The organism is Nocardia sp. IBHARD005 (assembly GCF_052814245.1).
Genome location: NZ_CP199935.1, coordinates 4574787 through 4805472, shown reverse-complemented (window position 1 = coordinate 4805472; position 230686 = coordinate 4574787). Strand labels below are relative to the sequence as shown.

Sequence of the window (230686 nt, the reverse complement as noted above, 5' to 3'; positions counted from 1 at the left end):
TATGTTCTTTCCGAAGCGTTACCGCCTGCCGCTCGGTATCGCCTTCGCCTTCATGGCGAGCCACAACCATTTCGTACTCGATCGCGGCGGCAAGGTATTCAATCGTTCCACCCCGGTGATAAAGTTGCCGGAGGGAGCAAGTGAGGACGACCATCTGCGGCTGCTAGGCACCCTGAACAGCTCGATCACATGCTTCTGGCTCAAGCAGAACAGTCAAAAGAAGGGCGGTGGCGGTCATGGCGGTGGCGCTGCCGATCAGCCCTGGTCGCACACATACGAGTTCACCAGCACGACCCTTCAGGATTATCCCCTGCCGAGACAAGCGCCGGTCGAGCGTGCCCGGCGCCTCGATTCGCTTGCCCAGGAGCTCGTCGTAAAGGATCCGGCGGCGTCGATTCAACAAGGCAGTATCACCCGAGAAAGTTTTGATGCGGCACGCGCGGGCTATTTTCGGATTCGTGCGCAAATGGTGGCTGAACAAGAAGAACTTGACTGGGAGGTATATCGGCATTATGGGATCATTGATGAAGACCTCACACTTCCCGTCGGTCAGGCCCCGGGTATCGAACCAGGGGAACGCGCCTTCGCGATTAAGCTTGCCCGAGAGGTTGCATCAGGCAGTATCGAAACCAGCTGGTTCGATCATCACAATCACAAGTTCGCAGCTATCGAGGAGATCCCTACGCGCTGGACGGCAGAATACCATGCACTTGTCGAAAAGCGGCTCGCTGCAATCGAGTCGAACCCATTCGTTCGCCTCCTGGAGCGCCCTGAGTATAAACGTCGCTGGGCTGGGGATTCGTGGGAAACCAAACTTCAGCGTGCACTGAAGTATTCGCTACTAGATAAGCTTGAGGACCCAAACCTGTGGTTCACACCGCAAGGCACACCTCAACCGAGGTCTGTCGGTGAACTTGCTGGGTACGTAGGCAAGGACCCCGAGTTCATCGAAGCGCTCGATCTGTGGGCGGGGCAGAAAGATGCACCGGTCACTGCCACATTGGTCAAGCTGCTCGCCGATCAAGCTGTCCCGTACCTAGCCGCACTCCGATATAAAGACCCCGGCCTGCGCAAGCGTGCCGAGTGGGAGCGCGTGTGGGATATGCAGCGTGACGAGGATGCCAGCCTGATCCAGGCTACCGATATCCCCGTGCCCCCGAAGTACAACAGTGCTGACTTCCTCAAGCAGTCGTACTGGTCCCACCGAGGGAAACTCGATGTGCCCAAGGAGCGGTTCATCGTCTACCCGGATGCGGGTCGCGATACCGACCCGACACCCCTGCTCGGTTGGGCTGGTTGGGACCATGCCCAGCAGGGTTTGGCGTTAGCGACGATCTACGCCGCGCGGGAGTCCGAGGGCATGCCACTGCCATCGCTAGTGCCCATCCTGGCAGGGATCGCCGAAGTGCTGCCGTGGGTCAAGCAGTGGCATTCCGGCGTTGACCCAAATCTCGGTGTCGATCTCGCCGAGTACCTGAGTAGCCAGCTTGCCGAGAAATCCGCAGTGGTTGGCGTGCCGGTGCAGGATCTCGCCGCGTGGCGGCCGGAGAAGAAGGCACGTGCTCGGACGACAGTTGCTCGAAAGGTAGGCCAATAGTGTTCCCCGGCGAATCCGGTTCCGCGCGCACCCTGCGGGAAACGTTCAACATCCATGAGTCGCGCGGCACGAACGACTACGTGCTGAAGCTGTCCGATTCAGTCGGGGCGGAACATCTTTCGGCGACTGTCGACTCGTATGTGGTCACACCCGCGCTGAAGGACGCGTTCGATTCGGCGCTCAATGTTGTCGAGGAAGCTCTGCGCACCGGTGAGAACACGGCAGCCTTCCTGCACGGGTCTTTCGGTTCCGGTAAGTCGCATTTCATGGCGATCCTCCACGGTATTCTCGGGCGCTCGCCGAAGGCACTGTCGGTGGCGGAGCTGCAGCCGGTCGTTGCTGAGCACGAGGTAGTCGGCAAGGCGAGTCTGCTTCGCTTGACGTTCCACTTCCTCGATGCCACCACCGTCGAATCGGCATTGTTCGACCAGTATCTTCGTCAGATCGTCACGCTGCACCCGGACACGTTGCCGCCCGTATTGCACTCTGCGGGTGGGTTGTTCGGTGACGCCGACAACCGTCGACGTGAGGTGGGTGACGAGAAGTTCTTCGGCGCACTCAATGCCGCCGGAACCCCGGGGGCGAGTACCACCGTCGACTGGTCGGTACTCGGCCAAAAGAGGACGGCGTGGACCCCGGGCACCTATGCTGCCGCGACCGCCCCCGATGCTGCACCCGCCGAGCGGTCCCGCCTTCAACAGGCGCTTGTCTCCACGTACTTCACTAGCTACTCACGCAATACCGACTGGCTGTCCCTTGAGGATGGTTTGGCGGTGATCGCAGACCACGCGAAGTCGCTCAAGTACGACGGCGTCGTGCTGATGCTCGACGAACTCGTGTTGTGGCTGACATTCCTCATTACCGAACGCGAACGCTTCAATGCCGAGGTCCAGAAGATCACCAAGCTGGTCGAGACCAGCCGCGGTCGCCTTGCGGTGCCGGTGGTCTCCTTCGTCGCACGCCAGCACAACCTCGCCGAATGGGTGGCAAGCGGACCCGATGCCGGCGCGATTCAGCAGGCGGTTGAACGCGCTTTCGCCCACCAGGAGGGCCGTTTTGGGCTGGTGAAGCTGGGCGACGAGAACCTGCCGTACATCGCGCACAAACGACTGCTGAAACGACGCGACGCCGATGCGGAGATGGCTCTTGAAACAGCGTTCGCACGCTTAGACCGCAGTCCACAGGTGTGGGATGTGCTGCTCGACGGTGTGAACACCGACGGTCGGCACCGAGGTGCAGACTCCGACGCGTTCAAGCTCACCTACCCGTTCTCCCCGGCGCTGATCGCGACATTGCGTGAACTGTCTGGGCAGATGCAGCGTGAACGCACCGCGCTCAAGGTGATGCAGCAAATGCTTGAGGACAACGCCGACCGGCTGACCATCGACAATGTCATTCCGGTCGGCGAAGCTTTCGACTACATCATCGACAGCGCCAACGCGACACCCATCAACGATGCCGCAGTGCATACGTTCAGGACTGCACGCACACTGTGGACGGATAAACTGCGCCCCCTGCTGTTCCGCAACGCGGGCATCGACGAGACCACTCTTGACAAGGATGTTCCGCCGGGTCTGCGGGCTGATATCCGCATCGCAAAGACCCTGCTCATGTCTGCAGTAGCTCCAAACGTGCCCGCGCTCAAGCAGATCGACGCTTCGCGTTTGGCGTCGCTCAATCATGGGAGCGTTATCAGCTTGGTCCCCGGCGACCAGATCGGTCAGATCACCGGCAAGGTCAAGCAGTGGGCGGCAGAGATCCCGGAACTAGCGGTTACCGCCGACGCCAATCCGATCATTTCGGTGACGTTGGAATCGGTGGACTACGAACGGATTGTGCGCCGTGCTCAGACCGAGGACACCGATGGCCGCAGGCGTGAACTGATACGTGAACTGCTCGCTGAACGGCTCGGTGTGATTGGGGCCGATCACACTGTCGATAACGCTTTGCTGCGACAGCGGATCTGGCGAGGCACACCGCGCCAGGTGGAAGTGGTGTTCGGCAACGTCCGTGACCACGGATACCTGCCCGACGACGCGTTCCGGCCGTCGGGCGATGGTGCGCTCCGCTTGATCGTCGATCTGCCATTCGACGATCCAGGCCACACCACGGGTGAGGACCACGACCGCGTCGACGAGCTGCTACGTACCGGGCAGAACCGGTTCACTGTCGTCTGGCTGCCGAAATTCCTCAGCGACAAGCAAACCCGCCAGCTGGGACGGCTGGTCATTCTCAACTACGTGCTCGCGGGTGACCGGTGGGCCTCGTATGCGAACGAACTGTCCGACGCCGACCGCGCCGCGGCTCGGTCGATCCTGCAACAGCAGCAGACGCAAGTGCGCTCCCAGTTGGGCAACGCCATCCAGGTGGCCTACGGGGTCGCGGCCGGTGCGAACTTCCCCGAAGGCCAGCCTCCGCTGCGTTCGCTGCACGCCGGATTTGCTGTCCAGCCCCCGATCGGACACGATCTCGGCGAAGCTGCGAACCGGTTGATCGACGCGGCCTTCGCCGCGCTGTACCCGGATCATCCAGAGTTCACCCCGGCCGAACAGCTCATCACCCGACGTCAGCTGAACACCGTGCTCGCACGGCTGAGGGAAGCCCAGGCCGTCGTCGACGGACGTATCCCGCTCGAGCGCAGCGAACGCGAGAACGTCCGGCGGATCGTCGAATCGCTCGGTATCGCCCGTACCAACGACACACACCTGCTGGCGGGGCCGGAACATTTCGCGACGTGGCGCAATCGGATAACCCAGGAGCTGTCCCGCGCCGGAATCGACGAAGCCAAAGACGTACCCATCGAGGAACTTCGCAGCGCGATCGTCGCGAGCGGACCTAAACGAGGGCTGACCGACGACATGGTCGACCTCGTCGCCGGTGCCTGGGCCGCGCAGGGTAAACGGTCCTGGTTCCTGCACTCCTCGCCGATCGATGAACCGGATATCGGTGAGTTTCGTCGGGGTGTCACACTCCGACTCGAACCGCTGCCAGACCGGCAGGTGTGGACACAGGGGTGCACCCGATGGAAGACCCTGACAGGGCATCATGTGAACGACTACCTCACCGCCACGAATGTGGCCTCCTTCGTGGAGCACGTGCGTGACGATGCGGCGGTCGGCCGAGCGGACCGATCACGGCTAATCGATGTGCTCAGTCGCGCATACAACCATCTCGGGATCGAATCCGGCGAACGGCTCGGCCTCGCCACCGAACTGAACAACATGCTCGATGCGCGGCTGAATCATCTCGACAGCGTTGCGGTGGTCGATGCGATCGCCGCGACCGCACTCACGGGTACCGACCATGAGGCCGGAAGAAGCCTGAGGAGCGCAGCCGCAGTAGCCGATGCCGTGAGCCGATTCAACCTGTCACGCTTCGACATCCTGCGCAAAGCAGCCGAGATCAACGACGACCGCGGCAGGCAGGCGAAGTCGGCATTGTCCGCCCTCGCCACCGCATTCGCCGAGCACGAACTGGCCCGACCGCTTGTCGAGGCGCTGCGAGTGGCCGAGGAAGCCCGCGACGCATGGCTGGAATCGGGTGTCAGTCAGCCGTCGCCGACACCTACACCGACACCGGCTGATCCAGGGTCGGCGTCGGACAAATCCCAGTCGACCGACACGGCGGCGGCGTCGCGCACTATCACCATTCGGGGGCGAGGTGGATTCTCCGTACTCGAGAAGCAACTGATCGATCTGCTCGAAGGCGATCCGGACGCCACATTCACCGTCGTCATCCATAAGATCGAGTCGTGACCTCAGCATCAGCACTCCCCGATGCGGATCTCGCATCGGTTCGTGGGCAGATCGTCGGGCTCCGGGCCAAGAACTACCTAAGCGGTGTATTGGCAATTGCAGCCACTCCGGTGTGGTCTGGCCCCGAAAGCTTCGACGTGGAAGGTCAGCTGGTCAGAGTCAGGGTCGCGCCCAGCGTGCTGGCGATCCGTGATGCGCTCAGTGAGCGGCATACAGCCGATTGGGTCGTGATCCTCACCGACCGCGAATCCGCCGAGCTACCTGTAGGGGTGCTTGAGCACCTCGTCGCAGGGCGCCTGTCGAATCTTGATCCCTGGCCAGCACTGCGAGAGCTGTTCCGCGCATCCCGCCAGGAGTTCCATCTGCTGTCGCTGAGCAATGATGCCGCACGGGCCGCATTGCGCGATCTCGATGGAGTTCCGACGCCCGCACCGCGCGGTGTGCTCACCAATGACCATCTGTTCGCGACCTTGTCGGCCCGCAACTTCGGCCTGAGTCCCGGCGAATACACCCCGCACAATATCGCGCTGTGGTCGATGGACTCGGGTGCCACCGCGCGGTTTGAAGTGTGGCAACAGAGCACCGATCCCGCGCTGCTCGATCAGTTCTACATCTGGATCGAGAACCGGCTTGGCCCGCTTGGACCGACGTTTGCGGCGGTGTGGCGAGTACGAGGTCCCGTAGACCTGGTACCGCTCGGACTGGTCGCGGCGTTGCTTAGCGACAGCAGCGCATCGTTCCCCGCGCCTCGCGACATCACAGTCAGAGTCCGCACGTTGCTCGAGGTCGAACTCGACGGCCGAATTCTGACCGAACAACAGCTCACCGCCTGGGGCAACGCCGCAACCCTTGCGGTATCGGGCACTTCTGCGCCCGACAATGTGCTGCGCCGGGCCGAGAATGCCGTGCGTCGCCTGAACGCGGAGCCGCTTGTCGCGCGTTCGGATGTACTACCGATGGCCTTGGCGCCACGCGTTTCCCAGTTCGCATTGGCATTGGCTGCCGCGGTTGATTCCGGGCGTCTCGACGCCGCCGACAACGCGTGGGCGGATGTCGTCGCGCATCGGGCCGCGTACGCGGGCACTCCGGACGCTCCGCGAGATGTGCAGGTCGGTGCGGCTTCGCTGCGCCTGCTGCGTCGTCGTGGACTTGACTGGTCGATGCCCGGTGGACTCGCGGACTGGGTGACCTACTACCGCCGGGACCTGTCATGGGTGGACGACGCCGTCAACGATGCTTTCGTGTCGGCCGACGATGGTGGTCTCGCTACGGTCGCCAATCGAATCGTCACTGCCGTTCGCGCCCGGCGTGCGAACGCCGATCGCCTGTTCGCGAGCCAGCTTCGGATCGAAGGAACTCACCGCTCGGCCTCGAACGATCTGCTCTACGTCGAGGACGTCCTCGACCGCATCGTCAAACCGCTCACGGTGCCCGCCTCCGGTCCGACCGGCGGGCTCCGCGTCCTCGCGCAGGACGGTCCTCACGCGTCGCCCGTCCTATTGGTAATCGCCGACGGGATGAGCTCTGCGGTCTCGAACGAGGTGGTCGCCGATGCGTTGCGTCGGCATCGACCGCAGTGGCAAGAATGCCGATTTTCCGATACAGATGGGCCCTATGCCGCACTTGCCGTACTGCCGACCATCACCCGATTTTCGCGGTGCTCGCTGCTGACTGGCGCGCTCGCTGAGGGCGGTCAAAGCAAGGAGCGGACGGGCTTCACGAACTGGTTGCAGCACAACGGGTTGTACAAGCGCGGGCCGGTGCTGTTCCACAAGGGTGAGTTGGATCTGATCTCCCGCAACCACGCGCTCGCGGACACAGTGCGCGAAGCCGTCGACGACACCGCCGGCCGACCGGTCGTCGCCTGCGTACTCAACGACATCGACGATGCGTTAGACCGGTCCGACCCGATCGGAACGATGTGGGGCACCACTAGTTTCAAGCATCTCGACTCGTTGCTGAAAGCAGCTGCCGCGGTCGGGCGGACCGTCGTCTTGGTCAGCGACCACGGGCACGTCGTGGAACGACGTGAACAACCGAGTGTTCAACGAGGACAGCAGGTCTCGGCGCGCTACCGGACCGCAGCTGATGCCGACCCCGAGGCACGTGACGACGAGGTATTAGTCACCGGCCGCCGAGTGCTCTCCGAGAACAATCGAGCGATCCTCGCGGTGGACGAGCAGGTCCGCTACACCAAGCTAAAGGCGGGATACCACGGCGGCGGATCGCCCGCCGAGGTCGTGATCGCAGTGACGATTCTGGTGAATGGTGCGGTGCCGCAACATCTCGGGCTTGAGGTCGCACCACCGCCACAGCCTGTGTGGTGGGAAGCCGAGCGACTGGTTACCGAACCTGCTCCCGCACCTTTGACGAGTCTGCCGGTGAAGAGTCAGAAGCTGGCGCCGACCCCGAAGCCCGTCGTGTCCGCCGACGGGTTGTTCGAAGTGGGGGTCACCACGAAACCGGTGAAGACTACGCTTGCCAAACGCGATGGAGTCGCTGAGTTGCTCGGCAGTGACCTGTTCAAGCAGCAGTACCAGCTTTTCCGGCCGAAGTTCACCAAAGCGACCATCGGCGGGCTACTGCAAGAACTCATCGACGGCAACAATCGGTTGCCCATAAGCCGTGCCGCCGAGATACTTCAGGTCAGGCCGACGCGTGCTCGCGCGGCGATCGCGGTGCTTGCGCAGGTTCTCAATACCGATGGTGTCGTGGTTCTGTCCGACAACGGAATCGAGGTCGAACTTGAGTCCGGGTTGATGTTCGAACAGTACGGAGTCGCGCCGTGACGGGGCTGTCGCCGGTGCGTAGGCGCGAAATTCTGCAATCGCTGCGCCAGGGTACTGTCCCGGCCGGAAGTCTCGATGTGCTCGCCGTCGGCATCGACAGGTTCGCACCGACCGTCGATGAGGATCTGGACGCTGTCGCGGCCGGTGGATCCATGTTCAAGGCGGTGCGTGGTGAGTACGGGGCGGGAAAGACGTTTTTTGCGCGCTGGCTACAGCAACGAGCGATGCGACGTGGCTTGGCAGTCGCCGAGGTACAAATCAGCGAACTGGAAACGCCGCTGCACAAGCTGGAGACCGTGTATCGGCGAACCACCGAATCGCTGCGCACGGCGGCTTTCCAGCCCTCGGCATTCCGCAATGTGCTCGATGCCTGGTTGTTCGGAGTCGAGGAAGACGCCGCGTCCGCGGCCGGTGTAGACGAGGCAACCACCGAACAGGTCGATGCTTTGCTCGAGCAGCGCCTGGCGGCTGTTGCCTCGGCGACACCGGTGTATCCGATGGTGCTGCGCGCGTACCGGGCCGCCCTCACCGAAGGCGATGTGGCGACAGCTGACGCGCTGGTCGCCTGGCTCGGCGGCCAGCCGCACGTGGGCGCCGCCGCCAAACGTGCGGCAGGGGTACGCCAGGAGGTCGACCACTTCCTGGCCATGGGGTTCCTCCAGGGGCTTCTCGCTGTCCTGGAAGGCGCACGACACTCTGGTCTCCTTCTCGTGATCGACGAAGTCGAAACACTCCAGCGGATGCGTTCAGACAGCCGAGCCAAAGCACTCAACGCGTTGCGGCAGTGGATCGATGAACTTGACTCAGGCCGCTACCCGGGCATGTACCTGCTAGTAACCGGCACGCCTGCGTTCTTTGACGGACGCCTCGGCGTGCAAGCACTGCCCCCGCTCGCGCAGCGGCTGCACACCGACTTCACGACTGACGCTAGGTTCGACAATCCGCGGGCGCCGCAGGTTCGCCTTGCTGGCTTCGATCTCGACCGGCTCGTCGAAGTCGGGATGCGCGTTCGGACGGTGTACGCCGACGGCGCAGCGGCTCCCGAGCGGATCCGTGCATTGGTGGACGATTCCTACCTGCGCGACCTGGCGTCGGCCGTCGCCGGAAAACTTGGTGGGCAAGTGGGGATCTCACCACGGTTGTTCTTGAAGAAGCTGGTGCTCGACGTTCTTGACCGGGTGGACCAGTTCCCCGATTTCGATCCAAGGCAACACTATGCGCTGACGGTCCAGACTACCGAACTAACCGACACCGAGCGCGCCGCAGTCAGCGCCGACGACGTGGAGCTCTAGATGAGCGGCTTCGACTGCCTCGATCCGTCGCTGCAGCACCACATCGTAAACACACTCGGGTGGCCAGGGCTGCGACCGCTCCAGGACGAGGCTGCCGCAGCTCTCGCCGGGGGTGAAGACGCTATCCTGCTCGCGCCCACTGCGGGCGGCAAGACCGAAGCCGCGATGTTCCCCCTACTCACACGTATGCAGACCGAGCGTTGGACCGGAATTTCGGTGTTGTACCTGTGCCCACTCAAGGCGCTACTCAACAACCTGCAGCCAAGGCTGGCCGAGTACGCCGAATGGCTCGGCAGGTCTGCGATGACCTGGCATGGCGATGTGACCCAATCGATGCGCGGGCGCATCAAGCTCGATCGGCCCGACATCCTGCTCACCACTCCCGAATCGCTCGAATCGATGCTGGTGTCTGAAAGTGTTGACGCGAGCGACCTACTCGGCGGGGTCCAGGCGGTAGTGGTGGACGAAGTGCACGCGTTCGCTGGAGACGACCGTGGCTGGCATCTGCTCGCCGTTCTCGCGCGGCTCGAAACGCTCGTGGGTAGACGACTGCAGCGAGTCGGCATGTCGGCCACCGTCGGCAACCCGGACGAGCTGCTCGGCTGGTTACAGGGAGGATCTGCGGTGCCTGGCGGCGTTGTCTCGCCCGCGGTGACAGGTGGCAGCGTCACCCCCGAGATCACTGTCGATTCAGTCGGTAGCGTCGAGAACGCAGCGAAGGTGATCGCTGCGCTGCATGCAGGCGAAAAGCGTTTGGTGTTCGCCGATTCCCGGCGTCTCGCAGAAGAACTGGGTCTTCAGTTGCGCCAGCGCGGCATCACGACGTTCATTTCGCATTCGTCGCTGTCGGCCGCTGAGCGCCGCGAATCGGAGCAAGCGTTCGCGGAGGCGCGGGATTGCGTCATCGTTGCCACTTCCACTCTCGAACTGGGCATCGACGTAGGAGATCTGGATCGAGTCATCCAGATCAATGCGCCGCGAACCGTGTCATCCTTTCTGCAGCGGCTTGGGCGCACAGGACGCCGCACAGGGACCTCTCGCAACTGCCTGTTTCTCGGTGTCACCGACCAATCAGTCCTCGACACACTCGGAATGCTGCGGTGTTGGTCGTCGGGGTGGGTCGAGCCTGTGGTCGCAACCCCCGAACCACGGCATATCGCCGCCCAACAGCTGCTAGCCGCCGCACTGCAGACCCGACGGGTGCCACTGCGGGGCTGGCAGCAAGCTTGGGGAACGCTGCCCCTATTCGGGAGCGACGGGCAGAAAGTTTTCGACCACCTTCTCGCCGAGGGTTTTCTCGAACACGACGACGGTAGCGCATTCATCGGTCCCGAAGCCGAGAAGCATTTTGGCCGCCGACATTTCATGGATCTTCTCGCTGTGTTCGCGGCTGCTCCGGAATTCACAGTGCTTGCGGGACGGCAGGAGATCGGCTTCGTCGAAACCAGTGTTCTCACTGACGATGTCGAAGGGCCACGGATCCTGCTGTTGGCCGGTCGATCGTGGAAGGTCACCCACATCGACTGGAAACGGCGGCAGGTTTACGTCGAAACCACTGAGATACCAGGTCGTGCCAAGTGGAGCTCCGCTCCCGACGGTGCCTCGTTCGCCGTTACCCGCGGCATCAGGGATGTACTCCGTGGTGCGTTGCCGATGGGCGTAACACTCACCAAACGCGCATCGTCAACCCTTGACGATGTGCGAATTCAACGAACAAATCATGTCAGCGACGATGGATTGGTCATCGCCCGCGACCATCGAGATGACTGGCGATGGTGGACTTGGGCCGGAACCAAAGCTAACCGGACCATCGCCGCATGGACACCTGAACTAGTGCCGCCTCGGCAGCGGATCGGCGCCGAGGGTCTCCGACTTCACCCGGATCTCACGGTCGCCGATATTCAGGCAGGGCTCGTCGAGCTCCGTACAGCGGATCACCGGCCGTTACCGACAGCAGATGCCAACGCGTTACGCGGATTAAAGTTCTCGTCAGCGCTTCCCGAGCATCTTGCGTATGCGACGCTTGGCGCGCGGATGGCCGATATCGAGAGCGCTCTGGCAGTGTTGGGCGACAAGGTAGAGATCAACGCGACCTCGTAACTATGGGTTCCACCGACTCGCGCGGCGAAGTTGTGATAGCGGTCAGGATCAGATCCCCGGCGCGGTAGCTGCGATCCAAGGTCCAGACCTCGGCTTTCCCTTCCTGGTTGAAGTAGTCCTTCAACGCATCCCGGTACGGCGTGCCGGTGGCGAGGTAGAGGCGACCACGACGCGGGAGTCTCGGTAGTTCACGCATCCGAGGTGGCACCTCCCTCTGGATCACTCATATGGTTCCAGATCGCCGCATCCAGCGGGGCTGCACTACAGCCCAATTCGTTGGCAGCTCGAGTGATCAGGGTGGTGATCGCACGGTAGTCACTGCCGACGATCCCGGCGTCGCGAACGAATCCGGTGATGTGCATGTCGACCGCGACGTGCCGGGCGGAGCCGACCAGAATTGCCAGGTAGTCAACGGTTTTGGGGCCGAATCCGTTCACTTGGCGCAGAGCTCGTCGCGTCTGGAGTTCACTTTCAACGCCGTCATAACAAGTTGCCAGGTTGCCTACTGTCTCGATGCCGAGCGTCTCCAGCACCGCAGTGAGGTCGGAGATGACGGTGAGCTTGCGCGATGTTGACGGCGCTCGCCGAATTTCCCCGCCTGTGCTCGCCGAGATTCCCCACCCGTGAGCGGTGTCGATTATAGAGGTTGCCGGTTCCCGGTCGTCGTTCGGCGGAGGTTCTCCGCGGTGGCCTGGTGGTCGCGGAGCCGGTAGGAATCCCCGTCGAGATTGATCACCATCGATCGATGCAGCAACCGATCCAATAGGGCCGCCGCGACGGTGTTATCGCCGAGGATTTCACCCCATGATCCGACACCCCGGTTCGTGGTGATCACGATCGAGGTTTTCAAATACCGTTGCGAGACAACCTGAAACAACGCCGATGCCGCTTCCGCGGGCAAGGGCAGATATCCCAGTTCATCGATCACCAGCAGAGTCGGGCCAGCGTAGTAACGCATCGTGGTGGCCCAGCGGCCCTCGATCGCGGCGCGGTGGCAGCGAGCGGCCAGGTCCGCGGCGGTGGTGAAGTAGGTGCGGTAGCCGGCGTGCGCGGCCGCGCGGGCCAGCCCGGTCGCTAGATGTGTCTTGCCGGTGCCCGGGGTGCCGATGAGCAACACGTTCGTCGCGGTTTCGAGGTAACCGCAGGTAGCGAGCTCGTCGAGCAGCGGCCGATCGATCCCGGACGCGGCATCGATATCGAAGTTCTCCAACGACGCCGGGGTCGGCAGGTTAGCGAACCGCAGCCGCCCGGTCAGGCGGCGGGCTTCGGTGTCGTCGACCTCGATCCGTAACAGCTTCTCCAATGTCGCTGTCGGGGAAAGCTGTTCGGCGCTGGCATGCTCGAGAACCGCTGGCAATGCTTCGGCGGCAGCGTGAAGTTTGAGCGTAGCCAGATGCGACCGCAGTTGTTGGTAGCGAGTCGCGGTCTCGTCCGCGCCGACCGCGGCCGTGACGCGGCGGCGAGTCTTTTTCGGTTCGGAGGCAGTCATTTTCGGCTCCTGGTGGTGGCGGCGCGCTCGTAGGCGCCCAGATCGATGACGGTGGCCGCGGGATCATCCGCAGCCGAGAGGGAGGCCTGTGCTGTCGCGGGGTCGACGGCAGCGCGTAGCGCCGCGGCGGCCGCGCGGGCGGCTGTCCCGGGTGGGATGCGTTCTTTGCGGCGGTGAGGTCGGCCGGAGTTGGCCGCGGCCATCGCGGCGGTGTCGAGCGCGACGACGTGTCCGTGGTCGCGCACCGTCGCGCCGAGTCCGTCGGTGGCGCGTTCGTGGCGGGCGATCACGATCCCGTCGGTCGTTGCGATATCGATGATCTTGCCGCGCAAAGGTTGTGCCACGATCACCGTCGCGCTGGCAAACTCCGGTGGCACCGAGTAGCGGTTGCCGCGCCAAGAGATCATCGCTTGACGCGACGCGACCCGGGGCTCGGCAACCATCGCTGGATAGGGCTCGGTCGGCATGGGCCGCAACGGTTCTCGCGCAGCGACAGTCGCGACGCTGGCGCGCCCCTCAGCGGTGGCGCGTAGTCGGGTGTCGGTGCGCAGCGAACAGAATTTGCCGAGAGATACTTGGGCTTGCTCGACGGTGACCTCGTCGGCCAAGGTGCGCCACCATCGTTGCGCGGCAGTGTGGTTGGCCTTCTCCACGACGCCTTTGCGGTTCCCGCGTCGGGGTGGGCAGATCGCGGGGACCACCGTGTAGTACTTCGCGACGGCGGCGAACGAGGCGGTGACTTGCCCGCTGGCGGGGTGGCAGACCGTGGACATGCGGTCGAACCGCCACGATCCGGTCAGCCCACCCAAGGCGCGGGCGACGCGGTCCAGGCCCTCGATCAGGTGGGGTTGATCGGTCGAGGGTGCCAGATAGCCGCGCCAACGGCCCGAATGGGCCAGCGAACCGACCAGCAGGTGCGCGTTAGCGCCCCACCCCCACGACGAGGGTGGGTTGGGCAAATCGACCCAGTCCCACTGGGTTTCGCTGCCGGGTAGGTGTGGGATGACCGCGTTGGGGCGTTCGGTCGCGGTCCGGCATGCTTGGCAGACCGGGCGTAGTGCCCGGGTGCGGATGTTGCGGGTCAGCGACTGATACGACAGTGCGAACCCCAGTGGTTCGAGTTCGTCCATCAAGGTCTGTGCCCACAGGTGTGGGTCTTCTTCCAGGCGGGCGGTGACGTAGTCCAGGAACGGTTCGAACGGATCGGGTAGGTGCCTTTTCCGCACGCCGGGGGTGCGTTCCCCGGCCAGATAGGCGCGAATGGTTTTGCGGTCACGGCCGGTATGGCGGGCGATCTGGGAGATCGTCCAGCCTCGTGCTCGTAGGGCGCTGATTTCCACATCTTCCTCACGTGTCAACATGGAAAAGCGGGCCTCCTCCGAATGAAAGTGCTGGTCAGGTGTGGTAACCACCAGCATCGGAGGAGGCCCGCCCTTCACGGCGGAGCCACACGGGCAAATGGGGAATTTCGGTGAGCGTCAGTGGGGAAGTTCAGTGAGCGCCATCAATGTGCCGCGCCAGCCAAGGAATCCCGGCAAATCTTCGGAGTCCAGTTGGCCTGACCCCCGGGGATGAGACCACACGCTATTAGAGTCCTGTTGGCCCCGACGAGGGCTGGAAGGGACACTGAGAGTTATGGCTGGTCGGAAGCGGCATTCCGCCGGAGGGGGAGAGTCCCCTGGAGTGGTGGGAATCGGATCAGTAGCCCCGCAACAGGTTTCGGGCGTGTCGCTCCCGACCTGAAGGCGGGCCATCGCGTAGTGGTGAACGAGTTACCTACCACAGTGACTCACCCACAGACCCACGAAGGACTACGCGATGACCCACGACCATTCTGCACTGCTGACCCAACTTGATCAGCTCAAGGGCGCCGAAATCGGCACCGTGTTCGCTGAACTGATCCGCGCTGGTTTGCAAGCGTTGATCGAGGCCGAAGCCACCGAAACCCTCGGCGCGGCCCGCTACGAACGCAGCACCGACCGCACCACCCACCGTAACGGGCACCGAACCAAAACCGTGGCCACGACCAGCGGCGACGTCGAGTTGAAGATCCCGAAACTGCGGGCGGGGTCGTTCTTCCCCTCGCTGTTGCAACGCCGCCGCCGCATCGATCAAGCGTTGCACGCGGTGATCATGGAGGCCTACGTCCATGGCGTTTCCACCCGCAACGTCGATGACCTCGTCGCCGCGCTCGGCGTCGAGTCCGGGATCTCGAAATCGGAGGTCTCGAGGATCTGCGCCGGGCTCGACGCAGAGATCGCCCGGTTCCGCGACCGCACTCTGACCCACACCATCTTCCCGTATGTGTTCCTCGATGCCACCTACTGCAAGGTCCGCGTCGGCGCCCACGTCGTGTCCCAAGCGTTGGTCGTCGCGACCGGGGTCTCGATCGACGGCGGCCGGGAAGTCCTCGGCACCGCCGTCGGTGACAGCGAATCGTTCGAGTTCTGGCGCGAGTTCCTGGTCAGCCTGCGTAATCGTGGCTTGTCGGGGGTGCATCTGGTGATCTCTGACGCGCACTCAGGCTTGAAAGCCGCTGTCGCTCAACAGTTCACCGGTGCGGCGTGGCAGCGGTGTCGGGTGCATTTCATGCGGAATCTGCAGGGTGCGGTGGGTTCGAAGCACGTGCCGGCGGTGATGGCGGCGGTCAAGACGATCTTCGTCCATACCGATCCCGACGAGGTCGCTACCCAGTACGACCAGGTCGTCGAGACCTTGTCTGGGTCGTTTCCGAAGGCGGCGGCGATGCTGACCGCCGCTAGACACGACGTGTTGGCCTTCGCGGCGTTCCCGCGGGCGCATTGGTCCAAGATCTGGTCGAACAACCCGATCGAACGGTTGAACAAGGAAATCAAACGCCGGGCTGACGTGGTCGAGATCTTCCCGAACTCGGCGGCGTTTCTGCGGTTGGCGACCGCGGTCGTGATCGAGCAACACGACGAATGGCAGGTCACCCGCCGTTATGTGTCCGATGTCAGCATGGACGAGCTGCGGGCGGTGATCGTGGCCAAGCAACACGCTGCCGAAGCGGTGCCGGCGCTCGCGGAGAGTGTCGAAATCGGCTAGCATTCAACATGACTCGTTGATCACTACGCAGTTTGGCGGTTGATCCGAAGTCCACCACTCCACGGGACACTATCCGTCGGCGCGCAGGTGCTTCCCGACAGAGACCGCGTTCTGCGGCGAACTGAGATCTTCATCAAGAAGAAGCTCGACGCCATCGACAACCCGGACGACCGCGCAATTATCCACGCCTTCATGGAATGGCACCACCTCCGCAAACTGCGAGGACAAGCCCTTCAGGCGCAACTGCGAGTTGGCCAAGGAGCTACCGCACGAACCGAGGTGAGCGCGGTCGCCGACTTCCTGCAGGATCTCAATGGCCGCGATCTGAGTCTGGCAACCTGCACCCAACGCCACGTCGACGATTGGCTGGTCGCGAACCCAACCCGGCCGCACCTCAACCAGTTTCTTCGGTGGGCAACCAAACGTCGCAACGCCCAGGGCATCGCTGCCGCCACCCCGCCGGACAGGCGAACACGGCACACTCTCGTCGACGGTGACAACCGACGATGGGCCCTGATCCAACGGCTGATCAACGACAGCGGTTTGGACACCAAGGACCGCGTAGCTGGCCTACTCGTCGTTCTCTACAGTCAGCAGACATCCCAGCTCGTCACACTCAGAGCCGACTGCATATCGTTCAACGAAAGTGGTTGCTGCACAATCACTCTCGGTTCCGTGCCGCTGAACGTACCGGAGTCAGTCTCTGAGATCCTCGCTGAGCTTCTTGCGCAGCGCCGCGGTCATGCTGCCGTCGGTGTTGGTATCAACCCGTGGTTGTTCCCCGGAGGCCTGACTGGCCAGCATCTGTCCGCGCAGCAGATGGGAGTTCGTCTCAGGCGGATCGGAGTGTCGCCGCTGCTTGCCCGGAATACGGCGCTGATCGCGCTGGCGGGAGAACTCCCGGCCGTTGTCTTGGCCAGGCTCCTTGGATTCAGCGTCAAGCGAGCCGTGGTCTGGAACGCGGAAGCCGGAAACACCTATTCCGGATACGCCGCTGCGGTAGCGCGGCGTTCTAGTTCTGGCCGAGTAAGCCGTTGAGAACGTGGTCTCCGGCGAGGGGAGCGGTGTCGAGCCTCGAGGAGATGGGTGTTCCCACATCGACGCTTGGGCGCCTCCGTCATATGCGCTGACCAGGCCGAGTACGGCTCTCCCGCATGCGAATCCGGCGAAATGCCGGGCGCATCGGTCTCGGCTACCTCACCGATGCAGGCCGTCGTCCGTGGCAGCGAGAAACTCGGCGATGACCTCGGTGAGCCGCTGCGGCTGGTCTTCGGGGAGCAGCGTGTAACTGTCCTCGATCTCGGCAAGCTGGGCGTCGGTGTACAGCGTGGCGAGGCGGCGGGCGTGTGCGATCGGCATCATCTTGTCCTCGGTCGCCCAGACGATGAGCACAGGTCCGGTGAAGGCCGCGTTGCGCGCGGCGATCTCGAGCAGTTCGGCGCGGCGCGGCACCGTATTCAAGTATTTGGCGAGGTCCCGTCGTACATCGCGATTGACTGTTGCTGGGCGAAACCACGCGTCGATCACGTCTTTCGGCACTGGGCGTTTGCTCATCCATCCCCAGGTCGCGGGCCCGCGCTTCCCCAGCTGGGTGTTGAGCACCGCCATGACAGTGCGAAGTCCGCCGGGGACCTTGGCGGCGGCGACGATGAGGCGAGCAGGTTTGGGCGGATAGTTGTCGTATGCCTCGCACGAGGTCAGCACGAGTCGACCGACGCGGTCGCTGCCACGCGTGCCGAGGAGGAGCTGCGCACCGCCCCAATCATTTTGGACCAGTGTGACATCCCGCAGGTCGAGTGCCTCCACGAAATCTCCGATCAACGCGGCCATACCGAGGAAGGACACGTCCCCGTCTTCGTTCATGGGCTTGCGATGTCCGCCTAGTGGCCAGGTCGGGACAATGCACCGGTATTCGGCGCGCAAGCTGCCCACCACATGCCGCCAACCCGAACCGTCCATGAGCAGCCCGTGAATGAAGACCAGCACTGGCCCGTGCCCGCCGGTGTCCTCGTACTCGATGACGCCGGCCGGAAGCTGTACTTCGAACATTTTGCTGTCTCCTCTGTTCATTCGTCCGGCGGGACCGAATTCGGTCCGCCTCGGTCATGCGTTGCTCGGCGCGGCTGATAAATTCACGCGCTGCCTACGCCGCGCATGCGCTGTTGCCGCCAGGTCGATGCGACCACGAAGCCGAATCCGATGCCGATGGCGATCAGGGGAACCATCATCTGCCATGACGTCGTCGCCTGGTCGTAATGCTGGACCAGTGCGCCATATCCGATGAATCCGGCGCCAGTGACGAGCCCGCCGACGACGAGGACCCGCATGCCGAACCTCGGCGCCAATACGCTGGCCGATGTCCCTGCTCCGATCGCGGTGGCGACCGCGAAGAAGAGTGCGGTGAGCCCGGCACGCAGGGGAGACCAGCCCAGGCCCACCTGCATGAGCAGCGTCCATACCAGGAAGAACCCGCCGAAACAGATCCAAAACAATAGCCAGCTGACAAGTCCGAGCGTGAACGGACGCGACTGGAAGAGACTGAGGTCAATCAACGGCGACCCATCGAGGCGCTGACGTCGACGTTCGTAGCTGATCAGCAGCACCAGCGCCACTGCCGACGCTCCCATCATGACGAAAGTCCATGCGGGCCAGCCAAGGCGGCGTCCCTCGGTGAGCGGATAGGTGAGCAACAGGATAGCCGCGGTGACCAGCGCGACACCGACCAGATCCAGGCGCGGTGCGGCGGCGGATCGGGACTCGTTCATCCACAACCAGGCGGCGATCAGCGTGATGATGCCGATCGGGATATTGACCAGGAAGATCGGCCGCCAGCTGAGCCCGAACAGATCCCACTCCACCAGCAGAGCGCCCAACGCCAGACCGACCGCCGTCGCCGATCCGCACACTGCGCTGTACACAGCGATCGCCTTGGCGCGTTCCCGTTCGGGAAATGATTCGCGGAGGATCGCGAGAATCTGCGGCACCATCAGACCTGCCGCGAGGCCCTGAAGGAATCGGGAGGCGATCAACATGGTCGGGCCGGAGCTGAGCCCACACGCAGCCGACGTGACCGTGAACAGCACCATTCCGACCATGAAGATTCGCTTGCGGCCGTACAGATCACCCAGCCGCGCACCGGTGATCAGGATCGCGGCGAACGCGAGCACATAGGCGGCGATGATCCATTCGATCTGGGCATACTGGGCGCCGAGATCTTCCTGAATGGTCGGCACTGCAACATTGACGATCGTGACATCGAGTAGATCCATGAAGCCGGCCGCCAATGTTGTCGCGAATGCGATCCAGCGGCGCGGGTCGGCCTGTGTCGAGTCGATACCCGACGGACCGGCCTTTTCTGGCTGAACGTGCGATACCACAATTCTCCTGTCTCAGTTCAATGTTGAGTTCAACTCGGTGCATCCGGTGAGCGTGGCGGGGCGTAGACGCGTTACCTTGATCAGCGCCCAGCGGCCGGGTCCAGAACGGGAAAGTTGCTGCGGAATACGCCGGTTGGATCCACGCTGCTCTTGACGCTGCGCAGTCGGTGCATAGTGCCGGGGTCGAAGGCGTCGGTGGCCGTTTGCGTGGGGCTCAGAAGTGTGAGCGGCGTTCGTCGGCCCCGTGACCGGTTGAGTGCGCTGAGGTACAGGTGGATCTGATTCTCGTTTGCCGCAGCGGCTTCCGGTGTTGGCTGACCGCTGATGAAGCTGATGTAGTAGGGCGCGGTGACGGCACCAGGCGAACTGTCCGACTGCCGCGCGATCGCCCCGCCCAGGTGGCGGATCTGGATAGCGCTCAGAGGTTCCATCGACGTCGTCAGCAGTGACTCGACATCGCCGTCGGTCAGCTCGTTCAGCAGCTCGACGTGCGAGCGAATCGGACTGGGAGTGGTGGGTTCGCCGACGATCGTGCCCAGCTCAGCAGGCGTCATCGGCCTGCGGCTGTCGGCCATGCGGCCGTCGATGCCGTCGAACGCTCCCAGCAGGGTCTGAGCTGTGATCGCGTCTCCGAGATAGGTGGTGTCGATGCCAACCATCGGCGGGGCACCGTCCATGCGCAGCAGGCTGAACCAGACTGTGAGCTCGTCGGGTGCCGTCGCGGTGATCTCCCGAAACGCGGCCATCACCTCCGCCGCGCGATCGATCGGCCACAGCATCTTTCCGCCATAGAGTGCCGATACCGGGTACAGCGTGAACTCGAGCGCAGTAACGAGTGCGTAGTCCCCGCCCCCACCCCGCAACGCCCAGAACAGATCCGGCTCCGACGACGCGGTGACCCGTCGCGCCCTGCCATCGGCGTCGACAACGTCGAACGCGGTGGCGCTATCGGAAGCCCAACCGAATCGCCGTGCGAACCAACTCAATCCGCCACCGAGGGTGTAGCCGGTGACCCCGACGACGGGTGAACTGCCCGCCACGCCGGTCAGTCCGTGTGGGCTGGCCGCGGACTGCACCTGACCCCAGTTGACGCCCGCACCGACCCGTGCGGATCGGGCGCCGGGATCGACCCGCACCTCGTTCAGCCGATTGGTGCGCACCAGGATTGTGCCGTCCACCGCATGCGAGGGGTTGTGGCCGTTCGGCTGCACCGTGAGTGCCCGGCCTGCCTCCCGGGCGTATCGGATCAGGGCAGGTGCGTCGTCGGCGTCGGCGAGTTCCACGACGGCGCGGACAGATTGATCGACGGTCAGATTCCACGACGTTCGGGCTTGATCGAAGCCGCCATCGCCGGGGAGAAATACACGACCACGAACGACGGCACGTAGCCCTGTGTCGTCGGTGGGTCCATCCGCCCCGGAGCCATTTGTCGTACACCCCGCAGCGAGGAGCCCCCCTCCCATGGCTAACAGTCGGCGCCGAGTCAGCTCAGCATCCTGGATTCTCCCGCCCTGACCAGCACTCATGACGTTCCCCTTGGTTCGGTTGTTTACGAAACAGTAGATGCCTGTTTCGTATCTGCAAATGCGATACAGAACACAGTTGTTTCGTAACTGTGCAGGGGATATGCTGCACCACGTGCTACCACCAGACGATGCCACCAGGCCGAAATCCGGCGGTCGCCCCCGGGATCCGGAACGCGACGTCGCGCTTCTGGCCGCCGTCAGCGAGATCCTTCCCGAGGTCGGATACGACCGGCTGACAATGGATTCCGTCGCTGCGCGAGCGGGCGCGAGCCGCGCCACCGTCTACAGGCGCTGGAAAGACAAGTCGGAGCTGGTTCGTGACGCGGTCCGAATGCTGGCTTGGACCGAACCATTGCCTGATACGGGCAGTCTGCGATCCGATCTGCTCGCCGTGGGCGCCATGTATCTCGACCGCAATGGCCCACGGGATGCGATCCTGTCCGCGATCGCGGCCGCCATCAACCGCGATCCCCAACTGCGTGAAACCGTGGAACAGGTCATCGCCGCGCCGCGCCGCGCCGCCTACGCCGCCATAGTCGAACGGGCCCGTGATCGCGGGGAGATTGTCGACGGTGCGGACACCGCACTCATCGCGGATGTAGTTCCCGCGATGATCTTCTACCGGCTTCTCGATTCGGGCGAGCCGGTGGACGGCACGTACTACCAGCGAATCATCGACGCCCTGGTCGTTCCCCTGTTGACGGGGTACTCCGCGGGCGATCCCGAACGGGATGAGACAGCAGCGCAATAGTTTTCACGGTGGAATACGCACGACATATCAGGGGGAAGCGATGAAGATTGTCGTATTCGGTGCCAGCGGCCCAACCGGTCTGAACGTAGTCCGTCAGGCAATCGACAGGGGACTGCAGGTGACCGCCGCAGTGCGCCGCCCCGACGAGTTCGCCATCGCCGATCCGCTTCTGCGCGTCGTGCGTACAGACGCACGAGACGGCGACTCGACCGCAGAGGCCATAGCCGGGCATGATGCCGTGATCTCGGTACTGGGGGGAACCTACACACTCAAGCCCGTATCGATCTTTACTGAAGGCGTCGGAAACATCATGCGGGCAATGGAAATGCATGATGTTCGACGCCTGGTCTGCGTCAGCTCGGTCTGCGTCGCCGGCACCGCGGCTCCGGGCGAAACCTTCCTTTTTCGGGCCGTGCTCCTACCCATCATGCTCACCCTGGGGCGTACCGCTTACGCGGATATGGGACGCATGGAGGCAGATGTCCGGAACAGCGGATTCGACTCGACCATCGTCCGCGCGTCCGGACTCTTCGACGGCACCATGATCACCGACTACACCCTGGCGCCGTCGGGTGTACCCGGCCGATACACCTCGCGCATGGATCTTGCCGATGCGCTGTTGGACGTGACCCTCGAGAACAAGTTCGTCGGTGCATGCGTCGACGTGGTCACGTCCACCGGGACGCCGCGCCTCGCCGACACTTTCCGTCCACGCTAGCTCTAGTTGAGATCGTGGACTCGCCACGATCTGCCAACGGCAATGGCCGACCTTGAGTCGGCCGTCGAGGTGGTGACTGCTGATCGAGCGTCAGCGCGAACACCTGGGGAACGGCCAGTCGCGTCGGGCGCGTCAGCCGGGCTGGCCACGGTATCGATTGACCACCACCTATTGGGACAGTTTCAACACCGCGTGTTCCCAATAATAATGGCGACCGCAGCAGCGACCGCAGGGAGCGCGGTGGTGTGCAAGACAGCTTGGGCCGCGTTGCCGACGATGCTGACTCCGGCGGCGATACTGAGCTCGGACCAGAAGAAAACGTGCGCACGAGCCGTGCGCACGTTGTCGTTCTCCGTCTGATGAATTCCGGTTGATGTGGGTGGTGTGGCGGTCGGGACTGCCCCGGAATGAGTTGACTCGCGGGTTGTAGTGGTTCAGGCCGCGAGTGGGGCCTGGTTCAGAATCTCATACTCGACCGGAGTCAGTCGTGACAGGCCACGCTGACGGCGCCGCCGATGGTAGGTCCGCTCGATCCACGACACCATCGCCAGGCGGAGTTCTTCCTTTGTCGCCCAACGTTTTCGGTCTAACACATTGTGTTGTAGCAGCGCGAACCATGATTCCATCGCCGAGTTGTCCGCGCATGCGGCTACCCTGCCCATCGAGCCGCGTAATCCGTTGTGTGACAACAGATGCACGAACTTTCTGGAACGAAATTGGCTGCCTCTGTCCGAATGTACGATCGTGGCGGTCGGTGACCGTAGCCCGATCGCGTTGCGCAGCGCTGAACACGCGAGTTCGGCGGTCATTCGGTCGTCGATGCTGTAGCCGACGATGCGGTTGGACCACACGTCCTTGACTGCACAAATGTAGAGCTTGCCCTGGTCGGTGCGGTGTTCGGAGATGTCGGTTAGCCATAGCTGGTTGGGGCCAGAGGCGGTGAAATCCCGCTGGACCAGGTCGTCGTGGACCGGCGGACCCGGCCGGGTGACCATGGCGCGTCGACGGGCGAAAGCGCTGTAGATCCCTTGCAGCGAGCACAGGCGTTGGACACGGTTTTCGCCGGGCTTCGAAACCGAGGTCAGCGAGCTCGTCGGCGATGAACCGGTACCCGAACTCGGGATCATCGGCGTGGATATCGAGCGCGGCGTTGATCAAATGGGCGTCATCCCAATCGCGTTGGGACACCGGGTCTTTCACCCATTTGTAGAAAGCTTGTTTCGAGAATCCCAATACCCGGCAGGTCACCGCGACCGGGATGCGGTCAGCGGCTAGATCAAGGACCAGCGGATAGGTCATTTTGGGGGCAGCTCCCTGGCGAAGAACGCGGCCGCTCGTCGCAGGATCTCGTTTTCTTGTTCGAGCAGTTTGGTTCGTTTACGCAGTTCACGGAGCTCTTCGGTCTCGGCTGTGGTCAATCCTGGCCGGTTGCCGTCGGCGACGTCGGCCTTCTTGAGCCAGCCCGCGAGGCAGCTTTCCGAGATGCCGAAATCCTTCGCGATTTGCTTCAGCGGTGCTTGGCCCTTGCGGGCCACAGCGATGACGTCACGACGGAATTCGTCGGGGTAAGCCTTGGGCACGGTGGTTCATCCTCTCACGGAGGAGACTCGCTGGACTCCTCAGGGTAGGAGTCAACCAAACCCGGGGCAGTCCCGTGTGCGATGCGGCCGATGTGGTGTCGAGCCGTCCGTTCGACGAGTCGGGTCAAGGTGACCTTCCGCCCGAGGGCGTATGGGTGAGCCGCAAGGGCGATCGATCCTATGTTTATGACCTCGTGCGCGCCGAAGCTCAAGCGGCAGTTCTGGGATTCGGTAGGGCCGCTTGGTTTTCAGCATCGCGTAGAGGACGTCGCAGCGTCATCGGGCCAGGTAGATGAGAGCGGCGTTGTGCTTCTTTCCCTCAGCGCGTTTGCGGTCGTAGTAGGTGCGCGAGGCGGGTCGTGCAGGGCGGCGAACGCGGACAAGAACAATGCTCGTTTGAGCTTGTGGTTGCCCGGCCGGGACGGGAACTCGCCGCGGATCGAGCTGCCTGATCGGTGGGTGATCGGGGCGATGGCAGCGTAGGAAGCCAGGTGGCAGGCCGAGGCGAAAGCGGTGCCGTCGCCGACTTCGAGCAGGATGCGGGCGCCGACCTGGGAAAGAGGGTGATCGGCCAACATCTCCTCGATACCAACTGCCATCTATTTCCGTTGCAGCAGAACAGTTTTCAACGGGTCAGCGAGTTTCGGCAGAATGGTCTAGGCGGCATGAGAGCCGGGAACGACGACAGTTTGGGCGGGCAACGCCGCGAGGATTTCCTCGACCAACCGGGCGCCCATGCGGGGCGCGTGTTTGGTGGCGATGGCGGTGAGTTTGCGTCGACCCGCGGCCCGGATTCCTTCGGAGCCGCCGCAGCGAGACAGGATTTCCAGCACGGCCGGGTGGGCAATGCGGGGTCCGAGGACGCGTTCGAGGGCGGGGTGGATGCTGGTGAGCAGCCCGCGGATGCGGTTGCTGGTGCGCGTCGCTTCTCCGGCCAGGTCGTCGTCGAACCCGACGAGAACACCGAGCTCGGTGAGGTTTCATCGCCGGTGTCGACCTGGCGCAATGTGTGCGGCATGGTGCGGGCGGCGTCAGCGATGATGTGGGCGTCTCGGGCGTCGGTCTTGGACTTGCCTGGGTAAAGGTCGGCGATGCGGCGCATTGATAACCCGGGGAGGTAGGCGATGTCGTGGCCGCAACCCCGAGCGACGGTCACTGGGAGGGCGCCGATGGTGTCGGGTTGATCGACCACGATCAACAACCGTCCGCGGGCGGCGAGCTGGTCGAATACCGCCCGTAACCGGGATTCGTCTGTTGGGCCGACCGACGACGAGTCGGTCACGCGGCGTCGGCGCGCTGATGCCGTTTCAGGTCTCGACCGACCGAGAACTCTGGGACCGTCCATCTCCCGCCATCGGCGGGCTCGGCCCGGGCGCCAGCCCGTGACACACCAACAGCTCCTACACTGCCTCGCCCCGGGGTCTGCCAACTGCTGAATCTCTGCGGTCCGAGCCGGGCTGCCGACACCACGTCAAGTCCGGGAGGGCGACGCCGTCCGAATCGCGAGCACGAGCAGACCTGCCGACAGAAGGACCGCGAGACCGAGCAGCGCGAGCAGTATCGCCCCGGTCCGGGGCGCGAGGTGACCGACCATGGCCACATGTATGAGGAAGTGCGGGACGGTCCAGACCGAGTACATGACCAGAGCGGTGCGGGTCAGCCAGGGACTCATACAGATTGTGGCCGCGCCAAGGACCACGAAGCTGGCCAACGTCATCGCGCCGTAGTCACGCATCAGATGCTCGTTGTAGGCCATGCCCATACCGACCACGTCGAGCGCGAAGAAACTCGCCGGGAAGAACAGCGCCCACACGCCGACAACCAACTGGGTCGCGGTGAGGAACCCCAGGCCCGCACGAAGCCACCCGTACATCACCGGCCCCCTTCCCGCTCGCCGCGCGCAGCGAGAAACTCCTCGAAGGTGATCCGCCCGTCCGCCCGCTCCGGCGTGAGGTGCAGGCCCGCACGGAAGTCCCGGATTGCCCTGCCGGGCAAAGGTACCGCCCACACCGGTCTGCGTCGGCCGACGGCCCGCAGGTACATACGGGCCAGGTCAGTGGCCGCACGTATCTGTGGGCCGCCCAGATCCGGTAGACGTTGCCTCGCGGGACCCTCCGCGGTCGCGACGAGCCGACCGGCCACCTCGGTGACATCGATCGGCTGGAAGTACACCTTCGACGGCATCGCGGTGAACGGCAATGCCCGCTGGGCGTCGCAGATCTCGGCGATCAGATCGTGGAATTGAGTTGTCCGCAGGATGGTCCACGGCAGCCCGGACCGCTGGATGAGGGCTTCGCACTCTGCTTTCGCGCGGTAATAGCCGAGTGCGTGGTCGTCGATGCCGACGATCGACAGGTACACCAGGTGCGGCTGGCCCGACGCCTGTGCGGCCTCGAGCAGGGCGCGGGTCGCGGCCATATCACCGCGCCCGTTGGTGGTGGCCAAATGGATGATCACATCGATACCGTCGACAGCCTCGGCCAGCCCGCTGCCGGTGCGCAGGTCGCCGACCACCCAGTGGTGCGCCGCCGGAGCACGTTCCGAACGTGTCAATACCCGCACGTCATGGCCCGCGTCGAGCAGCTGGGGCACCAGTACGCGTCCGACCCGGCCGGTACCGCCGGTGACCAATATCCGCTTCGTCATCTGTTCCTCCGTAGTGAATCCCCCCGGGTTTGGTGCTCACCTTCCTTCTCGAGGAAGCTGAGATCACCATGCCATCGAAGTACGACAAAGCGACAAAGGCCAAGGCCGTCCGGCTGGTCGTCGAGCACCGAGACGACTACGACAGTGAGTGGGCCGCGATCACCGCGGTCGCGTCACGGCTCGGGATGACCGGGGAAACCCTGCGTAAATGGATCCGCCAAGCCGCGATCGACACCGGCACCGCCGAGGGTGTCTCGACGGAATCGGCGAAGGTGATCCGCGAGCAGAAGCGTAAGATCGCCGAGCTGGAACAGACGATCGAAATCCTCAAGGCCGCAACGACTTTCTTCGCGCGGGAAAGCGACCCGCGACACCGATAGTGTGTGCGTTCATCGCCGAGCATCGCGCTCGGTTCGGGGTCGCTTCGATCTGCCGTGTGCTCGCCACGCATGGCGTCAAGATCGCCCCGCGAACCTTCCACGCCTGGGTCGCACGGGCGCCCTCGAAACGGGCCATGTGGGACACCACGATCACCGAGATCCTGGCCAGGATCTACGAACCCGACTCCGAGGGTCGAAGGGCTCCGGAATCGCTCTACGGGCCCGAGAAGATGTGGGCGCACCTGCAACGACAGGGCATCACCGTGGCCCGCTGCACCGTCGAACGGCTGATGCGCGAGCACCGCTGGCGTGGTGTCACGCGTCGCAAGAAGGTCCGAACGACCGAACCGGACCCGGCCGCATCACGGGCACCAGACCTGGTCGATCGCCAGTTCCGGGTCCCGGCACCGAACATGCTGCTGATCGCGGATTTCACCTACGTTCGCCTGGTCACCGGCGTATTCGTCTATACCGCGTTCGTTATCGATGCCCACGCCGGCCGGATCTTGGGCTGGGAATGCTCGACCAGCAAGCACACCGCGTTCGTCGAATCCGCCATCCGGCAGGCGGCGGCCGTGCGTGCGCGCGAAGGGGATCCCTTGTCGGGCAATACCATTCACCATTCCGATGCCGGGTCGCAGTATACGTCTTGGCGGCTCGGGGAGACGCTCATGCTCTCTGGCATGGTTCCCTCGATCGGATCAGTTGGCGACGCATACGATAATGCCTTGGCGGAGAACACAATTGGGCTCTACAAGACCGAAGCCGTTCGCGACGATTCGCCGTTCCGGCGAGGCCCGCTACGGCGGCTGGCTGACGTCGAGCTCCTGACCGCGGATTGGGTCGGCTGGTTCAACAACTCCCGGTTGATGCACCGCCTCGGACGCAGACCACCGATCGAGTATGAAGCCGACTACTATGTGGAGATCGATCCCACCGCGCTCTCGACGACGTTCACCATGACGGCCAGGTCGGGACCCAGCGGCCGAATTAGTAGATAGCAGCCCAGTATTCGTTCACGGTCCATGTCACCGCACGGAATTCGGGGTGTTTCGGGTCGTCGGTGACGGTAATCGTCGCGCGCGCCAGGTCGACCTTCATGCCATCAGCCACGAACTGCTGGCTATTGGCGGTGAAAGTGAAGAAGGCTCCTTCGAAGGGGTCCGGTCGTAGCGCCGGCGCTGCCGCCCGCATGATCCGGGTGCCAGTCTGGTCCTCGCACACGACGAATTGCTGGTCGCCGCCCACTTGACTGCCCTGAAAGGTGGTCACCGGGCGCCCAGTGGTCTGACTGACCAGCAGCACCAGCCGTTCGGTGCCCTGACATCGGGCGAACGAATCGCGGTAGCCGTAGGTGTCGGTGCCGTCGGGCAATGTGCCATCGGTCTGCGTCGGTCCGGCCGTCGTGCTGGTGCGCGGCGCTGACGGGCTGGGCGAGGTCGCGGCGGTGTTCTCGCCGGAACACGCCACCATCGAACAGATCAACGCGGCCCCCGCCAGCACCCGAAAGCCTTTCCGTGCTGAAATCATCTACGGAGACTAACAATTCAGACAGAACGCCGTTCTGCCGCGCTGCCCGCGCGGCAGCGAACACGTGGACGTCCAGATCGACGCCTGGCCCGAGCTACCTGGGTTACCGTGGAGTGAGGTGTCTAGGAGAGGACCGTCGCCATGTACCCGCCAGGCCCCCGATTACCCGCGATCGCGCAGACGATTCGGTATGTGCAAGCGCGGGAGCGGTTCATGACCGCCACCGCTCGCCGTTACGGCGACACCTTCACCCTGCGCATGGTGCCGCCGTACGCCCGACATCTGGTCGTGTTCACCCGCCCCGAACACGTCCGCGAGATCTTCGCTGCTTCCCCCACCGACCTGCACGCCGGCGAGAGCAACGGCATCCTGCGTCCGCTGCTCGGCGATCATTCGGTGCTCATCACCGACGAAGCCGAGCACGCTCGCGCCCGCCGCCTGCTGATGCCCGCCTTCACCGGGCCCGCCCTGACCGGTTATCGCAAGATGGTCGAGCAGATCGCCGCCACCCACGTGGAGACCTGGCAGGCTGGGTCGACGGTCCGCAGCCTGGACGCGATGACCGGGATCACCCTCGATGTCATCGGCGAGGTGGTGCTCGGTGTCGCCGATCCGCGCCGCCGCGACCTACTCGGTCCACCCATGCGCCGCATCACCGACATCGCCCCGCTCACCCTGCTCGGTTCCCGCTACCCAGCCCTACGAAATCGCGGACCCTGGAAACGGTTCCACCACGACCGAGCCAGTCTGGACGCCCACCTCTACGCCGAGATAGAGCAGCGTCGCACTGGCAGCGACGCCCCTGGCGCTGATGTGCTGTCGCGACTGATGGCAGCGGGCAGCGGCGACGACACCCCGCTCACCCCAGACGAACTCCGCGATCAGTTGGTCACCCTGCTCGCCGCCGGGCACGAGACGACCTCGGCCGCACTGTCATGGGCGCTACGCGAACTGGCCGCCAACCCCACCGAGCAGGACCTCGCCCGCCGAGCCGCGCTCGACGGCGACACCGTTTACCTCGAAGCGGTGATGAAGGAAGCACTGCGCTATCACTGGGTCATCGGAGGGGTCGTGCGAAAGCTCACCCGCGACATGATGATCGGCGGCCACGACCTGCCCGCTGACACCGTCGTCGCGACCTCGATCCTGCTCGCACACAAGCGGCCCGAAGCCTTCCCGGACGCGGTGTTCCGGCCCGGTCGCTTCCTCGACGGCAGCGTGGCGCCGAATACCTGGCTGCCGTTCGGCGGTGGGGTGCGCCGGTGCATCGGAGCGGGTTTCGCGCTGATGGAGGGTGCGGCGGTGCTCCAAGAGATCCTGCGCCGCCACGTCCTGTCACTGCCTGCGGCCGCGACCACGCGGGGCCGGGTCCGCAATATCACGCATGTGCCGTCCGACGGGGCACCGATTCTGGTCAACTGAACAGCGCACCACCCACAACGAAACGCGAACTGGCTGTGACGTCCAGAGGCACCGCGAGTTTCGGGAGGCCCTGCTCGAGCAGGGAGCTTCGGGACGGGCTCGACGCGGCGAACCAGGATGGCCACTTGCGGGCGGGCCCTTCGCGGCTGCCGATGTCGGTGCGTTCTGAAGCTCGGAACAGGCGGCCCTCCACGGTCGGTTTTCGGCCGAATTTCCTTACTGCTCAACGATGTTCGGACCGTGATGTACGACTGCAACTCCGCGACGGAAACGACGACCTACGCGGGCGGTGTGGAGTCGAAAGTCTGGCTCTGGGTTCTAGGTCGAGTTGGTCGAGCGCCCCCAATGGTTTGCTTGCCGTTCTGGATCGACGGGCGCCAGGTTGAGGGTGATATGCATGTCGTCGGCGCCAATCGATGCCGCACGTGCGAGATCCGCGAGGACGGCGTCAGTGAACATCGTTGGGCGGATGCGGCGCTTGGCGATCGTGATCTTTCCTGCCTGGCTGAGTTGCTCGCAAATTCCGGTTACGGTCGACCCGGTGGTGTCCGGCGGCAGGTCAGGTCCTTGCAAGATCTTCTTGGCCTGCAAGTCCGCGTGGAGGACTCGGTAGTCCTCCCAGGGAGTCGCGACAGATCGACTCGATGCCATGGACCTGGCGGTGTTGATCGATGAATCCGGCGATCAACGGTGTCGCGGGTCGAGTTCCCGCGCTAAAATAGCTGGCGCCAACTTCAGGATCTCGTTGGCCTGCTTCAGTTCTCGGTCCTCTCGACGCAACTGCTCGAGTTCGAGCTGCTCGGCTGTCTTCGCTGCGGAATGGGCTTACCCGGATTCGGCTGGGCTTTGAGGATCCATTGACGCAGGCTTACTCTATGCGCGGCAGCGCGCACACTGTATGCTCCCCGCGCGAGCGGGGATGAGCTCTCGAACAGGCGGATTTACTCGGGGCTGAGGCGACCGACGAGTCCGGGCGGCCCGTAGTCGACCGGGACATCGATGGCGTAGATGAGCTGCAACAGGGCGCGGTGGTGCTGCGTTCTCACGTGCCGTCGAGAGCTGGATATCCCATTATCTGTTCACATGGACAGATAAATGGCGTAGTGTTCTGATAGGTGAACGGCAGCACCGTGGCAATGCACATGAGCGACGGCATCGTCGATGCGCCGACGTCGCTGATCTTCGCGGGGATCGCGGCGGCGGGGCTCGGGCTCGCGGGCTGGCGAGCGCGAGCCGAACTCGATGAGCGTGCGGCGCCGATGGCTGGGCTGGTGGCCGCGTTCATCTTCGCGGTCCAGATGGTGAACTTCCCGATCCTGCCCGGTGTGAGTGGGCACCTGCTGGGCGGGGCGCTGGCCGCGATCCTGGTCGGGCCCTACCTCGGGGCGTTGTGCGTGGCGATCGTGCTGGTCGTGCAGGCGCTACTGTTCGCCGACGGCGGGCTGACCGCACTCGGCACCAACATCACGAACATGGCCCTGATCGGTTCCGGCATGGGGTATCTCGTCGCCCGGGCCGGGGTATCGCTGCTTCGCCGGCGCAGCGACACCGGGATCGGTGTGGTCGCATTCGTCGCCGCGCTCTTCGGAACACTGTGTGCTGCAATGGGTTTCGTCGTCGAGTACGCAATCGGCGGGGCCGCTGGTTCGACGGTCGGAGCGGTCGCGGGATACATGTTCGTCACCCATGCGCTGATCGGGATCGGTGAAGGCATCATCACCGCGATCACCGTGGTCGCGGTGGTGAATGCACGACCGGACCTGGTCTATGTGCTGCGCGCGGCGGGGCCGGTGTCCACCGCAACGTCGCCCGCTCGTGCGCGTCTGTCCTTCACCGGTTTCCTGTGGGCGTTCGCCGCCGCCGCGGTGCTCGTCGCCGGCGTGCTGTCCTACGCCGCGAGCTCGCAGCCCGACGGACTCGACGCCACCACCCAGCGCGGGTGCTCCACGATCGAGGTGAACGGGGCCGAGGAACTGCACGGTGAGTGCATCGCGCAGAGCGCCGAGGAACACCGGTTCGCCGGTTCACCGCTGGCGGACTACGCGATCGACGGCAACAGTGATCTGGCCGGTCTGGCGGGCGTCGTCGGCGGTGCGGCCGCCTTCGCCGTGCTGTTCGCGGTGGTCCGCACGATCCGGATCGGTCGCAGCGGATCGCGCCCGGCGGCCCGCGCGGGTGACGCCGCGGTGCGGTCGGATGCGGAGCTGGAGTAGGTGAGCGGCCCGGTCCGCCGGTTGTATCTGGCGGGGACCTCGCCGGCGCATCGGGCGCCGACCGAGGTGAAGATCGTCTGTGCGGTGGTCGCGGTGTTCGCGGTCGTGGCCACACCACGGGAGTTGTTGTGGCCGTTCGGCTGTTATGGCCTGGGTCTGGTCGCGCTGTGGCGGTGGTGGGGAATTCCGCTGCGCTGGATCGCGCCACGTCTGCTCATCGAGTTGCCGTTCGTCGTGCTGGCGATCCTGCTGCCCTTCGCCGCCGGACAGCCCCGCACCGAGGTCCTCGGACTGTCACTGTCGGTGGCCGGTCTCTATGCTGCGTGGGGCATCATCGCGAAAGGCACTATCGGCGTGGGCATCTCACTGACCTTGGCCGCGACAACAAGCGTGCGCGCCTTGCCCGAGGGGCTGACGCGGCTACGCGTGCCCGGCACGATCGTCATGATCGTGGTCCTGATGCTGCGCTACGTCGACGTGCTGGTCGCCGAGGCGGCGCGCATGCGGCTGGCGCGGATCTCGCGCGGCGACGACCCGCGCACACTGCGTCAAGCCGGTGCGACCGCACGTGGCGTGGGCACCCTGTTCCTGCGATCCTACGAACGTGGCGAACGGGTCCATCTGGCCATGCTGTCGCGCGGATTCGACGGCACCGTTCCCGATGTCGGCACCGAGCCTGCCACCCGCAGGCAATGGCTGCTCGGTTGCCTGCCGGCGGTCGCCGCGATCGCTGTCTGTGCTGGTGCTTGGATGGTGCGGTGACCGAACCGACGACACCGGCGGTGCGGGTGGTCGACCTGACCTTCGCCTATCCCGACGGGACCGGCGCGCTGAACGGGGTGAATCTGCAGATCGCGCCGGGGGAGCGGGTGGCCGTCCTCGGGCCCAACGGCGCCGGGAAGTCCACGCTGATGCTGCACCTGAACGGGGTGCTCACCGCCACCTCGGGGGAGGTGCACATCGGCGGTGTGCGGCTGGACCGCGACAGTGTTCGCGCCATTCGGCAGCGAGTCGGTGTGGTGTTCCAAGACCCCGACGACCAGCTGTTCATGCCGACCGTGGAACAGGATGTCGCGTTCGGGCCCGCCAACTTCGGTGTTCGCGGCGAAGCCCTGACCGAGCAGGTACTCGCTGCGCTCGCCGCGGTGGGGATGACGGATCGGGCCGGTCGCTCACCGGCGCACCTGTCGCTGGGCGAACGCCGCCGCGCCGCGCTGGCTACGGTGCTGTCGTGCCGACCGGAGGTTCTCGTCCTCGACGAACCGGCCGCCAACCTCGATCCGGTAGCGCGCCGCGAGCTGGCCGAGATCCTGCTGTCGCTACCAACCACCATGCTGGTGGTGACCCACGATCTGCCCTACGCGCAACGGATCTGCGAGCGGGTCGTCATTCTCGACGCCGGCGAAGTCGTCGCCAATGGCCCCACCGCCGACATTCTCGGCGATACCGCGCTGCTGGCCGAACACCGGCTGAGCTGAGCATTTGTCCTCCGGTCGACCATCGCGTGGGCGGGTTGCGCAGGAGTAGCCTGAGTGGGTTCATCCCTCGACGAGCCGAGACTGCGATGCACGAGATGGCGATCACCCAGAGTGTCATCGACGCCGTATGCGAACACGCGGCGGGAGCACAAGTGCACAGCGTGCTCCTGGAAGTGGGCGTGCTGTGCGCTGTCGTTCCGGATGCGATGCAGTTCTGTTTCGAGCTCGCCGCCGAGGGAACCCTCGCCGAGGGTGCGTGCCTCGAGATCGACGTGGTACCCGGCCGCGCGGTCTGCCGTAGCTGTGGCGCGGAGTTCACCATGCTCGAGCCGATCGCCCTGTGCGAGTGCGGCAGCGCCGATGTCGAGATCAGAGCCGGGCACGAACTCCGAATCCGGTCGATGGAAGTGAGCCGAGAATGTGCGCAACCTGTGGATGTGGCGACGACAACGCCGCGGTGATCACTCTCCCGCACGAGCACGAGCACGAGCACGACCACGAGCCGCACCGGCACAGCCATGGTCACGGCGGCGATCACGTGCACCTGCCGGTGACCGAGACCATCACCCTCGAGCAGAAAGTCCTGGCCAAGAACGACCGATTGGCCCAGCGCAACCGTGACTGGCTCGCCGCCCGCGACATCCTGGCGCTGAACATGACCAGTTCACCCGGCGCGGGCAAGACCACCCTGCTCGAACGCACGATCCGCGAGTTCACCGAGGTGCCGATCGCGGTGATCGAGGGCGACCAGGCGACCCTGCTCGACGCCGAGCGGATCGGGGCGACGGGCTGTCGGGTCGTGCAGATCAATACCGGCGCGGGCTGTCATCTCGACGCCGAGATGACCTACCGTGCGCTCGAGTCCCTCGATCCAGCGCCCGGCACGCTGCTGTTCGTCGAGAACGTCGGCAACCTGGTGTGCCCGGCATTGTTCGACCTCGGCGAACACGGCAAAGTCGTGGTGATCTCGGTGACCGAGGGCACCGACAAGCCGCTGAAGTATCCGCACATGTTCGCCGCGGCATCGCTGGTCCTCGTCAACAAGATCGATCTGCTGGACTATGTCGACTTCGACCTGGACAAATGCCGGGAATACGCGGCTTCGATCAACCCGCACGCGCAGATCCTGCCACTGTCGGCGACCAGCGGTTCCGGCATGGCGCAGTGGTACGACTGGCTCCGGCGGCAGTGTTCAGCAACTGTTGAGGATCACTCACCCGCGACATAGACTGACGTGATCAGGATCACGTCGCAGGTTCCCGCGAGCCCGCGATTCCCTGCTTCAGAAAGTGGCACAGCCCATGCCTACCCAGGAAGCAATCAAAGCAGAACAGGCCCTGATTCACGTGCTGTGGATCAACGCCGGTCTCAGTTGTGACGGTGATTCGGTGGCGCTGACCGCCGCGACTCAGCCCAGTATCGAGGAGATCGCGCTCGGCGCGCTTCCCGGGCTCCCGCAGATCGCGGTGCACTGGCCGTTGATCGATTTCGAATGCGGTCCCGCCGGTGGCGCCGACGATTTCCTCGAATGGTTCTTCAAAGCCGACCGTGGTGAACTCGAACCGTTCGTGCTCGTGGTGGAAGGCTCCATCCCGAACGAACAGCTCCACGAGGAGGGCTATTGGTGCGGCTTCGGTAACGATCCCGCCACCGGCCAGCCGATGACAACCAGCGAGTGGCTCGATCGGCTGGCGCCGAAGGCCACCGCGGTGGTCGCGGTGGGCACCTGTGCCACCTACGGCGGCATTCACGCGATGGCGGGCAACCCCACCGGCGCGATGGGTGTGCCGGACTACCTCGGCTGGGACTGGAAATCCAAGGCCGGAATCCCGATCGTGTGCGTGCCCGGTTGCCCGGCCCATCCGGACAACATGTCCGAAACGCTGACCTACCTGCTCTACATGGCCACCGGACAGGCCCCGATGATTCCCCTCGACGAGGCGCTGCGCCCCAGATGGTTGTTCGGTGCCACCGTCCACGAAGGCTGTGATCGGGCAGGCTACTACGAGGAAGGTGACTTCGCCGACGAGTACGGATCGCCGAAATGCATTGTGAAACTGGGATGTTGGGGCCCGGTGGTCAAATGCAACGTCCCCAAGCGGGGCTGGATCAACGGCGTCGGTGGCTGCCCGAACGTGGGCGGCATCTGCATCGGCTGCACCATGCCGGGATTCCCGGACAAATTCATGCCGTTCATGGACGAGCCGCCCGGCGGCAAGATCTCCTCGACGGCATCAGGGCTGTACGGGTCGGTGATCCGCAGCCTGCGCCACATCACCGGACGCACGGTGGACAAGGAGCCGCGTTGGCGGCACAAAGGCGAGAAACTGGAATCCGGCGCCACCCGCACCTGGTAGGAGGCTATTGGAATGACTGCCATCATCCCCGAGCCGTCACACAAGCGGATCGATCCCGACAGCCTCGTCGAAATGGCCTGGGACCCGATCACCCGCATTGTCGGCAGCCTGGGAATCTATACCAAGATCGATTTCGAAAATCGTGAAGTGGTCGAGTGTCACAGCACCTCGTCCATCTTCCGCGGTTACTCGATTTTCATGCGGGGCAAGGATCCTCGTGACGCGCATTTCATCACCAGCCGCATCTGCGGCATCTGCGGCGACAATCACGCCACCTGTTCGTGCTACACCCAGAACATGGCCTACGGGGTGAAACCGCCGCACCTGGGCGAATGGATCGTCAATCTCGGTGAGGCCGCGGAATACATGTTCGACCACAACATCTTCCAGGAGAATCTGGTCGGCGTGGATTTCTGCGAGAAGATGGTCGCCGAGACCAATCCCGGCGTCTTGGCGCAGGCCGAGAACACGCTCGCGCCGCATTCGGACGCGCACGGCTATCGCACCATCGCCGACATCATGCGCGCGCTCAATCCGTTCACCGGCGAGTTCTACCGGGAAGCGCTACAGGTCAGCCGCTACACCCGTGAGATGTTCTGCCTGATGGAGGGCAGGCATGTGCACCCGTCGACGCTGTATCCCGGCGGCGTGGGAACCGTCGCGACGATCCAGCTGATGACCGACTACATGACGCGCCTGATGCGCTACGTCGAATTCATGAAGAAGGTCGTGCCGATGCACGACGACCTCTTCGACTTCTTCTACGAGGCGCTGCCGGGGTACGAACAGGTCGGCTTGCGGCGCACCCTGCTGGGTTGCTGGGGCTCGTTCCAGGACCCGGAGGTGTGCAATTTCGAGTACAAGGACATGGAGGAGTGGGGCCGGCGGATGTTCGTCACCCCCGGCGTGATCGTCGACGGGAAACTGGTGACCACTTCGCTGGTCGACATCAATCTCGGCATCCGAATCCTGTTGGGCAGTTCGTATTACGACGACTGGACCGACCAGGAGATGTTCGTGAAGACCGACCCGCTCGGCAATCCGGTCGACCGGCGTCATCCCTGGAACCAGCACACCAGTCCCAAGCCGCAGAAGCGCGACCTGGACGACAAGTACAGCTGGGTGATGTCGCCGCGCTGGTTCGACGGCACCGACTGTCTGGCACTCGACACCGGCGGCGGGCCGCTGGCCCGGCTGTGGTCGACGGCGCTGGCCGGGCTCGTCGACATCGGCTACGTGAAGTCGACCGGGCACAGTGTGCAGATCAACCTGCCCAAGACCGCCTTGAAGGGCCCGGTCAGCTTCGAATGGCAGATCCCCGCGTTCGGCAGCAACACCATCGAACGCAACCGCGCCCGCACCTACTTCCAGGCCTACGCCGCGGCCAGTGCGCTGCACTTCGCGGAGCAGGCGCTCGTGGAGATCAGGGCGGGCCGGACCAAGACGTGGGAGCACTTCGAGGTACCGGACGAGGGCATCGGCTGCGGGTTCACCGAGGCGGTGCGCGGGGTCCTGTCCCATCACATGGTGATCAGGGACGGCAAGATCGCCAACTACCACCCGTATCCGCCGACGCCGTGGAATGCCAGTCCCCGCGACAGTTTCGGCACGCCGGGACCGTACGAGGACGCGGTGCAGGGCCAGCCGATCTTCGAGGAGAACGACCGCGAGCACTTCAAGGGCATCGACATCATGCGCACCGTGCGCAGCTTCGATCCCTGCCTGCCATGCGGAGTGCACATGTACCTCGGCGACGGCAAGACGCTGGAGAAACTCCACTCGCCGACCCAGACACTCACCGGGGAGTAACGGTGATGCCGGATCGTCCGGGGGAGCACGACGAGGCGGCGTTCGATCCAGACCGGTGGCGCGGCGCAGGCGACCGGATCGAGACCCTGCTGGACGCGAGTTCGGCGGGTGGTGCCGTCGCTCGCGAGCGCGCCGAGCAGCTGGTGCGCGAGGTCGCCGACCTCTACGGTGCCGGGTTGGCACGCGTCCTGGAACTGGTCGATGGTGGCGTCCGCGAGCGGCTCGCCGCCGACGATCTGGTGGCGAGTCTGCTGCTGGTGCACGGACTGCATCCGCACGACGTGCACACCCGGGTCCGCGCGGCTCTCGACAGCGTGCGCCCCTACCTGGGGTCCCACGGTGGTGACGTGGAACTGCTCGGCGTGGCCGACGGCGTCGTGCGGCTCGAACTGTCGGGCAGCTGCCGCACCTGCCCCTCATCCTCGGTGACGCTGGAACTGGCGGTGGAGGACGCGGTGCGCGCCGCCGCGCCGGAGATCGAGTCGATCGAAGTGGCTGCCGCGCAACCGGAATCGACCGATGCCTTGATCTCCGCCGATTCATTGTTCGCCCGGGTGCACGTCGACACCCACCCGGTCGAGGCACACGGGAGCTGGATAGCGGTCCCGGAACTGGGGGATCTCGGTGCGGGCGAGGTGGGCGGCTTCGTTGTCGGTGGACAGACCGTCCTCGCCTGCCGGGTGGGTGATGATCTGTTCGTCTACCGCGATCACTGCCCCGCCTGCGACCACTCACTCGCCGGAGCGGCACTGCATCGCCGGATGGGTTTCCCGGTCGGTGACGCCGTGCTGCGCTGCCCGACCTGCCGGGCGCACTACGACGCCGTCCATGCCGGTGCCAGAGTCGACGGCGAAGGGCATCTGGAACCACTGCCGGTGCTGGTGCGCGCCGGGGAGCTCTCGGTGGCCGTACCCGTGGCGGTGGCCGGGTGAGTACTGCGCTGGGGGTGCTGCGGCGCCTCACCCTCGACCGCAAACCCGCCGTCCCGGCGGGCGAGCGGTGTGAGATGTGCGCCGAAACCATCGCCGCCGAGCATCAGCATGTGGTGAATGTCGAAGGCCGCCAACTGTTGTGCGTGTGCCGGGGCTGCTACCTGCTGTTCACCGACCAGAACGCGGTCCTGCGGTACCGCGCGGTGCCCGACCGCTACCTGCGCTTCCCGGACTTCACCATCAGCCACGGCGAATGGGACGCGCTCGAGATCCCGGTGGGCCTGGCGTTCTTCTTCGACAACTCGGCACTGGGCCGCACCGTCGCGTTCTATCCGGGACCGGCGGGCGCCACCGAATCCGAACTGCCCCTCGACCAGTGGCGCACGGTGCTCGACCGGCACCCCGAGATCGCTGTCGCGGTCCCCGACGTGGAGGCATTGCTGATCCGGGTCCCCGAGCGGGGCACCGCCGAGGCGGCCTGCCTGCTGCTGCCCATCGACGCCTGCTACGAATTCGTCGGCCGGATGCGGATGCTGTGGCGCGGATTCGACGGTGGTCAGGATGTGCACCGGTATCTCGACGAGTTCTTCGTCACGGTATCGGCGCGTGCGCGACCGGGTGGTGCGTGATGTGCCCGGCCTACTCGACGACCTTCGCGGTGCTCGGCATCGCGCCGGAGCCCTATACCGCGACACCGACGCTGTCGGCCCGGATCGGCATCGCGGCGCTCGGTGAGGAACCGGTGCACGCCATCGCCCTGCGCGCCCAGGTGCGGATCGAACCGCACCGCCGCGGCTACACCGACGAGGAGAGCGCGGGCCTGGTCGACCTGTTCGGCCCCCGTGAACGCTGGCGCGACACCCAGCGCTCCTTCCTCTGGATGCACTGCACCACCATGGTTCCCGGCTTCCACGGCGGTGCTCAGGTGGACCTGCCGATGCCGTGCACCTACGACTTCGAGGTGAGCGGCACCAAATACCTGCACGCCCTGCGCGAGGGGACAGTGCCGCTGATCTTCCTGTTCAGCGGCACTGTCTTCTTCCGGGGCGCCACGGGTTTCGCGGTGCAGCAGATTCCCTGGGACCGTGAGGACAAGTTCGAGATGCCGGTCTCGGTCTGGGACGACCTGATGGCCACGAACTTCCCGAACTCGGGCTGGGTGCGGTTGCGGCGCGAGACCCTCGACGCGCTCGCCGCGTACAAATCCAGCCACGGGCTGCTCGGCTTCGACGACGCGGTAGTTCGCCTGCTCGACACCGCCGAGGACAGCCCATGAGCATCGAACTGACCAGGTCACAGGCCAAAGCACGCGCGGTCGCCGACGCGGTGCTCTACGAGGGCTACCTGCTGTACCCGTACCGGGCGAACTCGCGAAAGAATCAGTCGCGCTGGCAGTTCGGTGTCCTCGGCCCCGCCGGGGCGGCCGCGGCCGGGCTCGGCGAGGACCCGGAACTGTCGGCGCAATGTCTGCTCGACGCGGGCGAGCCCGCCTCGGTCACGCTGACCGTACGGTTCCTGCAGTTGCAGCGCCGCAGGGTCGAGGACGCCGGGGGCACGCCGGTCGCCGAGCTCGTCGCCGACGGCCGATCGTGGATCAGCTGGGACGAGGCGGTCGAGTGCGAACAGGTGATCGGTCCGCTGCCGCTGACCGATTCGACCGCGCGGCTGGCGATTCCGGCCGGCACCGACCACGAGGCGATCCCCGGCCCCGATGGTGCACCGGCCGGACGACTGGTCCGGCACCGCGCGCACCTCGACGCGGAAGTCCAGCTGACCGTGGAACGTGACGAACGCTTTGTGCGCCTGAGCCTCACCCTCCGCAATACCGGCATCCCCGCGACCGACCAGCACGACGCCATCGCCCGCTCCCTGATCGGCGCCCACGTCATCGCCGAAACCGAAGGCGGCCAGTACATTTCCCTGCTCGAACCGCCACCCGACGCCGAAGCGGCCGTGGCCCGATGCTCCCAGCACCGGTGTTTCCCGGTGCTGGCCGGGCCACCCGGGGACCACAGCATCGTGTTGATCTCGCCCATCATCCTCTACGACCACCCCGAGATCGCCGAGCAGAGCGAGGGACCGCTGTTCGACTCCACCGAGATCGACGAGATCCTCACCCTGCGTGTGATGACCATGACCGACCAGGAGAAGGCCCAGGCCCGCGCGACCGACGAGCGGGCGGCGCAGATCATCGACCGCTGCGACGCTATGACACCGCAGGCACTACAGCAGCTGCACGGTGTCCTGCGCGATCCCCACGCCGAGCAGGCCGCGCTGATCCCTGAGGTGCCCGACGGTGTCGACTGGTGGGATCCGTTGGCCGACAACGCTGTTCGACCCGATACCGACGCGATCATGATCGGCGCGGTTCGGGTCCGCAACGGTACAAGGGTGCGCTTGCATCCGTCTCGGCGCGCCGATGCCCACGACCTGTTCTACGACGGGCGCACCGCCAAGGTCGTCTCGGTGCACGCCGATGTCGACGGGCAATCCCACGTCGGTGTGGTCATCGAGGACGACCCCGCCGCCGACCTGCACGAATGGTACGGCCGGTACCTGTATTTCGCCCCGGAGGAGATCGAACCACTCGACAGCCAACGAGAATGAGAGAAGAGGTCAATCATGGCCACGATAGGAATGATCGCGGTGGCGTTCGCCGCCGTGGTGGCAGCAGCCGCCGCGGTGCTCGGCGTGCGTTCGATACCGGATGTCCAGCGCTACCTGAAGATGCGCCGGATGTGACGGCGCGGGTGCTCGTGGCGGGGATCGGCAACATCTTCCTCGGCGACGACGGTTTCGGGCCCGAAGTGGTGCGGCGACTACCGCCGCACGGCGAGACCGTGCGCGTGGTCGACTACGGCATCCGTGGCATGCACCTGGCCTACGACCTGCTCGATCCGTGGGATGCGCTGGTGCTCGTCGACGCCATCCCCGACCGTGGCGCGCCCGGCACCCTCGCGGTCTTCCACGCCGAACCCGATTCAACGGCCGCGGCGCAGCTCGACGCGCACGCCATGAACCCCGACGCCGTGTTCGCGAGCGTTCGCGCACTGGGCGGAACCCTGCCGCCGACCGTCGTCGTCGGCTGCCAGGTGAACTCGGTGGACGAGGGCATCGGCCTGTCGGACCCGGTAGGTGCCGCGGTCGATCCTGCCGTCGAGGCGGTGGTAGCGGTTCTCGCGCGATTGGTTACCGATCCGCGCGAGCCGGTCGCCGACCCGCCCCCGCTGGTCGCCGACTCGCACGCGCCCGAAGCGCCGTCGAACCGATCGGAGGGGTGAACCATGTGCCTCGGCATCCCCGGACAGGTCGTGCAGATCCTCGACGGATACCACGGGCAACTCGCCCTGGTCGCGGTCTCCGGCGAGAACCGCAAGGTGAACATCGGTCTGCTGGAAGAAGATCCGGTGCATCTAGGGGACTGGGTGATCATCCACATGGGTCTGGCGGTCGAGAAGACCGACGAGGCAGGCGCCGCCACCGCACTGGCCGGGCTGAATCTGCTCGGACGAGGCGAACAGTCATGACCGCCGACCGGCAACGCCGCCGCCTCGTGGTTCGCGGGGTGGTGCAGGGCGTCGGCTTCCGGCCCTTCGTCTACACGACCGCCGCCGAACTGTCCCTGTCCGGGTCGGTGGCCAACGACAACTCCGGGGTGATCATCGAGATCGAAGGCGGCCCCGCCGATCTGGACGAGTTCGCGCGACGCCTGCGCGAGCACCCACCGCCGCTGGCCGTCGTCGAATCGGTCGACCAGAGCACCGTCGCGCTGCGCGGCGGCACCGGATTCCGCATCGCCGACACCACCCGCGACGGTGGCGGCCGCACCCTGGCCTCCCCCGATGTCGCGATCTGCGCCGACTGCGCCACCGAACTCGCCGATCCCACCGACCGCCGCTACCGCCACCCCTTCATCAACTGCACCAACTGCGGCCCCCGGTTCACCATCATCGCCGAACTGCCCTACGACCGATCCCGCACGTCGATGGCCGACTTCCCGATGTGCGCCCACTGCGCCGCCGAATACACCGACCCCACCAACCGCCGCTTCCACGCCCAACCCATCGCCTGCCCGGACTGCGGTCCCCGCCTGTCCTACCGCGGCCCTTCCGCCCCACTCGCCGAGGGGCCACTGGATTCGGCGCGAAACCTGTTGCGCGCGGGCGGGATTCTCGCGGTCAAAGGCATCGGCGGTTACCACCTCGCGTGCGATGCCACGAATGAGCGCGCCGTGGCCACCTTGCGGGGCCGAAAGCGTCGAGGCGACAAGCCTTTCGCCGTCATGGTTGCCGACCTCGGCACCGCGCGAACGATCGCGGAGGTCGACGACACCGCTGCGGTACTGCTCACGGGCCCACAACGCCCGATCGTCCTGCTCGCCCGCAGGGCCACTGTCCCGGCCGGAACGGCATCCGATGCCGACGCGCACGACGTGCCCGATCGCGACACCATCGAACTGGCCCCTTCGGTCGCGCCCCGCAACCCCGACCTGGGTGTCATGCTCGCCTACACACCGCTGCACCTGCTGCTGTTCGGCCTCTCGGGCGACCGGCCCGTCCCGCGGGTGCTCGTGATGACCTCCGGCAATCTCGGTGGCGAGCCGATCTGTTTCGACGACGAGGACGCCCGTACCCGCCTGGCCGCCCTCGCTGACGGCTGGCTGTCGCACGACCGCCGCATCCTGACGCCCTGTGACGATTCGGTCGTGCGTGTGGTCGACGGTATCGAACTGCCGCTGCGCCGCTCGCGCGGCTACGCACCCCTTCCACTGACCCTGCCGGTCCCGGTGCCACCGACTCTGGCTGTCGGCGCGGACCTGAAGAACACCTGCGCGGTCGGCGAGGGCCGCTACGCGTGGCTCAGCCAGCACATCGGCGACATGGACGACCTGGCCACCCTGCGCGCCTTCGGCTCCGCCGCCGAGCACCTCGCGGAACTGACCGGGGTCGAACCCACCCAGCTCGTCGCCGACGCGCACCCGCGCTACCGATCCACCACCTGGGCGCGCACCCACGCCGAAGGCCGTCCGGTACACACCGTGCAGCATCACCACGCGCACATCGCCGCGGTCATGGGCGAACACGGACTCGGCGCCTCGGAAACGGTCACCGGGATCGCGTTCGACGGCACCGGATTCGGCCCCGACGGCGCCATCTGGGGCGGTGAAGTCCTGTCGGTCGGCTACAAGGGCTACCGGCGGCTCGCGCACCTGAAATACGTGCCGCTCGCGGGTGGGGACGCCAGCGTGCACCGGCCCTACCGGATGGCGCTGGCACACCTGTGGTCCGCGCGTCTGGACTGGTCGGACACGATCGCCTCGGTCGCCGCCTGCCCCGCCGATGAACGAGCGGTGCTGGCACACCAATTCGGCTCCGGCTTCGGATGTACCCCGACGTCGAGCATGGGTCGGCTCTTCGACGCCGTGTCCTCGCTGGCCGGGGTCCGCCACACCGTCGACTACGAAGCCCAGGCCGCGATCGAACTGGAGGCCCTCGCGCGCGCCGCCGACCCCGGCTCCCGCGCCTACCGGTTCGGTCTCGATCACACCGCCGACCCGGCCGTGATCGACCCGGCCCCGGTCGTGGCCGCCGTGGTCACCGACGCCGCTCATGGCATCCCGGCCGCCGTGATCGCCGCCCGCTTCCACCACGCGGTAGCCGCGCTGGTCCTCGACCTCGCTCTGGACTTCGCACCGCCCCCGACGACCGTCGCGCTCTCGGGTGGGGTGTTCCAGAACGCGCTGCTGCTCTCGGCAGCACGCACTGCGCTGCGTGACAACGGTTTCCACGTCATCACCCATCGCCGACTGCCGCCCAACGACGGTGGTCTGGCGTTCGGGCAACTACTCGCCGCTGGTGCGGGTTGAGCGAAAGGAGAACAGCGATGTGCCTGGCAGTCCCGGGAAAGGTGCTCAGCCTGCATGAACGCGACGGCACCATGATGTCGGTCGTCGACTTCGGCGGCGTGCACAAAGACGTGTGCCTGGAATACATTCCGGACGCGGCGATCGGCGATTACGTGGTGGTCCACGTCGGCTTCGCCATCCAGCGCCTCGACGAGGAATCGGCGTTGCGCACACTGGCCGAATTCGAGCACCTCGGTGTGCTCAACGAGGAGTTCGGCGACGGGTTCGCCCTCGCCGCCAAACAATCCGGGCTCCCCGATCCCACGGCAGAACCGGCAGCGACCGACTCCGGCGCCGGCGACGACACGGAGGTGACCTCATGAAGTATCTCGACGAATTCAGCAACCCCGAACTGGCGAAGAACTTGCTCGACCAGATCCGCGCGACCACGTCCCAGCGGTGGGCCATCATGGAAGTCTGCGGCGGACAGACCCATTCGATCATCCGCCACGGCATCGACCAACTGCTGCCCGACGAGATCGAGATGATCCACGGCCCCGGCTGCCCCGTATGCGTCACCCCGCTCGAGGTGATCGACAAGGCGCTCGAGATCGCCGCACAGCCCGGGGTGATCTTCTGCTCCTTCGGCGACATGCTCCGGGTACCGGGCAGTGAACGCGACCTGTTCCGGGTCAAGAGCGAAGGCGGTGACGTGCGAGTGGTGTACTCACCACTGGACGCGCTGACCATCGCCAGACAGAACCCCGATCGGCAGGTGGTGTTCTTCGGCATCGGCTTCGAGACCACCGCACCGGCCAACGCGATGACTGTCTATCAGGCCAAACGGCTGGGCATCGAGAACTTCTCGCTGCTGGTCTCGCACGTGCTCGTTCCACCTGCCATCGCCGCGATCATGGAATCGCCGAAGTGCCGGGTCCAGGGTTTCCTCGCCGCCGGGCACGTCTGCAGTGTCATGGGCACCGCGGAGTACCCGCCACTGGCCGACAAGTACGCGGTGCCGATGGTGGTCACCGGCTTCGAGCCCCTCGACATCCTGGCAGGTATCCAGCGCACCGTGACCCAGCTCGAGAACGGCAGACACGAACTGGAGAACGCCTATCCCCGTGCGGTCCGCGCCGGAGGTAATCCGGCCGCGAAGGCGATGCTCGCCGACGTCTTCGACGTCACCGACCGCGCCTGGCGCGGCATCGGCGTGATCCCCGACAGCGGCTGGCGCCTCTCGGAACGCTACCGCGCCTACGACGCCGAGGACCGGTTCGCGGTCACCGATCTGCACACCGCCGAGTCCTCGATCTGCCGCTCCGGCGAGGTATTGCAGGGACTGATCAAGCCGCACGAATGCGCCGCTTTCGGCAAACAGTGCACACCGCGAAACCCCTTGGGGGCCACCATGGTCTCCTCCGAAGGCGCCTGCGCGGCCTACTACCTGTACCGGCGCCTCGACCTGCCTGCGGAGGTGGCTCATGCGTGAGGACAACGCGGCGGCCGGGCTCGACATGGACAGCTGGGTGTGCCCCATGCCGCTGCGCGACTCACCGACCATCGTGATGGGCCACGGCGGCGGGGGAGCGATGTCGGGTGAGCTGATCGAGCACCTGTTCCTGCCCGCGTTCGGCTCCGCCGCCGAAGCGGGCATGGGTGATTCGGCGGTGCTCACCCTCAGCGGCGTGCGGTTGGCGTTCTCGACCGACTCCTTCGTCGTCAAACCTCTGGCCTTCCCTGGCGGGTCGATTGGGGACCTGGCCGTCAACGGCACCGTCAACGACCTGGCCATGGCGGGCGCACGGCCGATGGTGCTGTCCACGGCGTTCATCCTCGAAGAAGGCACCGCACTCGCCGAGATCGCCCGGGTCGCCGAGGCTGTCGGCACCGCCGCCCTCGCGGCAGGAGTCAAGCTGGTCACCGGCGACACCAAGGTCGTCGACTCCGGCCACGGCGACGGCATCTTCATCAACACCGCGGGCATCGGCATCATCGACGACGGCATCGACATCCGCCCGCAGCGCGCCCGTCCCGGTGACGTCGTGCTTGTCAGCGGTGACATCGGGGTACACGGCGTCGCGGTGATGAGCTGCCGGGAAGGCCTCGAATTCGGCACCACTGTCTGCAGCGACACCGCCCCGCTCAACGGCTTGGTCGCCGCGATGCTGGCCACCGGCGCCGATGTGCACGTGCTGCGTGACCCGACCCGCGGCGGGGTCGCGGCGACGCTCAACGAGATCGCGGGTGTCGCGAAAGTCGGTGTGGCACTGGATGAACGGAAGCTCCCTGTGCCCGACGCGGTCCGCGACGCGTGTGGGCTGCTCGGACTCGATCCGATGTATGTCGCCAACGAGGGCAAGCTGATCGCCTTCGTCGCCCCTGAGGACGCCGACCGAGTGCTCGCGGCCATGCGGGCGCATCCGCTGGGTGCCCGTGCCGAAGCGATCGGTGTCTGCGTCGAGGACCATCCCGGCATGGTGGTCGCTCGCACCGCTCTGGGCGGTACCCGGGTGGTGGATCTGCCCGCCGGGGAACAACTGCCACGGATCTGCTGACAGGAGGCGCGATCATCGACGGGACCGAGATGTTCGCCCGCTACGCCTACGCGCCCAACCGGCTCGGTTACTGCGGTCCCGCCGACGCCGGGGCCCTGCACAACGGCTCGGTCGCCGAGATCCGCGCGCTGGCCCGGCAGTTCTCCGGAGCATGGCCCTACCTGCGGGCTATGTCGAGACTGACCGGCATCACCGATCCGCTCGACCGTCGCCTCGTCGAGTCCTATTGGCTCGGTGGCGGGATCGGCGCCGACCTCGACGCCGGCGCGTTCACCACCGAACTGCTCGCGATCATCGCGCCGATGGCCGGACACTACTGGTCGTATCTGAACGCCGATCTCGCCGAGGAAGCCGCCGCCAACCACGGATTCCACGTCTTCGGCGTGTATCCGTGGACCCGGCTGCTCGGCCGTGGCGCCGACGAGCACCCGATCCGCATCCTGGACAGCTGCCGCATCACCTGGGGGACCGTGGTGGCCCGCGAACGCGGCGCTGCTTCCGTCCGCTGCCGGCGGTTGGTCCTGGACGGTCCGCAGCTGCGGTTGTCCGGTCCAGCGCTGCAGCGCGCCGAGGTGGACGACGATCACCTCGCGACCGAGGTGGCCGTCGGGGACCGAGTCGCCGTGCATTGGGGGCGCGTCTGTGGCCGCCTCGATTCGGCTCAGACGCGGGCGCTGGCCACCACTACCGCACGGCAACTACGGGTGACCAATCGTCGATTGACCGACACCGCGCGTACCGCCCGGCGGTAGTCCTTCTCAGGTCGCAGTTACCGCGCTGTGGCGCGGACAAATGGGGAAAATGCGTCGGGACGAGGCGCTCGTCTCGACGTCGCGAGATCGCGCGCCGCCGAGGCGTGGCTGGAGCATCCACTGGTAACGGGCGTTCGTGGGCCGTCGGATCGATGAAATCGCATGATGGTGGTGATCCAGGGAGTGCGTCCCGTATCTGCTCCGAATATGCTGCACCTCGTGTCGAATCTGCGGATCAGTGAAGTAGCTGCCTTGATGGGTGTCAGTGATGACACGGTGCGCCGGTATATCGACCAGGGCCGGCTCACGGCGATCCAGCTCGACAGCGGGCGTAAGGGGGTCGACGGGCGCGAGTTGGCGGAGTTCCTGCAGACCAATGCCGAGGCCCCGGGGCCGGGAACCACCGTCGCATCCTCGGCGCGCAACCGCATGCGAGGGGTCGTGACCCGGATCGTGAAAGACACCGTGATGGCCCAGGTCGAGATGCAGGCCGGACCGTTTCTGCTGGTGTCTTTGATGAGTCGCGATTCTGTCGATGAGCTCGGTCTCGAGGTCGGCAGTGTCGCGGTGGCCTCGGTCAAGTCGACTCATGTCGTCGTCGAAATTCCGGAAGGCTGATGAGGTCGAACATGATTCGAACAGTGCGCGCGTTCGCGGTGGTCGGGGCAGTGGCTCTGGCCGCAGTCGTCTGTGGGTCCGATGAAGCCCCTGCCGCTCGGGCGGTCTTCACCGAGGCAGGATTCGGCAACCCGTGACCCAGCTCGCACGACGGCGGGCAACGCGAGGGCGTCGGCCGTTGATCCTCATGGTGCCCGCCGTGTGCGGTCTGGTTTTCCTGACTCTGCCGCTGGTCGGGATGTTGCTGCGCGCGCCATGGCAGACGTTGCCGCAACGGTTGGTCAGCGCCGAGGTCGGGCAGGCATTGCGCCTGTCGTTGATCTGCGCGACTTCGGCGACGCTGGTGTGTTTGGTGCTCGGTATCCCGTTGGCGTGGTTGCTCGCTCGCGGTGATGTGCCGGGCCTGGGGTTCGTTCGGGCGTTGGTGACGGTGCCGCTGGTGTTGCCGCCGGTGGTCGGTGGGGTGGCGTTGCTGTTGGTGCTCGGCCGACGTGGGTTGATCGGCCGGTACCTCTACGAGTGGTTCGGGTTCTCGTTGCCGTTCACCACGGCCGGGGTGATCGTGGCCGAGGCGTTCGTCGCGATGCCGTTCCTGGTGATCTCGGTCGAAGGTGCGCTGCGCGGCACTGATCCCCGATACGAGGAAGCTGCCGCCACGCTCGGTGCGTCGCGGTGGCTGACTTTTCGCCGGGTGACGTTGCCCTCGGTGATGCCCGGCGTCGTGGCGGGTGCAGTACTGTGCTGGGCCCGCGCGCTCGGGGAATTCGGTGCGACGATCACCTTCGCCGGTAGCTTCCCCGGCACGACCACAACGATGCCGTTGGCGGTGTATCTCGCCTTGGAAACCGACCCCGAGGACGCGATTGTGCTCAGCGTCGTGCTGCTGGTGGTGTCGGTGGCAGTACTCGCCGCGCTGCGGGACCGGTGGACGCGAGGAACGCTGTGACCCTCGATGCCGAAATCCGCATCACGCGTGCGTCTTTCGAACTCGACATCGCCATCGAGGTCGCTGCGGGCGAGGTCGTCGCGCTGCTGGGCCCCAACGGCGCGGGCAAGACCACCGCGCTGCGGGCACTGGCCGGGCTCACCCCGCTGAACGAAGGGCGGATCGTCCTCGACGACCATGTGTGGGACGCCCCGCCGGACAGGTTCATCCCCGCGGAACGGCGCGAAGTCGGGGTCGTGTTCCAGGACTATCTCCTGTTCGCGCACATGAGCGCCCGCGACAACGTCGCCTTCGGGCTACGCGCTCGCGGACAGCACCGCAACACGGCCAGGACGAAGGCCACTGCCTGGCTCGAACGGGTCGGCCTCGGGAGCCATGTGCACGCGAAACCTCGTGCGCTGTCGGGCGGTCAAGCCCAGCGAGTCGCGTTGGCGCGTGCCTTGGTGACCGATCCGGCCTTGTTGTTACTCGACGAGCCGCTGGCCGCGCTCGACGCCGGTACCCGGTTGCAGGTCCGCTCGGACCTGGCTCATCACCTCAGTGACTATCCCGGCCACACCGTGCTGGTCACTCATGATCCTTTCGACGCGATGATCCTGGCCGATCGGCTGATCATCATCGAGAACGGCGCCATCGTTCAACAGGGTGTACCGAGCGAGGTCGCGCGGCGCCCACGCACCGACTACGTCGCAAACCTCGTCGGACTCAACCTCTATCAAGGCACGGCCGCGGGTACCACGGTCGACCTCGGGGACGGCGCTGCCTTCACGATCGCCGAACCCGTGCACGGGCCGGTCCACGTGTCGTTCGCACCCACCGCGGTGAGCCTGTATCCCCAACGCCCCAGCGGCAGCCCGCGAAACACCTGGCAGGTCACCGTCACCGGCCTCGAGCAGCACGCGCACACAACCCGTGTCCGGCTCGAGGGTGCTCCGCCGGTCTTGGCCGAGGTCACCGCAGCCACCGTCGCGGACTTGCGGCTGCACAGCGGGGCTCAGCTGTGGGCCTCGGTCAAGGCGACCGAAATCCACACCTATCCCGCGTGATCGACACCGCGAGGAGCCCTTGGCGCGGCCGCTGCAAGCTCAGACCGCCGAACCCGCCGTCGACGCCGCAGCACGCGATGGCTACGCCGCCAGCGGTCCCGGCCCGTACTGGGTCGTTCGAGCAGGAAAGTGAGCTCGACGACCGCGGCTCTGGCCGTGGGGGAAGCGGCACGGATCATGGCCGGGACACCGACTCCGCTGTGCACCACCGCGGTGATCCGCGACGCCCATGTGGAGTTCGCTCGTGTGTTGGGCCAAGCCGTGCTGATGCGAGCAGCGGGAGCTCCGAAGTCCGACGACACCCGGGTCCGCGGTGCGCAGTGGCACGCTGGAATGGTGCTGGCCTCGGCAGGTGTTCGGGTCGGCCCAGCGGTGGTCTCGGTCGGATCGAGCGCGCAGGTCGGTCAAGCCTCCGTACGCGGTCCCTTGTCTGCCGATGTACTCGTGGCCGTCGCCTCGACGTCGCGTTCTCCCGCGACCAGCGAGCCAAGATCTACGTCCAGGACCGGATGCGCGAACACGGCGCCCACCCGTGGAGTTGGCTGCGCGACGGCGCCCACTTCTACGTCTGTGGCGACGCGGCCCCGGATGGCCAAGGACGTCGATGCCGCACTGCGTGAGATCGTCTCCCACCACGGCGCGATGACCGAAGACGACGCCGACGCCTACGTCAAGAAACTTGCCACCGACAAACGCTACGTTCACGACGTGTACTGAGCCGATTGCGGGTGCACTGGATCTACTCTGGCGGCCATGCGACTGAGCACACGAAATCAACTCGACGGCACGGTCATCTCTGTCACCCGCGGCGAGGCCATGGCCGTCGTCCGTATCCGGCTCAACGGCGGTGACGAGGTCACCTCCTCGATCACCCGCGACGCCGTCGACGACCTCGCTCTGGCCGAGGGATCGCCGGTGAAGGTCCTCATCAAATCGACCGAAGTCACCCTCGGCGTCGACTGAGTCAGGGCCACAACAACACTCGCCGCCACGTGCCGTCGGCAGCCTCGTACCGGAGGCGCTTGTGCCGACGGTCCGGGTCGCCTTGCCAGAACTCGACCCGCTCGGGGCGAATCGCATACGATGCCCACTCACGCGGCACCGAATCCGGTGCGTTCTCCAGCTCCAACCGGGCCGCCTCCAACGCCGCATCGACCTCACCTGCCTCGGTGAAGGGCTGGCTTTGGCGCCTGGTCAGCGCCATCTGCCGCGACCCGGCGGGCCGCGCGAGTCACAGTGCACTACGAGGTGACCTCGGCGGACTGGGCGAGGACGGCCCACCGGTCTGCCCACCGCTGGCGCAGGTGCGCGAAGGCGGCATCGTCGAGTCCGTACGCCGACACGGTGACGCAGGTCGGACCGGTGCCGTCGGTGTCCAGTGGCTGCGGGGCCCCGACGGCGACCAGATGCCCGACCGTGTCGATGGCGATGTGTTGGTAGCGGCTCGAATGCCAGACCTCGGCACCTGATGTCTGGACACTGTCGCGAATTGCCGCTGGGTCCGCCGTTCCGGTCAGGTAGATCGTCCGACGACTCTCAGCGGGCGCTCGCTCCAGTCGGAAGCGCAGCTGCTCGAGGAAGGTGCGCCAACCTTCCTCGATCCCGTCGTAGATGTCGGCCCATCGTGCGTCGGAAAGCTCACCGGGGCGGACCACCCGCACGACGCAGCGCGGCCCGTCGACCGAAACCTGGATCTCCTGGCCGCCGTCCAGCACGATCCGGTGGCCCGGCAACTGCTCCGCATGATCGACGAAGATGTAGCGGATCTCGTCGTCGAGGCCGGCGTAGTCCCAGCCGAACCAGTCGCGGATTCGGTCCGTCTCGGTCAACGCCTGCCAGACGGTGTCCAGTGGGGCCTCGATGGTTGTCTCGATCTGGAAAGGCTTGTCCTCGGTCATGGCGTCACTCCGTTCTCGTGGGGGGTTCGGGATTCGTCGCGGGGTGGCCGCCGATGAGGACGCGGAAGCGGCGCCCGTTCACCCGCTCGATGAACACTCCCGAGTGAATACCCGCGGCTACGAACTTTGCTTGTAGCAGACCCCGCCGCGTCGGCGTTGCCGATCCACCGAAGCGGCTCACCAGCAACATCCCTGTCGGGGGATCCTCGGGACTCGGGTCTGACCGAGTTGATCCTGCTACCCAGATAGCCCGTCCCACCTCGAACCACATACCGGCAAAGCCTAGGGCCTGCCAACGAGTGGAACCGAGGTGTCAATGTCGCAGCTGAAGTACGATCAAGCCTGTCTTCCCGTATCCCAGGTCAGATCTCACAAAGATCCCCGTATCTGCGGAGAGATGACTGTAACCAGTGAACGGATCCGATGTGACCGACCAGAAACAGCGACTGCCTACCGTGCGGAATCTGCGACCGTCTCCCGGCCGGGAGCCGGCGCAGCCCGACCACCCTTGGGCCCGACCTCACCCTGTTGTATTCGCACACCGCTGAAAGTTGATGAAGTTGAACATGACTCGCATGGTCCGTGGCACCGCGCTTGCCGGCGCTGTGGCCCTCGCCGCCGGCGGCTGCGGAACCGACACCACGACCGAGCCCGCAGCAGCGGACAAGATCACCGGGACCGTCACCGTCTTCGCCGCCGCCTCGCTGACCGAGACCTTCACCGAACTGGGCAAGCAGTTCGAGGCGGCACATCCCGGAGTGAAGGTGGTCTACAACTTCGGCGCCAGCTCGGCACTGGCCGAACAGATCAAACAGGGCGCGCCCGCCGACGTGTTCGCCTCGGCCGCACCGAAGAACATGCAACAGGTCGTCGACGCCGGTGAGATCACCGCCAAACCCGTGACGTTCGTACGTAACCGCCTCGAGATCGCGGTGCCCGCAGGCAACCCCGGCCACATCACCGGCCTGGCCGACTTCGGCAAGACCGAGCCGAAGATCGCGCTGTGCGCCGAACAGGTCCCCTGCGGTGTCGCAGCGAAAACCGTCTTCGAGGTCGCCGGAATCGCCCCCCAACCCGACACCCGCGAATCCGACGTGAAGGCCGTGTTGACGAAGGTGACCTTGGGCGAAGTAGACGCGGCCCTGGTCTACCGCACCGATGTGCACGCCGCTGGCGCGAAAGTCGACGGCATCGACTTCCCCGAGTCGACCAAGGCAGTCAACGACTACCCGCTCGCGCCGCTGGCCAAGGCGCCCAACTCCGCGGCCGCCGCGGCGTTCGTCGAGTTCATCGGCTCGGACAAAGCCGCAACCGTCTTCACCGAAGCCGGATTCGACACACCGTCACCGCGGTAGCAACCCGGGGCGCGGTCACACGCCGTGCTTGTCAGCTGGGCAGATCTTGTCTCGGACACCCCCTCGAGCCTGTGCCGTCGTCTGTGCAGCGGTCGGTGACTTGGGAGCGCCGGATCGCCAAGATCATCGAGGAGCTGGTCGTCGACTGAACCGCGGCGGCGATGGCCTCCAATGGTCGTCTGACCGAGACCTTCTCGGTGAGGGGTGGGCGATGCGGTGACTGACAGCGAAACACCGTGAAAGCCTGAGCGCTCGCCATGATGCCCAGTCCGACCACCGCATGCCAGCCTGCGGCCGGGATCGGCGGCCGATTTTGCGCGGCCGGGCGTCTTCGATTCCGGTGCGAGCTGCTAAGCCTGCGATACTTGTCGCCGTCGAGGTTCCACGCTGACGCGCCTGCGCCTCGCCCGTTGCTCTTGCATCGCGCCCCCGTCAGCGGAAAGATGTGGTGTATCTACCACTTTCACGATTTCGACACGAATGCGCTGGCTCGCTGGATGTCAGTGGCAATGAGGGGGAGTGCCTGATGTTCGACCGATGGCGTGGCCGGCGCAGTGGGGCCGCCGACGCAGCGAGGCAGACCGCGGCGGCCGACCGGGCTGAGACGGCTGACGGAAATCCTACCGACGCGACGATCGTGATCGCCAGCCGAGATCCGGTCGACGGCCCGACGATGACCGTTCTGGCAATTCGCCGGGAAATCGCCGGTGTGGCCGACATGGAGAAGCTGCGATCAAGCGACTCATCCACGACCGCAACGCTCGTGATTACGAACCGAAAAACGGTCGGCGACGCAGGTGCCGTGCGGAAACTGCTAGTAGCCGGCTTTCCCACGATGGTTACCAGCCGCGAGACCACAGGCAACATTGCGAGCGCGCTGGACACGATCGGTGCAGAGCGCGGGTTTCTCAGCAGCGGAGAAGCCGACGCGCAGACTGTGCAGATAGGTCACTGGCTGGATGCGGCCGGTGGGGTGGAGTTGATGCGGGCCGTCCATGCCAGCGTCCGCCATGGGTCGCGCCTACTGGAAGTGGCCTGGGATGGCATCGGAGACTGGCGCGGATAGCGGCGTCCGAACGTGCCGTAACACCGCCAAGATCCAGTGAGTGTGGACCGCTACACAGTCAACCTGAACTCGACGGCGGTCCCCCGATGGTTGAGATCCGTAGCTCGGGGACTGCCGGTACCTGAAAGCTGAGTGCGGCGGAAGCGCTGCATGACATCACCGGAGGCCGGCACGCAATCCGCGGTCCAGGAATTCGATCATCCAGTCGAAGCTGACTTCCGGGTCGCCGGTCCACTGGAAACCGCCGGAGGTGTGCAGCGAGGCGAACCCGTGGAACGCGCACCGCAGGGTGCGCAACGCGTGATCGAGCTGGTCCTCGGGAATGTCGTAGCCACGCAGCACCTCCGCCATCAACTCCACCAGGCGGGCAGTGGGTTCGAACAAGGGATCATCGGGGCCTGCGAACTCGGCGCCGATGGTGGCGGCGTAGCGGCCGGGATGAGCGATCACATAGCCGTGGAACGCCCGAGCGAATGCCGCCAACGCCTGCGCTCCCGTCAGCCCGTGCATCGCATCGCGGATCTCACGGTCGAGTTCGGTGATCGCGAGCACGGCGATACTGTGTTGCAGGTCGGCCAGATTGATCACGTGCTTGTACAGCGAAGGTGTTCGGACACCGAGCTTTTCGGCCAGCAGCCCCATCGTCAGACGGCTATAGCCGACGTCGTCGGCGAGCTCGACGCCCGCACGAACGACGTCGGCCTTGCTGAGCCCGACCCTAGGCACGCGCATGTTCGGACAGGAACGCCACCGCCAGCTCGGCAATCCGGTCCGGCGAATCCGCGTGCGGATAGTGCCCCGAGCCCTCGGACAGCTCGACCCGCCCCAAACCTGCGGGCATGAGCGCGACGATGGCATCTCCTTCGGCCTTGGGGTCCGCGAAGTCGGGGTCCTCGGTGCCCATGATGATCATGGCCGGGCAGCTGATCTTGGGCAGCTGCGCTTCGGCGTCGGCGGGGGTGGACTTACCGGTCTTCATGAATTCGGCGAACCGGCCGGGTTCGTGAAGTTTCGCCGACAGCTCCGCAATGTACTGGTCGAAGTCGGCGGGCTTGATCGGGTAAGCGACATCCAGGTAACTCATCCACTGCCCGAAGCTCTTGAAAATCATTGTGCCCATCAGCCGCGTCATGCCTTTGCGGTAGCGCGAGACGGAGAAGACCGCACCCACATCGAACTTCTGAGTTCTGGTGAACGGGTTGAGTTCGATAATGCCGCTGAGCAACTCGGGCGCCTGCGCGGCCGCGATGGTGGCCGAACCGCCGGAGAGGGAGTGGCCGATGATGACCGCGGGCCCGCCGAGGTGGCGGATCAGGGCGAGCAGATCACCTGCCACATCGGTGCGCGAAATGGCTCCGCTGCCGTCGTGCGAGGTCCAGTTCATGCTGGACTCCCCGTGCCCGCGCAGGTCAGCCGTCGCGACCCGGTATCCGGCCGCGACCAGCTTCGGCGCCAGGAACCGGTAAACCTGCCGGTGGTCGCCGATCCCGTGCGACAGCACCACCAGCGGGCCGGTGCCGGTCACGTCATAGGCGATCTGTCCGCCGTCGATGGTCAGGTACTCGGTCATCTCGAACTCCAGTAGCGCTGGTGCTGCGTCAAGCAACGGTGGGTAGGTAATCAGGGTGCCGGATCTTGGAACCGACGGCGAAGTCGCGGACGGGTCCGGCATGTTGGTTACGCCAGCGGATGTAGTCACCACGGCACTAGTAGCTAAGCTAAGGGCTGTAAAGCTAATCCAATTAGCCACGCTCGTCAACCCCTACCGCCACAACAGGATTGGTACATACGGTCTTGGGGTGAGAAGCGAATACGCCAGGCCGCGGCCCCTTTCCGGCGTGTTCGGTTCCCGAATGCGGGTCGCTGCTGACCCGGCGGTGCGATCTGGATCTGATCGCCGAGAACTACGACGATCTGCGCAGGTTGACGGGGTCGTTGAAGTTCGGGCACGCCATGGCGTCGGTCGGCAAGCTGTCCGGCTCCGGGCGGCAGAACACAGGTCGGATTCGAACTCGAGCGCCGCGGCCGCGCGAGATCTCTCGCTGCGATCAACCCCAGCGGAGGATGGAAGCGGTTCTCCTACAACGAGTTCCGCATCGGCCTCGGATTCACTGCGCAGTTTCCGCTCGCTGCCGCTGCCCGCGTGTTCGGTGACCGAATGACAACTCGCGAGATCTTTCAACGTCCGATCATCCGAAACTGCAGCAGGGACATGACCGCGGTCACACTCGAAGAAGTCATCCTGCCGGGAGTCGGCCATATTCCGATGCTGGAGAACCCCGAACTCGTTACCGATGCGCTCCGTGCCCACCTGGCCACAGCCAGTCACAGAAATAGTGCCTGAACTGCACCGACAACGGTGAGAGATCCTCTGGCCTGCGGCCTCATCGGGATATCGGTGCCGATCCTCGCTCGCGCCCACCGGTGGTAACCCACGGCTGAGTGTTCAGAGCCGACGTCGTCTACGGGGACGGTATGGCCCTGCCCTGGCTTCGGCCAGTAATTGGAGTGCCCAGCGCTCGAGGTGGGGACGAACGTCGAGCGGGTACGGAGTTGGCACGGCGGCGGCGCCGAAAGCGACCGGTCGGGTTGTAAATCGGTGGCGGGGAAGGGATTTGGACCACAATCCATCCGCGGAACCACCACGAATACCCTGTGATCGCTTCCACCCCCGGCAGGAACGGAGTCGCGGATGCTAGGAGTTCTGTTGCAGCTGGTGGTATTGGCGCTTTTCGTGGGCGTCGCGGTGGGGATCTTCGTGCTGGGGGATCGGGTGCGGCCCGAATCATGGCGGCACGACGACGATTCCGGTGCTGGTTCGATGATGCTGGACATGGTCAACATGTTCTTCGCCGCCATCGTGGCGTTCGTGGTGGTGATCCTGTGGCAGCAGTACGACACCTCGCATGCGCACACGGTGTCGGAAGGCAAAGCCCTGGTGAGCGTGTATGAGTCCGCGAACAGCATGCCCGAGCCGGATCGGGAGAAGATCCACACCCTGGTGACCGCCTACACCCGACAGGTGATCGACGAGGAGTGGCAGGTCATGGACGAACAGCGTCGACTGAGCTCGTCCACGCAGGCGACGCTGGATGATCTGCGGGAGGCGGTGAATTCCGTGCCTGCCGCCACCGCGGACGCGAAGGCGGCCCAGGACGAGACCGCCACTGCCGTTGCGGCGATCATCGAGGCCCGCTTCGACCGTGGCCTCGACGCCGGTTACCGGTTGCCCGGTTTCCTCTACATCGCCTTGTGGTTCGCCACTGCCATGCTGTTGTTCGGCACCGTCTTCTCCGGTGTTGTGGTCACCAAGCGCAGCATCCTCATGACCGGGTTGTTCGGTCTGGTGATCGGTGCGGTCATTGTGGCTGTCTATCAACTGGATCGGCCGTTCGCCGGTGGCAACCACGTCGCCAAGGACGCCTACGAACTCGCGCTCGCGCGCTTCCAGCACCTTGCCACGGAAACATCGTCGAGCGGCGATATTCCTCGGTGACGGGGTCGAACAGCGATCAGTACTGGGCTTTCGGAGGCATCGTGGGCGGAAAACGAAGAGCAGTACGAGGATTCGCGGCGGTGACGGTGGCTTCGGGCCTGCTCGCCGTCCACGCACCGCTCGCTGGGGCTGACCCGGGAATGCCGACGATCGACCAGATCATCAGCGGCAGTGCGGCTCCGGGCACCGAGGCCGCCCCGAGTGACGGACAAGGCAGCGGGCTGGAGCTGGGGCTCGGCACCGGCAGCGGCCTCGCGGGTGGACCGGGCTGGTCAGCGGCGCCGACCGGCAGCTCGGCGGGGGTGGACCCGAGTTCGGCGGCCGGGCAAGCTCTCGGTATCGGCCCGAGTACTCCCAGCGGCATCGAGGCCGCCCGCGCGATGATCGATCCAACCGTCGATCCCATGGCGTCCGATCCCGCGTCTGGTACGACTCCGACCGCCGCCCCGAACACACTTGGCGGTCTGTTGCTCCCCGACCCCGACGCTGTACTCCCCGCCTGTGTCGGCAGCGCGGCAGTCGGCAGCGCCGCGCTGGGGTCTGGCATCGTCACCGGTAGTGGCATGGGCTCGAGCCTGATCGGCCTCGGTTCCAGCGCAAGCGTCGGTTCGGGCTCGGCCGGTGCCGGCAGTGTGGCAGTAGGCAGCGCCGCGACCGGCAGCGCCTTGCTGACCTGCATGCTGTTGCTACCGGTCCCGGGTGTGCCGGAGCCCGGTATCCCCCTGATCATTCCGCCGCCAGCGGTGGCACCGGCCGTCGCGCCTATCCCTGTGCGACTGCCCGAGGTGATCCCAGCGATCCCCGCAGCGATCCCGCCGCTGCCGTTGCCGCCGCCCCTCGTCGAGTACGCCGCCCGTGTTCAGCCACCCCCTGCACCTCCGCTCACCGCGCTGCAGGTGATGACGGTCATGATCATCACGATCATCGCAGGCGCGCGTGCTCGCCTGCGTGGCCGGAGGTAGCCGCTGAGGTCCGTAAGATCTTGTCGCTCTCAGCGACACGCGATTACCGCCGCCCGGACATCACGCAGAGCTCGAATCTGGCACGAGCGCGTTTCGTCCGCATCCGCGAGGTCGCAGACGACAGGCACCGCATCGTCTGCCGAGCTGCAAGGCCGACGGTCCACGGCGCCGATAAATACCGTCAGGCTTCGGTGTCGAGACCCCTATTCCGTGCGCTGTCCGCGCACGGAATAGGGTACGTCGCAGGTCAGGCGAGGTAGCGGTTTTCGCCTTGCGGACAGGGCCGGGTTCAGGACCCGGTCAGGGCGTGCAGTTTCGCCCGCAGCACCTTGCCGCCGGCGTTGCGGGGGATCTCGTCGAGCACGATGAACCGCTTGGGCACCTTGTAGCGCTCTAGTCCGTCGCGCACGTGCTGTTTGAGCGCGTCCTCGCTCGGCACCGCGGCTTCGGGTCCCAGGACGATGAAGGCGTTGAGGACTTGACCGAACTCGGCATCCGGGACGCCGATGACGACCGCGTCGGTGATGGCGGGGTGGGCGGCCAGGCGGTCTTCGACCTCGCCGGGGAAGACGTTCTCGCCGCCGGAGACGATCATGTCGTCGGCGCGGCCGTCGATGAACAACCGTCGCTGAACATCGAGATGTCCCATGTCCCCGGTGGAGACGTGTCCGTCGACGATTTCCTTGGCCGAAACCTTCGCCGCAGGGTCGGGGGTGTAGCCGGTGTACTCCAGACCGCTGCGCACGAAGATCTCACCGATCTCACCCGGTGCGGCCTCGGAGCGGTCGGGACGCAGAATCCGTACCGACACCCCGAGCGCGGCGCGGCCGATGGTGTTGGGCGCGGCGACCAGATCAGCCGGCGTGGCGATGGTGACCAGGCCTGCCTCGGTGGATCCGTACCCGTTGACCAGGATCGGGCCGAAGGCCTTGATCAGATTCGAGATGGCGGTCGGCGAAATCGGTGCGGCACCGGTGACCATGATCCGCAAGGCCGAACGCGCCGAAGCATTCTCGGCCAGTCCCGGCGCGGCAAGCAGCCGCTGCAGCATGGCAGGCACCGCGATCACGACGGTGACCCGGTGGCGGGCGATGTCGTCGAGGGTGGTCGCGGCGTCGAAGCGGCGGCGGCAGATCGCCGTTCCGCCCAGCGCCAGCGGACCCAGCAGCGACAGCAGCCCGAAGCCGTGGAACATCGGCGGCGCGACCAGCACCCGATCGGTGGACCGCAGCCGCAGGATCGACATCGCGGTCAGCGTGAGCGCCACGATCGCGGTGGGCTTCACCGCCCGCGGCACACCCTTGGCCAGGCCAGTGGTTCCCGAGGTCAGCAAGGTCATCTTCACGGCCTGGCGCACCCGCGGCGGCGCCGGATGCCTACGAGCGGCCAGATCGTCCAGTGTCGGCAGCCCGGCCGGGTCGGCGTGCGGTTCACGCCACGCCAGCACCCGCAGGCCCTGGTAGTCGGCCGTCTCGACCGTAGCGGCGTATTCGTCGTCATAGATCAGCACGTCAGGGTTGTGCCGAGCCAGGATGGCCTGGAGCTGCGGGGCAGGCAGCTCGGTGTTGATGAAGATCAACTCCGCACCCAGCTGCGCACCGGCGGCCATCGCCTCGGCGAATCCGTGATGGTTGCGGCAGATGATGCCCACCGACTTCGGTGGGGTCGCGTTCGCGGCATACAGCGCCGCGGCGATCGATTCGGCACGCCGCTGCAGCTGCCGATAGGTCAGCTGCCCGGCGTCGTCGATGATCGCGATCTTGTCCGGGTGGCGAATCGCGGTGGCCGCCAACAGCATTGCCGGAGTCGGCCCGTACCGGTAGAAGCTACGCGCGAGCGCCGTGGCTTTGCGGGGTCCGACCGGAGCGAGCATGCCCGAGGCGAGCACCGCCGGGATCGCCGAACCCCACTGACGCACGCTGTGGTTCAGATCAGTGGGCATTCGTCATCACCTGCGCCTGATCGTCACCGGCGGAATCAGTGACCGCCGACAGCGTTGGCGTGGCCTCGACCTGCGGCTGCAGCCGCGCCAATGAGGCCTTCGTGTCGCCGAGGTTGCGGAAGATACGTTCCGTCAGCACTTCCAACGGCAGCCGGAACACGGTGGCCAGCACCGCCGAGGGGAACCCGTAGAGCGGAGTCATGGTGCGCGGCTTACGCACCACCGCCTTGGCCAGGACCTTCGCCGCATCGGCCGGGGTCTGGCCGGGCAGCACCCGCATCCAGCGGCTCGGCGCGCTCATCCGGGTGTGCAGCAAACCGCCGTAGAAGGTGGTCAGGGTGACCCCGTCGGCGCGGGCTTCGGCGCCGACCGCGCGCATCCACCAGTCGAAAGCCAGTTTCGACGACAGGTAGAACCCCCATTTGGGCGCGTTGGGGAACATGATCCCGACAGTGGACACGTTCACGATGTGACCACTACCGCGAGCCCGCATGCCGGGCAGCAGAGCCAGCGTCAGCCGCATCGGGCCCAGGTAGTTCGCGCCCGATGTGGCGGTGATGTCTTTGGGGCGGTCGTAGGACAGGTGGATCGAGCGGCGCAGGGACTTGCCTGCGTTGTGGATGAGGACGTCGACCTCGCCCAGGTCGTAGCGCACCGAGGTGGCGAACTCCGCGATCGACTGCTCATCGGTCAGATCCAGGCGGTACGGGTAGGCCTCGCCACCGGCGGCGTTGATCTCGTCGGCCACCTCGAGCAGCCGGTCCATCGACCGGGCGGCGATGACCACACGGGCACCGGCGGCGGCGAACCATTTCGCGGTCGCCTCACCGACACCGAAGGATGCCCCGGTGATCACAACTACTTTGCCCTCGACCTCGCGACGCAGCGCGTTTCGGCTGCGCAGCCCGCGGGGGCCGACGACCCACGCGATCGCTCGCGCGAGCGGTGTCTCGACGATCCGCGAGGGACCGGTGGGTAGTACTTCAGACATCAGTGATCACTCCGTCGTCGTCGACATGGTGGACAGGGGGCCGAGGAAGGCCCCAGCTTGGGGATCCGAGAGAGCGGCGTCGATAGCCCGCTGGCTCAGCTCGATGTTCGGGTCGGTGCGCAGCGCGGCGAAGATGGTGCCGAACATGGTGCCGACGACGAGGTCTTTCACCTGGTCGCGGGTGATGTCAGGGGTGCGGCTCCAGTTCACTACCAGCCCCTCGATGAACGACACGAAACCGCCGATCGAGGCACGCAAGACCGGCGAAGAATCCGAACCGGTCACCTCCATCACCAGCGCGTCGGTCACCCGCACCCGGTGCAGATCGCGAATCTCGCGGACTTCGCTGTCGGCGACATCGGCGAACAGTGCTTCGAACGCTCGTGGCTGGTGCTCGGCCTCGTCGAGCAGCCGGTCGATTCCGCGGCTCAACCGATCCAGTGCCGGTCCACGCATGGCCAGCAGGTCACCCCAGAACTCTTCGGCCGCCTGCTCGAGAACCGCCAGGTAGAAGCCACGCTTGCCGCCGAAGTGGTAGCCGATCGAACCCGCGGACACACCGGCCGAGCGCGCGAAGTCCACGATCGAGACCTCTTCGTAGCGCTGGCTGCTGAACGCGGCTTTGCCCGCCTCGAGCAGTGCCGCTCGCGACGCCTCACCGCGCCGATTGACGCCCATCGCACCTCCAGTTTCTGAACCAGAATCAGTAAATCTGAGCCTAGGGGTGGCCCACCCGAGAGGTCAAGAGTTTTCTGAACCAAAATCAGAAAGTCGATTCGGCAGGCAGGAGTCCGGCATCGACGCCGAATACGTCGCTATGGCGAAGTCGGGCGAATCGCCGCGACCGCCCACGCGCCCGTCGGCAACTGGCGCCAGCTGCCGACGGGCGGCGTCACCATCGTCATGGCCGCAGCCGACTAGCGGACCTCGGACGGGTCGGCGACCGGGGTCGGTAGCAGACCCGCGGTGATGAAACCGTCGATATAGCGCTGTAGGACAGCGGCATCGATGGCCGGACAACGCACACCGGATCGAGCCAGAACCGCTCGGGTGCCGGTGTCGTCGACGATCAGGGCGTCGCCGCCGCCGTTGAGGTAATTGTCGGCGACGAGTGCCGCGCGCATGAGGTCGGCGTGCTGGGCGATCTGCCCGGCCAGTCGCTCGGCGGCGTCGGCCACCGACACCGTTTCGACGGGAAAACCGCTGCGGCGCAGGGTGTTCAGGATGTCGCCGACATTGGTGGGCGCGCTGTTGACCAGATGGTAGATCTCGGTGTTCGGCTGCCGCCCGGTGGCGAGTGCGACCAGCGCGCGGGCCACGTAGTCCACCGGGGCCAAGGTGACGTCGGCGGATTCGATGTCGGGCGCGACTCCGAGGTGGGCGGCCGAACGGATGAGCGTCCAGAACGCGTCATCGGCACTGTTCGCGCCGCTGCTGATCGATCCGGCGACCAGGCCGGGCCGGTGCACCGCGACCGGCAACCCGCGTCCGGCTGCCGCGAGAACCAGCTGCTCGGCCACCCATTTGGTGGCCAGATACCCGTTGCGCGGCACCTGATCGGCGGTGATCGCCGTGCGCTCGGTGACGATTCCGGTGTGCCCGACACCGACCGCCGCCGACACGGTGGACACGAAATGCAGGGCCTTCACCCTGGTGTCGACCGCCAGCCGCAGGATCTCGACGGTTCCGGCGATATTGGCCGGACGCAGGGCGGCATAGGATTCCAGATGATTCACGCGGGCGCCGTTGTGGTAGATCACCTCGATCCGCGTGGCCAGCTCGGCCCAGGTGTCGGTGGGGAGCCCGAAGCGCGGCGCCGCGAGGTCGCCCGGTACCGGCACGACCCGATCGGCGAGCCCCTCGGTCTCGAGCCCGTACCGCTGGAGCGTCGTTTCGAGGCGGCGGCGCACGTCGTCGGCGTCCTCGGCGCGGACCAGACACCAGACGCGCGATGCGGTGCGGTCGAGCAGCTCGCGCAGCAGATGGATGCCGACGAATCCGGTGGCGCCGGTCAGGAATACATCGCCGGCCGAGGTCGGGGGCGCCGGGAACGCCTGCGGCACAGTGATTGTGGGATCCAGGCTCGCGTCGGCGATCAGCATGTCGGTCCAGTGCCCGGCCGCCGCCGCGCCTGCTTCGGCCGTCACCGCCGCGGTCACCGCGCGCGGCGTCGGCGCTTCGAAGAGCAGGCGCGGGTCGGCATCGATGCCGAGCCGGGTCCGCAGCTCCGACCGGAGTGTGAAGACCAGCAGCGAGGTGCCGCCGAGATCGAAGAAACTGTCGTCGATCGTGACCGAATCCCGTTCCAGCACATCGGCGAACACCTGCGCTACGGCGAGCTCGCGCACGGTCGCCGGCACGCCGTCACGGATAGGCGCGCCGGCGGCGATGTCGCTTTTCCGGGCCGCACGCTCGGGCAGACCGGGCCGGGCCGTGCCGGACAGCTGCGCGACAGTCGCCTCGGGATGCGTGGCGATCGTCGTCAGGATGTCGAGGAACCGCGCCGCGAACCCGGCCACCGTCGCCGCGTCGTAGAGGTCGGTGGCGTAGCGCAGGCTCCCTGTCGATCCACCGGTGCCCGATTGCTCACGCAGCGTCAGGGCGAGGTCGAAATGTGTTGTTGACCAAGGGATATCGACAGGTGTTACGGTCAGTCCGCGGAGGTCGAGCGAGGGCGACGCGGGCAGGTTCTCGTAGGAGAACACGGCCTCGAACAGCGGGTGCCTGCTGGTGTCGCGTGGCGGATTCACCGCTTCGACGATGTGATCGAAGGGGACGTCGGCGTTGTCGAGCGCGGTGAGCGTCACCTCCCTGGCGCGCGTCAGCAGGGTGGTGAAGTGTTCGCGCGGATCGAGGGTCAGGCGCAGTGGCAGGGTGTTCACGAACATGCCGACCAAGCGGTCGAGGGCGGGGTGTCCGCGGCCGGCGACGGGGGTCCCGACCGTCACGTCCGCGATCCCGGCCAGGTCACCGAGCAGCACGGTGAACGCCGCGTAGCCGACCATGAACGCCGTCGCGTTGTGCCGGCGGGCCAGCTCGGCCAGCGCCGTCCCGATGTCGGCGCCGATCTCGAACTCGACCACCGCGCCGGTACCGCCCGGCCTGCCTGAGCCAGGAGTGCGGACTCGATCGGTCGGTAGCGGCAGCTGGGTGGGCGCGCCGTTCAGCGCATGCACCCAGTGGGCGAGCTGATGGGCGGCGCGGGAGCGCGGATCGTGTCGATCACCGAGCCGCCGGTGCTGCCACAGCGTGTAATCGGCGTACTGCAGCGGCAGCGGCTCCCACGGCGGTTGCCGCCGGTCCGCTCGCGCGGTGTACGCCGCGGACAGGTCGGCCACGAGCGGACCGTGCGACCAGCCGTCGGCGGCGATGTGATGGGCGACCAGCGCGAGCACATGGTCGTCGGGACCGAGATTCCACAGTGCCAGCCGGATCGGCGCGTCGGTGGTGACGTCGAAAGGCGCGGCGACCGCCACCGCGAGTTCGGCATCCAGCCCGGCCGGGTCGAGTGCGCGCGCGATCAGCGGTGCACCGCCCAGGGCCGCGTCGACGGTCAGGATGCGCACCTGGGGCCCGGTGCCGCCGGCGGGATACACCGTGCGGAGCACCTCGTGCCGGTCCACCACATCGCGCACCGCGGCATCGAGTGCCGTCATATCGAGAGATCCCGTCAGGCGCAACGCGATCGGCAAATGGTACGCCGACGAATCCCGGTACAGCTGATTGAGCAGCCACATCCGCAGCTGCGCCGGGGCAGGCGCCAGGTGTTCGGGCCGGGTTCGCGGCACCGGTGCGTCCTCGGCCGGGTTCTCGGGATCGTCGAGTCGTAGCGCCAGTGCTGCGACGGTCGGCGCGTCGAAGACGGTGCGGACACCGATACCGAGGCGTGCCGCGAGCGCGGTCGCGGTGAGTGAGGTCCCGCCGAGTTCGAAGAACTCGCTCTCGGCACCGGGCACCTCGATCGCGAGAACCTCGGTGAAGGCCGCCGCCACCCTTCGCTCCGAGTCCGTGGAGACGGGCCGGGAACCGTGGTGACCGAACACCGGCGCGGGCAGGCGACGGGTGTCGAGCTTGCCGTTGGGGGTCAGCGGCAAGGTGTCGAGTACGAGGTAGGCGCTGGGCCGCAGATACGCGGGCAGCTGTTCGGCGACCTGGAGTCGCACCAGCTCCACCTCGAGTGGACCGTCCGGCACCAGGTAGGCCACCAGATGGGTGCCCCTCGCGTCCTGATGGGCGGTGACGGCGGCCCGGCCGACGCCGGGGAGACCGGTGAGCGTGGTCTCGATCTCGCCCGGTTCGATGCGGTGACCGCGCACCTTGATCTGGAAGTCGCTGCGGCCGTGGTAGATCAGTTCGGGCTCGGCGTCGGCGGTGAGGGTCACCAGGTCACCGGTGCGGTACACCCGCCCACCGGGTGGACCGAACGGGTCGGCGACGAATCTGTCCGCGGTCAATGCGTGCCGTCCGTGGTAGCCGCGGGCCAGGGCCGGGCCGCCGAGGTAGAGCTCGCCGATGACCCCGGGCGGCACCGGGCGCAATCGGGCGTCCAGCACCAGTGCGTGGAATCCGCGCAGGGGCGCGCCGATCGTCACCGACCGGTCCGGCGTCAGCTCCGCGATGGTCGCGATATCGGTGGCCTCGGTGGGGCCGTATCCGTTGCGCATCAACCGGGTTCGCGACCAGGCGGACACGAGATCGGGGCGGATCGCCTCCCCGCCGACTCCGAGCACACGCAGGTCGGGCAGTGTCTCGGGGTCGAGGGTGGCCAGCACCGCCGGGGTGATGATGGCGTTGGTCACCCGCTCGCGCCGCATGAGCTCGGCCAGGTCGGGCCCGGCCATCACATAGCGCGGGGCCACCACCAGCGTCGCCGCTCCGGCCAGCCCGCACAGGATCTCGCCGACCGCCATGTCGAAACCGGGGGAGGCGTGGTGCAGGGTGCGGGCGCCGGGGCGCAACGCGTACCGGTCGCGGCGCTCGGCCGCCAGGTTCGCGAGTCCACCGTGGGTCACCAGCACACCTTTGGGGACGCCGGTGGAACCGGAGGTGTAGATGAGATAGGCGGGGTGCTCGGGCCGGGCGGGGACCGGCTGTCGCAGCTCGGCGTCCGGCGCCGCATCGGGGTCGACGATCGTCCAGTGGACCGATCCGGGCAGATCCGCCGGGTGCTCGACGCCGGTGACGCCGAGGGTGGCACCGCAGTCGCCGAGGATGTGCGCGATGCGCTCGGCCGGGTATCCCACGTCGATCGGCACGAAACCGGCCCCGGTCTTGGTGATCGCCCAGACCGCCCCTACCGAGGCGGCGGAACGTTCCATGACCATCGCGACCAAGGTCTCGGGGCCGGCACCCGCGGTCTGCAGCGCACCGGCGAGGCGGTCGGTCCACGCATCGAATTCGCGGTAGGTCCAGCGCTTCTCGCCGTAAACGACGGCGATGCCGTCCGGGTCGGCCGCGACGGCGGCGGTGATCAGCGCACTGAGGGTGGCCGGTGCCCCCGCCGTCGGTCCGCACCAGGGCACGAGCAGCCCCGCCTCGGCGGCGGTGAGGATCGGCAACCGGTCGATCGGAACATCGTCGGCAGCGTCGGCCAGCGCCGTCAGGAAGCCGACGAACCGAGCCAGATGCGCGGTGACCTCGGCCTCGGTGTAGCGATGGCGGTTGGCTTCGAACTCCACCCGCAACCCGGAACCGGTCACCGGATACACGTTGAGCGCGAGATCCTCGACCGGACCGGTGGACAGCAGTTCGATGGTGCCGCGCGCCGGGCCGAGCAGCAGTTCGGTGTGAAAGTTCATGATGTTGACCGCGGGTCCGAAGCTCAGCGACTCGGCTCGGCGCCCACTGTCGCGGACCATCTCGGCACCGCGATAGCGCTGGTGGCGCAGTGCCCCGCTCAGCTGCGCACGCGCGCGGGCGATGGCGGCGCCGACGGTGGTGCCCGAGCAGCGCAGCGGCACGATATTCGATGTCATGCCGCCGCATTCGCGCAGCGCGGCGGCGGTGCGTGCGGTGACCGGCAGGCTCAGGCTGACCGAGTCGGTGTCGGTCAGCCTGCTGAGGAACGCGGCGAACGCCGCGATCAGCACAGGCGCGTTGCCGGGGAAGCCGGCGCGCGTGCGCAGGCGCTCGACCAGCGATTCCGGCAGCTCGGCGCGGGCGTGGATCGGGAGCGGATCGGGAGCGCCGGGTCGCGTCGCGAGGGTCGCTGGGGCCGGCAGGGCGGCGAGCTGCTCGCGCCAGTATTCGCGGTCGGTTCCATATCGCCGCGAGCCCAGGTAGGTCTGCTCCGCGGCGGTGAGCACCGCCGTCGAATCGATTGCGGCCGAAGGTGTTTCGTCCCCCGCCACCAGGTCCGTGTAGTGGCGGCTCAGCAGGTGCTGCATGCGGACGGCACCGAAGCCGTCGAGCGCCAGGTGATGGGCACGGGTGTAGAGCAGGTGACGGTCCGAGCTCAGCCGCACGACCGTGGTCACGATGGGTGGATCGGTGACCAGGTCGAACGGTGCGCGCTGATCGGCCTGCATCCAGGCTCGGGCGGCGGCCTCCGGGTCCGATTCCCCGCTGTAGTCGACGACGGCGATGTGGTCGTGCATGCCGTCGTCGTGTACCTGTCCCGGCTGCCCGTCGACGTTGGTGAAGCGCACGTAGGCGCCCAGATCGCGCGCGGCCAGGTGAGCCGCGCGGCGGTATGCCGCGAGGTCGAGCGGTCCGCGCAGGTCGACATACTGGGCGACGGTGAGTGGCACCGGTCCGAGCAATTGCTGAGCGAACCACACCTCGCGTTGTGCCGCGGTGAGCGGGCGGACAGCAGGGATCGAACCGTGGGGAATCATGGTGCCTCAGAAGCTGGGAGAGAAGTGGTGGAAGACAGCGCCCGTGCCGTCGGCCGGGCGCTGCGAAACCGGGAACTCAGGCGGGATCGTCGGTGAGATAGCCACCGCGAGCGAAGAACTCGGCACCGTCGTGCTCGGTGCCCGCCGCGCTGCGGACGCGGGTGATCACCAACGCGTGGTTGCCACCCCGGTGCGGCTGGGGGCCACACACGACCGCGCCGCCACCTTCCTGCACGATGACCCGGCCCGCGGTGCCGCCATAGCGTGCCTCGGAGATCACCGCGTCGAGAATCTCGATGCGCTCACCGCGGTAGTAGGAGTAGGCGCGCGGATACGGCGCCGACAGTGCCCGCACGAACCTCTCCGAATCGGCCGCGTCCAGGGACCAGTCGACCCGGCTGTCGCGATCGGACCGCTTGTGGAAGTAGGTGCGCTCGGCCTTGTTCTGCGGCGTCCACACCGCGGTGCCGTTCTCGAGGGCCGCGAGGGCCTCGTGCACCGCACCGGGGATCAACTCCATGCCGGCGAGGACGAGCTCGGTGCCGGTGGCGCCGGGCGGGATCGGCAGGCGCTGCTGGACCAGGATGTCGCCGGTGTCGAGTTGCTCGTCCATGCGGTGCACGGTGAGGCCGAATTCCTCGGCGCCGCTGATCAGCGCCCACAGCACCGGCGAGAACCCGGTGAATTTCGGCAGCAGCGAATCGTGCAGATTCAGGGTGCCGTGGGGCGGCATGTCGTACAGCTCCGCGGGCATCCAGGTGTACCAGCTGTTGACCACGATCACATCGGGTTGGGCCTGCTTGACGAGATCGATGGTCTCGGCGTCGGCACGTTCGGTGAGGTGGACCGGAATCCCGTGCTCGGTGGCCAGTTCTTCGACCGAATCGTTCCAGATCGCCTTGTAGGAGGATTCCGCGGCCGGATGGGTGACCGAGAGGACCACCTCGTGCTCCGAGTCGATCAGAGCCTGCAGGGTCTTGCGGCCCCAAGTTTGGAAACCGAACGACACGATGCGCATGGATCTACCTACCTTTGTCTGTGTGTAGGCTTACCTTACATAGTTGGGGGTATGTTCTGTATGCCCGGCCGAGACGTGATCACGTGGCCGGTCTCGATGCGGCCCGTCTTCGGATCAGGGCGGGGCGCCGAGGTGCGCGGTGCGATGCTGTCCGGTCAGGCTGCCGCGACCTCGGCGGCGCCGTTGAGCCGGGCGTAGCGTCCGCCGTCCTCGATCAGCGCCGTAGTGTCGCCGAGCTCGACGACCCGGCCGGTAGGGGATACAAAGCGAGAGGCGGGTTTATGCCCGACAACGAGAGCGACCTCCTGATGCAGGTGGCCAGGTCGCTGCGTCGGCGCTGGGCGGCGGTGTACGCGCCGATGGGGCTGACCCCGCACCAGGCCCGCGTTGGGTCACCTCGACCATGCTGGCTTCCCGGCGGGCTCGACCGCGCGGCGACTCGCGGTGCGTGGGAACAGGATCGGTTCATGCGCGTGCTGGTCAGCGCCGGACCGACCGTCGGCGCGGCCGCCACGCGACTGACGCACGCGGCGTAGGTGCCACAACAGGTGGTGCCGCCGGCGCGGGCTTCAACGTCTGCGGTATCCGCGAAGGGCGAGCGTCGCGAAAACCACCGTCAGCGCCACGGTCCACGCCAGCGCGCGCCAGGTGGGCGCTGCGACCGGTCCGGATGCCGCCAGCCCGCGCATCGCCTCCACCACCGACGACACCGGGTTGGCGGCGGCGACGGGCTGGATCCACGACGGGAGATCCTGGCGTGGGACGAATCCGGTCGACAGGAACGAGGCCACCAGCAGGATCGCGTTGAGCGCCGAACCCACCGCCTCCCCGGACTTGGCGTAGACCGCGATCGCCACCATCATCCAGGCGACCCCGGTGCCGAAGAGCAGCGGCAGCACGAGGAATCCGATGACACCGAGCATTCCGCCGGTGAAACGGAATCCGAGCAGATAGCCGACCCCGATCACCGCGAGCAGGGTGATCAGGTTGCGCACCGTGTCCCCGGCGATGCGCCCGATCAGCGGGGCCGCTCGAGCGATCGGCATCGCCCGTAGCCTGCGGTCGAATCCCGAGTGCAGATCGTCGAAGGTCGTCATCGCGGTGCCGAGCCCGGCGAACGCGATGCCCATCACGGCGAACAGCGGCAGGCTGAAGTTCACGTAGTCGGCCCGGCTGCCGCCGGGGGCGACCAGCGAGCCGAACGACACCGTCATCAGCACCAGCAGGATGAGGGGGAAGAACGTCGCCATCATCAGCAGGACGGGGTTGCGCAGCGTCACCCGGATGGCGCGGATCGTGAGTGCCCATCCGTCGATGAGCACGTGCGGGCGGGGTCCGGTCGGGGTGCGGGTTTCGTTCACAAGGACCTCCGGTAGGCACGGGCCGCGACCGCGACACACACGACGAACCCGCCGCTCAACCACAGCAGGGCGATCGTGACGGGCCTGGCGAGGGCTGCCTCGGCGTCGGCCAGCGCACGCAGCGCGTCGGCGGTGCGGCTGAGTGGCTGGTTGGCGACGAACGGCTGCAACCACTCCGGGAACGCCTCGGTCGGTGTGAAGGCGTTCGACACGAGCAGGAACGGGAAGAAGATGACATTGGTGATCACCTGCACCGAGTCCACCTTGCCCGCCGCGAAACCGATCGCGACGAACCCGGTGCACACCACCGCGGCGAAAAACAGTGCGATGAGGCCGAATCCGATCGATGCGAGCACACCACCACCGAGGCGGAAGCCCATGACGGCGCCGGCGGGAAGCAGGACCGCGATCGTCAGCAGCGCACGGGTCAGCTCCGCGCCGACCAGTCCCAGTACCGGGGCGATCGGCGAGACGGCCATGGAGCGGAGCCTGCGGATCATGCCGCCGGTCACGTCCTCGACCGACAGGATGGCCGCCGACATGGCAGTGAACAGCATCGCCTGCAGAATCACCGCGGGCAGCAGATACTGCCCGTAGCCGCTGCCGATCCGGCGCTCGACCACGGTGCCGAACACGACGTAGAACATCGTCGCGAAGATCAGCGGCAGCACGACGGCGCCGATGATGGATGCGGGGCGTCTGCTCATCAACCGCAGGTGGCGACCGGCCAGGATTGCGGTGTCTGCCCACATCGACGGATGTGGGCGGGGCGCGGCGGCAACGGCTTCTGATGCGGCGATGGTCGTCGTCACGGGGTGTCCGCTGTCTCGCCGGGGACGCTCGGGTGCCCGGTAAGGCGGAAGAACACGTCGTCGAGGGTCGGGCGGCGCAGGGCGATGTCGTCGACGGCGATCTCGGCGGCATCGAGCTTGCGCACGACATCGACCAGCGTCGCGGCACCCGACGCGGCGACGGCGACGCCGTCGGTCACCTCGGCGAGCCCGGTCATATCCGCCAGCGCGGCGGCGATCCGGGGGCGGTCGCCTTCGGCCGCGGTGATGTGGCAGACCGAACCCCCGGCCTGGTCCTTCAGCTCGTCGGCGGTGCCGTCGGCGATGACACGGCCGTGGTCGACCACCACGATCCGGTCGGCCAGTTCGTCTGCCTCGTCCAGGTATTGGGTGGTGAGCAGGATGGTCATGCCGTCGTCGCGCAGGTCCCGGACCACGTCCCACAGCACCGCGCGGCTGCGCGGGTCGAGACCGGTGGTCGGTTCATCGAGGAAGAGCACTTCCGGTTGGCCGATCAGGGATGCCGCGAGGTCGAGCCGTCGCCGCATGCCGCCGGAGAAGGTGCCGCTGCGCCGATCGGCGGCATCGCTGAGGTCGAAGCGGCTCAGGAGTTCCTCGGCGCGCTCCGCCGCCCGCCGACGTCCCAGTTTCAGCAGCCGACCGAACAGGGCCAGGTTCTCGCGCGCGGTCAGGTTCTCGTCCAGGGCGACGAATTGCCCGGTCAGACCGATCACCGACCGCACCGCTCCCGCGTCGGCCACCACATCGTGACCGGCGACCCGCGCGTGACCCGCGTCGGGAACCAGCAGTGTGGTCAGTACATCGATTGTTGTCGTTTTCCCCGCGCCGTTCGGTCCGAGCACCCCCGCGATCGTGCCTCGTTCCACCGCGAAACCGAGCCCATCCAGCGCGGTCACCCCGCCGAACCGTTTGACGAGACCCTCCGCCTCCACGGCATAATCCACCATGGAGGTAAACCTAACCTAACTCGATCTGAAACGGCTAGGCGGCCCGAAGGAGAGGTATTCGCGCGAAGAAATTCGGCCGCGATCATCGCCGGATGTGCCTGGCGCCAGGCACAATTGACAGGAAGTCACCACCGAGTGACTACGACAACACGCGGCTACTCTGCCCTACCGAAGGTTGGTGAATGCACCGATGTCGATGCCGTTGTACGACGAGGTCCTACCGCGCGGCGAACGCGACGGATTCGGGTTACGCGTCGGTGCGATCATCGACCGTGGCGGAGAAGTGTTGCTCCTGAAAGCGAACAGCACCGGCCCCGTCCGGCCGACCCACAAACTCCCCGGCGCCACCGTGGGACCCGGCGAGTCCGTTGCCGCGGCACTGACGCGGGGAGTCCGCGAGGAAACCGGCCTGACCGTCACCGGCATCCGACACCACGTCGGTGACTTCGACTACCTGTCCCCAGCCGGAAAGCCGGTGCGGCGTCTGCACTTCGCCGTCGACGTGAAAGCCACCGGCCCCATCCGCCTTTCCGCCCACGCCGGGTACCTGTGGGCGTCGTTGGACCGGGAACTGTTCGTCACTCCCTCGATCCGGAGCATCCTCGAGACTTACAAGGACCTCCCCGCTCCCTGAGCGGCCAACGCCGGAACGGATCAAAAATCGGTCTCGGCCTCTATCTTTCGGTCGAACCTGGGTGGATGATGGCCAAGAGGCCAGCTCTCGACCTTCGCCCAGCTCATGGCGATCGAGCGATGGCAAATATCGTGACTGGACCACTGGGGGACACGATCGTGACATTCCTCGAGATGAATGCGGACGACGGAGGGGCGTTGCCCCCGAGAGCCCGCGGGCTGTTCCGATGACCGTGATCCTCAGGCCCGGAGATCGTGGAGAGCTCGTCGGGGTACTCCAGGCGACGCTCAACCGTGACTTCCCGCTCTACTCCAGATTGGTCGTGGACGGGGAATACGGCCCAGCCACGACCGCGGTCGTCGCGGAATTTCAGCGCCGGGCGGGGCTCGATGTCGCCGAACCCGGCACGGCCGACACAACGACGTTGCGCAGGCTCGGACTGAACTTCGACCGGATTCCACCAGCCGGGACCCGGCCGTTGTACTACAGCTTCGCGGGCACTTGGGGACATTGGAGTCAGGGACCACCGTTCGACGTCGGCTCGGCGCTCGAAGGTGAGCGCCGGGTCCGCAATCAACCGGTCGCGTACCCCGCCAGTGGATTTCTCAATCCGGACCCGCACACCAGCTACCGGGAGTCGGTGGCGCTCGGCGTCGGGGAGGGGATCAGGCTGATCCTGCTGAATCCGGGCCCGTTCATCCTCGCGGGATACAGCCAGGGTGCCGAAGTCGTGGTGCGGCTGATGACGCTCATGGCCGACGGCGGGCCGCTCGCGCACCGCGCCGACGATGTGCGGCGCGTGATCACCTTCGGGTCGCCGTGCCGTCCGCCGGGACGCACTCTGCTGGGCAACAACCCTGCGGGGGCCGGAATCTCCGGCGACTACACGCCCCAGGAGTTCCGCGACCGCACCTTCGATTTCGTGCTCGACGGTGACATGTATGCGACGACGACCAACGACACGCTGCTGGAACAGTTCTACGACCTGCTCGTCCACGCGGAGCTGTCGGTGCCGTTTGCGGTTGCGGTGTTGCAGTTCCTGCAATCGAACATCCTCGGTGGCGGTCTCGGTGGCCCGCTCGGCGCTGTCGGCCGGATGACCGTGCCGACAGCGCTGACGGGACTCGGTGGCGTCGACTTCGTCAAGGCCGTCCGAACCATGCAGGTCGTCTCCGAGTTCCTGATCCGCAATCCGCATGTCCACTATCACGACTGGCCGGACTTCGACGGCCACACCGGAATCGAGCGCGCCAAGCAAGTCCTCCGCGACGTCACATCGCCCGGCTAACCGAGGTCGGACCTGCTCATCACCTGATGGAATGACCCGCCGCAGGCGTGCGTCGATGGCGGCCGATGCGGCGCCGACCCCGCCGGCTATCGGACGGGAATCGTGCAGTGCATTGCGCGGTAAGGCCATCCGTCGGCGGTTCCCCATTGCGACACCAACAGGTGCAGGCCGGCGTCGAGGGTGGATCCGGGCCCGTCCGCTCACGGCTTGTCAATCGCGGCGTCGTCGCAGTGATCGGTACAGCAGCCACAGCGCCGGCGCGACCGGTAGCAAGACCGTCGCGAACAGGATTGCTGCGAACATTCCATAGCCGTGCGGATCGGCGGACAATCCGGTGGCGCTGAGCACCGCCTTGGCGACAAGCAGCACGATCAACAGGGCGGTGCAGGCAAACGCGCCGAGCACGAGGCGCCGCAGGGCTGTTGCGCAGGTAGTGCTAGCCGGGGTGTCCATGTTCGGCTCCGCGGTGGGAGTGTGCCGCGGGGTATCACACCACCTCGTAGACCGCCTGCGGTTCCCGCCGCAACAGCCGGTCGGTCATCTCCAGCTTGAGCTGCGCGAGATGTGCCTGCTCGTCGTCGGTTCGGTTGGGCTTGCGGGAGAGCACGATGAACTCCTCGACGACGAAGCCGTCGTCGCGCAACTGCACTGTCACGACGTCCCCGCGGTAGGTGAACTCCCAGACATAGCGCTCGAGCATTACCCCACGTTCGGGCTTCTCCAGGTCGGCAGTCACCGTGTACTGCCCCTCGGTGACGGCGCGCAGCACCATCTCGATGGCATCCCGCCCGCCGGGTCCACGGAATCCCGTCCGTACCCGCACCTCTCGCCGATTCACCGCCGGAGCCAGGTTCGGCAGCGCCACCCGCATCGCGGTGTAGCCGTGTGCCACACCGCCCGGGTAGCCGGGACCGTGGTATTTGAGCACGTCGTCGAAGGTGAAATCCAAGGTGGTCGTGCCTTCGAGAACCCGTAGCGACATTCGATCTCCTCTCAGCTCCGCGTGGCCCACTGCATCGCGGAGTACAGCAATTGGGTTGCGCCGGGCATGAACCCGGAGCCGTGGTGATAGACCGGATCCATCGTGGTCACGAGCAGCCGACCGGGGGTGCTGAGTTCGTCGAGATAGAGCAGCGAACCGTCTCGTTTGCCGGTGACGGTCTCGAGGTCCACCAGACTCACCGCTGCCTGCGGTGGCTGCAGCACGCCGTGAAAGTGCCAGATCACTGATCGATCCGCGAAGTACGGCCAGGCCGGATGATGCGGTGCCCGCAGCCGGATTCGATGATCCTCGCCGGTTCGCCACCACCAGAAGTTGGTCGGCCGGCTTTCCTCGTGGACCCCCGGTAGCCATTCGCCGACACTGTTCTCACCGAACACCACCATCGTCGCGCCCCGAGCCAGGCACTCCAGCAGCATCGGCGATCTCGGAATCAGCAGATCCGGGCGCAGTCGATCACTGACCACCACCACATCGGCGTCGGCCAGCGCGACCGGCTCCATCCTGCGGACGTGCACGGGCCGAATCCGGTACGGCGCCAACGCCGGGTCGGCGAGTGTCGCCAACTGGGCGTGGGTGCCGCCGTGCACGAAAGCCACCCGCGGCATCGCACTCATCGTTGCCCCAACCACGACAACAGCTGTCCGGTAAGGGAACTCGTGCCGCGATCGGCGCCGGCGAACTGCAACAGATCATTGCCGCCGTGCACGAGCACCTGTCCCGCACCGAGCCGATACGCGTAGTCGATCGGACCAGCAGTCGGTCCGATGGTGTGCACGATCTGCGCGTCGCCGGGCAGGTCGAGGTAGTAGCCGCGACCATAGAACCCGGCGACTCCGATGCGCGAGATCTCCTCGAACGACAGCCGGCCCGGCGTGCCGGTGCTGTACAGCAGCGCTTGTGGATCGATGCCCGCCCACACCGGATGCTCCGACACCCGAGTCAGCGCAAGATCGGCGGGCTTGCGGAACTCCAGCTTCCGCCAGCGGGTCAGACCGTCGAGAAATACCCGCTGGACGTGGCCGTTGACCACCACCCGACCGCCCTCGAAGACAAACCGGCCCAGTAACTCCCGATTCTGCGTGAGAAACTCCTGATCGACATCGGCGGCGAGATAGATCCCGGTGACCTCGGTGAGATCGACCTGAGGCAGGTCGTAGAGATCGATGTGGCGCCAGCCATCGGACTCGACGGCACCCGGCACCATCACCGCACGCAACACCGTCATGACACACCCCGGCCGAAATCGGGAACGATCAACCGGCGCACCGCCGTCGAGGTCTGGACATCGGCGGTCACGATGGCGAGTCCGTACAGTTCGCTCAACACAGTGTCGGTCAACAACTCTCGGGTCGGACCCACGCGCTGATCACCGGAGTCGACCATCAACACCACTCGCTCGGCGATGTGCAATGCGTGATCGGGATGATGGGTCGTCATCACCACCGCCATACCTTCGTCGGCGAGCGACCGAAGCAGCGTCAATACCCGTGCCTGGTTCCGCAGATCCAACGCCGAGGCCGGCTCGTCGAGAACGATGGTGTCGCAATCGGATACCAGTGCCCTGGCAATCAATACCATTTGCCGTTCGCCACCGCTGAGGCGGGCGTAGTCGCGCTCGGCGAGGTGGGCGATTCCCACCCGGGCCAGTGCGGCCGCGGCGGCCTGGCGGTCGCCGCGGGTCGGTGTGCCGTAGATCTTGACTCGACGCGCTCGGCCCATCAGCACGGTGTCTATCACCGAGAACGAGAAGACGACCGCATGACTCTGCGGCACGAAGCCGACCTTGCCGGTGAGTTCGATCGTCCCTTCGGTCGGCGCCACCAATCCGGACAGGCACTTGAGCATCGTTGTCTTGCCACGGGCGTTGGGGCCGAGCACCGCCAGCACTTCTCCACGCCGGACATCCACGGACACGTCGCGAAAGATCCACGGCCCCTTGGCCGAATAGCGAAACGACATCGACTTCGCGTCAAGCATCACTACCCCACAGCTGTCGCCGGTTACGGATCAGCAGCAGTACGAAGAACGGCGCCCCGATCATGGCGGTGAGAATTCCGATCGGGATCTCGGCTGTGCTGAGTGTCCGTGAGAGCGTGTCGATCACTGTCAGGTATGACGCTCCGAGCAGTGCGCTCATCGGCACCACGATCCTGTTGTCGGTGCCGACCATCATACGGACCAGGTGCGGAACCATCAGCCCGACCCAGCTGACCACCCCGGCGACCGACACCGCGCCGGCGGTGATGAGGGCGACGCAGCCGAGCAGCAGCAGGCGCATCCGAGCCGGCTTCACGCCGAGCGACACCGCGTCTTCGTCGCCCATCGCCAAGATGTTCAGCCGCCATCGCAACGCGATCACCACCGACGCCCCGATCGCGATCGGTACCGATGCGATCAGCACCTTGCCGTAGGTGGCTGTGGCGAGGGAACCCAAGAGCCAGAACACGATCGACGGCAACTGCTGCTGCGGGTCGGCGATGTAGGTCACGAACGACACCATCGCCTGGAACATCGCGCCGACCACGGTGCCGCCGAGGATGATCATCAGCAGCGGGGATCCCGGTGCGGCACGGGCGATCAGCAGAACCAGGACGAGCGCGAGTACCCCGCCGGTGAAGGCGCCACCGACGAGGTAACCGCCGCTGACTCCTGCGAACAACATCAGCACGCCGCCGAACGAGGCGCCGGAGGACACTCCGAGTACCTGCGCGCTGGCCAGCGGATTCTGGAACACCGCCTGCATCACCGCGCCGGTCAATGCCAACCCGGCACCGATGACCATCGAGAGCAGCACCCGCGGCAATCGGATATCGAACACCACACTGTGCTCCTGTGGCAGCCAGGTCTCCCGGAGCGGAAGTACCTGTCCCAGCAGCAACCGGGCAACCTCGTTGGGCGGAACGTAGTACCGGCCCACCGCCAACGCGGTAATCGCCACGACAACAAGGACGATCATCAGCGCCACGCCTACTGCTGGGGCCCGCCACTGCCGAGGTCGCGTGACCGTCGACTGGTCCTCGGCTACGGCCTCGGCGTCGATCTCAACCGCGGAAATGGTCATAGTTCGCGGAGTCTGCATTGAGGTCGAACCGCAGCACCTTGTCGATCTCCTCCTCGGAGATCGAGTAGCCGAACAGGTTGTCGAAACCCGCTCGGATGTTCTCGCGCAGGTCGGTACCGGCGGAGGTGGGGTAGAGCACTTCATGCATCCACTGCCACATCAACGGTGACTCGATGCTGGAAACCTGCCACCGATAGGCACCGAGCGGCGTCTTGTACACCCGCCGGTCCTGCACGGCCTTCACCCCGGCCAGGCGCGGGTCGGAATAGATGTCGGCGGGTGTGCTTTCGTCGAACCCGCTGAGCATGATCACCTCGGGGTTCCAGGTGAGGATCTGCTCCGGGGTCACCTGACCCGCGTCGGAGACGAATTCCTTGGTCACCAGGTCCGCACCGACGAGGTCGAACTGGAATCCGTCGTATCCGCTCGCCTTGGTGGTCGAGTACGCGTCACCGACGCGCGACAACATCATCGCGCGGGGCCGCGGAGTCGTCTCGGCAGCGACCTCGGCGCGGGTGGCGTCGATCTCCGTGTGATGCCAGTCGACCAGTTCCTTGCCGCGGTCGGGCTTGCCCGCGATCTGCGCGAAGAGCGTGATCCAGGTTTCCAGATCCTGTTGCGTCCCGTACTTCAATCCGACCACCGGGAACCCGGCCTTCTCGATCGGATCGGTGACCTCGGCCCCGCGATCGCCCCACTGCACCACGACATCCGGGTCGAGTTTCAGCAGCGTCTCGACATTGGGGACGAAGTTGGCACCGGCGACCACGGTCGACTGCACCGACTGCGGGAAGATGGTCGCGAACATTCCGCCCTTGTTGGCCGCCAGCGTCGACTGGTTGATCCCCACGATCCGGTCGTAGCTGCGATCCACTGCGGCGAAGATCGACGGCGCCGGGATGACAGCGAAGGCAATCTTGCGCACGTCACCGTCGATCGTCACCTTGTTGCCGCGCTGATCTATCAGCTGGATCTCTGACACACCGGCTGCGGTGTTGTCGGAAGGTGCCGATTCGCGACTGGAGCATCCGGACACGGCCGCTGCGGCCACCAGTCCCAGCGCGGTGATCCGTCGCACGGAACGCGATCGAAATTTTCCAGGTAATGCGTGCAACGACGTGCCTCTCGCGGTTCTTGTTCGCTGATGCGTTCACTCTTCCCCACTGGGAGAATCGGGTGAACGGAAGTGAGGTTAGCATAAGCTAACTACACTGTGGGCGCGCTGAACCAGGCCCGCGCGAATCCTCCTCGAGGCGAGGAAGTCGCTGCTCAGCGCACGTAAACGATCGTCTCCTAGCCGTCGGCGCAGGCGACAAGACCACCGTCGGAGGCGAGCTCTCCCCGGGCACCGAAAAATCGTTCGCGCACTGTCGACGCTGCTGGATAGCCTGGTGAGACCTGCGGATGAGCTCTGGGGAGGAGCGAAACGATGTGGAACTGGGGAAGATCCTTCGCAGAACACGCGACTGCTGGCGCATGGACGACGTGGCCGCCGGCCCATACGCCACCGACCATCGTCGACCCTCCGGCGTGGGGTCGGCCGGCCGACGAGGCGGTGGTGCCGAACCGAGTGGGAAGAAGGTGAGCAGGAGCCATTCCACAGTTGCCGAATTTCCTGATCAATTCTCTACCCGATTTTGTACGGAGCAGAGTTAGAGTTGCACCGCGCCACCTGACCCCTCCTCAGCAAAACGCCGATCGGAGAGTTATGGGACACCGGACGAGTTTCGCAGTCATTGTCGCGGCCGCGGGTTTGTTCATCGCCGCGGGCTGCGGGACATCGCCGGATTCCGGCAGCAGCGCCACCCGCACGCCGAGCGGCTCGCAGGCCGAGCCCGCGTACGCCACCACCCTCAGGCCGGTAATTACCCAACTGATGAAGGACAACGTCATTCCAGGCGCCGTCGTGGTCGTCAAATCGCCGAAGGACGGCAACTGGACCGAGACATTCGGCACCCGAGTCATCGGTGCGAACGACCCCATGTCGGTGGACGACTACTTCCGCATCGCCAGTAACACCAAGACCATGACATCGACGGTCATCCTGCAGTTGGTGCAGGAGGGCAAGCTCGCGCTCGAGGACCCGATCGCCAAATATTGGCCGGGTGTGCCGAACGGGGACAGCATCACCATCGCTCAGCTCTCCGAAATGCGAAGCGGGCTATACAGTTACACATTCGACCCGCAATTCAATGCCATGCTCGACAGCGACCCGAACAAGGTGTGGACACCGGAGGAGTTGCTCGCGATCGCCTTCTCGCACCCGGTCAATTTTGCGCCGGGGGAGAAATTCGATTACTGCAATACCAATATCATCCTGCTCGGCCTTGTCATCGAGAAGATCACGAATATGTCGGCCGCCGAGAATTTCCAGAAGCGGATCTTCGAACCGCTGGGCCTGAAGCACACCTCGATGCCCGCGGCGGGGGACCACTCCATCCCCGATCCGCACCCGCAGGGTTACGCGTTCGGCACCAATGTCTCCACCATCGATACCTACGCCCTCCCGCCCGCGGAACAAGCCGCCGCGGTGGCAGGCGCGCTGCAACCCAGCAACGCGACGGACGAGAGCCCGTCGTGGACGTGGACCGCGGGTGCCGCGATATCGACGGTTGATGACATGGCCACGTATGTGCGGGCCCTCGTCGACGGCGGTTTGCTGGATGAGACGACGCAACGAGTTCGCATGGACAGCATCCAGCCGATCGATCCGGCCGCCCCTGATGTCGCTGGATACGGTCTCGGAATCGTCCGATTCGGTGTCCATCTGTTCGGACACGACGGCCAGATACCCGGGTTCATGACCTTCATGGGCCATGACCCCGCGTCGGACCGCACGATCGTGGTCGCCACGAACCTCGCGACGGTGCCGTCGGGCGAGGGGTCGGCACTGGTGCTGGTCAAAGCCATGCTGCCGGTCTTCTACGGTGCCGATGCGGTGCCAGGCAACCCGGCCGCCCCGAACACCGGCGCGACGACCCCGCCCAGCATTCCGGCCGGACCGACCATTACGGGCCGATGACCGTCCAGCGCCTGCTCACCCGGTGGTGAATTGCGGGTCCGGCTGCGATCGCCTTCCGACAATTGCGGTGTAACAACGATCCATGGATTTCCCTGCTGAAAAGGCTCGAGATGAGATCCTGGAAGCTTCGAAGCTGTGTACCTGCCAAGAAAGGTGGTTCTCGATGTCTGATGACTCTGCTCTGCCTCAGGTTGCTTCATGGCCGAACGCTACGGCCACCGGCGAGGATCGAATGTCCGGGCACGGGGCGAGCTCGCTCGGATGACACCGAGGTTCGCCGGAGAAACCACCGGCGGATAATCCTGGTCACTAGTGCCGCGACAGCGGAATGGACGCCCATCAGCGCGTCCCGGCGGGTCCGGACCACCGAACCATCGCAGGTGATCTGATCAGGACGACACCTGATCCAGCCGGCGACGTTTCGCATGAGACGGCAAACACCGAGCTCGGGATCGTCGGTGATCGAGCTGATTCACGATGTCCCCGCCTCGATGATGAGCATCTCGACCGAAGGGGTAATTGATGAATGCATCGGCAACTCCGATTGGCAACGGTGGCGCTGCTCGTTCTCGCAGCACGCGTCCGTTCCCGTTGTCGTCCGGGCAGGCCGATATCTGGACCGCGCAACGTCTGGCTCCCGAAATCCCCTTGGCGGTGGCGCATTATGTGGAAATCCACGGCGAACTCGATATCGCGTTGCTCGACCGGGCTGCTCGCCAATGCGCGGTCGAGACGCAGAGCCCGTACCTGCGAATGGCCGGCTGTGGGGATCAGCCCGGACAGATTGTCGATCTCGATGCGCCGTTCGAGCTCGAACAGCTGGATGTGCGCGATGCCGACGATCCGCGTGCGGCCGCGCACGCGTGGATGCGGACGGACTCCTGCGCGCCCATCGACCTCGGGCGCGATCGGCTGATTCGACTTGTGCTGCTGCGCACCGGGGATACGGAGATCTTCTGGTACTGCCGCATGCACCACATCGCCATCGACGGCTACGGCGCGACCATATTGATCGTGCGCACGGCGGAGTTGTACAACGCGGCGCTGGCCGGTGTCGAACCTGGTTCGGCGAAGGCGGCCGACCTCTACGACATCTACGAGGCGGAGCTGGCATACCGCCGATCCGAGCACTTCACCGAGGATCAGCGCTACTGGCGGGACCGATTCCCGGTGCCGCCTATGCCTTTCGGTCTCAGTACGCGGACTGCCCCCGCGAGCGCGCACCGCATCGTCGAGTCGGCGGGGCTCGACGCGGTGACACGTGGCCTGTGCGATGCGGCCAAACAGCGCGACGGTGTGTCGCGCCCCGCGCTGCTGGTGGCGGCGTTGGCGGGGTATCTGGCCGGGGTCACCGGACGCGACGAGGTGCTGTTCAGCCTGCCGGTGGCGGCGCGCACCACCGAACCGCTGCGTACGTCGGCGGGTTTCGTCTCCAACGTGGTGCCGTTGCGGGTGCTCGTCGATGCCCAGGGGCCGGTGCGCGAGCTGGTGGGGCAGGTGCGCGAACAGCTGAGCGCCGCCCTGGCCCATCAGTGCTACCGGCACGAGGATATTCGGCGCGATTGGGGGTCGACGGCTGGTCGGCGCGGCTTTTACGGCCCGATGATCAACATGATGCTGTTTCCCAACGAGCTGCGGCTCGGTTCGGCGGTCGCAACGGTGCACGTCCTGTCCACCGGTCCGGTGGAAGACCTGTCCATCAATGTCTACAACGCCGCCGACGGCGGGTTGACGCTGGATTTCGAGGCCAATCCGGACCGCTACTCAGCCGATGACGTCGCGGTACACCACCGGCGTTTCCTCGGTTACCTCGCTCGGTTCCTCGCCGTGGGAACAGCCGACGCGGTCGCGACGGTGGCCATATCCGATGACGCCGAGCGGCGGCAATTACTGGAAGGCTGGCAGGGAACTGCCGTGGATCTGGTGCCGAGCACGCTGCCAGAGCTGTTCGCCGCGCAGGTTGCCCGCACGCCCGACGCGGTAGCGCTGTCATTCGACGGCAGGGGAGTGACGTATGCCGAGCTGGACGCCGGGTCCAATCGGCTCGCGCGGGTGCTCATCGACGCGGGTGCCGGACCGGAGTCGATTGTCGCGCTGGCGATACCGCGCTGCCTGGAACTCGTCGTCGGCATGTACGCGATCGTGAAGACCGGTGCCGCGTACCTGCCCGTGGATCCAGAACATCCGGCCGAACGCACCGAATACCTGTTGGCGGCCGCGAATCCGGTCTGTGTGCTGACGGTGAGCCGACATCCGGTGCAGCTACCGGCGCACTTGCGGCAGCTGGAGATAGACCACCTCGAGCGCAGCGGGGTCGGTGCCGCGGAGAGTCGTGCGAGCTCGGCACCCATCACCGACGCTGATCGGCGTCTTCGGCTGCGGCCGGATCACCCCGCCTACCTGATCTTCACCTCCGGCTCGACCGGAAAGCCCAACGGCGTCGCCGTCACCCACGCCGCGATCGACAACCGGCTGCGGTGGATGCAGGATCGCTATCGGCTCGGCGCCGACGATGTGGTGGTGCAGAAGTCCCCGGCGGGGTTCGACGTGTCGGTGTGGGAGTTCTTCTGGCCGTTGCAGGTCGGCGCGCGTCTGGTGCTGGCCGCACCGGGCGGGCATCGCGATCCGGCCTATCTGCGGACATTGTTCGCGCACGAGGGCGTCACCACGGCCCATTTCGTGCCATCGATGCTGGCGGTGTTCGTCGCCGACCGTCCGACCCGTGCGAGTGCGCTGCGGCGTGTGCTGTGCAGCGGTGAGGCGTTGCCCGCGGAGACGGTGCGGCTGTTCCGTGCGGCGTATCCGGGCGTGGAGTTGCACAATCTGTACGGCCCGACCGAGGCGGCGGTGGACGTCACATCGTGGGAATGCGAGGGCGATGCCACGGTGGTGCCGATCGGCGCGCCGGTGTGGAACACCCCGGTGTACGTGCTCGATGCCGAGCTGCGGCCGGTCCCGGTCGGAGCGGCGGGGGAACTCTACTTGGCCGGTGTGCAGCTGGCGCGCGGCTACCTGGGCCGTCCGGCGCTCACGGCGGGCCGGTTCGTGGCCAACCCCTTTGGCCCCGGCATGCGGCTCTACCGCACCGGAGACTTGGCTCGCCGGCGCGGCGACGGGAATCTGGAGTACCTGGGCCGCACCGACTTCCTGGTGAAGGTCCGCGGCCTACGGATCGAACTCGGCGAGATCGAGTCCGCTCTGGTGGCGCACGATTCGATCACCCAGGCGGTCTGCCTGGCCAGGCCGACCGCGCACGGTGGTGACGAACTGGTCGGCTATGTGGTCGCGGCCACGGGACAGACGGTCGATGTCCGTGCGGTGCGGGTGGCGCTGGGACGGACACTTCCGGAGTACATGGTTCCGCGCACCGTCGTGGTGCTCGACGCGATGCCGTTGGGACCCAACGGAAAGATCGACCGCGATGCGTTACCCGCGCCGCGGTACGAAACGCAAGCCAGCGCCCGAGCCCCCCGCACCGAGGTGGAACACCTGCTGCTGGAGGTGTTCGCCGACGTTCTCGGCCGCGCCGACGCGAAGCTCGGCATCGATGACGGCTTCTTCGACGTGGGTGGCGATTCGCTCGTCGCGGCACGGGCGGTGGCGCGGATCAATGCCGCACTGCCACACGCGGGAATCGCGCTGGGTGACCTGTTCGAGGCGCCGACTGTTGCCGACCTGGCCGCCCGGCTGGGGGTGAAGTCCACCAACGGAGATGGCCCCGGGGCGCTGTCGTTGCTCTCGTACGCCCGGGCACAGGCGCGTCCGGCGGTGTTGCCGCTGTCGTACGCGCAACAGCGGCTGTGGTTTCTCAACCGGTTCGATCGTTGCTCGGCGATGTACAACATGCCCCTGGCGATCCGGCTGACCGGTGCCCTCGAGCCGGCGGTGCTGCACGCGGCGCTCGCCGATGTGGTGCGCAGGCACGAGAGTCTGCGCACCACATTCGTCGACTCCGGGGACGCGAACCCGAGCCAGGTCATCGGCTCGGCCGCGGACGCGGCGGCGCGGCTGGTGGATGAACTGACCGCGGTCGCGGTCGCGCCGGAGGATATCGACGCACAGCTGGTGGCCGACGCGTCGACCGGCTTCGACCTGGCCGTGGAGCCACCGATCCGGGTGGCCCTCTACCGGACGCAACCGCGCGAACATGTCCTGACGGTGGTGTTGCACCACATCGCCTGCGACGGTTGGTCGTTCGAGCCGCTGGCCCGGGATCTGGTGACCGCCTTCGACGCTCGCCGGCGCGGGGTCGCGCCCGATTGGTCGCCACTTCCGGTGCATTACGCGGATTACGCGCTGTGGCAGCGGGACACGCTCGGCAGTGCGGACGAACCGGACAGCGCGATGCGGCGACAACTCGACTACTGGAGCACCACCCTCGCCGACCTACCGGAACAACTCGATCTCCCCACCGACCGTTCACGCCCGAGGGTGCCCTCGCATCGCGGCGGCACGCACGCGTTCGGCATCGATGCCGACACTCGCCGCGGGATGGCCGAGCTGGCCGCCGACAGCGGGGCGAGTGTGTTCATGGTGGCGCACGCCGCGCTGGCGATACTGCTGGCGCGGCTGAGCGTGACCACCGATGTCGTGATCGGTACACCGATCGCCGGCCGCGGCGAGGCAGCACTCGACGAGCTGGTCGGCATGTTCGTGAACACCGTGGTGCTGCGCACCGAGATCGATCCGAGCGCCGGGTTCGACACCGTGCTCGGCCAGATCCGCGACCGCGATCTGGACGCCTTCGCCAATGCCGGCATCCCGTTCGAGCGCGTGGTCGAGGAGCTCGATCCGGGGCGCTCCCCGGCACGTCATCCGCTGTTCCAGGTCATGCTGTCGTATCAGCGGACCCCCGATCTCAGCACGATCGAGCTGCCGGGTCTGCGCGCGCGGATCGCGGCGATCACCACCGGCATCACGAAATACGATCTGCAGCTGACCATCACCGAAACGTCCGGCGCGATGCGCGCGGAATTCGGCTACGCCACTGATCTTTTCGATGACGAGACGGTCGCCGGCTTTGCCCGCCGGTTCACCGCGATCCTGGCCGCGGTGATCACGACCCCCGGTTGTGCGGTCGGCGATCTGCCAGTGCTCGACGCGGTCGAGTGGGCCGACCTGTGCCCGGTCGTGTCCGGTCCGGCCGAATCGCCCGCGACATCGGCCGCGCTGTTGACCGCGGCGGTCGAGCGTGACCGCGCCGCGACGGCCGTGCGGTACCGGGGAGTCGATCTGTCCTACGGCGAACTCGACGAGCGCTCCAACCGCCTGGCGCGGGTACTGATCGCCGGGGGCGTCGGCGCCGAGCAGGTGGTTGCGGTGGCGCTGCCACGGTCCGTCGAGGCCATCACCGCGATCTGGGCCGTGGCCAAGACCGGCGCGGCCTATCTGCCGATCGACCCGAAGTACCCGGCTGCCCGGATCGAAGCGATGATCGCCGACGCGGGCGTGCGGATCGGTCTGACCGGTACCGGCCATCTGGCGGCGCTTCCCGCCGAGGTGCACTGGCTGCCGATCGACTCCTCGCACCTCGAAAAACAGTGCGCCGCGGTGTCGGCCGCCGCGGTCGCAGTCGCGGAGTTGACGGCCACCCCCCAGCTGGACCACCCGGCGTACCTGATCTACACCTCGGGATCGACGGGACGCCCGAAGGCCGTGGTGGTGACGCATCGCGGATTGGGTTGTCTGGCAATCGAACTCGCGCAGCGGTTCGGACTGGGTGCAGGCACTCGATCGCTGCACTTCTCCTCGCCCAGCTTCGACGCGTCGGTCTTCGAGTTGTTGCCTGCCTTCCTGTCGGGCGCGACGGTGATCGTCGCGCCCGACGACGTCTACGGCGGCGTCGAGCTGACCCGGCTGCTGCGCGTGGAACGGGTGGACTGCGCCTTCATCACCCCGGCGGCGCTGGCGACACTCGCCCCGGCCGGGCTCGACAACCTCGGCGTGATCGCAGTCGGTGGCGACGAGTGCGGGCCGGAACTCGTTGCCGCGTGGGCGAGTTCGAGCCGTGCCGTGTTCAACGCCTACGGACCGACCGAGACCACCGTCGCGGCGACGGTGAGCGCTGCGATGCGCGCGGGTGAGCAGGTGAGTATCGGCAGCCCGGTGCGCGGCATGCAGATGCTGGTGCTCGATAGCCGGCTGCACCCGGTTCCGGTCGGGGTACCCGGCGAGCTGTATCTGGCCGGGCCCGGGGTGGCCCGCGGGTACCACGGCCGTCCGTCGCTGAGCGCGAGCCGGTTCGTCGCCGACCCCTACGCCCTCCCCGGTGCGCAGGGTCTGCGGATGTATCGCACCGGTGACCTGGTATGCCTGGATGTGCACCGTAGGCTGCGGTTCCTCGGCCGGGTCGACGATCAGGTGCAGGTTCGCGGCTACCGCGTCGAAGTACGCGAGATCGACGCGACGCTGCTCACCCACCCATCGGTCACCTTCGCTCGCACCGTGCTCCATCGCGATGACACCGTCGGGCCCAGGCTCGTGTCCTATGTCTCGGTGACATCACCCGTAGCGTCCGCGGAACTGGTTGCGCAGGTGCGCGACTCGCTGCCCTCCTACATGGTGCCTGCCGCGGTGGTTGTCCTTGACCGCATTCCACTCACCCCGGTAGGCAAGCTGGATCGTGCGGCGCTGCCGGATCCGGTGTTCACCGACAACACCGTATTCCGGGCGCCCGCAACACCGTTCGAGCACCTGATCGCCGACGTGTTCGCCGAGGTACTCGGTGTGGAACGCGTCGGTGCCGAGGATTCGTTTTTCGCTCTCGGTGGCAACAGCCTGGTCGCGACCCGGATCGCCGCTCGCCTCGGGGCGATGCTCGGCACCGAGGTTCCGGTCCGACTGCTGTTCGAAGCGTCAACGGTCGCGGCACTGGCAGCGCGACTCGCCGAGCACACCGGAACGGGACGACTCCGTCCACCCTTGGTCGCCGGACCACGCCCGGAGTTCGTCCCCCTGGCACCCGCGCAGCAGCGCATGTGGTTCCTCAACCAATACGACACGGACTCGGCGGCCTACAACGTGGCGATCGCGGTCCGCATCCGCGGCGAGTTGAAGGTCGAGGCCCTGCGATCGGCGATCGTCGACGTGCTGCGCAGACACGAATCCCTGCGAACCCGATACCCCGAACAGGACGGTGTACTCGTCCAGCTGATCGAGCCCACGGACAAGGTAGACCTCGAGCTGACTCCGACACCGGTTCCCGCGAACCAGGTCACCACGGCGGTCACCGAGTTCAGCACGCAGCGCGTCGACGTGACAACTCAGGTGCCGGTACGCATGCGATTGTTCCGCGTCGACACCGGCGAGGCACCCGACTACCTGCTGGCGGTCGTCGTACATCACATTGCCGCGGACGGCTTTTCGATGACACCACTGGTCCGCGACATCACCACCGCCTACACCGCCCGCAGCCACGGAAAAGCCCCGTCATGGACACCGCTGCCGATCCAGTACGCGGACTACGCACTATGGCAACGAACCACCCTCGGCACACCTGAGGACCCGAGATCACTATCCGCCGAACAGATCCGCTACTGGACCGAAACCCTGGACGGCATGGCCGAAGAACTGTGCCTGCCGACCGACAGGCCGCGCCCCGCAGTGGCATCCCATCGAGGCGCCACCACGAGCTACGCGCTGGATCCGGAGCTGCTTCAGGCACTGGAAAGGGTTGCGTACCAGGGTGGTTCGTCGCTGTTCATGGTCGTCCACAGCACGCTGGCGGTGCTGTTGGCTCGATTGAGCCGCACCGGCGATATCGCGATCGGCACGCCCATCGCCGGACGTGGCGCGGCCGCGCTCGACGATGCGGTCGGCATGTTCGTCAATACGCTGGTGCTGCGCACCGAGATCGACCTCGGCGAGTCGTTCACCGACCTCCTCCATCGCGTCAAGCAGATCGACCTCGATGCCTTCGCCAACGCGGATGTCCCGTTCGAACAATTGGTGACGGAACTGGCTCCCGAGCGGTCCCGATCCCGCCACCCCCTGTTCCAGGTGATGGTGGTATTCCAGAACCTGGCTCGACCGAAACTCGAACTACCGGATCTCGACGCGTCCATCGTCGACCTTCCCGACGAAGTATCCCGTTTCGACCTGCAGATAGTGCTGTCGGACAACCATGAGAACACCGGCATGACAGCAGCTTTCACCTACGCCACCGACCTGTTCGATACCGCGACGATCGAATCGTTCCTACGCCGATGGATCCGGATACTCGAATCGGTCAGCACCGACCCGGCAACACCGGTCGGCGACATCGAAATACTGGAACCCGCCGAACGAACCGCCCTGCTACTCCACCCGGAAACACCCGCAACACCACCAGTCGTACTGGCCGATCTGCTGACCACCGCGGCCACCAAGAACCCCGACGCCACCGCCATCGTGTTCGCCGACCAGCACCTGACCTACCGAGAACTCGATCAACGATCCAACCAGCTCGCCCGCGTCCTGATCCACCTCGGCGCAGGACCGGAATCATTGGTGGCCATAGCATTACCGCGCTCCATCGACTTCGTGCTCGCGATCTGGGCGACCGCAAAATCCGGAGCGGCCTTCCTTCCCCTCGACCCGACCCACCCCACCGAACGCATCACCCACCTGCTCACCGACTCCGGTGCCACCCTCGGACTGACACTCGAGGCATACCGAAGCCGGCTTCCGGGCACAACCGGGTGGCTGATCCTCGACGACCCCGCCCACCTCGCTACGGCAGCGTCGACATCCCCCACGTCGATCACCGACGCCGAACGCGTGGCCCCACTGCGCCCACAACACCCGGCCTACCTCATCTACACCTCCGGCACCACCGGCGTGCCGAAAGGCGTGACCGTGACCCATTCCGGACTCACCGACCTCACCGCCGCGCACCGGGACGCGCTGCGCATCGAATCCGGTTCGCGCGCTGTGCATGTGGCATCGCCGGGCTTCGACGTTTCGGTGGCGGAGTTGTTGTTGGCGCTGGGTGCGACCCTGGTGATCGCACCCAGTGATATCTACGGCGGTGACGAACTCGGCGAACTGCTCGACCGCGAGCGCATCAGCCATGTACTCATCACGCCTTCGGCGTTGTCCACCATCGACCACACCCGATGGCCGCTCACGGATTTGCGGTACCTCGTGGTCGGTGGCGAGCTCATCGGCCCCGAGTTGGTCGAGCGCTGGTGCGGCGGCCGCCAGATGTTCAACGAGTACGGGGCTACCGAGGCCACCATCGTCGCGACGCTGACCGCCCCCTTGGTGGCGGGGGAGCCGGTGACGATCGGCGGCCCGATTCGCGGTGTCTCGGCGTGGGTGTTGGATCAGCGGCTCAACCCCGTCCCGGTGGGTGTGGCGGGGGAGTTGTATATCGCGGGTGCTGTGCTGGCCCGTGGTTACCATCGTCGGGCCGGTCTGACAGCAGCCCGTTTCGTCGCGTGCCCCTGGATGCCTGCCGAGCGGATGTACCGCACCGGGGACGTGGTCCGGCGCACAGCCGACGGAGCGATCCAGCATCTCGGACGGTCCGATTGCCAAGTGAAGATTCGTGGTCTGCGTATCGAACTCGGCGAGATCGATGCCACGCTCGCCGCGCACGACACCGTCGGTTTCGCCACCACCATCGGCCACCGCAACGGTTCCGGGACCGATTCGCTGGTTTCCTATGTCGTTGCCGCGCCTGGTCATTCGATCGATACCGCGGTACTGACCGAGCACGTCGGCGGTCGGTTGCCCTCCGCTATGGTTCCGTCCGCGATCATGGTCCTCGATCATGTCCCGTTGACACCGGTGGGCAAGCTGGATCGTGCGGCATTGCCGGATCCGGTGTTCACCGACAATGCCGTGTTCCGGGCACCCGCAACCTCGCTCGAGCACACGATCGCCGACTTGTTCGCCGAGGTACTCGGCGTGGAACGCGTCGGTGCCGAGGATTCGTTTTTCGCTCTCGGCGGCAACAGCCTGATCGCAACCAGGATCGCCGCCCGACTCGCAGTGATGGTGGACACCGAGGTCCCGGCGCGACTGCTGTTCGAAGCATCAACGGTCGCAGCACTGGCAGCTCGACTCGAGGGGCACGCGGGTACGGGACGACACCATCGCGCATTGGTCGCCGGACCACGCCCACACCTCGTGCCCCTTGCACCCGCACAACAGCGCATGTGGTTCCTCAACCAGTACGACACGGACTCAGGCGCCTACAACGTGCCGATCGCGATCCGGATACGCGGCGAATTGAACATCGAGGCGCTCCGATCGGCCATGGTCGACGTGCTGGGCAGGCACGAGTCCCTGCGAACCAGGTATCCCGAACACGACGGGATGCTGATCCAGCTGATCGAACCCGTCGACGCGGTAGATCTCGAGCTCACCCCGATACCGGTTCCGCGAAGCCGGTTGGCCACGACGATAACCGAGCTGGTCACTGGGGGTTTCGATGTGAGCGCACAGGTGCCGGTGCGTGCTCGATTGTTCCGCACCGACACCGGCGAGACACCCGAGTACATCCTGGCCGTCGTGGTGCACCACATTGCCGCGGACGGCTTTTCGATGACCCCACTGGCCCGCGACATCACCACCGCCTACACCGCACGCAGCCACGGAAAAGCCCCCTCGTGGACACCACTACCGGTCCAATACGCCGACTACGCACTGTGGCGCCAGACCATCCTCGGCTCGCCCGAGGATCCGGAATCACTGTCCGCCGAACAGATCCGCTACTGGACCGAAACCCTGGACGGCATGGACGAGGAACTGCGTCTGCCGACCGACAGGCCCCGGCCCGCAGTGGCATCCCATCGAGGCGCAACCATCAACCACACGCTGCATCCGGAGCTGGTGCGTGATCTGGAAAGGCTTGCACGCCACTGTAGTTCGTCGTTGTTCATGGTCTTCCACAGCACGCTGGCGGTGCTGTTGGCTCGGTTGTGTGGCGTCGGCGACATAGCGATCGGCACGCCTGTCGCCGGACGCGGCGAGGCTGCGCTCGACCATGTCGTCGGCATGTTCGTCAATACGCTGGTGCTGCGGACCGAGATCGACCTCGCCGAGTCGTTCACCGACCTGCTCGCACGTGTCGAACGGGTCGACCTGGATGCCTTTGCCAACGCCGATGTGCCATTCGAGCAACTGGTAGACGTACTGGCGCCGGAACGATCCCCGTCCCGCCACCCGCTGTTCCAGGTGATGCTGGTATTCCAGAACCTCGATCAGGTGAACGTGGAACTGCCGGGTCTCGACGTGTCGGTCGTGGCGGATCGTCCCGACGAGGTGTCCCGTTTCGATCTTCAGCTCGTACTGTCGGACAACAACGAGCACACCGGTGTGACAGCGTCTTTCACCTACGCCACGGAACTGTTCGACGCCACGACGATCGAGTCGTTCATCCACCGATGGATCCGGATACTCGAAGCGCTCACCGGCGACCCGGCATCGCCGGTCGGAGCCATCGAGATACTGGAACCGGCCGAACGAACCGAGCTGATGACCTACGCGGGAGCACCCGCGACAACGCCTGTCGTACTGGCCGATCTGCTGACCGCGGCGGCCGCCCAGAACCCCGATGCCACCGCGGTCGTGTTCGAGAGCCGACACCTGACCTACCGGGAACTCGACGAGCGATCCAACCGGCTGGCCAGGGTCATGATCGACCTCGGGGCAGGGCCGGAAGTCGTTGTCGCGGTCGCCATTCCACGGTCCGCCGACTTCGTGATCGCGATATGGGCGACAGCCAAGACCGGGGCCGCCTTCCTCACCCTCGACCCGACCCACCCCGCCGAACGCATCAGCCACACGCTCACCGACTCCGGCGCCACCATCGGACTCGCCGCGACGTTCGCGCGCGCGACACTGCCCGATGACATCACCTGGTGGACAGTGGACGATCTCGACGACCCCACACGCAACGCCGAACCGATCACCGCCGGCGAACGCACAACCCCACTACAGCCACAACACCCGGCCTACCTCATCTACACCTCGGGCTCCACCGGAACTCCCAAAGGCGTTGTCGTCACACACACCGGGATAGCCGACCTGGCCATCGAGACCAGGCAACGCTTCGGACTCACCCCGACATCTCGGGTGCTGGCCGCCGCCTCCCCGACGTTCGACGTTTCGATCCTCGAATGGCTCAGCGCGGCTGCCACCGGAGCCACACTTGTCCTCGCCCCGCCACCGATAGTCGCCGGCACCGAACTGGCGGAACTGATCGCCGCCGAATGCGTCACCCACATCGCCCTCACCCCCACAGTGCTCGCGTCGATGCGACCTGACGGACTCGACACCGTCGAGACCGTCGTCCTCGGCGGCGAGACATGCCCACCAGACCTGGCGGCGCACTGGACACCGGGCCGGACGGTGGTCAACACCTACGGGGCCACCGAGACCACGATCATGGCCTGCGCCGAGGCCCGCTCGACCACGCCCGGCCGAGAAGTCACGATCGGTGGACCGATTCGCGGCTTCCGCGCCGTGGTGCTCGACCGCCGGCTGCGCCCGGTCCCGCCCGGGGTGGTCGGGGAGCTCTACCTGTGCGGACCAGGCCTGGCCCGCGGCTACCACAAGCAGCCCGTCACCACCGCCGCCCGATTCGTCCCCGATCTGTACGGCCCGGCCGGTACCCGGATGTACCGCACCGGCGACCTGGTCACCTGGACCGCTGAACGGACACTGCGGTACAGAGGCCGCAGCGACCTCCAGCTCGCGATCCGCGGTCACCGCGTCGAACCCGGCGATATCGAAACCGCCCTGCGTAGCCATCGCGATATCGCCAACGCCGCCGTCATCGTCGACACCCGATCCCACGACACCGACCAACTCGTCGGCTACGTCGTCGCCACCCCCGGCACCACGCTCGACACGACCGCACTCACCGCCCACCTCACGGCCTGCCTACCCACCCACATGATCCCCACCACCATCCACATCCTCGAACAGATACCGGTCACCCCGAGCGGCAAACTCGACTACAAAGCCCTACCGGCACCCGACCCGCAACCCTCCCGGTTCCGGGCGCCGTCCACCGCGCTCGAGGCCACCGTCTGCGCCGCCTTCACCCAGACCCTCGACATCGAACGCGCCGGCGTCGACGACAGCTTCTTCGCCCTCGGCGGCAACTCGCTGGCCGCTACCCGATTGGTGGCGCGACTGCGGGCGTCAACTGGTTCCCACGTCGCGGTCCAGTGGATATTCACCGACCCGACACCGCAATCGCTGGCCCGGCGGATCGAAGCCGGCCTTGTCGAGCAGGACCCCGGCGAGGCCCTCTCGATCCTGCTCACGCTGCGCGCGACGGGCACCGGAGCACCACTGTTCTGCATCCACCCCGCCATCGGATTGGCGTGGGGTTTCAGCGGGCTGGTGCAGCATCTCGACCCCGAACGTCCCGTCTACGGGCTGCAATCCCCGGCACTGATCGACCCGGCCGCGCGGTTCGACACGCTCGACCAACTCGCCGCCCGCTATGTGCAGGAGATCCGGTCCGTTCAGCCGCGCGGACCCTACCACCTGCTCGGCTACTCGCTCGGCGGCACCATTGCCCACGCAATCGCCGTCCAACTCCGGTGCGCCGGAGCCCAAGTCGCGACCCTGGCCATGATGGACACCCATGTCGTCACCGCCGGGAGTGTCCGCCCGCCCACTCCCGCCCTCATGGACCTGCTCACCGAGTTCGGCGGCCTCGACGACCCGCAGACCCCCGCCGGCCTCACCATCGAGGCCGCGACCGAGCTACTGCACCGACGGGGCGGACTCTTCACCGTTCTGACGCCTGAGCATCTCGCGATCCTGCACCGCGACTACACCCGGCTCGTCGATCTCACCTGGAAACACCGACCCGCCCTCTTCGACGGTGACCTGCTCTTGTTCACCGCCATCGAACAGGAAGGCGAAGGCCCTGCCGACACCACCGCGATGCGCAACCATATTGCCGGCCACATCACCAACCACCACATTCCCACCCGGCACGAGCACATGACCGATCCCGAGGCACTACGTCAGATCGGACTGGCCATCACCGAGCACTTCCATTCCCTCCCCGCTCATCGCGGCCGACATTCCGATCTCACCTCGGCGAACAGGCGGCGATCATGAACACCGACGGAATTATCGGGACGCGCTCCGGCATGCGGCCGACCAACTTGTTCTCCACCGATCCGGCAATCCTCGGTGCCGAACATCCCCGCGCCGCCGAATTGCGCCGATGGATTCGCGAACATCTCTGCCGAACCCATCGTGACCTCGGCCGACCCGGCCCCGTATGCCCCTATATCGGCCGCACCATCGCACAACAAAACCTCTGGGTCTCATTCGTCGAAGGCCGCCACATCAGCACTCAGTGCATCACCGCGATCGTCGACGACTTGAACGACCTGTTCGAAGCCATACCGCCCCAGCGCGAACCCGACAACAAACACAAGGCCATCCTCGCGATCTTCCCCGACCTCATCGACTACGCCGACCTCGACGCTGTCCAAGATGAGCAGAAAACCCGGTTCGTCGACAAAGGACTGATGCTCGGCCAATTCTATCCGGGCTGCACCGCCGCCGGGCTGCACAATCCGAGGTTCCCCGCACTCGATGCGCCCCTGCCCAGCCTCGCCGTGCGCAACATGGTTCCCACCGACTACCCATTCCTGGATTCACGCTACGAATGGATCGATACCTACCTCGGACTCTTCGCCCCCACCATCCCCGGCTTCATCAGCAGTTCCATCGCCGCCAAGCTCGCCGAGACCCCGACCACCCGCAACAGCTCGGCGCGCCAGCACTGACGGATCGGCGGAGAGGGTCGACAGCGTCTCCGTTGTCCGAAGGGAAGGGACTAGAATTCGGGAGATGGAGCGACGCAGCGAGGCCGCACAAAGTCGTGGTGGAGGTGATCGCCGTTCGCCGTTCGACCGGTTCGTCGAGCAGGCCGAACTGCGAGTGAGTCAGGCTCCGTTCTTCTTCATCTGCGCCGGGATCGTCGTGGTGTGGTTGATCAGCCTGCCATGGTGGACGGACCTCAAAACCTGGCAAGTGGCCATCCATACCGTCGCGAGCGTTTTCACGCTGCTGTTGGTGGTGCTGCTCGAAAACGCCAGCCGCCGCGCAAGTGAGGCCTCGCAAGAGAAGCTCAATGTCATCGCCGAGGCGCTGGCCGCGCTGCTGGGCTCATCGGCGTTCGACGATCCCGAGCTTCGAACGGCTGCGGATCGGCTGCGGGATGCTGTTGGGCTCGAAGAACGGCACTGACTCAACGGGAGCCAGCGCTGTTCGGCGGTGCAGATCAGGTCGGTGACTGATCTGGCTTGGTGTCCGGGTCGACCTTGTCGGCGCGCTCCCACTCCTCGTTCAGGTCGGCTCGCGAATCGGCCGCGTCGGTGCGGTGCACGTTCGCCTGCTGGGCAAGCTGGTCGGCCTGCGCGGCTTTGGCCTCGCCTTCTGCCTTGGCCGCGCGGCTCCTGGCGGCGATCTCCTCCGCCCGCGCCTCTCGCTGACCGACCTCGAATTCCTGTTCCGCCGCGTGGTCGCGGATGCCCTTGGCCTCGGCTCTGTGGTGTTCACGCTGTGCGCGCATCAACAACCAAGCGCCGACCACGAGCACAACGACTACCACCGCGACGACGATCACGATCACACTGGTGGTGCTCATCCTTCTGCTCCTCGCACCCCCTTCTCATCCTAACGCCACTCGACCGCCTCCGAACCGAGGAATAGCCGCCACTGGAGCCTGTCCGGTCGCATCGGCAGAGCTGCCGTTGCGATGTTGGTCGAACCGTCTATCACGTATTCGTCGCCGTGGGCATCGTGCTCGCCGCCCTGACCGCACGCCACGATGTGGTGTTCGGTGCCACCGTGTCGGGGCCGCCCCCCAGATCCGCGGCATCGAGGAGATGACCGGAACGAGTCGATCAGTAGCAGCACCCTGTCGGACACGGCTACGCCGCGTCCGGAACGGGCGGCCGCCGATTTCGGTGCCACCGGAAATTGTCGGTGCTGTGGCCTAGCGTTTCGTCCATGTCCGAAACCATCACCGTCGGCGGTATCACCATCGACAGCAACGACCCCGCTGAGCTGGCCGAGTTCTGGAGTGCCGCACTCGGTTACACCGTCCTCGCCGACTCGGGGGACTACATCATGATTGCCCCGCCGGGTGTCGGTTTCGGGGAGGGGCGCTACCTCGCGTTCCAGCGCGTTCCCGAGACGAAGGGGACAAAGAACCGTGTGCATATCGATTTCCAGACCACAGCTCGCGAGGCCGAGGTCGACCGGCTGACGGTCCTGGGGGCCACGGTCCTGGGTGAACACTCGCTCCCCGGATTCGCATGGACGGTGCTGCAGGATCCGCACGGCAACGAGTTCTGTGTTGTTGCCGAAAGCTGACCAGACAGACGAGGGTGAGGCGAGCATGCGCGCGCACCACCCGCCACGGTGAAATACTGTGGCTCCATGAGCGACGACCGTCCGCAACTGGCCGCAGAATTGGATCTTCAGCCGCATCCCGAGGGCGGCTGGTTCCGTGAAACCTGGCGCAGCGCGGTGGAATTCGATCCTGTGGGCTATTCCGGTTCGCGTGCCAGCGCGACGGCGATCTACTTTCTGTTGCTGCCGGGTGAGGAGTCCGCACCGCATACGGTGACCTCCGACGAGGTCTGGATGTGGCATCGGGGTGGTCCGCTGCTGCTGAACATCGGGGGTGAGGAGATCGTCCTCGGGCCCGATGTCGAGCAGGGGCAGCGACCCCAGGCGGTGGTCCCCGGTGGGGTGAGTCAGGCTGCCCGTCCGGCGGGTGCGGAGTACGCCTTGGTAAGCTGTGTCGTCGCGCCGGGCTTCGACTTCGCCGACTTCCGGCTCGATTGACCGGTTCGGATAGTGCGCGACCCGATTCGGAGGTAGTGGGTCGGTTCAGTCGTGGGTGGGCGCGCCTGCGGTTCGCTTCCGGCGTGGTGTCGTCTGTTCGATGCGCGGATCCTCGGTCACCGCAAAGTGCTTGACGTACTCGGACAGGAACGCCTGCAGTGTCGCGGTGGCCGGGATGGCCAGTAGCGCACCGACAGCTCCGAGTAGCGCGCCGCCGGCCAGCACGGCCAGCAGTGCGATCGCGGCGTTGACATCGACGGTGCGCGCGGTGATCCGGGGCTGCAGCAGGTAGTCCTGGAACCACTGGTAAACGACCGCGAACAATAAGATCCACACCGCGTCGAGCGGATCGACCGTCAGCGCAACGAACACCGGCACGATCGCGGCGATGTAGGTGCCGATGGTCGGGATGAACGCGGAGATCACGCCGAACCACACGCCGAGGGCGATGGGGTTGGGGATGTGCAGGATCGACAGGAACACCCCGTGCGCGATCGCGGAGATGATTGCCAAGAGCACCCGCGAATACAGGTAGCCGCCGGTTTTGTCGATGGCGAGGTCCCAGGCGTGCAGGAAGGTCTGCTGACGGGCGGGTGGTAGGAGCGAACACACGGTGCGCCGAACCCGCGGGCCGCCCGCGGTGAGGTAGACGCTGAACAGTGCGATGGTCAGGATTTGGGCCAGACCACCCAAAACCGTTGTCGACACGCCCCAGGCGTTGTCGGCGGCGGTGTGGGCGTAGCCCTCGATCAGGTCGGACTCGTGCAGCAGCCGCTGACTCAGGTCGTGCACCGTGAAGTGCTGCCCGAACGTGTGATTGATCCAGTCGACGCCCTCGTTGAGCAGGCGCGGCGTCTCATGCGCCAGGTTGGTCGCCGTCTCCACCAGCAGCGTCACCAGCGCGGCGAGAAACGCCAGTACACAGGCGAAGGTGCCCACGAACACCAGGCCGGTGGCGAGCCCGCGCGGGACACCCCGTCGCACCAGCACCGCGACGGCTGGTTCCATCGCCAGGGAGACGAAGAACGCGACGAACAGCACGATCAGGAGGCCGGTCAGCCGGTGGAACGCCCAGTCGGCGAGCAGGAACAGCCCGAAGAACACCAGGGCCAGCACCATCGCCTTCGGCAGCCACTTCGGCATTCTGGTCCGTGCGGGCGCCTGCGGGGCGTTGTCCGGGGAGTCGGTGTCCACGGCTCCCAGTGTCGCCCCGGACCTGCCCATTTCCCGGCACCAACGCGGCTGTCGGTGCTCGCGGTGGCCTGACCCCAACTTCGACGTGGGATTCCCCGGTCAGGAATGTGGCGTTGTCGACGCGGTTGGGCCGCGCTCGTTCCCGGTCAGCCGAGCGATTCCAGCTCGCGTTCGATAGCTGCTGCCGCATAATGCATGCCGGTGCCGCGCAGGTGCTCGATCCTGTTGTGCACCTTGTCGATCCCATACGACCGGACCACCTCGGCGATCCCGACCCTGCCGCACGGACCGGCGACGAATCCCGCGGTCATGTCACTCATTTTCATTGCCAGCCCCCCATGCGGGAATCCCTACCGATCCCTCATGAGTCTACGGCCATGCACGTGCATCTGCACGTGCAGAGAGTTGGGCATCGGGATGTAAGAGGTTGTGGCACACTCAGGTTCGCGAACTTGTTGCCGACAGGAGTGGTCGTGAGTGAGGATGTGAGCGCTGTCGCCGGCGTCGGCGCCGGGCAGGATCCGGATGAAGATCCTGCTCTGCTGCGCCGGGTACTCGGGGTGCGTTTGCGGCGGTTGCGTGAGGCGGCCGGCATCAGCGGCGACGCCGCCGGTCGGGCGATCCGCGCCTCGCACTCGAAGATCAGCCGACTCGAAGCCGGTCGAGTCGGCTTCCGCGTCGCCGACGTCGACGATCTGCTGACCGCGTACGGCGTGCGGGATGCCGATCTGCGCGACGAATACCGGCGGCTCGTGCAGCGGGCCAATCGGACCGGACGGTGGCAGGCCGGTCCGGATCTGACGGTCGCGCGACCGGATACGTATCTGGCACTCGAGGACGCCGCCGCGATGATCCGTTGCTACGCGCCGAACTTGCTGCCCGATTTGGTGTGGACGCCGTCCTACGCGCACACGGTCTTCGCGATCGCCGACCGGCAACCGGCCACCGAGATCCAGCGCCGCATCGAAGTGCTGGCCCGGCGGCAACGACTGCTCACCCGTCCGGATCCGCCCCGTGCGTGGTTTGTCATCGAAGAAGCCGCGTTGCGCCGCCCGATCGGCGGGTCCGAGATCTGGCAGGGGCAATTGGACCATCTCGCCGAGTTGGCGGACCGTCCCAACATCACTGTGCAGGTGCTACCGGATCACATCGGCGGCCCCGCTATCAGCGGCACCCCGTTCACCATGCTGCGGTTCGCGGCGCCCGAGTTGAGCGACATCGCACACTTTCTCCACCTGTCGGGCCCTCAGTTCCTCGAGAAGCCCAGCGAGCTGGACCGATTCAATGCGGTCTGGGATCGGCTGTGCGTCTGTGCCCTTCCGCCCGAGGAGACCACACAGCTCCTCGATACGCTCCGGCCGATCCCCACCACTGTCGACCTCTCCTTGTAGCCGAAACCGATCAGAACAGAGATCCGATGCCCGACAACGCCTTCGGTGCCCAGCTGTCCACCGACGTCGATACCACCATCGCCCACGAAGCACGCGTCTACGACTACTGGCTCGGGGGCAAGGACAACTACCCCGCCGACCGTGCACTCGGCGATGTCATCGCCGAGCATGTCCCCGCCATCAAGACGATGGCGCGCGCCAACCGCGCCTTCCTCGGCCGAGCGGTCCGGCACCTGGTCGGCGAAGCGGGGATCACCCAATTCCTCGATATCGGCACCGGAATACCCACGGCCGGAAACACTCACGAGGTCGCCCAGCAGCTGGACCCCAATGCGCGGGTCGTCTACGTCGACAAGGATCCGATCGTGCTCGCCCACGCCCGAGCGTTGATGAGCAGCACCCAGCAGGGGCGCACCCGCTTCATTCACGCGGACCTGCACGACCCGCGGTCCATCCTCGACCACCCCGACCTCGCCAGCACCCTCGACCTCACCGAACCGGTCGCCATCATGCTCGTCGCGATCATGATGTATTTCCCGGACGGCGACCGCCCCCTCGACATCATCACCGAGCTGCTCGACGCCGTCCCCTCCGGCAGCTACGTCGTCATCACCCATCCCACCGCGGATTTCGCACCCGAGGCGATGGCTGGAGTCAAGGCGGCCGCGGAAGCGTCGGGCATCTCCTTTCACCCACGCAGCAACTCCGAAACCAGCGAACTGTTCACCGGCACCACCCTCATCGAGCCGGGTCTGGTCCCCGTCGCCGCCTGGCGACCCGAACTCGTCGACCGCCCCGTCGCCGTCGCCGATGCCGAAAGCGCCTGGTACTGGGCCGGTATCGGTCGCAAGGCCTGAGTTCAGGTATCGCCCCGGCGCGCTCTTGCGACCCCACCGCACCCTCGGGATACCAGGTCCACTGTGGCGCAGTTTCGGTGCCCGCCCAGTGGATCGGGCCGGTCGGCCTTGCCGCACGCGGCGCCCGTGGTCGCCCGCATGTCGCAAACGGGCGCTGACCGCGCTCTGGGCGGCCCGCAAATTATCACTATCCCCAGATGCGCCGGGTCGCCGGCATATCGGCGTTTCCCGTTGCTTCCGGCACCACGCCGAGTACCTGGTGAATTCCGAGTCCGCCGTCCTCGAAGCCCAGCGCGGAGGCGGCCATATAGAGACGCCAGATTCGTGCTCGCCCCTCGCCGACGAGGGAAACCGCTTGTTCCCAAGCGGTTTCCAGATTCGCGACCCAGTGGCGCAGGGTGCGCGCGTAATGCTCGCGCAGGGCCTCCACATCACGAACCTCGAATCCGGCGCGTTCCATGGCCAGGACGACTTCGCCCACGTCGACGAGTTCACCGTCCGGGAAGACATAGCGCCCGACGAAGGACCTGTTCCGCATGACGGAGCCGCCAGGGGAGGAGATGGCGTGGTTGAGCAGCCGCCCGCGCGGGCGCAGCACGGCGCGCAGGGTGTCGAAGTACTCCGCCGCGCGCTGGGAGCCGACGTGTTCGAACATGCCGATCGAGGAGATGGCGTCGAACTCCTCGCCGCGCAGGTCCCGATAATCGGTCAGCCTGATCTCGACGCTGCCCGAGAGCCCCGCGTCCGCGACCCGTCGGCGGGCGAGCTCGACCTGAGTACTGCTGATCGTGACACCGACGACCTGCGCCCCATAGGTCGACGCCGCGTGCATCGCCATGGACCCCCAGCCGCATCCCACGTCGAGCAGGCGCATCCCCGTCTGCTCGGCCAAGCCCAATTTGCGGCAGATCAGGTCATGCTTGGCGCTCTGGGCGTCCGCCAAAGAGCTGTTGCCGTCGGGCACGAACCGCGCGCAGGAGTAGGTCATGCTCGGTCCGAGCACCAGCCGGTAGAAATCGTTGCCGACGTCGTAGTGATGACTGATCGCCGCCGCGTCGCGACGTTTGGTGTGCAATGGTCCGCGTGGCGGTCGGGCTTCCTCCGGCGGTCGGCGCGGGCGGCGACCGAGCGCCCCGAGCCGGCGCGCCGTGCCGATGGCTTGCCAGGCGGCACCGGGACCGAGGCGGGCGTCGTTCGGCGCGGTCGACTGGAGGGCGCGAAGCATCATGAAGATGTCGCCGTCGAGATCCACTGTGCCGGAGACGAATGCACGTGCCAAGCCGAGTTCGCCAGGCGCCCAGATCAGGTGGCGCAGCGCATCCTCGGATCGCAAGCGCATCGTGCCGGGGCTGTCACCATCGGGTCGGATCGTGCTGCCGTCCCAGAATTCGAACCCCACCGCAGGCTGTGGGCCCAAAGCGGCCCGCAGCAGCGGTTCGAACGCGGCAGCGATCGTGGCGTTGTTACCCATCCGACCACTATGGCTCGCGTCGCGCTGCTGCGGTGGCAACGACGCGGCGCCATCGGTCCCCGGTCAGGGCGAGTCCAGCACGCTGACCGCAACGCCATAGGGGAGAAACCGCACCCGACGGCGATCGTCGGTGTTGTCGCGGTGGGCGCGTAATGCTTCGAGCTCGTTCGGAAAGACCTGGTCGATCCTGGCCTCACCGGCCTCCTCGACGGTGTAGATCGCCCATACTCCGCTGCCGGTCTCACCGGTGGTTTCGCCCTCCGGCGCCGGTGGACGTGGGCGTTGCGGCTGGACGAACTGACCGAGCAGCGACGACAGCGCACCGACGCCGGCCTGATCCACGCGATCGAGGTATCCGGCGGCTTTCCCGAATAGTTCGCTGAGTTCGGCTCCCGTCCCACGCAGTGCGCGTTCGAAGTCTTCCGGATCGATGCCGAATGGCCCAGAGTTTGCCATCGCGTGCCCTCCTGCGGACGAGTTGGCCTGTCTCTCCACAGTGTCCTCGCCGAACGGCACATTCGCCATGATGTCGCTGGCCGGTCCGCGGGTCGGTGCCCGGAAGGTGTCCGTTGGCCTGTCCGCCGCGATCGGCTGACCAGGGCTATGCGCTGAGGTCGGGTGATGTAGCGGAGTCCGGCGCTGGTGGGCCAACGGCTTCGCCGACAGCGGGCTCGGCTCCGTCTGGTCGTGATCCGGTGGCCGCGTCGATCTGCTCACCGAGGTAGCGGATCACCACCGCGACCATCGCCACCACCGGTACCGCGAGGAAGGCGCCGGTGATGCCGTAGAGCGAGCCGCCCGCGGCGACGGCGAGCAGCACGATCACGGCGTGCAATTCCATGCTGCGGCTCTGCAGGACCGGTTGCAGCACATTGCCTTCCAGTTGTTGCACCGCGATGACGACGCCGAGCACGATCAGCGCTGTGGTGAGCCCGTTGCCGACCAACGCGACCAGGACCGCGAGCGCACCGGCGACGAAAGCTCCGACCATCGGGACGAATCCGCCGATGAAGGTGAACACCGACAGCACCAGCGCCAGCGGAACATCGAGGATGAACAGTGCCGCGCCGATGAGTACGGCGTCGACCATGCTGACGATCGCCTGCGTACGGATGAATCCGCCCAGGGTCGCCCAGACTCGTTCCAGGACGGCTTCGACGTGGCGGCCACTGCGGTTGCCGAACACCCGATGCATCCAGGGCAGAAAACGCGGGCCGTCCTTCAGGAAGAAGAACACCAGCACCAACACCAGGAATATGGTGATCAGGACCGAGGTGGCCGTAGAAACTCCGGTGAACACGCCGTTGGCGATCTGCGCGCCGCTGGACTGGAGCCGCCCCACGATCGCCTCGACCGCCGAATCGAGTTGCTCGTCGCGAATGCGCAGCGGTGGTCCCTGGATCCAGTCGCGGACCTGGTTGACCCCGTCGGTGGCCTTGTCGGCGAGTTGGGGTGCTTGATCGGCCACCGAGGGCACGATCAACGCGACGACCCCGGCCAGCAGTGCCACGAACGCCAGCAGGGTAATCGAGGCGGCCAGCGCGGGCCGCAGCTTGTGCTGGGTCAGCCAGCGGGTCGGCGGCCACAGGATGGTCGTCACCACTGTCGCCAGTGCGACGGGCAGGATCACTACCCACAGCCGGGCCGTCACCGTACCGAGTACCCACGCGCCCGCCGCGATCGCCACGATGCACAGCGACCATTTCGCCAGCCACAGGATCCCGCCGCCGATCACGTCCCCTCGCTCACGCGACGGCTTTCCGTTCGGTTGCGCCCCACTGGTTTTCTGCACCGGCCCGCTCACGTTGCTAGTTTGGCACGCCCGCCGGATCAGCGCGTCGTCGACGGCGGCTGGTCCTCGGCGCGATCGAGTTCTTCGTCGAGCGCGATGGCCGCGGCGATCAGGGGCAGGTGGGTGAAGGCCTGCGGGAAGTTGCCCAGCTGCTCGCCGGAGGGACCGATCTCCTCGGCGGCGACGCAACTCACCCGGAACGGTTGAATCCCAGCGCCGGGTCGGGGGTTTACGTCGGCCGGCGAGGTTGGCGCGTTCGGCACGAGGTTGGCGCGTTCTGTCCTTGTCGTGGCCCCGACGACATTCGACACTTACGTTTCGTATTGTCGGTCTGTGAACGATGGGAGTGTGCGGTGTCGGTGACGAGGGAGAGCGCCACTGCCTACGTGATCTCCGCGCTGGAGGCGAAGGGAACCGCCACCCGGGACGATTTCGACGTCGCCGGGATAGTGACTGCGTTCCGGGACATCATCGATGGGTGGGACTTCCGGCTGCTGGAGCGGGATACCTTCTGGCAGATCGCCTCGACCTACCTCAGGACGTGATGGCCCGGATCGGATGCCCACCCGCCGACCAGCGTCGAGCCGCCCTGCGCAACGAGCCGGCATCGGAGTAGCCGAGGAGCTCGGCTTGTTTGGTTCCGCTGAGCGACCCCGCGGACACCGCTTGCGACAACCGCGCGCTGCGGGCCCGATCCAGTTCGGCCCGCCACGTGGTGCCCGATTCGGTCAGCCGTCGCTGCAGGGTTCGGGCGCTGATGTTGAGGATCCGGGCGACACCGTCGAGGGAGACCACTCCGGCCTCGATAGCCTCGTCCAATGCGTCGGCCACCCGTTCGGGCCAGGCCGAGGCGAGGGTTGGTGGGGGTGCCAGCGCGGCGGCCAGCGGCTGCAGGACCGCGGCCAGCACTGGATCGGCGGTGGTCAGTGGCAGATCCAGGTCAGTGGCACGGAACGTCATGGAATCGGTCGGTGCGTCGAATTCCAGTGTGGCGGAACCGAATACGGCGCGAAAGCTGTCGACGCGCGCCGGAGCGGCCTGGCGCAGCGAGATCCGCACCGGGTTCAACGGAGCGTCGACGACCCGGCGCGCGCGGCTCAGGACGGCCGACAATCCCCACAGTTGGGTGTGGTCCCTGCCACGGCCTTCGCCGTCGAGCATCTCGAGGTACAGAGTGGACTCGTCCTCGGTCTCGGAGACCAGGTCGAACCGGTGATTGGTGGTGACGGCGGTGATGTAGGGACCGCAGGTGGCCAGCCCGGCACCCAGCGTCGGTGCGGAGGCGAACAGATAGTCGTACAGGCCCAGGCTGGACAGCTCGTAGCGCCGGGCGACCTGCAGGGCGACGTCCGGGCCGAGACGATGTTCGCCGACCTCCCATAGCCGGGAGAACGTCGAACTGGGTAGATGCACGTCGTGGCCGGTCATCGACCAATCCGGGACCCCGGTGTCACGGATCAGCTGCGCACGGTCCAGCCCGGCAGCGTCGAACTGAGAAATGACGAAACGATGCAGCAAACTCTGGTCGGTAGCCATGACGTCTCCTCGTGGCAGCATGCCGATCTGCGAACGCGTCGCGGCTGGCAGACGTCGACCGATGGGGGAGAGTCCGTCGGTCAATGTCTGTCGTTTCGAGATCGGCACCTCTGGTTTGATCCGGTTCTACAGTATTCGACCGTGTCGTGTTCGTAGAGCGCCGGATATTCTCGGGCCCGAGTAAGCCCGTGTCCGCACAACGACGCATCGACACCGGCCCCTCGTCGAGAAGGCCGGCTCATGACCGGCACGTTCGTGCCGGCCATTCGCGGATCATGCCTCTGACGCTGCGTCCCGACGCGAACCGCGGGTGACGAAAACGCGTTCCAGCAGGGTGTACAGACAGTCCCGGTCTTGGTCGGTGAGCCTCTTCAGGCCGTCTTGGGTGGCGCGCATCTTCGCCCGGATCGTATCGGTGACCTGCTCGCCCTCGGGCGTGATGACGAGATTGGTGACGCGGCGGTCGGACGCACTGGCCTCGCGGCGCACGAGGCCGCGCTTCTCCAGCCGGTTGATGATTCCGGTGACGTTGGAAGCGTCGCAGGCCAAGGTGTCGGCCAGGGCGCGCATCGCTACGGGGCCCCGGCGCAGCGCGGTGAGCGTTTTGCCCTGGCTCGCGGTGAGGTTCTCACTCGCCGCCGCCGCGGTGAAGTCCCCGTAATAGACGCCGAGCGACACCGAGAGCAGCTCCATGAGCTGGGCCGTATCGACGCGCGGAGCTTCTTCCATGAGAGTCAGCTTATCCGCAGAAACTTGACTATCTCAAATATCTGCCTCTAGCGTGGGGGTATTGCTTGAAGTTCTCAACCATCGATGTTGTCAAGTAGCTCTGAGGAGTAGCCAGTGATCGTCACCCCGTCCGAGGTCTCCCGCACGGCCGAGATCCTGTCACGGCCCGTCACGCTGAACGGTCTGACCGTCCCGAACCGCATCGTGATGGCGCCGATGACGCGCATGTTCTCGCCGGGCGGCGTCCCCGGTGACGACGTGCGGTCCTACTACGCCCGGCGCGCCGCCGCCGGCGTGGGCCTCATCGTCACCGAGGGGACCTACGTCGGCCACGATTCGGCCGGGCAGAGCGATCGCGTGCCGCGGTTCCACGGCGAGGAGCAATTGGCGGGATGGGCCAAGGTCGCCGAGGACGTGCACGCGGCGGGCGGCACGATCGTGCCGCAGCTGTGGCACATCGGCATGGTCCGCAACCAGGGCGAGCAGCCCTACCCCGATGCGCCCGCCCTTGGCCCTTCCGGCATTCGCGTCGACGGCACCGAGGGCACCGGCAAGGCGATGACCCAGCGTGACCTGGACGACGTCATCGGCGCCTTCGCCGAGGCAGCCGCTGCCGCCGAGCGCATCGGCTTCGACGGCGTCGAACTGCACGGTGCCCACGGTTATCTCCTCGACCAGTTCCTCTGGTCGCGGACCAACCGCCGTGCGGATGTCTACGGCGGCGACCCGGTGGCCAGGACGAGGTTCGCCGCCGAGATCGTGGCCGCGGTCCGGTCGGTGGTCTCACCCGAGTTCCCGGTGATCTTCCGCTACTCGCAGTGGAAGCAGGAGGCCTACGACGCGCGGCTCGCCGAGTCCCCGCAGGAGCTGGAGGCGATCCTGGCCCCGCTCGCCGCGGCCGGTGTCGACGCCTTCCACGCCTCGACCCGCCGCTACTGGCTCCCGGAGTTCGATGGCTCGGACCTGAACCTCGCAGGCTGGACCAAGAAGCTCACCGGCAGGCCGGCCATCACCGTCGGTTCGGTCGGCCTCGACGGCGACTTCCTCCGTGCGTTCTCGGGCCAGGGCGCCGAGCTCGGCAGCCTGGACAACCTCCTCGACCGCATGGAACGCGACGAATTCGACATGGTCGCCGTCGGCCGGGCCCTGCTCCAGGACCCGGAGTGGGCGTCCAAGGTCCTGGCGGGGCGGACCGACGAGGTGCGGCCGTACCACGGAGCGGCGCTCAACACACTGAGCTGAGCGACCATCGACGCCCTGATCCCGCCGTGGGGATCAGGGCCGAGGCGGTCAGCCTGTGACGGCGCCGTGCGCGGCCGAGCTGACGAGCTTGCGGTACTTCGCCAGCACCCCCGAGGTGTACTTGGGTGGGAGCGGTTCCCAGCCGACCTTGCGCGCGGCGAGTTCGCTCTCGTCGATCTCGACATCGAGGATGCGATTGGCGACATCGAGGACGATCGGGTCACCGTCGCGGACGAAGGCGATCGGGCCGCCGTCCACGGCCTCGGGCGCCACATGGCCAACGCACAATCCGGTTGTGCCGCCGGAGAATCGGCCGTCGGTGAGCAGCAGGACATCCTTGCCGAGGCCGGCGCCCTTGATCGCGCCGGTGATGGCGAGCATCTCGCGCATACCGGGGCCGCCCTTGGGCCCCTCATTGCGGATGACCACCACATCACCGGCCACGATCGTGCCGTCCTCTAGCGCGTTCATCGCCCCACGTTCCCCGTCGAACACCCGAGCAGTGCCGCGGAAGACATCGGAGTCGAAACCGGCGCTCTTCACGACGGCGCCTTCGGGGGCGAGTGAGCCGTGCAGGATGGTGAGTCCGCCCGTCCGGTGGATCGGCCGGTCGAGCCGCCGGATGACATCACCGTCGAGGCCGAGTTCGATGTGGGCGAGGTTCTCGGCCATGGTCGCGCCGGTGACGGTCATGACGTCGCCGTGCATGAGACCCGCGTCCAACAGGGCTTTCATCACGACGGGGATGCCGCCGACTCTGTCGACATCGTTCATCACGTAACGACCGAAGGGCTTGAGGTCGCCCAGGTGCGGCACTTTGTCACCGACTCGGTTGAAGTCGGCGAGGGTGAGGTCGACACCGGCCTCACGGGCGATGGCCAGCAGGTGCAGCACCGCGTTGGTCGACCCGCCCAGCGCCATGACGACGGTGATGGCGTTCTCGAACGCCTCCATCGTCATGATGTCGCGGGCGGTGATCCCCTTGCGCAGCAACCCGACGACGGCCTCGCCGGACTTCTCGGCGTAGTCGTCACGGCGGCGGTCGGGGGCAGGCGGGGCGGCCGACCCGGGCAGGCTCATCCCGAGTGCCTCGGCCGCCGAGGCCATGGTGTTGGCCGTGTACATGCCGCCGCACGCGCCTTCACCCGGACAGATTGCCCGCTCGATGCGATCGACTTCCGCGGGGGTGATCAGCCCCTTGATGCAGGCGCCGACAGCTTCGAAAGCGTCGATGATGGTGACGTCCTTGCCGTCGATATTGCCGGGCAAGGTCGACCCCGCATAGAGGAAGACACTCGCCAGGTCCAGGCGCGCGGCGGCCATCAGCATGCCCGGCAGGCTCTTGTCACAGCCCGCGAGCAGAACAGAACCGTCGAGGCGCTCGGCCATCATCACGGTCTCGACGGAGTCGGCGATGATCTCGCGACTGACCAGGGAGAAGTGCATCCCCTCGTGCCCCATCGAGATGCCGTCGGACACCGATATCGTGCCGAACTCGAGCGGGTAGCCACCCCCGGCGTGCACGCCGCGCTTGACCGCTTTGGCCAGCCGGTCGAGCGACAGATTGCACGGGGTGATCTCATTCCAGCTGGAGGCCACACCGATCTGCGGTTTGACCCAGTCCTCGTCACCCATGCCGACAGCGCGAAGCATGCCGCGGGCGGCAGTTTTCTCGAGACCGTCGGTGACATCGCGGGAGCGTGGCTTGATGTCGACGGGCTGTTCGGTGTCGTGTGCCATAGCGCAAGCCTACGATCCCGGGTCGCGAAATCGCCACGATGGCGCAGCTACGAACGGTGCGTCTACCCGAGGGCAACCGAGGGCGGCGAAGTCCCGATAGCGCCCAGGTCGGCGGGACCTCGGGCATTGGCGATGGAACTGGCGTGCGGTGTTGTGGTGGGTGCTCGGATCCGGGCTCGACCCTTCTTCTTCGCTGAAGTACACGCGGTCCTGATCAGCGGAGGGTTCCCGATCGGCAGGCGGAGGGTCCGCGGTCGTACCAGGCGACCAGCAGATGCCGTCAGTTGACGGTCCCGGGCGCAGGAACAGCGCGCCGGCACGGGCGACAGGCCGGTCGTCTTGGATCAGAATCGCATCGACGAGGGCCAATCCGTGGCCGTCCCGAACGACCTCGAGGCGAGTTGTGCAGGGCCGCATGAACACTGGGCGGAACAGATCGAGCGTCCATCGCACCGGTCGCAGGTCGGCCCGGCCGCGGATGGTCGGTTCCCGTTCCACCGCACGTGCCAGGACGGCCCCGACAGCCATGCCGCGCAACTGTCCGCCGATCCACCCACTGCTTGCCGCGGGTTCGGGATGAAGTACGTCCGTGCGACCACTCGGGTCGGGTACTGCTCGAAAGAATGCGTGACTCACCGGCGGACTCCTTGAACATGGGCAGTCTCGCTGGATACGCGGCATCGATGGCGCGCGACTGACAGATGCCCCAGGTCTGAGAGTCGGCGATCCATCAATGATGCGTCCACCGGAAGTGGGCGGCCACTGGGCCGTCGACGATCACAGGGATGAACTGTGTGGGAACAACTCTCACCATCGTGGACGACGGCGCCGAGCAGAGCGTGTTCGGCGAAGCAGCCACGCTCATCGAGCTCATGGCCGGAAAATGACCAGGACAGCCCACCGTACTGGTCTACCGGGTCGACACCGGGATCCGGACAACCCACCTCGGTCTCGGTGACGGTGAACGCGCTGTTGCGCGGTCAATCCGGTTGCAGCGCGGCGCGATCCACTCCGACAGCGTCGAATCGCGTTGTCGGACAGCGAGATGATGAGCGCGCGGCCGCCGATCGCGGCGAGCAGCATCCAGCTGTGTGCACCGTAGGCGAGAAATGCGGCGGTGTGGATGACGACGATCGCGGCGGCATCGGTGCGGAACTTTCCCAGAACCACCGGCTGGGCGACCCGTTCGAGCACAAGGCCGCCGACCGAATCCGGTGCGTCCGCCCAGCGCCCCAGCGCGCGAATGGCACGCTCCGGCATCGGCGCGAGGAGTAACGCGACCACTTCGAGCAGGTCCAGACCCCCGAGGAGCCCGAGATAGAACCGCGGCGCGGCAGCCCGCCGGCTGGTCTTCGCCGGATCGTAGATCTCGCTGCGCCCACGGACCCGGCTGTACCGATGGTGTGCAGGAGGCGTGACGGCCCGAAGGAGCCCGCGAACCTGGTGTTCGCCCACAATTCAGAATGGCTGCTGATCGGGTTCGATATCCAGGTGGAGCGGGAACTGGCTCACAGTCCAGGCGGCCACCGCGGTCGACGCCAGTACGTGGAGCAGGTAGACCGTGCCGACCAGGCCGATACCGTAGTCGCGCATCCAGGCACCGAGCGGAATCAACGCCACCAGGTCCAGGCCGAGCATCAGCATCGAGAACAGCAGGGCGGGCGCTGCCCACGACGGCGGCCCCGGTTCGGCCGGCGAGTCACGATCGGCCGAAGTCTGGGCGGGTGTGGCATCAAAGGGGTTCTCGGTGACCATGTTGTCCTCACAGACAAGCCGGTGTTGCGGGTGGAGTAGTCGACACCGCGTCGTGTGCGTCCGATTGCGGGCTGCTGCGTACTTGCTGATCTGTCAGGTATTCGGGGTCGCAGACGGCCTGGATCGGCGGGCGAGGTGAAAATCTCGGCATCCGCAATCGATCGGCAACATGGACACGAAGGCCCGCCATGCGGGCAGCTTCCGGCCCGGACAGTTCGATGGGACCCGTTGCCTCACAATGCGGCAACCCTGACGAATCGGCACCGATCGGAACTTCGGTCGATCGGAAGCCGGGTTGGTCGTTTCACGGACTTGCCAACATATCGACTGCTGGGAGCATTGAATGATGGCGGACATGCGCGTAGGTGTGGTCGGTGTGACAAGGGGGTTGTACCTTGCGACGTGGTGTCGCCGATTGGGTATGGAGGTGGTGGCCGCCTGCGATCGCGACCCGATCCGGCGGGCAGCAGCGGCCGAGCTCTTGCCACGGGTGGCCCTGTTCGAGGACTGGGGTGCCCTGCTGCGCTACGACCTCGACGCGGTGGTGCTCGCCAACGATTTCGACGAGCACGCTCCGTTGGCCATCGCCTTCCTCGAACGCGGTATCCACGTGCTTTCCGAATCCGCGGCCTGCGTGGACGAGCGGGAAGCAACCGCGTTGCTCGCGGCCGAACGACGCTCGGCCGCGACATACTCGTTCGCCGAGAACTACGTCTTCCATCCGCATGTCCAACTCATTCGAAACGCCGTGCGAGCGGGGGAGATCGGACGGGTGACGCTCATAGAAGCGGACTATCTGCACGGGATGTCACCCGATGATGTCTCGAGCCTGATCGGCGACCCGAGCCACTGGCGTGGCCGCATCGAACCCACGGCGTACTGCACCCACACCCTGTCGCCGATCCTCGCGCTCACCGGCGAGCTGCCGACCGAGGTGACGGCCTTTCCGGTCGACTCCACCGATTCGAGGCAGGCTGTGGTCATGCTGGTCCGGCTCAGCGGCGGCGGGTTGGCCATCACCCGGCACGGATTCCTGCAGGGCGAACCGGACAGCCACTGGAGTTGGGTTTCGGTGCGCGGCACCGAAGGGCTCGCCGAATCGGTCCGAGCACCCGGCAGCCGCGCATGGTCGGTGCGCGTGCGCAAGGAAGGCTGGACCGATCGCAACGGCGTCACCCGCGACGAGGAACGCAGACCCGCGCCATTGACTCTCCCTGATGGCACGCTCGTCGAACCGAAAGCCGAAGGCACGGTTCGAATCCTCGAAGGCTTGCGTGCGTGCGTCGAGAAGGGCGCGCCACCGCTCGTGCCGGTCGGCCCGGCGGTAGCGGCATCGCTGGTCGGCGTTGCGGGTGCGCGCTCGCTCCGGGATGGATCACGCCCGATATCGGTGCCGAACGTGTTGCTGTGAGCGGAGATTCACTGCCGGGTGGGCAGAGGTGGCTGGATCAGTTTCTCGGCGATCGTCGCACCGTCGGACGGGCAGATTCGATGCGGGCGGCGAGGTCGACCAGGTCGGCCGCGGGGCCCGATGGTGGGGTGCGGCGGTGCCAGATGGCGCGGAATTTCCGGGTCAGAACTATCGAGTCGGCCAGGTCCACCTCGTGCAGGGTGCCCGCACGGAGTTCGTGGGCGACGATCAGACGGCTGACCACCGCGGGGGCGAGGCCGCTGCGGGTGGTCGCGAGAATTGCTGCGGCGGAACCGAGTTCGGCCGCGGGTCGCGCGGGGGTGCCGTGAATTTCGAGCGCCGCCCAGACCGTGTCCCTGGTGCCTGAGCCCTTCTCGCGCCACACCAGTGGCGTGTCGGCGAGTTCGCGCGGGCTCACCGGGCGAGCGCGGGTGGCCCACGAGTGGGTCGGTGCGACAACGACAACGAGCTCGTCGGCCACGAGTACCCGGCTACCCAATCCCGAGGGCGCCTGCGGTCCCTCGACGAACCCGAGCGCGACCTCGCGATCGCGGACCGCCGTGGTCACCTGGTGAGAATTCGCCACATCCAGTTCGACGGCGAGTTCGGGCCGAAGCTTCCGCAACGCCGCGAGCCATTGCGGAATCCGGTGGTCGGCAATGGTTTTCGAGGCGATCACGTGCAGTTGTGGCGACAGCTCGCGGTGCAGGTTCGCGACACCGTCCATCAAGGCACGGCTCGCGGCCAGCACCGGCCGCCCCAGTTCGACCACGGCCGCACCGGCATCGGTCAATGCCGAACCGGTGGGTCCGCGATCGAGCAGCCGCAGCCGCAGTCGCCGTTCCAACGCGCTGATGCGCATCCCGACCGCGGGCTGGCTGATGCCGTGTCTGCGCGCGGCGGCACCGAGGCTGCCCAGCTCCGCCACCGACACCAGGAGATCGAGCACCTCCAGGTCAGGGGTTCCCGGCGGCAAGCTCATAAGGAAACCTTACGAGGTGGTGGATATCGGGGTCTACCCGGCCGCGGGCCCGCGCACCAGGATCAGCAGTACCGCAAGTCGCGGGTCAGTACAGCTGAGGAGAACACCGTGACGTTCGTGATCGGCGCCGCCTGCGTGGACATCCTGGATCGGGCCTGCATCGAGGAGTGCCCGATCGACTGCATCTTCATCGGCGATCGGATGGCCTACATCCAGCCCGACGAGTGCATCGACTGCGGGGCGTGCGAACCGGCCTGCCCGGTAGAAGCGATCTATTTCGAAGACGATCTGCCGCCGGGCCAAGATCAGTTCATCACCGAAAACGTCCGTTTCTTCCACGAACCACTGCCCGGCCGGGCGGAGCCACTCGGCCAGCCGGGCGGCGCGACATCGGTCGGTGTACTCGGTGTCGATACGGCCTATGTGCGGGAGTTTCAGGCGTAGTTCTGCGAATCGAGGCGGTAAATCCCGTAGGTCGGGGCGGTTGTGCGCCAGAATGTCGCCATGCGGACATTCGCCAAGATGTTGCACGCCGTCACTGTCGGGGTTCTTATCGTCGCGGCTGGTCACAGTGTCGCGGCCGCCGCTCCCTCCGGGAGTGCTGACGGTCTGCTGCCGTGGCCGGCGGCCGGGCCCGACGGTGTGCAGGCCTCGGGTGCGGCGCTGGCGGAAGGGCTCACCGGGATGGTGGTGTGGTCGCGCGAGGCCAACACCCCGGTCCCGATCGCCAGTATCGCGAAGGTGATGACGGCGGTGGTCGTGATCGTCAGCGGTGACCTGGAACGGCCGGTGACGGTGCCGCAGGAAGCGGGTGCCTACTGCGCCAGGGAAAACGGAAGCACCGCGGGGTTGGTGCCCGGCGAGGTGCTCACCGCGCGCCAGCTCCTGTATGCGCTGCTGCTGCCGTCCGGCTGCGACGCCGCCTACACCGTCGCCGAGTCGTTCGGTCCCGGCCAGGGCGGTTTCCTGGCCAGGATGAACGACACGGCGCGGGTAATGGGTTTGGCGGGAACACATTTCAGCGACCCGGCCGGCATGCCGTACCCCACCGACCATTCCACCTTTTCCACCCCGGCCGATCTCGTGGCGCTGGGTGTCCGTGCGATGAGCCTGCCGCTGTTCCGCGAGATCGTCGGCTCGCGGAACTTCCACGTTCCGGCGGGACCAGCCAACCGCGAGCACCACTGGGAAACGACTAACCGCATGCTCGATGAGTATCCCGGCACCATCGGCATCAAAACCGGCAACACCAACGCCGCGGGACACTGCCTGATGTTCGAGACAGTGCGTGCGGGCATACCGCTGATCGGTGTGGTGCTGCACAGCTCGGACCACAGCAGCGCCGCGACGAGGCAGGATGCCGAGCGCATGCTGAACTGGGCCTACGACCCGATCCTGCGCGTTCTGCAACCGGTCGGAGGCTGACGGCCGCCGCGATCCGAGTGCAATGCCTAGCGTTCGGGATGTGCGCGGTGGCAGATCGTTTCGGGTCCCAGCGAACCGGCGCCTATGGTGTGGCGCCGCTCAGATCATCGCCCTCCAGGTCGACCTGCAAATCCACCGAGAAGTTGTCGATCGGTAGCGGATTCCCCGACTCGGTCATCGTCAGATTCCCGTAGCCGAGCCCGACCCGGTGCAGGAACACCGTGGTGACGGTGGCGGCTGCCCGTGCCTGATCGCGCTCGGTCGGCCACATCCGCGTGGAGCTGCCCTCACCACAGTCCACGAAGCCGAGCTTGTCGAGGTGTGGGCGGGTGGACTCGGTGGTGAAGGCGCGCAGACGGATCTCGTTCGGGGACAGCTCGAGTTGGGCGTAGCGGTCCGGCGTCTTGTCGCGGTCGAAGAAGTGCAGGACGAGGGGTTCGGGGCCGGGACCGAGCGCTCGCATGGCGAGGTGAACGCTGCGCAGCAGGTCGGCCAGCAGGCCGCGCAGGTGCCCGAGGGTGTAGACGCTCCAGATCTCGCTGCCGCGTCCACCCGAACCGGCAGGCGAGGCGGACCAGGTGAAGCTGACCTCGTAATCGTCGGCGCTGTTGTGCTCGATATCGTGCTCATCGGCCGGAATCCGGTCGTCCGCGTCGACGAAATCGGGGTAGTGGTACTGGGTCTTCCAGTTCCACCACCTGCTGTTGGCATCGGAATCGGTGGACTCGACCCGCACGAACAGGCCTCCCCAATCGGAGAGCTCGAGTGTGCGCAGTGTTTCGCCGTCGACCCAGCCGACACCGAGTTCCGACAGACCGCAATACCAGGTGGGCGGACCCCACATCGCCACCGCGAGGTCCAGGTAGCGGCGGAACTGTTCGGGCTCGATCGTGGCGCCGGGAATGGTCAGCTGCGTCCGTTGCGCGCCGTCGGCAGACGGATGGTGGTCGTCGCGTAGCCGGCCACCGGTGGGTGTGTGCGGGATGTCGACCGCACCGTCGTTCGTCAGCGTCCAGCCCGCGGTGCGGCACACCTGTTCGACGTCGGCTCGGACGAACGTGCGGAAGTCGCTCGCACGCAACTGCGTCAGCAAGCCGGCGAAACGTCCGTCGGGCATCGTGTCCATACCTGAGCACGCTAGCGATGACCACCGACACGAATCCGTCAAGGAGATCGCGGACCGGTCGTCGGAAGCTGTTGCCGCGCTTGACTATCCGGTTCGGCTCTCAGCTGATCGAGGGCACCTGCTCCGCGGGCAGGGGCGGAGGCGGTGGGGTGCCGTCGCCGAAGGGGCGTCCACCCAGTTCCTCGCGATGGTGCGGGGTGAGCCAAGTCGACAGATCCGGCCCCGCGGGGATGATCCCGGTGGGGTTGATATCGCGGTGCACGACGTAGTAGTGCTCCTTGATCTGCCCGAAATCGATGGTGTCGCCGAAGCCGGGGGTCTGGAACAGGTCGCGGGCGTAGGCCCACAGCACAGGCATCTCGCTGAGTGTGGTGCGGTTGCACTTGAAATGGCCGTGATAGACGGGATCGAAACGGGCCAGCGTGGTGAACAGCCGCACGTCGGCCTCGGTGATCGTGTCGCCGACCAGGTAGCGCTGAGTGCTCAGGCGATCGGTGATCCGGTCGAGTGCGGCGAAGAGCCGTGCGTAGGCGGCGTCATAAGCGTCCTGATCGCCGGCGAAACCGCAGCGATATACACCATTGTTGATGTCGCGGAACACTTCTCCGTTGATCTCGTCGATGTGGGCGCGCAGCGGTTCGGGATACAGCTGCGGGGCGCCCTGCCGGTGATAGGCGGTCCATTCGGTCGAGAAATCGAGGGTCATCTGCGCGTAGTCGTTGGTGACGACCTGCCCGGTCGCGATGTCGACCACGGCGGGCACGGTGATCCCACGCGGATACTCCGGAAACCGGGCCAGATAGGCGTCGCGCAGGCGGTGGATGCCGAGGACCGGATCGACTTGGCCCGGATCCAGATCGAAGGTCCAGCTGAGCTTGTCGTGGGTGGGTCCGCACAGGCCCAGCGACAGCACCGGTTCGAGCCCGAGCAGCCTGCGCACGATCAGCGTGCGATTGGCCCACGGACAGGCCCTGGCCGCGACCAGCCGGTACCGACCCGGTTCGACGGGGTAACCATCACCTCCGTCGGCGGTGATCCGCGTGGTGATGTAGTTGGTGTCGCGACGGAACTCGCCCGCCTCGACGTAGGTGCCCGCACCGGCATCGCTCACCGGCCCAGTCTCGCACACCCACGCGGTGGGCAACGCGACGCGACGAGTGCGCATCGACGTGTGCGGTGTGCGAATCTTCGATGAAATCGCGGTGGGTACCGCGTCGGGTGTTTCGCGGTACGGCCGGGCGAGGCCGTGCGGCAACGACGAAAGGGTCAGCAGGTGGCAGCGGGAATACCCATGGCACCCTGGCACTTCCGCCGGGGATCGCCGATCCGGCACCTCCGGCCGATGGCCGCGGGGCGTCTGGCGTCCTGATGACCCCGCCAGTACCCTGTGCCCGTGAGACCGATGGGCAATGCGCCGGGCGGGACGGCGCGACCGCGCGTCGCTCTGACCGCAGTCGCTGTAGTGGTATTTGTGACCTTCCTCGACACCACCGTCGTCAGCGTGGCGCTGGGGGATATCCGGCGTGATCTGAGTGCCGATGTGACGGCGCTGCAGTGGGTGGTCAACGCTTACACCGTGGTGTTCGCCGGGCTGATGCTGGCCGGTGGGTCGCTGGGGGACCGCTGGGGGCGCAAGCGGGTGATGATCGTCGGGCTGGTGATCTTCTGTGCCGGGTCGGTGGTCTCGGCGCTCGCGAGCAGCGTCGCGATGCTCATCGCCGGTCGCGCGATCATGGGGCTCGGTGCGGCGGCGTCGGAACCGGGAACGCTGTCGGTGCTTCGGCACATCTTCCCGGACGACCGCACGCGCGCGAAGGCGATCGGGGTGTGGGCGGCGGTGTCCGGACTGGCACTGGCGGCAGGGCCGGTATTGGGTGGTGTCCTTGTCCACGCGTACGGATGGCGCTCGATCTTCTGGTTCAACCTGGTGATCGCGGCGGTGGCGCTCGCGGCGGCGCTGTGGTCGGTTCCGGAAAGCGCGGACCCACGTCCCGAACCGATCGATTGGGCTGGGGCCCTGCTCGGCGCGACAGCTTTCGGGTCGGTGATCTACGCGGCCACCGTCGGCCAGGACCGGGGCTACACAGCACCATCGGTGCTCGTGCTGTTCGCGATCGGTGGTCTCGCGTTCGCCGGATTCATCGCCGTCGAACTGCGAGCGCGCGCACCGATGCTCGACTTCCGCTACCTGCGCCTGCCTGCCGTGCGGAGCGCATTGGTGGTCGCCTTCGCCGTCTATTTCGGTATCTTCTCGATCTTCTTCTTCACGGCGCTGTATCTACAAGTGATGCAGTCGTATTCGGGTGCGCGCACTGCCACGGTCTTCGCGCCGATGGCTGCCACGATCGTGATCGGGTCGCTGGTCGCGGGCTATTGGGTGGCGCGGCGCGGCGCCCGCATCCCTATGATCCTCGGCTGTGTGGTCGGCGCGGGCGGGATCCTGCTGACCCGCCACATGCTGGCCGGAACGCTGCACGATCCAACGCTGTCGGCTGCGATGGCGGTGGCGGGCTTCGGTTTCGGGATCGCGGTGGTGCCGTTGACGTCGGCGGTGCTGTCGGGCGTACCGTCCGAACACTCGGGAATGGCTGCCGCGGTGACCAATACGATGCGCCAGGTCGGCTCGGCGTTCGGTGTGGCGGTCCTCGGAGCGCTGGTGAGCGGATTCCTGTCCTCGGACCTGAAGGTGCGCATGAACGAACTGGGTCTGCCGACATCGCTGCAGCCCGACGCCATCCAAGCCGTAGAACTCGGGAAAATCCCCGAGGGCGTCGACATCGGCCCGTATCTGAAGTATCTGTCGAAGGTTTCCGAGGTCCTCAACGCCGGCAAGGCGGCCTTCCATCACGGACTCGACGTGGCTTTGCTGGTGTCGGCGTTGATGATCCTCGCCGCGGCGGCATTCACCGCGCTCGATACCCTACGTCACCGCGAGGACATCACCTAGATCTTCGGTCCCGAATTCCATACCGTGCTACTGATGCTCCACCTGTGGTTCTCGGCGTACACGATGCTCGAGTCGCAGACCTCGATGGCCTTGGTGAAGAAGGTGAGGGTGTCGGGATCCAGGGGGAAACTCCACCCGGGGTTCGTCGCCGTGCTCTGGTCCGGCGGGTTCCGCCAAACGTTTTCACGGCCCACCGGAGCAGTTCAAGCTTTGGCAATCCCGATAGGGGACTCTGGAGATTCGGCGCCACCGCCGTTGTCCAGGAGGAGGAGCCCGAGCGGATGGATCGCCGGAATCAAGCGTTCAGTCGGCGCCGCGTGCTGTGCGCGGCGGGGGCGGCGATCGCGCTGACCGCGGTGGGGCAGCCGACGCAGGTGGGCACGATCACCCGGAGCCGTTCTGCCGACCTCGGTGCGTGGGAGCGGGCTGAGCTGGCCGAACAGGCGATCGTGGAGCGGCATGTGCGCTCGCTCTGGGGGCTGCCACAGCGTCGCTTGGGCGCGCTCGTGTGGCCCGCGGATCTGGCCGAACGGGCGTTCGGGCGATGGTGCTATTGGTGGCAAGCCCACCTGCTCGACTGCGCGGTCGATGCCGCGCACCGCGCACGCACCCCCGGACGCATCGATCGGGTCGTCGCACTCGCGCTGGGTATCCGGACCCGCAACGTCACCGGTTGGACCAATCGGTACTACGACGACATGGCGTGGCTGGTGCTGGCGCTCGAACGTGCCGAGCGGCTGCTCGATATCCGGTTCGACGACGCGGTGGGGGATTTGCGGGCCGCTTTGATCGATGGCTGGAACCCGGATGTGGGTGCGGTGCCGTGGCGGTCCGGCGACGGCTACTACAACACGCCGGCGATCGGTCCGACCGGTATCGCGATGGCTCGCCTCGGCGAGCTGTCCCGCGCAGGCGAACTCGCCGATTTTATCGACACGCGATTGCGCGACGCCGGCAGTGGGCTGATCCACGATGGTGTTCACGAGCCCAGCGGGCGAGTGGATCGAACCGTCCACACCTACTGTCAGGGCGTGACCATCGGGCTGGAAGCCGAATTGGCGCTGCGCACAGGCAAATCCGGTCATCGCTACCGCGCGGCGGCCCTCGTCGCCGCAGTCGGGAACCGGCTCACCGCCGGGGGAGTGATCGCCGCGGCCGCCGGAAACGACTCGGGGCTCTTCATGGGAATCCTCGCGCGGTATCTCGCCGAAGCCGCACTGTCGCTGGGCAACACGACCGCAGCCGATATCGTGCACGCCTCGGCGCGGGCCGCATGGGCCAACCGCGCCGAGGTGGACGGCCTACCGCTGTTCGGCGCGGACTGGAACCGCCCGGTCGCGGTGCCGGAACATCCGGGAACCTTCCTCCAGCTCGCGGACGCGTCCGCTGCCTCGTCGGCGAACCTGAGCCGCGATCTCTCGGTGCAGCTGAGCGGATGGATGCTGCTCGAAGCCGACTACCGGCTCACCGCCGCAGGCCGCTGAACTCACTGCGCGGTCTGGGAGCAGCGCGAACTCGGCCTGGTCGACGGCGCCACCGCCGCCGACGCACTGATCGCGATCATGCTCGCGGGCACCATCGCGCACACCGCGGACCCGGTGACCGGCGTCGGCCTGTGGGCGCGCCAGCTCGCCTACGCGGACGCGAATATCACCGCAGGCCAACCGATCGCACCACTGATCGAACGGGCGATCCGCGACGGCCATCAGGGGATCGTGGAGCAACTGGCCGAGGGACTTCTTGACTGCGGCGAACAGATGCGTGACACCGCGATGAACCCGCCGACCTACGACCGCGGTGGCTTCGCCAAAGCCCTCTACGACACCTACCCCTACCTGCATGCCGCGCGCACAGTAGCCGGCGAACTGGCGGCGGATCTGCCCCGCCTGCGAGGTGCGCTTCGACCCCGCCACGCTCGGTATCGTGGTCGGCCTGTGGCTGCTCGAGAATGTTGCGGACGGTATCGCGGAGGCGATCAAGGAACAGTCTCAAGCCGCCACCCAGACACTCACCCAGCGCATCGGTGCCACCATCCGCCGCCGCGTCGGCCGTGAACTGCCCGAGGCATGAATTCCGGCACCGACGACACCGCGCTGGACAACGCCGTCGCCGCGACCGAATCCGCCTGGACCGAGGCCCGTTCCGCCCGAACTCCCGAGATTCCCACGGCCGACCTCGTCGAGGCGGCAACGCTCAACGTCACGCCGCCCTGATCGAAGCGGGCCTCCCGCCGCTGCCCGCCGACCGCGTTGCCCGCGCACTGCGCGCCGAGATCCGCAGACTCCTCGACGAGAGGTAAAGCACATCAGGGCATTTCGATCGTTTCAGCCCTGGCGATCTCGTTGATGGCGCGTTGAATGGACTGATGCGGTGGTGTCCGGGCGAGCTCGGCGAGGTACTCGATCAGCAGGATCGCCGCGGGTTGGGGGTGTGTCCCTCCGCGGTCCGGTTCCGCCGCCTCGTCGATCCCGAGCGCCCCGGTGAGCGCGCTGATGACCGTGGCGGCATCCAGTCGAGGCAGCCACGTGGCCGATCGCCGCACCACAGATTCCAGCACGGCGCGCACGGCGTCGCCGGTGAGGCCGTCCGGATGCGCGGTCTCGAGCAGTTCTCGGACGATGGCCGCCAGCACCGCGGTGACCTGATCGGCCGGGAGTTCGGACAGGTCCGCGGTGGTCGCGCTGAACCCGGATGCGTCGGCCGCCTTCGCCGCAGTGACGGCGGCCTCGACAGCGGTCGCGATCGCGCGGGCGGACGAAGGCCAGTCGGACGGCCACATGGGTAGTTCTCCTCGCGGGTCGGCGCACGTGCCTCGCATCCCTGCGTTTGCGGGCTGCGCTCAGCGTAGTCAGTGGTGCCGCGTGTGCCGCGCAGGGACCATAAGTTACTGATCATTTTGTGCAGACTTCGTTGCAAATGACTGTTGATCGATTGCACAAAGCGAATACGGCACTCGCGACCAGCTCGCCGAACTCATCTGAATCGCCGCGGCGATCAGCTCGCGCCGGGAGCGATCGCGGTCACCGAACTACCGGAAACCCGCGCGTAGGTGCGGAGGGATCATGGGCTCGGCTCCGGCAACTGGCATTCGGAGACCCTCGGGTTCAATCCCAGGTAGTTGAGTGGGCCCGCGAGCACTGTGAGACCGATCGTGCCCAAGTCGCCGCAGTTGTTCGGCGTATTCGTGAAATAGTCTCGCTGCATCGCCGCGAGCAGTCCGGCTCCGAACCAGACCAGCATCAGCATCGACAGCAGGAACCTGGCGGCTTGGTGGGCCGGTCGCCCGCGGATTTCCCGTACTTCGCGAATTTCTCGATCACGTCGATTCCGTCCACCGCGCATCGTCATCGCATCCTTCCCACCGGCGAGTATCACACTGATACACCATGTGAACAGCGACAACCCTGCTGACGCCGTCACGACACGCGCGAAGTACTGCCATCAACAGTGCAGCCCGGCAACCGCACAGTCAATGGCCGGGGTCAGCCGAATTCCTCGCCGACGAAGCCGTCACGCCGGCTCGGGAACCTGCGGGCGGGTTGTTCAGGGTGCGGGCACCGGTTGCTCGTCGGCGGTCTGGGCACGCAAACTACCCAGCAACCTGGTGAGCTTGCGGGAGACGCTCATCTGGGAGACACCGAGGCGTTCGGCGATCTCGCCCTGCGAGAGGGTTTCGTAGAAGCGCCAGATCAGCAATTGCCGGCCTTCCGGTGGCAGTTGCGCCAGCAGCGGCGCGACGGTGATCGTGTCTTCGGTGAGACAGTAGCTCGGGTCTTCGGCGCCGAAGGTCTCGGCGACGGTCATGCCGGGTTCACCGTCGTTGTCGCGGGCGGGAGTGTCGAGGCTTCGCGTCTGGAATGCGTTGGCTGCCACCAGGGTTCGGGTGATGTCGATGACCTGTACATCGAGCTCGGTGGCGAGTTCGATCGCGGTGGGGGAGCGCTGGAGCCTGCGACTCAACTCTTCGGCCGCCATCCGCACCGTGCCCTGGAGTTCCTTCTCGCGACGCGGCACGTGCAACGGCCAGATGTGGTCGCGGAAATGGCGGCGCACCTCACCCATGATGGTGGGCACCGCGAACCCGAGAAAGGGTGAACCGGTGGTCACGTCGTAGCGGTCGACCGCCATGACCATGCCGAGTCGTGCGGTCTGGAGCAGGTCGTCGAAGGCCTCGCCGCGGCCGGCGTACTTGCGAGCGATGTGGTCGGCGAGTGGTAGGCAGATCTCGATGATCCGGTCCCGCAAGGCGGCGTGTTCGGGGCCGTGGGGGTCGGTCAGCATCAGGTGCGTGAACAAGGGTTCGGCGTGTTCGTAGGTCCTGTTGTCGGTGGTCTGGGACATGGGGATCAGCTCCTGGCCTTCGAATACTCTCCGGTTCGGCGGAGATCTACAGTCTGTGCAGGCCGAGCATTCTGAAGGTCATGATCATGCCCGCGCCCAGGCTGGCGGCGCCGAAGATCGCCGCGGGCATCGACCCGGTGAGTGCTGCCAGGCCGAAGAGGAAGAACACGCAGGTGGCCAACATGATGGTGGTGCTGGTCAGATCCATGCTCGGCGTACTCGTTGTCCGATTACGTGAGGTGGTCATAGATCAAGGGTTCACCAACGCGGAGGTTATTAAACCGTTATTGGTTGACAGGGGTTGACAGAGAGACATTTTCGGATGTGGATGTTTAACCCCACTGCAAAATGGGAAACATCAATTCACCCCACGCACGCGCAAATCCCGGGCGAGGTGGTCGCGCTGTTCGATGATCAAGCGCCGCAACGCGTGCGGTGCGTCCGCGTTCGCCGCGAGCCACCGGTCCACCCCGTCGAGCGAATCGGCGGCGGGAAAGAGCCCGACCACGATGCGACGGGCGATCTCGATGCTCCGCTGATCCCACACCGCGCGCAGCGCCGCGAAGTACTCGGTGTCATAGCGCGCGATCAGGTCGCGGTGCCTGCCGGCGCGGAATCCGTCGATGGTGGCATCGAGGTGGTCATTGGTCAGGGTGGTGTCACCGAGCGCCGAATCCCACGCCGAGGCTTTGACTTCCGCTTCCGGGCGGGCCGCGAGGGCGCACCGGTGAGCGGTTCGCCCCGACGCGGTGTCGTCTCGTGCGAGTTCGGCGTCCAGTTCGGCGACCGGCGCCGCGCCGGTGGCGGCCAGCGCTGTCCACAGCGCCCAGCGCAGATCGGGATCGAGGGCCAGTCCTTCCGGTGCCCGGCCGAGGAGAATCTGCGCGATGTCGGTGGCACGGCGACCGTCGACTGTGGCGGCGGTCGCCGTCGCACGCGCCCAAGCCAGCTGCGCGCCGGAACCCGCCGCCGACGAATGCAAGGTGGCCCAGCATGATTCGAGCCACTCGCCGCGCCACCGATCCCGCGCCGGATCCGGCAGATAGTGCCCGATGGTGAACGACGCGTTCGACAGGACCGCCGTGAGCAGCGCCATGTTGGTTTCGGTCGGTGCGAAATCGCGAGCCATGGACAGGTAGCGTTCGGCGCCCAGTACCCCGTCTCGGGTGGCGTTCCACAGCGCCGACCAGATCAGTCCGCGCGCCAGCGGGTCGGTCACCCGATCCAGCGAACTCTCCACGGTGGCAATCGAATCCGAATCCAGGCGAACCTTGGCGTAGGTGAGATCGCCGTCGTTGAGCAGACGCAGCGGAGCCGGTGCGAGAGGGACCGGCGTATGTTCGTCGACGATGTCGAGTTCCACCCGTTCGCGGATCACCAAGTCGCCCACGGTATCGAAGTCGTAGAGCCCGACAGCGAGCCGGTGCGGACGCGGATCGGTTTGCACAATCTCACCGTTGTCGATGGTCAGCGTGGACACCCCGGAGGTCTGCAACCAAGCTCGCGCCCAGCCCGCCAGGTCGCGGCCCGAATCCGCCGACAATTCTGTCAGCAGGTCATCGAGGGTGGTATTACCGAAGGCGTGCGTCCGGAAATACCGGCGCACACCCGAGAAGAATTCCTCCCGGCCGACATAGGCGACCAACTGCTTGAGCACGCTGGCGCCCTTGGCATAGGTGATGCCGTCGAAGTTGAGCTTGGCGGCCTCGAGATCGGTGATGTCGGCGACGATCGGATGCGTGGTGGGCAGCTGATCCTGCAGGTACGCCCAGGCCTTGCGGCGGTTCGCGAACGCCACCCAGGCGTCGGTCCATTCGGTGGCCTCCGAACTCGCCAGCGCACCCATATAGTCGGCGAAGGATTCCTTGAGCCACAGGTCGTCCCACCACACCATGGTGACAAGATCGCCGAACCACATGTGCGCCATCTCGTGCAGGATCGTGTTCGCCCGGCCCTCGTACTGTGCGGTGGTGGCCGCACCACGGAACACATAGGCCTCGGTGAAGGTGACCAGCCCGGGATTCTCCATCGCGCCCAGGTTGTATTCGGGAACGAACACCTGGTCGTACTTGCCCCAGGGGTACGGATAGTCGAAGTGTTCGGCGAAGAAGTCCAGACCCTGCGACGTCACCTCGAAAATCGTGTCCGCGTCCAGGTAGCGGGCCAGCGAGGCGCGGCAATAGATTCCGAGACCGATCGTGAGTTCGCCTCGCGTCCAGGAGGATTCGACGCGATGGTACGGGCCTGCCGCCACCGCGGTGATATACGTCGAGATCGGCAGCGTGGGGGAGAATTCGACGTTCTGAATCACGCCGTTGTTCTGGATCGCCGCGAAAGGCCGGTTCGACACCACCTGCCAACCGGCCGGGGCCGTCACCGCGAACGTGAACGGCGCCTTCATATCCGGCTGTTCGAAGCATGCGAAAACCCGCCGCGCGTCCGCGGGCTCGTACTGGGTGTAGAGGTAGGTCTGGCCGTCGACCGGATCGAGGAACCGGTGCAGTCCCTCGCCCGAACGGCTGTACGCACCGGTGCCACGGACGACCACGACGTTCGTCTCGGTCAAGCCGCCGACAGTGAGCCGGGCCCCGTCGTACTCGACCGCCACGTCCGCACCGTTCACCGTCACCGACTCCACCGACAGACCGATGAAGTCGAGCCACGTCTGCTCGACCGTGGCATCGAACGTGACGGTCGTCGTCGTGGCGAAACCGGCGCGGGTCTGGTCCGGGGCCGCCGACAGGTCGAGTTCGACGCGGTAGTCGCCGACGGTGACCGCCGCTGATCGCGCGGCGGTCTCGGAGCGGGTCAGGTTCGCGGTGTTCACACCTAGATCCTGCCAGCCGAACCGTCGGCTACGAGTTCTATTCCACGGTGACGCTCTTCGCCAGGTTGCGTGGCTTGTCGACATCGCGACCGAGGGCGATGGCTGTGTGATAGGCCAGTAGCTGCAGCGGGATCGTCAGCAGCATGGGATCCAATTCCGGTGCGACCCTGGGGACCCGGATTACCTCGTCGGCCGTATTCGGCGGCAGGTCCGCGTTCGTGACGGCGATGACCGGCCCACCACGCGCCTTGATCTGTTCGATGGTGCTGAGGTTCTTGGCCAGCAGTTCGTCGTCGGGGACTATCACCACGCTCGGCATCTCCTGGTCGATCAGGGCGAGCGGACCGTGTTTGAGTTCGGAGGCCTGGTAGGCCTCGGCGTGCACGTAGGAGACCTCCTTGAGCTTCTGGGCGCCTTCGCGGGCGACCGGCCACGCCCGTACCCGGCCGATGAAGAACATGCTGCGGGCCTTGGCGTATCGGTGCGCGATCTCGGCGATGGCCTCTTCGTCGGTGAGGACCTGCTCGATGGCGTCGGGCAGCGCGCGTAGCCCGTCGACGATCCGGTGGCCGTCGGCTGCCGAGAGATCGCGTACCCGCCCGAGCAACAGCGCCAGCATCGTGAACGATACGGTCATGTTGGTCAATGCCTTGGTCGAGGCGACCGAGATCTCCGGGCCCGCGTGCAGGAACACCCCTGCCCCGCACTGGCGAGCGATCGCGCTGCCAACCACGTTGACGGCACCGATGACCCGGCCGCCCTTGCGCTGCAGCTCCTGCACCGCGGCGAGGGTATCGAGGGTTTCGCCGGACTGGCTGATCGCGACATACAGCGCGTCAGGGTCGACGACCGGATTGCGGTAGCGGAATTCCGACGCGGGCTCCGCGGTGGCCGGGATCCGGGCCAGTTCCTCGATCAGCTGGGCGCCGAGCTGGCCGGCGTAGTAGGCCGAGCCGCAACCGAGGAAGACGACCTTGCTGATGCTGCGCAGTTCGCGGGCGTCCATGTTCAACCCACCGAGGTGGGCGGTGGCGAAGCGGTCGTCGAGGCGGCCACGCAGCGCTCTGCGTACCGCCTCGCCCTGTTCGGCGATTTCCTTGCGCATGAAGTCGGGGAATCCGCCGAGTGCGTAGTCCTCGGCCACCATGTCGATGGTGGTCGGGGTCTTGTCGGTTTGCTCGGACTCGACTCCCAGTGTGCTGGTGCGGAATTCGCTGTCGCGGACCGTCGCGAGCTCGCCGTCGTCGAGGAACACCACGCGCTGGGTGTGGTGGACAAGGGCGGCCACATCGGAGGCCACGAACATCTCGCCGTCGCCGACGCCGAGCACGATGGGGCTGCCGTTGCGGGCCACCACCAGTTCGGTCGGTCGGCGCGCGTCGAGCACCAGCAGTCCGTAGGTGCCTCGGACCCGATGCAGTGCGATGCGAACGGCGTCCTCGAGGGATTCGGATTCCTCGAGTTCCCGGGCGACGAGGTGGGCGATCACCTCCGTATCGGTATCCGAGACCAGATCGATGCCGAGTGCGGTGAGCTCGGCCCGCAGCTGTTCGGCGTTCTCGACGATTCCGTTGTGTACCACGGCAATTCGCCCGCTGACATCGGTGTGCGGGTGCGCGTTGGTGTCGCTGGGCTCGCCGTGGGTGGCCCAGCGGGTGTGCGCGATGCCGACGGTGCCGCGCAGGGGCGTGGTGTCGGCCTTGTCACGCAGGTCCTGCACCCGGCCTCGGGTCTTGCACACGCGCGACTTCCCGCGATGGGGCAGCGCCAAGCCGGCCGAGTCGTAGCCGCGGTACTCGAGTCGATGCAGGCCCTCCAGCAGCACGGGAACAGCTTGCCGGTGACCGATGTATCCGACGATTCCACACATGGTGTGATGAACCCCTTACCCGTAGACGATGCGACGTAGTTGCCGTTCGGTGAAGGACGGGGCAGCGACCGGACGCGCGGCGAGTTCGGCGTCGAGTTGTCGCCAGATCTCGGCGTTGCGCATCTGCCGAGACTGCAACTCGGAGTGCCTGCGCCGGACGAACTGCTCGGCCGTCTCGTCGAAGTAGCCCACGATATCGGCGACGACGCGGGCGGCCACCCGTTCGGGTAGGCCGGTGGAGGCCACTACGTAGCGGACCAGCTCGGTGGGTACCCCGTCATTCACTCGCACGATCTTGCCTCGCCGCACCCGGTTCGCCAACACCCCTGCCCGAATTCGGGCAAGTAGTGGCTGAACTGGGTCTCGTCGGGGGTGCGTAGTGCGCGCGGCTGTCCCGGCCGATGCGCGCGGAGCTCATGCCGTTATCGCCTTGTGAGGTGTGAGCCGCGACTTGCGAACAATTTGCTGGAAGGCTGTCAAGGGGTACGGCAGACTACGCATCCGAGTGGAGGTTGTGGTGAGGCGACGAATGGGCGACGCATTCAGTGATCGGCTTTATTTCGCGGGCCCGGCGTCGGCCTCCGAGGCGGCCGGGGGTAGACCCGAATACGTCGTCGACGCGGCAATAGTGACGATTGCCGAAGAGATCGTGCGGACGGGTTTCGATGCCGAAGATACCGTGCATCAGCGGCTGCGGAGATTCTGTGCGCACGCGAAAGCTGAAGGCGCCATGGTGAATTGCCTGCTCGGTGCGGCGACCGCCGTGGAAGACGGCGGGGTGGTGCCCTTTGTCGGCCGGGTCGTCGGCAGGCTCGGGCACGCGGAATTGTTGTTCGATCTCGCGCTGGGTGAATCGGGCTTCGACCCGTTCGACGGTAACCCCGTGCTGAATTCGGTCGGGCCGGGCACCATGACGGAGCTGGATTTCGAATTCGTCATCGCTCAGGTGAGTGAGCTGGTGGATAGCTTGTTGCTGCCGAATTATCTGGCGTTGCTGGAATGGCGTGACCTCACCGGCGAAGCGCCGCGATCGCGCCGGCCGGAGCAGTCGGCCGCGCTGCTGTACGAGCTGAACGAACGGCTCGCGCCGGTCCTCGGCGAGATGCCGCTGGCCTGGCTGTTGCTGCATTACGCGGAGTTCGGCGTCGCGCCGCTGGCGGACTCGATCCATCGCGCGCTGCTGCGCACCAACGCCGCCGACGCCGTGTCCGCCGCGCGGACGGCGGCGGCGGCGCTCGCCGCGATGTCGTTCGTCTCCTCGTCGGCCCGGCTGGGCGAGCTGCCGGTGGTGTCGCGCCGTCCACGCCACCAGCCGACGCTGGTCACCGGCAATCACGTCATGGCCGATCTCGTCTGCGCGCTGTCGCGGTGCGATACCGCGAACGGCTGGCAGGCCGACGCGACACTGCTGCGAACCGCCGACGCGCAGACGGTCGGCTGGCTACTGGTCGAGGATCGCCGTCTTCGACGCGAAACCACCAGCAGCCGAAGCGATCTCATGGCATCGGCGATCGGGCTGGAGATCATGCTCGGTGTCGATCACACGTCGGGTTCGGCCCCGGCGGCGGTGCAGGCACCGACGGCGAGCGCGATCACCGCCGACCTGCTGCACGTGCTGCGCCTGCCCTGGGATCAGATCCCGGAATCGGCCAACTACACCCCGCGACACCTCGACGGTGCCCTGCGTTTGGCCTGTTGCGCGGTGGAAGCCATGGCCCCGGGCGCCGCGGCGATGCCGGATATTCTGCGCCGCGCGGCCGACCGCGCGATCCCCGCGCTGAGCGCCCGACCGGAACCACCGGTCTACCTCCAGGGCGCACTGGCCCTGCTCGAGGCCTGGCATCGCGGCGGTGCGCCCCGGACCCGACCCCTGCTCGAGGCAACCGAGCCCATCGCCCCCGTTGTCTTCACCACGCTCTTGCTGATCGGCGCGGCACTACTCGAAATGCTGGCCGAGGAGTTCGATGCGGACGTGACGCACGTACTCGACGCACTCGAGACGCGACTACGAGCACGCGACCGCTTGTCGGAGTAACGACAGACAGATTGTCGGACCTCAGTGGAGGTAGCCCGTCAGTTGAGGGACCGCGTCGACGACGTGCTGGGCGTTGATCGGTCGGCCGATCACCGTCAAGGCCCAATCCTGGAAGGGGCGGTGCAGTGTGCCGACGACGATACCGGTGTGTGCGCCGATACTGCCGAGGTCGATGCGGACCAATTCGATGCCGGTGACATTGTCGACGACCCGGCAGAAGCCGTTGGCGATCTGGTCGAATCGTTGGCCGGTGTAGCAGGTCACGAGGAACACGATCGTGGTGACCGCGGGATCGAGAAGGGTCAGGTCCGCCACGATGACTTCGTTGTCGCCGTCGCCATCGCCGGTGACGCTGTCGCCGAGGTGGCGCAGCGCGCCGTCGCGCGAGGTCAGTTGATCGTGGTAGGCGGCGTCGACGAAGTTCTCACCGGCGAACGACAGCGCCGCGGCGTTGAGATCGATGTCCTTGGGGCGGGCGCGGGTACCGTCGGCGTGGGCGGGGTCCCAGCCGAGGCCGATGCTGAGGTGGGTGATGGTGTGAGTCATGCGGTACTCCTGGCCGAACGAGTGGGTTTCCGTCACTGATCGCACCCCGCTCGGCCGAGCTCGAGCCGGGCTACCGACCAGGCTCCCCGGCTCGCCTACCCGTAAACATGCCGTAAAGACCACGCCCACCACAAGTCTGAGGGCGCCGCCGGGCCCGTTGCCGGCCGGATTCTGGTTGTCGCAGGACTACCGTGACGGCGATGAGCGCACGTTTCGAAGAACTCGGCTGGCGGCAGACCCCGATCGGGGAGATCAGTTTGCGCCGGCGGTTCGATCCGACGGTGCGTGCCGATGTCTACGAGGTGAAGCTCGGCGACGAGTACCTGATGTCGAGCTTGTTCACCGTCGCCGAACGTGAGCTGTCGCGGCTGGGGCTGGCACGGACACCGGGCGACCGGCTGGATGTGCTCGTCGGCGGGCTCGGGTTGGGTTACACCGCGCGAGAAGCGTTGACGGACCCGCGCATTCGTGAGCTCACCGTGGTCGAGTACTCCGACGCGGTCATCGACTGGCATCGACGGGATCTGCTGCCCGACACCGCCGGGTTGGCTGCCGACCGCAGGGTCGAGCTCGTCTGCGCGGACTTCTTCGCCGCGGCGGCGGCGCCGGTGGGATTCGATCCGGCACGCCCCGGCCATACGTACAACGCGCTACTGCTCGATATCGACCACTCGCCACGTCACGTCCTGCACGGCCCGAATGCCGCGTTCTACACCTGCGAGGGCATGCGCGCGGTCGCGAACCACCTGATCGATGGCGGCACCTTCGCCATGTGGTCCGACGACGCGCCGGATGACGAATTCCGCGCGATTCTCGAATCCGTCTTCGTCGATGTCGAGGCACAGCCGATCGTGTTCGACAACCCGCTCACCCGCGGGCAATCCAGCGCGACGATCTACCTCGCGACTCGGCCCGACCGCACCCGGGGCACAGGTCACGACCAGACATCCGGCATCCCCTAGAACGACCCCAACGGCGTCCCCGCGGGCAACGTCAGCCGCAGGGACGCCGGCGTGGTCTACCCCCGCGACCGCCAAAGGCGAGCCTTGCCATTTCGGCATGGTCTACCCCACCGCTGCGGATGCTGTTGCCGGACAGCCTATTTCGTGAGTGGCAGGCCGGTCGGTGCGGGGATCTGGTCGACGGTGAGCCGTTTGCGGAAGACCCAGTAGGTCCAGCCCTGGTAGATCAGGACCACCGGGGTGGCGAGTACTGCTGCCCAGCTCATCACCTGGAGGGTGTAGCGGCTGGAGGAGGCGTTGTCGATGTTCAGGTCGAACTCGGGGCTGATGGTGGAGGGCATCACGTTCGGGTACAGGGAGCCGACCAGCAGGATGGTGGCCGAGGCGATCGTGAGCGTGGTGCCGACGAAGGCCCAGCCGTCGCGGCCCGCCGCGGTGGTGCCACCGGCGACGACAAGGCCGAGTACCGCGGCGCCGAGGGCGACCCAGGTCCAGCCGGAGCCGTAGGCGAGCTGGGTCCACAGACCGAAACCGCCGACGATCACCACCGTGGGAACGAACAGGATCCGGACGCACTCGCGGGCATCGTCGCGGACCTCACCACCGGTCTTGAGCGCCAGGAAGATCGCGCCGTGTAGCGCGAACAGGATGGCCGTGGTCGCCGCGCCGAGCAGTGCGTAGGGGCTGAGCAGATCCCATACCGAGCCGACGATCTGCCGCTTCTCGTTCAACGGCACGCCACGCACGAGATTGGCGAACACCCAGCCCCACGCCAGTGCCGGAATCCAGGAGCCGATGCCGATACCGGCGTCACACCAGGCCCGCCACTTCGGCGAGTTGATCTTGGATCGCCATTCGATGGCGCAGATCCGCAGGATCAACGCCACCAGCAACAGCAGCAGCGCCAGGTAGAAGCCGGAGAACAGGCTCGCGTACCACTCGGGGAACGCCGCGAACATCGCGCCACCGGCGGTGATCAGCCAGACCTCGTTGCCGTCCCAGACCGGGCCGATGGTGTTGAGCACGACGCGCCTGCGCACATCGGAACCCCTGCCGAGGATCGGCATCAGCATGCCGACACCGAAGTCGAAGCCCTCGAGGATGAAGTAGCCGGTGAACAGCACGCCGACCAGCACGAACCAGAATTGCTGCACACTCATCGTCGTCTCCTAGTACGCGAAGGACAGCGGCTCGACAGGCTCGGCGCGGTGCCTGCCGCCGCCACCGTCGTCATCGGGACCGGACTGATCGTCGGATGCCGACGGCCCCGGCTCGGGCCCGACCACGGTGTAGCGGTGCATCAGGTAGAACCAGACCACGGCCAGCGCACCGTAGAGCAAGGTGAAGACCACCAGGGAGAACACGACGGTGGCGGTCGCGTGCGCCGAGACGCCCTGGGCCACCGTCATCCGAATGGTCTTGTCGCCGACGGGGTTCGGAACCACCACCCAGGGCTGGCGACCCATTTCGGTGAAGACCCAGCCCGCGCTGTTGGCCAGGAACGGGGTCGGGATGGCGATCAGGCTCAGCCACGAGAACCAGCGATTGTCGGGCACGCGACCGCCGCGGGTCAGCCAGAAACCGGCCAGCAGCAACAGCACCGATCCGGCCAGCAGGCCGATCATGGCGCGAAAGCTCCAGTAGGTGACGAAGAGGTTGGGCCGGTAGTTGCCCGGCCCGTAGTCTTCGACATAGGACCGCTGCAGATCCTCCACGCCCTGCAGCGTCACCCCGCTGAACTGGCCTTCGGCCAGGAACGGCAGCACATAGGGAACCTCGAGGACGTGTTCGACACTGTCGCAGTTGTTGTGCGTGCCGACAGTCAGAATCGAGAATTCCGGGTCGGTCGCGGTGCGGCACAGCGATTCCGCCGATGCCATCTTCATCGGTTGCTGCTCGAACATCAGCTTGCCCTGGATATCGCCGGTGATCGCGACCACGACGATCGACGCGGCGACGACCCAGAGGCCGAGCCGGGCCACCGGCCGCCACATCACCGTGGCCTCGTCGAGTTTCGCCGCGTCGCCGCTGCGCGCGTTGCGCACCATGAACCAGCCCGCGATGCCGGCCACGAAGGTGCCCGCGGTCAGGAAAGCGCCGGCGACCACGTGGGGGAACGCCGCCACGGTGGTGTTGTTGGTGAGCAGCGTCCAGATGCTGTCCAGTTCGGCACGATTGGTCTCGGGGTTGAACCTCGCACCGACCGGGTGCTGCATGAACGAGTTGGCCGCGATAATGAAATAGGCGGACAGGTTGACACCGATGGCGACGATCCAGATCGTCGCGAGGTGAACGAGTTCGGGCAATCGGGTCCAGCCGAAAATCCACAGACCGATGAAGGTCGACTCCATGAAGAAGGCGATCAACGCTTCCAAAGCCAGTGGGGCACCGAAGATATCGCCGACAAATCGGGAATACTCACTCCAGTTCATCCCGAACTGGAACTCTTGCACGATGCCGGTGGCGACACCGATGGCGAAGTTGATCAGGAACAGTTTTCCGAAGAACTTGGTGAGCCGGTACCAGTGTTCTTTTCCGGTGATCACCCACGCCGTCTGCATGATCGCGACGAGCGGTGCCAGGCCGATGGTGAGCGGCACGAAGATGAAGTGGTAGACCGTGGTGATACCGAATTGTCATCTCGAGACATCCAGTGTGCTCATTGCCAGCGAACTCATCTTCGGATCTCCTGCCATCGCAGTGAACTGTGCCGAAAGAATTCGTCTGGATTTTAGGTGACGGAGGCGCGAATTCCGGTCAGGACTCGGCGATCGTCTTCGCGCGCAGCAGTATGTCTTCGATCATCGCGGGGCTCACCCGGCCGGTGGCGGTATTGCGCTGACTCACGTGATAACTACCGAGCACGGTGACCGATCGGCCGTCGGGATGGGTGAGAACGACGTGCGCGCCGTGGGTGAAACGAGGACGTGGGCGTGGCACATTCCACCCGCCTGCCTGCAGGACGGCGAACAGCGCCTGCCAGCCGAAGGCGCCGAGGACCACGATCACCCGAAGCGTCGGGCTGAGCAGTTCCAATTCGCGGCTGAGGTAGGGCGCGCAGCGGCGACGCTCCTCGGGTGTCGGCTTGTTCTCGGGCGGGGCGCAGTGCACGGGTGCGGTGAGCCGGGTATTCACCAGTTCGATGCCGTCGTCACGGCTGACCGGATGCGCGCCGGTAGCCAGACCGACCGCGTGCAATGCGCCGAACAACACGTTGCCGCTCGGGTCGCCGGTGAACATGCGGCCGGTCCGGTTACCGCCGTGGGCGGCGGGGGCGAGGCCGACCACGAGAATTCGCGCATCGGCGGGCCCGAAACCGGGTACCGGCCGACCCCAATACTCTTCGTCGCGGAACGCCGCGCGTTTGACGACGGCGACTTCTTCGCGCCAGGCGACGAGCCGGGGGCAGGCACGGCAGGTGGAAACCAAGTGATCTACTGCGGCGATATCGGGGGTGGATTCCGCCGCCTGCGGGGCTGTTTCCGGATCCTCGCCGGTCATCGGCACAGTCTAGTCCGCGACACGGATGCGACTTCGAGACAGTTCGCCGACCGAACCAGCTGCGCGGTACCGTCGGTACCACGTACATTCGAGGGATGTTGTCCACCGAGATCGTGAGCGCCGACGGAGTCGTGCGCGGTCGTGCGGGTCGTCGAATCGCCCGCTGGCGTGCCCTGCCCTACGCGGCCCCACCCATCGCAGCGCTGCGGTTGCGTGCTCCCCAGCCCGTTCGACCGTGGACAGGGGTGCGGTCGGCGACCGAGTTCGGTTTCGCCGCGGTGCAGAACCCGAACGGTGCCCGCGTCGGGCCACGAACCTGGCAACCCACCGGGGAAGATTGCCTGACGCTCAATGTCACTGCCCCGGTGACGTCATCGGCGACCCCGCGCCCGGTGATGGTGTTCTTCCACGGTGGGGGATACCTGATCGGCACGTCGAGCATGTACTCCGGCGCGCGGTTGGCCGCGCGGGGTGACGTGATCGTGGTGTCGGTGAACTACCGCCTCGGCGCGCTCGGATACGTCGACTTCAGCGAATTCTCCACGCCGGACAGGCCTTTCGATTCGAACCTCGGACTTCGCGATCAGGTCGCGGCGCTGGAATGGGTGCGTCGCAATATCGCCGCGTTCGGCGGTGACCCGGACAACGTCACCATCTTCGGTGAATCGGCCGGTGCGCACGCGGTGGTCAGCCTGCTCGCGACCCCCACCGCACGCGGCCTGTTCCATCGGGCGATCGCGCAGAGCGCCCCCGCTGACTGGACCTCGACACCGGACGAGGCGCGCCGCTTCGCCCGCCGCTGCCTGGACCGGCTCGGCGCCACTGCTGCCGACGCCGCGACCGCCCTGAGCACCGTGTCCGCGAAGGAGCTGTGCCGGGCCGGCGACCGTGCACTCGGCCGGTCTCTGCGCGAGGAGCCCGGCAGCTTTGCCTATTCCCCTGTTGCGGACGGCGACTTCCTGCCGGAGGCGCCCTTGGACGCGATGGCGGCGGGCCGCGCGCATCCAGTGCCGTTGATCATCGGCACCAACCGCGACGAGGCGACTCTGTTCCAGCGCTTCGCCAAATCGGTGCCGCACACCCCCGAGCAGCTCGAGGCCATCTTCGAACGCTATGAGCCAGGCACCGAACAACGGGTGACCAGCCGCTACCCCGGCTACCCGGCCGCGCGGACCGCCGTACGTGTCGGTGGCGACCACCTGTTCCTGCGCCCGACGCTGGCCGTCCTCGAAGGCCACAGCCGATACGCCCCCACCTACGCGTACCGATACGACTACGCCCCGCGCGCACTGCACCTGGCGGGCTTCGGTGCCACCCACGCACTCGACCTGGTCCCTGTCTTCGGCTGGGTCGACGGACCGGTCGGCCGCGCGATGACAGCGGCCGGCGGCAGGCGGGCGTTCCTCTCGGTCCAGGACTTCATCCAGGACAACTGGCTCAGCTTCGCCCGGACCGGCCGACCGCCCGCGCCGTGGACGCCTTACACCGCCGAACGCCGGACCACCTGCATCATCGACAATCCACCGCGCGTACTGGTGGACCCGGAGTCCGCGCAACGTGAAGCATGGCAAGGCATTCGGAAGTGCGAAGCATGACCGTAGAGCTAGACCCGGGCCGGCTGGCTGACCGCATCAAGGCGCTCTATGCCGAAGACGAGCAGGTCCGTGCGGCGCGGCCTGCCGAGGACGTCCACGCCATCGTGACGACCCCCGGACTTCCGGCAGCACGCATCGTCGAGACCGTCATGACCGCCTACGCCGATCGTCCGGCGCTCGGCACCCGGCGTACCGAGCTGGTCGGCACCGGCGGACGATCCATCCGAAAGCTGTTGCCGGAGTTCGAGGTACTGACCTACGGGCAGGTGTGGGAGCGCACTCGCGCGCTCGCCGCGGCCTGGCATCGCGACGGCGTCGTCGCGGGGGATTTCATCGCGGTACTCGGGTTCACCAGCGCCGACTACACCGTGCTCGATCTCGCCACGATTCACCTCGGCGGGGTCGCGGTGCCGCTACAGGCGGGCGCGGGTCTGGAGCAGTTGCGGTCGATTCTCGACGAGACCGGGCCGACGGTGTTCGCGGTCGATACCGCGCACCTGGACATCGCCGTCGACGCGGTCCTGGCCGGCGCCACGCCACGCTCGCTGATCGTGTTCGACCATCACCGCGACGACGACGATCACCGCAATGCCCTCGACGCGGCCCGCGCCCGTCTGCGGGCCGGGGGATCGGCCCTTGTGCTCAACACGCTCGGCGACACCATCGAACAGGGCCGCCTCGCCGACGCGGCGCCACTGAACGTGCCCGCCGACGGCGAAGATCCCCTCGCTCTGCTGATCTACACCTCGGGCAGCACCGGTACACCCAAAGGCGCGATGTACACCCAGCGCCTGGTCGCGGTGGGCTGGCAGCCCGCACGGCCGCTGGCCGCGATCAATGTCAACTTCCTGCCGATGAGCCACATCGCTGCCCGACTCACCCTCAACAGCGTGCTCGCCCGTGGCGGCACGGCGTATTTCGCGGCAGCGCCGGACCTGTCCACGTTGTTCACCGACATCACACTGGTGCGGCCCACCGAGATCTTCCTGGTGCCGAGGGTGTGCGACATGATCATGCAACGCTTCCGCCACGAGGTCTGCGAGCGCGGCGACGCGGTGAAAGCCGAACTGCGCGAACAGTTCCTCGGAGGCAGGCTGATGTCGGCGTTGTGCGGCAGCGCGCCGATCGCACCCGAGTTGCGTACCTTCATCGAATCGGTGCTGCACCTGCGCCTACACGACGGGTACGGCTCCACCGAGACCGGCGGCGGCGTGATCTTCGATACGAAGGTGATGCGCCCGCCGGTGCTGGACTACAAACTCGTCGACGTGCCCGAGCTCGGCTATTTCGGCACCGATAAGCCGTATCCGCGCGGTGAGCTGCTGCTCAAGACCACCACCATGATCGCCGGGTACTACCGTCGGCCAGAGGTGACGGCCGAGGTCTTCGATGCCGAGGGTTTCTGCCGCACCGGGGACGTGGTCGCCGAGCTGGCGCCCGACCGGTTGGCCTATGTCGACCGCCGCAACAATGTCCTCAAGCTCTCCCAGGGCGAGTTCGTGACGGTGTCACGGCTGGAAGCGGTGTTCGCGGGCGCGGATCTGGTGCGCCAGATCTATGTGTACGGCAGCAGTGAACGGTCCTATCTGCTGGCGGTTGTGGTGCCTACCGAGGCTGCGCTCGCGGGGCCCGCCGAGGAGTTGCGCGCCGGGGTGAGTTCTTCGCTGCACCGCGCCGCGGTCGCGGCCGAGCTCGAGCCGTACGAGATTCCGCGTGACTTCCTTATCGAGGCCGAACCGTTCTCGACGGCCGACGGGATGTTGTCCGGAGTGGGGAAACTGTTGCGGCCCAAGCTGAAACAACGGTACGGGCAGCGTCTCGAGAAGCTCTATGCCGACCTCGCGCGGGGTCAGGAAGACGAACTGCGGCGGTTGCGTCGCGATGCACCGGGTCTGCCGGTGTACGACACCGTCGCCCGTGCCGCGCACGCGGTGCTCGGTGGCGATCGGGCAGATCTGCGTCCGGACGTACGGTTCGGTGATCTCGGCGGTGATTCGCTGGCGGCGCTGTCGTATTCGACCTTGCTGCGGGAACTGCTCGCGGTGGACGTGCCGGTGAATGTACTGCTCGGACCGGACAGCGACTTGGCGCGGATCGCCGACTACGTGCGACGTGAGCGCGAACCCGGCACGCGCAGAACCGATTCCGATGCGGTGCACGGCGTCGGCGCTACCGAGATTCGCGCCGCGGATCTGACACTCGAGAAGTTCGTCGATGTCACAGCCGTGGCGCGCGAGCCTGCCACCGCGCAGGCGAGGACGGTACTGATCACCGGCGCGAACGGCTATCTCGGACGTTTCCTACTCCTGACCTGGCTGGAACGGCTCGCCTTGCGGGGCGGCACGGTGATCTGTGTGGTCAGGGGTGGCGACGCGGTCACCGCCCGCGAGCGCCTCGACGCGGCCTTCGACACCGGCGACAGCGAGCTCGCCACCCACTTCCGGGCTCTCGCGAAGAACGCCATAGAAGTGCTGCCCGGTGATATCGGTGAACCGAATCTCGGTCTGCCACAGCCGACATGGGACCGGTTGGCCGCCGAGGTCGATCTGATCGTGCATTCTGCGGCCCTGGTGAACCATGTGCTCCCGTATGCGCAGCTGTTCGGCCCGAATGTGGTGGGCACGGCCGAGATCATCCGGCTGGCGTTGACCACTACGCGCAAGCCGGTGAGCTATCTGTCGACGGTGGCCGTCGCGGCACAGGGGGAGTCCTTCACCGAAGACGGCGACGTGCGAACCATGAGCCCGGTCCGCCGACTGGACGGTTCCTATGCCAACGGCTACGGCAACAGCAAGTGGGCTGGCGAAGTTCTGTTACGCGAGGCGGCCGAGCGATTCGGCCTGCCCGTCGCGGTATTCCGTTCGGACATGATCCTGGCGCACAGTCACTTCCGCGGCCAGCTCAATGTGCCCGACGTCTTCACCCGGCTCGTGCTGAGTGTGCTTGTCACCGGGGTCGCGCCGAAGTCGTTCTACCGCACCGATTCCCACGGGCGACGACAGCGCGCCCACTACGACGGACTGCCTGCCGACTTCGTCGCCACGGCGATCACCGAACTCGGTGCCGCCGCGACGAGTGGCTACCGCACCTACGATGTTCTCAACCCGCACGACGACGGCATCTCGCTCGACGTCTTCGTCGACTGGCTGATCGAAGCGGGCCACCACATCGATCGCATCGACGACTACGGCGATTGGTTCGCCCGCTTCGAAACCGCGCTGCGCGCCCTCCCCGAACCCCAGCGCAAACACACCCTGCTCCCGTTACTCGACGCCTACCGCAGGCCCGGCCGTCCACTGCCCGGCTCGGCCCTGCCCGCCGACGGATTCCGCGCCGCCGTCCGCGCCGCACAGATCGGCCCTGACAACGACATCCCGCACCTGCCGGCAGATCTCATCGCCAAATATGTTCGCGACCTGACCCATCTCGGCCTCCTGGAGTAGCCCTCACCGGTGGGGCCGTGCGATCCAGGAGTGCCACCCGCCGTCAAGGATCAGGTCGGCCAAGCGCTGGTAGCCGCCACTACCGGGGTGTGCGCCGTCGCCCGCGGTGGCTTCACGGGTCCAGATCGGATCGTCGGCCAATTGTCTTGTGGTGGCGACGAACGGCACATCACGTGCGCCGCACAGATCTGACATTTCGTCGGCGAGTTCCGCTGTGCGATGCAGGTGCGCCTCGCCGCCATCGATGTTCATTCCGGCAACTGTACGAGGTGGGGGAGCGGGGCCGAGCTGCTCGGTTTGACCGGTCGCGGGGGAGCGGATCAGCGAAGGGGCACAACGGGTTTGACGTGTGCAGGTGGCGGTGATCCTCGGTTGTGGTCCTCCTGTCGGTTTAATAAATGGCGATACTGCGATATATGCATCTAACTATGTGTTTCACCTACTACATCATCGCCACCTCCGTAATCAGGCAGTATTCCAAAAGACACAAGGAGGTCAGGGGGCCACCATGCGCGCGACGGCCGACACCGTCGCCGCGCGCTGCTCAGCCAGGCGGTCACGGCCGGCGACGGCGGATCCGGCCCGTGCATGCGTGGCCGATGTGCGGGCAAGGTCGGTGAGCATGCGGAGCAAGATCGGGGCCGGGATATCGGTGGTGATGAGTCCTTCGTGCTGGCCGCGGCGGAGTTCGGTGATCTTCATGTCGATGGTGCGGCGCAGAACCTGGGGAATATCGCCGGACGGTTCGAGTTCGGACCAGGCCTGTAGACGGGCGTTGTCGGGGTGCGCGATGAAGTGGTCGAACAGGCGGCCTACATAGGCGGGAAGGTCGTCGGCGGACATGGCGGCTTCGGTACTGGTCTCACTGGTCCAGCGTTCGGTGACGGCCGCGTAGAGCTCGTTCTTGCCGGGGAAGTAGGCGTAGAGCCGGTCTTTGCTGGCGTGTGCGGCGGCCGCGATGCGGTTGATCCGGGCACCGGCGATGCCGAATTCGGCGAACTCCGCTTTCGCCGCGGTGAGTACTCGCTCTCTTGTTGCCTGACCTGCCGCCCGCATGCGCCGCATCGTACCTCTTGCCGAACCATCTGGTTCGGAACTATGGTCCAATGTGGAACCGGACGGTTCTGAACTCTGTGAGACGAGGGCTTGATGAGCGCGGACAAACCACGGTGGCAGCAGCTCAGGGAGCAGGCCGACGGTGTCACGACCGCCGATCTGGACCAGCTGTGGACCCGGCTACGCCCGGCCCGCGCCGAGGAGATCCTCGGTGAATGGCGCGGCGACGCTTTTCAGACCGGTCATCCGCTGTGCCGCGCACTGCCTGCCAGCCGGTGGTACGGAAAGAATTTCCTCGCCCTCGATGACGCGAAGCCGCTGATCTGCCGAGCCGAGGACGGCACTCTGTTCTCGAATGTCGAACTGGGACAGGGCGAAGCGACCCTGTGGAATATCGAGTTCCGCGGTGAGGTCACCGCGACCATGGTCTACGACGGCCGCGCGGTGTTCGATCACTTCAAGTGGCTCGACGACACCACGCTGATGGGCATCATGAACGGGCGCCCCGAACTGGTTCTCTCCCACGGCGAATACTTCTATTTCCTGCTGGAACGGGTCTCCTGATGCTGACAACGGCGGTGTTGTCGCGTGATCCGGCGGCGGGGTTCTCGATCGAGCCGATCGAGGTCGACGAGCCGCGCGCGGGGGAGATCCTGGTGCGGATCGTCGCCGCGGGGATGTGCCACACCGATCTGGTGAGCCGCCGCGCGGGTGCCGCGGATCGTCCGATCCTGCTCGGACACGAGGGCGCCGGTGTCGTCGCGGCCGTGGGGTCCGAGGTGCGGACGGTCCGGCCAGGCGATCATGTCGTGCTGACCTTCCGGCACTGCGGTGCCTGCCGTAACTGTTCGGCTGGGCGCCCTGCCTACTGCGACCGCGCGACCGCGCTCAACCAGTTCGGACGACGCGCGCACGACACGCCCCGCGTCCTTGTCGACGGTTCCCCGATTCTGGACGGGTTCTTCGGCCAGTCGAGTTTCGCCGGTTACGCGCTGACCACCGAGGACAACACGATCGTGATCGACCCGTCGATCGACCTGGCGGTGGCGGCGCCGTTCGGCTGTGGATTCCAGACCGGTGCGGGTGCGATGCTCAACGCGTTGCGGCCGGAGTCGGGGGCGTGGGTCGCTGTGTACGGTGCGGGCGCGGTCGGGATGGCGGGTCTGCTCGCTGCTCGTACGATTCCCGACGTCCGCGTGGTCGTCGTCGAGACATCGGCTGCGCGGCGGGAACTGGCTGTGACGCTGGGTGCCGACGCCGCGCTGGATCCCGCCGACGGGCCCACCGCGCCACGTATCCGCGAACTCACCGATGGTGGTGCGACCCACGCGCTCGACACGACCGGCGTCGCCACCGTCCTCGCCGATGCCGTCGCCGCGCTCGCTGTCGGTGCCACGGTGGTAGCCGTCGGTCTCGGCCGTGGTACGCCGCCGATCGATATCGGCGATCTCGTGCTGCACGGCAAGGCGATTCGAGGCTGCCTCGAAGGCGACAGTGTGCCCGGCACCTTCATTCCCCACCTGCTCGATCTGTACGCGGCCGGTCGTTTCCCGGTCGAGCGCCTCATCGCCCGGTACCCGCACGCCGAGGTCGGCACCGCGCTGGCCGACCAGCGCGCGGGCGCTGTCGTCAAGCCGGTGCTCACATGGTGAGCACCCTCGAATCCGCGGACGCATCATGACACTTCTCTCCAACGACATCCCGACCGTCGAGAGCGCCGAGGCGGCGGCTCGTACCCAGCGACGACTCGCGGTGCTGAGTGCCGCGCGTGCGGTCTTTGTCGCCAACGGCTACCACGGTGCGAGCATGGACGACATCGCGATCCGGGCGGGAATGAGCAAGCCGGTGTTGTACACGCACTACGCGAGCAAGCTCGACCTCTACCTCGCTGTGCTGCAGGGTTATCTGGACCGGATGGTCGACGGCATCCGCGACGCGCTGGACGACGCCACCGGCCAGGAGGACAAGGTGCGTCGCGGCGATCAGGGGCGAGCCCTTCGGCGCGGGTCGTAGCCGAGCGTGCTCAGTTCGGCGCCACCGGCAGTGGACTTCCGTCGAGCAGTTCATCGCTGGGTAGCTGTCCGCTGAGCACGGCGAGCGCCCGCTTCCATCGGCGCAGCACCGCTTCGCGTTCGCCGAGTGTGCCGGTGAGCATGGCGGTCATCGAGAGTCCGGTGAGCAGGTCGATGGTGAACTCGACCAGGACCTCGGCGCGCGGATCCGAGGCATACGGTTCGCCGAGTACTTGCAGGTAGAGCCGGCGCATTTCGGTGAACACGCGACGTTCCTCGGTGACGAGCTGGTCGCGGAGTTCGGCGTCGGTGCGCGCGGCGACCCACAGGTCGAGTGCGGTGAAGAAGGCGGGACTGTTCAGGTCGCGCCAGGCCAGGTCGACGACGGATTGCAGGCGGTCGCGGCCGGGTGGGAGGAGTTCGGCTTCGCGCCGGAACTTCTCCAGGCGGGTGTCGACCACCTGGGTGGTGGCGGCGATGAGCAGTTCGGCTCTGGTGGGGAAGTGGTGCTGCACGGTGCCGCGGGCGAGCCCGGCGCGTTCCTGGACCGCGCTGACGGTGGTCGCCGAGTAGCCGCGTTCGAGCAGGCATTCGGCGGTGCAGGCCAGGATTCTGGCGCGCGTGGATGCCCGACGTTCGGCCTGGGTGCGGCGTGGTTGTTGCACGGTCACCTGAGAAATCGTACGTGCTGCCGACAAGATTCGGTAGATTGGTGAAAAGGTGTCGGCCGTCACCTCTTGACGACGGTGTATCGAGCTGATGCAATCAAGAAACCGTACGTAGTAACTGTTTATCTGGATGAAGGGCTGCGATGACGCAGATCTCTCACCTGCGCCGGGGCAGTGGTTCGCCGATCGTGCTCGTGCACGGTCTCGGCAGTCGCCGGGAGGTTTTCGCGCCGATCATCGATCTGCTGGCCGAACAGCACGAGGTGATCGCGATCGACCTCCCCGGCTTCGGTGACTCGCCCGCGCTCGACGAGGTGCGGCCCGGTCCGCGTGGTTACGCCACCTGGCTCACACAATGGTTGGCGGACAACGGGATTCGACGCCCGCACGTGGCAGGCAGTTCCATGGGCGGCGGTATCGCCATCGAACTGGGCCGCGCCGGGGTGGCGTCCGGGGTCACCGCGTTCGCGCCGGTCGGCTTCTACGGGCCCGTCGGACGGCGGTGGACCCAGTGCCTGCTCACCAGTATGCGTGGCGCCGCCCGTGTCGCCGGGCCGGCATTGGACCGGCTGGTCGAGTATCGCGCAGGCCGCATGGTCCTGCTCTCGGCCATGTTCGGTCACCCTGTCCGTGTCGACCCCGATGCCGCCCGTACCGACCTGGCGGGGCTGGCCGGGGCCACCTCCTTCACGGCCGCGCGCGACGACTTCGGCAATTACGTCCTCGATCCCGGCGACGACCGCGGATCGTTGGGTGAGATTCCGGTGACGATCGCGTGGGGCACCCGCGACATCGTGCTCGTGCACCGCACCCAGAGCGCCCGCGCCCGCCGGGTGCTGCCGTTCGCGCGTCATCTCGACCTCCCCGGCTGCGGGCACCTCCCGTTCAGCGACGACCCCGATACCTGCGCTCGCATCGTTCTCGAAGGGACCCCATGACACCGTCCATTGCAGTCATCGGCAGCGGGTTCGGCGGCCTGGCGGCCGTCATCGAACTGAAGAAGCGCGGCTTCGACGACATCGTCGTGTTCGAGAAGGCCGACGATGTCGGCGGCGTCTGGCGGGAGAACACCTATCCCGGTGCCGCCTGCGATGTGCCGTCCCCGTTCTACTCCTACTCGTTCGAGCCGAATCCGCGCTGGCCGCACCGATTCTCGCGGCAGCCGGTGATTCTCGACTACATCAGGAATGTCGCCGAGAAGTACGATGCCCGCCGCCACATCCGCTTCGGTACCGAGGTTCTCGGCGCCGCGTTCGACGACGAAACCGGGAAGTGGACGGTTCGGCTCAGCGGGGGGGACACCGTGGTGGTCGATGTGCTGGTGTCGGCGGTAGGCCAGCTCTCCCGACCTTCTGTGCCCGCGATCCAAGGACGAGACAGCTTCGGCGGCAGCAGTTTCCACTCCGCGCAGTGGGATCACGACATCGACCTGACGGGCAAGCGCGTCGCGGTCATCGGCACCGGGGCGAGCGCGATCCAGTTCGTTCCCGAGATCCAACAGCAGGTCGGGAAGCTGACGCTGTTCCAGCGGACCGCGCCCTACATCATCCCGCGCCCCGACCGCGAGTTCTCGGCGCGCCATCAGCGGGTGTTCGAGAAGCTGCCGGTGACCGAGCTCGCCGAACGCGGCACCTGGTACGGCGTGGTCGAAGGGCTCAGCGTCGCGTGGGTGTACGCCAAACCGCTCGCCGCGGCGATCAAGGCCGTCTCGAAGTGGCACATGCGCAGACAGACCAAGGCCACACCGGGCCTTTTCGAGAAGGTGTGGCCGGACTACCCGGTCGGTTGCAAGCGAATCCTGTTCTCCGACAATTATCTTCCGGCGCTGACCGAGACGAATGTGGAGGTGACCACCGAGCGGATCGCCGAGATCACCTCCTCGGGTGTGCGCACCGCGGACGGGCGTGACCACGAGGTCGACGTCATCATCTGGGGGACCGGTTTCACCAGCACCGAGTTCCTTGCCCCGATGACCATCACCGGCGCGCAGGGCAGGGAACTGACGCAGGAGTGGGACAGCGGCGCGCACGCCTACTACGGCATGACCGTGCCACGGTTTCCGAACCTGTTCATCATGTACGGCCCCAACACCAACACCGGTGGCGGCTCGATCATCTACTTCCTCGAGGCGCAGGCGACGTACCTCGGCGACTATGTCGCCCATCTCGCGGCGTCGGGTCGCGCGCTGACGGTCCGTCCGGACGTGGAGCAGGCCTACGACGCGCGGATCCAGGCCCAGCTCACCGGGAGCGTGTGGAGCCGGTGCTCGTCGTGGTATCGCCAGGCCGACGGCCGGATCACGACCAACTGGCCACTGCTCGGAATCCAATACAAGAAGCAGGCGCGGTTCGACCCCGCCGACTACGAGGTGGTGTCGCGATGAGTGACTACGACTACGACGTGATCGTCGTCGGTTCCGGTTTCGGTGGCAGCGTGACCGCGCTGCGCCTGACCGAAAAGGGTTACCGGGTAGGTGTTCTCGAATCCGGCAGGCGCTGGAACGTCGAGGACTACCCGAAGACCAACTGGAACATCCCCAAGGCGATCTGGGCGCCGCGCCTCGGCCTGACCGGGCCGCAGCGGATCAGCGCGCTCGGCAAGTGCCTGGTCTTCAGTGGTTCGGGTGTGGGTGGCGGTTCGCTGATCTATGGCAATACGCTCTACGAACCGTTGCCGGAGTTCTATGCCGATCGTGCGTGGGCGCACATCACCGACTGGAAATCCGAGCTCGCGCCGTACTACGACCAGGCCGCGCGGATGCTCGGCGTGGTCGAGAATCCGCGCGTCGGGCCGAAAGACGATGTGCTGTTGCAGGTCGCGCGCGATCTGAAGGTGGCCGATACCTTCCATCGCACCCATGTCGGTGTCTTCTTCAACGAGGGTTGCGAAGGTGTCGAGGTCGATGACCCGTACTTCGGTGGAGCGGGTCCACGCCGGGCGGGCTGTATCCACTGCTCGGAGTGCTTCACCGGCTGTAAGCACAATGCCAAGAACACCACCACGCTCAATTACCTGCACCTGGCCGAGAGCAATGGCGCGCAGGTGCATCCGTTGACGACGGTGACGTCGGTGGCGCCCGACGGGCAGGGTGGTTACCGCGTCGAGACGGTCGCGTCGAATGGCTGGCTGCGCAAGGAACGACGCACCTTCACCGCCCAGCAGGTGGTGTTCGCGGCGGCGGCGCTGGGCACCCAGAAGCTGCTGCACAAGTTGCGTGGCGACGGCACCCTGCCCGAGTTGTCCGCGCGGGTCGGTGAGCTGACCCGCAGCAACTCCGAGGCGATCATCGGGGTCACCAGTAAGTCGCGCCGTGACTTCGCCCAGGGCGTGGCGATCACGTCGTCCATCCACCCGGAACCGCAGACGCACGTGGAGGTGTGCACCTACGGGAAGGGGCAGAACGCGCTGTTCTTGCAGACCGTGCCGATGGTCGACGGTGGGGCGTTCCGGTTCCTGCGGCTGTTGCTGACGATGATCTTGCATCCGGTGCAGTTCCTGCGGTCGCAGAACGCCCACGGCGCCTCGGAGCGGTCGGTGATCCTGCTGGTCATGCAGTCGCTGGACAACTCGCTGACCTCCTACCTGAAGGGCAAGCGGTTGGTGACCAGACAGGGCAGTGGGGAGCCGAATCCGGAGTGGATTCCCCTGGCGCACGATATCGCCCGTCGATACGCGGCCGAATCCGACGGCATCACCGGCAACATCGCCACCGATATCTTCAATATCCCCGCGACCGCGCACTACATCGGTGGCTGCACGATCGGCGATTCCCGCGATACCGGCGTGATCGACCCCTACCAGCGCGTGTACGGCCATCCCGGCCTGCACATCGCCGATGGCAGCGCGATCACCGCCAACCTCGGCGTCAACCCGTCGCTCACCATCACCGCGCAGGCCGAGCGGGCGATGGCGTTCTGGCCCAACAAGGGTGAGCCGGATCCGCGCCCTGATCTCGGTGCCGCCTACCAGCGGATCCGTCCGGTCGCCCCGGAGCGGCCCGCTGTGCCCGCTTCCGCGCCCGGTGCGCTGCGACTGCCTGTCTGAGACGAGAGGACTTCATGACGATCGACCAACTCACCGCGCTCGAACCCGCATGTTCCCGGGAGGCGGCGCTTGCCCTGTTCGACAGTCTCGCGCCGGTGCCGGCGACCCAGCTCGGTGGCCGGTGGCACGGCCGCGAGCTGGCCACCGGGCACCCGCTCGACGGTCTGCTCGTCGCGTCCGGGTGGTACGGCAAGCAGTTCGACGGTGTGGACAGTGTGCATCCGCTGCTGTTCCGCGGTCCCGCGGGCGATGTTTTCGCTGTTGATCCGCAACGAGTGCCGTTGGGCCTGGTCGGCAAGGTGCCGAGCAAGATCGTCGACCGGGGTCGGGGTCTGCTCGCAGTGTTGAAACCGGCGTTGCGCGCCCGCGGCTACCGGGCGCGGCTGCGGGCGGTCGAGCATCGTGGGGTTGTCACGACGGCGATGGTGTACGACCATCTGCCGATCATCGATGTGTTCCGCCGGGTCGACGACGACACTGTGATGGGCCTGATGGACTACCGCAATTTCCCCGAGCCGTATTTCTTCGTTCTCGTTCGCGACAACCCGCACGATGGTGCCCGTTTGGCCGATTGAATCGGGGGTACGCGCCGAATACGGAGAACTCTCGTCGGAAGGAGGCCGTGCCATGACTGACTACGTTGATCCGCATCAGCACAAGTTTCCCGATACCGAGCGCACGACGCGCTCACACGCGGGTGAGTCGATTCAGGACTCGCTCAATTGGCCGGGGCTGTTCCTCGTCGGAATCGGAATCGTGATGCTCGCGGCCACCCTGACGGCCGCCGGTTCCGGATTCGCCGGATGGGCGGTGATCGCCGGAATCCTCAGCGGTGTGTGTTTGCTGTTCGGGGTGGGGATCGTGCTCGCCGAGCATCGCCGGATCAAGGTCGGCGAGGGTCTGCACCTCACCGATCCGTGTGGTCACTGAGGTCGGCCGCGGAAAGGACGTCGATGAACGAACGCGCTGAGCCGGGACGGATCATCGTCGACTATTCGCATCTGTTCCCCGGTGTGGTGGTGCGCGCCGATCGCATGGCTGACGAGTTCGACGTGGTGTTCTCCGATGGGGTGCGCACCGAGGCAGGCATTCTGCAGGACGACGACGGGGCCGCGGCGCTCGACGTCGTCGGTTATGCCACGGCCGCGGGGACGATGGAGCCCGCGCGGGTTTGGCCGATCACGTCGATCGAGGATGTCGGGTCCGGGGTGAATATCAAGCTGGGCCCCTTCTTGCGCTAGCGGCGAAGCCTCAACTCGATCGAGGAGGCCGGTTTGTCGTCGCTGGACCTTTCTGTGCCAAACGACTGGACTGGCGTCCATCTTTGCCACGATGATGACGCTCATGAGCGAGCACCCCGTACAACGGCGCACTCTGGCCGTCTTGGTCGCGGCGCAGATTTTCAGTGGCGCGGGGCTTGCCGCGGGCATCACCGTCGGTGCGTTGCTGGCGCAGGACATGCTCGGGTCGACCGGGTTGGCGGGGTTGCCCGCGGCGATGTTCACGATCGGGTCGGCCGCGGCGGCGGTCGGAGTGGGCCGGATTTCGCAGCGGGCGGGGCGCCGGGCGGGCCTCACCGTGGGCTATCTGACCGGCGCGCTGGGAAGTTTCGGGGTGGTGGCGGCGGCGGTGACCGAAAGTCTGGCGCTGCTGTTCGTGTCGCTGATCGTGTACGGGGCGGGCACCGCGACGAGTCTGCAGGCGCGATACGCGGGCGCTGATCTGGCGCAGCCCGCGCATCGGGCGCGCGCGATCAGCACGGTGCTGGTGGCGACGACGGTCGGTGCGGTGGTCGGGCCGAATCTGACGACGCCGATGTCGAATATGGCTGTGAGCTGGGGTATTCCGGCGTTATCTGGCCCGTTCGTGCTGTCCGGGGTGGCGTATGTGCTGGCGGCGCTGGTGCTGTGGGTGATGTTGCGGCCGGACCCGCTCGTGCTCGCCCGCGCGATCGCGCAGCCGCCCGGCGAGGTTGTCGTGACGGACACTCCGGCACGGTGGTCGGCGCCGATCGTGGCCGGGACGACGGTGATGGTCGTGACCCAGTTGGTGATGGCCGCGGTCATGACGATGACACCGATCCACATGCAGCATCATGGGCACGGGGTCGGCGCGGCGGGATTCGTGATCGCGGTGCATGTCGCGGGGATGTATCTGCCGTCGCTGCTGTCGGGGATGCTCGTGGATCGATTCGGGTCGGGGCTGGTCGCCGTGGCGGCCGCGGGCACCTTGGTCGCGGCGGGGTTGGCGGCCGCGCTCGCCCCGCCGAGTTCGGTCGGGGCGCTGGCGGTGGCGCTCGGGCTGCTCGGGGTGGGGTGGAATCTGGGGCTGGTCGCGGGGACGACGATGATCGCGGATGCGACGCCGGTCGCCACCCGTGCTCGCACACAGGGCACCGTCGATGTGGGGATCGCTGTCGCGGGCGCGGGTGGTGGGCTGGGATCCGGGGTCATCGTGGCATTTGCCGACTATCCGGGTCTGGCGTTCCTCGGTGCGGGGATCGCGCTGCTGATCGTGCCCGCGCTTGCTTGGGCCACTCGTCGGCCTGCTGTTCGCGACGAGGTCGTGCGGGTCGAGCGCTGACCGAGGTGTGGTGACAGCTCGTCGGGGCAGAACGCTGGGACCGTGCGATGATCTGGCGATGAAAGCTCAGACGAGCACCGCCCGGCTGTTGACACTGTTCGGTGGCGTCGCCCTCGTGATGCTGATGGTCAACTGGAGCCTGATGCGCGCGGTCGCTTTCGCGGTGATCTGGGCGGTCGCGGCGGGTGTGCTGGTCTTGCGCGACCGACGCCGTGGGACCGAGGGCATCGATGAGACCTCAGCCGCCGCGGTTTCCGACGCAGGCGCCTCAGACTCCGATGAGCGCTGAGGCCAGATCCGGCACATCCAGGGCCTGTATGGCCTGCTGGCGCACATCAGCAGCAGCTCATAGCAAATCAGCCCCACGCAGGGCGAGATACGGACCGACTTCCACTGCGCGATGCGTCCTAGCGGGTGCAGGGCCCGCCGACTCGCTTTCGGGTGTGGCGCCCATCGACGCCCCCGCTGTGACCCGGATTCTTGCCGGACTTCAGCGGGTGCGGGTGACGCGGCTACGTGGCGCGCGTTTCGATCAGTGCGCAGCCAACGGTCGTCGTCACCGCGTGCAGTTCGAATCCAGACTGGTTGAGCAGGGCTTCGTACTGCCCAATGGTGCGTTCGCGGCCGCCGAGTACAACCATCATGGCGATGTCATACAGGCTGTGTCCCACATCCTCGGGGGACGCGAGGTGTTCGATCAGTACGAGTCGTGTTCCTGGCACTATCCGGGAACGCACATTGGCGAGGATGCGGCGGGCATCGCTGTCGTTCCAGTCGTGGATTATCCGTTCGAGCAGGTAGAGATCGCCGCCGGCGGGCACCGGGTCGTGGAAGAAGTCACCACCGACAAGCGTGCAGCGGTGCCGGATGCCAGCGGCAGTGGCAGCCAGCACGTGCGCGGCCGCGCCGACGACTTCGGGCAGGTCGAACAGGGTTGCGGTGATACCGGGATGGCGGCGCAGAATCTCGGCAACGAGCGTGCCGGTCCCTCCACCGATGTCGACGACGTGGGCCCGCGCATCGAGATCGAGGTGGTCCAGGATCGTGGGGAGTCGGTGGCGGGTTCCCTCGGCCATACATTGGTTGAATGTGTCGGCTTGCTCTGGATGGTTGCGGTAATAGTCGAACAGGCCACACCCGAGGGCCTGGTCTGTGGCTGGGCGCCCGGTTCGGATCGTGTACTCGACCGCGCCATATGACTGCTAAAATGCCGGGTCGACAGCGGTCATCGCGGTACTGCGCAACGTACTCTCCGAGTCTGTGCGGAGCAGTTCCGCGAGATCGTTGAGGGCGAAGCGATCGTCGATGCGAGAAAACGCCCCGACGTTGGCCAATGCGCGAAGGGTGCGCTCGAGTGCGTCGGGGTTCGCCCCGCAGCGTCGTGCGAGCTCGGTCGCGGTCAGTGGGCCGTCGGCGAGGTGGTCAGGCACCCGCAACCGTGCGACCGCACCGAGCAATGCCGTGACGGCGGCACCTCTGATCATCTGTGCGAGCCGGTGGTGCGCTTCGGTGTTCACGTTTCCTGCTTCCTCTTCGAATGCGGGCATCTAGGCTTGAAAGATGAAGTGCGACAAGGCATATGCATTCAAGATAGTGGACTTCGCAGGGGATCCATGCGGATTGATGACCCGCTTGGCGGCAGCCGTCGAGCTCGACGAGTACGTCGTGTACGAACGTCCGCCGGTGTGGACCTTCGCCGCTGGCGCCGTCGCGGAAGTCGTTGTCACCCAGTCGCACTCGACGCTTCGGATCGATGGTTTCGAACGGGCCGTGGCGCGTGATCGGCGCACGCTGGCAGAGTTGCCGGCACTACTCGCGCAGGTCCCCCTCACGGACTGGCGCGCTTACGGGATGGCGATGTTCGAGATGTCCTATGGGGACACCGAATCAGCGGCCGATGAGCGGGCGACTCTCATGAAGCTGATCGTTCCGCGGGTTGAGGTCGTCGTGGACGGGGGCGAGGCAATTGTGCGCGGCGTCGACGATCGCGAGGTCGCCCAGTTGGCCGCACTGATCGCCGAGCCGGTCCCCGATTCGTCGCCGCGATGTGATCCGGTGGACGTCGAGTTCGAAGCGTCCGGTGCCGATTTCCGCGCCGCTGTCGCCGATGTCCTGCAGGAGATCAAGGCCCGCGGCCTTCAGAAGGTGGTGTTGTCACGCGATGTGCCGATCGACGGTGACGTCGATGTCCCCGCCACCTTTCGACTCGGCCGCGCGAACAACACCCCGGCGCGATCGTTCCTTCTTCACCTCGATGGCGTGCGGGCTGCCGGGTTCAGTCCCGAGATCATCGCGGAGGTATCGGCCGAGGGGCGCGTCCACACACAGCCGTTGGCGGGGACGCGTGCGGTCTCGACAGGTGCGTCGACCGGCGCCGACCTGCTCGACGACCCCAAAGAGGTGTTCGAGCATGCGATAGCGGTACGAAACTCTTGCCATGACATGGCTACTGTCTGCCGCCCGGAGTCGATTGCGGTCACCGACTACATGGCCGTGCAGAGGCGCGGGACTGTGCAGCACATTGGTTCGATGGTCAGCGGCGAGCTGGCGGCGGAGCAGACTTGCTGGGATGCCTTCATGGCGTTGTTCCCGACGTTGATCGGCAGACCACGTCCCGAGGCTTTCGAGCTGATCGGCAAATTCGAGTCCAGCCCGCGCGGCCCCTACGGCGGAGCGGTTCTCGCAATCGACTCCGCGGGCAATCTCGACGCGACGCTGACCATCCGGGCATTGTTCCAGCAGAGTGACGGCCGAACCTGGTTGCGCGCGGGTGTCGGATTAGTGCCACAATCCACGCCTGACCGGGAATTCGAGGAAACCTGCGAGAAGATGCGCAGCGTCGCGTCCTATGTCGTACGCCCGGCCGTAGTCGACGCGTGAGTGCGCTGAGTCAGGCCGGGATCAGTCGCAGAGGCAAAGAGTGCAGGCCACGTAACGTTTTGTGGATCATGCGGTGTGGCGTGTCTGTGGGCTCGATCGCCGCGACGTGGCGGGCCAGGGCTTCCAGGAGCGCGGCCCCTTCGAGGCGGGCGAGCACCATGCCCAGACAGGTGTGGATTCCCGCGGCAAAGGCCAGATGGGGAAGTGGCGTTCGATCGATGTCGAAATAGGTCCGGGTCCGTCCAGCGGCGCGGATCACGGTTCGCCGACCCGAGCAACAGCATGATCTTGGTATTTTCCGGCACGATCTGACCAGCTACCTCGACCTCACGGGTCGTGGTGCGAAAGAACACCGGTGAAGGTGATTCGAACCGCAGTGCCTCTTCGAACGTGGCTCGGATACGGCGTGGGTCAGCGCGCAGCAGCTGGAACTGGTCGGGGTGTGTCGCCAAGCACCACAGGACATTTCCGATGGCGAGGGCGGTGGTGTCGACGCCGGCGGAGAGCAATGTGCGAATGAGATAGGCGCTCTCCTGTGGGGTGTACCCGGCGGCCGTGGCGCGGCGGTGCAGCTGCGCTCCCATGCCCCTGGGGCGAACGCGTGCGCGCCGCAGTGCCGCATCGTCCAGTCGAGATCGGGATCGGCTGCCTCCGTAGCGGAATCAGCGGAACCGTCGCGCGAGCCCGGATTCCATTTGATCCGGCAGGTGCGCAGCATGGCTTCGCCGTGTTCGGCCGGTAGCCCGAACACCTCCGTGAACATCGCAAGCGGATAAGCCGACGCCAACTCGGCCATCGCGTCGAAGGGCTCACCGTGGGTCAACCGTGCCACGAACGCATCGGCTCCTGCTCGATAGCGTGGTGCGAGTCGATTGACCGCCGCAGGTGAAAGAACTGGCGCGACAACGCCTCTGCTTCGAGAATGCTCTGGCGGGTCGACCTCCGACAGCGGTGACAAGCGCCGCCACGGCTCTTCGGTACCGAAATTCGACAACCCGATCCCCGCCGACGAGCAAAATGTCTGTGGATCCCGCAGTACCGCCGACACGCTCGCGTACTGGGTGGCTGCCCACGCGTCATAGCGTGCGAGCCGAACCAATGCGCCTGCGGCGCGCAGCCTTTCGTATTGCGGGTAGGGGTCGGCGAGGAACGCGGCTGACATCGGGTCCGTATCGATGACCTGACTCGAATCAGTCACTGTGTCCTCCTGGCCAAGCTGACTCCGACCACCGAACAATCAAACTCGGCGGCTGGATATCAGTATGCAACCCGGATCGGCGAATCACTCACCTGCTGTGTGACCGGCACCCGCTCGTTACGGCCACGACAGCTACTCCCGACTGGTCGAAGACGATTGGTGCAGAACCGATTCTGGGCCGATCAGTGGTGCGCCCGCTGGTAGCGTGGCCGGGTGCTTCGATCCTGGATACGGCCCGCGATGGTGGGACTGTCGGTCAGCGTCGCCGTGGTCGTTTCCGGTTGTGGGCAGGTGACTTCCGGGAATGCCGTGCCTGTGGTGCCGGTCCCCGAGGTGTGCGACGCGATCGTGATGTTCGTGCTCGACGTGTCGTTGTCGATGGAGGCGACCGATGTCGCGCCGAGTCGACTCGCTGTCGCCAAGCAAGCGATGACCGAATACGCACAGGGGCTCGCACCGGGCACACACCTCGGTCTGGCGACTTTTGCGGGCACCGCATCGGTGCAGGTGACCCCGACAACCAACCGCACCGCATTCATCACTGCACTCGACAACGTGCGACTCGCCGAGCGGACGGCAACCGGCGAAGGCATATTCACCGCGCTGAAAGCCATCGACTCTGTAGACAACGTAGCGCCCATGACAGGTCCCCGCCGGATTGTCCTGCTCTCCGACGGCAAACAAACGGTGCCGCTAGACCTCGACGCACCCCGCGGCGCGTACACCGCAGCCCGCGAGGCGAACACCTTCCACACCCCCGTCTCCACGATCTCCCTCGGCACCGCAGACGGAGTCGTCGATGTCCCGGACATCACCGGCCACGCCACAGTCCGGGTCCCCGCCGACCCCGACTCCCTCCGCGAGATCGCCCACCTCTCCGGCGGCACCTTCCACGCCGCAACAACGCTGCCTCAACTCACCACCACCCTCACAGGCCTGAGCTGCCGCATCTGAGCCCTCGATGACCGGGGCCGACGTCGCGGCAGGCAACCTGGCCGACGGCCCGCGAAGGCGCCATGGGCCCGTAAACACCACGGTCGATTCGCGTTACCGCCGGATCGCGCGACTTGCTCCTCATGTCCCATCTCACCAGCAGTTTGTGCACAGTTACGGAATCCGCGGCCCCTTTCCGCCATATTCGGGGACGGCGCTCGGGTCGGGCGGCAGTGCTGGGATACGCGGGACAGGGCATGTACGGCCGTCGGGGTGGACGGTGCTCGCCGAGTTCTACACTTGTGCAGATGGAAGGCGCCGGGTTGCGGGTCGCTGTCGATCTGAGCTCGAAAGACTCACTGCCGCTGATGTTCCCGAGATTCTGGAGCTGATCGCCCGTACCGAACATCGCCCGGCGGCCGTGCGCTCGGCCTGCCCAGTGATACGAGGTTGCCGCACCGATGGTTCACCATCAGGGATCGCGGGCCAACTGCCCTGGCGGCTGGGCGGTGAAGCCCGCTACGAAGCCGCGGCGCCGTGATAGAAGAAGTCGCCGAGACCGACAGTGAACACCAGGATGCCGTACAGGGCGTGATCTACCGAGGTGGTCAGCAGCGACCGCGTTCGCCGGTACCGGATGGCGAACAGCACACCCGCCGCGGCGCTCAGTAGCACCGAGATCCAGTTGCCGACGATGAAATGGGCGAAACCGAACGCGGTGGCGCTGGCGGCGATCATGCGGTGACCGTCGCCGAAGATCGGGGTGTAGCGGTGGAAGAGGAAGGCGCGGAAGAGTAGTTCCTGCGGATAGACGCTGACCAGTGGGTAGAACACGAGGACCAGCAGCCAGATCAGGGGACGTTCGCGGGGCAGATCGAACAGGAAGTCGGGGCGCAGCACGGCTACCGCGGCGGTGAGAGCGATGGCCGAGACCGCCCAGAGCGCGAGGATGCCGGGCAGGGCGGGCCGCAGCGCGTCGGCTCGCCAGAAGGAGCGGTGGTCGAAGCCGGTGCGGCGCAGGTAGATCACGATGCCGACGGTGATCGCCAGCAGGAAAGGCAGCGGGCCGACACCGCGCAAGAACAGCGCGGACAACCCGGTCAGGCCGAAGAAGAGGGCGACGAATTCGACTGCGAGCCAGGCCTTCCGGCTGTCGAGGCCGGTGTCGACGGTCATGCCCCGAGCCTACTGGGTGCGGGCGGGCGCGAAGTTTCTAGCGGTGCTCGGTGCTCGTCGTGGCCAGCGTCGCCAGCAGGGCGGGCAGGGCGGTGCCGATGGGTTCGCGGATGACCTCGTCGGCGAGGGTGTCGTAGGGGGTGGGTTCGGCGTTGATGATGATCAGGCGCGCGCCGTGCTCGGCGGCGACTCCTGCCAGCGATGCGGCGGGTTGGACCTGCAGGCTGGTGCCGACGGCGATGAAAACGGTGCAGGCCTGCGCGATCGCCATGGCGTGCCCGAGCACCTCGGGGTCGAGTGCCTGGCCGAACATGACCGTCGCGGTTTTGAGGATGCCGCCGCAGCGCAGGCAGGCGGGGTCGGGTTCACCCGCGGCGATGCGGTCGAGGGCCTGCTCGGTGGTGGTGCGGTCATCGCAGGAGGTACACAGCACGGTGCGGGCGTTGCCGTGCAGTTCGAGGACTTTGCGGTCGGGCAGGCCGGCGAGTTGGTGCAGCCCGTCGACGTTCTGGGTGATCACGCGCACCGCCGTTGCGGTCGCGGCCAGCGTCGTGACGGCCTCGTGCGCGGGGTTGGGCTGTGCGCGCCAGGCGGGGTGTTCGCCGCGCATGAGCCAGGATCGGCGGCGGATGTCGGGATCGGTCATGTAGTAGTCGTAGGTGACCAGTTTCTGGGCGTCGGGGTCGCGCTGCCACAGGCCCGCCGGTCCGCGGTAGTCCGGGATTCCGCTGTCGGTGGAGACGCCGGCGCCGGACAGGATCGCGACGAGTTGGTTGGTCATGGGATCCAGCGTAGGTCGGACGCCGCGGTCGATGGGATTTCGGTCGTTATCCCGGCGCAGGACTGTTCGATCTGGCTATTGGACGCTAAAGTCTGCCTGGAGTGGACTACAGCGGAAGGTGGCAGACGAATGACGTCGGCAGCGGTCAAACAGCAGGTACTCGAACTCGGTGGGGCGTTCATGATCTCGCGCGAGGCCAGGGCATTCGGGGAAACGACCGGGGTGGCCGGGTTCCACGGCGCCTACGCGCGAGGACGTGGCGGGGTGCTCGGTGACGTCGACGCCGATGTCGTGACCGCGGCGTTCGGTTTCTTCGAGCCCGGATGTGTCCGTGCCGCGTGGGAATCGGTGCAGATGCCCGCCGCCGACGCCGCGGTGAACTACATGCTCGCGTGTCGCGGCTTCGGGCAGCGCAAGCTCGCCGCGTTCGAACAGTCCGACCGCCTCGCCGAGTTGCTGCGGCGCGTGGTCGAGGCCGCACCCTCGACCGGGTTGCCGCTGTTCGCCGGGTGGCGCGCGATGCCGGTGCCCGAGGACGGACGGGCCGCGGTGCTGCAGCTGACGCATGTGCTGCGCGAACTACGCGGCGGACTGCACCTGGTCGCGGTGACGGCCAACGGGCTCACCCCGCTGCAGGCGATCCTGGTCGCGGGCTCACCGATCTACGACGGTCCCGGCCACGCGAAATTTCTCGGCTGGGCCGAACCGTTCGAGACGGTCACCGACGATGTGCGAGGGCGCTGGGAGGCGGCGGAGAAACTGACCGACGAACTGATCGCACCCTGCTTCGACGTGCTCGACGAGAAAGAGCGCGACGAGCTCACCGTGCTGATGCTCGAAGCCCACCGAGTCGCCTTGAGCCGCTAAGGCTTTCACGAACCGATGACGTCGCGCCCGCGGCCCACGTGCGTGTCGCCCAGATGAACGCGCGGTGCCTCACGCCAACCCGGCCCCACCACTAATGGGCAAGGTGCACAATCGGAAGATGGTCGACTCAGCAATTCGTGCGGCGCCTCGATGACCGGGCGCAACGGTCGACGCCCCGGTTCACCGACGGCGCTGCGGGACCAGAACCGGGCACGCGTGGTCGAGGAGCTGCGCAGGCAGGGGCAGGCCACCCAGGCCGACCTCGCCAGGGCGACCGGCCTCGCCCCCGCGACGATCTCCAACATCGTGCGTGATCTCGCGGGCGCGGGCAGTCTGCGCATCGAAAAGCGCAGTGGCAAACGCAATTCCGTGCGGTTGACCGGGGGGTCGGGGGTTGTTGTCGGCGTGGATCTCGGGTACCGCCACCTCACCGTCGGCATCAGCGATCTGACCCATCACGTGGTGGCGCGGACACACACCGAGCTGCCTGCCGGCTTGTCGGCGGACCACGCCATGGACCATGCCCGTCGACTGTTGGACACCGTGCTCGACGAAGCGGGCATCGAGCGGGCCGGCGTGGTCGGTGCCGCGATGGGACTGCCCGCGCCGATCGACCGCACGACGGGTCGCGTCGGTGCACCGTCGATCCTGCCCGGCTGGGTGGGGGTCGACGCGAGCGCGCTGGCCGCAACGGCTTTGGCGTTGCCGGTGCGTGTCGTCGTCGACAACGACGCGAATCTCGGTGCGCTCGCTGAACATCAGTGGGGGGCCGGGTCGGGTACGACCGACATGGTCTATCTGAAGCTGTCCGAAGGCATCGGCGCCGGGCTGATCGTGGGCGGGCGCCTGTACTGCGGGTTCGGCGGCACCGCAGGCGAGGTCGGGCACACCACGGTCGACGAATTCGGTGCGATGTGCCGGTGCGGCAATCGAGGGTGTCTGGAAACGGTGGTGTCGGCACGTCATGTGGTTTCGTTGCTGGCCCCGATCGAAGGGGATCTCTCGATCGAGGAGGTCGTGCGCCGGGCGATCGCCGGTGATCGCGCGTTCGTGCGTGTCCTCGACGACGTCGGCAGGCAGGTCGGCACCGCCGTGGCCGGGGTGTGCAGCGTCCTCAATCCCGAACTGCTCATCCTCGGTGGCGAACTCGCCGAGGCCGCCCCGATCCTGATCCCCTCGATCCAGCAGGTGGTCGATCGCCGTGGGGTGCCCTCGGCGGCGGCCGCGTTGCGTATCCGCCCCGCGATGCTCGGCGCGCAGACCCATCTGCTCGGCGCGATCGCGCGGGCGATCGCCGATGCGGACCACCCGGTGTTCATTTCCTGAACGGCAACACGGCGATCTGGGCTCGGTATCGTGAATTCCTGCAGATGCCACCTCATTCGGGGCACACTGTGAGCTGATTCACGCCGCTACTCGCGAGGCAATGCTGCCCGCCGTGGAGAGGACGAAGCCGATGCATGATGGAGGCCCCTTCACCGACCAGTCCGCTCTCCCCGACGGCGAGGGATCCTCGGGTAGCCGCGTGATCCGGATCGCGTCCGTCGCGGCGCTCGGCGGATTGTTGTTCGGCTTCGACAGTGCCGTGATCAACGGCGCGGTCTCGGCGATCCAATCCGAATTCGATGTCGCCGACGCCGTTCTCGGGTTCGCGGTGGCCTCGGCTCTGCTCGGCGCGGCCGCGGGTGCGATGACGGCGGGCCGGATCGCCGATCGCATCGGCAGGCTCAAGGTGATGAAGATCGCCGCGGTCCTGTTCTTCGTCAGTGCCGTGGTCACCGCTTTCGCTCCCGATGTCTGGGTTCTTGTCGTCGGCCGGGTGATCGGCGGTGTCGGTGTCGGCGTGGCCTCGGTCATCGCCCCGGCCTATATCGCCGAGACCTCGCCCGCGCGGATCCGTGGCAGGCTCGGATCATTGCAGCAGCTCGCCATCGTGCTCGGCATCTTCCTGGCGTTGCTGGTGGACTATGTGCTCGCCCACCTCGCGGGCGGCGCGAGCGAGACGCTGTGGTTCGGGCTGGACGCGTGGCGCTGGATGTTCCTGTCCATGGTGGTGCCCGCGGTGGTCTACGGCGTGCTGGCCTCCACGATTCCCGAGTCGCCGCGCTACCTGGTGGCCACGCACAAGATCTCCGAGGCCCGGCGCGTGCTGTCGATGCTGTTCGGTGCGCACAATCTCGAGATCACCATCGGCCGCATCGAGGAGAGTCTGCGCAGCGATACCAAGCCGTCGTGGAAGGACCTGCGCCGCACCGGGGGCGGGCTCTATCCGGTCGTGTGGGTGGGGCTGATGCTGTCGGTGTTCCAGCAGGCGGTGGGCATCAACGTGATCTTCTACTACTCGAACGTGCTGTGGGAGGCCGTCGGCTTCGAGGAATCCCAGTCGTTCCAGATCAGCGTGTTCACCTCGGTGGTCAACATCGCCACCACCATCGTCGCGATCATGCTCATCGACAAGGTCGGGCGCACACCGCTGCTGCTGACCGGCTCGATCGGCATGACCGTCACGCTGGCCACGATGGCGATCTGCTTCGGCGCCGCCGACCAGGTACCCGACGCCGAGGGGGTCATGGAGCCGCATCTGACCGGTGCGCTCGGACCCATCGCGCTGGTCGCGGCCAACCTGTTCGTGGTCTTCTTCGGCATGAGCTGGGGCCCGGTCGTGTGGGTGCTGCTCGGTGAGATGTTCCCGAACCGGATCCGTGGTGCGGCGCTGTCGCTCGCCGCGGCGGGGCAGTGGGCGGCGAACTGGGCGATCACCGTCTCGTTCCCCAGCCTGAAGACCTTCTCGCTCGGGTTCGCCTACGGGATGTATGCGGTGTTCGCGCTGCTGTCGCTGGGTTTCGTCGCCAAGTTCGTGCCCGAGACCAAGGGGATGTCGCTCGAGGACATGGACGAGGCCGCCGGCTTCGAACGCCCCACCGCCAGCGCTTGATCATCACCCGCGACGAGGAAGGCTGCGCGATGTACCTTGCGGTGTACCGGTCGCCGGCGCAGACGAACCGGCACGTGCGGGCGGCAGACGGCGCCGAGGCGGTGGGGCAGTGAACGCACCACCCCCGACGAGCGGCACCGCGACCTGGTCGGTGGTCGAGGACGGCTGGAACCCGCAGCGCGCCAACTACTTCGAGACGATCTTCACCGTCGGCAACGGGCGTCTCGGTACCCGCGGGTCGCTCGAGGAACGGCATACGGGGGCGTTGACGGGCACGTTCATCGCCGGTGTCTACGACGCGTACGACTCGCCGGTCATCGATCTGGTGAACGCGCCGGATTGGCTCGACAGCGAGGTCTTCGTCGACGGTATGCGCCTGGACACCGAGTCGGCGCGGGTCGTCGAGCACCGTCGTGAACTGGACCTGCGCAGCGGAGTTCTGCACCGCGACACCGTGTTCGCGCTGCCCGACGGCGCGCGGGTGCGCCTGCGGACCCAGCGGTTCGCCAGCATCGACGATCGTGACCTGTGCGGTGTGCGGATCGAGGTGAGCTGCCTGGATCGGGCGGGGGCGGTGACGCTGCGGACCGGTATCGATGCGAACCGGCGCAATCTCGAACGATTGCCGACCTACCGCGAACAGACCACGTTCGGCTATGAACGCAAGTGGGACAAGTGGGCCAAGTCCACGCACCTGGTTTCGGTCGGTGCGGGATTCGACGGTGCGGTCGGTGTGATCGAGACCCGCACCATCGACAGCGGGATCGACCTCGCCTACGCCTTCACCTGCTCGGCCGCCGGCGGGCGGAGGCAGCAGCGCTCCCGACACGACGCGATCGAGATGGAATGGCAATTCGACACCGGTGCAGGCGAATCCGTGCGGGTCGACAAGCTGGTCGGGATCGCCACCAGCCGCGACTACCGGTCGGTGAACCCGCCACGGGAGCGGGCCGTCGACACCGTCGCGCGGGCAGGCTCCTTCGATACCGCCGCGGCGGCGAACCGGGCGGCGTGGGATCGGGCGTGGGCCGACGCCGATTGCGAAGTGGTCGGCAACGATCGGGTGACCCAGGCGCTGCGGTTCGCGATCTATCACCTGATCATCGCCGCCGACCCCGACGACCCGACCGTGAGCATCGGCGCGAAATCGCTGTCCGGCGAAGGCTATCGGGGACATGTCTTCTGGGACACCGAGGTGATGTTGCTGCCGTTTTTCCTGTTCACCCAGCCGCGCGCCGCCCGTGCGCTGCTTGGCTACCGCCACCACACCTTGCCCGGTGCGCGGGAAGTGGCCGCCGACAATGGGACCGGGGGCGCGCGCTTTGCGTGGGAATCGGCCGATACCGGGCGGGAGGAATGCCCGCAGTACACCCCGGACGGCACAGACCGCTTCTACACCCGCGAAGAAGAACTTCACATCACCGCCGATGTGGCCTACGCGATCATGCGATACGCCACCGTCACCGGCGATGACGACTACCTGTTCGGCGAAGGCGCCGAGATCCTGTTCGAGACCGCCCGCTTCTGGGTGCAGCGGTGCGTCGAAGAGGGGGATCGGCTCGTTCTCCGGACGGTGATGGGACCGGACGAGTTTCATTCCCACGTCGACAACAACGCGTTCACCAACAAGTTGGTGCACTGGCATCTGCAGCAGGCGGCGGCGGTGTACGAACGGATGTCGCGGGAATGTCGCGAGCAACTGCGCGATCTCATGGCCTCGATCGGGCTCGACCCGGGTGAACCGGCGCAGTGGCTGGCCACCGCGGACCGGCTGCGGGCACCGACCGATCCCGACTGCGGTGTCATCGAACAATTCGACGGCTATTTCGATCGCACGGTCGTCCCCATCGTCGAATGGGACGACCACGATATGCCGCGATATCCGGTCGGCTGCGACCCGTTCAACTGTGAGAGGACCTCGCTGCTCAAACAGCCCGATGTGGTGATGCTGCTGCATATGCTGCCCGACGAATACTCGCTGTCCACCCGGCTGCTGAATTACGAGTTCTATGAGCAGCGCACGATGCACAAGTCGTCGCTGAGCCCGTCGATCCACGCGATCGTGGGTTTGCAGGTGGGCGATTCCCGCACGGCGGAACGGTATTTCGGGCGGTCGGCGTTCGTCGATCTCGACGACAACCAGGGCAATACCGAAGCGGGAATTCACATCGCGTCGGCGGCGGGCACGTGGCAGGTCGCGACGCACGGTTTCGGGGGATTCCGGGCCGCCGCCGACGGGTTGCGTTTCGCGCCCGCGCTGCCGCCGTCCTGGCAACGGTTGCGGTTCTCGGTGCAGTGGCGGGGGCGCACGGTGCGCGCCGATCTCGGACATCGGGACGCGCGATTCGAGCTGGTCGGCGCGGGGCCCGCGGTGGAGATCACCGTGTGGGAGCGGCCGGTGACGCTCGAACCCGGTGGTGTGGTCGAGGTCGAGGCGTCATGATGCGCGTGTTCGATGCGCAGGCGGTGCTGTTCGATCTCGACGGCGTGCTCACCGACACCGCGGCGGTGCACCGGCGGGCGTGGTCGGCGCTGTTCACCGAGTTCCTGCCGAGGGTCGCGCCCGAGGCAGCCCCGTATACCGATGCCGACTACTTCGAACTGGTGGACGGTAAGCCACGTGCGGCGGGTGTGCGGTCGGTGCTCGTCTCGCGCGGCGTGCGGGTGCCGGACGGGGAGTCGGAGGACCCGCCCGACGCGCAGACCGTGTACGGGCTGGGCAACCGGAAGAACATCTGCTTCACCGAGATCATCCGCGGCGACGGTGTCGAAGTGTTCGAAGGGTCGTTGCGTCTGGTGGAGGAGCTCGCGGCCGCCGGTATCCCGATGGCGGTGGTGTCGAGCTCGCGCAATGCGGTATTGGTGCTCGGGACCGCGGGCCTGCTCGACAGGTTCGCGGTGGTGGTCGACGGTGTGCTCGCCCAGGACGAACGCCTTGCGGGCAAACCGGCACCCGACATGTTCCTCACGGCCGCACGGGTTCTTGGGGTGGATCCGGCACGGACGGTGGTGATCGAGGACGCGGTGTCCGGGGTCGAGGCGGGGCACCGGGGTGGGTTCTGGGTGATCGGGGTCGACCGGGGGAGTGGACCGTCGGCGTTGCGCGCGGCCGGCGCCGACATCGTCGTGAGCGACTTGGCCGAGCTGATCGAGGATCAGATCCGGTGACAGTGGTCTGTCCACGCCCACCGCGGAACTGACGTCGTGCAGGCACTGGTGTTCGCGCCGACCGATTACGGCGCGCCGATCGTGCGTGGTGTCATCGCATCGATGTGCGCCGTCTACGCTGCGGCGGCGTCGCGATCATGGCACTGTGCTTCGATCAGGTCAGTTGTCCAACATGGCTACTACCCAGAAGGTGAGTATGCGCGATCAGTTCTCGTCCGGAATCGGCCGTCGTGAAGTTCTGGCGGGGGCGGCCGGTGTTGTCGCGGGCGTGTCGCTGGTGGGGCTCACACCCGCCGCCGCGGTGCCCGCCGCAGTGCCCAAGTTCGCCCCGAACGCCGGGCGCAGCGTGCGGGTGCTGATCACCGGTGACGCGGGCACCGGCACCCGCACCCAGTGGGCGGTCGCCGACGCGGCCCGTGCGTTCCACGCGCGTGAACCGTTCGCGATGGCGGTCGGACTCGGGGACAACATCTACGACTCGGGTCCCAGCGGCCCCGACGACGCCCAGTTCGCCACGAAATTCGAGGATCCCAATGCGGGACTGGACTTTCCGTGGGCCATGGTGCTGGGCAACCACGACACCTCCGGTATCTTCCCCGGTGACGGCGGCTGGCTCGCGCGCGGCAATCATGAGGTCGAATACCACGCGAAGTCGTCGCGCTGGTGGATGCCGAGCCGCTACTACTCGGTGCGGGTGCCCGAACAGAACCCGGTCGTGGAGTTCTTCGTCCTCGATCTCAACCCCCTCGCGGCCTACATTCCGCCACAGCTCGACCCCTACTGGGCGGTGGACGGTCCCTACATGAACGCCCAGCGCGCCTGGCTGGACCGCGCGTTGGCCGAATCGACCGCCCAATGGAAGATCGTCTGCACCCACCACCCCTACCTCAGCAACGGCCCGCACGGCGACGCGGGCAATTACGAGGGCCTGCCCATCGAGCCGCTCAACGGCGTGCACGCCAAGCGCTTCTTCGAAGACCATGTGCTCGGCAAGGTGTCGTTGCTGCTCTCGGGCCACGACCACACCTTGCAGGTGCTCGAGCCGACACCGGCGACCAAGGGCACCCGCCAGATCGTGTCGGGTGCGGCGGGTAAGACCTCGGGCGGGCAGCCGCGCCTCACGACCGGCGGTCACAGCGCACTGTTCGAAACCCAGCACGAACTGGGGTTCATGGTCATGGACCTCACGGCGGACTCGGTGAACCTGCGTGTGCTCACCGTCGACCCGGCCTCGGGGGCGAGCACCCAGGTCTTCGACCGCCGACTCGGCTGAATTCGACCGCCGATGGTGGTGGCGGGAGGATGATCGACGTATGGGTTTCTATACCGATCGGATCCTCCCGCACATCGTCGACAAAGTATGCGGGGTCGCCCAGAACGGGCCATTGCGCGAGCGGGCATGCGCCGCGTTGCACGGCTCTGTCGTCGAGGTCGGCTTCGGGTCGGGCAACAACATCGGCTTCTATCCGGCCGCGGTCGAGCGGGTCAGCGGGGTCGAGCCCGCCGACACCGCATGGAGAATCGGTGCCAAACGTGTCGCGGCGAGCTCGATTCCGATCGAACGTGCCGGTCTGGACGGCCAGTCGCTGCCCTTTCCCGACGACACCTTCGACACCGCCCTGTCCACTTTCACGCTGTGCACCATCCCCGATGTCTCGGCGGCACTCGCCGAGATCCGCCGGGTACTGCGACCCGGTGGCACCCTGCACTTCGTCGAACACGGACTCGCGCCGGAGGAGTCGGTGCAGACCTGGCAGCACCGACTCGACCCGATCCAGCAGAAGATCGCGGGCGGCTGCCACCTCAACCGCGACATCGCGGGCCTGATCACCGACGCGGGCTTCGAGATCACCGAACTCGACCGCTTCTACCAGCCCAGCGTCCCGAAAGCCTTGGCGGCGCTATCCCTCGGCGTCGCTGGACGTCCCTGAGCCGGAATGGCATCGAGCGGTGACTCTGTTGCGGAGTGCGGCGCGTACCGCGACGACCCGCGTCGGTCGGTGGGAAGTGGTCAGCGGTCTGCGGTTGTAGTGGTGAGGAATTCGGTGATGGCGGTGGCGACCGCCGTGGGTTGGTCGAGCATGGACAGAACGTAGGCGTCGTCTATTTCGACGAGATGGGAGTGGGGGATCAACGCGGCCAGGCGGGGGCCGTGGGAGCGGGGCATGACTTTGCCCGCGGACGACCAGAGGATGAGGGTTTCGCCGGGGAAATGTTGGAGGGCTTCGGTGTTGGCGATGAGTTCGCGTGTGTCGAAGCCCGAGCGGGTGTAGGCGAGGAGGTCGGCGCGGATGCGGGGGTCGCGCAGGCCCGGTTCGGTCCAGGCGTGGACGAGGGCGTCGGGGAGGGGGAATTTGGCCATCCAGCCGAACATCAGGGGGCTGCGGCGGAGCCAGCCGATGCGCATCTGGCGCAAGGCCAGGGTGACGCCGCCGGGAAGAGCGGAAGCGAGGGTGGCGGTTTTGCCGGGGAGGCCGGGTGGGAAGTTGTCGAAGGCTTCGCTGGGGAAGATGATCAGCCGGCCGACGCGTTCGTCGAGGCCGTAGGCGGTGAGGAACAGGGCCCCACCCCAGTCGGAGTGCACGAGGGTGACCCCGCGCAGGTCCAGTGCGGTGAGGAAGTCGGCGACGAGCTGGTTGAGGCCGCGCAAGCTCAGGTCGGTGCCTGGGCGCAGCGGTTCGGGGTGTGCGCCCAGTGGCAGGTCGGGCAGGACGTAGCGGAAGCCGGTGGGCAGGTGGTCGATGACCGAGTCCCAGACGGTGTGGTTCATCAGCAGTCCGTGCAGCAGGACCACCGGGGGACCGTCACCGTGTTCGCGATAGTGGATCCGGCCCGCATCGAGTTCGACAGTCGGCATGACATCCTCCCTTGCGCTCACGGCTAGAGCGTTCACTCTAGTGCGTTTGCTCTAGTCTGGTGGAGTGAGCGAGCAGATGTCAACGAGTACCCGTGATCGCCTGGTGAGCGCGGTCGCCGAACTGATGCGTGTACACGGGTACAGCGCGATCACCGTCAAACAGATCACCGCCGCCGCCGATGCGCCGATGGGGTCGCTCTATCACCACTTTCCGCAGGGCAAAGTGCAGATCGCGGCCGAGGCGCTGCGCAGCACCGGCGCGGCCTACATCCAGCTGCTGCCCCTGCTGATGGACCCGCACGAGGACCTGCGGGTGGCCGTGCCCGCCGCGTTCGACGACGCCGCGCGCACACTCGAGGAGACCGGGTGGATGAACATGTGTCCGGTCGGCACGGTCGCGGGGGAGATCGCCGATAGCGAACCGGCCTTGCGCGAGGTCGCCGCCGAGGTGGTGCGGGACTGGATCGACCGGGGCACAACATATTTCGTCGACCGAGGGGTCGAGGAATCCGCGGCGCGCGAGCTGATCGTGGCGATGCTGGCCGCGCTGGAAGGAGCATTCGTTCTCGGCCGCACACTGCGTTCGGCCGAACCGTTGCGTGCTGCCGGTCGGACGATGGCGGCACGAGTGGAGAGCGTGCTCGCCGAGCGCGAGGGCTCTGCCATCGATCGTTGATCACCTGACACGCCACGCGGCCGTGTCACGGGCCCGGTGACACGGCGGTGGTTGCGCGAGTGGATATCTCATCACGCAGCCGCGAGCGCTCCGGTGATCTTGCGGGCCATCTCGGCCATCGTCGGGTTGGGTCGGGTCAGATAGAGCTGGGCGGTATCGATGGCCACGACGATGGTGTTGCGGAAGTGGGTCAGCGGGTCGTGGCGTTCTCGATCTCGCGGACGGCGTCGGCGACGGCGCGGAAATCCTTGCGCAGGATCGCACCGTGGTTGCTGGCGACCTTGGCGCTGACGCGGATGTTCGGGTTGCGCCCAGGACGTCGTCGAGGCCGGCGCGGATCTTCTCCTGCTCGTCGCCACGGCTGCCGAACGAGGTTCCCGAAGCGACCACATACCGCACCGGGACGGTGATCGCGTCCAGCACCGGGCCCAGCGCACTGACACGGGAGAGCTTGCCGATCTCGATATTGCTCTCGGCCTGCTGCTGCGCGGTCAGCCGGGGTGCGAGGCCGGTCGGGCGAGCCAGCGGCAAGATCCAGCTCAGTCGCTTGAACAGCTTGCGGATCCGCAGCTCCATGGCCTCGTCGAGCCAGTCATAGGGGAACGCGCCGTCGACGAGGACCGCGCAGAGGGCGGCGCAACGGTCCCGAGCCGGGGAGGTGGCGCGTCGGGTGCGCGAATGGTGGTAGGAAAGGGGGCGTGTCGGCATCTGGCGAGAATTCTGGTTCGAACGGGCGGTCCCGCGCGCAGGACGAGGTGGTGGAGCTGGTCAGCAAGCTGATCCAGTTCGACACCTCCAACACCGGCGAGCTGGCCACCACCAAGGGCGAGCGGCAGTGCGCCGAGTGGGTGGCGCAGCAATTGCACGAGGTCGGCTACGAGACCGAATACGTCGAGTCGGGTGCGCCGGGACGCGGGAATGTGTTCGCGCGGTTGACGGGCGCCGATTCGAGTCGGGGCGCGCTGATGATCCACGGGCACCTCGACGTGGTGCCCGCCGAGGCCGCCGACTGGAGCGTGCACCCGTTCTCGGGTGCGGTGCGCGACGGCTACGTGTGGGGGCGCGGCGCGATAGACATGAAGGACATGGTCGGGATGACCCTGGCCCTGGCCCGCCAGTTCAAGGCCGAAGGCACGGTGCCGCCGCGTGATCTGGTGTTCGCGTTCCTGGCCGACGAGGAGAACGGCGGAAAATGGGGCTCGCAGTGGCTGGTGGACAACCGGCCCGACCTGTTCGACGGTGTCACCGAGGCGGTCGGTGAGGTCGGCGGGTTCTCGCTGACCGTGCCGCGACCCGACGGCACCGAACGCAGGCTCTACCTGGTGGAGACCGCCGAGAAGGGCCTGGGCTGGATGCGGTTGCGCGCCAAGGCCCGCGCCGGGCACGGGTCGTTCCTGCACGAGGACAACGCGGTCACCATCCTCGCCGAAGCCGTCGCGCGGCTGGGCCGCCACACCTTCCCGGTGGTGCTCTCGGATTCGGTGGCCGAATTCCTCGCCGCGGTCAGCGAGGAGAGCGGGTTGGCCTTCGACCCGCACGGACCCGATATCGAAGGCCAGCTGGCCAAACTGGGCACCATCTCGCGCATCATCGGCGCCACCCTGCGCGATACCGCGAATCCGACGATGCTGCAGGCCGGATACAAAGCCAACGTCATCCCGCAGACCGCGGAAGCCGTGGTCGACTGCCGGGTGGTGCCGGGGCGGCAGGCGGCGTTCGAACGCGAGGTCGACGAACTGATCGGACCCGATGTGGAGCGGGAATGGATCACCAAACTCGACTCCTACGAGACCACGTTCGACGGCCACCTCGTCGACGCCATGAACGACGCGGTGCTGGCCCACGATGCCAACGGGCGCACCGTGCCCTACATGCTCTCCGGCGGCACCGACGCGAAAGCGTTCGCGCGCTTGGGGATTCGCTGCTTCGGTTTCGCGCCGTTGCAGCTGCCGCCGGATTTGGACTTCACCGCCCTGTTCCACGGGGTGGACGAGCGGGTGCCGGTGCAGTCACTGGAATTCGGAACCCGCGTGCTGGAACACTTCCTTCTGCACAGCTGACCGGTTCTCGGCCGCCTCGATCTGGACTGACCAGAGGGTGCGACGAAGGAGTGCCCGGCGGGAGGGAAGATCGAGGGAACAGGCCGAGAACCCGCGGCGCCAGCCGCCAACAACACCGAAAGGTCCCACATGAGTGACAACCCCTACAGCGCGCTGCCCCAGGTGCCCTCGTTCACCGTCACCTCCGCCGATATCACCGACGGTCAGCCGTTGGCCAACGATCAGGTATCGGGGGTGTTCGGGTCGGGCGGCAAGGACATCTCACCGCAGCTGAGCTGGTCCGGATTCCCGGAAGCGACGCAGAGTTTCGCGGTGACGGTGTTCGATCCGGACGCGCCGACCGCCTCCGGGTTCTGGCACTGGGCCGTGGCCAACATTCCCGCCTCGGTGACCTCGCTCGACGTCGGCGCGGGCAGCGAGGGCGGGAGCTTGCCCGCCGGCGCGGTGACCCTGCGCAACGACGGTGGATTTCCCGGCTTCGTCGGTGCGTCCCCGCCGAAAGGCCATGGTCCACACCGGTATTTCGTGGTCGTGCACGCGGTCGATATCGCCGAACTCGAGGTCGGACCGGACTCGACGCCCGCCTACCTCGGGTTCAACCTGTTCTTCCACACCCTGGCCAGGGCCACCCTGATCGGCACCTACGAACAGCACTGAGACGCACAACAGCGGTGGCCCTGAGACGTCCAGGGCCACCGCTGTTTTCGCCATCACTTCACGTTGACGACGTGCTCCGGCGGGGTCGCGGCGTAGAGCTCGGAGATGGTCTCGGCGTACTTGTTCGAGATCGGGGTCCGCTTGAGCGACATCTTCGGAGTCAGCTCGTCACCGCCGGGCTCCCACAGGTTCTCCACGATCACGAATCGCTTGATCTGCTCCACCCGGGAGAGCTTGCGGTTGCCCGCGAGCACCGCTTGCTTGACCTCGTCGACGATCTCGGGACGCCGGGCCAGTTCCGCGTGGGTGGCGTCGGTGGCACCGAAGTCCTTGGCGCGCAACGCCGCCACGTCGGGATCGAGCATGATCAGGGCGGTGATGTAGGCGCGGGCCTCGCCGATCGCGACGGCCTGGCCGATCATCGACGAGGCGGCCTTCATGGCGTTCTCGATATTGGAAGGGGCGATGTTCTTGCCCGCTTCGCTGATGATCAGTTCCTTCTTGCGATCCACGATGCGCAGATAGCCGTCGGCATCGAGGGTGCCGATATCGCCGGTGTGCAGCCAGCCCGCGTCGTCGATCGCCTCGGCGGTCTTGTCGGGCATATTGCGGTAGCCGGGGGTGATGATCGGGCCACGGATGAGGACCTCGCCGTCGGCGTCGAGACGCAACTCCACACCGTCCATGACGCGTCCGACCGAGCCGGGGCGCGGCTTGCCGATCTCGGTGTAGGTGCCAACGCCCGCGGTTTCCGACATCCCCCACACCTCGCTGACGGCGAAGCCGAGGCCGAGGAAGTATTCGAGGGTCTCCGGCGGCACCGGCGCGGCACCGGAGGCCGCGACCTTCAGCTCGGCGAACCCGAGCGCCTCACGCAGCTTCGACAGCACGAGGGTGTCCGCGATCTTGTGCTGCACGCCGAGCAGCAGCGAGCTCTCACCGGCCAGGTTCGCCTTGGCCTGCGCGACACCGACCCCGATCGCCCAGTTGGCCAGCGCCTTCTTGACCGGGCTCGGCTCGACCGCGAGCTTGTTCTCGATACCGGCCTTGATCTTCTGCCACACCCGCGGCACACCGAAGAACACGGTCGGGCGGGCATCGGGCAGGGCGGCGGCGATCTCGCGCGGGTCGGTGACGGTGGTGATCTGGATGCCGGTGAGCAGGCTCATCGCGTGCGCGGAGATGCGGTCGGCGACGTGCGCGGCGGGCAGATACGACACGGCGCGGTCGTCGAAACCGACCGGCAGCGGACCCGAGACCAGGCCGACGACCTGGGCGATCACATTGCTCTGGGTGAGCTCCACACCCTTGGACGGGCCGGTGGTGCCGGAGGTGTAGATCAAGGTGGCCAGGTCGCCGGGCTGGACCGCCTGCCAGGCCGCGTCGAAATCGAAGTCCGGTGCGGGATCGGATTCGAGCTGCGCCAGGCTGACGGTGCCCTCGGCGGTGCCGTCGACGATGACCGTGTGCTCGATCTCGGCCCCCGAGGCGCGGATGGTGTCGAGGAACGACTGTTCGGTGATGACCACCTTGTTGCCCGCGTTGGCGAACACGTGCGCGATCTGTTCGGTGGAGCTGGTGTTGTACACCGAGAACGGGATGGCGCCAAGGTGCAGGGCGGCGGTGTCGATCAGGTTGAACTCGGGCCGGTTGGTGAGCATGATGCCGACCGCGTCGCCGTGGCGCACCCCGAGTTTCGCCAACCCCGCAGCCAGTGCACGCACCCTCGTCGCATACTCGGCCCAGGTGATCTCCTGGGTGCCACCGACCGTGCGCAAGGCGATCTGGTCGGGCCGCAACGCGGCGGTTTGCTGGAAGGCGGCGGGCACGGTGTGCACCGTGACCCCGGATGCGTGCGCGAAACCGATGTCTGTCATATCCCTGTTCCCATAGGCCGAGCTGGACGCCGAGCCAATGCGAGTGAAACTGTCTCGCTATCTCGAGACAGGGGCGTCGGCAGTGGCGTGGCTCACTGATCGTAACCGGACATACGGGATTGTGAGGGGGGTTACCGGCGACTCCGCGGCCGCCACCACGGCCGCACCCGGCCTGATCGCTCGTCGCCCGCGAGCGGATCGGCGGGGATGGTGTGCTGGCGGTGGCGCCGTTTGGCCTGCAGGTATTGCCTGCCGCGCGCGGACTGCAGGGCGATGGTGAGGGCGATGGGCTCGACGGTGATCCCCGCCTCGGTCAGTGCCCGGCACTTGTCGGGGTTGTTGGTGAGCAGCCGGACCCGGGTGAGTGCGAGGTCGCGCAGTGCGTGCGCGGCGGGTTCGTAGCGGCGGGTGTCGGCGTCGAGACCGAGGCGCCGGTAGCTGTCGAAGGTGTCGGTGCCGGACTGTTCGCTTTCCCGGTAGCCGCGGGCCTTCCAGATCAACCCTGCTCCGCGACCCTCCTGTTCGAGGTAGACGAGCACGCCCGCGCCCTCGGCCTGGATGCGGTCCATCGACTCGGTGAGTTCTGCGCCGCAGTCGCAGTCGTCGGAGCCGAGGCCCTCGCCGTAGAGGCAGCGCGAATGCACGCGCACCAGGCAGCCGTTGCGGGGCTGGCCGAAGATGAACAGGTGCCCGCCGTCGTCGCGGTCGGGGATCTCGATGACCCGGATCGGCAGCTGTGTGCCCCGGCGACCCAGTCGGTGTGCGGTGTCGGCACCGGCTCTCCCGGTCCTGGCACCGCCGAACGACAGTATGGTCAACGATCCTCCGTGCGTGAACAGGGCGGCGAGGCGCCGATGCCGGACAGGCGCGAGCGCAATGTCGCGACCTTACCCCCGGATCAGACCGACGGCGCGTACAGACGCACGATGCGGTCGATCTCGTCGGCACTCGGCATCGACACCGCCACCGCGCCCAAATTCTGGGTCGGGATCATCGCCGCGGTGGCCCACACGAAATCGGTTGCGGTGAGCGGGCTTCGGGAGTTGACGAGCCGATAGGCCAGCGCGCCGGTGAAGGCGGCAGCGGCACCGACCGAGGCCTTGAGTACCTGCGGGAAATGGTCGATGACTGTCTCGATCGTGTCGGAGGCGACCACGCACCGGAAGTTCTCGACCGTGCACACGGTGCCGACGCCGAGGCCACGCAGCAGCCGGGCGATGTCGGCGGCGGATTCGGCGGGTACGTCGGGCAGCAGCGCGTCGAGATCCGCGGCGGCGCCGACAAGGTAGTCGACCGCGCCCAGGTACCGGTAGAGGCTCTGCGGTACCGGCATACCCGGTGTCGGACACACGATGACGGGCGGTTTGGGTCGCATCTGCGACACCACCGACAGCACCTGCTCGATCACCGTCGGTGGTGGTTCGAAGCTCAGGATCACCACATCCGAGGCTGCCAGGGCGGCGCGCAATTCGGGGCGGTGCAGGTCTTCGTCCTGGAGCTGGACGCGGTTGTCGCGGCAGCCGATGATGCGGCTCTCCCCGTTGGGTGTGATCACCACCGCGGTGACCAGCGACGTCGCGAACGGGACCACCTTGACCAGATCGAGGTGGACGCCTTCGGATTCGATGAATTCGAGGATGCGCCGGCCGTATTCGTCGCCGCCGACGGCACACACCAGATGCACACCGATGCCGAGGCGGGCCGCGGCGACCGCCCGGTTGAGTCCTTTGCCGCCGGGATGCCCGGTGAAGCTGCCGCTGGAGGCGTTGTCGGCGTCGGGGAAGGTGTCGACTCGATAGAGATGATCGATCACAGCGTCACCGAAGACCGTGACGACGCCGCGCCGTGCCGGGACGGTGGCGGGCTGCATGACAGACGGCCCGGACATCGGATAACCCGAATCGGTGGCGAGCAGACCGGCGAGCGCGGTGAACGCATGGTGCTCGGACACCGTGCGCAACCGTTTGACGGTGGGCACATCAGGAACGGGGTCGACATCGAGCAGGGTGTGCAGGGCGACCCACTGTTCGGTCAAGGCCTCTCGACGTTCCCCGAGGTTATCCGCATACAGGCGTTCGATATCGATACCGACGCCCTCGCGGTCCCGGAACAGGCCAAGCGAGAGCACCGCATCCACGATCAACCGGTCCGTCGGCGGCAGCCACTGCACGACCTCGCGCACCACGGGCAGAATCGACGCCTCGGCGGTGACCCCGTTGCGGCGGGCGTGCCGGCGCACCGACAGCAGCTCCAGCAGCGGCGCAGCGTCGATCTCGGTGTGGCGCAAGCGTTCTGCGCTCAGGCCCGCGTATTTGCCCAACCTGGCCAGGATGCTGCGGATCGCGGCGACGCGGGCATCTTGGGGAACCATCGGCATGCTGCCTCCCGTCAACTTCTCGCCGCCGGCGCGCACCCGGTCGGGGCGGACGCCGCACTGCGATCGCCACAATGCCGGGTTTGCCACGCCCGAAATCCGGCAATTACCTCCTAACAATGGCAATTGACCAAGACAAATGGCAAATGCCACACTGGATTACGGGGAGCAGATACCCCGCCAGACGCTCGGGGAGGGCGCAGCGCCCCCGCCGGGGAAGGCAGGTCCGCGATGGTTATTCATGGCACCGACGACACGTTACGCAGCGACCGCACGCCGGAGTTCGCCGAACGCACCGACACCGGCGGCTGGCGATTGAGCTGGTTGCCCGAGTACACCCTGAGCCGTGAGCAGGCCTGGGCGGGCATGGAGCTCGACGAACTCGTCAGCGATCTCGCCGCCGTCCACGACCGACTCGCACACGCCGAGATCAGTGCCCGTGCCGACCTGCTCGGCATCATCTGGCAGCAGGCACTGATCAAGCTCGCCAAACGCATCGACGCCCGCCAACGCGGCGACAACCCGGCGGTGGGGGAGTCGTTCCACGATCCACCGGCACAACTGTCGCGGCTACGCCCGGCGCGACCGATGCGCGAGGACCGGGCGCCCCAGGCGTACTACGGCTGAGACCTCAGACCGAGTGGGCGCGGTGTTCGGCGCCGACCGCGTCGGACAGGCAGGCGTAGCCGTTCGCACGCAGGTTGGCGGCGATGCCGCGGTGGATGCGGGTGGTCCAGAAGGGGCCACCGTAGATGAAGCCGGTGTAGCCCTGCAGGAGGGTGGCGCCGGCGAGGATGCGCGCCCAGGCCTGGTCGGGGGTTTCGATACCGCCGACCGAGATCAGGACCACCCGGTCGCCGACGCGGGTGTAGAGACGGCGCAGCACTTCCAAGGACCGTTCGGCCACGGGGGCACCGGACAGGCCGCCCGCGCCCATGGCTTCGACCTCGGGGGTCGGGGTGGCGAGCCCGTCGCGGCCGATGGTGGTGTTGGTGGCGACGATGCCTGCCAGACCCAGTTCGACAGCGAGGTCGGCCACGGCGTCGATGTCGTCGTCGGACAGGTCGGGGGCGATCTTCACCAGGACCGGCACCGAGACGCTGTCGAGCACGGCCTGCAGGATCGGGCGCAGGGACTCGACAGCTTGCAGATCACGCAGACCGGGGGTGTTGGGGGAGGACACGTTGACCACGACGAAGTCCGCGAGCGGGCCGAGTAATCGGGCGCTGGTCGCGTAATCGGCCGCGGCGGCGTCGGGTTCGGTGACCTTGGTCTTGCCGATGTTCGCGCCGATCGGGACGGTGGGATGCGCGCCGTGCAGGCGGGCGGCCGCGGCGGCGGCACCGTGATTGTTGAACCCCATCCGGTTGATCAGGGCGTGGTCGGCGGGCAGCCGGAACAGGCGCGGCGTCGGGTTGCCGGGCTGGGCGTGGGCGGTCACGGTACCGATCTCGGCGAAACCGAAACCCAGTGTGCCCCAGGCGTTCGCGCCGTCGGCGTTCTTGTCGAAACCGGCGGCAAGGCCCAGCGGTGCGGGGAAGTCGACACCGAACGCGGTGGTGGCCAGGATCGGGTCCTCGACCACGGTGAGCTTGCGGGTCAGCCAGCGGGTCGGCGGGAACCAGGTGGCGAAACGCAGGGCGGCGAACACCAGGTGATGCACCCGCTCCGGCGGGATCAAGAACATCAGGCGTAACAGGAGGGCGTACATGGTCGGCTCACAATCCGGGTTCGGGCACAGGCAGGACGGCGTTTTTGCGGCGGCGCAACAGCACCCGGCGACTGCCGTCGGTGTAGGCGCGCACCCGGGACAACTCCCAGCCACCGAATTCGGCCTGGATGGCCAGCCGCATCGAGGCGGTGACCCGGTTGACCTCCGGTGGCAGCCGCAGGGGCACGTATTCGTAGTCGTCGTTGCTGGTTTCCCAGCTCGGCGGTGTCGCCGAGCGCGAACTGCGAGGCCTGGCCATCACTGCCCTCTCTTCCGCTCGTCCGCGCCGATCCGCTGCAGGCCATCACCCACAGCCGAGGCCACGAAGAGGTCGCCGGTGCGTTCGTCGACGGTGATGGAGTCGGGCTGGCGCAGCGTCGCGAGCCTGGCCACCTCGACACCGATACCGGTCGACAGGTCGTAGCCGACGACCTCGTTGCTCTGCGTGCAACTCACCCAGACCAGCTCCGAACGCGGGTCGTAAGCGAGTGCGTAAGGCGACGATGATACCGGGAAACGCTGGCGCAGCACGAGCGGACCGGCCGAGTAGACGAGCAGTTCGCCACCGGCGGTGTCGGCGACGATGATGCGGCCGTGCGGGTCGGTGATGGCGTTGGTGGCGCCGTCACCCGCGCGCAGCATCAGGCCGAGCGCGTCCTCGCCCACGGCGACAACAGCGGTTTGCTTGCGATCGAGGACTGTGGTGTTCTCGCCGGTCAAGGCGATCGCGTCGGCGGAGACGAGGCCGGTGATCGTGCGGGTGACCGTGCCGTCGGCGTTCAGTTCGCGCAGGGTGCCGTCGGCCGTACCGACGACGAGCGTGCCGTCGGTGCGGGTTTGCACGCTGTGCACATCACCGTCGACGGGGATCTCGGTGAGTGTGCCGGTGGTCGCGTCGACCCGCAATACCCGGTTGGGGGCGGCGACGAGTACCTCGCCCGGCGTGCCCTGGGCCAGCGACGCGCCGGCGGCAGGCAGGCTGACTGTGCGCGGGGTGGCCGGTGCGGCGGGGTCGATCAGTGCGAGCGCGGTCCCGGCGGTGTCCAGGGCGGCGAGGCGGCCCGTCGAGCGTTCGGCGAGCAGGGCTTTCGTCGCGGCCGCCGGGAAAACCTGACCGGCCGGGTTCGCGGCCTCGGGCGAGACGGCCGCGGTGGCCGGGGGCCTGGTCGGGACATCGGGACCGCCGTCTTCACCGCTGCACCCGGTCAGTACCACCAGAACCGCCGCGCCGACCAACGCAGAGGCGACCGAGCCACGAGGGCGCATGCACCGAACTCCTTCAATCCGCACGAGGTGACTCCCTTGATCACCATCTGACCATGATGACTCACCAGTAGCTTCGACCGGGTGTGCGCGTCGGAAGTGTCGGTGACGCACGTTACTGTTGACACGTCGACAATTGATTGCCACACAGCGGCAGGAGATCCCCACGATGACCGACCGGACACCAGCGGGTTTCGGCATCGATGACATCTCCGTCGGACCCTTCGCCCACGGCTTCGGCACCACCGACGACGGCCGCCCGTTCGCCTTCCGCACCCACCGCGGCACCCTGACCGTGCAGATCTATCGCGCCGACCTGGGCGATGCGGTACCGGGATCCGACGACGTGGTGGCCCAGGCGCACGCTCAGGTGACCGACATCGACCTCGGTGACGAACGCAGCGTCAGCGCCTTCGTCCGCGATCTGCTCCCCGGCGCCCACCCTGTCGCGGGGGCGGCGACCAGTGACATCTCCACAGTTCGCGCCATCCTGGGACGGATCAGTGCCGTCATTGATGGTATGTAGATGGTGATGTCTTCCACACTTTTCGCCAGGGCCACTGCGGCCACCGCCTGCCTCACGGCCCTCGTCGCCCTCGCCGCGTGCGCGGGAACCTCCGACGAGGCCTCGGTCGACGCCGCACGGTCTTCGGCCAACGCCTCCCTCGCTTCCTCCGTCGCGATCTCGGCCAGCAAGGCCAACGTGCCGCTGCCGACCGCCCAGCAACTCGACGCGCAGATCAAACGCGCGCTCGACCCGAACCTGCCCGACGTCGAACGCACCGAACTGATCGAAGACGGCGCCGCGTTCTCCGACGCCATCCCCGACATGTACAAGGCGCTGCGCGACAACCCCCATGCGGTGTACGGCGTCGTCGACCCGGTGTTCGACAACCGCGACGGCACGCTCACCGCGACCATGCGCCTGGACAAGGACGGTTCGGGCACCAACGTGCGTACCACCATCGTGCATTTCGTGCTGCTCGACGGGAAGTGGAAGATCTCGCGCACCGACCTGTGCGGCATCCTGCGCTCGGCCGACTATCGCACCGCCGCCTGCGGCTGAGATGGGCGAATCTCGATCCATGCGGTGGGGCAGGTTCGTCCACCGCCACCGATTCCTCGTGCTCGGCTTCTTCGTGCTGACCGTGCTGGTCTCGGGGTGGTTCGGTCGCGACCTGGCCGACCGCTACACCCAGGAAGGCTGGTTCGACGAGTCGAGCCAGTCGGTGGCGGCGTCCAAACTGGCCGACGCCACCTTCGGCCGCGACACCGACGGCGATCTGATCGTCATCTACACCGCCCCACCCGGCACCACCGTCGACGATCCCGCCGTGCGCGGACCGGTGACGGCGGCGCTGGCCGACCTGCGCAAGCAGTACGGGGAGCGGATCCACAAGATCGACAGCTACTGGGACAGCCCGTTCTCGGCGAATGCCTCCGATCCGACCAAACAGCACGCGTTCGCCAGCATCGGGCTGGCAGGCGGCGGCGGGACCGCGACGGTCAACAACTATCTCGCGCTGAAACCACACCTGGACGCCGGTGTGCCCGGCGCTGGACCGGGTGGGACCACGGTGCAGCTGGCGGGGCTGCAGCCGGTGGTCGAGGGCATCAACATCGGGATGCAGCACGACATCAAGCGCGCCGAGATCATCGCCTTGCCGATCGTGGCGATCCTGCTCTACTTCGTGTTCGGCGGGCTGATCGGCGCACTGCTGCCGGTGCTGATCGGAGGACTCACCATCCTCGGCACCTCCGGGATCTTGCGGGTACTCACCGCCCAGATCGAGGTCAACGTGTTCGCCAGCGCGGTGATGACGTTGGTCGCGCTCGGGTTGGCGATCGACTACGGACTGTTCACGGTGACCCGGTTCCGGGAGGAACTGGCCGCCGGACGCTCCGTCGAGGACGCGACCGCCCGCACCGTCGCCACGGCCGGGCGCACCGTGCTGTTCTCCGCGGGGATCATCGCTGTGAGTCTCGGTGCGCTGTTCATCTTCCCGAACGGGGTGCTCCGATCAGTGCCCTACGGCGGCATTTCCGCGGTGATGCTGGCGGCGCTGCTGTCGGTCACCGCACTGCCCGCCGCGTTGAGTATCGCCGGACACCGGATCGACTGGCTGGGCTGGAAACGTTTCTCACGCAGCAAGACCGAAGCCCAGATCGATGCCGGGTTCTTCTCCCGGCTGGCACAGTGGGCGATGCGAAGGCCATGGGCGGTGGTCATCCCGATCGTGCTCGGCCTGCTGGCATTGAGTATTCCGTTGCGCCACATCGAGTTCGGTGGGATCAGCGAGAAATATCTGGCTGCCGACAATCCGGCGCGGGTGGCCCAGGAAGATTTCGATCACCTGTTTCCCGGATTTCGCACCGAACCGTTGAAGCTGATCGTGGTCGGTGCCTCGCCGCAGCAATTGAGCGATATCCGGTTCGAGGCCAATCAAGTTCCCGGGCTGACCGGGCGGTTCGAACCGGCGGCGGCGACCAAGGACAACGTCAATGTGCTCTCCGCCGGACTCGGTGACAAACGCGACGCCGACCGGGTGATCGACACACTGCGTGCGCTGCCCGCGCCACCGGGCGTGCAGGTGATGGTCGCCGGTATCCCCGCGCTCGAACGCGACAGCATCAACGGATTGATCGACGGGCTGCCGCTGCTGTTGGCGATTCTGATCGCGGCGGCGCTGGCGTTGATGATCGTGGCATTCCGGTCGGTGATCCTGGCGGTGAAGGCCGTCGCGATGAGCGCGCTCAGTTTGGTCTCGACCCTGGGCGTGCTGACCTGGATCTTCGTGGAAGGGCACGGAGCTGGGGCATTCCAGTTCACGCCGGGGCCCTTGATGTTCGCGGTGGTGGCGTTGATCGTGACGGTGATCTTCGGGTTGTCCACCGACTACGAGGTGTTCCTGCTGTCCCGGATCGCCGAGAAACGGGCCGCGGGTGCCGATCCCGCCGAGTCCATCCGCCACGGCGTGGCCCACACCGGCGGGGTGATCACCTCGGCGGCCGCGATTCTGATCGTGGTCACGGGGGCATTCGGGTTCTCGGATCTGGTGCTGATGAAATACATCGCCTACGGGATGATCGTGGCGCTGATCATCGACGCCACGATCATCCGGATGGTGCTCACCCCGGCGCTGCTGAAGATCATCTGGAAATAGCCGCCTCAGAACTGCTGATTGCCGTAATTCGCGGAACCAGGCCACGATCTGGTCGTGCTCGGCGGTTCTGGCCAGTGCCAGCATGAGCAGCAGCCGTGCGTTCTTCGCCGCGAGGTCGCCGCCGCTGACGACGCCCATCTTCGGTCGACGGTGATCGCGCCGAAGCCGTAGGCGTTGGTGGCGACCAGGGCGACACCCTTGGTCGTCAGCGCGGCGCTCGCCTGGTTCGGCGAAGGGGTGCCCGCGAACACGATGCCCTTGGCGCCCGCGGCGACGGCCGCGGTGATGGGCTCGGAGTGGGCTACTTTCCGATGATGCCGAACGGGTTGCCGTCGGTGTCTTCCAGGACGCAGATGCGGGTGCCGGGGCTGACTTCGCGAGGGGCGGTGCGTTCGGTGGCGCCCGCGGATATGGCCGCGTCTCGGGCCTTGTCGACATCGTCGACTCCGGCGTAGGCGACGGGTCCCGCCGTGACGTCGCCACTGGGGTCGAGGCCGATCTGGACATCGCCCACCGCCCAGCCGACGTAGTAGGGCTCGTCGGTGTGCGGAGCCCCGTACAGGGTGGTGTAAACGGCTTTTGTCGCCGCAAGATCGGATACCGGGATGACGACGCTGGCGATGGTGGGGCTCATCGGATCTCCTCTGCGATGGGAGCGAGCCACGGTCGCGGGCGACGAGTAGACCGATCGTCGTCGGCGATGGTGACCGCGATGGACGAATGACCTCGGTGCCAAGCCTACCCATGCTCCTTCGGCCCTCCGCCGCCACCGAATCGCGCGTGTCGAGGAGCTCTTCTCAGCGGCGACTGCGTTCGACCAGGACGAAACCGGTGGTGGGTCAGTTGCGGCCGCGTTCGGGCAAGACGAGTTGGGCGCCGGTGGTCGGGTGATCGAAGACGTCGACGGGGTGGTGATAGACGGTGGTGAGCAGTTCGCGGGTGAGGATCTCACGGGGGAGACCGTCAGCGGCGACGCGGCCTGCGTCCAGGACCGTGACGCGGTCGGCGTAGGCGGCGGCCACCCCGAGGTCATGGACGACGACGACCACGGCGGCACCCTCGGCGGCACGGGTGGCGGCCAAGCGCAGCACGGCTTCCTGGTGGCCGAGGTCCAGGGCGGCGGTCGGCTCGTCGAGCAGCAGGGTGGCGGTGTCCTGGGCCAGGACGCGAGCCAGGGCGACACGGGCGCGCTCGCCGCCGGACAACGACGGGAAGATGCGGGTGGCGAGGTGGGTGACGTCGGTGGCGGCCAGTGCCGCGGTGACGAGTGCGTCGTCGTTGTCGGCAGCCGCGGTGTGCAGCCACGGGGCGCGGCCCATGGCGACGACCTCGCGGGCGGTGAACGGGAAGCCGACGGCGTGGGATTGGGGCAGGACCGCGCGGCGGCGGGCCATGTCGGCGGGGGTCCAGTGCGAGAGTGCGTGGCCTTCGAGCTTGACGGTGCCGGTGCTCGGCTCGAGTTCGCCGGCGAGGGCGGCGAGCAGGCTGGACTTGCCTGCACCGTTCGGACCGACGAGCGCGACGATTTCCCCTGCCGCGACCTGAAAGTCGACAGCTTCGAGGACGGTACGGGTGCCGCGCCGCACGGTGAGCCCGGTGGCGCGCAGGGTGACGGTGCCGAGTTCGGGGCGCGCGGGCACGTCAGGGGTTCGTGCGAACAGCGAACGCCAGGAAGCCCGCCGTCCGAGGGTGTCGGTCATCGCGAGCCTCCGGTCCCGGCGCGGCGTAGGCGGGTGGCGTCGGCGGTGCAGGTGCCGGTCATCCCCAACCTCCTGCTCGGGCTCGGGTGCGGCGCAGCAGCCAGAAGAAGAACGGGCCGCCGATCAGGGAGGTGAGCATGCCCAGCGGCAGGTCGGCATTGTGGACCAGCGTGCGGGCCACGACGTCGGCGCCGAGCAACACCACCGCGCCCACGATCGCACTGAGCGGAACGAGCACGCGATGGCCGGGCCCGACCATCATCCGCACGAGATGCGGCACGATCAGCCCGACGAACAGAATGATGCCGCTGAACGCCACACCCGCCGCCGTGAGCACCGCGACCACCACGATCACCTGCCTGCGCAGCCGTTCCACATCGACCCCGAGGTGGCGGGCCGCGGAATCGCCGAGTGCGAGCAGATCCAGGCGCGGCGCGATCAGGATCGCCGCCAGAATGCCGACCGCGGCCAGCGCCGCCACGACCGCCACCGACGGCCAGGTGGCGCCGTTGAGGCTGCCGAGCTGCCAGAACACGATCTGATCCCGCGCGGCGGGGCTGGCGACGAACAACAGCAGCGCGATCAAGCCGCCGGCGAAGGCGTTGATCGCCACACCGGTGAGGATCAGCGTCACCACTTCGGTGCGCCCACCCGACCTCGACAGCACATAGACCAGCGCGGTGGTGATCAAACCCGCCACGAACGCCGCGGCCGCCACCGACCAGGCGGCGACGAACGCACCACCGACCACGATCACGGTGCCCGCTCCGACCGCGGCACCCGCCGACACCCCGATAACACCGGGTTCGGCGAGCGGATTGGCGAACACCCCCTGCAACAACGCACCCGCTGTCGCGAGCGAAGCCCCGACCAGGATGGCGAGGGCAACCCGTGGGAACCGCACCTGCCACAGCGTCACCTCACCGGCCGGATGCGCGGGCATCGGCCCGATGTCGAGTCCGATCCGGTGCGCCACACTGCCCAGCACCTCGGCAGCGGTCGTGGGTACCTGTCCGAGCACCGCCGACACCACGGCCAGCACTACGAGGGCCAGCAGCGCGACGGCGAACACGGCCGTCACGCGGGTGCCTCGGTGGCGTGCCGGGGGCAGGGGATCAGGGGTCGCGTCCGTTATCCGGGGGGCGCTCGCGGGCTTCGTCAGGTCGGGTGCATCGTTCATGCGGTGACCGTCCGGCACGCTCGCGCAGGACTCTCCGAAGCCGACCGCTGACCGACTGGTCCGGTCAGCCTGCTAGGCCGCGAACCCAGTGTCGCCGCCGCACACCTCGATGGCCTGCGTGCCGGCGCCGAACGCAGACCGCTCATGCCGGTTTGCCGTAGACGGCGTCGGAAAGGGCAGAGACGACGCGGCCGGTATTGGGGCCGAAGCTCAGGATCACCGCGTCGGACATGTCGACCACGCGCCGGTTGCGGCCCGCCGGAGTCTGGGCGATGCCGGGCACCTTCTCCAGCCCGTCGACGCCACCCACCGATTTCAGCCCGTCCGACATCACCAGCAGCACATCGGGGGAGGCCGCGATCATCGCCTCGCTGGTGATGGCGACGAACGGCTCGTTCACGCCGGCAGCGGTGCCCGCGTCTACGCCACCGATCGCGGTGATCAGCGAATCGGCGCCCGAACCGCGGCCCGCGATCATGGTGATCGCGGCGCTGCGCAGGTACAAGAAGGCGATCTTGGGTTGCGGATCCTGCTTCGGGACGCGGGCTGTCGCGGTGGCGATCTCGTCGTGGGTGCGTGCGCCGAGCTGCTTGCCCGCCTCGGGAACACCCAGCGCGGTGGCCACTGCCTCGATCTGCGGGACGACACCGGCCATGCTGCGCTCGGGGTCGAAGTAGACGACGGTCACCCCGGCTGCCCGCAACTGCTCACGCACGGCGGGGGCGGCGCTGGTCGTGTCGGTGAGGAACACCGACGGGCGCAGATTCAGGACCGCTTCGACGCTGAGGCTGCCGTTGCCGCCCGCCACATTGGGCACGGCCGCGATGGCGGGGAACGAGGCGGAGGTGCTGCGGCCGACGAGGTTCGCGCCGAGACCCAGCGCCCACACCGTTTGGGCGAGGGTGCCGTAGCGGTCGACGGCGATGATTCGCGAGGTGTCGGCGATCGTCACGTCGCTGCCGTCATAGGACTTCACCGTCACCGGCAACCGCGGCGTCGGCGCGGGCCCGATCGGGACGGGGTCCAGGTCAGCGAGCTGTGCCGTCACCGGACCACCCGAATTGGCAGTCGATGCAGGATTGCTCGTGGTGCAAGCGACGGCACCGGTCAGCACCGTCGCCGCGAGCATCGCCGTCAGCACACCACGCAGTTTCATATAGGTGAGGCTAGCCATCATTCGGAACGGGCGCTCACATCGTCGAGGGCCGCCGCGATCGCGCGCGGCAACTCGAGGGTTTCGGCGGCCAGCACGCCGGTGAGCTGACCGATATCGCGGGCACCGACGATCATGCTCGCGATGCCGGGCCGATCACGGATCCAGGCCAGCGCCACCGCCAGCGGCGACGTACCGAGCCCGTCAGCGGCGGTGACCAGCGCGTCGACCACCCTGGTCGCGCGATCGTCGTCGAGCCTGCGCCGGATCTCGGCCGCCGTCGCCTCGTCGGCACCCCGCGAATCCGCCGGGACACCGTCGCGATACTTGCCGGTCAGGATCCCACCGGCCAGCGGCGCCGACGCGATGATGCCCACCCCGTGGTGGCGGCCTGCGGGAATCGCGTCGTTCTCGGTGCCACGCGCGAGCAGCGAGTACGGCGTCTGCGCGGCCGTGATCGGCGCGATCGCGGCCAGGCTGGCCAACTGCCATGCCGTGAAACCGCGCACACCCGCGTACCGGGTGCGGCCGGTCCGCACCGCGGTGTCGAGGGTGGCCGCGACCTCGTCGAGCGGGGTGTACGGATCCCAGGCGGCGATGCTCCAGATGTCGAGATGGTCGGTGCCCAGTTCGAGCAGGGTTCGATCGAGTTGTTTGAGCAGGGTGCGCCGCGACGCGTCGACCACCGGGCCCACCGCGGCGGGCGAGGGCACCGAGTCGCCGACCCCGGCGCCGGGCGCGTGCATCACCACACCGGCGCTGCCACTGAGCACCAATTCGTCACGCGAGACCAGGTCGCCGAGCAGATCCGCCAGGATCCGCTGCGCCGCGCCCTCGCCGTACACGGGGGAGATGTCGACGAGCGTGCCACCGGCCTCGGTGAACGCCGCCAACTGCACCGACGCTTCGTCGGCATCGGTATGTGTCCCCCAGGTATGGGTCGCCAACCCGATCCGCGACACCCGAAGTCCGCTGCGTCCCACCGTTCGCTGTTCCATCACCGCGCCCGCGCATTCGTCACGGCGACAGCCTAATGGGCGCAGCCGCGCAGCGTCCTCAGCCGCGCACGGCCGGAGCGAAGGCGGAGGTACGCCCAATGGGCGCAGCCGCGCAGCGCTCCTCAGCCGCGCACGGCCGGAGCGAAGGCGGAGGTACGCGCCTAATGCGCGGGCCACCGCTGCCTCGCTCGGCGACCCGTGCCGCGGCGCGGCAGAACCCGATCTCGGCGACGGGCGGGCGGCGACCGAGCGCGACGACAGGTAGGGTCGCTGCGAGATCGTGGCCGTCATGGCCGGATATGAAGCAAAAGCCCAGGAGGACGCGGTCTTTCGGGCGCGAGTCAGCAGGAGGACGTGGTGGGCGAGTCGATGACCTGGTTCCAGGCATTGGTACTCGGGTTGGTGCAGGGACTCACCGAGTTCCTGCCGATCTCGTCCTCGGCGCACCTGCGCATCGTGTCGGGCGTATTCTTCGGCGACGACGCGGGCGCGTCCTTCACCGCGGTCACCCAGCTCGGCACCGAGGCAGCGGTGCTGGTGTACTTCGCCAAGGACATCTGGCGCATCCTGGTCGCCTGGTTCACCACGCTCGGGATGCGCTGGCGGGAACGGTCCCAACGCGAGGTCGCGGTGGGAGACCGGGTCACCACGAAATTGCCGGTGATGGATCGCAGTGCCAGGGACGCGCACGAACGCGACACCCAGCGCGAACTCGACTACCGCATCGGCTGGTACGTGATCATCGCCACCATCCCGATCGGTGTGTTGGGGTACCTGTTCAAGGACGAGATCCGCACCGGGGCGCGCAATCTGTGGCTGGTGTCGTTCATGCTGGTCGCGTTCGCGCTGGTGATCGCCGCCGGTGAGCATTTCGGCAGCAAGACCCGCTCGTTCGATCAGCTCACGACCAAAGACGGCATCGTGATGGGTCTGGCGCAGTGTCTGGCGCTGATCCCCGGTGTCTCGCGTTCCGGTGCCACGTCAACGGCCGGTCTGTTCCTCGGATTGGAACGCGAAGCCGCCTACCGGTTCTCGTTCCTGCTCGCGATCCCCGCAGTCACCGCATCCGGCCTGTTCAGCCTGCCCGACGCCTTCGCGCCGGCAGGTGAGGGGCTCAACGCCAGCGGTCCGCAGTTGCTGGTCGCGACGATCCTGGCGTTCGCTGTCGGGTACGCCTCGGTGGCTTGGCTGTTGAAGTTCGTCGGCAAGCATTCGCTGTACTGGTTCGTCGGCTACCGGATCATCCTCGGCGTCACGATGCTGGGCCTGCTGGCCGCCGGCGTCGTCTCGGCGACCTGAGCCCAACGAGCCCCGATGGTTAGGCTGGTCCCATGACGGTGATCCTGCTCCGGCACGGAGTGTCGACCTCCAACACCGCGCGCACCCTCGCGGGCCGCACCCCCGGCGTCGAACTCACCGAACGCGGCACCGAACAGGCCGCCGCGGTCGCCGACCGGCTCGCGATGCTGCCGATCGAACACATCGCCAGCTCACCGCTGCTGCGCTGTCAGCGCACCGTGGCGCCGCTGGCCGAGAAGCTGGGCCTGGAACCCGACCACGACGAACGGCTCATCGAGGTCGACTACGGCGACTGGACCGGGCGCCCGATCGCCGAACTGGTCACCGAACCGCTGTGGCGGGTCGTGCAGGGTCACGCCTCGGGTGCGGTGTTCCCCGGCGGGGAAGGGCTGGCCCAGGTCCAGCAGCGGGCGGTCGCCGCGATCCGCGACATCGAACGCACACTGGCCGAGAAGGCGGGCCGGGATGTGCTGTGGGTGGCGTGCGCGCACGGCGACGTCATCAAATCGATTCTGGCCGACGCCCTCGGCCTGCACCTGGACAGCTTTCAGCGGATCGCGGTGGAACCGGCCTCGATCAGCGTTGTCCGCTACAGCCCGCACGGGCCATCGGTGTGGAAGTTCAACGACACCGGCGCCGATCTTTCCGCGCTGGCCGCGGCCGCACCGACGACGCCGACACCCGGTGGAGAGGTGCCTGCAGCCGCGAACGCGGATAATGGGAATGCGGGGCACCGCGATTCTCCTTAGCGGAGTGTGTTCGTGAGTGTCGATCAGGGTCACGTATCAGGAGGTGCATGTGTCACGCGCAATCCATGTATTTCGCACCCCCGATCGTTTCGTCGCCGGGACCGTCGGTGAACCGGGCGATCGTTCGTTCTACCTGCAGGCCGTGCAGGAACCATTGGTGGTGAGCGTGCTGCTGGAGAAGCAGCAGGTGAAGGTGCTCGCCGACCGGATGGGTCTGCTGCTCGACGAGGTAGCGCGTCGCTTCGGCGCCGAGGTGCCACCCGAAGGGGAGGACGTGCGCGATGTCGCGCCGCTGGTCACCCCCATCGACACCGAATTCCGGGTCGGCACCATGGGTCTGGGCTGGGATTCCGACGCGGGAGCTGTGGTGGTCGAGTTGCTCGCGATCACCGAGACCGAGGTCGACGAATCGGTGGTGCTCGACGACACCGACGAAGGCCCTGACGCGGTGCGGGTGTTCCTGACCCCGATCCAGGCGCGCGAGTTCGCGTTGCGGTCGGCGCGGGTGATCGCGGCGGGGCGCCCGCCCTGCCCGCTGTGCGGGGAACCGCTGTCCTCGCGCGGGCACATGTGTGTGCGCACCAACGGGTACAAGCGCGGCGAGATCTTCGGCGCTGCCGAACTCGAAGAGGAGTGATCTCGGCGTGCCAGTGCTCACCGAAGGTGAACTCGACATCGTCGGCCGGATCGGCGTCGCCAGCAATCTGACCCTGGTGTGTGAGATCGCCGCACCCGAACCCGACGGTGCTCCGCTGCGGGTGGTGTACAAGCCGGTGCGCGGTGAACGACCGCTGTGGGATTTCCCCGACGGCACCCTCGCGGGCCGCGAGGTCGCGTCGTATCTGATCTCCGAACACCTCGGCTGGGGTGTCATCCCCGAAACGGTGCTGCGCGACGGGCCTTTGGGGCCTGGCATGGTGCAGCGCTGGGTCACCTCGGTCGACAACCGAACCGACGCCCGTCAGCGCCTCGACCTCGTCGACCTGTGCACGCCGGGGACGGTGCCCGCGGGATTCTGTGAAGTACTGCGCGCGCTCGACGAGCAGGGCAACGAGGTCTCGCTCATCCACGCCGACGATCCGCGGCTGCAACGGATGGCGGTGCTGGATCTGTTGCTCAACAACGCCGATCGCAAAGGCGGGCACGCGCTCGAAGGTGTCGACGGTCAGGTCTACGGCGTCGACCACGGCATCTGCCTGCACACCGAACCGAAACTGCGCACCGTGCTGTGGGGCTGGGCGGGACGACCGGTGCACGAGTCACTGATCACCGATATCGCCACCTTCGCCGCGAATCTGCCCGGTGCCGTAGCTGATTCGCTGGCCACCCACATCACCGACGCCGAGATCGCCGCGCTGACCGAACGCGCGAAGGCGTTGCTCGAACATCCGGTGATGCCGGTTCCCCACTCGTCACGCCCGATTCCCTGGCCCGCTTTCTGATACGTGCCGGTTCGTAGCAGGTTTTCGGAAGCGCACGGTTGACACCGGGTGTGCGGATCGACAGACATCGATCCGAGGAGGAATTAGGGTCCGGTGAGTTTCGAGCACGAAGGAGGTCTGCACCTCATGAGGAAACTGATCTACGGGTTCGGCGTGTCCCTGGATGGTTACATCAACGACCGCGACGGCAGTATCGACTGGACCGACCCGGACGAGGAGCTGCACCAGTTCCACAACGACCGGTTCCGCGGGCTCGAGGTCGCGTTGAACGGTCGTCGGCTGTACGAGCTGATGGCCGAGTACTGGCCGTATGTGCCCGAGGACGCGCCGCGCATCACGCGCGAGTTCGGCGGGCTCTGGACGGGCAAGCCCAAGGTCGTCTTCTCCCGAACGCTCACCGAGGTCGCGTGGAACAGCACGCTGGTCAGTGCGAACGCGGTCGAGGAGGTTCGCAGGCTCAAGGCCGGTGGTGACGGCGTCATGGAGGTCGGTGGCGCGAGCCTGGCGGCCTCGCTGATGCCACACGGGCTCATCGACGAGTACCAGGTGTTCGTCTCGCCCGTGGTGCTCGGCGGCGGCACGCCGATGTTCCCGTCACTGGACAAGCGCATCGGGCTCCGATTGGTCGAGACGAGGCGCTTCGAGACTGCGGTGCTGCTGCGCTACCTCGTCGACTGAGATCGGTGCCCCGCTGCGGGTTTCTGACAGGTCCCGGGGCTCTGTTGCCTGGTCAGTGCCGGTGCTAGTGTGCTCCAAGCACTTTCGCTATCCCCGCGAGATCCGAGGAACCCACATGTCGACCCGTTCAATCGTCACCACCTCCGCCGCCGCGCTGCTGCTCACCGGTGCCGCCGCTGCCATCGCCGCACCTGCGCAGGCGTTTCCGGCCGGCTGGTGGACCGAGAAGACCTTCGTCTGCACCGCCACCGACCGCGCCGGTGCACCGCTGCCCGACGTCACCGTGAAGGCCGCCGACCAGGTCGGTGCCTCGTTCTACGCGCTGCCGCAGTTCGGCCCGGATGCCGACACCGCGAATGTGCAGTGCTACCAGCAGTGATGTGATCTTGTTCGGTGTCGCCGCACGTCGGGGAGCGGTGGCACCGAAGTTCATCCGGCGTGTGTCTGCACGAATTCCCGTACCGCCACAGTCTGATTCACCAGAGCGTGTCCGACGCCGGGGAGCAGACGCACCTCGCCTCGCGGGAAAGCACCGCGAGCGCGTTCGGCGGTGCGCGCCGAATCGAACAGGGCGTCGCGTTCGCCGACGATTACCAGGACCGGGATGTCCACCTCGCGGAGTTGTTCGTCGCGGAAAATGGGCAGACTGACGGGGCGCGGCGTGAAATGCGCGAATGTCAGCGCTATGTCGTCGATGATCGGGTCCGCTTGCGGCCCGTCGAGGCCGAGACCGACGCGCGCCATGTCGCGCGCGCTGTGCCTGCCGATCATCCGCAGGCCGATCGCCTTCACCAGCCAGCCGTAGCGATGCTTACCCAGTCCACCCGGGCACAGCAGGACCAGGGTCGTGACCCGGCCCTGCCTGCGCAGCACGTAGTCGAGTGCGGTCCACCCGCCGAGTGACATGCCGACCAGCGCCACGGTATCGAGGCCGAGTCCATCGATCACCTCGTCGAGCCAGCTCGCGGTCGCGTCGCTGTCCAGCGCCAGCCGGGTCGGGGCGCTGAATCCTGGTTCGCCGGGCAGATCCACCGCGTACACACGGAAACGGGTCGACCAGTCGGCGATGTCGGCGCGCCAGGTGCTCGCATTGGCTCCTGAGCCGTGCAGCACGACCAGTGGCGGTGCGTCCGCGGGTCCGGAGACCACGACGAACGTTTCGCCTGCGCCGGTGGCTATGCGCAGTTCCTCGTGGGGGACGGGCCAGTCGTCGAGGTGCTCGCGGTAGCGCCGCTGGACGAGCTGTCGGCCTTCGTCGGACTTGTAGATCATGTGCTGAGGATTCCGTCCAGGTAGTCGAGCAGGCGGGCACTGTCGGCGAGGCTGCCGAGCACGATCACTTTGAGGCGATGGCGGGCCGGGTCGTAGCTGGTTTCCACGCGCATGCGCTGACCGCCCGCGCCTCGGGTTCCGGCGGTGGCGGTGAGCAGGGTGGTGATCCGGTCGACGGTGGCGCGGTCGATGTCGTCGATCTCGACGATGCAGGACGACTCGGCGTGCCGACCCGGCACTGTCTGCGGTGTGGTGATCGGCAGCCCGGTGAACGCCTCGAGGTCTTCGTGGGTGATGCGGTACTGCTTGCCGATGCGGGCAGCGGGGAGTTTGCCGTCGCGCACATAACCGCGCACGGTGCGCACGTGCAGTCCGAGTAGTTCGGCAACCTGCTCCACCGAATAGAGACGATCCGTCATGAAACAACCGTAAACGAATGTACCTATAGGGAGCAATAGGGAAGTTCAGGGAAGTGTGGACTGTGACAATGATCGCGATGGCAACCGTTCGCTCAGGTCGGAACACACACAGGGCACGACACACCCGGTGTGACCCGTTACCCCCGTGACCAGCCGATCTGCTCGAGTGCAAACCTTGACGCGGGCGCCACAACACGTTTGTGTGCAGGTAGCGGGCCGTGCCGCGACGCCGCGAGCAACCCCATGAGCCGGGCCGCGAGCCGAGCACATCGGCAGGGGCTCTACCCTCGAAGACATGCAGTCCTGGTCCGATATCGCCCTGCCGACCGTCCCCGGAACAGGGCCGCCCTTGCGTTTGTACGACACCGCCGATCGTCAGATCCGCCCGGTCACCCCGGGCGAGACCGCGAAAATGTATGTCTGCGGCATCACTCCCTACGACGCCACCCACCTCGGCCACGCCGCCACCTATCTGACGTTCGACCTGGTCAACCGGATCTGGCGCGACGCGGGCCACGACGTGCACTACGTGCAGAACGTCACCGACGTCGACGACCCGCTGTTCGAACGCGCCGATCGCGATGGCATCGACTGGCGCGATCTCGGCAGCCGCGAGATCGACCTGTTCCGCGAGGACATGACCGCGCTGCAGGTGCTGCCGCCGCGGCACTACATCGGTGCCATCGAATCGGTCGAGGAGGTGGTGGAGCTGGTGCAGAAGCTGCTCGCCGCCGGCGCCGCGTACATCGTCGACGATGCCGAGTACCCCGATATCTACTTCCGCACCGATGCCACCGAACAGTTCGGCTACGAATCCGGATACGACCGCGCGACCATGGAGACGCTGTTCGCCGAACGCGGCGGCGACCCCGACCGGGCGGGCAAGCGCGACACCATCGACGCCCTGCTGTGGCGGGCAGAGCGTCCCGGTGAACCGTCGTGGGAGGCGCCCTTCGGTGCGGGCCGCCCAGGCTGGCACATCGAGTGTGCGGCGATCGCGCTCAACCGCATCGGCGCCGAATTCGACATCCAAGGTGGTGGTTCGGACCTGATGTACCCGCACCACGAGTACTCCGCCGCACACGCCGAGGCGATCACCGGCACCCGCCGCTTCGCCCGCCACTACGTGCACGCCGGGCTGATCGGCCTGGACGGCGAGAAGATGTCGAAGTCCCGGGGCAATCTCGTGCTCGTGTCGACGCTGCGCCGCTCCGGTGTCGACCCCGCCGCGATCCGCCTGGGCCTGCTCGCCGGTCACTACCGGTCCGACCGCATGTGGACCGATGAGGTACTCACCACGGCGCAGAACCGCCTCGACCGGTGGCGTGAAGCCGTGTCGCTGGCCGCGGGCCCCTCCGCCACCGACACGGTCGCCCGGTTGCGTCAGCACCTGGCCGACGACCTCGACACCCCGAAGGCCCTCGACGCGATCGACAACTGGGCCGAACAGGCCATCGCCTACGGTGGCACCGGCACCGAAGCCCCCACCCTGGTCCGCACCGCCGTCGACGCACTCCTGGGTGTCACACTCTGACCAGATCGCCATCGCCTGGAAGTCAGGCGCGGGGGCCCTCGCACCCCTCGGTGGCACCGCACCGGCAGAGCCGAGCGTCCTGACCTCTCGGTGCCGGTTGCCCGCAGTGTGCTGCGCTTATACTGTGGGCCACAGCGCAGCTGACCTGCCGTCGATCGGAGAGCGTCACATGGGGTGCTATCAGCGCATCATCGTGGGAACAAACGGCTCGGAGTCCGCGCAGACAGCGGTAGCGGTGGCGGGAGAGTTCGCGGTGCGCCTCGACATCCCGGTCACCGCGATGTGTGTGTGGAAGGACGCGGGGCGCAAATCGGGCACCGACGCCGAGTGGGCCGAACAGGCCACCGCCACCGCCGCGCAAACCCTCACCGCCGCCGGTGTACCCGAGGTATCGCGCACCGAACTCGACGGCGCCGCGGGCGCGTTGCTGCTCGAGATCTCCGAACAGCAACCCGACACCCTGCTCGTCATCGGCGGGGGCAGCCTGGGCAGTTCCAAGGCGCGCCTGCTCGGCTCGACCGCCAATCACGTGTCGCACCACAGCCAGACCGATGTCGTGTTCACCAGCAAGGTCCCCAAACGCTGGACCACCATCGGCCTCACCACCGACGGATCGGCGAGTTCGCTGACCGCGGTCCGTCGCGGCTACGAACTCGCCCTCGCCCTCGGCGCGCGCCCGTTCCTGGTGACCTCCGCCAAAACCGACGACGACGGTGCCGAGACCCTGATCGACGTGGAAGGTCAGATCGAGGTCGAGGACCCCGAACTGTTCGGCCGCGACATCCTCACCGGAGTCCCCGCGGCGGAGGCGATCTGCAACTCGGCCTGGAAATACGACCTCGTCGTGATCGGCAACCGCGGAATGAGCGGCCCCGAACGCCTATTGGGCTCGGTAGCCAACAAAGTAACCCACGACATCGACACCAACCTCCTGCTGGTCAACACCACGCACTGATTCGCCGGCCACCGAGGGCATCGAAGTTTGCTCCGGTTTAGCGGGTAACGGCGGAACTTCCCCAGACCGGGGAGCTCGGTCGCCTATGATGACCCTACGTGCGATGTTCGCCACACAACGGAGTGGACGCCGGATGAATGCTGGGATCGAGGCGGCGGGGTTCTTCGGCCTGCTGGACTTGGAGAAGACGACCGGTCTGAGCGAGTTCTGGGTCGACATGATCACCATCCCGATCTTCAGCGCCATGGCCGGTCTGATCACCAACTGGACCGGAGTGATCATGCTGTTCGCGCCGGTGCGCTTCACCGGCTTCTATGTGCCGGGGCTGAAAACGATCTTCCCGCTGCTGCCGCGCAAGGTACAGATCCTGCCGACTTTCGCTCCCGGCGGCATTCTCGGCTTCCAGGGGTTCATTCCGGCCCGCTCGGAGAAGATGGCGAGCCTGATGGTCGACAACGCGGTCGCCAAGATCGGCACCGCCAAGGACTTCTTCGATCAGATGGATCCACGCAAGATCTCCGCGCAGGTCGCGCAGGTCGCGCTGCCGAACGTGCGCTCGATGGTCGACTCGATCATGGTGGCCGAACACCCGCGCCTGTGGGCGGACATGCCGCCGCGCGCACGCGAAGCCGTCTACACGCGGGTGGAGGCCGAGCTGCCCGCGATCACCGATCGCGCGTTCGACTTCATCGGCGAGAACATCGACCAGCTCCTCGACGTGAAGCTGATGGTCGTCGGTTATCTGCGGCGCAGGCCCGAACTGTTGAAGGACGTGATCTACGGGCTCGGTGCGCCGGAATTGCGGTTCATGGTCCGCAGCGGCGTGCTGGGTTTCCCGTTCGGGGTGATCGTGGCGCTGTGGTTGTCGTTGCTGCACTACAGCACTCCCCATGGCGACACCCCCGCGGTGATCTCGCTGCCCGGCTGGCTCTACAACCTCCTGCACTTCCTGCCCGCGTGGGCGTGGGTGATCGCCGGTGGTGCGGTGGTGGGTGTGCTGGTCAACATCATCGCGATCAAGGTGGTGTTCGAACCCGCCGCGCCGCGACCGCGCTACCGATATCCGTGGCGGGTCGCGAAATTCGCGAAACGGCAGTACCAGGCCGCAGCCGATCTCGGGCACGCGATCGGGTATCAGATCGTCACCCTCGACGTCGTCGCCGAGCAACTGCTCGACGGGCCGAGCGGCGACAAGACCCGCGCGGTCATCGCCCACTTCCTCGAAGCCGAGATCGACCGGATCCTCGGCCCGTTACGCTCGGTGACCCGCCTCGCGATCGGGCCACGCCACTTCGACGCCATCCAGGCCACCGCGGGCGCGAACCTGGCCACCGAGATGAAGCCATGGCTGGTCGAAGACGTCGAGTTCTCCCAGACCACCGCGGCCAGCGTCGACCGGCTCGCCACCGAGAAACTGCGCGAACTGCCGCCGGAGGAGTTCGTCGAAATGCTCTACACCGCCATCGAACAGGACGCCTGGCTGCTGTATCTGCACGGCGGCGTGCTCGGTGCCCTCATCGGTGCGCTGCACCTGCTGATCTTCGGAACATGAGCATGGAACAGAAACCTGATCGCGAACCCGGGATTCCCACCGATCTGCTCGGATTGGCGCGGATCGCGGGACTGTCGTTGCGTCACATTGTCGGCGCGCTGACCAAGGGTGCCGTGGACAGTGCCACCGATCTCGTCGACGACATCCGCTCCGGCGAATCGATATCGCAGATCTTCGACGAACGCATGGACCTGTTGCGCCGCACCGCGTTGAGCGCACTCGGCCTGACCAGCACCGCCAACGGTGTCTACGGTCCGATCGAAACCAAGGTCGATGCCGACGATCTCAAGGCGATGGGCGACGCCATGATCACCGAGGGCTGGGATTGCGCGCAGCAGCCGCGCGACCTGCACCCCTCGTTCGTGCCGATCCTGCACGACCTGACGCCCGACGAAGCGCGGATCCTGCGGTTCCTCGCTGTCGCCGGACCGCAGCCCGCGATCGACATCCGCACCAAGGCGCCGTTCGGGATCGGCTCGCAACGGCTGGCCGACGGTATCAACATGATCGCCGCGATGGCCGGATGCTCACTGCCCGACCGCGACCACCACTACCTGGGAAACCTGAGTCGCCTCGGGCTGGTCCGCTTCTCCACCGAACCGGTCGCCGACTTCCGCCGCTACGCGTTCCTCGAAGCGCAACCGCCGGCGCAGGCGGCGTACAAGTCGGTGAAGATGCGGGCGATCAGCTCCTACCGCAGCATCTACCTGACGGTGTTCGGAAAGCAGTTCTGCGATGCGTGTTTCGTGCTCGGCGACTACACCGGGGGCGGCTGGGCAGGCGATGACCGTGGCGACATCTACCTGGGCAAGGGCCCCCGGCTGCCCTGATCAGTCCCGGCCGCCCTGATCAGTCCCGGCCGCGCAGCTCAGTCCCGGCCGCGCAGCGCGTCGAGGACACCGGCGAACATCACCGATTTGATCGCCGTCATGGTGGTCTGATCCTTGCCACCCAGCGGCGCGACCACAGCCAGTGCGGCATTCAGGACTTCGCCTTCGGCGGCGGTGGCGTCGACCAGGTCGAGGGCCAGTGCGTCGGCGCCACCGAAGCGGCGGCCCGTGGTCATGCTGGCGACGGCGGTCTTGGGCGTCACCTTGGCTTGGATGAGCGCAGCCATGCCGTTGGTGAAGGGGATCCGGATGTCGGCCTCGGGGAAACAGAAGTAGCCGCGGTCGGCGCGCATCACCCGGTAGTCGTGCGCCATGGCCACCATCGCACCCGCACCGAAGGCGTGTCCGCCGATGGCGGCGACCGTCGGCATCGGCAAGGTGAGGACCCGGGCGAACAGGCCGTGCACCGCTTCGACGTATTCGGCGGCCCGGTCGCCGTTGGCCGAGAGCCAGTCCAGATCGAGACCGTTGGAGTAGATCTTGCCGGTGGCGGTGGTCACCAACGCGTGTGCGCCCTCGGCGACGGCGGTGTCGAGGTGGGTCTGCACTTCGGTGAGGAAGTCGGGGGAGAAGCGGTTCTCGCCGTCGCCGAGGTCGAGCACGGCGATCGAATCATGGTGGCGCAGTGTGGGCACGGAGTTTCCTTTTCAGTGGGGACCGAGGTCGAGGACGGCACGCACGGCAGCGCGGAGCTGAGCGCGGGCCAGGGGATCGGTGAGACGGTCGCGGCGCAGCAGCAGCGCGGTGGGCAGGTCTACCAGACAGGTGGTGACGGTGGCGACGCCGCGCCGGTCGGCGCGACCCCACAGGGCGCGCGCGAGCCGGTTGAGTGCGGCGACGAGTGCCTTCTCGGCGTCGGCGATCTCCTGGGCGAGTTCGGGCGCGATGTCACCGGCGAGCAGTTCGGCGCGATCGACGAGCAGGAGCAGGCGCGCGGAGTCGGGGTGTTCCTCGGCCAGCCGCGCGGGGGCCTCGGCGGCGTCGAGGACCGCATCGATGCGGTTCTCGGGGTCGGCTGCGGTGACGGCGCGGTCGATGTCGGCCGACTGGAGGGCGAGGAATCGGTGTGCGGCGCGTAACCAGGTGCGCGCCAGCACAACCTGTCGAGACTGAAATGTGTGATAGAGCGCGCCATTGGATACTCCGGTAGCGGCGGCGACTGCGCGCACCGTGACAGCGGCGGGACCGGAACGGGCCGCGAGCTTTTCGGCGGCGTCCAGCACCGTCTGCGGGTCGTGCGTGCGCGGTCTCGGCATGAACAAAAGTTTACAGAGCGTCCGCTCTGCTATTCCATGCGGATGCGGTTTTGGGTCGTTGTGCACGTATTTCGTTCCACCACTTGGCATTTCGTCGATCAATCGGCCGGTTCTGGCGCAGCGTAGACAACGTCGTGTACGCGCGGGGGCTCGATACGATGGGGTACTGTTCGCATTCTTCGGCCCCTGCCCGCACGAACAGAACGGCATCGCGATGTCCCGAGTGGTCACCAAGGAGCAGTACTTCGACACCGCGGTGGCGGTGCTCGCCGAGTTCGGTTTCAAAGGTCTCAACATCGGGGTGCTGTGCCGCCGCCTCGGCGTCACCAGCGGCTCGTTCTATCACCACTTCGGCTCCTGGCAAGGCTTCGTCGACACCCTGCTCGAACACTGGGAGAACCGTCAGATGGTCGAGCTACGCGCGCTCGACGTCGGCCACGGTGACGCCGATGCCGACGTGCGCGCCATGTCGGTGCTCGCCAGCGGACTCGAACACGGCGCCGAAGCCGCGCTGCGCGCCTGGGCGGCCAACGACGAATCGGTACACGTCACCGTCAAACGGGTCGACGAGTCGCGTCGGCGCACCGTGCACCGCGTCATCGACGGCGTCGTCGACGACACGGCCACCGCCACCGTCGTCACCGAATTCGGCATGGCGATGATCATCGGCTACCAACAGCTCGCCGCCGCAGGTGAACCCACCGAACTCGACCACCTGCTCGCCGAGTACGCCCGGCTGATCTACTCCCACCGCGGGTAACCGGGTGATTCGGGGGCTCAGGTGAGCGGCGGCGAACTGTCCGTAGAAGCCGAACTGGCCACCCTCGGCCGCAGCCCAATCCTGAATCACCACCAGGACATCGCCTTGCGCGAAGGGCGCTGGTCGCTAGCCGAGCACCTGGTCGACGTAGCACCAGCGCCAGACCTCGCCGGGCTCCACGCTGCGCATCACCGGATGCGCCGAGGTCCGGAAGTGGGCACTGGCGTGGTCACCGATCGAGGACTCGCAGCATCCGATATTCCCGCACCCGGTGCACATGCGCAGATGCACCCAGCGCCAACCCTCGTCGAGACACTGCCGGCATACGAGCTCAGCGGTAGGTGGTTCGGCCGGCAGCGGCGCGTCGTCGAGGTGCGCGCACCCCTGCCTGCCTGCCGCGGTCGACAGCGGTTCGGCGCGGCGCTCGTCATCGCTCTCGTCGAAGCGGTCGATCATCGACTCCTCGAGATCGAGCCGGGCCAGCACATGTTGGAGCACTTCGTAATCCACCGACCCCGCGTCGCGAACCTTCAGCACCGCATCACGTTCGGCGCCCAGCATCGCCAGCCGTAGCCGCCGGTACTCCGCGGTCGGTGTCACCCATTCCGCTTCCGGGCGGCCCAACCGCTCCCAGGCGGCGTTGGAACGCCAGATCAGCCGCTGTCGCAGCGATTCGATCACCGGTGCGGGGGTGTCCGGTCCGATCTTGCGGTCGAGTTCGGCCAGACCGGCGGTCGAAGCCTGTTGCAGCAGATCGGCTTTCGCGAGCGCGTCCTCCTCGCGACTCGGCCCGCGCAACCGCAGCAATCGCACCAGCCACGGCAACGAACTGCCCTGCACCAGCAGCGTGCCGCCGACCACCACCAGCGCGAGCAGTTCGAGGACCGGCAACTGCGGGGTCGAGTCGGGCAGCAGCAACACCGCCGCCAACGTCACCACCCCGCGCATCCCCGCCCACGACACCACCGCCGCGTGGCTCAACGGCTCGGTCGCGCGCCCGAACAGCCTGGCCACCAACACCGGCGTGAACACCCACACCGGGCGCGCCAGCATCACCGCGGCCAGCACGCTCACCGCCGTGACGACGAGGGTGCCGTGATCCAACCCGCTGTGCCAGGCGCCCTCGACGATCCAGCGCACCTGCAACCCGATGATCAAGAACACCGCGCTCTCCAGAATGAACTGGATGGTGCGCCAATTGGTGGTCTCGGCGACCCGCGAAGCCGCCCCCTGCCACCGCTGCGCGCCGTGCCCGAGGATCATCCCGCACGTCACCACCGCGATCACGCCCGAGGCGTGAAAATGCTCGGCAGGCAGATACGCCACGAACGGGGCGAGCAGCGACACCGAGGTATCCAGCACGGGATCGGTGATCCGCCTGCGCAACATCACCAATACCGCCGCCACCACGGCCCCGATGACACCGCCACCGACGGCGGCGAGCAGGAAATCGCCCCCGATCTGCCACGCGGTCACCGCACCCGCCATCGCCGCGATGGCCGAGCGCAACGCCACCAGCGCGGTCGCGTCGTTGAACAGCGACTCGTCCTCGAGCACCGTCACGATCCTGCGCGGCATCCCGGTGCGTCGCGCCACCGCGGTCGCGGCCACGGCATCCGGGGGAGCGACCACCGCACCCAGCGCGACCGCCGCCGCGAACGGCACCGGCAGCAACCACCACACCACCAACGCCACCGCGAACGTGCTGAACAGCACCAGCCCCACCGACAGCGACGCGATGGTGCGCAGGTTGTCCTTGAAATCGACCAGCGATGTGCGCAGCGCGGCGGTATAGAGCAGCGGCGGAAGCAAACCCAGCAGCACCACCTCCGGTTCGAGATGCACCTGCGGCACTATCGGCAGATACGACGCGGCCACCCCGGCCAACGTCAGCACCAGAGGCTCGGACACCCCGAATCGCCGCGCCAGCGCCGCCAGCGCGGTCGCCGAGCCGATGAGGACAACCAGACCGATCGCGACATCCACCCGCGCATTCTCCCATCGACAGACCGGTCAGTCCGTCGACGCCGCTCACGAACGGTTGCGGCCCAGCAATCGCCAGCGCCCGGTGGCCGTTCGACGTTGTGGGTAACCGTCTGTCCGGCAACGTTTGTGATGCGACGCATCCGGTCGCGCGGTCGAAGCCTGTCCGCTGGTAGCCCTATCCTGTTTCCTCGTCCATCGCGAGGTGGTCGACCGAGCCCCACACGCGCAAGGCCAGTCGCGGGCCCTCGCGCCGCCACTGCGACACCGAGGCATTGGGCACCGGCTCGAGCGAATCCGGTACCGGCGCACCGAGTCCGTCGAGGACGTAGCGCAACGACACCACCACCGCGTCATGGGTCACCACCAGCACCTGCTCGCCCGCGGCCACCACATCCAGCTCGTCGAGGAAACTGCGCACCCGCAACGCCACATCGGCCAGCGATTCCCCGCCCGGCGGGCGATACACCCAGTTGCCAACCCGTTCACGACGCGCACCCTCCTCCGGTGCGCGTCGCCGGATCGCCCGATACGGATGCAGTTCGAACACCCCCATCTCCCGATCGCGCAACCGCTCGTCGACCAGGGTGCGGATCGGGCGCAGGTGCCGATTGCGGGTGGCGGCCGCCTCGGCCATCACCGCCCAGGTGACCCGCGTGCGCAGGTAGGGGGAGCAGACCACCAGCGTGGGCCGTTGCACTCCGGCCAACCCTGCCAGCCAGTCTCCGAGACAGTGCGCCTGCCACTGCCCGTACGCGGTCAATTCCGCCCCGGAGTCGGTCCCACGCATCGGCCGCTGCTCGGTCGCCGGGTCGGCGAACCACGCATTGGCCTCACTCTGCGCGTGCCGCACCGCCCACAACCCGCCCAGCGCGCGCGGCACCACCAATCCTTCGGGCACCTGCACCCACCCCCTCCGCTGCTCGAACCCCATCGATGTCCTTCGTGCTCGTCCCGTCGTGCCCGGACGCGCCAGGGAACAGCGGCGTCGTTGCCGGCGTTGCACTCCCCGAATTCGAACGCCTGTCCAGAACTGTTCGGCGGACCGCCGCCGCACCGTTGATGTGCCGCAGGAGGCCCGCTTGTCCACCACAGTAGAGATCTGGACCGACATCAATTGCCCGTTCTGCTACCTGGGTAAAGCCCGCTTCGAACAAGCACTGGCCGACTTCGCGCACCGGGACGACGTCGACGTGGTGCACAGGTCCTTCGAACTCGATCCGACGCTGCCCGCCGATTCCACGCGCCCAGTCATTGCGGCGATCGCCGAGAAATACGGCATCACCGTCGACCAGGCCGCCGCCAACGAACGCGGCATCATGTCGGCCGCCTCGGCTACGGTGGACAGCGCTCGCACCGATCGACCCGTGGCCAGCTGGAGGCGTCTTGCGCATCATCGTCCGGATCCTGCTCGTGCTCGCCGCGCTCGTGTGCGCGCTCGCACCGGCCTCGGCCGCCCCGGCAGTCGATGACGCCACCGCCCGCAAGATCGACGAACTGCTCACCGTACGCGCCGAATCGGGCAATCTCGGCCGGGGCGAACTCATCGAACGCCTTTCCGCACGCCTGCTCGGCACCCCCTATGGCGCGAATATGCTGATCGGCTCGGCCACCGAACCCGAACAGCTCGTCGTCGACCTGCGCCGCGTGGACTGCTTCACCTACCTCGACTACATCGACGCCGCCTCCCGCTCCGCCGACCGCGACCAGTTCCTCACCCACCTGATCGCCACCCGCTATATCGACCGCCGCGTCGAGTTCGCCCAGCGCAAGCACTTCTTCACCGACTGGGCCACCCGGGAGCGCCTGGCGGCCACCGACATCACCGCGAGCCTGAGCCCCGCCGCCGTCACCACCACCAAGCACCTCAACGCGAAAGCCGACGGCAGCACCTACCTGCCCGGTGTCCCCGTGGTCGAGCGCGCGGTCACCCATATCCCCTCGGCTGCTGTCGACGGGGCAGTGTCTGGCGCCCTCCGCACCGGCGACTACCTCGGTGCCTACGCCCCGGATGCCGGCCTCGATGTCACCCACGTCGGCGTCATCGTCCAAACCGCCACCGGCCCCGTCTTCCGCAACGCCTCCTCACTCGCCGCGAACAACCAGGTCGTCGACACTCCCTTGACCGACTACCTGCGGACCGTCCCCGGCATCGTCGTCCTCCGCCCGCTCTGACACCGCCCATACGAACCTGTACTGGCAGTTCCAGCAAGCGCCGGGGCGCACCGCGGCCGTCCGCCCGACCGGAGAGCTTGACTTCAGGTCGGCCTGAACACGCACGGTGGTCCCATGACCACCCTCGGCGTCGACCGTCGCGCCACACGACTCCTCACCGGCCTGTACCGCCGGATCGCCACCGACATCGACACCCGCCGCTGTCCTGAAAACTGTCCGACGTGGGACGATCGCGGATGTGACCGGTACACCCGCGAAACCACAGCACCTGCGCGACCTCGCGCTGCTGCGTCGCGTGCGCGACCGCATCGACCGCGAATACGCCCAGCCACTCGACGTCGAAGCGCTCGCCCGCGGCGTACACATGTCGGCCGGACACCTCAGCCGCCAGTTCCGTCTCGCGTATGGCGAATCGCCGTATTCCTACCTCATGACCCGCCGCATCGAACGCGCCATGGCACTGCTGCGGCGCGGCGACCTGAGTGTCACCGACGTGTGCTTCGCGGTCGGCTCGTCCTCGCTGGGCACCTTCAGTACCCGCTTCACCGAACTCGTCGGCGTGCCGCCCAGCGTGTACAAGCAGCAGCAGGACGAACAGACCGCCGGGATGCCGTCGTGTGTGGTCAAGAAGGTGACCAGACCGATCAGGAATCGAGAAGCTTCGGCTCCGACCGCCAATTAGCGTGGTCGGCATGAACCTCACCATTCACCAGACCTACCTGCCGCAGGACGACCCCGACGCCGCCCTTGCCTTCTACCGCGACGCGCTCGGCTTCGAGGTGCGCAACGACGTCGGCTACAACGGGATGCGGTGGATCACCGTCGGCCCGGCGGGCCAGCCCGACACCTCGATCGTGCTGCATCCGCCGGCCGCCGACCCCGGCATCACCGACGAGGAACGCCGCGTCATCAGCGAGATGATGGCCAAAGGTACCTACGCCGCCATCAACCTCGCCACCGAAGACCTCGACGGCCTGTTCGAAAAGCTGCAGGCAGGCGAGATCGAGGTCGTCCAGGAACCCACTGATCAGCCCTACGGTGTCCGCGACTGCGCCTTCCGTGACCCCGCCGGAAATATGGTCCGGATCCAGCAGGCCAAGTAGGCCACCGCGCCGGTAGATTCGATATCCGGCGATGTCGACTGATCGAGGGAGACCCATGAGCACGGCCAAGAAGACCGGCACCACCATAGAGCCGGCCGACAGCCACGACCTGATCCGTGTGCACGGCGCACGCGTCAACAACCTGCGCGATGTGAGCATCGAGATCCCCAAGCGCAGGCTGACCGTCTTCACCGGCGTTTCCGGATCCGGCAAGAGCTCCCTGGTCTTCGGCACCATCGCCGCCGAATCACAGCGTCTGATCAACGAGACCTACAGCGCGTTCGTGCAGGGCTTCATGCCCAGCCAATCACGCCCCGACGTCGACGTGCTGGAGGGACTGACCACCGCCATCCTCGTCGACCAGTCGCGCCTCGGTGCCGACCCGCGCTCCACCGTCGGCACCGTCACCGACGCCAACGCGATGCTGCGAATCCTGTTCAGCCGCCTCGGCGACCCGCACATCGGATCCTCACAGGCGTTCTCCTTCAACGTCGCCTCGATCAGCGGCGCGGGTGCGGTCGAGGTCGAGAAGAACGGCGTCACCGTCAAGGAACGCCGCAGCTTCTCCATCACCGGCGGCATGTGTCCCACCTGTGAGGGCAAAGGACTCATCAACGACATCGACCTCACCGAGCTCTACGACGAGAACCTCTCCCTCGACGACGGCCCGTTCAAGATCCCCGGCTACAGCATGGACGGCTGGATGGGCCGCATCTTCAAAGGCTCCGGTTTCTTCGACCCGGCGAAGCCGATCAAGAAGTACACCAAAAAACAGCTCGCCGACCTGCTGTACAAGGAGCCGACCAAGGTCAAGGTCGAGGGCATCAACCTCACCTACGAAGGTCTCATCCCGAAACTGCGCAAGTCGATGCTGTCCAAGGACATCGATTCGCTGCAACCGCATGTGCGCGCCTTCGTCGAGCGTGCCGTCACGTTCGGCACCTGCCCCGACTGCGCGGGGACCCGGCTGTCCGCGGCTGCCCGCTCGTCCAAGATCGACGGCATCAGCATCGCCGATGCCTGCGCCATGCAGATCACCGATCTGGCCGAATGGGTGAAGGGAGTCGATGATCCGTCGGTCGCGCCGCTGCTGGAATCTCTGCGTCAGACCTTGGACTCGTTCGTCGAGATCGGCCTCGGGTACCTGTCGCTGTCGCGTCCCTCTGGCACCCTGTCCGGCGGTGAAGCACAGCGCGTCAAGATGATTCGCCACCTCGGCTCCTCGCTGACCGATGTCACCTACGTCTTCGACGAGCCCACCGCGGGGCTGCACCCCCACGACATCCAGCGGATGAACGACCTGCTGCTGCGCCTGCGCGACAAAGGCAACACCGTGCTCGTCGTCGAGCACAAGCCCGAAACGATCGTGATCGCCGACCATATCGTCGACCTCGGCCCCGCCGCGGGCTCCCAGGGCGGCACCATCTGCTTCGAAGGCACCGTCGAGGGGCTGCGCGCCAGCGACACCGTCACCGGCCGCCACTTCGACGACCGCGCCTCGGTCAAGGACTCGGTGCGAAAGTCCGGCAGCGCCTTGCAGATTCGCGGCGCCACCGCCAACAACCTCGACAAGGTCGATGTCGACATCCCCCTCGGCATCCTCGTCGCGATCACCGGTGTCGCGGGCTCGGGTAAGAGCTCGCTGGTCCACGGCTCGATCCCGATCGACGAAGGTGTCATCTCGATCGACCAGACCCCGATCAAGGGCTCGCGCCGCAGCAACCCCGCCACCTATACCGGCCTGCTCGACCACATCCGCAAAGCCTTCGCCAAGGCCACCGGCGCCAAACCCGCCCTGTTCAGCGCCAACTCCGAAGGTGCCTGCCCCAACTGCAACGGTGCGGGCGTGGTTTACACCGACCTGGCGATGATGGCCGGGGTCTCGACCATGTGTGAGGTGTGCGAGGGCAAACGCTTCATGGCCGAAGTCCTCGAATACACCTTCGCGGGCAAGAACATCAGCGAAGTGCTCTCGATGCCCGTCGACGAAGCACGCGAGTTCTTCGGCGAGGGCGAAGCCCGCACCCCCGCCGCCCACAAGATCCTCACCCACCTCACCGAAGTCGGCCTCGGCTACCTGACCATCGGCCAGCCACTGACCACCCTGTCCGGCGGCGAACGCCAGCGCCTCAAGCTCGCCACCCATATGTCCGACAAGGGCGGCGTCTACATCCTCGACGAACCGACCACCGGCCTGCACCTGGCCGACGTCGAACAACTCCTCGGACTGCTCGACCGCCTCGTCGAATCCGGCAAGTCCGTCATCGTCGTCGAACACCACCAGGCCGTGATGGCCCACGCCGACTGGATCATCGACCTGGGCCCCGGCGCAGGCCACGACGGCGGCCACATCGTCTTCGAAGGCACTCCCGCCGACCTGGTCGAGGCGCGCTCCACCCTCACCGGCGAACACCTGGCCACCTACGTAGGCGCCTGACCAAGTGCGGCCGGGCTCACCCTGAGCCCGGCCGCACTTATTCTGGACCGATGCTCGCGATCTCCACCGATCCCGCCGCCGTCGACCTCGACTGGCTCCACCATCGCCTGTCCACCGACGCCTATTGGGCCCTCGGCCGCAGCCGCGACCGCGTCGAGCGCCTGGTCGAGAACTCCTTGCCCTACAGCGTGTTCCAGGACGGCTCCCAGATCGCCTTCGCCCGCCTGGTCACCGACCGCACCACCTTCGCCTGGCTCTCCGACGTCTATGTCGACCGCCTCCAGCGCGGAAAGGGCATCGGCAAACGCCTCCTCGACCGCATCATGGCCGACGCGGACGACTGGGGCCTACGCCGAATGGCCCTGGCAACCGGCGACGCCCACGACCTATACCGCCCCTACGGCTTCACCCCCCACCCCAAACCGGACCAGTGGATGGAAAAGAACTGGCCGGCCAACCCCGCCTGAATCGCGAACGGCCACACGCCGAATCGGGAGTCCGGCTCGCCTTCTCCCGCCCCTCGTCTCCCCGGCCACTGCCGATGTGATGTATCTCGCCATCGTCGAGCCTGGTCTGGGCGGTGATCACCGGCATAGCCTGAGATCCCGCGCGTAGTCGAAATCTCTTGCACTAGAAGGATATTCGGTGCAAATCGGACAGGTTGACGGCTCGCTGATGTCGGTATGCGCGGGCTGCCGTCCCGGGACGCGTCAACGACTCGGGCCGACGGCAGAATCCTGGCAAGGAGCTGCACCGTGTCGGTTCGTCGCAATGACCTCAGCCCCGTGATCACCCGCCGTGGCGCACTCGCCGCGCTGGCACTGCTCGGCGTCGCGGGTTGCGGTGGTTCGGTAGCGACCACAACCAGCACACCGCACTGGGATTACAACGGCGAGGGGCCCGCGCACTGGGCCGATCTCGACCGTGGCTATGCGACATGCCGAGTCGGGCACGCCCAATCACCGATCGACCTGGACAGCCCCACCGAACTACACCCGTCCGACCACATCGAGATCGACTACCGGCCGATGCCGTCGGTGCCGTTGCTGAACAACGGGCACACCATCCAGGCGACCGTACCGGCGGACTCCGGCAATCACATCGTCGTCGACGGCACACCGTTCACCCTGACCCAGTTCCACTTCCACCTACCCAGTGAGCACACAGTCGACGGCACCGACACCGCCATGGAGCTGCATCTCGTCCACGCCGCCCGATCGGGCCGCCTGGCAGTTCTCGCCGTCCTCCTGCACGCGCACACCGACCCCACACCACTGAGTCCAATACTCACCGCCACACCGAGCCGCTCAGGCCTCACCCGCACGGTCACCACCGTCGACCCGCGCGAATTCCTCCCCACCGACCTCGCTCAATTCCGCTACCAGGGCTCCCTGACCACGCCCCCGTGTACCGAAGGTGTCGAGTGGATCGTCCTGCGCCACCCCGCCCCGGTCGCAGTCGCCGACGTCGACAACTACCGCGCTCTGTTCCCGCACAGCAACCGACCGACCCAGCCGCTCAACGGCCGCCCGGTAGTCCTCGCCGGATCCAACTGACCAACCGGCAGCGATTCATCGGAGGCCGTGTCGGCGGAGGTCGGGGCCTGCCGGCAAATATTGGCACGCGGTGGAGGATGGGGCCATCCCGCTCCGCGTGATCGCCGAGGCCATTGGCAGCCGTCTCGGCCTGCCCGTCGTGAGCGTCCCCGCGGAAGTACTGATGGTGCCGGGATACTATGGGTTCCTCGCGAACATAGTCACGCAGAGCTACCCGGCGTCCAACCTCATCACCCGCCGGACCTTCGGCTGGCAACCACTCAGCCCGGCCTGCTCGCTGATTTGGACAACGGCAATTACTTCTCCGCCAGCTGACGGCAGGGACCCGACCCGGACCCCACTAGTCACTGACACCGCAATCACGGCCCCCGTCTGTAACGTCTAACCAATTACCGCGCACCGCACCGATTCGACCACTCGAGTTCGTATTCTCACCACGATCGCGCGCCCGGCGTGCGGCACCGGAACAGGGGTTGAAAACAGCAAATGGCTATATCTGACGTCGAGGCGTACACACATCTCTCGCCTACCGACATCGAAGAGTTCGGGCAGCGGCTGGACGCGTTGCGCGGGCGGATCGAATCCAGCTTGGGCGAGCGCGACGCGAAATACATCAAGACCGTCATCCGCGTTCAGCGAGCGTGTGAGATTGCCGCCAGGCTGGTGCTGCTCGACTCTGGCCGGAAAAGTAGTTGGTGGTGGGGGACAGGTCTGCTCACCTTGTCGAAGGTGCTCGAGAACATGGAGATCGGGCACAACGTCATGCACGGCCAGTGGGACTGGATGAACGACCCGGAAATCCACTCCACCACCTGGGAATGGGACCATTCCATGCCCGCCGCGCACTGGAAAGAAGCGCACAACTACCGCCATCACGTATTCACCAACGTGCTGGGACTGGACCCCGACGAAGGATACGGGCTTCTCCGCATCACTCGTGACCGGCGCTGGCGCCCCTACCACCTGGGGAACTTCGTCTACCTTGTTCCGGTGTCGCTCCTGTATGAGCTCGGTATGTGCGTGTACCACTTGGAGATCCCGCGCGTGCTGGCGGGCAAGAAGGACAAGAAGAAGTTCCGGCAGGCTCGCGACGAAATCATCCAGAAGGCAGGAAAGCAGCTGCTCAAGGACTACGTCGTCTTCCCGGCGATGACCGGGCGAAACTGGAAATCGACCATGCGCGCGAACGTCACTGCCAACGTCACCAAAAACGTGTGGGAGCAGATCATCACATTCTGCGGGCATTTCCCCGACGGTGCGGAGAAGTTCACCAAACGCGACATCGAGGGCGAGACTCGCGGCGAATGGTATTTGCGCCAATACCTGGGCAGCGCCAATATCGAGGTCGGTCCTCTGATGCGTATACTTTCCGGCACGCTCAGTCATCAAATCGAACACCACCTGTTCCCGGACCTGCCGAGCAACCGACTCCCCGAAATTCAACGTGAAGTGCGAAAGCTCGCGGCCGAATATCGGCTCCCGTACACCACGGGCAGCTTGGTCCGTCAATATGGTCTGACACTGCGCACCATCGCAAAACTTTCGTTGCCCGATAAGTACCTCACCGCCGACGCCGACAACGCCCCGGAAACCAGCTCCGAAAAAGCCACCGAATCCCGCCGCCTCACCCCTGTCCTGGTCTGATATTCCATCGCGCACCGCATCATTTCGGTGCGGGAACACTCGATACTTTCGTCACTGTGACGAATTGAGGCCGGGGAAGTGGCCGGGGGAGTGTCAGCCTTCAGGTGGCCACATCGGTTTTCCGGGGACATCGAGCCCAGATCTGCCGATGGGCATATTCAGCCCGAACGGTCATTAATCGACCAGATCCGAGAATCACCCGAATTTCGTCAACTTTCGTCCCGCATCACGACATGCCATCAACAAGCGCAGTGAATGCTGGTGCGCAGAGAACGATAATGCGGACCGGTGACGGTGAGCGGCATTCAGCACGCGGTGTAACTCGGCACGTAGCGCAACATCCGCAAAATCCCTCCCTGACCGGCCGCCTTCAAACGCCGATAATGCACATTATGTCAAGTAGACGAGGCATACCGCACCCCCTGTACCGCCGACTGCAGCCGCCGCTGTGGCCAACCGGCGTCTTTCGCCGGGAGGCTGAAATTCGAGTGGATGACCCCGGACCTCGGCCTGTCGATCGGTGGCAGCTCCCCCGGCCTTTCGCCGTCATCGGCAAGACCGTGACTCCGTCGTCGCCTACGTGCCTGCCCCAGCCACTGACCACAGCGCCGCTGGTCGGGCTCGCCCGGCCAAACCGGTTTGGCGGGACCGATCGTCACGCGGCCCACTCGGGTCGATCCGATGTAACGTTCGCCACCGTCGTTGCGACAATTCAGTCAGCACACACCGTCCCAGACCCCGCCGGTGCTCTCGACCACCTCACCGCGGGAAGGGTAAGTGGAGATGGCTCAAGAATTCTCCCGAATGCGCCAAGAGCGCCCGCACTGCCATCGCAGCGGCAACCACGGTGAGCACTCACCGCCACTGAACTGATAGCCGATATTTCGGCGAGTCAACCACAGAGTTCGCATCCTGCAGCCTTGCCGCACCGTGCACAGCTCGCACGGCACGGCGTCAGATGTGCTTTCGATACCTAATGCTTTCGGCCGCCGTGGTGATGACCGGCGTCCACAGATGAGGTGTGTCCCATGGTTGAACCATCCCCCGCGATCGATCCCGACAGCAGATCAGCCCCCTCGCCGGATCAATGGTCGAGTAGTCCCCCGAAAACCGCTGTCAGCCTGGTCATTCCAGCGCGCAATGAAGCACGCAATATCGCGTGGGTGCTGGAGCAGATTCCGGACAGCATTACCGAAATCATCCTTGTCGACGGCTCGACGGACGCGACGTTGATCACCGCCCGCAGCTCCCGGCCCGATATCAAGGTGGTGCCGCAGCAGGGCATCGGAAAGGGTTGCGCGCTGCGCGCCGGATTTCTCGCCGCGACAGGCGATGTGATCGTGATGATGGATGCCGATGGCAGTATGTCGCCGCAGGAGATCTCGCATTACGTGCACTTCCTGGAAAACGGCTACGACTTCGTCAAGGGATCGCGTTTCATCGGCGGCGGCGGTTCACTCGACATCACCCGGATCCGGCGTTGGGGCAACAGGTTCCTGCTGATGGTGTTCAACGCGATCTATCACACGCGCCTCACCGACTTGTGCTACGGGTACTGCGCGTTTCATCGGCGCTATCTCGAGCATCTGAATCTGTGTGCGACCGGCTTCGAGATCGAGGCCGAGATGACAGTGCGCGCGATGCAGGCGGGTTTGCGGATCGCGGAGGTGCCCAGCCTGGAACTACCGAGGCGGGCAGGCCAGTCCAACCTGCGCGCGATCCACGACGGTACCCGGGTCCTGCGGACCGTCGTGCGTGGTCATCGGCTGGGGGCTTTGCGGGCGGGTGGTGCTCAACCGGCGCCGAACACACCTCCCGGCGTCGCGATGGGATCGTCATGATCGCCGTGACCAAGTACCTGAAGCCGCACAGGGAATTCACGGAGGCGGGTGCGGCTCGTGCGCTCGCGCAGACCGATCTGCCGATAGGGCGGATCGATGTCGAACTGAGCGTGCCGGAGAGCGAACTCGTGCTCGCGGATCCGTCGGTGCGGCCGGGGAAGATCTTGGCGCTGCTGCGGTTACACGGGCACCCGGTCGGGATCGCGGTGCTCGACGGGCGGCTCGGCCGGTCCTGGCACAGGCATGCCCCGGTGGTCTGGACGGCGGTCGGCGACGCCGTCAACGCGCACCTGGCCGGGGACGGGTTGCCCCGAGTGGAGTTCCTCGCCGAGGTGGCGCGCGAGCCGGTGGTGTCGGCGCAGTGTCTGCGCTGGCATGAGGAGTTGCTGGTGCACGCTCCCGTGATCACCGTCGTCGTCGCCACCCGGGATCGGCCGGACAGCGTGTGCGAGTGCCTGGACGCGCTGTTGTTGATGGAGTATCCGGCCTTCGAGGTCGTCGTCGTCGACAACGACCCGACCACTGAGGAGACCGCCACGGCGATCTCGCGGCGTTTCGGTGGGCGCGTGCGGTATGTCCGCGAGAACCGGCGCGGTCTGGCGGCGGCACACAATCGTGGACTGTCCGCGGCGCGCGGCGAGATCGTGGCTTTCGTCGACGACGATGTTGTCGTCGACCGCCATTGGCTGACCGGGATCGCCGAAGGCTTCGCCTCCGGACCCGACGTCGCCTGCGTCACCGGCCTGATCCTGCCCGCTCAACTCGAAACGCCCGCGCAGCTGTTGCTCGAGCAGCACGGCGGGTTCGACAAAGGCTTCGAACTGCACGTCTTCGACACCAGCTGGAACCGGCCCGCGGATCCGTTGTTCCCGTTCACCGCGGGCAGGTTCGGTTCCGGGGCCAATATGGCGTTCGATACCGCGGTCTTGCGCGGGCTCGGCGGGTTCGACCCGGCGATCGGTGCCGGCACGTTCGCTCGTGGCGGTGACGATCTGGCCGGGTTCTTCCGTGTCGTCGTCGCCGGACATCAGCTGGTGTACCAGCCCAGTGCGGTGGTGTGGCACCGCCACCACCGGGAGATGGCAGCGCTGCGCAATCAGGCCTACGGCTATGGCGTCGGGCTCGGCGCGTACCTGACCAGTGCGCTGATCCACGAGCCCGCGATGGTCGCCGGGCTGGTGCGGCGATTGCCTCGTGGGCTCGGGTACACCTTCGGCGCGGCATCGGATCGCAATCGTGGCCGCTACGACGGATTGCCGGGCGATCTCGCGTGGTTGGAGAAGCGTGGAGTGTTGTTCGGGCCGGTGGCCTACGCGATCAGCCGGTGGCGTACCCGCAGGGCGAGCACGACGGCGGGTAGCCGGGGCGGTCGGCAGTGAGTGTCGGGATGGCACGGCGACGAGCGCTGTCGGCATCGGCGACGCCCGCACCGACCACGCTCGGCACTTTCGCCCGGGATTGGCGTAAGCCGCTGCTGCGCAACGGCTTGCTGCTGACGGCCAGCTCCGGGCTGTCGGCGCTGATCGGGTTCGCCTTCTGGGCGCTCGTGGCCCGGCATTACGACGCCGCTTCGGTGGGCAGCAACGCGGCCGCGATTTCGATGGCGGTGCTCGCTGCCACGGTCGCCCAGCTGAATCTGTCCAGTGCCATGGTCCGGTTCGTGCCGACCGCGGGGCGCCGCACGGCGGCGCTGATCGCGGGGGCACATGTGGTCAGTGCGACCCTTGCCCTGATTATCGCGGTGGGTTCGGTGCTGGCGGTCGGGGTCATCGCGCCCGGCACCACCTTCCTGTCCGATGACCGGGCCCAGGTGCTGTTCGTCGCAGGCACGGTCGCGGTCACCCTGTTCGTCCTGCAGGACGGTGTGCTGGTCGGATTGCGGCGCACTCCCGTTGTCCCGCTGGCCAACATCGTGTTCGCGGTGACCAAGCTGGTTTTGGTCGTAGCCGTGGCCGCGACGTTGCCTCGCTATGGCATCTTCGCGTCGTGGACGGTGGCGTCGTCGGCTGTCGTCGTGCTCGTCGGCGCCTACCTGTTCCTGTGGGCTGTCCCCCGCCGGGTCCGGGCGGCGGATACCACCGAGACGCTGCCGCCGATGCCGCAGATCGCTCGCTTCGTGACAGTCGACTATGTGGGATCGGTGTGCTCGATCGGTGCGGCGATGCTGTTGCCCATCCTCGTGCTCCACGCACTCGGCCCCGTGCCGACCGCCTACTTCTCGATCGCCTGGGCCATCGCGAACGTCATCCACCTGATCAACGTCAACTTCGGCACGTCCCTTGTCGCGGAATCCGCCACCGATCCGTCACAGCTGGCCCGCAATGTGCACCAGATCCTCGTGCACGGCGCCAAGCTGGTGCTCCCGATCGTGGCCGCGGTGCTCGTGCTCGCCCCGGTCGTACTCGCCATCTTCGGCAGCGAGTACCGCGCGGGCGCCGATGTGCTGCGCGTGCTGGCGTTCGCGGCGGTCCCCGGTCTGCTGGTTTCGACGGCGATCAGTTCGGCACGGGCGAATCGCAGGCTGGGTCTGCTCCTGACGATCCAGGCATCGAATTTCGTCCTCACCGTCGGCCTGGCCTGGGTCCTGCTGGACCTCGTCGGCGTGGTCGGAGCGGGGGTGGCCTGCCTGCTGAGCCAGACCTCGATCGCCTGCGCACTGCTGGTGCGCCGCGACCTCTGGTGGTCTGTCGACGCGCACCGCAGGGCTGTCACCGCGCCGATGCCGGTCCGGTTGCGCAGTGCGGCAGCACTTCTAGTTCTCCGGGCAGCCGGAGCCACGCGCCGACGGAAGACCCTGGACCGAGCGAGGGCGGTGCTGCGCAGGCCGGATTCCGCCGCCGCGAGTCGCGATCTGGTGCGCCGGGCCGCACAGCTCGACACCGATCCACCCGCGAAGGCATGGACCCGTGCCAGGACCGTCCGAACGGTTACCGATGTCGCGGTCGCCTACCTCGGTCACGGTGACGGCCCGCCGACCGCGGTCCTGAAAGTCGCCGGATCGCCGCTGGCCGCCGCCGACCTGCGCCGGCAGCGGGAGATCCTGACGAGCCTGTCCGCCGACTCCCTGCTCGGCGACTGGCCCCTGCTCCCCCGCGTTCTTGCGTTCGGCGACGACTCCGACGGGGTGGCCTCCATCGAGACATACCATCCGCGAGTAGACCTGACCACGGTCCTGACCACGCACCCGGAGCGGTTCGAGGCCCTGACGACGCTCGCACTCACCTCGATCGAGGAGTTGCACCGCCGCACCGGTCGCCTCGCCGTGGTGGACGACACCATGCTCACCGGGTGGGTCGACGAGCCCGTGCGCACCCTGACCGAGATGTGCCGGATCCTGTCCCCCGCGTCGATCGACACCGCCGACCGGATCAGGACCGTGGTGCGCGCCGCACTGACCGGCCACATCCTGATGACCGGCTGGGCGCACGGAGATTTCCACTGCGGCAACGTCATGCTGGAATCCGGGCGCGTCACCGCCATCATCGACTGGGGTGGCGCCCGGCCGGAATGGCTCTGCGCGCTCGACGCCTACCACCTGGTCTTGACCGCATCCTGCATCGTCGAACAGCGCGAACTCGGCTCGGTGCTGGCCCGGCGCCTGCGCGCAGGCGGTTTCACCGAGCGCGAACGTCGTCAGCTCGACCTCGTTCGCGGTGCCGCGGCGCGCGGGGACCCGCTGGACGAGCGGATTGCGATCCTGCTGACCTGGCTGCATCATGTCGCGGCGTTGTCCCGTAAATGCGGCGTCTATCGCGAGCACCGCGTCTGGTGGGCCCTCAATGCCGAACCTGTGCTGCGCGCGTTCGCCGACCTCGCCCCGACACTCGAGGCGCAGCAGCGCACCACGGAACTTGCTGTCGACCGACCGGATCTGCCGGTATCGGCAGCCGCTGCCGCACCGGCAGATCTCGCGGAATTCGAAGCCGAGTGGGACCCCGACACCACACCGGCCCCGGCGCCGGATCGCGGAGAGCGGTCCGACCAGCTCACCGTCTCGGTCGTCATCTGCTCCTATGCCGAGGACCGTTGGGACACTTTGGTTCTCGCGGTCACCTCGGTCCAGGCGCAGTCGCGGCCCGCCGAGGAAATCGTGGTGGTGATCGACCACAACACAGTGCTACTGGATCGCGCACGCACCCTGCCCGGTGTGACGGTCGTTCCGAACCGCAACACGTCAGGGCTGTCCGGCGCCCGCAACACCGGAACAGCGGTCAGCACAGGCGATATCGTGGCGTTCCTCGACGACGACGCCTTCGCCGACGCCGATTGGCTGGCCGAACTCGCCGCGCCCTACGCCGACCCCGCGGTGCTCGGCGTCGGCGGCCTGGTCACCGCGAACTGGCTCACAGCACGGCCGTCCTGGTTTCCCCCAGAGTTCGACTGGGTGGTCGGCTGCACCTACCGCGGCATGGCCACCGGGCGCGCGGCGGTGCGCAACATGATCGGCGCCAATATGTCGTTTCGGCGCGAGCTGCTCGTCGCATCGGGCGGATTCCGTACCGACCTCGGCCGGGTGGGGGCGCGGCCGCTCGGCTGTGAGGAGACCGAGCTGTGCATCCGCCTGCGGCGCGGCCACCCGGATGGCGTGCACTTGTACGAACCCGCGGCGCGGGTGTGGCACAGCGTCCCCGGCACTCGTGCGACGTGGTCGTATTTCCGCTCGCGCTGCTATTGCGAAGGCCTGTCCAAGGCGAGAGTCAGCGTTCTCGCGGGCTCCGATCGAGCCTTGGCCAGTGAACGGTCGTATCTGAGGTCGACGGTGCCGCTGGGTGTGCTGCGCAACCTCGGTGCCGGATTGCGTGGGCGCCTCTGGGGATTCGTCACCGCGGTCGTGATGCTGGTGGGGGTCATGGCTACCGCGATCGGCTATGCCGCGGGCACCCGTGCGGGGCATCGCACACCGGCGCCGCGGACCACCTTCGGGCTGGCAGGCGCCTGGCGCTACACCGGCGTGGTGATCGCGGCCGCGTTGTGGGTGGTATCGCTGCCGCGCATCGAGCTCGATCGCATCGGTGACTACGGCCTGCTGCCGCTGCTGCCGTTCACCTTCTGGGCGGCACTGGCTGTGCTGCTCGTGAGTTTCGGTGTGCTGGTGCAGGCAAGGGCGGCGACGACGCGGTTGCTGGCCGCGCATGTTGTCGTCCTGATCGCGATACTGCACGCGACGCCGTCGGTGACCTACGAGACGCTGCGCTATTCGTGGGCGTGGAAGCACGTGGGCATCGTCGACTTCTTCCAGCGGCACAACGGCGTCGACACCACGCTGAACGAGCTGGCGGTGTACCAATTCTGGCCGGGGTTCTTCAATCTCAACGCGATGCTGGTGAAAGCCGGTGGGGTGGAGTCCGCGCTCGGCTACGCCGCATGGGCGCCGCCGGTGTTCAACTTGCTGCTGATCGGCCCGCTGTATCTGATCTTCAGGACCTTCAGCGCCGATCGGCGCCTGATCTGGTCCGCGATCGTGATCTACGTCCTCGGCGCGTGGGTGGGCCAGGACTATTTCGCCCCGCAGGCAGGTGCCAACTTCCTGTACCTCACGATCGTGGCGCTGGTCTTGCGGTATCTGCGCCGGGAGTCCATGGCCCGCGACCGGCGGGTGATCGCGGTGGTCGCGATCGTGCCGATGATGGCGGCGATCGTGCCCACCCATCAGTTGACGGCGCCGATGGTCATCCTGGCTCTCGGTCTGCTCGCCGTGTTCGGCGTTCGGCGAGTTTTCGTGTTGACGGTCCTCATAGTCGCTATGACGGTCGGCTGGGATCTGCTCGTAGCCGGGCCCTGGCTGAGCGAGAACCTCTCCGGCTTGCTGGCGAACTTCGGCGACGCCGAGTCGAATGCCGGGGCGAATTTCATCGATCTGGATGCGGGCAGCCGCAGTCAAGTCGTGGTCGCCGAGGTCGACCGTGCGCTGAGCGCCGCGATCTGGCTCTTGGCCGTCGTCGGATTCGCCCGGCGTTTCCGCGGGCGCGGTGAACTCGCACTGCCGCTGCTGGCCGTCGCGCCGCTACCGCTGATCCTCAGCAACGACTACGGCGGCGAGATGGTCTTCCGGGTCTACCTGTTCGGGCTGCCGTTCGTGGCCTTCTACGCGGCGGCCGCCTTCTTCCCGCGCCCGGCCGCCGACGCGCCCCGCCGGCTCGGTCGGCTGGCGCTGCCGGTGGTGCTGCTGCTGCTCGTGACGGGGTTCGGTTTCGGCTACTACGGCAAGGAGCAAACGGCCTACTTCGCGCCCGAGGAATACGCGGCAGCTCAGTTCGTCTACGGCATCGCTCCGCGCGGGTCGCTGGTCATCGGTGCGACGAGTGGCTTTCCCTGGGCGTTCAAGAATTTCGAGTTCTACGACCACATATGGTTCGCGACCTTCGACGCCGATGACCGGGAAGCCATTGTCGCGGAACCGGTCTCGCAGTTGGGCGACATGATGTCGGCGCGACGCCACCATCACTCGTATCTCATCCTCACCCGCAGCCAGAGCGCCGGGATGACGCTGTCCGGTGACCTCCCGGGCGACGCGCTCGCGCGGATCCAGCAGACCCTGTCCGAGTCACCGAGATTCACCGAGCTCTACCGGAATTCGCACGCCGTGGTGTTCACCCTGACCCAGCCAGCACCGGAGTGAGAAGATGACGCGAATTCCTGCTGGGCTCACCCGCTATCGGCTTCCCGATCGCGCGGCGCTGCGGCGTGGTCTGGGTTCGACCCCGGCAACGACCTGGGTGCTGGCCGGTTCGGGCTGGGTCACGCTGCTGGCCGTCCACGCCATCTCCCCCGATTCACCGCTAGCAGTGCTGCGGACGCTCGTCGTCTTCGCGTTCGTGCTGCTGTGCCCCGGTCTCGCTGTCGCGAGATTGCTGCCGCTGCGCGAGGACATCGAGGTCTGGGTGGTGGGGATCGCGCTGAGTATGTCCTTCGGCCTGCTGGTCACTGTCGCGTTCACCGCGGCGCGCAATGATTCGACGACGTCGCGGTTGGTGGTGCTGGCGGTCATCACCACCGCGGCGGCCGCGGTGCAGATCTTTCGATCGGCGCGGCCATGACGATCGTCCCGATCCTGCTCTACCATTGCGTGTCGGCCGATCCGGCGGGGTGGATCGCGCCCTATGCCGTGTCGCCACGGACCTTCGCCCGGCACGTCGAGTTGATGGCGGCGAGTGGCCGAACGCCGATGACCGTCACCACCCTGACCGACGCGCTCCGCGATGGACGGGAGTTGCCGGCACGCCCGCTGGTGGTGACCTTCGACGACGGCTTCGCCGACTTCGCCGATGCCGCAACGGTTCTCGCCGCCCGTCAGATTCCGTGCACGCTCTACGTGACGACCGGCGCATTGCGCGGACCTCACCAGTCCTCGCGGCTGTGCCTGCCACCCGCCCGGATGCTGGCGTGGTCGCAACTGCCCGAACTGGCCGAGCACCACGTCGAGATCGGCGCCCATACCCACACTCACCCGCAGCTCGACATCTTGCGGGAACGGGTGGCAGCGGCCGAGATCCGCGAGTGCAAGGACCTGCTCGAGGACGCGATGGGCACCGAAGTCCGCAGCTTCGCCTATCCCCACGGCTTCCACTCGGCACGGGTCAAGCGCCAGGTGCACGTCGCGGGCTACACCTCGGCAGCCGCGGTGGGCAATGCCTTGAGCTCGACGGCCGACGATCCCTTCGCGCTGGCCCGGCTGACGATTCGCTCGACGACCACCATCGACGAGCTGACGGCCTGGCTGGCGGGCCGAGACGCTGCTGTCGCGCCGTTTCCGCAGGCGTGGCGAACCACGGCGTGGCGAACCTACCGCCGGTTGCGCGGTCGCCGATCGACGCGCGGAGTCATCACGATGCCCGTCCGGCCATCGAGACCACTAGGAGGTATCTGACCATGCGCACCCTCGTTACCGGCGCTGCCGGATTCATCGGTTCGACTCTGGTCGACAGCCTGCTCGCCGACGGCCATACCGTCGTCGGTATCGACAATCTCGCCACCGGTCGAATAGGCAACCTGGACAGTGCGTTTGGGCACGACACTTTCGTCTTCGTCGAGACCGGTGTCGCGCGACGCGAGCTCGCCGAGATTGTGGGCGATGTCGCGCCGGAGGTGGTGTTCCACCTCGCCGCCCAGGTCGACGTCCGCAAATCGGTCGGCGATCCCTGCTCCGACGCGGACACGAACGTACTGGGCACCATCAATGTGGCCGAGGCGTGCAGGCAGGCCGGGACTCGCCGCGTCGTCTTCGCCGCCTCCGGCGGATCCCGTTACGGCACACCCACCGCACTGCCGATCGGCGAGGACGCGCCGCCTCACCCCCTCTCCCCGTATGCGGCCGCCAAGGTCGCCGGTGAGCTCTACCTCGCCGCGTACGCCGACATGTACGGGATGGCGCCGATCAGCCTTGCTTTGTCGAATGTTTATGGGCCACGCCAGGATCCGCGCGGGGAAGCAGGCGTCGTTGCGATCTTCGGGTGTGCGTTGCTGCACGGACATCCGGGGACCATCTACGGTGACGGCACCGCCACCCGCGACTATGTCTATGTCGGTGATGTCGTCGACGCGTTCCGGCGTGCGGGCGCGGCGCCGGAATCGCTGACCGGCACCTTCAATATCGGCACCGGGGTGCAGACCACCACCACCGATTTGCATCGCATGATGGCGGCGGCGCTGGGCATCGACGATCCCCCGGTGTACGCACCGGCACGGACCGGGGAGATCCAGGCCATCGCGCTCGATCACACCGCGGCCCACCAGAACCTGGGCTGGGATCCGCAGGTCGACATCACCCACGGGATCGATCACACCATCGCCTGGCTGCGCGACACCCTCGATCTGCGCGGCAGCGCGACTGTCACCGCGTGAACGGAGCTGGATATGGCGCCAACGACAAGCACGATCGGCTCATCGGCACCCCGGGTGACCGTCGGGGTGCCACGAGATGTGTGGGCCGAGCTGCACCGAGCGGACGCGCACGCCGTGCCCACCCAGACGCTGGAATGGCTCGACTGTCTTGTCGCGACAGGGAGCTACCGGGACGCGAGCAGGCTGTACGAGATGCCCGACGGCCGCCGGGCGCTGCTTCCGCTGGTTCGACGGACCTATCCGACCGGCGGGTCGTCGGTCCTGCAGTCGCTGCCCAAGGGCTGGGGGTACGGCGGGCTGATCGCGCCCGACGGCGTCGTACCCGATCTCGTCTCCGCAGTGTTCGACGACCTGTCCGCGACACCCGCGCTGCGGATACATCTTCGCCCCAATCCGTTGCACGCCGCCGCGTGGGCCGAGGCCGCCGCAACGCACACCGGCGTCACCGCCGTTCCCGCACGCGCGCACATCCTGGATTTGGACGGCGGTTTCGAGCACGTGTGGCAGCACCGATTCAAGGCGGCGACGCGCACCGCCGTCCGGCGCGCCGAGCGGGCCGGGGTGACGGTCGAGACCGACACCACCGGTCGCCTCGTTCCGGTGTTCTACGACCTGCTGCGACGCTCCTTCGATCGGTGGGCACGCCAGCAGCACGAACCCGTGCGGCTCGCCAGACTCCGTGGGCGACATCGGGATCCGGCCGCCAAGTTCGCCACGATCGCCGCGCACCTCGGCGGGCGATGTCAGGTGTCGGTGGCCTGGTTCGAGGCATTACCGGTGGCCGCGATTGTTGTCCTGCGCGGCGGAGCGAACGCGCACTACACCCGCGGGGCGATGGACGAATCGCGCGCCTTCCCGACGGCGAACCGGCTCCTGCACACCGTGGCGATCGAAGCCGCGTGCCGCGGCGGCTGTCGCAGCTACCACATGGGAGAGTCCGGCGCCTCGCCCGGCTTGGCCCGATTCAAGGGCTACTTCGGTGCCGAACCCTGCGACTACTGCGAGTACTGGCTCGAGCGTATTCCCGTCTACCGGGCCGACCAGGCGCTGCGGGGCTGCGTCAAACGCGTGATCGGGTTCCGCGATGTCTAGGCACGGGCTCCGGGCGCGCGTGTGTGCGGCTGTGTTGGTGAGTGTCGTCGCTGTGACCGTGGCCGCCTGTGGCACAAGCGCGCCCGACCCTGTCGATCCCTTGCCGCGCGGCCGCTATGTTCTGCTGGCCAACGCGCAGACCAGCGACGTGCGTGTGCTCGACGCGTCGACCTGGGCCGGTCAGGGGGAACCGATCGAGGTCGGTCCCATCCCGTCCGACGTGGTGGTGAGTCCGACCGGCGACCGGGCCTATGTCGTCAGTCCCACGGCCAGCGTGGTCACGGTGGTCGACATCGCCACCCGGCGCACCGTCGGTGACCCGATCCGGGTCGGCACCTATCCGACGGGGGTGGTCGTCAGCCCGGACGGGGGTCGCCTCTACGTCGCGGGCGGCGAGACCGACGACGTGCGCGCCTACGACACGACCACCCGTCGCATGGTGGGCAAGCCGATGAAGATCGGCGACGCGCCGGGCGGTCTGGCGATCAGCGCGGACGGGCGGTGGATCTTCGCCACCAGCCAGTACCAGAACGACGTGCGCGTGATCGACACCGAAGTGCTTGCCGTCGTGGGCAACCCGATCGTCGTCGGCAAGGCACCGGCGCGGGCGGCGGTGAGCCCGGACGGGCGTCGCGTCTATATCGCCAACGCCAATTCCGACGATGTCTCGGTCGTCGACACCGAAACCCGGCGGGTCGTCGGGGAGCCGATTCCGGTCGGCAGCTATCCGACCGGGATCGTCAGCAGCGCCGACGGCAGGCGCGTCTTCGTCGCGAGCCAGAACTCCAACGATGTGCGCGTCATCGACACGACCACGCTGCGGGTGATCGGGACACCGATCGCCACCGGTGCCGCGCCCGCCCAGATGACGGCGAGCCCGGACGGGCTGCTCTACGTGGCCAACGTGTACTCCGACGATGTGACCGTGATCGACACCCGGACACTGCGGGCAACCGGCTCGGGCGCGGTCGGCCGGACCCCACGAGGCATCGCGGTGGTGGCGACATGACCGTGCGGCACCACCGTGCGTCCTCGCGCCTGGGCATCGCGGTGGCCGTCGCCCTGCTCGGTGCCGGCTGCGGCGAGGCCTCGACGACCGTCGGCCAGACCCGGCCGACGTTCGCCGACGAGTTCGACGGCCCGCCCGGTGCAGCACCCGATCCGTCGATCTGGCGCCCCGATGTCGGTGGAACCGGCTGGGGCAACGAGGAATTGCAGTACTACACCCGAGGCGCCAATACCGCCCTCGACGGCCGGGGAAACCTCGTGATCGAGGCCCGCGAAGGATCGGACGGGCACTCGTGCTGGTACGGGCGCTGCAGCTACACCAGCGCAAAGCTGACGACCCGGCAACGACGCGGTGTCGCCTTCGCCCAGCGCTACGGCACGTTCGAAGCGCGGATCCGCATGCCGAGCGGGGCCGGGCTCTGGCCTGCCTTCTGGCTACTCGGCGAGAACATCGACGCCGTCGGCCATCCGGAGGCCGGCGAGATCGATATCGTCGAAACGCTGGGCACGCGTACCGATTCGGTGGAACAGCACGTGCACGGGCCCGGACTCGACTTCGGTGCCGAATTCCGTCTCCCGGCCGGACAGTCGGTGACGGACTGGCACACCTATGCCGTCGAGTGGGCGCCGGAGCGGATCACCTGGCTGGTGGACGGACAGGCAACGCGCTCGCTGACCCGAGCCGAAGCCGGTCCCGGCTGGGTCTTCGATCACCGGTTCTACCTGCTGCTGAATCTCGCCGTCGGTGGCGAGTGGCCGGGGTCGCCGGACCGCGACACCGTGTTCCCGGCCCGGATGCTCGTCGACTACGTCCGGGTCTATCCCGGGGAACGGTACTGAGACGATGACAACGCTGACGTGGGACGTGCAGACACCGCAGGGTCGAGCACGGGTGACCAGTCCGGCGCCGCGCGCGGTGTGGGACGAGATCGTCGCCGCCGATCCCCTTGCGGGACCGTCACATCTGCCCGCCTGGTCGGAGGCGGTGTGCCGAGCCGACGGCTGGACCGAGGCCAGCAGGCTCTACGAACTGCCCGGCGGCAGGCAGGCCGTGCTACCGCTGGTTCGCCGCGCCGTCGGCGGGTCACCGGGTGACCCGAAACTGCTGACCGTGCAGGCCTCGTTCCCGCACGGCTGGGGGTCGGGCGGGATCGTGGCACCCGGCGGGCCAAGGGTCGGCGATGTCGCGGTGGTTCTGGCCGACCTCGCCGCGGGCCGAGAGCTCCAGACGCTGCTGCGGCCCGGTTTCGCCGCGGCCGTGGCCTGGCGTGAGGCATGGTCGGGGGCGAGTGGCCGTGTCCCGGTGCGGATTCCGGTGCAGACCCATGTGCTCGATCTCGACGGCGGGCTGGACGAGGTCTGGTCGCGGCGGCTCAGTTCCAAGGCGCGCACGGGCATTCGCAGCGCCCGCCGCAAGGCCGACAGTGCCGGGCTGGTCATCGAGGTCGGCAGTTCCCCCCAGCTGGTGGACGACCTGTACGACGTGTACCTGCGGTGGGTGGCCCGGCGGGCACAACAGCGGCGGGTGCCACGCCGGATGGCCCGGCGACGGGGAATGCGCGCCGAGCCGCTGCGCCGGTTCCACACCGTCGCAGCGGCATTCGAGGATCAGTGCCGGATCTGGGTAGCGCGCCTGGACGGGATTCCGATCGCCGCCGCCATCGCGGTCTTTCACGGCGGGGTGGGTGTCGGCTGGCGTGCCTTCAGCGACCGCGAGCTGGCCGGGCCGCTGCGGACCCATGAGCTGATGCAGTTTCTGGCCGTCGAACATGCCTGCCGGATCGGGTGCCGCTACTTCGACATGGGCGAATCGGGCGGAGTCAGCACGCTCACCCACGTCAAGGACCGGCTCGGCGGCACCCGGCAGCACCTCGCCGAGTACGCCTTCGAGCGGGTTCCGCTCAGTCGATTCGACAGTGGGCGCATCGCACTGCGCGGCTACGTCGAGCGGCGCGTGCTCGCGATGGACCACGCCGCGGATCGACCTCGCCCATGAGTGAGCGGGTGGCACCGCTGGATCTGCTCTGCACCGCGCAGACGGTCACCGACCTGCTGGGCCGGGCGATCGCCGACCGGGACCGGCTCGACACCTTCCTGCTCACCGCCGGATTGAACCAGCTCGTCGAGGATCGCCTCCATCCCGATCCACTCCAATTGCACCGCGCCGCGGACTTTCTCGACGACAGCACCGCCAGGGGCGCCCACCTCGCCGCCGCCCTGGCTCGCGGCGCGGCGCTGGTGTTGCGCCCGATCGCCGTCGGCCGGGGTGCGGGCGAGCTGCGGCGGCTGCGCGACGCGCTCGGCGACACGTCGATCCGGTGCGGACACACTGTCCTCGATCCCGCCGCCGACCTGTCGATCGGCCCCACCACGGTACTGCCGGCAACCCGGCGGCTACGCGGGGAAATCCTGCGGATTCCCACGTGTTTCCGCAGCTTCGACCAGCACCCGGACGATGTTGTCGAGCTTGCGCACCGGTTGCTGAAGGATGCCGATCGCTCGGCGCCGATCTGCGTTGTCGGCGTGCGGACCTCGGGAAGTTATCTGGCTCCGCTGTGCGCCGCCGCGCTCGAGCTGGCCGGAGCGACGGCAGTGTCTGTGCGCACCTACCGCCCCGGTCGGCCATGGCGGCGAACCGAGGCCGCGCAGCTGCGCGCGGTCGTGGCCGCGGGCGGCACGATCGTGGTGATCGACGACCCACCGGTCACCGGAACCGCGTTGGCCAAGACGGGACGAGCCGTCGAAGAGCTCGGTATCCCCCCACGCGCGATCGTCTTTGTGCTGGCCTTGGCCGGAACCGATACGCCGGCGACGATCCGGCGGTGGCACACGATCACGCTGCCCTGGCCGCAGTGGAGTGTGCACCAGCGGCTGACCGACGAGGCGGTCGGTGCGACGCTGGCCGGGCTGCTCGGCCCGGAACACGACGTGGTGGCCCGGCATCGGCCAGGAGCGCACGGACCCAGCTGGGCTCGCGTGCGCGAACGGTACGCGGTGGAGATCACCACCGGCAGCGGCGTGACTCGCCGCGAGATCGCCGTCGAAGGCGCGGGTCTCGGCTACTTCGGGCGGCACGCACTGGCGGTGGCAGCCGCCCTGCCTGGCCATTTTCCCTCGGTGTACGGGCTCGTCGAGGGCTTGCTCTACCGCGACTGGGTCCCCGGCACCGATCCACCCGGCGACGTCGCGGTGGCCGAGCAGATCACCCGCTATGTGGTCGACCGTCGTCGCGCGCTGCGGGTCGGCTCGGACCCGACCACCCGTTTGCGTGGGCGCAGGCCCGCCTGGGAGGTCGCGGCCGGGCTGCTGAGCGGGGAGTTCGGCCAGCTCGGGCCTGCCGGGCAAACCGTGCTTCTCGATCGGATCGTCCGGAAACTGCTGCGGGTCGACACGGCGAGCATCGCCGACGGACACACCCATGCCCGCTACTGGGTGCGCGCCGAGCCGACCGGGCCACTGCGCAAGGTCGACTTTCATCAGTTCTCCTTCAGCAACCTGGAGATGACGTGCTACGACGCGATCTTCGACCTCGCGGGTGCCGCCGCCGATCCCCCCTCCTGCACCTTCGAATCCCAGCTGCGCAGCGCCTATCTCGCGCAAACCGGCGAAACGATCGATCCCGAGAAGTGGTTGCTGTATCGGCTCACGCAGCTGTGGGGTCTCGGCCGGGCCGACGAGCTGGCCGGTCCCGACCTCGAGGACCGTTGTGCGGAGGCCGTGCACGACTACCTGGCCACGGTCTTCGCCGTTCCCCAGCCGACGACCACCAGCGCGGCGCCGATCTGTGCACTCGACCTCGATGGGGTTCTGGAGACCGATCCGCTCGGTTTTCCGTGCACGACGCCGACCGCCGCGCTCAGCTTGCGGGCCCTGCTCGTGCACGGGTACCAGCCGGTCCTGGTGACCGGACGCAGCCTGCCCGAGGCGGCGACCCGGTGTAGACAGTTCGGCCTGGCCGGCGCGGTGGTGGAGTACGGCACCGCGCTCTATGACCACCGGACCCGGCACTGTGCCGACCTGCGTGAGGGCAGTGCCGCGCAGACCATGCTCGAGGTTCGGCGCTACCTCGGCACACACGAGGGCATCGAGGTGGACCGGCGCTACCGCTACAGCGTGCGCGCCCGGTCGCGGCGTGGACCGATCCCCGCTGCGCTGACCCGCGCGATCACCGCGATGAGGGGGTCGGGGAGCAGATCCGCCCAATCCGGCGCTAAGCGCTGAACATCGAGCGGTGTTGGCGTACAGGTGATTTCATGTCGTCGTGACCGATGAGGGCGGCTACGGCCGGTTTGGGACGCTGTCTCGTGTTGAGCTGGAGCGGTTTTTCTACCTCGACGACGAAGACCGGAGACTGATCGCGGGACGGCGTCGGGACTACAACCGGCTGGGTTTCGCCCTCCAGGTCGTCACGGTCCGCCAGCTGGGCATGTTCCTAGCCGATCCGCTCGACGTGCCACCCGAATTGGTCGACTATCTCGCCGAGCAGTTGGGTATCGAGGACTCCTCGTGCGTGAAGCAGTACACCGAGAGGGAGAAGACCAAGCTCGAGCATGCCTGGGAGATCCAGCACGAATACGGCCTGACCTCCTACAGCGAGGTTGAGGCGGAGCTGGCGGCTTGGGTTGCTGATCAGGCGTGGGTCAGCGGCGACGGGCCAAAAGCGACGTTCGCTGGCGCGGTCGACTGGCTACGCAACCGCCAGGCGCTGCTGCCCGGTCCCCGAACGTTGGAACGGTTGGTCACCGAGGGCCGCCAAACCGGTGATCAGCGGTTGTGGGCTGCGCTGACCAATCAGCTGAGCGCCGGTTCGGCGACGGCGCTACTGGCATTGCTGGACCCACCTGAGGGCAAACGCCGGGTCAGCGAGCTGGAACGGCTGCGCAAGGGCGTGTTCCGCAACAGTTCTAAGGGGATGCTGGATGCCCTGGACCGGTTGGCCGACCTCATCGCGCTCGGTGGCCAATCCTTGGATGTGTCGATGGTTCCGCAGCGTCGGGTCATCGGCCTGGCTACCTACGGGTTGTCGAGCAAGGCACCCGCGCTACGGCGTCTGCAACCCCGCGACAACCGGCTGGCGGTGATGGTGGCCACGGTGAAAACGCTGTCGGGCAGAGCGACCGACGATGTGCTCGAGTTGTTCGATCTGTTGATGGTCACCGATCTGATGTCGAAGGCCGAACGCGCCTCGCGTGAGGAGAAGCTGCACCGGTATCCGCGGGTCTCGCGTAATGCGGGCAAGCTCGCTGCGGCGGTGAAGGTGCTGTTGGAGATGACCGAGGTCGAGCCGGACATCAGCTTGGAGATGGTGTGGGATCTGATCGAGAACACCGCGACCAAGAGCGAGTTACGTGCCGCGGTCGCGGTGATCGACGAGCTCGTCCCGGTCGATGACGCCGAACTCGCTGAGCATCGTCTCGACGAGCTGGCCGGGCGGCTGGCCACGGTCCGGGTGTTTCTGCCTGCGATGATGCGGACCGTGGCGTTCGGGGCGACTGCCGAGGGTTCGGCGGTGCTGGCAGCGATGAAAGTACTCGCCGAGCTGATGACGAAGAAGACGAAATTGCCCGCGAGCTGGCTCGATGCTCGCCAGGTCGACCACGACCTCATCGGCGGCGGGTGGAAGCGGCTGGTCTACCGCGAGGGTCGGCCACCGGAAACGGTCGACCGTGCCGCATACACGATGTGTGTGCTCGAGCAGTTCCATCGCCATCTCAAGCACCGCACCATCTTCGCGCCGCACTCGCTGGCGTGACCCACGAGCCCAACTGCTGGCCGGGCCCGCGTGGGAGCGTGCCCGCGAGGCCGGGATGAACGCGTTGAACCTGCCCAGCGATCCCGTGGTGTTGCTCACCGAGCACGCCGCCGCGGTGGACACCGCCTACCGTGAGGTCGCGGCGAGGTTGGATAGCGACGGTCCGGCCACCGTCGATGAGGACGGCCGTCTGCACCTTGCCGCGTTGAAGGCCGAGCCGGACCCGCCGTCGCTGGTCGATCTGCGCCGCCGGGTCGAGGCGATGGTGCCCGAGGTCGATCTGCCTGAGCTGGTCCTCGAGGTCATGTCCTGGGTGCCCGGGTTCACCGAGTCGTTCACCCACACCTCCGGCAACGGTGCCCGTGTCGCCGACCTGGGATTGTCGGTCGCCGCGGTGCTGTGCGCGAATGCGATGAACGTCGGTTTCAAGCCGGTGACCAGCCCCGGCGTGGACGCGCTGACCCGTGACCGTCTGCACCACGTCGAACAGAACTACGTTCGTCTGGAGACGTTGACCGCGGCCAACTCCGAGTTGGTCAAAGCCCAAGCCGAGATCGAGTTGGCGCAGCTGTGGGGTGGTGGACGGCTCGCCTCGGTCGACGGCATGCGGTTCGTGGTCCCGGTCCGCACCATCCACGCCAGGCCGAACCCGAAATACTTCGGCCGCAAAC

At 66.8% G+C, this 230686-nt stretch carries 207 protein-coding genes and 7 pseudogenes (2 of these 214 only partly in view); 127 read left to right on the top strand and 87 right to left on the bottom strand.

Annotated elements, in window-relative coordinates:
- The 5 genes in view from pglX to ACTWPB_RS22630 are tightly spaced (each overlapping or abutting the next) and all read left to right on the top strand, a layout consistent with a single transcriptional unit that may run on beyond the window.
- On the top strand, positions 1-1597 hold the 3' end of the coding sequence (pglX, locus tag ACTWPB_RS22650; protein ID WP_446222577.1) for a BREX-2 system adenine-specific DNA-methyltransferase PglX. 2000 nt of this gene lie to the left of the window's left edge; only the last 1597 of its 3597 coding nucleotides appear in the window; its start codon lies beyond the left edge, outside the window; the stop codon is at positions 1595-1597.
- Entirely contained in the window at positions 1597-5352 is a 3756-nt protein-coding gene (locus ACTWPB_RS22645) for a DUF6079 family protein (RefSeq protein ID WP_446222576.1), read from the top strand. Before pglX ends, ACTWPB_RS22645 begins: the two co-directional genes overlap by 1 nt.
- Complete coding sequence (gene pglZ / locus ACTWPB_RS22640; protein WP_446222575.1) at positions 5349-8141, top strand: BREX-2 system phosphatase PglZ; 2793 nt, start codon at positions 5349-5351, stop codon at positions 8139-8141. Before ACTWPB_RS22645 ends, pglZ begins: the two co-directional genes overlap by 4 nt.
- A complete protein-coding gene (gene brxD / locus ACTWPB_RS22635; protein ID WP_446222574.1) occupies positions 8138-9433 on the top strand; it encodes a BREX system ATP-binding protein BrxD in 1296 nt (431 codons plus the stop codon). The genes pglZ and brxD overlap by 4 nt, the downstream gene beginning before the upstream one ends.
- Positions 9434-11533: a DEAD/DEAH box helicase gene (locus ACTWPB_RS22630; protein ID WP_446222573.1), complete on the top strand. Its 2100-nt coding sequence runs from the start codon at positions 9434-9436 to the stop codon at positions 11531-11533.
- A gap of 188 nt (positions 11534-11721) precedes the next feature.
- Here the strand turns inward: ACTWPB_RS22630 and ACTWPB_RS22625 are convergent, their stop codons facing one another.
- The 3 genes from ACTWPB_RS22625 to ACTWPB_RS22615 form a co-directional block, all read right to left on the bottom strand.
- Entirely contained in the window at positions 11722-12066 is a 345-nt protein-coding gene (locus tag ACTWPB_RS22625; protein WP_446222572.1) for a hypothetical protein, read from the bottom strand.
- A 104-nt stretch (positions 12067-12170) separates the two neighbouring features.
- Entirely contained in the window at positions 12171-13022 is an 852-nt protein-coding gene (istB, locus tag ACTWPB_RS22620) for an IS21-like element helper ATPase IstB (protein WP_446222571.1), read from the bottom strand.
- Complete coding sequence (locus ACTWPB_RS22615) at positions 13019-14383, bottom strand: Mu transposase domain-containing protein (RefSeq protein ID WP_446222570.1); 1365 nt, start codon at positions 14381-14383, stop codon at positions 13019-13021. Before ACTWPB_RS22615 ends, istB begins: the two co-directional genes overlap by 4 nt.
- A 457-nt stretch (positions 14384-14840) precedes the next feature.
- Here ACTWPB_RS22615 and ACTWPB_RS22610 point away from each other — a divergent pair, with 457 nt between their 5' ends.
- The gene (locus tag ACTWPB_RS22610) at positions 14841-16088 is read left to right on the top strand and encodes an IS256 family transposase (RefSeq protein ID WP_446222569.1); all 1248 of its coding nucleotides are present in this window, start codon (positions 14841-14843) and stop codon (positions 16086-16088) included.
- An 87-nt stretch (positions 16089-16175) separates the two neighbouring features.
- Positions 16176-17126, top strand: coding sequence for a hypothetical protein (locus ACTWPB_RS22605; RefSeq protein WP_446222568.1), 951 nt, complete (start codon positions 16176-16178; stop codon positions 17124-17126).
- Between the two features lie 159 nt (positions 17127-17285).
- Here ACTWPB_RS22605 and ACTWPB_RS22600 read toward each other — a convergent pair whose 3' ends face one another.
- From ACTWPB_RS22600 to ACTWPB_RS22590, 3 genes are all read right to left on the bottom strand, one after another.
- Positions 17286-18137: an alpha/beta fold hydrolase gene (locus ACTWPB_RS22600; RefSeq protein WP_446222567.1), complete on the bottom strand. Its 852-nt coding sequence runs from the start codon at positions 18135-18137 to the stop codon at positions 17286-17288.
- 83 nt (positions 18138-18220) lie between these two features.
- The gene (locus ACTWPB_RS22595; RefSeq protein WP_446222566.1) at positions 18221-19465 is read right to left on the bottom strand and encodes an MFS transporter; all 1245 of its coding nucleotides are present in this window, start codon (positions 19463-19465) and stop codon (positions 18221-18223) included.
- 80 nt (positions 19466-19545) lie between these two features.
- On the bottom strand, positions 19546-20748 hold the full coding sequence (locus tag ACTWPB_RS22590) for an FAD-binding oxidoreductase (protein ID WP_446222565.1): 1203 nt from the start codon (positions 20746-20748) through the stop codon (positions 19546-19548).
- A gap of 355 nt (positions 20749-21103) precedes the next feature.
- Here ACTWPB_RS22590 and ACTWPB_RS22585 point away from each other — a divergent pair, with 355 nt between their 5' ends.
- Both ACTWPB_RS22585 and ACTWPB_RS22580 read left to right on the top strand, forming a co-directional pair.
- Positions 21104-21742, top strand: coding sequence for a TetR/AcrR family transcriptional regulator (locus tag ACTWPB_RS22585; protein ID WP_446222564.1), 639 nt, complete (start codon positions 21104-21106; stop codon positions 21740-21742).
- Positions 21743-21782: 40 nt separating this feature from the next.
- On the top strand, positions 21783-22460 hold the full coding sequence (locus ACTWPB_RS22580) for an NAD(P)-dependent oxidoreductase (RefSeq protein WP_446222563.1): 678 nt from the start codon (positions 21783-21785) through the stop codon (positions 22458-22460).
- A gap of 434 nt (positions 22461-22894) precedes the next feature.
- On the opposite strand, the pseudogene ACTWPB_RS22575 reads toward ACTWPB_RS22580, so the two are convergent.
- The 4 genes and pseudogenes from ACTWPB_RS22575 to ACTWPB_RS22560 all read right to left on the bottom strand — a co-directional run bounded on the left by ACTWPB_RS22575 (position 22895) and on the right by ACTWPB_RS22560 (position 26686).
- Positions 22895-24040: pseudogene (locus ACTWPB_RS22575) on the bottom strand (IS3 family transposase).
- A gap of 279 nt (positions 24041-24319) precedes the next feature.
- Positions 24320-25298, bottom strand: a pseudogene (locus ACTWPB_RS22570) (IS110 family transposase); the annotation flags it as partial.
- Between the two features lie 213 nt (positions 25299-25511).
- Positions 25512-25913 (bottom strand): hypothetical protein, encoded by a 402-nt coding sequence (locus tag ACTWPB_RS22565; RefSeq protein ID WP_446222562.1) that lies wholly within the window; start codon positions 25911-25913, stop codon positions 25512-25514.
- Entirely contained in the window at positions 25913-26686 is a 774-nt protein-coding gene (locus ACTWPB_RS22560; RefSeq protein WP_446222561.1) for an SDR family oxidoreductase, read from the bottom strand. The genes ACTWPB_RS22565 and ACTWPB_RS22560 overlap by 1 nt, the downstream gene beginning before the upstream one ends.
- 68 nt (positions 26687-26754) lie before the next feature.
- Here ACTWPB_RS22560 and ACTWPB_RS22555 point away from each other — a divergent pair.
- A protein-coding gene (locus ACTWPB_RS22555) for an IS3 family transposase (RefSeq protein WP_446226444.1) occupies positions 26755-28067 on the top strand; the annotation gives its coding sequence in 2 pieces (ribosomal slippage) (positions 26755-27028 and positions 27028-28067; 1314 coding nt in all).
- Here the strand turns inward: ACTWPB_RS22555 and ACTWPB_RS22550 are convergent.
- On the bottom strand, positions 28057-28596 hold the full coding sequence (locus tag ACTWPB_RS22550; RefSeq protein ID WP_446222560.1) for a hypothetical protein: 540 nt from the start codon (positions 28594-28596) through the stop codon (positions 28057-28059). The two genes, ACTWPB_RS22555 and ACTWPB_RS22550, sit on opposite strands and share 11 nt — an antisense overlap.
- Positions 28597-28737: 141 nt before the next feature.
- Here ACTWPB_RS22550 and ACTWPB_RS22545 point away from each other — a divergent pair, with 141 nt between their 5' ends.
- Complete coding sequence (locus ACTWPB_RS22545) at positions 28738-30018, top strand: cytochrome P450 (protein WP_446222559.1); 1281 nt, start codon at positions 28738-28740, stop codon at positions 30016-30018.
- Positions 30019-30336: 318 nt separating this feature from the next.
- Here the strand turns inward: ACTWPB_RS22545 and ACTWPB_RS22540 are convergent, their stop codons facing one another.
- Positions 30337-30609 carry a hypothetical protein gene (locus tag ACTWPB_RS22540; RefSeq protein WP_446222558.1) on the bottom strand — a complete coding sequence of 91 codons (273 nt, stop codon included), beginning with the start codon at positions 30607-30609 and terminating at the stop codon, positions 30337-30339.
- A gap of 524 nt (positions 30610-31133) precedes the next feature.
- Between ACTWPB_RS22540 and ACTWPB_RS22535 the strand changes: the two are divergent.
- The 27 genes and pseudogenes from ACTWPB_RS22535 to ACTWPB_RS22405 form a co-directional block, all read left to right on the top strand.
- Positions 31134-31817, top strand: a pseudogene (locus ACTWPB_RS22535) (energy-coupling factor ABC transporter permease); the annotation flags it as partial.
- Positions 31809-32231 (top strand): PDGLE domain-containing protein, encoded by a 423-nt coding sequence (locus ACTWPB_RS22530; protein WP_446226443.1) that lies wholly within the window; start codon positions 31809-31811, stop codon positions 32229-32231. The pseudogene ACTWPB_RS22535 and the gene ACTWPB_RS22530, both read left to right, overlap by 9 nt.
- Positions 32232-32993 (top strand): cobalt ECF transporter T component CbiQ, encoded by a 762-nt coding sequence (gene cbiQ / locus ACTWPB_RS22525; protein ID WP_446222557.1) that lies wholly within the window; start codon positions 32232-32234, stop codon positions 32991-32993.
- Complete coding sequence (locus tag ACTWPB_RS22520; RefSeq protein ID WP_446222556.1) at positions 32990-33709, top strand: energy-coupling factor ABC transporter ATP-binding protein; 720 nt, start codon at positions 32990-32992, stop codon at positions 33707-33709. Before cbiQ ends, ACTWPB_RS22520 begins: the two co-directional genes overlap by 4 nt.
- A gap of 86 nt (positions 33710-33795) precedes the next feature.
- Positions 33796-34170, top strand: a complete 375-nt coding sequence (locus ACTWPB_RS22515; RefSeq protein ID WP_446222555.1) for a hydrogenase maturation nickel metallochaperone HypA/HybF — start codon at positions 33796-33798, stop codon at positions 34168-34170.
- Positions 34128-34937, top strand: coding sequence for a hydrogenase nickel incorporation protein HypB (hypB, locus tag ACTWPB_RS22510; RefSeq protein WP_446222554.1), 810 nt, complete (start codon positions 34128-34130; stop codon positions 34935-34937). The genes ACTWPB_RS22515 and hypB overlap by 43 nt, the downstream gene beginning before the upstream one ends.
- A 73-nt stretch (positions 34938-35010) precedes the next feature.
- Positions 35011-36066, top strand: coding sequence for an NADH-quinone oxidoreductase subunit B family protein (locus tag ACTWPB_RS22505; RefSeq protein WP_446222553.1), 1056 nt, complete (start codon positions 35011-35013; stop codon positions 36064-36066).
- Between the two features lie 12 nt (positions 36067-36078).
- Positions 36079-37875 carry a nickel-dependent hydrogenase large subunit gene (locus tag ACTWPB_RS22500; protein ID WP_446222552.1) on the top strand — a complete coding sequence of 599 codons (1797 nt, stop codon included), beginning with the start codon at positions 36079-36081 and terminating at the stop codon, positions 37873-37875.
- Between the two features lie 5 nt (positions 37876-37880).
- Positions 37881-38807 carry a NifU family protein gene (locus ACTWPB_RS22495; protein ID WP_446222551.1) on the top strand — a complete coding sequence of 309 codons (927 nt, stop codon included), beginning with the start codon at positions 37881-37883 and terminating at the stop codon, positions 38805-38807.
- Entirely contained in the window at positions 38804-39436 is a 633-nt protein-coding gene (locus tag ACTWPB_RS22490; protein WP_446222550.1) for a DUF5947 family protein, read from the top strand. Before ACTWPB_RS22495 ends, ACTWPB_RS22490 begins: the two co-directional genes overlap by 4 nt.
- Positions 39436-40083, top strand: coding sequence for a DUF6084 family protein (locus tag ACTWPB_RS22485; protein WP_446222549.1), 648 nt, complete (start codon positions 39436-39438; stop codon positions 40081-40083). The genes ACTWPB_RS22490 and ACTWPB_RS22485 overlap by 1 nt, the downstream gene beginning before the upstream one ends.
- Before the next feature lie 8 nt (positions 40084-40091).
- Entirely contained in the window at positions 40092-41414 is a 1323-nt protein-coding gene (locus ACTWPB_RS22480) for a hypothetical protein (protein ID WP_446226442.1), read from the top strand.
- A 15-nt stretch (positions 41415-41429) separates the two neighbouring features.
- A complete protein-coding gene (locus ACTWPB_RS22475; protein ID WP_446222548.1) occupies positions 41430-41549 on the top strand; it encodes a DUF6893 family small protein in 120 nt (39 codons plus the stop codon).
- Positions 41546-42088: a hydrogenase maturation protease gene (locus ACTWPB_RS22470; protein ID WP_446222547.1), complete on the top strand. Its 543-nt coding sequence runs from the start codon at positions 41546-41548 to the stop codon at positions 42086-42088. Before ACTWPB_RS22475 ends, ACTWPB_RS22470 begins: the two co-directional genes overlap by 4 nt.
- A 3-nt stretch (positions 42089-42091) precedes the next feature.
- Positions 42092-42334, top strand: coding sequence for a HypC/HybG/HupF family hydrogenase formation chaperone (locus ACTWPB_RS22465; protein WP_446222546.1), 243 nt, complete (start codon positions 42092-42094; stop codon positions 42332-42334).
- Positions 42331-44673: a carbamoyltransferase HypF gene (gene hypF / locus ACTWPB_RS22460; protein ID WP_446222545.1), complete on the top strand. Its 2343-nt coding sequence runs from the start codon at positions 42331-42333 to the stop codon at positions 44671-44673. Before ACTWPB_RS22465 ends, hypF begins: the two co-directional genes overlap by 4 nt.
- A gap of 17 nt (positions 44674-44690) precedes the next feature.
- Positions 44691-45035 (top strand): HypC/HybG/HupF family hydrogenase formation chaperone, encoded by a 345-nt coding sequence (locus ACTWPB_RS22455; protein WP_063002942.1) that lies wholly within the window; start codon positions 44691-44693, stop codon positions 45033-45035.
- Positions 45032-46144 carry a hydrogenase formation protein HypD gene (gene hypD, locus ACTWPB_RS22450; RefSeq protein ID WP_446222544.1) on the top strand — a complete coding sequence of 371 codons (1113 nt, stop codon included), beginning with the start codon at positions 45032-45034 and terminating at the stop codon, positions 46142-46144. Before ACTWPB_RS22455 ends, hypD begins: the two co-directional genes overlap by 4 nt.
- Positions 46137-47210 carry a hydrogenase expression/formation protein HypE gene (gene hypE, locus ACTWPB_RS22445; protein ID WP_446222543.1) on the top strand — a complete coding sequence of 358 codons (1074 nt, stop codon included), beginning with the start codon at positions 46137-46139 and terminating at the stop codon, positions 47208-47210. Before hypD ends, hypE begins: the two co-directional genes overlap by 8 nt.
- 29 nt (positions 47211-47239) lie before the next feature.
- Positions 47240-47962 (top strand): DUF6390 family protein, encoded by a 723-nt coding sequence (locus ACTWPB_RS22440; RefSeq protein WP_446222542.1) that lies wholly within the window; start codon positions 47240-47242, stop codon positions 47960-47962.
- Between the two features lie 219 nt (positions 47963-48181).
- Complete coding sequence (locus ACTWPB_RS22435) at positions 48182-48580, top strand: TOBE domain-containing protein (RefSeq protein ID WP_446222541.1); 399 nt, start codon at positions 48182-48184, stop codon at positions 48578-48580.
- An 11-nt stretch (positions 48581-48591) separates the two neighbouring features.
- Positions 48592-48717, top strand: coding sequence for a hypothetical protein (locus ACTWPB_RS22430; RefSeq protein ID WP_446222540.1), 126 nt, complete (start codon positions 48592-48594; stop codon positions 48715-48717).
- Complete coding sequence (gene modB, locus ACTWPB_RS22425; RefSeq protein WP_446222539.1) at positions 48714-49526, top strand: molybdate ABC transporter permease subunit; 813 nt, start codon at positions 48714-48716, stop codon at positions 49524-49526. The genes ACTWPB_RS22430 and modB overlap by 4 nt, the downstream gene beginning before the upstream one ends.
- Positions 49523-50572 carry an ABC transporter ATP-binding protein gene (locus tag ACTWPB_RS22420; RefSeq protein ID WP_446222538.1) on the top strand — a complete coding sequence of 350 codons (1050 nt, stop codon included), beginning with the start codon at positions 49523-49525 and terminating at the stop codon, positions 50570-50572. The genes modB and ACTWPB_RS22420 overlap by 4 nt, the downstream gene beginning before the upstream one ends.
- A 129-nt stretch (positions 50573-50701) precedes the next feature.
- Positions 50702-50944, top strand: a pseudogene (locus ACTWPB_RS22415) (molybdopterin-binding protein); the annotation flags it as partial.
- Between the two features lie 83 nt (positions 50945-51027).
- A pseudogene (locus ACTWPB_RS22410) lies at positions 51028-51289 on the top strand (hypothetical protein); the annotation flags it as partial.
- 36 nt (positions 51290-51325) lie between these two features.
- Entirely contained in the window at positions 51326-51535 is a 210-nt protein-coding gene (locus ACTWPB_RS22405) for a TOBE domain-containing protein (RefSeq protein WP_446222537.1), read from the top strand.
- 1 nt (position 51536) lies between these two features.
- Here ACTWPB_RS22405 and ACTWPB_RS22400 read toward each other — a convergent pair whose 3' ends face one another.
- Together ACTWPB_RS22400 and ACTWPB_RS22395 are read right to left on the bottom strand one after the other, a co-directional pair.
- Positions 51537-51776 (bottom strand): pyridoxine 5'-phosphate oxidase C-terminal domain-containing protein, encoded by a 240-nt coding sequence (locus tag ACTWPB_RS22400; protein ID WP_446222536.1) that lies wholly within the window; start codon positions 51774-51776, stop codon positions 51537-51539.
- Between the two features lie 37 nt (positions 51777-51813).
- The gene (locus ACTWPB_RS22395; protein WP_446222535.1) at positions 51814-52470 is read right to left on the bottom strand and encodes an SRPBCC family protein; all 657 of its coding nucleotides are present in this window, start codon (positions 52468-52470) and stop codon (positions 51814-51816) included.
- 566 nt (positions 52471-53036) lie between these two features.
- On the opposite strand from ACTWPB_RS22395, the gene modA reads away from it, so the two are divergent.
- Both modA and ACTWPB_RS22385 read left to right on the top strand, forming a co-directional pair.
- Positions 53037-53825, top strand: a complete 789-nt coding sequence (gene modA / locus ACTWPB_RS22390; protein WP_446222534.1) for a molybdate ABC transporter substrate-binding protein — start codon at positions 53037-53039, stop codon at positions 53823-53825.
- 526 nt (positions 53826-54351) lie between these two features.
- Positions 54352-54891 carry a hypothetical protein gene (locus tag ACTWPB_RS22385; protein WP_446222533.1) on the top strand — a complete coding sequence of 180 codons (540 nt, stop codon included), beginning with the start codon at positions 54352-54354 and terminating at the stop codon, positions 54889-54891.
- A gap of 156 nt (positions 54892-55047) precedes the next feature.
- On the opposite strand, the gene ACTWPB_RS22380 is transcribed toward ACTWPB_RS22385, so the two are convergent.
- Complete coding sequence (locus ACTWPB_RS22380) at positions 55048-55623, bottom strand: TetR/AcrR family transcriptional regulator (protein ID WP_446222532.1); 576 nt, start codon at positions 55621-55623, stop codon at positions 55048-55050.
- Positions 55610-56461: an alpha/beta fold hydrolase gene (locus ACTWPB_RS22375; RefSeq protein ID WP_446222531.1), complete on the bottom strand. Its 852-nt coding sequence runs from the start codon at positions 56459-56461 to the stop codon at positions 55610-55612. Before ACTWPB_RS22375 ends, ACTWPB_RS22380 begins: the two co-directional genes overlap by 14 nt.
- A 642-nt stretch (positions 56462-57103) precedes the next feature.
- On the opposite strand from ACTWPB_RS22375, the gene ACTWPB_RS22370 reads away from it, so the two are divergent.
- From ACTWPB_RS22370 to ACTWPB_RS22360, 3 genes are all read left to right on the top strand, one after another.
- Positions 57104-57235 carry an alpha/beta fold hydrolase gene (locus ACTWPB_RS22370; protein WP_446222530.1) on the top strand — a complete coding sequence of 44 codons (132 nt, stop codon included), beginning with the start codon at positions 57104-57106 and terminating at the stop codon, positions 57233-57235.
- Between the two features lie 348 nt (positions 57236-57583).
- On the top strand, positions 57584-58387 hold the full coding sequence (locus tag ACTWPB_RS22365; protein WP_446222529.1) for a bestrophin-like domain: 804 nt from the start codon (positions 57584-57586) through the stop codon (positions 58385-58387).
- Between the two features lie 80 nt (positions 58388-58467).
- Positions 58468-59349: a hypothetical protein gene (locus ACTWPB_RS22360; protein ID WP_446222528.1), complete on the top strand. Its 882-nt coding sequence runs from the start codon at positions 58468-58470 to the stop codon at positions 59347-59349.
- A 289-nt stretch (positions 59350-59638) separates the two neighbouring features.
- Here ACTWPB_RS22360 and ACTWPB_RS22355 read toward each other — a convergent pair whose 3' ends face one another.
- The 5 genes from ACTWPB_RS22355 to ACTWPB_RS22335 all read right to left on the bottom strand — a co-directional run bounded on the left by ACTWPB_RS22355 (position 59639) and on the right by ACTWPB_RS22335 (position 70136).
- Positions 59639-61291 carry an AMP-binding protein gene (locus tag ACTWPB_RS22355; RefSeq protein WP_446222527.1) on the bottom strand — a complete coding sequence of 551 codons (1653 nt, stop codon included), beginning with the start codon at positions 61289-61291 and terminating at the stop codon, positions 59639-59641.
- Positions 61281-62282, bottom strand: coding sequence for an SDR family NAD(P)-dependent oxidoreductase (locus tag ACTWPB_RS22350; protein WP_446222526.1), 1002 nt, complete (start codon positions 62280-62282; stop codon positions 61281-61283). The genes ACTWPB_RS22355 and ACTWPB_RS22350 overlap by 11 nt, the downstream gene beginning before the upstream one ends.
- Before the next feature lie 6 nt (positions 62283-62288).
- Positions 62289-62960 carry a TetR/AcrR family transcriptional regulator gene (locus ACTWPB_RS22345; RefSeq protein WP_446222525.1) on the bottom strand — a complete coding sequence of 224 codons (672 nt, stop codon included), beginning with the start codon at positions 62958-62960 and terminating at the stop codon, positions 62289-62291.
- Between the two features lie 239 nt (positions 62961-63199).
- Positions 63200-69118, bottom strand: a complete 5919-nt coding sequence (locus ACTWPB_RS22340; protein ID WP_446222524.1) for an amino acid adenylation domain-containing protein — start codon at positions 69116-69118, stop codon at positions 63200-63202.
- A 76-nt stretch (positions 69119-69194) separates the two neighbouring features.
- Complete coding sequence (locus ACTWPB_RS22335; RefSeq protein ID WP_446222523.1) at positions 69195-70136, bottom strand: methionyl-tRNA formyltransferase; 942 nt, start codon at positions 70134-70136, stop codon at positions 69195-69197.
- Positions 70137-70187: 51 nt separating this feature from the next.
- On the opposite strand from ACTWPB_RS22335, the gene ACTWPB_RS22330 reads away from it, so the two are divergent.
- Positions 70188-70334 carry a hypothetical protein gene (locus ACTWPB_RS22330; protein WP_446222522.1) on the top strand — a complete coding sequence of 49 codons (147 nt, stop codon included), beginning with the start codon at positions 70188-70190 and terminating at the stop codon, positions 70332-70334.
- 83 nt (positions 70335-70417) lie between these two features.
- On the top strand, positions 70418-70672 hold the full coding sequence (locus tag ACTWPB_RS22325) for a hypothetical protein (protein WP_446222521.1): 255 nt from the start codon (positions 70418-70420) through the stop codon (positions 70670-70672).
- A 33-nt stretch (positions 70673-70705) separates the two neighbouring features.
- On the opposite strand, the gene ACTWPB_RS22320 is transcribed toward ACTWPB_RS22325, so the two are convergent.
- The 3 genes from ACTWPB_RS22320 to ACTWPB_RS22310 are packed head-to-tail and all read right to left on the bottom strand — an operon-like array spanning position 70706 to position 73256.
- A complete protein-coding gene (locus ACTWPB_RS22320) occupies positions 70706-71497 on the bottom strand; it encodes an ABC transporter permease (RefSeq protein WP_446222520.1) in 792 nt (263 codons plus the stop codon).
- A complete protein-coding gene (locus ACTWPB_RS22315; RefSeq protein ID WP_446222519.1) occupies positions 71494-72309 on the bottom strand; it encodes an ABC transporter permease in 816 nt (271 codons plus the stop codon). The genes ACTWPB_RS22320 and ACTWPB_RS22315 overlap by 4 nt, the downstream gene beginning before the upstream one ends.
- Entirely contained in the window at positions 72306-73256 is a 951-nt protein-coding gene (locus ACTWPB_RS22310; protein WP_446222518.1) for an ATP-binding cassette domain-containing protein, read from the bottom strand. The genes ACTWPB_RS22315 and ACTWPB_RS22310 overlap by 4 nt, the downstream gene beginning before the upstream one ends.
- 190 nt (positions 73257-73446) lie before the next feature.
- Here ACTWPB_RS22310 and ACTWPB_RS22305 point away from each other — a divergent pair, with 190 nt between their 5' ends.
- Together ACTWPB_RS22305 and ACTWPB_RS22300 are read left to right on the top strand one after the other, a co-directional pair.
- The gene (locus ACTWPB_RS22305; RefSeq protein ID WP_446222517.1) at positions 73447-73890 is read left to right on the top strand and encodes an NUDIX hydrolase; all 444 of its coding nucleotides are present in this window, start codon (positions 73447-73449) and stop codon (positions 73888-73890) included.
- A 226-nt stretch (positions 73891-74116) separates the two neighbouring features.
- Complete coding sequence (locus ACTWPB_RS22300) at positions 74117-75178, top strand: peptidoglycan-binding protein (RefSeq protein WP_446222516.1); 1062 nt, start codon at positions 74117-74119, stop codon at positions 75176-75178.
- Positions 75179-75388: 210 nt separating this feature from the next.
- Here the strand turns inward: ACTWPB_RS22300 and ACTWPB_RS22295 are convergent, their stop codons facing one another.
- The 7 genes from ACTWPB_RS22295 to ACTWPB_RS22265 are packed head-to-tail and all read right to left on the bottom strand — an operon-like array spanning position 75389 to position 80224.
- Positions 75389-75631: a hypothetical protein gene (locus ACTWPB_RS22295; RefSeq protein ID WP_446222515.1), complete on the bottom strand. Its 243-nt coding sequence runs from the start codon at positions 75629-75631 to the stop codon at positions 75389-75391.
- 34 nt (positions 75632-75665) lie between these two features.
- Entirely contained in the window at positions 75666-76160 is a 495-nt protein-coding gene (locus ACTWPB_RS22290) for a hypothetical protein (RefSeq protein ID WP_446222514.1), read from the bottom strand.
- A gap of 11 nt (positions 76161-76171) precedes the next feature.
- Complete coding sequence (locus ACTWPB_RS22285; protein WP_446222513.1) at positions 76172-76795, bottom strand: hypothetical protein; 624 nt, start codon at positions 76793-76795, stop codon at positions 76172-76174.
- Positions 76792-77406: a hypothetical protein gene (locus ACTWPB_RS22280; RefSeq protein ID WP_446222512.1), complete on the bottom strand. Its 615-nt coding sequence runs from the start codon at positions 77404-77406 to the stop codon at positions 76792-76794. The genes ACTWPB_RS22285 and ACTWPB_RS22280 overlap by 4 nt, the downstream gene beginning before the upstream one ends.
- On the bottom strand, positions 77403-78158 hold the full coding sequence (locus ACTWPB_RS22275; protein ID WP_446222511.1) for an ABC transporter ATP-binding protein: 756 nt from the start codon (positions 78156-78158) through the stop codon (positions 77403-77405). Before ACTWPB_RS22275 ends, ACTWPB_RS22280 begins: the two co-directional genes overlap by 4 nt.
- Complete coding sequence (locus ACTWPB_RS22270; protein ID WP_446222510.1) at positions 78151-79242, bottom strand: FecCD family ABC transporter permease; 1092 nt, start codon at positions 79240-79242, stop codon at positions 78151-78153. Before ACTWPB_RS22270 ends, ACTWPB_RS22275 begins: the two co-directional genes overlap by 8 nt.
- Complete coding sequence (locus ACTWPB_RS22265) at positions 79223-80224, bottom strand: ABC transporter substrate-binding protein (RefSeq protein ID WP_446222509.1); 1002 nt, start codon at positions 80222-80224, stop codon at positions 79223-79225. The genes ACTWPB_RS22270 and ACTWPB_RS22265 overlap by 20 nt, the downstream gene beginning before the upstream one ends.
- Positions 80225-80845: 621 nt before the next feature.
- On the opposite strand from ACTWPB_RS22265, the gene ACTWPB_RS22260 reads away from it, so the two are divergent.
- The 4 genes from ACTWPB_RS22260 to ACTWPB_RS22245 all read left to right on the top strand — a co-directional run bounded on the left by ACTWPB_RS22260 (position 80846) and on the right by ACTWPB_RS22245 (position 97480).
- On the top strand, positions 80846-82264 hold the full coding sequence (locus ACTWPB_RS22260; RefSeq protein WP_446222508.1) for a serine hydrolase domain-containing protein: 1419 nt from the start codon (positions 80846-80848) through the stop codon (positions 82262-82264).
- Between the two features lie 522 nt (positions 82265-82786).
- Positions 82787-96337 (top strand): amino acid adenylation domain-containing protein, encoded by a 13551-nt coding sequence (locus ACTWPB_RS22255; RefSeq protein ID WP_446222507.1) that lies wholly within the window; start codon positions 82787-82789, stop codon positions 96335-96337.
- Entirely contained in the window at positions 96334-97017 is a 684-nt protein-coding gene (locus ACTWPB_RS22250; protein WP_446222506.1) for a DUF6875 domain-containing protein, read from the top strand. Before ACTWPB_RS22255 ends, ACTWPB_RS22250 begins: the two co-directional genes overlap by 4 nt.
- A gap of 64 nt (positions 97018-97081) precedes the next feature.
- Entirely contained in the window at positions 97082-97480 is a 399-nt protein-coding gene (locus ACTWPB_RS22245; protein WP_446222505.1) for a low affinity iron permease family protein, read from the top strand.
- A 34-nt stretch (positions 97481-97514) separates the two neighbouring features.
- On the opposite strand, the gene ACTWPB_RS22240 is transcribed toward ACTWPB_RS22245, so the two are convergent.
- Positions 97515-97880: a hypothetical protein gene (locus tag ACTWPB_RS22240; protein ID WP_446222504.1), complete on the bottom strand. Its 366-nt coding sequence runs from the start codon at positions 97878-97880 to the stop codon at positions 97515-97517.
- 365 nt (positions 97881-98245) lie between these two features.
- Here ACTWPB_RS22240 and ACTWPB_RS22235 point away from each other — a divergent pair, with 365 nt between their 5' ends.
- Positions 98246-98611, top strand: a complete 366-nt coding sequence (locus ACTWPB_RS22235; RefSeq protein WP_446222503.1) for a VOC family protein — start codon at positions 98246-98248, stop codon at positions 98609-98611.
- Between the two features lie 66 nt (positions 98612-98677).
- Positions 98678-99088, top strand: coding sequence for a cupin domain-containing protein (locus ACTWPB_RS22230; RefSeq protein ID WP_446222502.1), 411 nt, complete (start codon positions 98678-98680; stop codon positions 99086-99088).
- Positions 99089-99133: 45 nt separating this feature from the next.
- Here ACTWPB_RS22230 and ACTWPB_RS22225 read toward each other — a convergent pair whose 3' ends face one another.
- Positions 99134-100282 (bottom strand): AI-2E family transporter, encoded by a 1149-nt coding sequence (locus ACTWPB_RS22225; protein WP_446222501.1) that lies wholly within the window; start codon positions 100280-100282, stop codon positions 99134-99136.
- Between the two features lie 146 nt (positions 100283-100428).
- On the bottom strand, positions 100429-100593 hold the full coding sequence (locus ACTWPB_RS22220) for a hypothetical protein (protein ID WP_446222500.1): 165 nt from the start codon (positions 100591-100593) through the stop codon (positions 100429-100431).
- 162 nt (positions 100594-100755) lie between these two features.
- Between ACTWPB_RS22220 and ACTWPB_RS22215 the strand changes: the two genes are divergently transcribed.
- Both ACTWPB_RS22215 and ACTWPB_RS22210 read left to right on the top strand, forming a co-directional pair.
- Complete coding sequence (locus tag ACTWPB_RS22215; RefSeq protein WP_446222499.1) at positions 100756-101673, top strand: helix-turn-helix domain-containing protein; 918 nt, start codon at positions 100756-100758, stop codon at positions 101671-101673.
- A gap of 26 nt (positions 101674-101699) precedes the next feature.
- Positions 101700-102530 (top strand): SAM-dependent methyltransferase, encoded by an 831-nt coding sequence (locus ACTWPB_RS22210; RefSeq protein ID WP_446222498.1) that lies wholly within the window; start codon positions 101700-101702, stop codon positions 102528-102530.
- Between the two features lie 10 nt (positions 102531-102540).
- Here ACTWPB_RS22210 and ACTWPB_RS22205 read toward each other — a convergent pair.
- The 5 genes and pseudogenes from ACTWPB_RS22205 to ACTWPB_RS22185 form a co-directional block, all read right to left on the bottom strand.
- Positions 102541-102636, bottom strand: a pseudogene (locus ACTWPB_RS22205) (hypothetical protein); the annotation flags it as partial.
- 81 nt (positions 102637-102717) lie between these two features.
- A complete protein-coding gene (locus ACTWPB_RS22200; RefSeq protein ID WP_446222497.1) occupies positions 102718-104001 on the bottom strand; it encodes a class I SAM-dependent methyltransferase in 1284 nt (427 codons plus the stop codon).
- Between the two features lie 63 nt (positions 104002-104064).
- Positions 104065-104457 carry a hypothetical protein gene (locus ACTWPB_RS22195; RefSeq protein WP_446222496.1) on the bottom strand — a complete coding sequence of 131 codons (393 nt, stop codon included), beginning with the start codon at positions 104455-104457 and terminating at the stop codon, positions 104065-104067.
- A gap of 145 nt (positions 104458-104602) precedes the next feature.
- Positions 104603-105805 (bottom strand): AI-2E family transporter, encoded by a 1203-nt coding sequence (locus tag ACTWPB_RS22190; RefSeq protein WP_446222495.1) that lies wholly within the window; start codon positions 105803-105805, stop codon positions 104603-104605.
- A 26-nt stretch (positions 105806-105831) separates the two neighbouring features.
- Positions 105832-105987, bottom strand: coding sequence for a hypothetical protein (locus tag ACTWPB_RS22185; RefSeq protein ID WP_446226565.1), 156 nt, complete (start codon positions 105985-105987; stop codon positions 105832-105834).
- A gap of 159 nt (positions 105988-106146) precedes the next feature.
- Here ACTWPB_RS22185 and ACTWPB_RS22180 point away from each other — a divergent pair, with 159 nt between their 5' ends.
- Positions 106147-106338: a hypothetical protein gene (locus ACTWPB_RS22180; RefSeq protein ID WP_378913500.1), complete on the top strand. Its 192-nt coding sequence runs from the start codon at positions 106147-106149 to the stop codon at positions 106336-106338.
- Here ACTWPB_RS22180 and ACTWPB_RS22175 read toward each other — a convergent pair.
- Both ACTWPB_RS22175 and ACTWPB_RS22170 read right to left on the bottom strand, forming a co-directional pair.
- The gene (locus ACTWPB_RS22175; RefSeq protein ID WP_446222494.1) at positions 106328-107329 is read right to left on the bottom strand and encodes an AraC family transcriptional regulator ligand-binding domain-containing protein; all 1002 of its coding nucleotides are present in this window, start codon (positions 107327-107329) and stop codon (positions 106328-106330) included. The genes ACTWPB_RS22180 and ACTWPB_RS22175 overlap by 11 nt on opposite strands.
- Positions 107330-107602: 273 nt before the next feature.
- Entirely contained in the window at positions 107603-108058 is a 456-nt protein-coding gene (locus ACTWPB_RS22170; protein WP_446222493.1) for a MarR family winged helix-turn-helix transcriptional regulator, read from the bottom strand.
- A 114-nt stretch (positions 108059-108172) separates the two neighbouring features.
- Here ACTWPB_RS22170 and ACTWPB_RS22165 point away from each other — a divergent pair, with 114 nt between their 5' ends.
- Complete coding sequence (locus ACTWPB_RS22165; protein ID WP_446222492.1) at positions 108173-109300, top strand: NADH:flavin oxidoreductase; 1128 nt, start codon at positions 108173-108175, stop codon at positions 109298-109300.
- A 48-nt stretch (positions 109301-109348) separates the two neighbouring features.
- Here ACTWPB_RS22165 and ilvD read toward each other — a convergent pair whose 3' ends face one another.
- From ilvD to ACTWPB_RS22145, 4 genes are all read right to left on the bottom strand, one after another.
- Complete coding sequence (gene ilvD / locus ACTWPB_RS22160; RefSeq protein ID WP_378913504.1) at positions 109349-111040, bottom strand: dihydroxy-acid dehydratase; 1692 nt, start codon at positions 111038-111040, stop codon at positions 109349-109351.
- A gap of 9 nt (positions 111041-111049) precedes the next feature.
- Positions 111050-111721, bottom strand: coding sequence for an acyl-CoA thioesterase domain-containing protein (locus ACTWPB_RS22155; RefSeq protein ID WP_446222491.1), 672 nt, complete (start codon positions 111719-111721; stop codon positions 111050-111052).
- Positions 111722-111910: 189 nt separating this feature from the next.
- Positions 111911-112495: a hypothetical protein gene (locus ACTWPB_RS22150; RefSeq protein WP_446222490.1), complete on the bottom strand. Its 585-nt coding sequence runs from the start codon at positions 112493-112495 to the stop codon at positions 111911-111913.
- A gap of 3 nt (positions 112496-112498) precedes the next feature.
- On the bottom strand, positions 112499-112795 hold the full coding sequence (locus ACTWPB_RS22145; RefSeq protein WP_446222489.1) for a hypothetical protein: 297 nt from the start codon (positions 112793-112795) through the stop codon (positions 112499-112501).
- A gap of 343 nt (positions 112796-113138) precedes the next feature.
- Here ACTWPB_RS22145 and ACTWPB_RS22140 point away from each other — a divergent pair, with 343 nt between their 5' ends.
- Positions 113139-114206, top strand: coding sequence for a Gfo/Idh/MocA family protein (locus ACTWPB_RS22140; RefSeq protein ID WP_446222488.1), 1068 nt, complete (start codon positions 113139-113141; stop codon positions 114204-114206).
- A gap of 37 nt (positions 114207-114243) precedes the next feature.
- Here the strand turns inward: ACTWPB_RS22140 and ACTWPB_RS22135 are convergent, their stop codons facing one another.
- The gene (locus ACTWPB_RS22135; protein WP_446222487.1) at positions 114244-115188 is read right to left on the bottom strand and encodes a LysR family transcriptional regulator; all 945 of its coding nucleotides are present in this window, start codon (positions 115186-115188) and stop codon (positions 114244-114246) included.
- A 108-nt stretch (positions 115189-115296) separates the two neighbouring features.
- Here ACTWPB_RS22135 and fdxA point away from each other — a divergent pair, with 108 nt between their 5' ends.
- On the top strand, positions 115297-115632 hold the full coding sequence (fdxA, locus tag ACTWPB_RS22130) for a ferredoxin (protein ID WP_446222486.1): 336 nt from the start codon (positions 115297-115299) through the stop codon (positions 115630-115632).
- 60 nt (positions 115633-115692) lie between these two features.
- On the top strand, positions 115693-116613 hold the full coding sequence (locus ACTWPB_RS22125) for a D-alanyl-D-alanine carboxypeptidase family protein (protein WP_446222485.1): 921 nt from the start codon (positions 115693-115695) through the stop codon (positions 116611-116613).
- A gap of 82 nt (positions 116614-116695) precedes the next feature.
- On the opposite strand, the gene ACTWPB_RS22120 is transcribed toward ACTWPB_RS22125, so the two are convergent.
- Together ACTWPB_RS22120 and ACTWPB_RS22115 are read right to left on the bottom strand one after the other, a co-directional pair.
- Positions 116696-117739, bottom strand: a complete 1044-nt coding sequence (locus ACTWPB_RS22120) for a hypothetical protein (RefSeq protein WP_446222484.1) — start codon at positions 117737-117739, stop codon at positions 116696-116698.
- Positions 117740-117839: 100 nt separating this feature from the next.
- Positions 117840-118850, bottom strand: coding sequence for a glutathione S-transferase family protein (locus ACTWPB_RS22115; protein ID WP_446222483.1), 1011 nt, complete (start codon positions 118848-118850; stop codon positions 117840-117842).
- A gap of 291 nt (positions 118851-119141) precedes the next feature.
- On the opposite strand from ACTWPB_RS22115, the gene ACTWPB_RS22110 reads away from it, so the two are divergent.
- Positions 119142-120686, top strand: coding sequence for an MFS transporter (locus ACTWPB_RS22110; RefSeq protein ID WP_446226441.1), 1545 nt, complete (start codon positions 119142-119144; stop codon positions 120684-120686).
- On the opposite strand, the gene ACTWPB_RS22105 is transcribed toward ACTWPB_RS22110, so the two are convergent.
- On the bottom strand, positions 120683-120880 hold the full coding sequence (locus ACTWPB_RS22105; protein WP_446222482.1) for a BP74-related protein: 198 nt from the start codon (positions 120878-120880) through the stop codon (positions 120683-120685). The two genes, ACTWPB_RS22110 and ACTWPB_RS22105, sit on opposite strands and share 4 nt — an antisense overlap.
- 87 nt (positions 120881-120967) lie before the next feature.
- Between ACTWPB_RS22105 and ACTWPB_RS22100 the strand changes: the two genes are divergently transcribed.
- The 3 genes from ACTWPB_RS22100 to ACTWPB_RS22090 all read left to right on the top strand — a co-directional run bounded on the left by ACTWPB_RS22100 (position 120968) and on the right by ACTWPB_RS22090 (position 122899).
- Positions 120968-122170: a glycoside hydrolase family 76 protein gene (locus ACTWPB_RS22100; RefSeq protein ID WP_446222481.1), complete on the top strand. Its 1203-nt coding sequence runs from the start codon at positions 120968-120970 to the stop codon at positions 122168-122170.
- 409 nt (positions 122171-122579) lie between these two features.
- Positions 122580-122756, top strand: a complete 177-nt coding sequence (locus tag ACTWPB_RS22095; protein ID WP_446222480.1) for a hypothetical protein — start codon at positions 122580-122582, stop codon at positions 122754-122756.
- Positions 122753-122899 (top strand): hypothetical protein, encoded by a 147-nt coding sequence (locus tag ACTWPB_RS22090; protein WP_446222479.1) that lies wholly within the window; start codon positions 122753-122755, stop codon positions 122897-122899. The genes ACTWPB_RS22095 and ACTWPB_RS22090 overlap by 4 nt, the downstream gene beginning before the upstream one ends.
- A 92-nt stretch (positions 122900-122991) precedes the next feature.
- Here ACTWPB_RS22090 and ACTWPB_RS22085 read toward each other — a convergent pair whose 3' ends face one another.
- From ACTWPB_RS22085 to ACTWPB_RS22055, 7 genes are all read right to left on the bottom strand, one after another.
- Complete coding sequence (locus ACTWPB_RS22085) at positions 122992-123465, bottom strand: hypothetical protein (RefSeq protein WP_446222478.1); 474 nt, start codon at positions 123463-123465, stop codon at positions 122992-122994.
- Positions 123466-123746: 281 nt separating this feature from the next.
- Positions 123747-123932, bottom strand: coding sequence for a hypothetical protein (locus tag ACTWPB_RS22080; protein ID WP_446222477.1), 186 nt, complete (start codon positions 123930-123932; stop codon positions 123747-123749).
- Between the two features lie 297 nt (positions 123933-124229).
- Complete coding sequence (locus tag ACTWPB_RS22075; RefSeq protein ID WP_446222476.1) at positions 124230-125027, bottom strand: SigB/SigF/SigG family RNA polymerase sigma factor; 798 nt, start codon at positions 125025-125027, stop codon at positions 124230-124232.
- 46 nt (positions 125028-125073) lie between these two features.
- The gene (locus tag ACTWPB_RS22070; RefSeq protein WP_446222475.1) at positions 125074-125274 is read right to left on the bottom strand and encodes a hypothetical protein; all 201 of its coding nucleotides are present in this window, start codon (positions 125272-125274) and stop codon (positions 125074-125076) included.
- Between the two features lie 111 nt (positions 125275-125385).
- A complete protein-coding gene (pepN, locus tag ACTWPB_RS22065) occupies positions 125386-127854 on the bottom strand; it encodes an aminopeptidase N (protein ID WP_446222474.1) in 2469 nt (822 codons plus the stop codon).
- Between the two features lie 37 nt (positions 127855-127891).
- Complete coding sequence (gene glmS, locus ACTWPB_RS22060) at positions 127892-129724, bottom strand: glutamine--fructose-6-phosphate transaminase (isomerizing) (protein ID WP_446222473.1); 1833 nt, start codon at positions 129722-129724, stop codon at positions 127892-127894.
- A 15-nt stretch (positions 129725-129739) separates the two neighbouring features.
- Positions 129740-130009, bottom strand: a complete 270-nt coding sequence (locus tag ACTWPB_RS22055) for a hypothetical protein (RefSeq protein ID WP_446222472.1) — start codon at positions 130007-130009, stop codon at positions 129740-129742.
- A 154-nt stretch (positions 130010-130163) separates the two neighbouring features.
- On the opposite strand from ACTWPB_RS22055, the gene ACTWPB_RS22050 reads away from it, so the two are divergent.
- Positions 130164-131759: a hypothetical protein gene (locus ACTWPB_RS22050; RefSeq protein ID WP_446222471.1), complete on the top strand. Its 1596-nt coding sequence runs from the start codon at positions 130164-130166 to the stop codon at positions 131757-131759.
- A 21-nt stretch (positions 131760-131780) separates the two neighbouring features.
- On the opposite strand, the gene ACTWPB_RS22045 is transcribed toward ACTWPB_RS22050, so the two are convergent.
- Positions 131781-132305, bottom strand: coding sequence for a TerD family protein (locus ACTWPB_RS22045; protein ID WP_446222470.1), 525 nt, complete (start codon positions 132303-132305; stop codon positions 131781-131783).
- Between the two features lie 200 nt (positions 132306-132505).
- Between ACTWPB_RS22045 and ACTWPB_RS22040 the strand changes: the two genes are divergently transcribed.
- Positions 132506-133267: a spermidine synthase gene (locus tag ACTWPB_RS22040; RefSeq protein ID WP_446222469.1), complete on the top strand. Its 762-nt coding sequence runs from the start codon at positions 132506-132508 to the stop codon at positions 133265-133267.
- Between the two features lie 137 nt (positions 133268-133404).
- Here ACTWPB_RS22040 and cydB read toward each other — a convergent pair whose 3' ends face one another.
- From cydB to ACTWPB_RS22025, 3 genes are all read right to left on the bottom strand, one after another.
- Complete coding sequence (cydB, locus tag ACTWPB_RS22035; protein WP_446222468.1) at positions 133405-134427, bottom strand: cytochrome d ubiquinol oxidase subunit II; 1023 nt, start codon at positions 134425-134427, stop codon at positions 133405-133407.
- A 9-nt stretch (positions 134428-134436) separates the two neighbouring features.
- On the bottom strand, positions 134437-135894 hold the full coding sequence (locus tag ACTWPB_RS22030) for a cytochrome ubiquinol oxidase subunit I (RefSeq protein ID WP_446226440.1): 1458 nt from the start codon (positions 135892-135894) through the stop codon (positions 134437-134439).
- Positions 135895-136024: 130 nt separating this feature from the next.
- Entirely contained in the window at positions 136025-136768 is a 744-nt protein-coding gene (locus ACTWPB_RS22025; protein ID WP_446222467.1) for a uracil-DNA glycosylase, read from the bottom strand.
- A gap of 95 nt (positions 136769-136863) precedes the next feature.
- Between ACTWPB_RS22025 and ACTWPB_RS22020 the strand changes: the two genes are divergently transcribed.
- Positions 136864-138363, top strand: coding sequence for a carboxylesterase/lipase family protein (locus ACTWPB_RS22020; RefSeq protein ID WP_446222466.1), 1500 nt, complete (start codon positions 136864-136866; stop codon positions 138361-138363).
- Positions 138360-141806 (top strand): carboxylic acid reductase, encoded by a 3447-nt coding sequence (gene car, locus ACTWPB_RS22015; protein ID WP_446222465.1) that lies wholly within the window; start codon positions 138360-138362, stop codon positions 141804-141806. Before ACTWPB_RS22020 ends, car begins: the two co-directional genes overlap by 4 nt.
- Before the next feature lie 3 nt (positions 141807-141809).
- Here car and ACTWPB_RS22010 read toward each other — a convergent pair whose 3' ends face one another.
- Both ACTWPB_RS22010 and ACTWPB_RS22005 read right to left on the bottom strand, forming a co-directional pair.
- Positions 141810-142058 carry a hypothetical protein gene (locus tag ACTWPB_RS22010; RefSeq protein ID WP_446222464.1) on the bottom strand — a complete coding sequence of 83 codons (249 nt, stop codon included), beginning with the start codon at positions 142056-142058 and terminating at the stop codon, positions 141810-141812.
- A gap of 243 nt (positions 142059-142301) precedes the next feature.
- The gene (locus ACTWPB_RS22005) at positions 142302-142862 is read right to left on the bottom strand and encodes a TetR family transcriptional regulator (protein WP_446222463.1); all 561 of its coding nucleotides are present in this window, start codon (positions 142860-142862) and stop codon (positions 142302-142304) included.
- Between the two features lie 93 nt (positions 142863-142955).
- On the opposite strand from ACTWPB_RS22005, the gene ACTWPB_RS22000 reads away from it, so the two are divergent.
- Genes ACTWPB_RS22000 through ACTWPB_RS21990 form a run of 3 tightly spaced genes read left to right on the top strand, consistent with a single transcriptional unit; the run spans position 142956 to position 144875 of the window.
- Positions 142956-143426: a DUF4334 domain-containing protein gene (locus ACTWPB_RS22000; protein ID WP_446222462.1), complete on the top strand. Its 471-nt coding sequence runs from the start codon at positions 142956-142958 to the stop codon at positions 143424-143426.
- The gene (locus ACTWPB_RS21995) at positions 143426-144514 is read left to right on the top strand and encodes an NAD(P)-dependent alcohol dehydrogenase (protein ID WP_446222461.1); all 1089 of its coding nucleotides are present in this window, start codon (positions 143426-143428) and stop codon (positions 144512-144514) included. Before ACTWPB_RS22000 ends, ACTWPB_RS21995 begins: the two co-directional genes overlap by 1 nt.
- 25 nt (positions 144515-144539) lie before the next feature.
- Positions 144540-144875 carry a TetR/AcrR family transcriptional regulator gene (locus ACTWPB_RS21990; protein WP_446222460.1) on the top strand — a complete coding sequence of 112 codons (336 nt, stop codon included), beginning with the start codon at positions 144540-144542 and terminating at the stop codon, positions 144873-144875.
- Positions 144876-144885: 10 nt separating this feature from the next.
- On the opposite strand, the gene ACTWPB_RS21985 is transcribed toward ACTWPB_RS21990, so the two are convergent.
- On the bottom strand, positions 144886-145545 hold the full coding sequence (locus ACTWPB_RS21985; RefSeq protein WP_446222459.1) for a TetR/AcrR family transcriptional regulator: 660 nt from the start codon (positions 145543-145545) through the stop codon (positions 144886-144888).
- Positions 145546-145685: 140 nt separating this feature from the next.
- On the opposite strand from ACTWPB_RS21985, the gene ACTWPB_RS21980 reads away from it, so the two are divergent.
- The 8 genes from ACTWPB_RS21980 (at position 145686) to ACTWPB_RS21945 (ending at position 152458) form a co-directional block, all read left to right on the top strand.
- Positions 145686-146480, top strand: coding sequence for an alpha/beta fold hydrolase (locus ACTWPB_RS21980; protein ID WP_446222458.1), 795 nt, complete (start codon positions 145686-145688; stop codon positions 146478-146480).
- Entirely contained in the window at positions 146477-147925 is a 1449-nt protein-coding gene (locus ACTWPB_RS21975; protein WP_446222457.1) for a flavin-containing monooxygenase, read from the top strand. The genes ACTWPB_RS21980 and ACTWPB_RS21975 overlap by 4 nt, the downstream gene beginning before the upstream one ends.
- Positions 147922-149586, top strand: coding sequence for a GMC oxidoreductase (locus ACTWPB_RS21970; protein WP_446222456.1), 1665 nt, complete (start codon positions 147922-147924; stop codon positions 149584-149586). Before ACTWPB_RS21975 ends, ACTWPB_RS21970 begins: the two co-directional genes overlap by 4 nt.
- Before the next feature lie 14 nt (positions 149587-149600).
- The gene (locus ACTWPB_RS21965) at positions 149601-150161 is read left to right on the top strand and encodes a DUF4334 domain-containing protein (protein ID WP_446222455.1); all 561 of its coding nucleotides are present in this window, start codon (positions 149601-149603) and stop codon (positions 150159-150161) included.
- 52 nt (positions 150162-150213) lie between these two features.
- Complete coding sequence (locus ACTWPB_RS21960; protein ID WP_446222454.1) at positions 150214-150516, top strand: hypothetical protein; 303 nt, start codon at positions 150214-150216, stop codon at positions 150514-150516.
- Between the two features lie 23 nt (positions 150517-150539).
- Entirely contained in the window at positions 150540-150827 is a 288-nt protein-coding gene (locus ACTWPB_RS21955) for a hypothetical protein (protein WP_446222453.1), read from the top strand.
- 103 nt (positions 150828-150930) lie between these two features.
- On the top strand, positions 150931-152169 hold the full coding sequence (locus tag ACTWPB_RS21950) for an MFS transporter (RefSeq protein ID WP_446222452.1): 1239 nt from the start codon (positions 150931-150933) through the stop codon (positions 152167-152169).
- 58 nt (positions 152170-152227) lie between these two features.
- Positions 152228-152458 carry a hypothetical protein gene (locus ACTWPB_RS21945; protein ID WP_446222451.1) on the top strand — a complete coding sequence of 77 codons (231 nt, stop codon included), beginning with the start codon at positions 152228-152230 and terminating at the stop codon, positions 152456-152458.
- Positions 152459-152681: 223 nt separating this feature from the next.
- On the opposite strand, the gene ACTWPB_RS21940 is transcribed toward ACTWPB_RS21945, so the two are convergent.
- Positions 152682-153299 carry a methyltransferase gene (locus tag ACTWPB_RS21940; protein WP_446226439.1) on the bottom strand — a complete coding sequence of 206 codons (618 nt, stop codon included), beginning with the start codon at positions 153297-153299 and terminating at the stop codon, positions 152682-152684.
- 72 nt (positions 153300-153371) lie between these two features.
- Positions 153372-153716 (bottom strand): methyltransferase family protein, encoded by a 345-nt coding sequence (locus ACTWPB_RS21935; RefSeq protein ID WP_446222450.1) that lies wholly within the window; start codon positions 153714-153716, stop codon positions 153372-153374.
- A gap of 76 nt (positions 153717-153792) precedes the next feature.
- Here ACTWPB_RS21935 and ACTWPB_RS21930 point away from each other — a divergent pair, with 76 nt between their 5' ends.
- Positions 153793-155049 carry a salicylate synthase gene (locus ACTWPB_RS21930; RefSeq protein ID WP_446222449.1) on the top strand — a complete coding sequence of 419 codons (1257 nt, stop codon included), beginning with the start codon at positions 153793-153795 and terminating at the stop codon, positions 155047-155049.
- A gap of 10 nt (positions 155050-155059) precedes the next feature.
- Here the strand turns inward: ACTWPB_RS21930 and ACTWPB_RS21925 are convergent, their stop codons facing one another.
- On the bottom strand, positions 155060-155308 hold the full coding sequence (locus ACTWPB_RS21925) for a hypothetical protein (RefSeq protein WP_446226564.1): 249 nt from the start codon (positions 155306-155308) through the stop codon (positions 155060-155062).
- A gap of 22 nt (positions 155309-155330) precedes the next feature.
- Positions 155331-155633, bottom strand: a pseudogene (locus tag ACTWPB_RS21920) (cytochrome P450); the annotation flags it as partial.
- A gap of 854 nt (positions 155634-156487) precedes the next feature.
- Here ACTWPB_RS21920 and ACTWPB_RS21915 point away from each other — a divergent pair.
- Complete coding sequence (locus ACTWPB_RS21915) at positions 156488-157201, top strand: VWA domain-containing protein (protein WP_446222448.1); 714 nt, start codon at positions 156488-156490, stop codon at positions 157199-157201.
- Between the two features lie 498 nt (positions 157202-157699).
- On the opposite strand, the gene ACTWPB_RS21910 is transcribed toward ACTWPB_RS21915, so the two are convergent.
- Both ACTWPB_RS21910 and ACTWPB_RS21905 read right to left on the bottom strand, forming a co-directional pair.
- Positions 157700-158356, bottom strand: a complete 657-nt coding sequence (locus tag ACTWPB_RS21910; protein WP_446222447.1) for a CPBP family intramembrane glutamic endopeptidase — start codon at positions 158354-158356, stop codon at positions 157700-157702.
- 37 nt (positions 158357-158393) lie between these two features.
- Positions 158394-159137 carry an SIR2 family NAD-dependent protein deacylase gene (locus ACTWPB_RS21905; RefSeq protein WP_446222446.1) on the bottom strand — a complete coding sequence of 248 codons (744 nt, stop codon included), beginning with the start codon at positions 159135-159137 and terminating at the stop codon, positions 158394-158396.
- 129 nt (positions 159138-159266) lie between these two features.
- Between ACTWPB_RS21905 and ACTWPB_RS21900 the strand changes: the two genes are divergently transcribed.
- The 7 genes from ACTWPB_RS21900 (at position 159267) to ACTWPB_RS21870 (ending at position 168038) form a co-directional block, all read left to right on the top strand.
- Positions 159267-160004: an SCO6745 family protein gene (locus ACTWPB_RS21900; RefSeq protein ID WP_446222445.1), complete on the top strand. Its 738-nt coding sequence runs from the start codon at positions 159267-159269 to the stop codon at positions 160002-160004.
- Between the two features lie 150 nt (positions 160005-160154).
- Entirely contained in the window at positions 160155-161330 is a 1176-nt protein-coding gene (locus tag ACTWPB_RS21895) for an ROK family transcriptional regulator (RefSeq protein ID WP_446222444.1), read from the top strand.
- A gap of 130 nt (positions 161331-161460) precedes the next feature.
- Positions 161461-162939 carry a sugar porter family MFS transporter gene (locus ACTWPB_RS21890; protein ID WP_446222443.1) on the top strand — a complete coding sequence of 493 codons (1479 nt, stop codon included), beginning with the start codon at positions 161461-161463 and terminating at the stop codon, positions 162937-162939.
- Positions 162940-163048: 109 nt separating this feature from the next.
- Positions 163049-165382, top strand: coding sequence for a glycoside hydrolase family 65 protein (locus ACTWPB_RS21885; RefSeq protein WP_446222442.1), 2334 nt, complete (start codon positions 163049-163051; stop codon positions 165380-165382).
- Complete coding sequence (locus ACTWPB_RS21880; protein WP_446222441.1) at positions 165379-166107, top strand: HAD family hydrolase; 729 nt, start codon at positions 165379-165381, stop codon at positions 166105-166107. The genes ACTWPB_RS21885 and ACTWPB_RS21880 overlap by 4 nt, the downstream gene beginning before the upstream one ends.
- A gap of 172 nt (positions 166108-166279) precedes the next feature.
- On the top strand, positions 166280-167380 hold the full coding sequence (locus ACTWPB_RS21875; RefSeq protein ID WP_446222440.1) for a metallophosphoesterase: 1101 nt from the start codon (positions 166280-166282) through the stop codon (positions 167378-167380).
- Positions 167381-167420: 40 nt separating this feature from the next.
- Entirely contained in the window at positions 167421-168038 is a 618-nt protein-coding gene (locus ACTWPB_RS21870; RefSeq protein WP_446222439.1) for a class I SAM-dependent methyltransferase, read from the top strand.
- Between the two features lie 80 nt (positions 168039-168118).
- Here the strand turns inward: ACTWPB_RS21870 and ACTWPB_RS21865 are convergent, their stop codons facing one another.
- The gene (locus ACTWPB_RS21865) at positions 168119-168964 is read right to left on the bottom strand and encodes an alpha/beta fold hydrolase (RefSeq protein ID WP_446222438.1); all 846 of its coding nucleotides are present in this window, start codon (positions 168962-168964) and stop codon (positions 168119-168121) included.
- A 64-nt stretch (positions 168965-169028) separates the two neighbouring features.
- Here ACTWPB_RS21865 and ACTWPB_RS21860 point away from each other — a divergent pair, with 64 nt between their 5' ends.
- From ACTWPB_RS21860 to ACTWPB_RS21850, 3 genes are all read left to right on the top strand, one after another.
- Complete coding sequence (locus ACTWPB_RS21860; RefSeq protein WP_446222437.1) at positions 169029-169640, top strand: TetR/AcrR family transcriptional regulator; 612 nt, start codon at positions 169029-169031, stop codon at positions 169638-169640.
- Between the two features lie 698 nt (positions 169641-170338).
- On the top strand, positions 170339-171700 hold the full coding sequence (locus ACTWPB_RS21855) for a M20/M25/M40 family metallo-hydrolase (RefSeq protein ID WP_446222436.1): 1362 nt from the start codon (positions 170339-170341) through the stop codon (positions 171698-171700).
- Positions 171701-171829: 129 nt separating this feature from the next.
- The gene (locus ACTWPB_RS21850) at positions 171830-172357 is read left to right on the top strand and encodes a YbhB/YbcL family Raf kinase inhibitor-like protein (protein WP_446222435.1); all 528 of its coding nucleotides are present in this window, start codon (positions 171830-171832) and stop codon (positions 172355-172357) included.
- Between the two features lie 53 nt (positions 172358-172410).
- Here ACTWPB_RS21850 and ACTWPB_RS21845 read toward each other — a convergent pair whose 3' ends face one another.
- The 3 genes from ACTWPB_RS21845 to ACTWPB_RS21835 all read right to left on the bottom strand — a co-directional run bounded on the left by ACTWPB_RS21845 (position 172411) and on the right by ACTWPB_RS21835 (position 176611).
- A complete protein-coding gene (locus ACTWPB_RS21845; RefSeq protein WP_446222434.1) occupies positions 172411-174234 on the bottom strand; it encodes an AMP-dependent synthetase/ligase in 1824 nt (607 codons plus the stop codon).
- 131 nt (positions 174235-174365) lie between these two features.
- Positions 174366-175052: a GTP cyclohydrolase II RibA gene (ribA, locus tag ACTWPB_RS21840; protein ID WP_446222433.1), complete on the bottom strand. Its 687-nt coding sequence runs from the start codon at positions 175050-175052 to the stop codon at positions 174366-174368.
- An 80-nt stretch (positions 175053-175132) separates the two neighbouring features.
- The gene (locus ACTWPB_RS21835) at positions 175133-176611 is read right to left on the bottom strand and encodes a PfkB family carbohydrate kinase (protein ID WP_446222432.1); all 1479 of its coding nucleotides are present in this window, start codon (positions 176609-176611) and stop codon (positions 175133-175135) included.
- 228 nt (positions 176612-176839) lie between these two features.
- Between ACTWPB_RS21835 and ACTWPB_RS21830 the strand changes: the two genes are divergently transcribed.
- Positions 176840-177235: a hypothetical protein gene (locus ACTWPB_RS21830; protein ID WP_446222431.1), complete on the top strand. Its 396-nt coding sequence runs from the start codon at positions 176840-176842 to the stop codon at positions 177233-177235.
- Between the two features lie 4 nt (positions 177236-177239).
- Here ACTWPB_RS21830 and ACTWPB_RS21825 read toward each other — a convergent pair whose 3' ends face one another.
- From ACTWPB_RS21825 to ACTWPB_RS21815, 3 genes are read right to left on the bottom strand one after another with little or no spacing between them, the layout of a single operon-like run.
- Entirely contained in the window at positions 177240-178319 is a 1080-nt protein-coding gene (locus ACTWPB_RS21825) for a quinone-dependent dihydroorotate dehydrogenase (RefSeq protein WP_446222430.1), read from the bottom strand.
- 7 nt (positions 178320-178326) lie between these two features.
- Positions 178327-178578: a DUF5703 family protein gene (locus ACTWPB_RS21820; RefSeq protein ID WP_446222429.1), complete on the bottom strand. Its 252-nt coding sequence runs from the start codon at positions 178576-178578 to the stop codon at positions 178327-178329.
- A complete protein-coding gene (locus ACTWPB_RS21815) occupies positions 178578-179585 on the bottom strand; it encodes a YncE family protein (RefSeq protein WP_446222428.1) in 1008 nt (335 codons plus the stop codon). The genes ACTWPB_RS21820 and ACTWPB_RS21815 overlap by 1 nt, the downstream gene beginning before the upstream one ends.
- 166 nt (positions 179586-179751) lie before the next feature.
- Here ACTWPB_RS21815 and ACTWPB_RS21810 point away from each other — a divergent pair, with 166 nt between their 5' ends.
- From ACTWPB_RS21810 to ACTWPB_RS21800, 3 genes are read left to right on the top strand one after another with little or no spacing between them, the layout of a single operon-like run.
- Entirely contained in the window at positions 179752-180108 is a 357-nt protein-coding gene (locus tag ACTWPB_RS21810) for a hypothetical protein (RefSeq protein ID WP_446222427.1), read from the top strand.
- Positions 180109-180648 (top strand): hypothetical protein, encoded by a 540-nt coding sequence (locus ACTWPB_RS21805; RefSeq protein WP_446222426.1) that lies wholly within the window; start codon positions 180109-180111, stop codon positions 180646-180648.
- Positions 180649-180667: 19 nt separating this feature from the next.
- A complete protein-coding gene (locus ACTWPB_RS21800) occupies positions 180668-182746 on the top strand; it encodes an MMPL family transporter (RefSeq protein ID WP_446222425.1) in 2079 nt (692 codons plus the stop codon).
- A gap of 301 nt (positions 182747-183047) precedes the next feature.
- Here ACTWPB_RS21800 and ACTWPB_RS21795 read toward each other — a convergent pair whose 3' ends face one another.
- The 5 genes from ACTWPB_RS21795 to ACTWPB_RS21775 form a co-directional block, all read right to left on the bottom strand.
- A complete protein-coding gene (locus ACTWPB_RS21795; protein ID WP_446222424.1) occupies positions 183048-183380 on the bottom strand; it encodes a VOC family protein in 333 nt (110 codons plus the stop codon).
- Positions 183381-183585: 205 nt separating this feature from the next.
- Positions 183586-184446: a heme ABC transporter ATP-binding protein gene (locus ACTWPB_RS21790; protein ID WP_446222423.1), complete on the bottom strand. Its 861-nt coding sequence runs from the start codon at positions 184444-184446 to the stop codon at positions 183586-183588.
- 58 nt (positions 184447-184504) lie between these two features.
- Positions 184505-185626 (bottom strand): FecCD family ABC transporter permease, encoded by a 1122-nt coding sequence (locus ACTWPB_RS21785; protein WP_446222422.1) that lies wholly within the window; start codon positions 185624-185626, stop codon positions 184505-184507.
- Between the two features lie 142 nt (positions 185627-185768).
- Positions 185769-186782 carry a heme/hemin ABC transporter substrate-binding protein gene (locus ACTWPB_RS21780; protein WP_446222421.1) on the bottom strand — a complete coding sequence of 338 codons (1014 nt, stop codon included), beginning with the start codon at positions 186780-186782 and terminating at the stop codon, positions 185769-185771.
- Between the two features lie 17 nt (positions 186783-186799).
- Entirely contained in the window at positions 186800-187777 is a 978-nt protein-coding gene (locus ACTWPB_RS21775; RefSeq protein WP_446222420.1) for an aldo/keto reductase, read from the bottom strand.
- A 357-nt stretch (positions 187778-188134) separates the two neighbouring features.
- On the opposite strand from ACTWPB_RS21775, the gene ACTWPB_RS21770 reads away from it, so the two are divergent.
- From ACTWPB_RS21770 to ACTWPB_RS21745, 6 genes are all read left to right on the top strand, one after another.
- On the top strand, positions 188135-189076 hold the full coding sequence (locus tag ACTWPB_RS21770; RefSeq protein ID WP_446222419.1) for an undecaprenyl-diphosphate phosphatase: 942 nt from the start codon (positions 188135-188137) through the stop codon (positions 189074-189076).
- 32 nt (positions 189077-189108) lie between these two features.
- The gene (locus ACTWPB_RS21765; protein WP_446222418.1) at positions 189109-189825 is read left to right on the top strand and encodes a histidine phosphatase family protein; all 717 of its coding nucleotides are present in this window, start codon (positions 189109-189111) and stop codon (positions 189823-189825) included.
- Between the two features lie 49 nt (positions 189826-189874).
- On the top strand, positions 189875-190462 hold the full coding sequence (locus tag ACTWPB_RS21760; protein WP_266288581.1) for a DUF3090 domain-containing protein: 588 nt from the start codon (positions 189875-189877) through the stop codon (positions 190460-190462).
- A gap of 7 nt (positions 190463-190469) precedes the next feature.
- On the top strand, positions 190470-191267 hold the full coding sequence (locus tag ACTWPB_RS21755; RefSeq protein WP_446222417.1) for an SCO1664 family protein: 798 nt from the start codon (positions 190470-190472) through the stop codon (positions 191265-191267).
- A 126-nt stretch (positions 191268-191393) separates the two neighbouring features.
- Positions 191394-191945, top strand: coding sequence for a dihydrofolate reductase family protein (locus ACTWPB_RS21750; RefSeq protein ID WP_446222416.1), 552 nt, complete (start codon positions 191394-191396; stop codon positions 191943-191945).
- Positions 191946-192060: 115 nt separating this feature from the next.
- Positions 192061-192324: a hypothetical protein gene (locus ACTWPB_RS21745; RefSeq protein WP_446222415.1), complete on the top strand. Its 264-nt coding sequence runs from the start codon at positions 192061-192063 to the stop codon at positions 192322-192324.
- 50 nt (positions 192325-192374) lie between these two features.
- Here the strand turns inward: ACTWPB_RS21745 and ACTWPB_RS21740 are convergent, their stop codons facing one another.
- Together ACTWPB_RS21740 and ACTWPB_RS21735 are read right to left on the bottom strand one after the other, a co-directional pair.
- On the bottom strand, positions 192375-193217 hold the full coding sequence (locus tag ACTWPB_RS21740) for an alpha/beta fold hydrolase (protein WP_446222414.1): 843 nt from the start codon (positions 193215-193217) through the stop codon (positions 192375-192377).
- On the bottom strand, positions 193214-193636 hold the full coding sequence (locus ACTWPB_RS21735) for a helix-turn-helix domain-containing protein (RefSeq protein ID WP_446222413.1): 423 nt from the start codon (positions 193634-193636) through the stop codon (positions 193214-193216). Before ACTWPB_RS21735 ends, ACTWPB_RS21740 begins: the two co-directional genes overlap by 4 nt.
- Positions 193637-193931: 295 nt before the next feature.
- Here ACTWPB_RS21735 and mshC point away from each other — a divergent pair, with 295 nt between their 5' ends.
- The 4 genes from mshC (at position 193932) to ACTWPB_RS21715 (ending at position 198507) form a co-directional block, all read left to right on the top strand.
- The gene (mshC, locus tag ACTWPB_RS21730) at positions 193932-195170 is read left to right on the top strand and encodes a cysteine--1-D-myo-inosityl 2-amino-2-deoxy-alpha-D-glucopyranoside ligase (RefSeq protein ID WP_446222412.1); all 1239 of its coding nucleotides are present in this window, start codon (positions 193932-193934) and stop codon (positions 195168-195170) included.
- Between the two features lie 169 nt (positions 195171-195339).
- Positions 195340-196125 carry a universal stress protein gene (locus ACTWPB_RS21725; protein ID WP_446226438.1) on the top strand — a complete coding sequence of 262 codons (786 nt, stop codon included), beginning with the start codon at positions 195340-195342 and terminating at the stop codon, positions 196123-196125.
- 133 nt (positions 196126-196258) lie between these two features.
- Positions 196259-197677 carry a hypothetical protein gene (locus ACTWPB_RS21720; protein WP_446222411.1) on the top strand — a complete coding sequence of 473 codons (1419 nt, stop codon included), beginning with the start codon at positions 196259-196261 and terminating at the stop codon, positions 197675-197677.
- Entirely contained in the window at positions 197674-198507 is an 834-nt protein-coding gene (locus ACTWPB_RS21715) for an Abi-alpha family protein (RefSeq protein ID WP_446222410.1), read from the top strand. The genes ACTWPB_RS21720 and ACTWPB_RS21715 overlap by 4 nt, the downstream gene beginning before the upstream one ends.
- Before the next feature lie 38 nt (positions 198508-198545).
- On the opposite strand, the gene ACTWPB_RS21710 is transcribed toward ACTWPB_RS21715, so the two are convergent.
- Both ACTWPB_RS21710 and ACTWPB_RS21705 read right to left on the bottom strand, forming a co-directional pair.
- Entirely contained in the window at positions 198546-199202 is a 657-nt protein-coding gene (locus tag ACTWPB_RS21710) for an enoyl-CoA hydratase-related protein (RefSeq protein WP_446222409.1), read from the bottom strand.
- Positions 199203-199214: 12 nt separating this feature from the next.
- Positions 199215-199823, bottom strand: coding sequence for a TetR family transcriptional regulator (locus ACTWPB_RS21705; protein WP_446222408.1), 609 nt, complete (start codon positions 199821-199823; stop codon positions 199215-199217).
- A 214-nt stretch (positions 199824-200037) separates the two neighbouring features.
- Between ACTWPB_RS21705 and ACTWPB_RS21700 the strand changes: the two genes are divergently transcribed.
- On the top strand, positions 200038-200583 hold the full coding sequence (locus tag ACTWPB_RS21700) for a TetR/AcrR family transcriptional regulator (protein ID WP_056819923.1): 546 nt from the start codon (positions 200038-200040) through the stop codon (positions 200581-200583).
- A 126-nt stretch (positions 200584-200709) separates the two neighbouring features.
- On the opposite strand, the gene ACTWPB_RS21695 is transcribed toward ACTWPB_RS21700, so the two are convergent.
- Positions 200710-202569, bottom strand: coding sequence for a Na+/H+ antiporter (locus tag ACTWPB_RS21695; protein WP_446222407.1), 1860 nt, complete (start codon positions 202567-202569; stop codon positions 200710-200712).
- Between the two features lie 175 nt (positions 202570-202744).
- Entirely contained in the window at positions 202745-203467 is a 723-nt protein-coding gene (locus ACTWPB_RS21690) for a histidine phosphatase family protein (protein WP_446222406.1), read from the bottom strand.
- 181 nt (positions 203468-203648) lie between these two features.
- Here ACTWPB_RS21690 and ACTWPB_RS21685 point away from each other — a divergent pair, with 181 nt between their 5' ends.
- From ACTWPB_RS21685 to ACTWPB_RS21585, 21 genes are all read left to right on the top strand, one after another.
- Positions 203649-204038 (top strand): DsbA family protein, encoded by a 390-nt coding sequence (locus ACTWPB_RS21685; RefSeq protein WP_446222405.1) that lies wholly within the window; start codon positions 203649-203651, stop codon positions 204036-204038.
- On the top strand, positions 203953-204741 hold the full coding sequence (locus ACTWPB_RS21680) for an N-acetylmuramoyl-L-alanine amidase-like domain-containing protein (protein WP_446222404.1): 789 nt from the start codon (positions 203953-203955) through the stop codon (positions 204739-204741). The genes ACTWPB_RS21685 and ACTWPB_RS21680 overlap by 86 nt, the downstream gene beginning before the upstream one ends.
- A gap of 238 nt (positions 204742-204979) precedes the next feature.
- On the top strand, positions 204980-205423 hold the full coding sequence (locus ACTWPB_RS21675) for a helix-turn-helix transcriptional regulator (RefSeq protein ID WP_446222403.1): 444 nt from the start codon (positions 204980-204982) through the stop codon (positions 205421-205423).
- A gap of 10 nt (positions 205424-205433) precedes the next feature.
- Positions 205434-205844, top strand: a complete 411-nt coding sequence (locus tag ACTWPB_RS21670; RefSeq protein WP_378924568.1) for a VOC family protein — start codon at positions 205434-205436, stop codon at positions 205842-205844.
- Positions 205845-205899: 55 nt separating this feature from the next.
- Entirely contained in the window at positions 205900-208281 is a 2382-nt protein-coding gene (locus tag ACTWPB_RS21665; protein ID WP_446222402.1) for an ATP-binding cassette domain-containing protein, read from the top strand.
- 50 nt (positions 208282-208331) lie between these two features.
- Positions 208332-208748 carry a GNAT family N-acetyltransferase gene (locus ACTWPB_RS21660; RefSeq protein WP_446222401.1) on the top strand — a complete coding sequence of 139 codons (417 nt, stop codon included), beginning with the start codon at positions 208332-208334 and terminating at the stop codon, positions 208746-208748.
- A gap of 288 nt (positions 208749-209036) precedes the next feature.
- Positions 209037-209837 (top strand): carbonic anhydrase, encoded by an 801-nt coding sequence (locus ACTWPB_RS21655; protein WP_446222400.1) that lies wholly within the window; start codon positions 209037-209039, stop codon positions 209835-209837.
- A gap of 486 nt (positions 209838-210323) precedes the next feature.
- A complete protein-coding gene (locus ACTWPB_RS21650; protein WP_446222399.1) occupies positions 210324-211481 on the top strand; it encodes a fatty acid desaturase family protein in 1158 nt (385 codons plus the stop codon).
- A gap of 1028 nt (positions 211482-212509) precedes the next feature.
- Positions 212510-213322: a glycosyltransferase family 2 protein gene (locus ACTWPB_RS21645; protein ID WP_446222398.1), complete on the top strand. Its 813-nt coding sequence runs from the start codon at positions 212510-212512 to the stop codon at positions 213320-213322.
- Positions 213319-214701 (top strand): glycosyltransferase, encoded by a 1383-nt coding sequence (locus tag ACTWPB_RS21640; RefSeq protein ID WP_446222397.1) that lies wholly within the window; start codon positions 213319-213321, stop codon positions 214699-214701. Before ACTWPB_RS21645 ends, ACTWPB_RS21640 begins: the two co-directional genes overlap by 4 nt.
- Before the next feature lie 8 nt (positions 214702-214709).
- Positions 214710-219941 carry a glycosyltransferase gene (locus ACTWPB_RS21635; RefSeq protein WP_446222396.1) on the top strand — a complete coding sequence of 1744 codons (5232 nt, stop codon included), beginning with the start codon at positions 214710-214712 and terminating at the stop codon, positions 219939-219941.
- A 4-nt stretch (positions 219942-219945) separates the two neighbouring features.
- Positions 219946-220359 carry a hypothetical protein gene (locus tag ACTWPB_RS21630; protein ID WP_446222395.1) on the top strand — a complete coding sequence of 138 codons (414 nt, stop codon included), beginning with the start codon at positions 219946-219948 and terminating at the stop codon, positions 220357-220359.
- Entirely contained in the window at positions 220356-221189 is an 834-nt protein-coding gene (locus ACTWPB_RS21625) for a polysaccharide deacetylase family protein (RefSeq protein WP_446222394.1), read from the top strand. The genes ACTWPB_RS21630 and ACTWPB_RS21625 overlap by 4 nt, the downstream gene beginning before the upstream one ends.
- Before the next feature lie 2 nt (positions 221190-221191).
- Entirely contained in the window at positions 221192-222163 is a 972-nt protein-coding gene (locus ACTWPB_RS21620) for an NAD-dependent epimerase/dehydratase family protein (RefSeq protein WP_446222393.1), read from the top strand.
- 12 nt (positions 222164-222175) lie between these two features.
- The gene (locus ACTWPB_RS21615) at positions 222176-223255 is read left to right on the top strand and encodes a GNAT family N-acetyltransferase (RefSeq protein ID WP_446222392.1); all 1080 of its coding nucleotides are present in this window, start codon (positions 222176-222178) and stop codon (positions 223253-223255) included.
- 37 nt (positions 223256-223292) lie between these two features.
- Positions 223293-224264, top strand: coding sequence for a beta-propeller fold lactonase family protein (locus tag ACTWPB_RS21610; protein WP_446222391.1), 972 nt, complete (start codon positions 223293-223295; stop codon positions 224262-224264).
- The gene (locus ACTWPB_RS21605) at positions 224261-225103 is read left to right on the top strand and encodes a glycoside hydrolase family 16 protein (protein ID WP_446222390.1); all 843 of its coding nucleotides are present in this window, start codon (positions 224261-224263) and stop codon (positions 225101-225103) included. The genes ACTWPB_RS21610 and ACTWPB_RS21605 overlap by 4 nt, the downstream gene beginning before the upstream one ends.
- 4 nt (positions 225104-225107) lie before the next feature.
- Positions 225108-226259: a GNAT family N-acetyltransferase gene (locus ACTWPB_RS21600; RefSeq protein WP_446222389.1), complete on the top strand. Its 1152-nt coding sequence runs from the start codon at positions 225108-225110 to the stop codon at positions 226257-226259.
- On the top strand, positions 226256-228484 hold the full coding sequence (locus ACTWPB_RS21595; protein WP_446222388.1) for a hypothetical protein: 2229 nt from the start codon (positions 226256-226258) through the stop codon (positions 228482-228484). Before ACTWPB_RS21600 ends, ACTWPB_RS21595 begins: the two co-directional genes overlap by 4 nt.
- 40 nt (positions 228485-228524) lie before the next feature.
- Entirely contained in the window at positions 228525-230015 is a 1491-nt protein-coding gene (locus ACTWPB_RS21590; RefSeq protein WP_446222387.1) for a DUF4158 domain-containing protein, read from the top strand.
- A 55-nt stretch (positions 230016-230070) separates the two neighbouring features.
- Positions 230071-230686: the 5' end (the start) of a transposase gene (locus tag ACTWPB_RS21585; protein WP_446222386.1), read on the top strand. The gene runs 863 nt beyond the window's last position; the window shows 616 of its 1479 coding nt (coding positions 1-616); its start codon is at positions 230071-230073; the stop codon falls past the right edge of the window.

Excerpts from the sequence above, each read along its gene's own strand:
- ACTWPB_RS21720 (WP_446222411.1), top strand. The coding sequence starts at position 196,259 with ATGAATGCTGGGATCGAGGCGGCGGGGTTCTTCGGCCTGCTGGACTTG.
- ACTWPB_RS21615 (WP_446222392.1), top strand. The coding sequence starts at position 222,176 with ATGGCGCCAACGACAAGCACGATCGGCTCATCGGCACCCCGGGTGACC.
- ACTWPB_RS22090 (WP_446222479.1), top strand. The coding sequence starts at position 122,753 with ATGAATTCCGGCACCGACGACACCGCGCTGGACAACGCCGTCGCCGCG.
- ACTWPB_RS22170 (WP_446222493.1), bottom strand. The coding sequence starts at position 108,058 with ATGGAAGAAGCTCCGCGCGTCGATACGGCCCAGCTCATGGAGCTGCTC.
- hypD (WP_446222544.1), top strand. The coding sequence starts at position 45,032 with ATGAAGTATCTCGACGAATTCAGCAACCCCGAACTGGCGAAGAACTTG.
- ACTWPB_RS21895 (WP_446222444.1), top strand. The coding sequence starts at position 160,155 with ATGACCGGGCGCAACGGTCGACGCCCCGGTTCACCGACGGCGCTGCGG.
- ACTWPB_RS22145 (WP_446222489.1), bottom strand. The coding sequence starts at position 112,795 with ATGGTCACCGAGAACCCCTTTGATGCCACACCCGCCCAGACTTCGGCC.
- ACTWPB_RS21735 (WP_446222413.1), bottom strand. The coding sequence starts at position 193,636 with ATGACGGATCGTCTCTATTCGGTGGAGCAGGTTGCCGAACTACTCGGA.
- modA (WP_446222534.1), top strand. The coding sequence starts at position 53,037 with ATGACTCGCATGGTCCGTGGCACCGCGCTTGCCGGCGCTGTGGCCCTC.
- ACTWPB_RS21700 (WP_056819923.1), top strand. The coding sequence starts at position 200,038 with ATGTCCCGAGTGGTCACCAAGGAGCAGTACTTCGACACCGCGGTGGCG.
- ACTWPB_RS21765 (WP_446222418.1), top strand. The coding sequence starts at position 189,109 with ATGACGGTGATCCTGCTCCGGCACGGAGTGTCGACCTCCAACACCGCG.
- ACTWPB_RS22600 (WP_446222567.1), bottom strand. The coding sequence starts at position 18,137 with ATGTTCGAAGTACAGCTTCCGGCCGGCGTCATCGAGTACGAGGACACC.
- ACTWPB_RS22025 (WP_446222467.1), bottom strand. The coding sequence starts at position 136,768 with ATGACCGGCGAGGATCCGGAAACAGCCCCGCAGGCGGCGGAATCCACC.
- ACTWPB_RS22430 (WP_446222540.1), top strand. The coding sequence starts at position 48,592 with ATGATTCGAACAGTGCGCGCGTTCGCGGTGGTCGGGGCAGTGGCTCTG.
- ACTWPB_RS21645 (WP_446222398.1), top strand. The coding sequence starts at position 212,510 with ATGGTTGAACCATCCCCCGCGATCGATCCCGACAGCAGATCAGCCCCC.
- ACTWPB_RS21900 (WP_446222445.1), top strand. The coding sequence starts at position 159,267 with ATGACGTCGGCAGCGGTCAAACAGCAGGTACTCGAACTCGGTGGGGCG.
- ACTWPB_RS21625 (WP_446222394.1), top strand. The coding sequence starts at position 220,356 with ATGACGATCGTCCCGATCCTGCTCTACCATTGCGTGTCGGCCGATCCG.
- ACTWPB_RS22350 (WP_446222526.1), bottom strand. The coding sequence starts at position 62,282 with ATGTCTGAAGTACTACCCACCGGTCCCTCGCGGATCGTCGAGACACCG.
- ACTWPB_RS22505 (WP_446222553.1), top strand. The coding sequence starts at position 35,011 with ATGCCTACCCAGGAAGCAATCAAAGCAGAACAGGCCCTGATTCACGTG.
- ACTWPB_RS21775 (WP_446222420.1), bottom strand. The coding sequence starts at position 187,777 with ATGGAACAGCGAACGGTGGGACGCAGCGGACTTCGGGTGTCGCGGATC.
- ACTWPB_RS22475 (WP_446222548.1), top strand. The coding sequence starts at position 41,430 with ATGGCCACGATAGGAATGATCGCGGTGGCGTTCGCCGCCGTGGTGGCA.
- ACTWPB_RS21905 (WP_446222446.1), bottom strand. The coding sequence starts at position 159,137 with ATGACCAACCAACTCGTCGCGATCCTGTCCGGCGCCGGCGTCTCCACC.
- hypE (WP_446222543.1), top strand. The coding sequence starts at position 46,137 with ATGCGTGAGGACAACGCGGCGGCCGGGCTCGACATGGACAGCTGGGTG.
- ACTWPB_RS22400 (WP_446222536.1), bottom strand. The coding sequence starts at position 51,776 with ATGGCGCTGACCAGGCGCCAAAGCCAGCCCTTCACCGAGGCAGGTGAG.
- car (WP_446222465.1), top strand. The coding sequence starts at position 138,360 with ATGACCGTAGAGCTAGACCCGGGCCGGCTGGCTGACCGCATCAAGGCG.
- ACTWPB_RS22070 (WP_446222475.1), bottom strand. The coding sequence starts at position 125,274 with ATGACCACCTCACGTAATCGGACAACGAGTACGCCGAGCATGGATCTG.
- ACTWPB_RS22245 (WP_446222505.1), top strand. The coding sequence starts at position 97,082 with ATGGAGCGACGCAGCGAGGCCGCACAAAGTCGTGGTGGAGGTGATCGC.
- ACTWPB_RS22465 (WP_446222546.1), top strand. The coding sequence starts at position 42,092 with ATGTGCCTCGGCATCCCCGGACAGGTCGTGCAGATCCTCGACGGATAC.
- ACTWPB_RS22395 (WP_446222535.1), bottom strand. The coding sequence starts at position 52,470 with ATGACCGAGGACAAGCCTTTCCAGATCGAGACAACCATCGAGGCCCCA.
- ACTWPB_RS21995 (WP_446222461.1), top strand. The coding sequence starts at position 143,426 with ATGCTGACAACGGCGGTGTTGTCGCGTGATCCGGCGGCGGGGTTCTCG.
- ACTWPB_RS22375 (WP_446222531.1), bottom strand. The coding sequence starts at position 56,461 with ATGACCGAGTACCTGACCATCGACGGCGGACAGATCGCCTATGACGTG.
- ACTWPB_RS21725 (WP_446226438.1), top strand. The coding sequence starts at position 195,340 with ATGGGGTGCTATCAGCGCATCATCGTGGGAACAAACGGCTCGGAGTCC.
- ACTWPB_RS22515 (WP_446222555.1), top strand. The coding sequence starts at position 33,796 with ATGCACGAGATGGCGATCACCCAGAGTGTCATCGACGCCGTATGCGAA.
- cydB (WP_446222468.1), bottom strand. The coding sequence starts at position 134,427 with ATGAGTGTGCAGCAATTCTGGTTCGTGCTGGTCGGCGTGCTGTTCACC.
- ACTWPB_RS22455 (WP_063002942.1), top strand. The coding sequence starts at position 44,691 with ATGTGCCTGGCAGTCCCGGGAAAGGTGCTCAGCCTGCATGAACGCGAC.
- ACTWPB_RS21930 (WP_446222449.1), top strand. The coding sequence starts at position 153,793 with ATGACCCGCTTGGCGGCAGCCGTCGAGCTCGACGAGTACGTCGTGTAC.
- ACTWPB_RS22610 (WP_446222569.1), top strand. The coding sequence starts at position 14,841 with ATGACCCACGACCATTCTGCACTGCTGACCCAACTTGATCAGCTCAAG.
- ACTWPB_RS21935 (WP_446222450.1), bottom strand. The coding sequence starts at position 153,716 with ATGCCCGCATTCGAAGAGGAAGCAGGAAACGTGAACACCGAAGCGCAC.
- ACTWPB_RS21635 (WP_446222396.1), top strand. The coding sequence starts at position 214,710 with ATGGCACGGCGACGAGCGCTGTCGGCATCGGCGACGCCCGCACCGACC.
- ACTWPB_RS22305 (WP_446222517.1), top strand. The coding sequence starts at position 73,447 with ATGTCGATGCCGTTGTACGACGAGGTCCTACCGCGCGGCGAACGCGAC.
- ACTWPB_RS22080 (WP_446222477.1), bottom strand. The coding sequence starts at position 123,932 with ATGCTGATGCTGGTCTGGTTCGGAGCCGGACTGCTCGCGGCGATGCAG.
- ACTWPB_RS21630 (WP_446222395.1), top strand. The coding sequence starts at position 219,946 with ATGACGCGAATTCCTGCTGGGCTCACCCGCTATCGGCTTCCCGATCGC.
- ACTWPB_RS21600 (WP_446222389.1), top strand. The coding sequence starts at position 225,108 with ATGACAACGCTGACGTGGGACGTGCAGACACCGCAGGGTCGAGCACGG.
- ACTWPB_RS21605 (WP_446222390.1), top strand. The coding sequence starts at position 224,261 with ATGACCGTGCGGCACCACCGTGCGTCCTCGCGCCTGGGCATCGCGGTG.
- ACTWPB_RS22250 (WP_446222506.1), top strand. The coding sequence starts at position 96,334 with ATGAACACCGACGGAATTATCGGGACGCGCTCCGGCATGCGGCCGACC.
- ACTWPB_RS22285 (WP_446222513.1), bottom strand. The coding sequence starts at position 76,795 with ATGAGTGCGATGCCGCGGGTGGCTTTCGTGCACGGCGGCACCCACGCC.
- ACTWPB_RS21915 (WP_446222448.1), top strand. The coding sequence starts at position 156,488 with ATGGTGGGACTGTCGGTCAGCGTCGCCGTGGTCGTTTCCGGTTGTGGG.
- ACTWPB_RS21790 (WP_446222423.1), bottom strand. The coding sequence starts at position 184,446 with ATGACCGACACCCTCGGACGGCGGGCTTCCTGGCGTTCGCTGTTCGCA.
- ACTWPB_RS21750 (WP_446222416.1), top strand. The coding sequence starts at position 191,394 with ATGAGGAAACTGATCTACGGGTTCGGCGTGTCCCTGGATGGTTACATC.
- ACTWPB_RS22345 (WP_446222525.1), bottom strand. The coding sequence starts at position 62,960 with ATGGGCGTCAATCGGCGCGGTGAGGCGTCGCGAGCGGCACTGCTCGAG.
- ACTWPB_RS22405 (WP_446222537.1), top strand. The coding sequence starts at position 51,326 with ATGCGACTGAGCACACGAAATCAACTCGACGGCACGGTCATCTCTGTC.
- ACTWPB_RS22355 (WP_446222527.1), bottom strand. The coding sequence starts at position 61,291 with ATGCCCACTGATCTGAACCACAGCGTGCGTCAGTGGGGTTCGGCGATC.
- ACTWPB_RS21815 (WP_446222428.1), bottom strand. The coding sequence starts at position 179,585 with ATGCGCCCTCGTGGCTCGGTCGCCTCTGCGTTGGTCGGCGCGGCGGTT.
- ACTWPB_RS22220 (WP_446222500.1), bottom strand. The coding sequence starts at position 100,593 with ATGACCGCGGGATTCGTCGCCGGTCCGTGCGGCAGGGTCGGGATCGCC.
- ACTWPB_RS22140 (WP_446222488.1), top strand. The coding sequence starts at position 113,139 with ATGATGGCGGACATGCGCGTAGGTGTGGTCGGTGTGACAAGGGGGTTG.
- ACTWPB_RS22200 (WP_446222497.1), bottom strand. The coding sequence starts at position 104,001 with ATGGGTAACAACGCCACGATCGCTGCCGCGTTCGAACCGCTGCTGCGG.
- ACTWPB_RS22135 (WP_446222487.1), bottom strand. The coding sequence starts at position 115,188 with ATGAGCTTGCCGCCGGGAACCCCTGACCTGGAGGTGCTCGATCTCCTG.
- ACTWPB_RS22020 (WP_446222466.1), top strand. The coding sequence starts at position 136,864 with ATGTTGTCCACCGAGATCGTGAGCGCCGACGGAGTCGTGCGCGGTCGT.
- ACTWPB_RS21740 (WP_446222414.1), bottom strand. The coding sequence starts at position 193,217 with ATGATCTACAAGTCCGACGAAGGCCGACAGCTCGTCCAGCGGCGCTAC.
- ACTWPB_RS22340 (WP_446222524.1), bottom strand. The coding sequence starts at position 69,118 with ATGATTCCCCACGGTTCGATCCCTGCTGTCCGCCCGCTCACCGCGGCA.
- ACTWPB_RS22630 (WP_446222573.1), top strand. The coding sequence starts at position 9,434 with ATGAGCGGCTTCGACTGCCTCGATCCGTCGCTGCAGCACCACATCGTA.
- ACTWPB_RS21650 (WP_446222399.1), top strand. The coding sequence starts at position 210,324 with ATGGCTATATCTGACGTCGAGGCGTACACACATCTCTCGCCTACCGAC.
- hypF (WP_446222545.1), top strand. The coding sequence starts at position 42,331 with ATGACCGCCGACCGGCAACGCCGCCGCCTCGTGGTTCGCGGGGTGGTG.
- ACTWPB_RS22210 (WP_446222498.1), top strand. The coding sequence starts at position 101,700 with ATGCCCGACAACGCCTTCGGTGCCCAGCTGTCCACCGACGTCGATACC.
- ACTWPB_RS21910 (WP_446222447.1), bottom strand. The coding sequence starts at position 158,356 with ATGACCGTCGACACCGGCCTCGACAGCCGGAAGGCCTGGCTCGCAGTC.
- ACTWPB_RS21975 (WP_446222457.1), top strand. The coding sequence starts at position 146,477 with ATGACACCGTCCATTGCAGTCATCGGCAGCGGGTTCGGCGGCCTGGCG.
- ACTWPB_RS22270 (WP_446222510.1), bottom strand. The coding sequence starts at position 79,242 with ATGACCATTTCCGCGGTTGAGATCGACGCCGAGGCCGTAGCCGAGGAC.
- ACTWPB_RS21990 (WP_446222460.1), top strand. The coding sequence starts at position 144,540 with ATGACACTTCTCTCCAACGACATCCCGACCGTCGAGAGCGCCGAGGCG.
- ACTWPB_RS22040 (WP_446222469.1), top strand. The coding sequence starts at position 132,506 with ATGAGCGCACGTTTCGAAGAACTCGGCTGGCGGCAGACCCCGATCGGG.
- ACTWPB_RS21950 (WP_446222452.1), top strand. The coding sequence starts at position 150,931 with ATGAGCGAGCACCCCGTACAACGGCGCACTCTGGCCGTCTTGGTCGCG.
- ACTWPB_RS22335 (WP_446222523.1), bottom strand. The coding sequence starts at position 70,136 with ATGCGCATCGTGTCGTTCGGTTTCCAAACTTGGGGCCGCAAGACCCTG.
- ACTWPB_RS22485 (WP_446222549.1), top strand. The coding sequence starts at position 39,436 with ATGTGCCCGGCCTACTCGACGACCTTCGCGGTGCTCGGCATCGCGCCG.
- ACTWPB_RS22330 (WP_446222522.1), top strand. The coding sequence starts at position 70,188 with ATGTTCTGTATGCCCGGCCGAGACGTGATCACGTGGCCGGTCTCGATG.
- glmS (WP_446222473.1), bottom strand. The coding sequence starts at position 129,724 with ATGTGTGGAATCGTCGGATACATCGGTCACCGGCAAGCTGTTCCCGTG.
- ACTWPB_RS22045 (WP_446222470.1), bottom strand. The coding sequence starts at position 132,305 with ATGACTCACACCATCACCCACCTCAGCATCGGCCTCGGCTGGGACCCC.
- ACTWPB_RS22300 (WP_446222516.1), top strand. The coding sequence starts at position 74,117 with ATGACCGTGATCCTCAGGCCCGGAGATCGTGGAGAGCTCGTCGGGGTA.
- ACTWPB_RS22290 (WP_446222514.1), bottom strand. The coding sequence starts at position 76,160 with ATGTCGCTACGGGTTCTCGAAGGCACGACCACCTTGGATTTCACCTTC.
- ACTWPB_RS21620 (WP_446222393.1), top strand. The coding sequence starts at position 221,192 with ATGCGCACCCTCGTTACCGGCGCTGCCGGATTCATCGGTTCGACTCTG.
- hypB (WP_446222554.1), top strand. The coding sequence starts at position 34,128 with ATGTGCGCAACCTGTGGATGTGGCGACGACAACGCCGCGGTGATCACT.
- ACTWPB_RS21875 (WP_446222440.1), top strand. The coding sequence starts at position 166,280 with ATGGCTACTACCCAGAAGGTGAGTATGCGCGATCAGTTCTCGTCCGGA.
- ACTWPB_RS21640 (WP_446222397.1), top strand. The coding sequence starts at position 213,319 with ATGATCGCCGTGACCAAGTACCTGAAGCCGCACAGGGAATTCACGGAG.
- ACTWPB_RS21665 (WP_446222402.1), top strand. The coding sequence starts at position 205,900 with ATGAGCACGGCCAAGAAGACCGGCACCACCATAGAGCCGGCCGACAGC.
- ACTWPB_RS22380 (WP_446222532.1), bottom strand. The coding sequence starts at position 55,623 with ATGCGCGTGCCTAGGGTCGGGCTCAGCAAGGCCGACGTCGTTCGTGCG.
- ACTWPB_RS22120 (WP_446222484.1), bottom strand. The coding sequence starts at position 117,739 with ATGGACACGATGCCCGACGGACGTTTCGCCGGCTTGCTGACGCAGTTG.
- ACTWPB_RS21865 (WP_446222438.1), bottom strand. The coding sequence starts at position 168,964 with ATGCCGACTGTCGAACTCGATGCGGGCCGGATCCACTATCGCGAACAC.
- ACTWPB_RS21945 (WP_446222451.1), top strand. The coding sequence starts at position 152,228 with ATGAAAGCTCAGACGAGCACCGCCCGGCTGTTGACACTGTTCGGTGGC.
- ACTWPB_RS21965 (WP_446222455.1), top strand. The coding sequence starts at position 149,601 with ATGACGATCGACCAACTCACCGCGCTCGAACCCGCATGTTCCCGGGAG.
- ACTWPB_RS22370 (WP_446222530.1), top strand. The coding sequence starts at position 57,104 with ATGACCGCGGTCACACTCGAAGAAGTCATCCTGCCGGGAGTCGGCCAT.
- ACTWPB_RS22255 (WP_446222507.1), top strand. The coding sequence starts at position 82,787 with ATGAATGCATCGGCAACTCCGATTGGCAACGGTGGCGCTGCTCGTTCT.
- ACTWPB_RS22155 (WP_446222491.1), bottom strand. The coding sequence starts at position 111,721 with ATGCCGCGTATCCAGCGAGACTGCCCATGTTCAAGGAGTCCGCCGGTG.
- ACTWPB_RS22560 (WP_446222561.1), bottom strand. The coding sequence starts at position 26,686 with ATGACGAAGCGGATATTGGTCACCGGCGGTACCGGCCGGGTCGGACGC.
- ACTWPB_RS22295 (WP_446222515.1), bottom strand. The coding sequence starts at position 75,631 with ATGGACACCCCGGCTAGCACTACCTGCGCAACAGCCCTGCGGCGCCTC.
- ACTWPB_RS21660 (WP_446222401.1), top strand. The coding sequence starts at position 208,332 with ATGCTCGCGATCTCCACCGATCCCGCCGCCGTCGACCTCGACTGGCTC.
- mshC (WP_446222412.1), top strand. The coding sequence starts at position 193,932 with ATGCAGTCCTGGTCCGATATCGCCCTGCCGACCGTCCCCGGAACAGGG.
- ACTWPB_RS21745 (WP_446222415.1), top strand. The coding sequence starts at position 192,061 with ATGTCGACCCGTTCAATCGTCACCACCTCCGCCGCCGCGCTGCTGCTC.
- ACTWPB_RS22125 (WP_446222485.1), top strand. The coding sequence starts at position 115,693 with ATGCGGACATTCGCCAAGATGTTGCACGCCGTCACTGTCGGGGTTCTT.
- ACTWPB_RS21595 (WP_446222388.1), top strand. The coding sequence starts at position 226,256 with ATGAGTGAGCGGGTGGCACCGCTGGATCTGCTCTGCACCGCGCAGACG.
- ACTWPB_RS21850 (WP_446222435.1), top strand. The coding sequence starts at position 171,830 with ATGAGTGACAACCCCTACAGCGCGCTGCCCCAGGTGCCCTCGTTCACC.
- ACTWPB_RS21960 (WP_446222454.1), top strand. The coding sequence starts at position 150,214 with ATGACTGACTACGTTGATCCGCATCAGCACAAGTTTCCCGATACCGAG.
- ACTWPB_RS22365 (WP_446222529.1), top strand. The coding sequence starts at position 57,584 with ATGCTAGGAGTTCTGTTGCAGCTGGTGGTATTGGCGCTTTTCGTGGGC.
- ACTWPB_RS22545 (WP_446222559.1), top strand. The coding sequence starts at position 28,738 with ATGTACCCGCCAGGCCCCCGATTACCCGCGATCGCGCAGACGATTCGG.
- ACTWPB_RS22000 (WP_446222462.1), top strand. The coding sequence starts at position 142,956 with ATGAGCGCGGACAAACCACGGTGGCAGCAGCTCAGGGAGCAGGCCGAC.
- ACTWPB_RS21785 (WP_446222422.1), bottom strand. The coding sequence starts at position 185,626 with ATGAACGATGCACCCGACCTGACGAAGCCCGCGAGCGCCCCCCGGATA.
- ACTWPB_RS22275 (WP_446222511.1), bottom strand. The coding sequence starts at position 78,158 with ATGCTTGACGCGAAGTCGATGTCGTTTCGCTATTCGGCCAAGGGGCCG.
- ACTWPB_RS22195 (WP_446222496.1), bottom strand. The coding sequence starts at position 104,457 with ATGGCAAACTCTGGGCCATTCGGCATCGATCCGGAAGACTTCGAACGC.
- ACTWPB_RS21780 (WP_446222421.1), bottom strand. The coding sequence starts at position 186,782 with ATGAAACTGCGTGGTGTGCTGACGGCGATGCTCGCGGCGACGGTGCTG.
- ACTWPB_RS21890 (WP_446222443.1), top strand. The coding sequence starts at position 161,461 with ATGCATGATGGAGGCCCCTTCACCGACCAGTCCGCTCTCCCCGACGGC.
- ACTWPB_RS22500 (WP_446222552.1), top strand. The coding sequence starts at position 36,079 with ATGACTGCCATCATCCCCGAGCCGTCACACAAGCGGATCGATCCCGAC.
- istB (WP_446222571.1), bottom strand. The coding sequence starts at position 13,022 with ATGACTGCCTCCGAACCGAAAAAGACTCGCCGCCGCGTCACGGCCGCG.
- ACTWPB_RS21845 (WP_446222434.1), bottom strand. The coding sequence starts at position 174,234 with ATGACAGACATCGGTTTCGCGCACGCATCCGGGGTCACGGTGCACACC.
- ACTWPB_RS22230 (WP_446222502.1), top strand. The coding sequence starts at position 98,678 with ATGAGCGACGACCGTCCGCAACTGGCCGCAGAATTGGATCTTCAGCCG.
- ACTWPB_RS22495 (WP_446222551.1), top strand. The coding sequence starts at position 37,881 with ATGCCGGATCGTCCGGGGGAGCACGACGAGGCGGCGTTCGATCCAGAC.
- ACTWPB_RS22100 (WP_446222481.1), top strand. The coding sequence starts at position 120,968 with ATGGATCGCCGGAATCAAGCGTTCAGTCGGCGCCGCGTGCTGTGCGCG.
- ACTWPB_RS21955 (WP_446222453.1), top strand. The coding sequence starts at position 150,540 with ATGAACGAACGCGCTGAGCCGGGACGGATCATCGTCGACTATTCGCAT.
- ACTWPB_RS21880 (WP_446222441.1), top strand. The coding sequence starts at position 165,379 with ATGATGCGCGTGTTCGATGCGCAGGCGGTGCTGTTCGATCTCGACGGC.
- ACTWPB_RS21810 (WP_446222427.1), top strand. The coding sequence starts at position 179,752 with ATGACCGACCGGACACCAGCGGGTTTCGGCATCGATGACATCTCCGTC.
- ACTWPB_RS22385 (WP_446222533.1), top strand. The coding sequence starts at position 54,352 with ATGTTCGACCGATGGCGTGGCCGGCGCAGTGGGGCCGCCGACGCAGCG.
- ACTWPB_RS22550 (WP_446222560.1), bottom strand. The coding sequence starts at position 28,596 with ATGATTTCAGCACGGAAAGGCTTTCGGGTGCTGGCGGGGGCCGCGTTG.
- ACTWPB_RS22440 (WP_446222542.1), top strand. The coding sequence starts at position 47,240 with ATGTTCGCCCGCTACGCCTACGCGCCCAACCGGCTCGGTTACTGCGGT.
- ACTWPB_RS22175 (WP_446222494.1), bottom strand. The coding sequence starts at position 107,329 with ATGGCTACCGACCAGAGTTTGCTGCATCGTTTCGTCATTTCTCAGTTC.
- ACTWPB_RS22085 (WP_446222478.1), bottom strand. The coding sequence starts at position 123,465 with ATGTGGCCGTCCGACTGGCCTTCGTCCGCCCGCGCGATCGCGACCGCT.
- ACTWPB_RS21980 (WP_446222458.1), top strand. The coding sequence starts at position 145,686 with ATGACGCAGATCTCTCACCTGCGCCGGGGCAGTGGTTCGCCGATCGTG.
- ACTWPB_RS22310 (WP_446222518.1), bottom strand. The coding sequence starts at position 73,256 with ATGGTGGATTATGCCGTGGAGGCGGAGGGTCTCGTCAAACGGTTCGGC.
- ACTWPB_RS21825 (WP_446222430.1), bottom strand. The coding sequence starts at position 178,319 with ATGTACGCCCTCCTGTTACGCCTGATGTTCTTGATCCCGCCGGAGCGG.
- ACTWPB_RS21830 (WP_446222431.1), top strand. The coding sequence starts at position 176,840 with ATGGTTATTCATGGCACCGACGACACGTTACGCAGCGACCGCACGCCG.
- ACTWPB_RS22615 (WP_446222570.1), bottom strand. The coding sequence starts at position 14,383 with ATGTTGACACGTGAGGAAGATGTGGAAATCAGCGCCCTACGAGCACGA.
- ilvD (WP_378913504.1), bottom strand. The coding sequence starts at position 111,040 with ATGGCACACGACACCGAACAGCCCGTCGACATCAAGCCACGCTCCCGC.
- ACTWPB_RS22005 (WP_446222463.1), bottom strand. The coding sequence starts at position 142,862 with ATGCGGGCGGCAGGTCAGGCAACAAGAGAGCGAGTACTCACCGCGGCG.
- ACTWPB_RS21970 (WP_446222456.1), top strand. The coding sequence starts at position 147,922 with ATGAGTGACTACGACTACGACGTGATCGTCGTCGGTTCCGGTTTCGGT.
- ACTWPB_RS22075 (WP_446222476.1), bottom strand. The coding sequence starts at position 125,027 with ATGTCCCAGACCACCGACAACAGGACCTACGAACACGCCGAACCCTTG.
- ACTWPB_RS22565 (WP_446222562.1), bottom strand. The coding sequence starts at position 25,913 with ATGTACGGGTGGCTTCGTGCGGGCCTGGGGTTCCTCACCGCGACCCAG.
- ACTWPB_RS22010 (WP_446222464.1), bottom strand. The coding sequence starts at position 142,058 with ATGAACATCGATGGCGGCGAGGCGCACCTGCATCGCACAGCGGAACTC.
- ACTWPB_RS21795 (WP_446222424.1), bottom strand. The coding sequence starts at position 183,380 with ATGAGCCCCACCATCGCCAGCGTCGTCATCCCGGTATCCGATCTTGCG.
- ACTWPB_RS21835 (WP_446222432.1), bottom strand. The coding sequence starts at position 176,611 with ATGCCGATGGTTCCCCAAGATGCCCGCGTCGCCGCGATCCGCAGCATC.
- ACTWPB_RS22235 (WP_446222503.1), top strand. The coding sequence starts at position 98,246 with ATGTCCGAAACCATCACCGTCGGCGGTATCACCATCGACAGCAACGAC.
- ACTWPB_RS21805 (WP_446222426.1), top strand. The coding sequence starts at position 180,109 with ATGGTGATGTCTTCCACACTTTTCGCCAGGGCCACTGCGGCCACCGCC.
- ACTWPB_RS22580 (WP_446222563.1), top strand. The coding sequence starts at position 21,783 with ATGAAGATTGTCGTATTCGGTGCCAGCGGCCCAACCGGTCTGAACGTA.
- ACTWPB_RS22325 (WP_446222521.1), top strand. The coding sequence starts at position 70,418 with ATGCCCGACAACGAGAGCGACCTCCTGATGCAGGTGGCCAGGTCGCTG.
- ACTWPB_RS21820 (WP_446222429.1), bottom strand. The coding sequence starts at position 178,578 with ATGGCCAGGCCTCGCAGTTCGCGCTCGGCGACACCGCCGAGCTGGGAA.
- ACTWPB_RS21670 (WP_378924568.1), top strand. The coding sequence starts at position 205,434 with ATGAACCTCACCATTCACCAGACCTACCTGCCGCAGGACGACCCCGAC.
- ACTWPB_RS22110 (WP_446226441.1), top strand. The coding sequence starts at position 119,142 with ATGGGCAATGCGCCGGGCGGGACGGCGCGACCGCGCGTCGCTCTGACC.
- ACTWPB_RS22240 (WP_446222504.1), bottom strand. The coding sequence starts at position 97,880 with ATGAGCACCACCAGTGTGATCGTGATCGTCGTCGCGGTGGTAGTCGTT.
- ACTWPB_RS21705 (WP_446222408.1), bottom strand. The coding sequence starts at position 199,823 with ATGCCGAGACCGCGCACGCACGACCCGCAGACGGTGCTGGACGCCGCC.
- ACTWPB_RS21800 (WP_446222425.1), top strand. The coding sequence starts at position 180,668 with ATGCGGTGGGGCAGGTTCGTCCACCGCCACCGATTCCTCGTGCTCGGC.
- ACTWPB_RS21715 (WP_446222410.1), top strand. The coding sequence starts at position 197,674 with ATGAGCATGGAACAGAAACCTGATCGCGAACCCGGGATTCCCACCGAT.
- ACTWPB_RS21870 (WP_446222439.1), top strand. The coding sequence starts at position 167,421 with ATGGGTTTCTATACCGATCGGATCCTCCCGCACATCGTCGACAAAGTA.
- ACTWPB_RS22280 (WP_446222512.1), bottom strand. The coding sequence starts at position 77,406 with ATGACGGTGTTGCGTGCGGTGATGGTGCCGGGTGCCGTCGAGTCCGAT.